Annotated in this window: 218 protein-coding genes, 4 tRNA genes and 14 pseudogenes (2 of these 236 cut by a window edge); 109 read left to right on the plus strand and 127 right to left on the minus strand. The window is 71.7% G+C overall.

Annotation, left to right across the window (positions count from 1 at the left end; genetic code table 11):
- A protein-coding gene (locus tag QQK26_RS10560) for a hypothetical protein (RefSeq protein WP_284232503.1) crosses the window boundary here: on the minus strand, positions 1-309 show its 5' portion. 39 nt of this gene lie to the left of the window's left edge; only the first 309 of its 348 coding nucleotides appear in the window; its start codon is at positions 307-309; the stop codon falls past the left edge of the window.
- A 17-nt stretch (positions 310-326) separates the two neighbouring features.
- The gene (locus QQK26_RS10565; RefSeq protein ID WP_284232118.1) at positions 327-653 is read right to left on the minus strand and encodes a hypothetical protein; all 327 of its coding nucleotides are present in this window, start codon (positions 651-653) and stop codon (positions 327-329) included.
- A gap of 247 nt (positions 654-900) precedes the next feature.
- Here QQK26_RS10565 and QQK26_RS10570 point away from each other — a divergent pair, with 247 nt between their 5' ends.
- Together QQK26_RS10570 and QQK26_RS10575 are read left to right on the plus strand one after the other, a co-directional pair.
- Positions 901-1290: a hypothetical protein gene (locus QQK26_RS10570; RefSeq protein ID WP_284232505.1), complete on the plus strand. Its 390-nt coding sequence runs from the start codon at positions 901-903 to the stop codon at positions 1288-1290.
- Positions 1291-1354: 64 nt separating this feature from the next.
- On the plus strand, positions 1355-2308 hold the full coding sequence (locus QQK26_RS10575; protein ID WP_284232507.1) for a helix-turn-helix transcriptional regulator: 954 nt from the start codon (positions 1355-1357) through the stop codon (positions 2306-2308).
- A 173-nt stretch (positions 2309-2481) separates the two neighbouring features.
- Here QQK26_RS10575 and QQK26_RS10580 read toward each other — a convergent pair whose 3' ends face one another.
- Positions 2482-3825, minus strand: coding sequence for a DUF2254 domain-containing protein (locus QQK26_RS10580; RefSeq protein WP_284232509.1), 1344 nt, complete (start codon positions 3823-3825; stop codon positions 2482-2484).
- A gap of 23 nt (positions 3826-3848) precedes the next feature.
- Here QQK26_RS10580 and QQK26_RS10585 point away from each other — a divergent pair, with 23 nt between their 5' ends.
- The 3 genes from QQK26_RS10585 to QQK26_RS10595 all read left to right on the plus strand — a co-directional run bounded on the left by QQK26_RS10585 (position 3849) and on the right by QQK26_RS10595 (position 4755).
- Entirely contained in the window at positions 3849-4127 is a 279-nt protein-coding gene (locus QQK26_RS10585; protein ID WP_284232511.1) for a hypothetical protein, read from the plus strand.
- A 44-nt stretch (positions 4128-4171) separates the two neighbouring features.
- Entirely contained in the window at positions 4172-4498 is a 327-nt protein-coding gene (locus QQK26_RS10590; protein ID WP_284232512.1) for a histone-like nucleoid-structuring protein Lsr2, read from the plus strand.
- A gap of 92 nt (positions 4499-4590) precedes the next feature.
- Positions 4591-4755: a hypothetical protein gene (locus QQK26_RS10595; RefSeq protein WP_284232514.1), complete on the plus strand. Its 165-nt coding sequence runs from the start codon at positions 4591-4593 to the stop codon at positions 4753-4755.
- Position 4756: 1 nt separating this feature from the next.
- Here QQK26_RS10595 and QQK26_RS10600 read toward each other — a convergent pair whose 3' ends face one another.
- Positions 4757-5242: a hypothetical protein gene (locus QQK26_RS10600; RefSeq protein ID WP_284232516.1), complete on the minus strand. Its 486-nt coding sequence runs from the start codon at positions 5240-5242 to the stop codon at positions 4757-4759.
- Between the two features lie 141 nt (positions 5243-5383).
- Here QQK26_RS10600 and QQK26_RS10605 point away from each other — a divergent pair, with 141 nt between their 5' ends.
- From QQK26_RS10605 to QQK26_RS10615, 3 genes are read left to right on the plus strand one after another with little or no spacing between them, the layout of a single operon-like run.
- On the plus strand, positions 5384-5908 hold the full coding sequence (locus QQK26_RS10605; RefSeq protein ID WP_284232517.1) for a hypothetical protein: 525 nt from the start codon (positions 5384-5386) through the stop codon (positions 5906-5908).
- Positions 5905-6573: a hypothetical protein gene (locus tag QQK26_RS10610; RefSeq protein ID WP_284232519.1), complete on the plus strand. Its 669-nt coding sequence runs from the start codon at positions 5905-5907 to the stop codon at positions 6571-6573. The genes QQK26_RS10605 and QQK26_RS10610 overlap by 4 nt, the downstream gene beginning before the upstream one ends.
- A gap of 21 nt (positions 6574-6594) precedes the next feature.
- Complete coding sequence (locus QQK26_RS10615; RefSeq protein ID WP_284232521.1) at positions 6595-7257, plus strand: hypothetical protein; 663 nt, start codon at positions 6595-6597, stop codon at positions 7255-7257.
- 148 nt (positions 7258-7405) lie between these two features.
- Here QQK26_RS10615 and QQK26_RS10620 read toward each other — a convergent pair whose 3' ends face one another.
- Genes QQK26_RS10620 through QQK26_RS10630 form a run of 3 tightly spaced genes read right to left on the minus strand, consistent with a single transcriptional unit; the run spans position 7406 to position 8407 of the window.
- Positions 7406-7708: a transcriptional regulator gene (locus QQK26_RS10620; RefSeq protein ID WP_284232523.1), complete on the minus strand. Its 303-nt coding sequence runs from the start codon at positions 7706-7708 to the stop codon at positions 7406-7408.
- A complete protein-coding gene (locus QQK26_RS10625; RefSeq protein ID WP_284232525.1) occupies positions 7705-7914 on the minus strand; it encodes a hypothetical protein in 210 nt (69 codons plus the stop codon). Before QQK26_RS10625 ends, QQK26_RS10620 begins: the two co-directional genes overlap by 4 nt.
- Positions 7915-7933: 19 nt before the next feature.
- Positions 7934-8407, minus strand: a complete 474-nt coding sequence (locus tag QQK26_RS10630; RefSeq protein WP_284232527.1) for a hypothetical protein — start codon at positions 8405-8407, stop codon at positions 7934-7936.
- 321 nt (positions 8408-8728) lie between these two features.
- Between QQK26_RS10630 and QQK26_RS10635 the strand changes: the two genes are divergently transcribed.
- Entirely contained in the window at positions 8729-9775 is a 1047-nt protein-coding gene (locus QQK26_RS10635) for a TerC family protein (RefSeq protein ID WP_284232529.1), read from the plus strand.
- Positions 9776-9809: 34 nt separating this feature from the next.
- Here the strand turns inward: QQK26_RS10635 and QQK26_RS10640 are convergent, their stop codons facing one another.
- Together QQK26_RS10640 and QQK26_RS10645 are read right to left on the minus strand one after the other, a co-directional pair.
- Positions 9810-11102: a glycosyltransferase gene (locus QQK26_RS10640; RefSeq protein WP_284232531.1), complete on the minus strand. Its 1293-nt coding sequence runs from the start codon at positions 11100-11102 to the stop codon at positions 9810-9812.
- Positions 11099-13249, minus strand: a complete 2151-nt coding sequence (locus QQK26_RS10645) for a glycosyltransferase (protein WP_284232533.1) — start codon at positions 13247-13249, stop codon at positions 11099-11101. Before QQK26_RS10645 ends, QQK26_RS10640 begins: the two co-directional genes overlap by 4 nt.
- A 123-nt stretch (positions 13250-13372) precedes the next feature.
- Between QQK26_RS10645 and QQK26_RS10650 the strand changes: the two genes are divergently transcribed.
- The 5 genes from QQK26_RS10650 (at position 13373) to QQK26_RS10670 (ending at position 17731) form a co-directional block, all read left to right on the plus strand.
- Positions 13373-14548 carry a polysaccharide pyruvyl transferase family protein gene (locus QQK26_RS10650; protein ID WP_284232535.1) on the plus strand — a complete coding sequence of 392 codons (1176 nt, stop codon included), beginning with the start codon at positions 13373-13375 and terminating at the stop codon, positions 14546-14548.
- A complete protein-coding gene (locus tag QQK26_RS10655; RefSeq protein WP_284232538.1) occupies positions 14545-15495 on the plus strand; it encodes a nucleoside hydrolase in 951 nt (316 codons plus the stop codon). Before QQK26_RS10650 ends, QQK26_RS10655 begins: the two co-directional genes overlap by 4 nt.
- 30 nt (positions 15496-15525) lie before the next feature.
- Positions 15526-15852 carry a hypothetical protein gene (locus QQK26_RS10660; RefSeq protein ID WP_284232540.1) on the plus strand — a complete coding sequence of 109 codons (327 nt, stop codon included), beginning with the start codon at positions 15526-15528 and terminating at the stop codon, positions 15850-15852.
- A gap of 252 nt (positions 15853-16104) precedes the next feature.
- A complete protein-coding gene (gene bla / locus QQK26_RS10665) occupies positions 16105-16824 on the plus strand; it encodes a class A beta-lactamase (RefSeq protein ID WP_284234559.1) in 720 nt (239 codons plus the stop codon).
- Positions 16825-16930: 106 nt separating this feature from the next.
- Positions 16931-17731, plus strand: coding sequence for a phosphatase PAP2 family protein (locus tag QQK26_RS10670; protein ID WP_284232542.1), 801 nt, complete (start codon positions 16931-16933; stop codon positions 17729-17731).
- A 6-nt stretch (positions 17732-17737) separates the two neighbouring features.
- Here the strand turns inward: QQK26_RS10670 and QQK26_RS10675 are convergent, their stop codons facing one another.
- Positions 17738-18796 (minus strand): zinc-dependent alcohol dehydrogenase family protein, encoded by a 1059-nt coding sequence (locus tag QQK26_RS10675; RefSeq protein ID WP_284232544.1) that lies wholly within the window; start codon positions 18794-18796, stop codon positions 17738-17740.
- A 503-nt stretch (positions 18797-19299) separates the two neighbouring features.
- Between QQK26_RS10675 and QQK26_RS10680 the strand changes: the two genes are divergently transcribed.
- The 3 genes from QQK26_RS10680 to QQK26_RS10690 all read left to right on the plus strand — a co-directional run bounded on the left by QQK26_RS10680 (position 19300) and on the right by QQK26_RS10690 (position 23814).
- Positions 19300-20994 carry a long-chain-fatty-acid--CoA ligase gene (locus tag QQK26_RS10680; protein WP_284232546.1) on the plus strand — a complete coding sequence of 565 codons (1695 nt, stop codon included), beginning with the start codon at positions 19300-19302 and terminating at the stop codon, positions 20992-20994.
- 4 nt (positions 20995-20998) lie between these two features.
- On the plus strand, positions 20999-21469 hold the full coding sequence (locus QQK26_RS10685) for a hypothetical protein (protein WP_284232551.1): 471 nt from the start codon (positions 20999-21001) through the stop codon (positions 21467-21469).
- Positions 21470-21975: 506 nt separating this feature from the next.
- On the plus strand, positions 21976-23814 hold the full coding sequence (locus tag QQK26_RS10690) for an ABC transporter ATP-binding protein (RefSeq protein WP_431308034.1): 1839 nt from the start codon (positions 21976-21978) through the stop codon (positions 23812-23814).
- Between the two features lies 1 nt (position 23815).
- Here QQK26_RS10690 and QQK26_RS10695 read toward each other — a convergent pair whose 3' ends face one another.
- The 3 genes from QQK26_RS10695 to QQK26_RS10705 all read right to left on the minus strand — a co-directional run bounded on the left by QQK26_RS10695 (position 23816) and on the right by QQK26_RS10705 (position 27182).
- Complete coding sequence (locus QQK26_RS10695) at positions 23816-24031, minus strand: hypervirulence associated TUDOR domain-containing protein (RefSeq protein WP_284232552.1); 216 nt, start codon at positions 24029-24031, stop codon at positions 23816-23818.
- Positions 24032-24450: 419 nt separating this feature from the next.
- The gene (locus tag QQK26_RS10700; RefSeq protein WP_284232554.1) at positions 24451-24750 is read right to left on the minus strand and encodes a hypothetical protein; all 300 of its coding nucleotides are present in this window, start codon (positions 24748-24750) and stop codon (positions 24451-24453) included.
- A 275-nt stretch (positions 24751-25025) separates the two neighbouring features.
- Positions 25026-27182, minus strand: coding sequence for an ATP-dependent Clp protease ATP-binding subunit (locus QQK26_RS10705; RefSeq protein ID WP_284234564.1), 2157 nt, complete (start codon positions 27180-27182; stop codon positions 25026-25028).
- A gap of 150 nt (positions 27183-27332) precedes the next feature.
- Here QQK26_RS10705 and QQK26_RS10710 point away from each other — a divergent pair, with 150 nt between their 5' ends.
- On the plus strand, positions 27333-28826 hold the full coding sequence (locus QQK26_RS10710; RefSeq protein ID WP_284232555.1) for a S8 family peptidase: 1494 nt from the start codon (positions 27333-27335) through the stop codon (positions 28824-28826).
- A 67-nt stretch (positions 28827-28893) separates the two neighbouring features.
- Here QQK26_RS10710 and QQK26_RS10715 read toward each other — a convergent pair whose 3' ends face one another.
- The 9 genes and pseudogenes from QQK26_RS10715 to QQK26_RS10755 all read right to left on the minus strand — a co-directional run bounded on the left by QQK26_RS10715 (position 28894) and on the right by QQK26_RS10755 (position 39037).
- The gene (locus QQK26_RS10715; RefSeq protein ID WP_284232557.1) at positions 28894-29424 is read right to left on the minus strand and encodes a GNAT family N-acetyltransferase; all 531 of its coding nucleotides are present in this window, start codon (positions 29422-29424) and stop codon (positions 28894-28896) included.
- Between the two features lie 98 nt (positions 29425-29522).
- Positions 29523-32185: pseudogene (locus tag QQK26_RS10720) on the minus strand (ATP-dependent RNA helicase).
- A 282-nt stretch (positions 32186-32467) separates the two neighbouring features.
- The gene (locus tag QQK26_RS10725; protein WP_284232559.1) at positions 32468-33013 is read right to left on the minus strand and encodes a hypothetical protein; all 546 of its coding nucleotides are present in this window, start codon (positions 33011-33013) and stop codon (positions 32468-32470) included.
- 121 nt (positions 33014-33134) lie between these two features.
- The gene (locus QQK26_RS10730; protein WP_284232561.1) at positions 33135-34259 is read right to left on the minus strand and encodes a class I SAM-dependent methyltransferase; all 1125 of its coding nucleotides are present in this window, start codon (positions 34257-34259) and stop codon (positions 33135-33137) included.
- On the minus strand, positions 34252-34677 hold the full coding sequence (locus QQK26_RS10735; protein ID WP_284232566.1) for a heat shock protein transcriptional repressor HspR: 426 nt from the start codon (positions 34675-34677) through the stop codon (positions 34252-34254). The genes QQK26_RS10730 and QQK26_RS10735 overlap by 8 nt, the downstream gene beginning before the upstream one ends.
- 79 nt (positions 34678-34756) lie before the next feature.
- Positions 34757-35707, minus strand: coding sequence for a DnaJ C-terminal domain-containing protein (locus QQK26_RS10740; RefSeq protein WP_284232568.1), 951 nt, complete (start codon positions 35705-35707; stop codon positions 34757-34759).
- Between the two features lie 17 nt (positions 35708-35724).
- Positions 35725-36318, minus strand: a complete 594-nt coding sequence (locus QQK26_RS10745; RefSeq protein ID WP_284232570.1) for a nucleotide exchange factor GrpE — start codon at positions 36316-36318, stop codon at positions 35725-35727.
- A gap of 2 nt (positions 36319-36320) precedes the next feature.
- Positions 36321-38179, minus strand: a pseudogene (dnaK, locus tag QQK26_RS10750) (molecular chaperone DnaK).
- Positions 38180-38524: 345 nt separating this feature from the next.
- Positions 38525-39037: an FBP domain-containing protein gene (locus tag QQK26_RS10755; protein WP_348520051.1), complete on the minus strand. Its 513-nt coding sequence runs from the start codon at positions 39035-39037 to the stop codon at positions 38525-38527.
- 164 nt (positions 39038-39201) lie between these two features.
- Here QQK26_RS10755 and QQK26_RS10760 point away from each other — a divergent pair, with 164 nt between their 5' ends.
- The gene (locus tag QQK26_RS10760; RefSeq protein ID WP_284232572.1) at positions 39202-40602 is read left to right on the plus strand and encodes an MFS transporter; all 1401 of its coding nucleotides are present in this window, start codon (positions 39202-39204) and stop codon (positions 40600-40602) included.
- Between the two features lie 223 nt (positions 40603-40825).
- On the opposite strand, the gene QQK26_RS10765 is transcribed toward QQK26_RS10760, so the two are convergent.
- Positions 40826-41404, minus strand: coding sequence for a GNAT family N-acetyltransferase (locus tag QQK26_RS10765; protein WP_284232574.1), 579 nt, complete (start codon positions 41402-41404; stop codon positions 40826-40828).
- Between the two features lie 84 nt (positions 41405-41488).
- Positions 41489-42097 carry a histidine phosphatase family protein gene (locus QQK26_RS10770; RefSeq protein ID WP_284232576.1) on the minus strand — a complete coding sequence of 203 codons (609 nt, stop codon included), beginning with the start codon at positions 42095-42097 and terminating at the stop codon, positions 41489-41491.
- 123 nt (positions 42098-42220) lie between these two features.
- Here QQK26_RS10770 and QQK26_RS10775 point away from each other — a divergent pair, with 123 nt between their 5' ends.
- A complete protein-coding gene (locus QQK26_RS10775; protein ID WP_284232578.1) occupies positions 42221-42685 on the plus strand; it encodes a VanZ family protein in 465 nt (154 codons plus the stop codon).
- Here the strand turns inward: QQK26_RS10775 and QQK26_RS10780 are convergent.
- The 8 genes from QQK26_RS10780 to QQK26_RS10815 all read right to left on the minus strand — a co-directional run bounded on the left by QQK26_RS10780 (position 42655) and on the right by QQK26_RS10815 (position 48519).
- Entirely contained in the window at positions 42655-42942 is a 288-nt protein-coding gene (locus tag QQK26_RS10780; RefSeq protein WP_284232581.1) for a hypothetical protein, read from the minus strand. The genes QQK26_RS10775 and QQK26_RS10780 overlap by 31 nt on opposite strands.
- Before the next feature lie 35 nt (positions 42943-42977).
- Positions 42978-43481, minus strand: a complete 504-nt coding sequence (locus tag QQK26_RS10785) for an LptM family lipoprotein (protein ID WP_284232582.1) — start codon at positions 43479-43481, stop codon at positions 42978-42980.
- A gap of 150 nt (positions 43482-43631) precedes the next feature.
- Positions 43632-44495 (minus strand): prenyltransferase, encoded by an 864-nt coding sequence (locus tag QQK26_RS10790; protein ID WP_284232584.1) that lies wholly within the window; start codon positions 44493-44495, stop codon positions 43632-43634.
- Complete coding sequence (locus QQK26_RS10795) at positions 44492-44818, minus strand: lycopene cyclase domain-containing protein (protein WP_284232586.1); 327 nt, start codon at positions 44816-44818, stop codon at positions 44492-44494. The genes QQK26_RS10790 and QQK26_RS10795 overlap by 4 nt, the downstream gene beginning before the upstream one ends.
- A complete protein-coding gene (locus tag QQK26_RS10800) occupies positions 44815-45129 on the minus strand; it encodes a lycopene cyclase domain-containing protein (protein ID WP_284232593.1) in 315 nt (104 codons plus the stop codon). Before QQK26_RS10800 ends, QQK26_RS10795 begins: the two co-directional genes overlap by 4 nt.
- A complete protein-coding gene (gene crtI, locus QQK26_RS10805; protein ID WP_284232595.1) occupies positions 45129-46691 on the minus strand; it encodes a phytoene desaturase family protein in 1563 nt (520 codons plus the stop codon). The genes QQK26_RS10800 and crtI overlap by 1 nt, the downstream gene beginning before the upstream one ends.
- A complete protein-coding gene (locus tag QQK26_RS10810; RefSeq protein WP_284232597.1) occupies positions 46688-47578 on the minus strand; it encodes a phytoene/squalene synthase family protein in 891 nt (296 codons plus the stop codon). Before QQK26_RS10810 ends, crtI begins: the two co-directional genes overlap by 4 nt.
- Positions 47578-48519 (minus strand): polyprenyl synthetase family protein, encoded by a 942-nt coding sequence (locus tag QQK26_RS10815; RefSeq protein ID WP_284232598.1) that lies wholly within the window; start codon positions 48517-48519, stop codon positions 47578-47580. The genes QQK26_RS10810 and QQK26_RS10815 overlap by 1 nt, the downstream gene beginning before the upstream one ends.
- 171 nt (positions 48520-48690) lie before the next feature.
- On the opposite strand from QQK26_RS10815, the gene idi reads away from it, so the two are divergent.
- Positions 48691-49230, plus strand: coding sequence for an isopentenyl-diphosphate Delta-isomerase (gene idi / locus QQK26_RS10820; RefSeq protein WP_284234566.1), 540 nt, complete (start codon positions 48691-48693; stop codon positions 49228-49230).
- Between the two features lie 395 nt (positions 49231-49625).
- Here the strand turns inward: idi and dcd are convergent, their stop codons facing one another.
- Positions 49626-50231, minus strand: a complete 606-nt coding sequence (gene dcd, locus QQK26_RS10825; protein WP_284232600.1) for a dCTP deaminase — start codon at positions 50229-50231, stop codon at positions 49626-49628.
- A 74-nt stretch (positions 50232-50305) separates the two neighbouring features.
- Here dcd and QQK26_RS10830 point away from each other — a divergent pair.
- Positions 50306-50379: transfer RNA gene (locus QQK26_RS10830), tRNA-Gly, on the plus strand.
- On the opposite strand, the gene QQK26_RS10835 is transcribed toward QQK26_RS10830, so the two are convergent.
- The 9 genes from QQK26_RS10835 to QQK26_RS10875 all read right to left on the minus strand — a co-directional run bounded on the left by QQK26_RS10835 (position 50380) and on the right by QQK26_RS10875 (position 59772).
- Positions 50380-51339, minus strand: coding sequence for an MDR/zinc-dependent alcohol dehydrogenase-like family protein (locus QQK26_RS10835; protein WP_284232602.1), 960 nt, complete (start codon positions 51337-51339; stop codon positions 50380-50382).
- A complete protein-coding gene (locus QQK26_RS10840) occupies positions 51336-52136 on the minus strand; it encodes an ABC transporter ATP-binding protein (RefSeq protein ID WP_284232603.1) in 801 nt (266 codons plus the stop codon). The genes QQK26_RS10835 and QQK26_RS10840 overlap by 4 nt, the downstream gene beginning before the upstream one ends.
- Positions 52133-52996, minus strand: coding sequence for an ABC transporter ATP-binding protein (locus QQK26_RS10845; protein WP_284232605.1), 864 nt, complete (start codon positions 52994-52996; stop codon positions 52133-52135). Before QQK26_RS10845 ends, QQK26_RS10840 begins: the two co-directional genes overlap by 4 nt.
- Positions 52993-54021 (minus strand): ABC transporter permease, encoded by a 1029-nt coding sequence (locus QQK26_RS10850; RefSeq protein WP_284232607.1) that lies wholly within the window; start codon positions 54019-54021, stop codon positions 52993-52995. The genes QQK26_RS10845 and QQK26_RS10850 overlap by 4 nt, the downstream gene beginning before the upstream one ends.
- A 1-nt stretch (position 54022) precedes the next feature.
- Positions 54023-55012, minus strand: coding sequence for an ABC transporter permease (locus QQK26_RS10855; protein ID WP_284232609.1), 990 nt, complete (start codon positions 55010-55012; stop codon positions 54023-54025).
- Between the two features lie 31 nt (positions 55013-55043).
- Positions 55044-56738, minus strand: a complete 1695-nt coding sequence (locus QQK26_RS10860) for an ABC transporter substrate-binding protein (RefSeq protein ID WP_284232615.1) — start codon at positions 56736-56738, stop codon at positions 55044-55046.
- A 65-nt stretch (positions 56739-56803) separates the two neighbouring features.
- Positions 56804-57901, minus strand: a complete 1098-nt coding sequence (locus tag QQK26_RS10865; protein WP_284232617.1) for a Gfo/Idh/MocA family protein — start codon at positions 57899-57901, stop codon at positions 56804-56806.
- Positions 57898-58647: a sugar phosphate isomerase/epimerase family protein gene (locus QQK26_RS10870; RefSeq protein ID WP_284232618.1), complete on the minus strand. Its 750-nt coding sequence runs from the start codon at positions 58645-58647 to the stop codon at positions 57898-57900. Before QQK26_RS10870 ends, QQK26_RS10865 begins: the two co-directional genes overlap by 4 nt.
- A gap of 270 nt (positions 58648-58917) precedes the next feature.
- On the minus strand, positions 58918-59772 hold the full coding sequence (locus QQK26_RS10875) for a LacI family DNA-binding transcriptional regulator (RefSeq protein ID WP_284232619.1): 855 nt from the start codon (positions 59770-59772) through the stop codon (positions 58918-58920).
- A 76-nt stretch (positions 59773-59848) separates the two neighbouring features.
- Here QQK26_RS10875 and QQK26_RS10880 point away from each other — a divergent pair, with 76 nt between their 5' ends.
- The gene (locus QQK26_RS10880; protein WP_284232621.1) at positions 59849-61054 is read left to right on the plus strand and encodes an ROK family transcriptional regulator; all 1206 of its coding nucleotides are present in this window, start codon (positions 59849-59851) and stop codon (positions 61052-61054) included.
- A 67-nt stretch (positions 61055-61121) separates the two neighbouring features.
- Entirely contained in the window at positions 61122-63482 is a 2361-nt protein-coding gene (locus tag QQK26_RS10885; protein WP_284232623.1) for a glycoside hydrolase family 2 protein, read from the plus strand.
- 113 nt (positions 63483-63595) lie between these two features.
- Here QQK26_RS10885 and QQK26_RS10890 read toward each other — a convergent pair.
- From QQK26_RS10890 to QQK26_RS10900, 3 genes and pseudogenes are all read right to left on the minus strand, one after another.
- Positions 63596-65738: pseudogene (locus QQK26_RS10890) on the minus strand (heavy metal translocating P-type ATPase).
- Between the two features lie 26 nt (positions 65739-65764).
- Positions 65765-66055 (minus strand): heavy-metal-associated domain-containing protein, encoded by a 291-nt coding sequence (locus tag QQK26_RS10895; RefSeq protein WP_284232626.1) that lies wholly within the window; start codon positions 66053-66055, stop codon positions 65765-65767.
- A 17-nt stretch (positions 66056-66072) separates the two neighbouring features.
- Entirely contained in the window at positions 66073-66369 is a 297-nt protein-coding gene (locus tag QQK26_RS10900) for a metal-sensitive transcriptional regulator (protein WP_284232628.1), read from the minus strand.
- A 56-nt stretch (positions 66370-66425) separates the two neighbouring features.
- Between QQK26_RS10900 and QQK26_RS10905 the strand changes: the two genes are divergently transcribed.
- From QQK26_RS10905 to QQK26_RS10930, 6 genes are all read left to right on the plus strand, one after another.
- Positions 66426-66725: a DUF2470 domain-containing protein gene (locus tag QQK26_RS10905; protein WP_284232630.1), complete on the plus strand. Its 300-nt coding sequence runs from the start codon at positions 66426-66428 to the stop codon at positions 66723-66725.
- Positions 66726-66801: 76 nt separating this feature from the next.
- Complete coding sequence (locus QQK26_RS10910; protein WP_284232633.1) at positions 66802-67209, plus strand: DUF4383 domain-containing protein; 408 nt, start codon at positions 66802-66804, stop codon at positions 67207-67209.
- 13 nt (positions 67210-67222) lie between these two features.
- Entirely contained in the window at positions 67223-67711 is a 489-nt protein-coding gene (locus QQK26_RS10915) for a hypothetical protein (protein ID WP_284232634.1), read from the plus strand.
- Between the two features lie 74 nt (positions 67712-67785).
- Positions 67786-68451 (plus strand): biliverdin-producing heme oxygenase, encoded by a 666-nt coding sequence (locus tag QQK26_RS10920; protein WP_284232636.1) that lies wholly within the window; start codon positions 67786-67788, stop codon positions 68449-68451.
- A 40-nt stretch (positions 68452-68491) separates the two neighbouring features.
- Positions 68492-68725: a type II toxin-antitoxin system ParD family antitoxin gene (locus tag QQK26_RS10925; protein ID WP_284232638.1), complete on the plus strand. Its 234-nt coding sequence runs from the start codon at positions 68492-68494 to the stop codon at positions 68723-68725.
- Positions 68722-69012 (plus strand): type II toxin-antitoxin system RelE/ParE family toxin, encoded by a 291-nt coding sequence (locus QQK26_RS10930; RefSeq protein WP_284232640.1) that lies wholly within the window; start codon positions 68722-68724, stop codon positions 69010-69012. Before QQK26_RS10925 ends, QQK26_RS10930 begins: the two co-directional genes overlap by 4 nt.
- Before the next feature lie 12 nt (positions 69013-69024).
- Here the strand turns inward: QQK26_RS10930 and QQK26_RS10935 are convergent, their stop codons facing one another.
- On the minus strand, positions 69025-70311 hold the full coding sequence (locus QQK26_RS10935) for an ATP-dependent DNA helicase (RefSeq protein WP_284232641.1): 1287 nt from the start codon (positions 70309-70311) through the stop codon (positions 69025-69027).
- Between the two features lie 128 nt (positions 70312-70439).
- Between QQK26_RS10935 and QQK26_RS10940 the strand changes: the two genes are divergently transcribed.
- Positions 70440-71432, plus strand: a complete 993-nt coding sequence (locus tag QQK26_RS10940; RefSeq protein ID WP_284232644.1) for a hypothetical protein — start codon at positions 70440-70442, stop codon at positions 71430-71432.
- On the opposite strand, the gene QQK26_RS10945 is transcribed toward QQK26_RS10940, so the two are convergent.
- The 13 genes from QQK26_RS10945 to QQK26_RS11005 all read right to left on the minus strand — a co-directional run bounded on the left by QQK26_RS10945 (position 71426) and on the right by QQK26_RS11005 (position 82794).
- Positions 71426-73390: a bifunctional copper resistance protein CopD/cytochrome c oxidase assembly protein gene (locus tag QQK26_RS10945; RefSeq protein WP_284232646.1), complete on the minus strand. Its 1965-nt coding sequence runs from the start codon at positions 73388-73390 to the stop codon at positions 71426-71428. The two genes, QQK26_RS10940 and QQK26_RS10945, sit on opposite strands and share 7 nt — an antisense overlap.
- A 126-nt stretch (positions 73391-73516) precedes the next feature.
- Complete coding sequence (locus QQK26_RS10950; RefSeq protein ID WP_284232648.1) at positions 73517-73804, minus strand: HU family DNA-binding protein; 288 nt, start codon at positions 73802-73804, stop codon at positions 73517-73519.
- Between the two features lie 127 nt (positions 73805-73931).
- Positions 73932-74237, minus strand: a complete 306-nt coding sequence (rpsN, locus tag QQK26_RS10955) for a 30S ribosomal protein S14 (protein WP_284232650.1) — start codon at positions 74235-74237, stop codon at positions 73932-73934.
- Between the two features lie 2 nt (positions 74238-74239).
- Positions 74240-74407: a 50S ribosomal protein L33 gene (gene rpmG / locus QQK26_RS10960; RefSeq protein ID WP_168916676.1), complete on the minus strand. Its 168-nt coding sequence runs from the start codon at positions 74405-74407 to the stop codon at positions 74240-74242.
- On the minus strand, positions 74407-74643 hold the full coding sequence (gene rpmB / locus QQK26_RS10965) for a 50S ribosomal protein L28 (RefSeq protein WP_284234568.1): 237 nt from the start codon (positions 74641-74643) through the stop codon (positions 74407-74409). The genes rpmG and rpmB overlap by 1 nt, the downstream gene beginning before the upstream one ends.
- A gap of 157 nt (positions 74644-74800) precedes the next feature.
- Positions 74801-75214 (minus strand): Fur family transcriptional regulator, encoded by a 414-nt coding sequence (locus QQK26_RS10970; protein WP_284232657.1) that lies wholly within the window; start codon positions 75212-75214, stop codon positions 74801-74803.
- Between the two features lie 22 nt (positions 75215-75236).
- Positions 75237-76088, minus strand: a complete 852-nt coding sequence (locus QQK26_RS10975) for a metal ABC transporter permease (RefSeq protein WP_284232659.1) — start codon at positions 76086-76088, stop codon at positions 75237-75239.
- Complete coding sequence (locus QQK26_RS10980; protein ID WP_284232661.1) at positions 76085-76900, minus strand: metal ABC transporter ATP-binding protein; 816 nt, start codon at positions 76898-76900, stop codon at positions 76085-76087. Before QQK26_RS10980 ends, QQK26_RS10975 begins: the two co-directional genes overlap by 4 nt.
- Positions 76897-77964 (minus strand): metal ABC transporter solute-binding protein, Zn/Mn family, encoded by a 1068-nt coding sequence (locus QQK26_RS10985; RefSeq protein ID WP_284232663.1) that lies wholly within the window; start codon positions 77962-77964, stop codon positions 76897-76899. The genes QQK26_RS10980 and QQK26_RS10985 overlap by 4 nt, the downstream gene beginning before the upstream one ends.
- Positions 77965-78127: 163 nt before the next feature.
- Positions 78128-79489, minus strand: coding sequence for a dihydrolipoamide acetyltransferase family protein (locus QQK26_RS10990; RefSeq protein WP_284232665.1), 1362 nt, complete (start codon positions 79487-79489; stop codon positions 78128-78130).
- A 34-nt stretch (positions 79490-79523) separates the two neighbouring features.
- On the minus strand, positions 79524-80519 hold the full coding sequence (locus QQK26_RS10995) for an alpha-ketoacid dehydrogenase subunit beta (protein WP_284232667.1): 996 nt from the start codon (positions 80517-80519) through the stop codon (positions 79524-79526).
- Positions 80516-81679 carry a thiamine pyrophosphate-dependent enzyme gene (locus QQK26_RS11000; RefSeq protein WP_284232669.1) on the minus strand — a complete coding sequence of 388 codons (1164 nt, stop codon included), beginning with the start codon at positions 81677-81679 and terminating at the stop codon, positions 80516-80518. The genes QQK26_RS10995 and QQK26_RS11000 overlap by 4 nt, the downstream gene beginning before the upstream one ends.
- Before the next feature lie 26 nt (positions 81680-81705).
- On the minus strand, positions 81706-82794 hold the full coding sequence (locus QQK26_RS11005) for a histidinol-phosphate transaminase (protein ID WP_284232674.1): 1089 nt from the start codon (positions 82792-82794) through the stop codon (positions 81706-81708).
- Between the two features lie 23 nt (positions 82795-82817).
- Here QQK26_RS11005 and QQK26_RS11010 point away from each other — a divergent pair, with 23 nt between their 5' ends.
- A complete protein-coding gene (locus QQK26_RS11010) occupies positions 82818-83219 on the plus strand; it encodes a phage holin family protein (RefSeq protein ID WP_284232676.1) in 402 nt (133 codons plus the stop codon).
- A gap of 4 nt (positions 83220-83223) precedes the next feature.
- On the opposite strand, the gene QQK26_RS11015 is transcribed toward QQK26_RS11010, so the two are convergent.
- Entirely contained in the window at positions 83224-84651 is a 1428-nt protein-coding gene (locus QQK26_RS11015; RefSeq protein ID WP_284232678.1) for an alpha/beta fold hydrolase, read from the minus strand.
- Entirely contained in the window at positions 84644-84904 is a 261-nt protein-coding gene (locus QQK26_RS11020) for a hypothetical protein (RefSeq protein ID WP_284232680.1), read from the minus strand. The genes QQK26_RS11015 and QQK26_RS11020 overlap by 8 nt, the downstream gene beginning before the upstream one ends.
- A gap of 132 nt (positions 84905-85036) precedes the next feature.
- Between QQK26_RS11020 and QQK26_RS11025 the strand changes: the two genes are divergently transcribed.
- Together QQK26_RS11025 and purB are read left to right on the plus strand one after the other, a co-directional pair.
- Positions 85037-85576: a low molecular weight protein-tyrosine-phosphatase gene (locus tag QQK26_RS11025; RefSeq protein ID WP_284232682.1), complete on the plus strand. Its 540-nt coding sequence runs from the start codon at positions 85037-85039 to the stop codon at positions 85574-85576.
- Positions 85573-86955, plus strand: a complete 1383-nt coding sequence (gene purB / locus QQK26_RS11030) for an adenylosuccinate lyase (RefSeq protein WP_284232684.1) — start codon at positions 85573-85575, stop codon at positions 86953-86955. The genes QQK26_RS11025 and purB overlap by 4 nt, the downstream gene beginning before the upstream one ends.
- An 80-nt stretch (positions 86956-87035) precedes the next feature.
- Here the strand turns inward: purB and QQK26_RS11035 are convergent, their stop codons facing one another.
- From QQK26_RS11035 to QQK26_RS11065, 7 genes and pseudogenes are all read right to left on the minus strand, one after another.
- Positions 87036-87296, minus strand: a complete 261-nt coding sequence (locus QQK26_RS11035; RefSeq protein ID WP_284232687.1) for a hypothetical protein — start codon at positions 87294-87296, stop codon at positions 87036-87038.
- A complete protein-coding gene (locus QQK26_RS11040) occupies positions 87293-87967 on the minus strand; it encodes a hypothetical protein (protein WP_284232688.1) in 675 nt (224 codons plus the stop codon). Before QQK26_RS11040 ends, QQK26_RS11035 begins: the two co-directional genes overlap by 4 nt.
- A 182-nt stretch (positions 87968-88149) precedes the next feature.
- Positions 88150-88503 (minus strand): alpha-L-rhamnosidase C-terminal domain-containing protein, encoded by a 354-nt coding sequence (locus QQK26_RS16515; protein WP_431308035.1) that lies wholly within the window; start codon positions 88501-88503, stop codon positions 88150-88152.
- A pseudogene (locus tag QQK26_RS11050) lies at positions 88504-90773 on the minus strand (family 78 glycoside hydrolase catalytic domain); the annotation flags it as partial. It abuts the gene before it with no gap.
- Positions 90770-91675 (minus strand): carbohydrate ABC transporter permease, encoded by a 906-nt coding sequence (locus tag QQK26_RS11055; RefSeq protein WP_284232691.1) that lies wholly within the window; start codon positions 91673-91675, stop codon positions 90770-90772. The pseudogene QQK26_RS11050 and the gene QQK26_RS11055, both read right to left, overlap by 4 nt.
- A 3-nt stretch (positions 91676-91678) precedes the next feature.
- Complete coding sequence (locus QQK26_RS11060) at positions 91679-92563, minus strand: carbohydrate ABC transporter permease (protein ID WP_284232692.1); 885 nt, start codon at positions 92561-92563, stop codon at positions 91679-91681.
- Positions 92564-92627: 64 nt separating this feature from the next.
- The gene (locus QQK26_RS11065; protein ID WP_284232693.1) at positions 92628-93866 is read right to left on the minus strand and encodes an ABC transporter substrate-binding protein; all 1239 of its coding nucleotides are present in this window, start codon (positions 93864-93866) and stop codon (positions 92628-92630) included.
- Positions 93867-94046: 180 nt separating this feature from the next.
- Between QQK26_RS11065 and QQK26_RS11070 the strand changes: the two genes are divergently transcribed.
- The 8 genes from QQK26_RS11070 (at position 94047) to QQK26_RS11105 (ending at position 101061) form a co-directional block, all read left to right on the plus strand.
- Entirely contained in the window at positions 94047-95090 is a 1044-nt protein-coding gene (locus tag QQK26_RS11070) for a LacI family DNA-binding transcriptional regulator (RefSeq protein WP_284232694.1), read from the plus strand.
- A gap of 258 nt (positions 95091-95348) precedes the next feature.
- A complete protein-coding gene (locus tag QQK26_RS11075) occupies positions 95349-95678 on the plus strand; it encodes a hypothetical protein (protein ID WP_284232695.1) in 330 nt (109 codons plus the stop codon).
- A 146-nt stretch (positions 95679-95824) separates the two neighbouring features.
- Positions 95825-96235, plus strand: coding sequence for a VOC family protein (locus QQK26_RS11080; RefSeq protein ID WP_284232696.1), 411 nt, complete (start codon positions 95825-95827; stop codon positions 96233-96235).
- A gap of 117 nt (positions 96236-96352) precedes the next feature.
- On the plus strand, positions 96353-96685 hold the full coding sequence (locus QQK26_RS11085) for an ArsR/SmtB family transcription factor (protein WP_284232697.1): 333 nt from the start codon (positions 96353-96355) through the stop codon (positions 96683-96685).
- Positions 96675-96833 (plus strand): zinc transporter permease, encoded by a 159-nt coding sequence (locus QQK26_RS11090; RefSeq protein WP_284232698.1) that lies wholly within the window; start codon positions 96675-96677, stop codon positions 96831-96833. Before QQK26_RS11085 ends, QQK26_RS11090 begins: the two co-directional genes overlap by 11 nt.
- A gap of 208 nt (positions 96834-97041) precedes the next feature.
- A complete protein-coding gene (locus tag QQK26_RS11095) occupies positions 97042-99036 on the plus strand; it encodes a BCCT family transporter (protein ID WP_284232699.1) in 1995 nt (664 codons plus the stop codon).
- A complete protein-coding gene (locus tag QQK26_RS11100; protein ID WP_431308002.1) occupies positions 98985-100388 on the plus strand; it encodes a TrkH family potassium uptake protein in 1404 nt (467 codons plus the stop codon). Before QQK26_RS11095 ends, QQK26_RS11100 begins: the two co-directional genes overlap by 52 nt.
- Positions 100381-101061: a potassium channel family protein gene (locus QQK26_RS11105; protein ID WP_284232701.1), complete on the plus strand. Its 681-nt coding sequence runs from the start codon at positions 100381-100383 to the stop codon at positions 101059-101061. Before QQK26_RS11100 ends, QQK26_RS11105 begins: the two co-directional genes overlap by 8 nt.
- 91 nt (positions 101062-101152) lie before the next feature.
- Here QQK26_RS11105 and dnaB read toward each other — a convergent pair.
- The 6 genes and pseudogenes from dnaB to QQK26_RS11135 all read right to left on the minus strand — a co-directional run bounded on the left by dnaB (position 101153) and on the right by QQK26_RS11135 (position 106247).
- Positions 101153-102522: pseudogene (gene dnaB / locus QQK26_RS11110) on the minus strand (replicative DNA helicase).
- A gap of 448 nt (positions 102523-102970) precedes the next feature.
- A complete protein-coding gene (rplI, locus tag QQK26_RS11115; protein ID WP_284232702.1) occupies positions 102971-103423 on the minus strand; it encodes a 50S ribosomal protein L9 in 453 nt (150 codons plus the stop codon).
- An 11-nt stretch (positions 103424-103434) separates the two neighbouring features.
- Entirely contained in the window at positions 103435-103692 is a 258-nt protein-coding gene (rpsR, locus tag QQK26_RS11120) for a 30S ribosomal protein S18 (protein WP_284232703.1), read from the minus strand.
- A gap of 90 nt (positions 103693-103782) precedes the next feature.
- Complete coding sequence (locus QQK26_RS11125; RefSeq protein WP_284232704.1) at positions 103783-104304, minus strand: single-stranded DNA-binding protein; 522 nt, start codon at positions 104302-104304, stop codon at positions 103783-103785.
- A gap of 3 nt (positions 104305-104307) precedes the next feature.
- Complete coding sequence (rpsF, locus tag QQK26_RS11130; RefSeq protein WP_284232705.1) at positions 104308-104676, minus strand: 30S ribosomal protein S6; 369 nt, start codon at positions 104674-104676, stop codon at positions 104308-104310.
- Positions 104677-104817: 141 nt separating this feature from the next.
- Positions 104818-106247 (minus strand): annotated as a pseudogene (locus QQK26_RS11135) (CCA tRNA nucleotidyltransferase).
- Positions 106248-106320: 73 nt separating this feature from the next.
- Here QQK26_RS11135 and QQK26_RS11140 point away from each other — a divergent pair.
- The 7 genes and pseudogenes from QQK26_RS11140 (at position 106321) to QQK26_RS11170 (ending at position 114893) form a co-directional block, all read left to right on the plus strand.
- The gene (locus QQK26_RS11140) at positions 106321-107337 is read left to right on the plus strand and encodes a coiled-coil domain-containing protein (protein ID WP_284232706.1); all 1017 of its coding nucleotides are present in this window, start codon (positions 106321-106323) and stop codon (positions 107335-107337) included.
- A 1287-nt stretch (positions 107338-108624) separates the two neighbouring features.
- Positions 108625-109488, plus strand: coding sequence for a DUF6049 family protein (locus QQK26_RS11145; RefSeq protein ID WP_284232707.1), 864 nt, complete (start codon positions 108625-108627; stop codon positions 109486-109488).
- Complete coding sequence (gene murJ / locus QQK26_RS11150) at positions 109475-111100, plus strand: murein biosynthesis integral membrane protein MurJ (RefSeq protein WP_284232709.1); 1626 nt, start codon at positions 109475-109477, stop codon at positions 111098-111100. The genes QQK26_RS11145 and murJ overlap by 14 nt, the downstream gene beginning before the upstream one ends.
- Before the next feature lie 126 nt (positions 111101-111226).
- Complete coding sequence (gene trxB, locus QQK26_RS11155) at positions 111227-112177, plus strand: thioredoxin-disulfide reductase (RefSeq protein WP_284232711.1); 951 nt, start codon at positions 111227-111229, stop codon at positions 112175-112177.
- Between the two features lie 32 nt (positions 112178-112209).
- The gene (gene trxA / locus QQK26_RS11160) at positions 112210-112530 is read left to right on the plus strand and encodes a thioredoxin (RefSeq protein ID WP_284232713.1); all 321 of its coding nucleotides are present in this window, start codon (positions 112210-112212) and stop codon (positions 112528-112530) included.
- A 76-nt stretch (positions 112531-112606) separates the two neighbouring features.
- Positions 112607-113928, plus strand: a pseudogene (locus QQK26_RS11165) (aminotransferase-like domain-containing protein).
- Between the two features lie 6 nt (positions 113929-113934).
- Positions 113935-114893 (plus strand): annotated as a pseudogene (locus QQK26_RS11170) (D-alanine--D-alanine ligase family protein).
- Between the two features lie 1107 nt (positions 114894-116000).
- Here the strand turns inward: QQK26_RS11170 and QQK26_RS11175 are convergent.
- From QQK26_RS11175 to rpmH, 9 genes are all read right to left on the minus strand, one after another.
- Positions 116001-116453: a hypothetical protein gene (locus QQK26_RS11175; RefSeq protein WP_284232715.1), complete on the minus strand. Its 453-nt coding sequence runs from the start codon at positions 116451-116453 to the stop codon at positions 116001-116003.
- Between the two features lie 1242 nt (positions 116454-117695).
- Positions 117696-118679 carry a ParB/RepB/Spo0J family partition protein gene (locus QQK26_RS11180; protein ID WP_284232717.1) on the minus strand — a complete coding sequence of 328 codons (984 nt, stop codon included), beginning with the start codon at positions 118677-118679 and terminating at the stop codon, positions 117696-117698.
- Positions 118679-119566 carry a ParA family protein gene (locus tag QQK26_RS11185; RefSeq protein ID WP_284232719.1) on the minus strand — a complete coding sequence of 296 codons (888 nt, stop codon included), beginning with the start codon at positions 119564-119566 and terminating at the stop codon, positions 118679-118681. The genes QQK26_RS11180 and QQK26_RS11185 overlap by 1 nt, the downstream gene beginning before the upstream one ends.
- A gap of 96 nt (positions 119567-119662) precedes the next feature.
- The gene (rsmG, locus tag QQK26_RS11190; protein ID WP_284232722.1) at positions 119663-120280 is read right to left on the minus strand and encodes a 16S rRNA (guanine(527)-N(7))-methyltransferase RsmG; all 618 of its coding nucleotides are present in this window, start codon (positions 120278-120280) and stop codon (positions 119663-119665) included.
- Positions 120281-120325: 45 nt separating this feature from the next.
- Positions 120326-120829: a Jag family protein gene (locus tag QQK26_RS11195; protein ID WP_284232724.1), complete on the minus strand. Its 504-nt coding sequence runs from the start codon at positions 120827-120829 to the stop codon at positions 120326-120328.
- Entirely contained in the window at positions 120826-121800 is a 975-nt protein-coding gene (yidC, locus tag QQK26_RS11200; RefSeq protein ID WP_284232728.1) for a membrane protein insertase YidC, read from the minus strand. Before yidC ends, QQK26_RS11195 begins: the two co-directional genes overlap by 4 nt.
- An 11-nt stretch (positions 121801-121811) precedes the next feature.
- Entirely contained in the window at positions 121812-122123 is a 312-nt protein-coding gene (yidD, locus tag QQK26_RS11205) for a membrane protein insertion efficiency factor YidD (protein WP_284232730.1), read from the minus strand.
- Complete coding sequence (gene rnpA / locus QQK26_RS11210) at positions 122120-122458, minus strand: ribonuclease P protein component (RefSeq protein ID WP_284232733.1); 339 nt, start codon at positions 122456-122458, stop codon at positions 122120-122122. Before rnpA ends, yidD begins: the two co-directional genes overlap by 4 nt.
- A 9-nt stretch (positions 122459-122467) precedes the next feature.
- Entirely contained in the window at positions 122468-122605 is a 138-nt protein-coding gene (gene rpmH / locus QQK26_RS11215) for a 50S ribosomal protein L34 (RefSeq protein WP_022881903.1), read from the minus strand.
- Positions 122606-122809: 204 nt separating this feature from the next.
- On the opposite strand from rpmH, the gene dnaA reads away from it, so the two are divergent.
- The 10 genes and pseudogenes from dnaA (at position 122810) to QQK26_RS11265 (ending at position 134091) form a co-directional block, all read left to right on the plus strand.
- Positions 122810-124234 carry a chromosomal replication initiator protein DnaA gene (gene dnaA, locus QQK26_RS11220; RefSeq protein WP_284232745.1) on the plus strand — a complete coding sequence of 475 codons (1425 nt, stop codon included), beginning with the start codon at positions 122810-122812 and terminating at the stop codon, positions 124232-124234.
- Positions 124235-124813: 579 nt separating this feature from the next.
- Positions 124814-125958, plus strand: a pseudogene (dnaN, locus tag QQK26_RS11225) (DNA polymerase III subunit beta).
- A 29-nt stretch (positions 125959-125987) separates the two neighbouring features.
- Positions 125988-126872, plus strand: coding sequence for a phosphogluconate dehydrogenase (NAD(+)-dependent, decarboxylating) (gene gnd, locus QQK26_RS11230; RefSeq protein ID WP_284232747.1), 885 nt, complete (start codon positions 125988-125990; stop codon positions 126870-126872).
- 82 nt (positions 126873-126954) lie between these two features.
- Complete coding sequence (recF, locus tag QQK26_RS11235; RefSeq protein WP_284232749.1) at positions 126955-128136, plus strand: DNA replication/repair protein RecF; 1182 nt, start codon at positions 126955-126957, stop codon at positions 128134-128136.
- A complete protein-coding gene (locus QQK26_RS11240) occupies positions 128133-128657 on the plus strand; it encodes a DciA family protein (RefSeq protein ID WP_284232750.1) in 525 nt (174 codons plus the stop codon). Before recF ends, QQK26_RS11240 begins: the two co-directional genes overlap by 4 nt.
- A gap of 158 nt (positions 128658-128815) precedes the next feature.
- Positions 128816-130816, plus strand: coding sequence for a DNA topoisomerase (ATP-hydrolyzing) subunit B (gyrB, locus tag QQK26_RS11245; protein ID WP_284232752.1), 2001 nt, complete (start codon positions 128816-128818; stop codon positions 130814-130816).
- 48 nt (positions 130817-130864) lie between these two features.
- Complete coding sequence (gene gyrA / locus QQK26_RS11250) at positions 130865-133429, plus strand: DNA gyrase subunit A (RefSeq protein ID WP_284232754.1); 2565 nt, start codon at positions 130865-130867, stop codon at positions 133427-133429.
- On the plus strand, positions 133422-133826 hold the full coding sequence (locus QQK26_RS11255) for a DUF3566 domain-containing protein (protein ID WP_284232756.1): 405 nt from the start codon (positions 133422-133424) through the stop codon (positions 133824-133826). Before gyrA ends, QQK26_RS11255 begins: the two co-directional genes overlap by 8 nt.
- Before the next feature lie 56 nt (positions 133827-133882).
- Positions 133883-133956, plus strand: a tRNA-Ile gene (locus QQK26_RS11260).
- 59 nt (positions 133957-134015) lie between these two features.
- Positions 134016-134091 (plus strand) — tRNA-Ala (locus tag QQK26_RS11265).
- Between the two features lie 117 nt (positions 134092-134208).
- Here QQK26_RS11265 and QQK26_RS11270 read toward each other — a convergent pair.
- The gene (locus QQK26_RS11270; protein ID WP_284232757.1) at positions 134209-134730 is read right to left on the minus strand and encodes a DNA helicase; all 522 of its coding nucleotides are present in this window, start codon (positions 134728-134730) and stop codon (positions 134209-134211) included.
- 149 nt (positions 134731-134879) lie between these two features.
- Between QQK26_RS11270 and QQK26_RS11275 the strand changes: the two genes are divergently transcribed.
- Positions 134880-135413 carry a peptidylprolyl isomerase gene (locus tag QQK26_RS11275; RefSeq protein ID WP_284232760.1) on the plus strand — a complete coding sequence of 178 codons (534 nt, stop codon included), beginning with the start codon at positions 134880-134882 and terminating at the stop codon, positions 135411-135413.
- Between the two features lie 20 nt (positions 135414-135433).
- Positions 135434-136264: a rhomboid family intramembrane serine protease gene (locus QQK26_RS11280; protein WP_284232762.1), complete on the plus strand. Its 831-nt coding sequence runs from the start codon at positions 135434-135436 to the stop codon at positions 136262-136264.
- A gap of 151 nt (positions 136265-136415) precedes the next feature.
- Here QQK26_RS11280 and QQK26_RS11285 read toward each other — a convergent pair whose 3' ends face one another.
- A complete protein-coding gene (locus tag QQK26_RS11285; protein WP_284232764.1) occupies positions 136416-136661 on the minus strand; it encodes a cell division protein CrgA in 246 nt (81 codons plus the stop codon).
- A gap of 61 nt (positions 136662-136722) precedes the next feature.
- Here QQK26_RS11285 and QQK26_RS11290 point away from each other — a divergent pair, with 61 nt between their 5' ends.
- From QQK26_RS11290 to QQK26_RS11300, 3 genes are read left to right on the plus strand one after another with little or no spacing between them, the layout of a single operon-like run.
- Positions 136723-137496, plus strand: coding sequence for a class E sortase (locus tag QQK26_RS11290; protein WP_284232766.1), 774 nt, complete (start codon positions 136723-136725; stop codon positions 137494-137496).
- 23 nt (positions 137497-137519) lie between these two features.
- Positions 137520-137654, plus strand: coding sequence for a hypothetical protein (locus tag QQK26_RS11295; RefSeq protein ID WP_284235394.1), 135 nt, complete (start codon positions 137520-137522; stop codon positions 137652-137654).
- Positions 137651-138289 (plus strand): anthranilate synthase component II, encoded by a 639-nt coding sequence (locus QQK26_RS11300; RefSeq protein WP_284232767.1) that lies wholly within the window; start codon positions 137651-137653, stop codon positions 138287-138289. The genes QQK26_RS11295 and QQK26_RS11300 overlap by 4 nt, the downstream gene beginning before the upstream one ends.
- 36 nt (positions 138290-138325) lie before the next feature.
- Here QQK26_RS11300 and pknB read toward each other — a convergent pair whose 3' ends face one another.
- The 7 genes from pknB to QQK26_RS11335 all read right to left on the minus strand — a co-directional run bounded on the left by pknB (position 138326) and on the right by QQK26_RS11335 (position 147238).
- Positions 138326-140005 (minus strand): Stk1 family PASTA domain-containing Ser/Thr kinase, encoded by a 1680-nt coding sequence (pknB, locus tag QQK26_RS11305; protein ID WP_284232769.1) that lies wholly within the window; start codon positions 140003-140005, stop codon positions 138326-138328.
- An 85-nt stretch (positions 140006-140090) separates the two neighbouring features.
- Entirely contained in the window at positions 140091-141875 is a 1785-nt protein-coding gene (locus QQK26_RS11310) for a protein kinase domain-containing protein (protein ID WP_284232772.1), read from the minus strand.
- On the minus strand, positions 141872-143326 hold the full coding sequence (locus tag QQK26_RS11315; protein WP_284232775.1) for a peptidoglycan D,D-transpeptidase FtsI family protein: 1455 nt from the start codon (positions 143324-143326) through the stop codon (positions 141872-141874). The genes QQK26_RS11310 and QQK26_RS11315 overlap by 4 nt, the downstream gene beginning before the upstream one ends.
- Positions 143323-144705, minus strand: a complete 1383-nt coding sequence (locus QQK26_RS11320) for an FtsW/RodA/SpoVE family cell cycle protein (protein WP_284234570.1) — start codon at positions 144703-144705, stop codon at positions 143323-143325. Before QQK26_RS11320 ends, QQK26_RS11315 begins: the two co-directional genes overlap by 4 nt.
- 11 nt (positions 144706-144716) lie before the next feature.
- On the minus strand, positions 144717-146030 hold the full coding sequence (locus QQK26_RS11325) for a Stp1/IreP family PP2C-type Ser/Thr phosphatase (protein ID WP_284232777.1): 1314 nt from the start codon (positions 146028-146030) through the stop codon (positions 144717-144719).
- A gap of 6 nt (positions 146031-146036) precedes the next feature.
- Positions 146037-146558 (minus strand): FHA domain-containing protein FhaB/FipA, encoded by a 522-nt coding sequence (locus QQK26_RS11330; RefSeq protein WP_284232779.1) that lies wholly within the window; start codon positions 146556-146558, stop codon positions 146037-146039.
- On the minus strand, positions 146555-147238 hold the full coding sequence (locus QQK26_RS11335) for an FHA domain-containing protein (RefSeq protein WP_284232781.1): 684 nt from the start codon (positions 147236-147238) through the stop codon (positions 146555-146557). The genes QQK26_RS11330 and QQK26_RS11335 overlap by 4 nt, the downstream gene beginning before the upstream one ends.
- A 154-nt stretch (positions 147239-147392) precedes the next feature.
- Between QQK26_RS11335 and QQK26_RS11340 the strand changes: the two genes are divergently transcribed.
- Positions 147393-147476, plus strand: a tRNA-Leu gene (locus tag QQK26_RS11340).
- 75 nt (positions 147477-147551) lie between these two features.
- Here the strand turns inward: QQK26_RS11340 and QQK26_RS11345 are convergent.
- From QQK26_RS11345 to QQK26_RS11360, 4 genes are read right to left on the minus strand one after another with little or no spacing between them, the layout of a single operon-like run.
- On the minus strand, positions 147552-148100 hold the full coding sequence (locus tag QQK26_RS11345) for an NUDIX hydrolase (protein WP_284232783.1): 549 nt from the start codon (positions 148098-148100) through the stop codon (positions 147552-147554).
- Between the two features lie 4 nt (positions 148101-148104).
- Complete coding sequence (locus QQK26_RS11350; protein WP_284232785.1) at positions 148105-149229, minus strand: DUF418 domain-containing protein; 1125 nt, start codon at positions 149227-149229, stop codon at positions 148105-148107.
- Positions 149226-149861 (minus strand): response regulator, encoded by a 636-nt coding sequence (locus QQK26_RS11355; protein WP_284232787.1) that lies wholly within the window; start codon positions 149859-149861, stop codon positions 149226-149228. The genes QQK26_RS11350 and QQK26_RS11355 overlap by 4 nt, the downstream gene beginning before the upstream one ends.
- On the minus strand, positions 149858-150988 hold the full coding sequence (locus QQK26_RS11360) for a sensor histidine kinase (RefSeq protein ID WP_284232789.1): 1131 nt from the start codon (positions 150986-150988) through the stop codon (positions 149858-149860). Before QQK26_RS11360 ends, QQK26_RS11355 begins: the two co-directional genes overlap by 4 nt.
- 346 nt (positions 150989-151334) lie before the next feature.
- Here QQK26_RS11360 and QQK26_RS11365 point away from each other — a divergent pair, with 346 nt between their 5' ends.
- A complete protein-coding gene (locus QQK26_RS11365) occupies positions 151335-151811 on the plus strand; it encodes a GAP family protein (protein ID WP_284232791.1) in 477 nt (158 codons plus the stop codon).
- 9 nt (positions 151812-151820) lie between these two features.
- On the opposite strand, the gene QQK26_RS11370 is transcribed toward QQK26_RS11365, so the two are convergent.
- From QQK26_RS11370 to QQK26_RS11390, 5 genes are all read right to left on the minus strand, one after another.
- A complete protein-coding gene (locus QQK26_RS11370; RefSeq protein WP_284232793.1) occupies positions 151821-152513 on the minus strand; it encodes an HAD hydrolase-like protein in 693 nt (230 codons plus the stop codon).
- 10 nt (positions 152514-152523) lie between these two features.
- Positions 152524-152919 (minus strand): thioredoxin, encoded by a 396-nt coding sequence (gene trxA / locus QQK26_RS11375; RefSeq protein WP_284232794.1) that lies wholly within the window; start codon positions 152917-152919, stop codon positions 152524-152526.
- 88 nt (positions 152920-153007) lie between these two features.
- Positions 153008-153703 (minus strand): endonuclease NucS, encoded by a 696-nt coding sequence (gene nucS, locus QQK26_RS11380; protein WP_284232795.1) that lies wholly within the window; start codon positions 153701-153703, stop codon positions 153008-153010.
- Positions 153704-153713: 10 nt separating this feature from the next.
- On the minus strand, positions 153714-154931 hold the full coding sequence (locus tag QQK26_RS11385) for an MFS transporter (protein ID WP_284232797.1): 1218 nt from the start codon (positions 154929-154931) through the stop codon (positions 153714-153716).
- A gap of 39 nt (positions 154932-154970) precedes the next feature.
- Positions 154971-156287: an MATE family efflux transporter gene (locus QQK26_RS11390; protein WP_284232799.1), complete on the minus strand. Its 1317-nt coding sequence runs from the start codon at positions 156285-156287 to the stop codon at positions 154971-154973.
- Between the two features lie 54 nt (positions 156288-156341).
- Between QQK26_RS11390 and QQK26_RS16520 the strand changes: the two are divergent.
- From QQK26_RS16520 to QQK26_RS11435, 9 genes and pseudogenes are all read left to right on the plus strand, one after another.
- A pseudogene (locus QQK26_RS16520) lies at positions 156342-156530 on the plus strand (hypothetical protein); the annotation flags it as partial.
- A 38-nt stretch (positions 156531-156568) separates the two neighbouring features.
- Positions 156569-157039 (plus strand): DUF6882 domain-containing protein, encoded by a 471-nt coding sequence (locus QQK26_RS11400; RefSeq protein WP_348520009.1) that lies wholly within the window; start codon positions 156569-156571, stop codon positions 157037-157039.
- Positions 157040-157101: 62 nt separating this feature from the next.
- On the plus strand, positions 157102-157770 hold the full coding sequence (locus QQK26_RS11405) for a DsbA family protein (protein WP_284232804.1): 669 nt from the start codon (positions 157102-157104) through the stop codon (positions 157768-157770).
- 73 nt (positions 157771-157843) lie between these two features.
- On the plus strand, positions 157844-159805 hold the full coding sequence (locus QQK26_RS11410) for a M13 family metallopeptidase (protein ID WP_284232806.1): 1962 nt from the start codon (positions 157844-157846) through the stop codon (positions 159803-159805).
- Positions 159802-160716 carry a serine hydrolase gene (locus QQK26_RS11415; protein ID WP_284232808.1) on the plus strand — a complete coding sequence of 305 codons (915 nt, stop codon included), beginning with the start codon at positions 159802-159804 and terminating at the stop codon, positions 160714-160716. The genes QQK26_RS11410 and QQK26_RS11415 overlap by 4 nt, the downstream gene beginning before the upstream one ends.
- Before the next feature lie 88 nt (positions 160717-160804).
- Positions 160805-161188 (plus strand): YtxH domain-containing protein, encoded by a 384-nt coding sequence (locus QQK26_RS11420; RefSeq protein ID WP_284232810.1) that lies wholly within the window; start codon positions 160805-160807, stop codon positions 161186-161188.
- Positions 161189-161216: 28 nt separating this feature from the next.
- Complete coding sequence (locus QQK26_RS11425) at positions 161217-161639, plus strand: phage holin family protein (RefSeq protein WP_284232812.1); 423 nt, start codon at positions 161217-161219, stop codon at positions 161637-161639.
- Positions 161636-161842, plus strand: coding sequence for a DUF3618 domain-containing protein (locus QQK26_RS11430; protein WP_284232814.1), 207 nt, complete (start codon positions 161636-161638; stop codon positions 161840-161842). The genes QQK26_RS11425 and QQK26_RS11430 overlap by 4 nt, the downstream gene beginning before the upstream one ends.
- A gap of 186 nt (positions 161843-162028) precedes the next feature.
- Positions 162029-162760, plus strand: coding sequence for a uroporphyrinogen-III synthase (locus QQK26_RS11435; protein ID WP_284232838.1), 732 nt, complete (start codon positions 162029-162031; stop codon positions 162758-162760).
- A gap of 18 nt (positions 162761-162778) precedes the next feature.
- Here QQK26_RS11435 and QQK26_RS11440 read toward each other — a convergent pair whose 3' ends face one another.
- Positions 162779-163774, minus strand: a complete 996-nt coding sequence (locus QQK26_RS11440; RefSeq protein ID WP_284232840.1) for an MDR family oxidoreductase — start codon at positions 163772-163774, stop codon at positions 162779-162781.
- 9 nt (positions 163775-163783) lie between these two features.
- A complete protein-coding gene (locus QQK26_RS11445; RefSeq protein ID WP_284232842.1) occupies positions 163784-164809 on the minus strand; it encodes a 6-phosphofructokinase in 1026 nt (341 codons plus the stop codon).
- Positions 164810-164958: 149 nt separating this feature from the next.
- On the opposite strand from QQK26_RS11445, the gene QQK26_RS11450 reads away from it, so the two are divergent.
- Positions 164959-165240, plus strand: a complete 282-nt coding sequence (locus tag QQK26_RS11450) for a hypothetical protein (protein ID WP_284232844.1) — start codon at positions 164959-164961, stop codon at positions 165238-165240.
- Between the two features lie 10 nt (positions 165241-165250).
- Here QQK26_RS11450 and panD read toward each other — a convergent pair whose 3' ends face one another.
- Complete coding sequence (gene panD / locus QQK26_RS11455; protein WP_284232846.1) at positions 165251-165661, minus strand: aspartate 1-decarboxylase; 411 nt, start codon at positions 165659-165661, stop codon at positions 165251-165253.
- Positions 165662-165672: 11 nt separating this feature from the next.
- Positions 165673-166530, minus strand: coding sequence for an oxygen-dependent tRNA uridine(34) hydroxylase TrhO (trhO, locus tag QQK26_RS11460; protein ID WP_284232848.1), 858 nt, complete (start codon positions 166528-166530; stop codon positions 165673-165675).
- Between the two features lie 92 nt (positions 166531-166622).
- Between trhO and QQK26_RS11465 the strand changes: the two genes are divergently transcribed.
- Positions 166623-167162, plus strand: a complete 540-nt coding sequence (locus tag QQK26_RS11465; protein WP_284234572.1) for an acyl-CoA thioesterase — start codon at positions 166623-166625, stop codon at positions 167160-167162.
- A 16-nt stretch (positions 167163-167178) separates the two neighbouring features.
- Here the strand turns inward: QQK26_RS11465 and QQK26_RS11470 are convergent, their stop codons facing one another.
- Positions 167179-167838 carry an RNA polymerase sigma factor gene (locus tag QQK26_RS11470; RefSeq protein WP_284232850.1) on the minus strand — a complete coding sequence of 220 codons (660 nt, stop codon included), beginning with the start codon at positions 167836-167838 and terminating at the stop codon, positions 167179-167181.
- 134 nt (positions 167839-167972) lie between these two features.
- Here QQK26_RS11470 and QQK26_RS11475 point away from each other — a divergent pair, with 134 nt between their 5' ends.
- From QQK26_RS11475 to QQK26_RS11520, 10 genes are all read left to right on the plus strand, one after another.
- Entirely contained in the window at positions 167973-169271 is a 1299-nt protein-coding gene (locus tag QQK26_RS11475; protein WP_284232852.1) for a hypothetical protein, read from the plus strand.
- A gap of 59 nt (positions 169272-169330) precedes the next feature.
- Positions 169331-169855, plus strand: coding sequence for a hypothetical protein (locus QQK26_RS11480; RefSeq protein ID WP_284232854.1), 525 nt, complete (start codon positions 169331-169333; stop codon positions 169853-169855).
- Entirely contained in the window at positions 169852-170448 is a 597-nt protein-coding gene (locus QQK26_RS11485) for a hypothetical protein (RefSeq protein WP_284232856.1), read from the plus strand. The genes QQK26_RS11480 and QQK26_RS11485 overlap by 4 nt, the downstream gene beginning before the upstream one ends.
- A gap of 275 nt (positions 170449-170723) precedes the next feature.
- Entirely contained in the window at positions 170724-171743 is a 1020-nt protein-coding gene (locus QQK26_RS11490; RefSeq protein WP_284232858.1) for an RCC1 domain-containing protein, read from the plus strand.
- On the plus strand, positions 171740-172390 hold the full coding sequence (locus QQK26_RS11495; RefSeq protein ID WP_284232861.1) for a hypothetical protein: 651 nt from the start codon (positions 171740-171742) through the stop codon (positions 172388-172390). Before QQK26_RS11490 ends, QQK26_RS11495 begins: the two co-directional genes overlap by 4 nt.
- Positions 172390-172989 (plus strand): signal peptidase I, encoded by a 600-nt coding sequence (locus QQK26_RS11500; protein WP_284234577.1) that lies wholly within the window; start codon positions 172390-172392, stop codon positions 172987-172989. Before QQK26_RS11495 ends, QQK26_RS11500 begins: the two co-directional genes overlap by 1 nt.
- A gap of 243 nt (positions 172990-173232) precedes the next feature.
- Complete coding sequence (locus QQK26_RS11505) at positions 173233-173541, plus strand: DUF4287 domain-containing protein (protein ID WP_284232862.1); 309 nt, start codon at positions 173233-173235, stop codon at positions 173539-173541.
- A gap of 32 nt (positions 173542-173573) precedes the next feature.
- Entirely contained in the window at positions 173574-173942 is a 369-nt protein-coding gene (locus tag QQK26_RS11510; RefSeq protein WP_284232864.1) for a hypothetical protein, read from the plus strand.
- Positions 173939-174097: a hypothetical protein gene (locus tag QQK26_RS11515; RefSeq protein WP_284232866.1), complete on the plus strand. Its 159-nt coding sequence runs from the start codon at positions 173939-173941 to the stop codon at positions 174095-174097. Before QQK26_RS11510 ends, QQK26_RS11515 begins: the two co-directional genes overlap by 4 nt.
- Positions 174094-174567, plus strand: coding sequence for a GNAT family N-acetyltransferase (locus tag QQK26_RS11520; RefSeq protein WP_284232868.1), 474 nt, complete (start codon positions 174094-174096; stop codon positions 174565-174567). The genes QQK26_RS11515 and QQK26_RS11520 overlap by 4 nt, the downstream gene beginning before the upstream one ends.
- A gap of 367 nt (positions 174568-174934) precedes the next feature.
- Here QQK26_RS11520 and QQK26_RS11525 read toward each other — a convergent pair whose 3' ends face one another.
- The 8 genes from QQK26_RS11525 to QQK26_RS11560 all read right to left on the minus strand — a co-directional run bounded on the left by QQK26_RS11525 (position 174935) and on the right by QQK26_RS11560 (position 182060).
- Complete coding sequence (locus tag QQK26_RS11525) at positions 174935-175291, minus strand: GntR family transcriptional regulator (protein ID WP_284232870.1); 357 nt, start codon at positions 175289-175291, stop codon at positions 174935-174937.
- The gene (locus QQK26_RS11530) at positions 175288-176223 is read right to left on the minus strand and encodes a hypothetical protein (protein WP_284232872.1); all 936 of its coding nucleotides are present in this window, start codon (positions 176221-176223) and stop codon (positions 175288-175290) included. Before QQK26_RS11530 ends, QQK26_RS11525 begins: the two co-directional genes overlap by 4 nt.
- Positions 176224-176290: 67 nt before the next feature.
- Positions 176291-176962, minus strand: a complete 672-nt coding sequence (locus QQK26_RS11535) for a TetR/AcrR family transcriptional regulator (RefSeq protein ID WP_284232879.1) — start codon at positions 176960-176962, stop codon at positions 176291-176293.
- 55 nt (positions 176963-177017) lie between these two features.
- Entirely contained in the window at positions 177018-178292 is a 1275-nt protein-coding gene (locus QQK26_RS11540; RefSeq protein ID WP_284232881.1) for an FAD-binding protein, read from the minus strand.
- A 5-nt stretch (positions 178293-178297) separates the two neighbouring features.
- Complete coding sequence (locus QQK26_RS11545; RefSeq protein ID WP_284232883.1) at positions 178298-178924, minus strand: DUF4982 domain-containing protein; 627 nt, start codon at positions 178922-178924, stop codon at positions 178298-178300.
- On the minus strand, positions 178858-180714 hold the full coding sequence (locus tag QQK26_RS11550; protein ID WP_284232885.1) for a glycoside hydrolase family 2 protein: 1857 nt from the start codon (positions 180712-180714) through the stop codon (positions 178858-178860). The genes QQK26_RS11545 and QQK26_RS11550 overlap by 67 nt, the downstream gene beginning before the upstream one ends.
- 90 nt (positions 180715-180804) lie before the next feature.
- Positions 180805-181410, minus strand: a complete 606-nt coding sequence (locus QQK26_RS11555) for a TetR/AcrR family transcriptional regulator (RefSeq protein ID WP_284232888.1) — start codon at positions 181408-181410, stop codon at positions 180805-180807.
- On the minus strand, positions 181407-182060 hold the full coding sequence (locus QQK26_RS11560) for a TetR/AcrR family transcriptional regulator (RefSeq protein WP_284232892.1): 654 nt from the start codon (positions 182058-182060) through the stop codon (positions 181407-181409). Before QQK26_RS11560 ends, QQK26_RS11555 begins: the two co-directional genes overlap by 4 nt.
- A 199-nt stretch (positions 182061-182259) precedes the next feature.
- On the opposite strand from QQK26_RS11560, the gene QQK26_RS11565 reads away from it, so the two are divergent.
- The 8 genes and pseudogenes from QQK26_RS11565 (at position 182260) to QQK26_RS11600 (ending at position 193773) form a co-directional block, all read left to right on the plus strand.
- The gene (locus QQK26_RS11565; protein ID WP_284232894.1) at positions 182260-183786 is read left to right on the plus strand and encodes an ABC transporter substrate-binding protein; all 1527 of its coding nucleotides are present in this window, start codon (positions 182260-182262) and stop codon (positions 183784-183786) included.
- Positions 183787-183869: 83 nt separating this feature from the next.
- Positions 183870-184811 carry an ABC transporter permease gene (locus QQK26_RS11570; RefSeq protein ID WP_284232896.1) on the plus strand — a complete coding sequence of 314 codons (942 nt, stop codon included), beginning with the start codon at positions 183870-183872 and terminating at the stop codon, positions 184809-184811.
- Positions 184808-184948, plus strand: a pseudogene (locus QQK26_RS11575) (hypothetical protein); the annotation flags it as partial. The gene QQK26_RS11570 and the pseudogene QQK26_RS11575, both read left to right, overlap by 4 nt.
- A gap of 101 nt (positions 184949-185049) precedes the next feature.
- Entirely contained in the window at positions 185050-186603 is a 1554-nt protein-coding gene (locus QQK26_RS11580; protein ID WP_284232898.1) for a dipeptide/oligopeptide/nickel ABC transporter permease/ATP-binding protein, read from the plus strand.
- Entirely contained in the window at positions 186600-187472 is an 873-nt protein-coding gene (locus QQK26_RS11585; protein WP_284232900.1) for an ATP-binding cassette domain-containing protein, read from the plus strand. The genes QQK26_RS11580 and QQK26_RS11585 overlap by 4 nt, the downstream gene beginning before the upstream one ends.
- A 123-nt stretch (positions 187473-187595) precedes the next feature.
- Positions 187596-190031 (plus strand): beta-glucosidase family protein, encoded by a 2436-nt coding sequence (locus QQK26_RS11590; protein WP_284232902.1) that lies wholly within the window; start codon positions 187596-187598, stop codon positions 190029-190031.
- Positions 190032-190033: 2 nt separating this feature from the next.
- The gene (locus QQK26_RS11595) at positions 190034-192829 is read left to right on the plus strand and encodes an alpha-L-rhamnosidase (protein ID WP_284232903.1); all 2796 of its coding nucleotides are present in this window, start codon (positions 190034-190036) and stop codon (positions 192827-192829) included.
- Positions 192826-193773 carry a nucleoside hydrolase gene (locus QQK26_RS11600; RefSeq protein WP_284232905.1) on the plus strand — a complete coding sequence of 316 codons (948 nt, stop codon included), beginning with the start codon at positions 192826-192828 and terminating at the stop codon, positions 193771-193773. Before QQK26_RS11595 ends, QQK26_RS11600 begins: the two co-directional genes overlap by 4 nt.
- Before the next feature lie 187 nt (positions 193774-193960).
- Here QQK26_RS11600 and QQK26_RS11605 read toward each other — a convergent pair whose 3' ends face one another.
- Complete coding sequence (locus tag QQK26_RS11605) at positions 193961-194209, minus strand: hypothetical protein (protein WP_284232907.1); 249 nt, start codon at positions 194207-194209, stop codon at positions 193961-193963.
- Between the two features lie 227 nt (positions 194210-194436).
- Here QQK26_RS11605 and xylB point away from each other — a divergent pair.
- A pseudogene (gene xylB / locus QQK26_RS11610) lies at positions 194437-195837 on the plus strand (xylulokinase).
- Between the two features lie 134 nt (positions 195838-195971).
- Here xylB and QQK26_RS11615 read toward each other — a convergent pair.
- Positions 195972-196967 (minus strand): 4-hydroxythreonine-4-phosphate dehydrogenase PdxA, encoded by a 996-nt coding sequence (locus QQK26_RS11615; protein ID WP_284232909.1) that lies wholly within the window; start codon positions 196965-196967, stop codon positions 195972-195974.
- Positions 196968-196997: 30 nt separating this feature from the next.
- Positions 196998-197936, minus strand: coding sequence for a sugar phosphate isomerase/epimerase family protein (locus QQK26_RS11620; RefSeq protein WP_284232912.1), 939 nt, complete (start codon positions 197934-197936; stop codon positions 196998-197000).
- A 175-nt stretch (positions 197937-198111) separates the two neighbouring features.
- Here QQK26_RS11620 and QQK26_RS11625 point away from each other — a divergent pair, with 175 nt between their 5' ends.
- Together QQK26_RS11625 and QQK26_RS11630 are read left to right on the plus strand one after the other, a co-directional pair.
- Complete coding sequence (locus QQK26_RS11625) at positions 198112-199446, plus strand: MFS transporter (protein WP_284232914.1); 1335 nt, start codon at positions 198112-198114, stop codon at positions 199444-199446.
- Positions 199446-200396: an amidohydrolase family protein gene (locus tag QQK26_RS11630; protein ID WP_284232918.1), complete on the plus strand. Its 951-nt coding sequence runs from the start codon at positions 199446-199448 to the stop codon at positions 200394-200396. The genes QQK26_RS11625 and QQK26_RS11630 overlap by 1 nt, the downstream gene beginning before the upstream one ends.
- Positions 200397-200521: 125 nt before the next feature.
- Here QQK26_RS11630 and QQK26_RS11635 read toward each other — a convergent pair whose 3' ends face one another.
- The 3 genes from QQK26_RS11635 to QQK26_RS11645 are packed head-to-tail and all read right to left on the minus strand — an operon-like array spanning position 200522 to position 202869.
- Positions 200522-201226 (minus strand): GntR family transcriptional regulator, encoded by a 705-nt coding sequence (locus QQK26_RS11635; RefSeq protein WP_284232921.1) that lies wholly within the window; start codon positions 201224-201226, stop codon positions 200522-200524.
- 21 nt (positions 201227-201247) lie between these two features.
- Entirely contained in the window at positions 201248-202006 is a 759-nt protein-coding gene (locus QQK26_RS11640) for an SGNH/GDSL hydrolase family protein (protein WP_284234580.1), read from the minus strand.
- Between the two features lie 2 nt (positions 202007-202008).
- A complete protein-coding gene (locus tag QQK26_RS11645) occupies positions 202009-202869 on the minus strand; it encodes an SMP-30/gluconolactonase/LRE family protein (RefSeq protein WP_284232923.1) in 861 nt (286 codons plus the stop codon).
- Positions 202870-202972: 103 nt separating this feature from the next.
- Between QQK26_RS11645 and QQK26_RS11650 the strand changes: the two genes are divergently transcribed.
- Entirely contained in the window at positions 202973-204094 is a 1122-nt protein-coding gene (locus tag QQK26_RS11650; protein WP_284232925.1) for a Gfo/Idh/MocA family protein, read from the plus strand.
- A 57-nt stretch (positions 204095-204151) separates the two neighbouring features.
- Positions 204152-205072: an alpha-E domain-containing protein gene (locus QQK26_RS11655; RefSeq protein WP_284232927.1), complete on the plus strand. Its 921-nt coding sequence runs from the start codon at positions 204152-204154 to the stop codon at positions 205070-205072.
- 454 nt (positions 205073-205526) lie between these two features.
- Here the strand turns inward: QQK26_RS11655 and QQK26_RS11660 are convergent, their stop codons facing one another.
- Positions 205527-206852 (minus strand): MFS transporter, encoded by a 1326-nt coding sequence (locus tag QQK26_RS11660; protein ID WP_284232929.1) that lies wholly within the window; start codon positions 206850-206852, stop codon positions 205527-205529.
- Positions 206849-207268, minus strand: a complete 420-nt coding sequence (locus QQK26_RS11665; protein ID WP_284232931.1) for a MarR family winged helix-turn-helix transcriptional regulator — start codon at positions 207266-207268, stop codon at positions 206849-206851. The genes QQK26_RS11660 and QQK26_RS11665 overlap by 4 nt, the downstream gene beginning before the upstream one ends.
- A 481-nt stretch (positions 207269-207749) precedes the next feature.
- Here QQK26_RS11665 and QQK26_RS11670 point away from each other — a divergent pair, with 481 nt between their 5' ends.
- From QQK26_RS11670 to QQK26_RS11695, 6 genes and pseudogenes are all read left to right on the plus strand, one after another.
- Entirely contained in the window at positions 207750-208604 is an 855-nt protein-coding gene (locus QQK26_RS11670) for an alpha/beta hydrolase (protein ID WP_284232933.1), read from the plus strand.
- Between the two features lie 23 nt (positions 208605-208627).
- Positions 208628-209677, plus strand: coding sequence for a lipoate-protein ligase LplAB (gene lplAB, locus QQK26_RS11675; RefSeq protein WP_284232935.1), 1050 nt, complete (start codon positions 208628-208630; stop codon positions 209675-209677).
- 156 nt (positions 209678-209833) lie between these two features.
- A complete protein-coding gene (locus tag QQK26_RS11680) occupies positions 209834-210895 on the plus strand; it encodes a FecCD family ABC transporter permease (protein WP_284232937.1) in 1062 nt (353 codons plus the stop codon).
- A pseudogene (locus QQK26_RS11685) lies at positions 210892-211703 on the plus strand (heme ABC transporter ATP-binding protein). The gene QQK26_RS11680 and the pseudogene QQK26_RS11685 overlap by 4 nt, the downstream one beginning before the upstream one ends.
- A 526-nt stretch (positions 211704-212229) precedes the next feature.
- Positions 212230-212760, plus strand: coding sequence for an ASCH domain-containing protein (locus tag QQK26_RS11690; protein ID WP_284232939.1), 531 nt, complete (start codon positions 212230-212232; stop codon positions 212758-212760).
- Positions 212761-212861: 101 nt separating this feature from the next.
- A complete protein-coding gene (locus tag QQK26_RS11695; protein WP_284234582.1) occupies positions 212862-213710 on the plus strand; it encodes a DNA-methyltransferase in 849 nt (282 codons plus the stop codon).
- 950 nt (positions 213711-214660) lie between these two features.
- Here the strand turns inward: QQK26_RS11695 and QQK26_RS11700 are convergent.
- The 5 genes from QQK26_RS11700 to QQK26_RS11720 form a co-directional block, all read right to left on the minus strand.
- On the minus strand, positions 214661-215680 hold the full coding sequence (locus tag QQK26_RS11700; RefSeq protein ID WP_284232942.1) for a LacI family DNA-binding transcriptional regulator: 1020 nt from the start codon (positions 215678-215680) through the stop codon (positions 214661-214663).
- Positions 215681-215774: 94 nt separating this feature from the next.
- Complete coding sequence (locus tag QQK26_RS11705; RefSeq protein WP_284232944.1) at positions 215775-216659, minus strand: carbohydrate ABC transporter permease; 885 nt, start codon at positions 216657-216659, stop codon at positions 215775-215777.
- Positions 216656-217672: a carbohydrate ABC transporter permease gene (locus QQK26_RS11710; protein ID WP_284232950.1), complete on the minus strand. Its 1017-nt coding sequence runs from the start codon at positions 217670-217672 to the stop codon at positions 216656-216658. The genes QQK26_RS11705 and QQK26_RS11710 overlap by 4 nt, the downstream gene beginning before the upstream one ends.
- Positions 217673-217730: 58 nt before the next feature.
- The gene (locus tag QQK26_RS11715; RefSeq protein ID WP_431308003.1) at positions 217731-219044 is read right to left on the minus strand and encodes an ABC transporter substrate-binding protein; all 1314 of its coding nucleotides are present in this window, start codon (positions 219042-219044) and stop codon (positions 217731-217733) included.
- A gap of 355 nt (positions 219045-219399) precedes the next feature.
- On the minus strand, positions 219400-221169 hold the full coding sequence (locus tag QQK26_RS11720; RefSeq protein WP_284232953.1) for an MDR family MFS transporter: 1770 nt from the start codon (positions 221167-221169) through the stop codon (positions 219400-219402).
- Between the two features lie 358 nt (positions 221170-221527).
- Between QQK26_RS11720 and QQK26_RS11725 the strand changes: the two genes are divergently transcribed.
- From QQK26_RS11725 to QQK26_RS11735, 3 genes and pseudogenes are all read left to right on the plus strand, one after another.
- Positions 221528-222463 carry an amidase domain-containing protein gene (locus QQK26_RS11725; protein ID WP_284232955.1) on the plus strand — a complete coding sequence of 312 codons (936 nt, stop codon included), beginning with the start codon at positions 221528-221530 and terminating at the stop codon, positions 222461-222463.
- Between the two features lie 19 nt (positions 222464-222482).
- Positions 222483-223433, plus strand: coding sequence for a prephenate dehydratase (gene pheA, locus QQK26_RS11730; RefSeq protein ID WP_284232958.1), 951 nt, complete (start codon positions 222483-222485; stop codon positions 223431-223433).
- Positions 223434-224464: 1031 nt separating this feature from the next.
- Positions 224465-225139 (plus strand): annotated as a pseudogene (locus QQK26_RS11735) (adenosine deaminase); it runs 332 nt beyond the window's last position.

Below are 225139 nucleotides of genomic sequence, written 5' to 3' on the forward strand. Positions count from 1 at the left end.
GGTGCCGCGGGAGTCGCTCGGGCGGGGGATGACCATGGCGGCGCTGCGCTTGCCGCGACCGATGGGTTCGATGGCCCAGGCCGCGCAGCGCTCGAGGGGGCTGCGCGCGAGGGTCATGTCGGCGATGTCCTCACGGGCGCCGGGCGCGGCGACGATGCTGCGGGCGAGCACGACGCGGTGCGCGTCGAGCGCTTCGACGACGGTCATGCCCGCTTGGGGGCCGTCGCTCATCTGGTAGGTGGAGACGTGGTCGACGGCGATGGCGACCTCGCGGGGCATCTCGTGCACGGTGGGGATGGTGGTCTTCACGATGGTGTTCTCCTCGTTCAGGCGAGCAGGGTGAGCATGCCGGTCACGGCGATGCCGGTACTGGCGAGGGCGGCGATGCCGGTGGCGATCATGACGACGTGCGCTCGCAGGCGGCGCCGGGTCTCGTGGCGCTCGAGCGCTCCGGGCTCGAGGGCCGCGCGGGCGTCGCGTTCGGTGTCGAAGGTCCCGATCACGGTGCCGATCGCGTCGGTGGCGATGAAGCGGCCGGCGCGCTGCTCGACGAGGCCGGCGTGCTCGCCGTCGCGCTGCGCGACCACGAGCGCGGGGGCCGGACGCTGCCAGCGCAGTCCGGCCAGCGGGGCGGTGCGCAGTGCGATGCTCATGGCGTTGTCCTCACGTCGTCGTTGCCGTCTCCCATCCGAAGGGAGTCGGCGATGTCAGTGACGCTAACGATCCTTCGATCACCTAACTGTTCGAATAGCCACATCCCGAACGCCCCCTGCGAGCACCTGACTGATTCGTCTGCAAACAACCCCGCTGGGTTGCCGTGCATCCTGCGGTGGTCTGTACTAGACGCAGTCCGATGCCTGGCACTTGCTTGGGGGTGGGGCAGGTAGCGATGAGATCTTGGTGAGAGACGTGACGGTAGAAACGAGACGCGAAGTAGGGCAGCCTCTGTCCTTCATCGACTTCTCCGATGCCGATGGGCTGCTGCCGGATTTCCTCGACTTGGGCGCACCGATCGTGGACGCTGACTTTGCGGTGACCGCCTCGACGTCTGACGCTGATGGGGGCGTGCTCGTCTTCCCTGACGCCGTGCTCGTCATCGACGGCGATCGGCAGGACCGTCTCCTGCTCAGCGAAGTCACCCGATGGTCGATCACCGATGCTGCCGACCTCTTCCTGGTCGAGGTCCAGGTGGGCTCGAATGCGTTCACCGCTCGGTTGCCGCGCGCGTTTCGTGCTCCAACCGTCGGTGCGTTGCGTGCCGCGCTCGGGACACCCGAAAAACCAGCCTGACCAGCACCTGTCGTGCTTTCTGTCTCGGCATCCGAGGCGTCGGTTCTGTGTCATGATTCGCGAAATGGATAACGACGCGGTAGGGCCGGAGCGCTCCGAGATTGTGGGCCGCCACATCGAGCAGGCGCGCGAGATGTACCAGGGCACCTACAACGGTCGCGGTTTCGTGATCGAACCCACCGGAGACGCCTTCGGCTTCCGGTACACCAGCGTCGGCGACGGCGAGCTGAGCCTGCGCGGCAACCTCTTCGGCGGTTCCATGCGCGGTGCGATCGAGACCGAGGGCGAGTACGTCGTCACCTGGATCACCGCCGGCGAGGGCGTGCTCGACCTCGATGGCGACCCAGTCGCGCTGCAGCACGGACGTCCGGCGATGTTCGTCAACAACCGCGACAACGCCTTCGCGTTCCACGACCACAAGCAGAACCTGATGCACTTCGACGGCGCCTTCCTCGAGCGCGTCGCCGCCGAGCACGAGGGCACCCCCGAGGGGCCGCTGCTGTTCGACACCACGGCGGTGCCCGAGGGCGACGCGCTGCGCCGTTGGGGTGCGACCGTCTCGACGGTGGCGAAGGTGCTCTACAGCGACAACGCCTCCGCCATCCTGCGCAGCGAGGCCAACCGGGCCGCGGCGATCGCGCTGCTCGAGACGTTCCCGCACGAGTCCATCGCCGCCCCACCGGAACTCACGGTCCCCGGCAACGCGCGGCTGCGCCGGGCGATCGAGTTCATGCACGCCAACGCGCACCTGCCCGTCAACGTCACCCAGATCGCCGAGGCCGCCGGTGTCTCACCGCGCGTGCTCCAGTCGGCGTTCCACAAGCACCTCGAGATCACCCCGGTCGACTATCTGCGCCGGATCCGCCTCGACCGGGTTCGCGACGACCTGCGCGCGGCGGAGCCCGGCACCGCCATCGCCGACGTCGCCCGCAACTGGGGCTTCGCGCACCTGGGCCGCTTCGCCGCCCACTACGCGGAGCGCTTCGGCGAGCTGCCCCGCGACACCCTCCACGGCTGAGCGAGGCGTGGGCCGCGCCGTCCAGGCGCTGGTGGTCTGCACCACGCCGGGCAGAGGGTGGCGGCAGCGCTCACGGACCGGCACCAGCCTGCGGGCGGCCGCGGTCACGATGCGGCCTGCTTCGAAAGTGCCGACCGGGTTGAGTCGAGCTCATCGCGTCGCCGTTTGAAAGCTCAGCTCTGGGAGCGGTTGCCGGTCTCGGTTATCGCGGTGCGAAGGGCACGGTAGTCGCTGCGGTTCATGGCTGCTCGAGCGCGCCGTAGCGCGTCGGTGGAGCTGGTCCGGAACACGTGCCGGCGCTGTGGCGCGGTGACTGCCAGGGCGGCGAGGGTCTTTTGCAGCCGGATCTGGACTTCGATCATGGCGGCGCCGTCGCGGGCGAGTGGCCGGAAGGCGTCGTCGACGAGGGATTCGAGGTGCGGGGCGGTGAGGTACACGCGGTCGAAGTCGAGGTCGCTCGAGCGCTCGGTGCGCAGGGCGCGGGTGAAGACGCGGTGGAGGGCGGCGATGACTTCGATGGCGGTGCCGGGGTCGTTGGTGGCTGGGGAGAGCGCTCTGGTCCCGATTTCGCCGAGGGCGATGATGCCGATGCGGGGGTCTTGGTCGTAGGTGCGGTGCGCGGCGATGGAGAACGTGTTGCGGATGGCGGCGACGGTGTCGTCGTCAAGGGGCTTCGAGGCTCGGCAGAGCGGCTGGCCGGGTTCGGCCGTGCGTCCCGGGTCGGCGAGGATGAAGATCTTCATCCGTTGCTTGGTGGCAATGCGTTGCAGGCGTTCTATGTCGATGTGCACGACGTAGCCAATCTCGTCCGCGGCGACGGGGTGTGTCCCTGCGGGGATTGTCTCCAGGGGACGCGCGCCGAGCGTGGGGCGTTCTGCATAGGCGGTGAGGCTGTCGGAGGCGGCTCGTTCGACGCGGTCGATGATGTCGGCCATGCGCCCGAACTGGGCCAGGTGGGCGATCCACCGCATCAGCGTGACGACGACGATGGCGATGATGATGAGAGTGCCGAGGAAGAGGATGATGCGCCCCTGCTCGGTGTAGTAGCCGGTCGAGAGGGCGATGATGCCGACCATCGCGAAGACGAACGCTCCGACGAACGTCGACAGCGAGTTCTGCGAAGTCGGGTCGGCGACCAGCAGTTGTGTGGCTCGTGGGGTGCCGTTCGTGGCGGCGGAGGAGTAGGCGGTGACCATCGCGGTGATGGAGAACGTCGTGGCGGTGAGCATCGCGGTGGCGATGATCTGCAAGAGCGAGTCGACCGAGTTCTGACCGAGCTCGAAACCCACCTGCACGGGCAGGGCGGCGCCGATCAATCCAGCGGCCAGGGCGAAGGCGATGGCGATGACACCGAAGACTGCCGCGCGAGTGCCGACCTTGCCGAACAGCTTGGAGAGGGCGAGGCGGAGCGAGGATGTCGTACGGACGGTCATCGGCACAGCGTAGAAGTGCGGGCCGGTGACGACCGATGACAGGGCTTGGGCACAATGACATCCTTCCAGCGGTGCCCTCGGCACCACAGATCAGATGTCACCTACTCGTGCAGCAGGCCCAGGCCGCGACATCGGCTGGAGGCGCCGGCGAGGTCCTGATCTTCGCAGAGATGCTCGACGAGGCGACAGCCGACGAAGACGATTACGCCGTCGACCTCGAGGCCTTCGTGCTTCATGGATCGGGACTGAGATCTGAGCGAGAGGTGCGGGACCTCATCGCACTCGCCGGACTGGAGGCACAAGCAGCAGCCACCATTGGGTGGGGTTATAGGCTGCTCAGGCTGCGCCACAACCGGACCGCGAAGTCCCAGTCGTCACTCCGATAAGCGTGATTACGTCGGCGCGGAGTCGCGACCGATACGGTGACGGCATGGCCAAGCGAACCTCCACCATCGTGATCGACGACCTCACCGGCGCCGAGCTCGGCGATGAGGCCGTCACGGTGACGTTCGCGCTCGAGGGCGCCGCCTATGAGATCGACCTCGCTCCGTCCGCGGCTGCGGAGCTCCGCGAGGCGCTGGCGCCGTTCACCGCTGCTGCTCGCAAGGTCGGCGGCTCGCGCCGCGGTTCCGCGGCGACGTCGGCGCCGGCCGGTGAGCAGTCCGCCGCTCGTGCATGGCTGATTGAGCAGGGCGTCGACGTGCCGGCACGCGGACGCCTTTCGGCCGAGCTGCTCGAGCGCTACCGCGCCCGGTAGGGCGGTGGCGGAAACGTGCCGATCATCTCGTTTCCGACATAAGAAGCTCATATCCGCGCCGATGAGCCGACCGTCTCGGCTTCGCCGTCGCGATGAGCACCGGAGACACCGACGCGACGCTGCGCCGGCTGACCTTCACCCGCGGCTTGCGGGCTCGGAACATCCGCATCGAGCACGCCGGCCTCGGGGAGTTCTTCTTCGGTCAGGGCTCGGAACCGTCCACGTCGATCGGCGAGCCCGGCCAGCAGAGCGGGTGAGTCACCGGGAACGCACGGCTCGGACGAGCGCCAGCACGCCGAACCCCAGCACCGCGACGAACGCCGCGACGCCGAACCAGTGGAGCGCGAATCCGACGGGCGACCAGGAGCCGACGTAGGGCGGCACCTCGTCGGAGATCGTGTTGCCGAGCCCGAATCCGGCCCACACCAGCGAGAACGGGCCGAGCCAGACCAGCGCCGCGCCGATCAGCAGCACCACCGGCAGCGACGCCCCCTGTCGCACGACCCACGCCATCCCGACGACGGCGGCGATCCCGGCGAGCGCCCAGACGATCATCACGATCCGGGCGGCTGCGAAGACCTCGGCGCCGACGATGCCCTCGATGTCCGCGAGGTCGTAGGCATCGTCGGTCATGGCGAGCGGCGCCCAGACCAGGGTCTCGAGGCTGCCGAGGAGCCCGATCGCGATCACGAGAACACCCGTGACGACGAGGGCGATGACGGAGGCGCGGCGCGATCGGCTCATCCGACCAGCCTGCCGAGCGGATGCGGATGCGCGCGTCGGCCGGGGGAGTGAGGTCGGTCATCCGCGCAGCGCGCACCCGGCTGACGCACCGCCCGCTCGGACGCACCGCCCCTAGCTTCAGCCGCGACGGAGGGGGCGCCGATGGCCGAGGGGGACTGGATCGCGCTGCCGGCTGCGCCCAAGCGGGCGGTCGAGGCCGTCGTGCACGAGCGGTCGGCGCAGTGGCGGATGTTCGCCTACTACGCCGGCTTCAGCGTCGTCGCGCAGGTCGTCACGCTGCTGATCACATGGGCCACCGGCATCGAGTGGAATCGGGCGCTCGGCGCTGCGGTCGTTCTCGCGACGCTGCTGGTCGTGTGGCTCGTCCTGCGGCGGCAGCCCGATCCGCCGCGCGCGCTGCTCGCGGACGGCAGCGCCTGGCGGGTGGGGGAGCGCGTGCGCGAGACGGAGGATGTGCGCCGGGTCGTGCAGATCGAGCTGCCGCGCCGCGGCGATGACCCCGAACTCTGGCTGCGCTTCGGACCCGTACGACCCGAAGGGCCGCTTCAGCTTCCTCGACCGCCCGAACCACCTCGACCGCGAGGCCGCGATCGAGCTCGTCCGCAACCCGCCCGTCACCGGCCTAGGCCGTCGGCCCGATCAGCGCGCTGGGGGATGAGCGGATGAGCGACGCCGAGGGGGAGTGGGTCGCACTGCCGCGGCTGCGGTTCTGGGGTCGGTTCCTGTCGCTGCACGGGGATTCGGTCGCCTCGCTGCTGCTCGTCGCCTCGCCGCTGATCCTGCAGCTGGTGCTGTGGGGCATCCGCGCGGTGACGGAGCCGTCGCTCTGGACGACGCTGCTCATCGCACTGCTGGGCGCGACGTTCTTCAGTTCCATCCTCGCGGCGTTCCTCGTGCAGCCGACGGTGCGCATCCGCTCCGACGGCGGAGCCTGGCGCGTGCGCCGGCGGGTCCACAGCCCGGAGGAGATCGACCGCGCCGTCCAGCACGCCCGCGACGACCATGATCAGCTCTGGCTGGCGCTGGGGGACCGTCGGCGCATCCGCTTCTCCGTACCGGTGCCGACGCGCGCCGAACCGCAGCTCGACGCCCGCCAGCTCGCTGCCGTGATCGCGCTCGTCGAGCGGGCGCCGATCGAGCTGCCGCCGCCGAAGCAGGACCCGTGGGACCCGAAGGGCCGCTTCGCGCACCTCGACCGGCAGGGCTTCCTCGACGCGGCGGATGCGGCGCAGCTGCTGCGCGACCCGCCCGCGACCGGGTTCGCGCCCAATGCGGACAGCAGGCCGAAGCCCCGCAAGGGCGGCGTCGACCGCTACCCCTGGTCGGCGTGACCGCGCCGGTACGCTGACCCCATGCCCGAGGCCACCGTCGTACTGCCCTGGCGGCCCGCGCCGTCGCGCATCCCCGCCTTCGAGCGGGTGACCGCCTGGTACGCCGAGCAGCTGCCCGAGCTCGCCGTGCGCACGATCGACACCGACGACCAGCCGTTCGTGCTCGCCGCCTGCCGCAACCGGGCGATGCGCGAGGCGGAGCCGGGCTCCGTCGTCGTGATCGGCGACGCCGACACGCTGCCGGAGCCCGAGCCGCTCCGCGCGGCCATCGCCGCGGCCCGCACCAGCGGCCGCGTGCACCTGCCGTACGACGCGTACCACTGGCTGGGCGCATCCGGTTCGGCGCAGTTCGCGGCCGGCACCCCGCTCGCCGACTGCGACTTCGAGCTCGTGCGCGGTGCGTGCTCGGGCGTCTACGTGGCGACCCCCGAGACCTGGGCGTCGCACGGCGGCCAGGACGAGGGCTTCCGCGGCTGGGGCTTCGAGGACGCCGCCTGGTACCTCGCCCACGAGACGCTGCTCGGCGAAGCCCCGGTGCGGCACCCCGGCCGCGTCTACGCGCTGCACCATGTCGCCGAGCAGCGCGCCGGCGCCCACTACGACGCGAACGCCGAGCGGATGGAGCGCTACCGCGCCGCGTCCGGCGACCGCACTGCGATGGGCCGGCTGGTCGGCGCGCGCTGATCCGAGCGAACGGTCGGGCGGCCGTCGCCGCCCGAGGACGAGCCCGAGAGCGATCACGACGACGGCGAGGCCGAGGTGCGGCCAGTCCTGTCGTGGACGCTGCAGCGCCGCGCCCGTACACCATGACGAGGCGATGACGTCGGAGCCGTCAGGCGGAGCCAGCCGCGTCGATGATGCGCTGCAGGTGCTCGGCGTAGGCGCCGAAGGCGTCGCGACCGGTCGCAGTGAGGGAGGCCCAGTTGCGCGGGCGCTTGCTGGTGGCGTCCGGGCGGGTCTCGGTGCTGACGTACCCGACGTCGACGAGCACCTTGAGGTGCTTGCTGGCGACGGAGTCCGCGACGCCGAGCTCGTCCCGGATGACCCCGAACTCGACGGCCCCCGCGCTGGAGAGGAGGGCGCAGATGGCGAGGCGGTTGGGCGCGTGGATGACCTCGTCGACGCGGATGCTCACGAGCGGCCCGCCGGAGCGCTCGCCTCTTGGACGATGGCCCGATCGATGCTCGCTCCGAGTGCGGCGACCAGCACGGCGGCGACAGCCGCAGCGGCCACGGGGACGATGGGCACCTCGACGCCGCCGATGAAGCCGGCCAGCAGGCAGAGCGCCCACCCGGCGAGCATCCACCCGGCGAACGCGCCGATCGGGATCGCCCAGAGCACGGCGCGCGTCGCACCGCCCCTACTGCTCGACCACCGCGTCCGACGCCTTCTCGGTCACCGGCGTCCAGCCGTACCAGCCGTCGGCGGTCGGCAGCACCGCCCAGTCGCCGCAGAGCTGCACCTCGGTGGCCTTGTACGTCTCGGGCAGCTCGCGCTCGTCGTCGCTGAGGGTCATCGTGGGACCCGACGTGCGCGGCACGAGCACGCAGTCGTCGGGCAGCTCGCTCGGGCTGGTGAGCAGCACGGTGGCGGTGTCGTCGGCGCGCGTCGACTCGATCACGTCGATGTCGGTGGCGTCGGAGGGAGCCCAGTCGAGGCCGAGCTCGTCGGGCACCTCGGAGGCGCTGTCGTAGCTCGCAGGGCGCTCGCCGTGCAGCACCTCGTCGACGATCGTGCATCCGGTGAGGCTCGCGCCGAGGAGGGCGACGGCGCCGACCGCGAGGGCGATCCGGGTGATCGAGGATGAGCGGATGGGGGCGGTGGGTTCGTTCATGCGGCGAAGCTATTGCGCGGCGGGGGTCGGCCGCGTCGTCCGCCGGGGGAGCGGAGCTCATCCTGCGGTATCGCCGCACCCCGAACGGATCCGGGGTCGACCCCGATGCCGTCGCCGGCACTCGATGCTCGCGCACGTGCTCGATGTCACGGCTGATGCCCAGTCGATGGTCCTTGATCTCGCCGGCGGGCTGCTCGTTTAATGATCCCCGAAGGGGAGTAGTCCTCGCTGCGCATCCGTCAGTACGATCCCGTCCGGGGTCCGGTACGCAGGGCCCGACGGCCGATGAGACCTTCACGAGAGATCGTGGAGGTCTGTGTCATGTCCGTGCCGTTATGGGCTTGGTTCGCTGTCCTGGGTGTGATCCTGGTGATGCTGATGGCCGATCTGGTCGCGCATCGTCGAGCGCACGTGATCGGCGTCCGCGAGGCCGCAGTGTGGTCGATCGTCTGGGTGGCCTTCGGCGTCGCATTCGGCGTGCTCGTGTGGTCGTGGTGGGGTGCCGAGTTCGGGCAGCAGTACTTCGCCGGATACCTCATCGAGAAGTCGCTGGCCGTCGACAACGTGTTCGTCTGGGCGATCATCTTCGCCGCGTTCTCGGTCCCCCGCGAGTACCAGCACCGCGTGCTGTTCCTCGGGGTGCTGGGCGCCCTGGTCTTCCGCGGCATCTTCATCGCCGCGGGCGCGGCGCTGATCGAGAACTTCGCGTGGATCCTGTACGTCTTCGCCGCCTTCCTCATCTACACGGGGTGGCGCATGTTCCGCTCGCGCAACGACCACATCCATCCCGAGCGTTCACGCGTGCTCAAGGTATTCCGCCGGTTCGTGCCGATGACCGACACCTACCACGGGCAGCGGTTCCTCGTCCGCAAGGCCGGGGTCGTCGTCGCCACCCCGCTGCTCGCGGTGCTGGTGCTCGTGGAGCTCACCGACATCGTCTTCGCCGTCGACTCGATCCCCGCGATCTTCGCCGTCACGAGCGAGCCGTTCCTCGTGTTCACCGCGAACGCGTTCGCGATCCTCGGCCTGCGGGCGATGTACTTCCTGCTCGCCGACCTCATCCACCGGTTCGTCTACCTGAAGGTGGGGCTGTCCTTCGTCCTCATCTGGGTGGGTGTCAAGATGCTGCTCCTGGACGTCGTGAAGATCCCCACCACCGTGAGCCTCGCGGTCGTGGCCACGATCATCGCGGTGTCGATCGTCGCGAGCCTGCGAGCGACGCGCGGGCAGGGGCGTCAGGCCGTGCAGACCGCGGCGGCAGGATCGTTCCGCATCGCCACCGACGAGGAGCTCGCCGCCGTGGAGCCGGTCTTCGGGCGACGGCGCCGGGAGGGCTACACGTCGGGACGGGGATCGACGGACACTTGACGCGGCGCTCCGCGCCGGGCGCGGGAGCAGCAGCTCAGCCCGTCAGCGCCTCGAAGGCGACGACCGGGCCGGGCCGCATCCGCTGCTCCCGCGCCACCGCGGCCAGCGCGGCACGGCGTTCGGCGGGCAGGTCGAGCACCGCGGCGATCGCCCGCGCCAGCTCGGCGGCGCCGGCCGTGTTCGGGTCGAGGGATGCGCCGAAGCCGACCCGCTCGATGGCGGCGGCTCCGGCGAACTGGTCGGTCGAGAACGGCAGCACCACGAGGGGCACGCCGGAGCCGATGGACTCGGTAACCGAGTTGTTCCCACCGTGGGTGACGGCGGCGGACGCGTCGCGCAGCAAGCGCACCTGGGGCAGGAAGGACCGCACGAGCCAGCCGTCGGGCACGGGGCCGAGCGCGGCGGCCTCGGTCGAGCCGGTCGCGATCGCAGCGCGCACGCCGAGCGAGCGCAGCGCCTCGGCGACGCGGGCGAGCACATCGTCGCGCACCGAGAGGAAGCTGCCGAAGCTCACGTACACGTACGGGTCGCCCTGCCCGATCCAGGCCTCGACCTCGGCGTCGGCGGGCTCGTCACGCCGGGTCGAGCCCAGGAAGGCGCTCGGCGGCAGCACGCGGCCGTCGCCCTCGGCGAGCGCCGCCGGGTAGTTGTAGAGCACCGTGCCGCCGTGCGCGGCGAAGGCGTCCTCGACCGGGGCAGCGGAGGCGTCCAGTTCGCGCGCCGCCGCGTTCCACTGCTCGGTGAAGTTGCGGGAGACCCGCTCGCAGAGCGTGCGCAGCTCGGCGAGCTGCGCCGCATCCGCTCGCACCGCCGACGGCCAGGCCGCGGGGGAGCCGTAGACCTCGCCTGCGACCGGCAGGGCGCTCGGATGCCCCAGCACGACGTCCGCGTACGGCACGTCGGCGGTGTGCAGCGCCAGCCGCGCGCTGAACGCGAGGTGGTCGACGAGGATCGCGTCAGGACGGATGCGGTCGACGATCTCGAGCGTCGCCCGCGCCCTGCCGACCGGGTCCCACATGAGGTCGGTGAGGCGCTCGCGCGCCTGGTAGCGCAGCGTCGGCACCATGCCCTCGCGGGTGGCGGCGAAGAAGCCCTCGAGCGAGGCGGCCTCCTCGGCCTGCTGCTCGGCGGTGCGCATCACCCCGCCGTTGGAGCCGCGCCCGAGCGGCAGGTCGACGCGGCGCAGACCGAACGATCGCACGATCGGGTCGGTGGCTGGACCGGTGGCCACGACGACGTCCTCGCCGGCGTCGCGCCAGGCCGTCGCGAGCGTGGCGAGGGGCAGCAGGTGCGAGGCGTAGTCGGGGCTGATGACGAGCAGGCTCACCGCGCCGCCCCCGCGAGGGGGATCGGGCCGGTGAACGCGACGAGCCGCGCCTCGTCGCGGGCGACGCCCGCGTAGACGGGACCGAGGGCCGCGGCCATCGCCTGGATCGTGAAGTGGTCGGCGACCATGGCGCGCGCCCGGCGGGCACGGTCGGGGTCGCCCTCGGCGGCGAGTGCCAGGCCGCCCTCCATGGCCTCGGCGAGCGCCGAGACGTCCCAGGTCGCGGCGAGCAGGCCGGTGTCGCCGTGCTCCACGTAGGTGGCGGGTCCGCCGCCGTCCGGTCCGACGACGACGAGGCCCGCCGCCATCGCCTCGAGGAGCGCCAGGCCGAACTCCTCCTTGAGGCTCGCGCAGACGTAGAGGCCGTTCGGGGCCGCGAGGCCGGGCACGCCCGTGCGCACGGCGGCGAGCCAGCGGGCGGCGACGTCGTTGCCGCGGTGACCGGCGAGCAGCAGGCCCGCATCCGCTCGTCCGTCCGCGTCGACGAGGGCGTCGATGGCGTCGAGCTGCTCGCGCTCGTCGAGGGAGGGGTGCTCGAGGTCGCCGCCGATGACGAGCAGGTTGGCGCGCTCGCGCAGCGGGCCCTCGGCCCAGGCGCGCACGAGCGTGGCGGTGCCCTTGACGCGGTGCACGCGGCCGAGGGTGGCGATCAGCGGCAGGCCGCGGCGCTCGGCGGGCAGCGTCTCGAGCAGCTCGCGCAGTTCGCCGAAGGCGGGGTGGGCCTCCGCACCGTCCAGCGCCTCGGCGACCGAGCGCTCGATGAGGGCGAGATCGACGCCCTCCGCCACGATCGTGTGCCGCTCCGGATGCGCGCCGATGTCGATGCCGACGAGCGAGCGCATGTCCTCGGCGAGCGCGGGGCGCGGGAAGAGCACGGTATGCGCGGCGTTGGCGGCCAGGCGCTGCACGAGATCGGCGCGGAACCAGTAGTGCTCGCGCAGGTCGACCTCGCCGAAGGTCTCGCGGGTGAGCGCGCCGGAGCGGTCGAGCGACTCGATCACCGAGTGCGGGTCCGGGGCGACCGTGAACACCACGGGGATGCCGAGCTCGCGCGCGACGTCGGCGGCGGCGAGGCTGCCGACGTCGGCCATGCGCAGGTGCAGCAGGTCGATGCGGCCTGCGGCGCGCAGCACCCGGCGGATGCCGCGGCGCGCGTTCACCCGCAGCGGCCAGGCGGCGGCCGAGGGCACCGGGGTGGCCGCGAGCGGGGCGTGCCCGTAACCGTGGCCGCGCTCCGTCGGCACCGCGGCGAGGTCCTCGAGGGCCTGGTCGACGGAGCCGCGCGAGATGGTGACGACCCGCCGCACGTCGGCCGTCGCGTCGGCCACGAGCGCGTCGCCGAGGCGGACGAGCAGCGTGGCGATGCCGCCGTTGTCGCCCGCGCCCGCGGCGGTGAGCGCGGGGTCGATGTCGGCGTGCAGGAACAGCTGCGCCACCGTGAGGCCGTCGCCGGAGGTCGGATGCGCGGGCGCCGGCTGCAGGTCCACGAGCGCCAGGCGGGCGGCGTCGCCGACCGCCTCGGGCTCCGCGGCGAGCGTCTCGAGCACGGCCGCCGCGACGCCCGGTCGCTGACCGAGGGCGGCGACCGCGGCGACGCGCACGACGGGCGCCTCGTCCGCATCCGCTGCGATGCCGAGCAGCGGACGCGTGGCGATGCGGTGCCGCACCAGGCCGAGCGTCTCGACGAGCCGGGCGCGCTGCTCGGGCTCGCGGGTGCCGAGCAGGGCGGCCTCGAGCGCCACGGCGAGGGTCTCGCCGAGGGCCGTGGACCACTGCTCGAGGGTCGTCTGGGCGAGCATGCCGCTGAAGCCGCCGGCTGCGGCCATGCCGATCAGCCGGCCCACCGCCTCGTAGCGGGGCAGGTTGCGACCGAGCGCCCAGGCGGCGTGCTCGCGGATGAACGGGCGCCCGTCCGACAGCGCCGCGGTGAGGGTGGCGGCGGCCTGCTCGTCGAAGCTGCCGGCGAGGGCGTGCACGGCCGCGATGGCGGTCACCTGGTCGTCGCCGGCGATCGCGGCGGTGAGGATGCGGATGGTGCGGGGCCCCGGCTCCCGGGCGGCCTCGAAGGCCAGCTCGTCGGCGAGGTGCAGCGCGTCGATGATGCGCGGCGCATCGCGCACGGCGTCCAGCGCGGTCTGGATTCCCATGTGACCCTCTCGGTTCCCGGACCGCCGCGTTCCGCGGTGGCACGCCAGCGTATTCGGAGCGAGCGGACGCGCCATAGCCTTGAAGCCGGCCCGCAGCATCTCGTCATCGGAAAGGCACCGAACATGCACGTACTGGTCATCGGAGACGTCGGCGTGATCGACGGCATGATGCACATCGGCGACGAGGCGATGTTCGAGGCGGCGGTCGACGAGCTCCGCGCGCGGGGCGTCGAGGCGGTCGGCGTCTCCTCGGTGCCCGAGGAGTCCGCCGAGCGCTACGGCATCCGCTGCGTGCCCCGGCTCGGCTTCGGCGGGCTCGACCGCGCGGCCTCCGAGGCCCGCGCGGCGCAGCTGATCGCAGCGGCGCGCGGCGCGCATCCGCTCCCCGAAGACGACGTGGCCCTGCCGGCGCTCGAGGCCCTGCGCGGTGCGAGCGGGCTCCTGAACGCCGGCGGCGGCAACCTCGCCTCGCGCTGGCACGTGCACGTCTTCGAGCGCTCGACGCTGGCCGCCATGGCCGGGGCGCTCGGCGTGCCGGTCGTCGTCAGCGGTCAGACCTTCGGGCCGGACCTGATCGAAGCGGATGCGGCGCTCGTCGCCGGCATGGTCCGCTCGGCCGCGCTCGCCTCGGTGCGCGAGCCCGACTCGCTGGCGCTGGCGCGCAGCTGGCGCGACGACGTGCGGATGCTCGTCGACGACGCCTCCTTCCTCACGGATGCGCGCACCGACGGCGGCGTGCTCGTGAGCCTCTCCGGATGGTTCGACCACCGGCCCGCGGAGGTCGTCGAGGCGGCGATCGCGCGGGTCGTCGACCACGCGGCCGACGTCGTGGGCGGGCCGGTGCGCTTCCTCGCGCACTTCGGCCCGCTCGACGACCCGGCGCCGACCCGCGGCGATGCGGCGCTGCACGAGCGCCTGCGCGAGCGGATGACCGCACCGAGCGAGGTCGTGCCCACGGGCTCCTCCGTCGAGGCCGCCGCGCTCGCTCGCGGCGCGGCGCTGCTCGTGACGAGCCGCTACCACCCGGCCGTCTTCGCCGCGCCAGCCGGCGTGCCCGTGCTGGCCATCGAGGTCGACGAGTACACCCGCATCAAGCTGACCGGTGCGCTCGGGCACTGGGGCGCGCATCCGCCGCTGCCGGTGGACGAGCTCGACGCGACGGGGACGGCTCGGGTCGAGACGCTGCACGGGGACCGCACCGCGATCGCGGCCGCGGCGACCGCACGCGAGCCCGCGCACCGCGCCGATACGGCGACGTGGTGGGACGAGGTGGCGGCCGTGTTCGGTGCCGCGCGATGAGCGGTCACCCCGACGGCCCGGGCCTGCCCCTGGTCATCGACACCGACACCGCCGCCGACGACTGCTTCGCCCTGCTCGTCGGGCTGCTCGACCCCCGTGCCGACCTGCGCGCGATCACGATGGTCGCCGGCAACGTCGGCTTCGACCAGCAGGTCGAGAACGCCTTCCTCACCCTCGAGCTCGCCGGCCGGGCGGGGCAGGTGCCCGTGCACCGGGGCGCCCGGCAGCCGCTCGTGCAGCCGTGGATCAGCGCGGAGGAGGTGCACGGCGACGGGGCCGGCGGTCTGCGCCGCACCGGCGACGACCGCCCCGACGCCGAGCCGGCGCAGGACGCCCTGGTGCGGCTCGCCGAGCAGCACGCCGGCGAGCTGACCGTCGTCGCGATCGGACCGCTCACCAACCTCGCCCTCGCGGTGCGGCGCGACCCGGCGTTCGCCTCCCGGGTGCGCGAGCTCGTCGTCATGGGCGGCTCGCTCAACGGGCGCGGCAACGTCACGCCGGCGGCCGAGTACAACATCCACGTCGACCCCGAGGCGGCGCAGATCGTGCTCGACGCGGGGTTCCCGTCCATCCGCTTCGTCACCTGGGATCCGCTCTCACTGCAGCACGCCGTGTTCGATGCGGGCCGCATCGAACGCATCCGCCGGCTCGGCACGCCGCTCGGGGACTTCTTCGTGCGGGCCAATCAGGCCAGCTTCGACTTCGACGTCGCGATGGGCGTCGGCGGCTCGGTGCACTGCGACACCCTCGCCGTGCTGCTGGCGCTCGACCCCGCACTCGCCGAGGTCGAGCGCCGCTACGACGTGGCGGTCGAGCTGGCCGGCACGCACACGCGCGGCGCGACGGTGTTCGACTGGCACGCGCCGAGGGGCGGCAACGCGACGGCGATCGAGCGGATCGACGGCGAACGGCTGTTCGAGTACGTGCTGCGGCTGCTCTCGCGCTGAGCGGAGCCGGCCGCTCGCTAGCGTGACCCCATGAGGAAACCTGCGAACCCCGCCTACTTCGCCATCGGCATCGCCTTCGCCGTGATCGCGCTCGTGTACTTCGGCACCGGCAACACCGTGGGCATCGCCTTCCTACCCGTCGGCATCACCTTCCTCATCCTCGCCTTCCAGGTTCCGAGGCCGAAGAAGGATGCTCGGCGCGGCGCCTCCGACGGCGGCGCGCCCCTCGCGGGCACCAGCGGCGACGGCAGCGGACCGGCGGATGGGGGCGGTCGCCCCGATCCCGCTCCGACGCACGGCTCGGACGGCGACGTCGGCGGCGGCTCCGACGGCGGAGGCGGCGGAGGCGGGGATTGAGCCGCGCATGCGCGGTGCGCTCCCAGCGCCCAGGCACCAGGCTGGGGTCATGCGAAACCTCGCGCTGATCGGCGCCGCCGCGGCCGTCCTGCTCCTGACCGCCTGCAGCGCGCCGGCCGAGCCCGGCGCATCCGCTTCCCCTCCGCCTCCACGCCCCCGTCGGCCTCGCCGGAGACCCCGGACCGGCCCGCCCTCGACGCCGCTTTCGCGGCCCTCGAGCAGCGCTTCGACGCCACGCTCGGCGTCTACGCGATCGACACGGGCACGGGCGACGTGATCGAGTACGCCGCCGACGAGCGCTTCGGCTACGCCTCCACCCACAAGGCGCTCAGCGCGGCCGCCGTGCTCGCGGCGACGACCCCGGAGGAGTACGCGGCCGAGGTGCCCATCGAGCCCGGCAGCCTCGTGGAGTACTCGCCGATCACGCAGGAGCACGTCGGCGGCACGATGACCCTGGCCGAAATCGCGGACGCGGCCGTGCGCTACAGCGACAACGCCGCCGGCAACGTGCTGCTCGACCGCCTCGGCGGCCCGGAGGGCTTCGAGCAGTGGCTGCGCGGCATCGGCGACGAGACCACGCTGCCCGACCGCCGCGAGACCGAGCTCAACGACGTCGCCCCCGGCGACGACCGCGACACGAGCACGCCGCGCGCGCTCGCGACGAGCCTGCGCGCCGTCGCCGTGGACGATGCGCTCGACGAGGACGACCGGGAGACGCTCGTCGAGCTGCTCGTCGGCAACACGACCGGCGACGACCTCATCCGCGCCGGGCTGCCGGACGGATGGACGGTCGGCGACAAGACGGGATCGGCCGCGTACGGGACGCGCAACGACATCGCCGTCGCCTGGCCGGCGGAGGGCGAGCCGCCGCTCGTGCTCGCGGTGCTCTCGCAGCGCGGGGAGCCCGACGCCGACCACGACGACGAGCTCATCGCCGAGGCCGCGAGGCTCGTCGTGGGCGCGCTCGGCTGAACTCCCCGGCGCTTCGCACCGCTTCACCAGCCGCGCCGCGGTACCGTCGTGCTCCCGATCCGCGTTCAGCGGACGACGACCCGACTCGCGACGCAGGAGGATGCGCATGTTCCATGACGCGCGCCCGGCCGCGTTCGGCGTACGCCTCGCCATCGCCATCGCGGCGACCGCGGGCTTCATCGCCGTGTACGCCACCGCCGTGCTCACCGAGCGCGGTCAGCAGATCGACCAGCAGGCCCTCGAGGTCTCGGAGTACGCGCGCCCGGCGCTGCTCGCCCTCGTCTCCGTGCCGGCGCTGGCCATCGCCTGCGTCGGCGTGCTGCTGCTCGGACTCCTCTCGAGGCGCCCCCGCGCCGGCATCGCCGGCGCCGCCATCGTGGTGCTCGCGAACGTGCTCGGTCAGGCGCTCAAGTACGAGGTGCTCGTGCGCCCGGGGCTCGACTCCCCGGCGGCCAACACGCTGCCGAGCGGCCACATGATCGCCTTCGCCTCGGTGGCGGCAGGTCTGGTGATCGCCGCGCCACCGCGCCTGCGCGGCCTGCTGGGTGCCGCATCCGCCGCGCTGCTCGGCGTCGTGGCCTGGCTGCTGCTGCACGCCGGGTGGCACCGGCCCAGCGACATCGTGGCCTCGCTGCTGCTCGTCACCGCCGTGGCCGCGGTCGGCGCGCTCTTCGTGGAGCGTCCGCCCGCACGCCGGGTCGGCCGGGGCTGGGAGCGCGTGCTCGGCACGCTCGGCGCCGTCGGCCTCCTCGGCGCGGCGCTCGCCTTCGTCGCGGCGCAGTCGCTCGGCGGCGGCCTCGCCGAGCAGCTGCCGATCATCGCCGCCGACCTGCTGCTCGTCGGCGCGGCTCTGGCGTGCGTCGCCCTGGTGCTGCGCTCGGCGACGCCGGCGCGCGGCGCGCGCTGAGCGGCCTCAGACCTCCGAGACGCGCAGCAGCGACTTGATCGCGCGGCGCTCGTGCATGGCGAGGTACGCCTCGGCCACCTCGTCGAGCGGCAGTTCCAGGTCGAAGACCCGGCCCGGCTGCAGCGAGCCGTCGAGCACCTCGGGCAGCAGCTCCGCGATGTAGTTGCGCACGGGGGCGACGCCGCCGGCCACGTTCACGTTGCGCCCGAACAGCTCGCCGATGGGCAGCTCGGCGCCGCCCTTGGGCACGCCGACGTAGCCCACCTGGCCCCCGGGACGGGCCGAGCGGATCGCCTGCTCCATCGACTCCCTGGTGCCGACGCACTCGAGCACCGCATCCGGTCCGATCCCGTCGAACAGCTCCTTGACCGCGGCGATGCCCTCGTCGCCGCGCAGCTCCACGACGTCGGTGGCGCCGAACTCGCGGGCGAGCGCCTGGCGGGCCGGGTTGCGGCTCATGATGACGATGCGGGCGGCGCCGAGACGAGCGGATGCGAGCACGCCGCACAGGCCGACCGCGCCGTCGCCGACGACCACGACCGTGGAGCCCTCGCGCACGCCCGCCGAGACGGCGGCGTGGTGGCCGGTGCCCATGACGTCGCTCAGGGTCAGCAGGTGCGGCACGAGCGCAGGGTCGACGGGGCCGGGCACGACGGCGAGGGTGCCGTCGGCGTGCGGCACGCGCACCCGCTCGCCCTGGCCGCCGTCGGCGAGGTGCCCCTCGCGGTCGTCGGCGCCCCACCAGCCACCGTCGAGGCAGCTCGTGCTCACGCCGTTGACGCAGTTGGCGCAGGTCATGTCGCAGTCGTAGAAGGGGGCGATCACGAAATCGCCGACGGCGACCTCCGACACGTCGTCGCCGACCGCCTCGACGACGCCGACGAACTCGTGCCCGATGCGCTTCGGCTCGGGCGCGTTGCCCACACCGCGGTAGGGCCAGAGGTCCGAGCCGCAGACGCAGGCCGCCACGACCCGCACGATCGCATCGCGACCGCTGTGCAGCACCGGATCGGCCACCTCCTCGAGCCGGACGTCGCCTTCACCGTGGATCACCGTTGCACGCATCCTGCGACCCTACGCCCGAGCGGATGCGCGCCCGCCGGATGCGGTCCGGGCGCGGCCTGGGCGGTCCCGCATCCGCCCGGCCGTCTGCATCGCGCGTCGCACCCCGCGGGCGGACGGGCTTGCGGCCGGACTGGGCAGTCATGGCACATGGCAGCACGCGGGCGACAACGCAGTACCGGCCCCCGTACGACTTTGACGCATGCATGCGACTTACCCGATCCGGCGCGTGACCCTCCGGGTTGTCGGCGCACCTGCCGCAGCGCCGCCCATCCGCTCGCCGAAGCAACGCCCCGGCCGCGCGGCCAAGCAGCGACGCCGTACGGATGCGACCACGCAGCACCGGGCCCCGTACGCCCGTGTCGCATCGGTGCTGCATCCGCGCAGACGAGGCGCTCGAACCCGCAAGCGGATGCGCGTCCCGCGAGCTGCGCGCCGTGCGGCCACGGAGCGTTGGAGGAATCCGACAACTGTCGGAGCCGCATCCGCTCAGTAGGCTGTCGGTCGTGACCATCCGCGACGAACGCCCTTGGATCGCCAGCTACGCCGACGGAGTGCCGGAGGACCTGCCCGAGCAGACCGGCACGCTCGTCGACCTCATCGCCGCGTCGGTGCGCGACTACCCGCAGGCCACGGCCCTCGAGTTCTTCGCCGCCGAGACGAGCTACGCCGAGCTGGGCGAGCTCATCGAGCGCGCCGCCGAGGGCCTGCGCCGCCAGGGCGTGCGCAAGGGCGACACCGTCGCGATCGTGCTGCCGAACTGCCCGCAGCACGTCGTCGCCTTCTACGCGGCGCTGCGCCTCGGCGCGATCGTCGTCGAGCACAACCCGCTCTACACGCCGCGCGAGCTGCGCCACCAGTTCGAGGACCACGGCGCGAAGACCGTGATCGCCTGGGACAAGACGGTCGCGACCCTGCAGGACTTCCCGATGGACGTGCGCCCCGACACCATCGTGGCCGTCGACCTGCCGAGCGCGATGGGGCTGAAGACCCGCATCCTGCTGAACCTGCCGGTGAAGAAGGCGCGCGAGAGCAAGGCCGCGCTCACCACGCCGGCCAAGGGTGCGCTCGCCTGGAAGGACCTGCTGGCGCACGGCCGCCTCGACCGGCAGCACGAGGGCCCGGCGCACGAGGACATCGCGCTGATCCAGTACACCTCCGGCACCACGGGCTCGCCGAAGGGCGCGGTGCTCACCCACCGCAACCTCGTCGCCAACGCCGCCCAGTCGCGCGCATGGGTGCCCACGATCACCCGCGGCGACTGCACCGTCTACGCCGTGCTGCCGCTCTTCCACGCCTACGGGCTCACGCTCTGCCTCACCTTCGCGATGAGCATGGGCGCGCGGCTCGTGCTCTTCCCCCGCTTCGACCCCGACCTGGTGCTGCCGGTCGTCAAGAAGCACCCGCCGACCTTCTTCCCCGCCGTGCCGCCGATCTACGACCGGCTCACGAAGGCCGCGCAGGCCAAGGGCGTCTCGCTCGAGGGCATCGAGATCGCCATCTCGGGCGCCATGCCGCTCTACTCGGCGATCGTCGACCCGTGGGAGGCGGAGACGAAGGGGTTCCTCGTCGAGGGCTACGGCCTCAGCGAGACCAGCCCGGTGATCAGCGCGAACCCGGTCGCGGACAACCGCAAGGCCGGCACCATCGGCCTGCCGCTGCCCGGCACCGAGGTGCGCATCGTCGACCCCGAAGACCCGACCGTCGTGCGCTCGCTCGGCGACGAGGGCGAGCTCGTGGTGCGCGGTCCGCAGGTGTTCGGCGGCTACTGGCGCAAGCCCGACGAGTCCGCCGCCGTGTTCGCCGACGGTTGGTTCCGCACCGGCGACATCGCGACGCTCGACGACGAGGGCTTCATCCGCATCGTCGACCGCATCAAGGAGCTCATCATCACCGGCGGCTTCAACGTGGCCCCGAGCGAGGTCGAGGACGTGCTGCGCCGCTTCCCCGGCGTCGCCGACGTCGCGATCGTGGGGCTGCCCGACGACCGCTCGGGCGAGCAGGTCGTCGCCGCCGTCGTCGTCGAGGACGGAGCGGATGTGGACCCCGAGGCCCTGCGCGCGTTCGCCAGGGCCGAGATGGCCGCGTACAAGGCGCCCCGGCGCATCGAGTTCGTCGACGAGCTGCCCCGCAGCCTCATCGGCAAGGTGCTGCGGCGACAGGTGCGCGAGCGCCTGCAGGCCACGGGCACGGAGGGCTGAGCGGATGTTCGACGAGCGCACCGCGCCCCTGGCCCCGGATGCGGACGACCGCCACGCGTACGCGGCGAGCGCCGCGATCGACCTGCGCGCCGAATCCGCCCGCACCGCCCGGATGGGCGACGACGCGCCCGCCGAGCTCTGGCGCGCGGTCTTCGCGCTGCCGCGCTGGGTGTTCATCGCCCGCACGCTCGAGGACGGCACGCGCCAGCCGCTCGCCGTGATCGACGACGAGCACCGGCCGATGATGCTGGCCTTCACCTCCGCGGCCCGAGCGCACGCCGCCGCCGAGCGCCGCGGCGCGCTCGAGGAGGGCACCGAGGTCGTCGGCGTGCCGCCGATCGCGGTCGTCGAGGGGTACGAGCAGTACCTACGCTCGGGGGTGCAGGGCATCGTCTTCGACGAGGGTTCGACGGGCTTCCCGCTGCTGCTCAAGCAGCTGCCGTCGCTGCACCGGGCGGTCGGCGGCGCGGCGTAGCACCGCGCGGCGGGCATGCGATGACGGCGCCCTGAGCCGCCTCCCGTCCTCCCGCGCCTCTCCGCTCCTCCCGCGCCCCTCCGCTCCTCCCGCGCCCCTCCTCTCCTTCCGCGCCCCTCCGCTCCTCCTGCTCCCCACTCGTCTTCCCGCGCCCCTCTCGTCCTCCTGCTCCCCGCCCGCTCTGTCCCACATGACGGAGGTCGGGCATGGGGAGGCTCGATCCGCTTGCTGGGCGCCCGACCCCGCCCAGATCCCCGTCATTCGGGACGGGGTGCCGGCCCGGTGAGAAGCCGTGGGCGGCGCACAGTGGGCAGGGCGGCGCAGGCCGCGGACAGGGCAGCCGAGGCCGGCCGGGGCGACGCCTGCAGGCGCGCAGCGGCGTGCACCCGCACCGTGACCAGCGGATGCGCCCACCGCGACCAGCGGATGCGCTCAGCGCGCCCAGCGCGCTCTGAGCGGAATCGCGCGGGCGCGCATCCGCTCGGTGGCAGGATCAGCGGGTGAGCATGATGGGCGGCGGCGGGCCGAAGGGACGGATCGGCAGCGCCGACGCCGATGCGCAGCGCGCCCGGAATGCCGAGGCGCCGCGGATCCCCGACCTGGGCCGGCGCATCGCCGGCCTCTTCCGCCCGCACCGGCTGGCGCTCTCCGGCATCATCGCCCTCGTGCTCGCGGGTGCCGGCCTCGCCGTCGTGCCGCCGCTGCTCACCGAGACGGTGTTCGACGAGGCGCTGTTCCCCGCGTCCGGCGGCCCGGTGCTCGACCTCCTGCTCGAGCTCGTGCTGCTCATGATCGCCATCTTCGTGCTCACCGGCCTGCTGAGCGTGGCCCAGACCGCCCTGACCGCGCGGGTCGGCAACCGGGTGATGGGCGGACTGCGGGTCAGCCTGTTCCGGCACCTGCAGTCGCTCGAGCTCGGCTTCTTCACGCGCACGAAGACGGGCGTGATCCAGTCGCGGCTGCAGAACGACGTGGGCGGCGTCGCGAGCGTGCTCACCAACACGGTCTCGAGCGTCATCGGCAACGCCGTCACGGTGGTCGCGTCGCTCGTGGCGATGCTGCTGCTCAGCTGGCAGCTCACGCTCATCGCGGTCGTCGTCATGCCGTTGCTCGCGCTCGCGCAGCGCCGCGTCGGCCAGGTGCGCGCGCGCATCGCGACGCGCACGCAGGAGTCGCTCTCCGAGATGACCGCCATCACGCAGGAGTCGCTGAGCGTCTCGGGCGTGCTGCTGGCGAAGAGCTTCAACCGGCAGCAGGCCGAGACGGCGCGCTACAGCGAGGCCAATGACCGGCAGGTGGCGCTGCAGGTGCAGCAGGCGATGAGCGGTCAGTGGTTCTTCGCGATCGTCACGATCTTCCTCTCGGCGATCCCCGCGATCGTCTACCTGGTCTCCGGCTACCTCGTCACCGGCGACGTGGCCGAGATCAGCGCCGGCACCATCGTGGCCTTCACCACCGTGCAGGCGCGGCTGCTCTTCCCCCTGCTCGGCCTCATGCGGGTGGCCCTCGACCTGCAGACCTCCGGCGCGCTCTTCGCCCGCATCTTCGAGTACCTCGACCTGCGGCCCGGCATCGAGCAGCGAGCGGATGCGGTGAGCCTGCCCGAGGACGGCCCGCTCGGGGTGCGCTTCGAGCAGGTCTCCTTCCGCTACCCCGGCCCCGGGGCGGATGTGCTGCACGGCGTCGATCTGACGGTCGAGCCCGGCACGTTCGCCGCGTTCGTCGGCCCCTCCGGCGCCGGCAAGTCGACGATCGCCTCGCTCATCCCGCGCTTCTGGGACGCCACCGGCGGCCGCGTCGTCATCGGCGGCGCGGACGTGCGCGACCTGCGCCAGGACTCCCTCGTCGGCGCCATCGGCATCGTCAGCCAGGAGACCTACCTGTTCCACGCGTCCATCGCCGACAACCTGCGCTACGCCAAGCCGGATGCGACGGATGCGGAGCTCCGGGCCGCAGCGCGCGCGGCGAGCATCCACGACACGATCGCGAGCTTCCCGGAGGGCTACGACACCGTCGTGGGCGAGCGCGGATACCGGCTCTCCGGCGGCGAGCAGCAACGGGTGGCCATCGCGCGGGTGCTGCTGAAGGACCCCCGCATCCTCGTGCTCGACGAGGCCACCAGCGCCCTCGACAGCGTCAGCGAGCGCGTGGTGCAGGCCGCTCTCGACGCCGCGGCGCACGGCCGCACCACCGTCGCCATCGCGCACCGGCTCTCGACGGTGCAGCACGCGGACATCATCTTCGTGGTGGAGCGCGGCCGCATCGTCGAGCGCGGCACGCACGGGCAGCTGCTCGCGGCCGGCGGGCTCTACGCCCGCCTGCACCACGAGCAGGCCGAGGCGTAGCTCAGCGCTTGAGCTTGCGCAGCGCGCTCGGCTTGTGGGCCGCCTGCGCGCCCGTCTTCTCCGACTCGACGACGAGCATCGGCTCGTCCTCGCTTGCGGTGAAGTCGTTGCCCTCGATGGAGAAGTCCTTCGTCTTGCGGTCCACGACCTTGCCCTGGGTGCGCCCCTGCGGGGTGTCCCACGAGACCCGGTCGCCCTTGCCGATGCTGTCGCTCATGGGCACAGTCGAGGCCGCCACGCTCGATCCGGGCGGGGAAGCGGATGGGCGCGCGGTGTGAGCGGGGGATGCGCGCATCCGCTCGGTCGCAGAATCATTCCGAACCCGAACCTCACCCTGGAGACACCGTGCCCGAGAACACCCTGCCCCCGACCTCCTTCGACGAGACGCTCACCCAGCCGATCGACATGGCCGCGCTGCTCGCCGAGCGCGACTGACCGCCAGCGGCGAGCGGACCCGACGAACGGGTCCGACGAACGGGTCCGCAGTACGCGGATGACAGCGCAGCATCCGCTCCGGTACCGCGCCGTCGTGCGCGTACTCCGAAGGGCCGACGCCACGGTCGGCAGCCGAGCGGACGCCGTAGGCTCGACGGCACGGTCGGCAGCCGAGCGGACGCCGTAGGCTCGACGACGTGCTCAGCCGCCGAGCGCCACGAGCACCAGGCCGGCCGCAGCGACGACCGCGGCGACCAGGCGCGCCCAGGGTCGATCCTCGGCGGGCACGAACCCGCCCCAGAGGCTCACGAGCACCACGTCGACCTCGCGCATCGGCGCGACGAGCGACACGGTCAGGTCGGCGAGGGCGTAGCCGCCCTGCAGCACCAGCATGTGCGCGACGTGCAGCACGCCCGAGACGCCGACGCCGTGCGCGAGCACGTTCCAGACGGCGTGGGCGACGGCGGCGCCGAGGACGAGGAGCAGAGCGAGGGGTGACACGCCCGCGCGACGCTACGGGTGCCGCGTCAACGGCGAGCGGATGCGCACTCCCGCTACCCCTGCGGGTCCGCAGCACTCCAGATCGGCGAGGAACAGCCGCTCCCGCCAGCCGAAAGCGGCAGGAACCCGCCGATCTGCGGATGGCAGGTGGGCTGCGGGAGGCTCAGGGCCAAGGGGCGCTCAGGGCAAAGCAGGGCGCAGCGGGACGCAGCGCGGCGAGCGCGGCGAGCGGATGCGAGCCGCAGCTCCGGGGCCCCGCATCCGCTCCCCGCCGATCACACCTCCGCGGAGGCCACCGCCAGCCCGTCGCCGGACGGATCGAGGTCCACCCGCACCGTGTCGCCGTCGCGCACCGTGCCGCTCAGCAGCGCGTTCGCGAGCCGGTCGTCGATCTGGTGCTGCATGAGCCGCCGGAGCGGGCGGGCGCCGTAGACCGGGTCGTAGCCGTGCTCGGCCAGCCAGCGGCGCGCATCCGGCGTCACCGCCAGCTCGAGGCGGCGGCCCTGCAGGCGCCGGCGCAGCCGGTCGATGGTGAGCTCGACGATCTGGCCGAGGTCCTCGATGCTCAGTGCGCTGAACACGATGATGTCGTCGAGGCGGTTGAGGAACTCCGGCTTGAAGGAGTCGCGTACGACTGCGAGCACCGACGACTCGCGTTCGCCGTCGGAGAGCCCGGGCTCGGTGAGGAACTGGCTGCCGAGGTTCGAGGTGAGCACCAGGATCGTGTTGCGGAAATCGACCGTGCGGCCCTGACCGTCGGTCAGCCGCCCGTCGTCGAGCACCTGCAGCAGCGTGTCGAAGACCTCGGGGTGGGCCTTCTCGACCTCGTCGAGCAGGATCACCGAGTACGGCCGCCGCCGCACGGCCTCCGTCAGCTGCCCGCCCTGCTCGTAGCCGACGTAGCCGGGCGGCGCGCCGATGAGCCGCGCCACCGAGTGCTTCTCGCCGTACTCGCTCATGTCGATGCGCACCATGGCGCGCTCGTCGTCGAACAGGAACTCGGCGAGCGCCTTGGCCAGCTCGGTCTTGCCGACGCCGGTGGGGCCGAGGAAGAGGAACGAGCCGGTGGGTCGGTCGGGGTCGGCGATGCCCGCGCGCGAGCGTCGCACGGCCTCGGCGACCGAGCGCACGGCGCGCTTCTGGCCGATGAGCCGCTTGCCCAGCTCGCCCTCCAGGTTCAGCAGCTTCTCCGTCTCGCCCTGGGTGAGCCGGTCGACGGGGATGCCCGTCCAGGCGGCCACGACGGCGGCGATGTCGTCATCGGTGACCTGCTCGTTCACCATCCGCTCGCCCGGTTGCGTGTCGTCCCGCTCCGCCTCGACGAGCTCGCGCTCGACCACGGGGATCTCGCCGTAGAGCAGCCGCGAGGCCGTCTCGAGGTCGCCCTCGCGCTGCGCGCGCTCGGCGCGCATCCGCAGGTCGTCGAGGATGCCCTTGAGGTCACCGACGCGGTTGAGGGATGCGCGCTCCGCTTCCCAGCGCTGCTGCAGCACGCCGAGCTCGGCCTGCTTCGCCGCCAGGTCCTCGCGCAGCTTCTCGAGGCGGGCCTGCGAGGCCTCGTCCTTCTCGCGCTTGAGCGCGAGCTCCTCGAGCAGCAGCCGGTCGACCTGGCGCTTCAGCACATCGATCTCGACCGGCGCCGAATCGATCTCCATGCGCAGCCGGCTGCCGGCCTCGTCGATGAGGTCGATCGCCTTGTCGGGCAGCTGGCGGCCGGTGATGAAGCGGTGGCTGAGGGATGCGGCGGCCACGAGCGCCGTGTCGGCGATCGCGACCTTGTGGTGCGCCTCGTAGCGCTCCTTGAGGCCGCGCAGGATCGCGACGGTGTCCTCGACGCTGGGCTCGCCGACGTAGACCTGCTGGAAGCGGCGCTCGAGCGCGGCGTCCTTCTCGATGTACTCGCGGTATTCGTCGAGCGTCGTGGCGCCGATGAGGCGCAGCTCGCCGCGGGCGAGCATCGGCTTGAGCATGTTGGCGGCCGCGACGGAGCCCTCGCCACCGCCCGCACCCATGAGCGTGTGCAGCTCGTCGATGAAGGTGATGACCTGACCGTCGCTCTCGTCGATCTCCTTGAGCACGTCCTTGAGCCGCTCCTCGAAGTCGCCGCGGTACTTGGCACCGGCGACGAGAGCCGACATGTCGAGGCTCACCAGGCGCTTGTCCTTGAGCGAGTCGGCGACGTCGCCCGCGACGATGCGCTGGGCGAGACCCTCGACGACGGCGGTCTTGCCGACGCCGGGCTCGCCGATGAGCACGGGATTGTTCTTGGTGCGCCGGGTCAGCACCTGGCTGATGCGGCGGATCTCGGCGTCGCGGCCGATGACCGGGTCGAGCTTGCCCGAGCGGGCGATCGCGGTCAGGTCGATGCCGTACTTCTCCAGGGCGGTCTTCTGCTTCTCCTGCGTCGAGGGAGCACCCTGCAGATTGGCCATCATGTCCTCCTCGAAAGACTTGAGTTGTGTTGACTCAAGATTAGCACTCGACCCCACCGAGTGCCAGATTCACCGGCGCTTCCAGGGCGACCCCCGTTCGGGGGATACGCTCGGCCATCATGTCCGTCTGAACCCCTGGAGGAACAGCACATGCTCCATCGCACCACCATCGGACGCTACAGGCGCGGCGCGCTCGGCATCGCCGTCGCGGCAGGTCTCGCCGCAGCCTGCCTCATCCCCGCCACGGCGGCGAGCGCCGACGAGGAGGGCCGCGGCGGCGGGCACCACCAGCCGACCCCGCCCTACGTCGCCGGTGACCTCATGAACTACGCCGTCAACGCCGAGCGCGCGAACCGCGGCCAGACCAAGCAGGTCGAGCGCGCGGTCGAGGCCGCGAGCGGCACGGTCATCGCCGCCTACCCCGAGCTCGGCGTCGTGATCGCGCAATCGGACAACGCCAACTTCGCCGAGTCCGTGCGCCGCGATCGCCACGTCGAATCGGCGGGCGCGACCCGCACCGTGCCGGTCGCCGAGACCGACCCCACCTACCTGGGCGAGCCCGCGCAGGGCCTGCAGCGGATGCAGTCGCGCAGCGAGGTCGCCGAGGGCTCGCAGCTCGAGGCCGTCGAGGAGGTCGTACCCGATCCGCGCGAGGGCGAGCAGTGGGACATGGCCGCGATCGGCGTGCCCGAGGCGCACGCGGTCACCGAGGGCTCCGATCGAGTACTCGTGGCCGTGATCGACTCCGGCATCGACGGCGACCACCCCGACCTCGAGGCCGCCGTCGATCAGGGCGCCTCGGCCAGCTGCCTCAGCGGCGTCGCCGACGGTTCCTACGAGTCCTGGCAGCCGACCACCAGCTCGCACGGCACCCACGTGGCCGGCACCATCGCCGCGCAGCGCAACGGCGTCGGCATCGTCGGCGTCGCGCCGGGTGCGCGCGTCTCGGCGGTGAAGGTGGTCAACGACGACGGCTACATCTTCGCCGAGGCGGCGATCTGCGGCTTCATGCACGCCGCCGCCACGGGCGCCGACATCAGCAACAACAGCTACTACGTCGACCCGTGGATGTACTGGTGCGGTGACGACGCCGACCAGGGCGCCGTGCTCACGGCGGTGACTCGCGCGGTCGAGTACAGCGAGCGCCGCGGGGTGCTCAACGTCGCCGCCGCCGGCAACGCCTCCACCGACCTGGCGAACAAGGTGAGCGACGACTCGAGCCCGAACGACGGCACCCCCGTCGAGCGGCCGATCGACGCCGGATGCCTCGACATCCCGACCGAGGTCGACGGCGTGGTGACGGTCAGCTCCACGCAGGCCGACGGCGCGAAGTCGGGCTTCTCGAACTACGGCCTCGGCGTCATCGACGTCGCGGCGCCGGGCTCGGCGATCCTCTCCACCATCGACGGCGGCGGCTACGGCACCTCGTCGGGCACCTCGATGGCGTCGCCGCACGTCGCGGGCGTCGCGGCGCTGCTCGCGTCGACGCATCCGTGGGCCGGCCCCCACGAGCTCGCGAAGCTGCTCGAGCGCCAGGCGGTCGACGTGCCGTGCCCGGCCGACGGCGTGTGCACGGGCGAGCCGCGCGACAACGCCTACTTCGGCGAGGGGCTGGTGAGCGCCGCGGCGGCCGTGCGCCGCTGATCCGGCGAGACGAAGCGGATGCGGAGGGGCGGGTCCTGTGGGGCCCGCCCCTCCGTCGCGTCCCGGTTCACCCGTCGGTGACGCGCGCGTACACCGCCAGATCCCTGCGCTCGTCCCCGTGCGGCATCGCCGAGGCGAGCACCGCATCCCGCTGGAAGCCCAGCCGCTCCGCGACGCGCAGGCTGCGCACGTTGTCGACGGTGGTGCGGATCTCGACCCGTCGGATGCCCCGGGCGTCGGCCTCGCGCAGCAATGCCGAGCATGCCCTCGTGACGGCGCCTCGACCCTCGGCAGCGGCGTCGACCCAGTAGCCGATCTCGGCGGTGCGGGCGGCATGGTCCATGCGGAGCGAGACGGAGCCGATCATGACCTCGCCGCGCAGGAGCACGGTCGGCAGCACGTCGCCGCTCACGTAGCTGGCGAGCTGGGCCTGCGTGAACGCCGTCGTGGCTTCGAGGCTCTGCTCGTACAGCGCCCACTGCTCCCAACGACGCAGACGGTCGAGGTTGGCCATGGTCAGCGCGTGCATCTCCTCGGCGGTATCGAGCGTCCGCAGCGCGAGTGCATATCCGTCGCCGAGCTCATGGGTGAAGCGCATACGACCAGCATGGATGCTCGTCGCCTGCGTGCGCGACTCGTCGCATCCTCGGCGCCGTGGACTGCGCCGTCCATCGTCGACGCGAGCGGACGAGCCGCTCAGCCCTCGCGCATCCGCTTCGTCGTCTTCGCGGTCGCCGGCGCCGTCCACGGATCCTCGGGCCACGGATGCTTCGGGTAGCGCCCCCGCATCTGCTTGCGCACGTCGGCGTAGGGACCGTTCCAGAAGGACGCGAGGTCATCGGTGACCGCGAGCGGCGCGCGGCCGGGGGAGAGCAGGTGGAACAGCACCCGCACCCGGCCCTGCACGAGCCGCGGGGTCTCGGCGAGGCCGAAGAGCTCCTGCAGCTTGACCGCCACGACCGGGCGCCCGTCGGGATCGGCCGAATAGGCGATGCGCACCCGCGAACCGGACGGCACCGCGAGGTGCTCGGGGACGAGCTCGTCGAGGCGCGAGGCCTCGGGCCAGGGCAGCAGCCTGCGCAGCGCGCTCAGCACGTCAAGGCGCTGCAGCGAGGCGTCGGGTCGCAGCCCGGCGAGATCGGGCTCGAGCGCGGCGAGCAGCTGCTCGTCGTCGACCGCCGGCCACGGGGCGCCGAGCTCGCGGTGCAGCAGGGCGAGGCGGGCCCGCAGGGCGGTGGCCGCATCCGTCCAGTGCAGGGCGTCGAGGCCGAGCTCGCGCAGGTGCGCGGCGAAGGCGGGGCCCACGTCGTCGCGGGTCGCCGACACCGGAGTGCTCGACAGCAGGATCGCGCCGAGGCGCCGCTGCTCGCGCACGCGCACCCGGCCGCCGTCGATGCGCGCCTCGCGCTCGGCGCGCAGGGGGCCGAGGCGCAGCGCATCCGCTTCGGCGATGGGGGCCGCGAGGCGGATGACCGCACCGGTGCCGTCGGCGGCGCGGCCCTCGGCGCGCTGCACCTCGTGCACGGCGAGCCACTCGGTGCCGATCAGGCCGCTGCCCTCGGGCAGCGCGGCGCGGGTGCCGCTCGCGAGCAGGTAGCTGCGGTCGGCGACCAGGCGGGCGAGCCGGTCGGGGCGGGCCAGGGCGGTGACGATGCCGGCGGGGTCGGCGGATGCGGACCGCGCCGCACCCGCATCGGGAGCGGATGCGGACCGGGCGGACCGGGCGGCCGGAGCGGACGCGGACCGCGCGGCACCCGGTTCGGCCGATGCGGGCACCGGCCCCGCGCGCCCGCCCGCATCCGCTCGCTCCGCGCTCGCAGCACCACCCGGCACCAATGAGGCCAGCCGCCGGCTCTCGGCCCGCCAGCGCTGAGTGCCCGGCGCGCTGCCGTCGCGCAGCTGGCGCAGCAGCCGCGGCAGATCGGCGCCGCTGTCGCGCGCATCGCCGGCCAGCGCCGCGACGACCTCGGCGACCGCGCGCGGCAGCAGCCCGTCGGCGACGCCCGAGAGCAGCGCACGGGCTTCGCGCACGCCGACGGGCATGCGCGAAACTCGTGTGCCCAGCGCGGTGACGCGTCCGTCGTCGTCGACGAGGCCGAGGTCGCGCAGGGTCGCCTGCGCGCTCGCCATCGCGGTGGTCGGCGGGGGCGTGAGCAGGCGCAGCCCGTCGCCGCCGGGGTGCCCCAGGCGGCGAGGAGGAGCGCGGCGTCCGTGAGGTCGGCGCTGGCGATCTCCGGCGCCCCGCTCCGCGGGAAGGCGGCCTGCTCGGCCTCGGTGAACAGCCGCACGGCACGCCCCGGGCCCTGCCGGGCGGCGCGGCCCGCGCGCTGCTCGAGGCTGTCCCGCGAGGCGCTCACCGTCACGAGGCCGGTCATGTCGCGGGCGGCGTCGCGGCGGGTCTCGCGCGCGAGGCCGGCGTCGACGACGAGGCGCACGCCGGGCACGGTGAGCGAGCTCTCCGCGAGCGCCGTGGTCACGACGATGCGCGGCGGATCGCCGACGCCGCGACCGGCGGTCGCCCGGTCCTGCTGCGCGGCCGGCAGCCGTCCGTGCAGCGGCAGCGCCTCCACGTCGGAGCGGTCGCGGATGCGGCGCACCACCTCGTCGACGTCGCGCGCGGTGGGCACGAAGACCAGCGCATCCGCTCCGTCCCGCGCCTGCTCGGCGATCGCCGTGCGGGCGACGTGGTCGAGGAACTCGCGGGGAACACCCCGCAGGCCGAGCCGCGGACCGGGCGCCGGGGCGTGCTCGACGACGAGCGGATGCAGCGCCGCCGGCACCTTGACGATGGCGGCGACAGTGCCTTCCGCGGCACCGCTGCGGTCGTCGTGGCCCAGCAGCGCGGCCACCGCACCGGCGTCGAGCGTGGCCGACATGGCGACGAGCAGCAGGTCGTCGCGCAGCTCGCGCACCTCGGCGAGCATGCCCAGCAGCAGATCGCCGTCGACCGAGCGCTCGTGCACCTCGTCGAGCACGACCGCTTCGACGCCCTCGAGCGCGGGATCGGCCAGCAGGCGCCGCAGCAGCACGCCCGGGGTGACGACCTCGATGCGGGTGGCGTCGCCGACCATCCGCTCGCCCCGCACGGTGAAGCCGACCGGCCCGCCGAGCGCACTGCCGTCGAGGCCCGCGATGCGCCGCGCGGCCGCCCGCACGGCGACGCGGCGCGGCTGCGTGAGCAGCACCCTGCCGGGCACGAGGCTCGCGACCAGCGGTGGCACGAAGGTCGTCTTGCCCGTGCCGGGCGGTGCGGTGACGACCATCGCCCCGCGCGCCGCGGCAGCCTCCAGCTCGCCCCGCGAACCGGCGACGGGCAGCCCAGCCCCGATCCGCTCGAGATCGAAGACGTGGCGCACCAGCCGATCCTACGAGCGGATGCGGCGCCCCCTCACCCCGCGCCCCACGCACCCCTCCCCACCCCGGCTCCCCACCCCGGCACCCCACCCCAGCTCCCCACCCCAGCTCGTTCCAGAACGAAGGAGATTTTCAAGACACGCCGATGGATACCCGCAGCGCGCGGCGCGCGGCGCGTCAGATCTCCTTCATTTTGGTGAGAGGGGGTGGGGGTGAGGGGGAGCGGAGGGGAGAAGCGGGGGAGCCGGGCCGCGGCGGTTCGAGTGCGGCTGCGGCTGCGGCGTCGTTCAGGCGATCGACGCCGGCGCCGCGGCACGCAGCGCGTGCGCCATCCACCACCAGCTGAGCGCGCCGATGACCGCGGCGATGGCGCAGGAGAGCAGGATGCCGATCGCGATCGTCGCACCGGTGAGCCAGAGCCACCCCGTCGGGTCGACGAAGGGGAAGGCGCCCGGCACGAGCTGCACCAGGAACCACGGGATCCAGCCGAGCACCCAGTGCGCCGCGATCGCGATGCCGAAGGCGGCCCACGTGATCGCCCAGGGGCGCGCGGCGCCGGAGGAGCGCAGGATCAGCGCGCTGACGAGCAGGCCGACCACCATCGCGACGACGCCCGCGCCGGCGGCGACCAGCAGCCATCCGCTCCACGTGCCCAGCTGCAGCTGCGCGATGAACGCCTCCACCTCGGCGTAGCCCTCCTGCCGACCGTCGCCGGCGGTGCCGACGAGGTCGAAGATCCAGGTGAACAGCCCCACGAACGCGACGGCGCTGATCGCGCCGAGCGCCACCATCCATCCGAGGGTCAGCAGCGAGAAGCCCACGGCCCCGGCCACCCTCGCGCCACCGGCCTGCCGCTTCGTGAGCGGCGGGCGCTTCGGGCGCGGAACCGGACCATACGGTTGCTGGACGAAGTGCGGCTGCGTCATGGTGGCTCCCCCGTTCGAGGGTTCCAGGCTATCGAGCGGAGCCGGACGCCGGCAGGGTGCGCACGCTCCGCGTCACCGTGAAGCGGCGGTCGCGCGCCACCTGCTCGGTCGACCCGACCAGGCGCCGCAGGTCGGGCGCGTACTGCAGGTGCGAGTTCCAGACCGTCCAGAGCACGCCGCCGGGGCGCAGCGCGCGGGCGGCATCCGCCATGAGCTTGCGGGCGATGCCGGCGTGCACGGTGGCGCCGATGTGGAAGGGCGGGTTCAGCAGCACGAGATCGACGGCGCCGTCGTCGAAGGCGCTCATCGCATCCGCTCGCACGACCTCGATGTCGAGCCCGTTGGCCGCGGCGGTGGCGCGGGCGGAGGCGACGGCCGCAGCGGACTGGTCGGTCGCGACGACGCGCAGCCCCGGCGCCCGGCGGGCGAGGGTCGCGGCGAGCAGCCCGGTTCCGCAGCCGAGGTCGACCGCCGTGCCGGCGGCCGGCAGGCGATCGAGGTGCTGCAGCAGCAGGCGGCTGCCCGGGTCGAGGGCGGTGCCGCCGAAGGCCGCGCCGTGCGCGAGCACGTCCAGGTCGAGCTCGGCGATGCGGGCCCGACGGGGCCAGGCGCTGGCCGTCGGGCGGGGCCCGCTGGCGCGCAGCAGCCGCGACTTCTGGCGGGCGAGGCCGGCCTCGACCGAGTCGAAGTGCCGCGCGAGCACCTCGTTCTGGGCGAGGCTCATGTGCTTGACGCGGCCTCCGGCCACGAGGCGGACGGACGGATGCGCCCAGCGCGCCACCGCGCCCGCCACCTCGTCGAGCGCGTCGAGCCCCCGCGGCAGCTGCAGCAGCACGAGGCGAGCACCCTGCAGCAGGGACTCGTCGAGCGGCAGGGACGCGTACCCCTCCAGGCCGGCGCGCTCGGCATTGGCGGCGAGGGCGAGTTCGCCGGATGCGCCGTCCTGGTGGGTGCGCACGCCGGTCGCCCCGGCGGCGAGCAGCCCCAGGGTGAGCGCGCCGTAGCGGTCGCCGATGACGACGATCTCGTCGGGCCCGTAACCGTCCAGCCCGGTCTCGTCGAGCAGGTACGCGTCCGTCGCGTCGTGCGCCTGCAGCTCAGGGGCCTCGACATCGGGCCAGCGCCGCAGCTGCTCGAGCGCCAGCTCAGGCATCCGGGCCGAACGGCCGCCAGACGACGACCTGGGTGCTGCGGGCGGGCCGGGTGCCCTGGCGCAGCGGCACCACGCCGCCGCGGCCCTCGGGGCCGGCGGCGAAGACGCGGCTGCCGGGGCGGTTGAGCACCTCCTCCTCGAGCGCGGTCTCGAGCTGGCGCACGCGGGCGCGCAGCTCGGTGTTCTCGTTCTCGAGCTCGAGGATGCGGCGGATGCCCTCGAGGTTCAGACCCTCGTGTCCGAGCCGCGCGATCTCCCGCAGCTGGGCGACGTCGCGCATCGAGTAGCGCCGGCTCTTGCCGGCCGTGCGCTGCGGCACGACCATGCCGAGGCGGTCGTACTGGCGCAGGGTCTGCGGATGCATCTCCGCGAGCTCCGCGGCGACCGCGATCGCGAAGAGGGGGCTGTTCTCGTCCATCCGCTCCTCCATCCGCTGGTCGTCTCGTTCAGGATACGACCGAGCCGCGCGCCCCGGAGGGACGCGCGGCTCGGATCGATCACCGGGCGCGGTCGATGAGATCGGCCCGCGGGTTCTCGGCGGGCAGCGCCGCGGCGAGCGCCTCGACCGCCTCGCGCGCCCTGTCGCTGAGGTGCGAGGGCACCGCCACCTGCACGCTCGCGAGCAGGTCGCCGGTGGCGTCCTTGGTCGCGATGCCCCGGCCCTTGACCCGCAGCACGCGGCCGCTGGGCGTGCCCGGGGCGACCTTGAGCTTGACGGGGTCGCCGCCGAGCGTGGGCACCTCGATGGTGGCGCCGAGCGCCGCCTCGACGAAGGTGACCGGCACGTCGACGCGCAGGTTGAGGCCGTCGCGCTCGAAGACCGGATGCGGGCGCACCGTCACCGTGAGGATCAGGTCGCCGGACTCGCCGCCGTCGATGCTGGCCTCGCCCTTGCCGCGCAGACGGATCTTCTGCCCGTCCGCCACGCCCGCCGGGATGCGCACGCTGAGCGGCACCCCGCCGGAGGCCTGCAGCTTGACCGTGTCGCCCGTCACCGCGGTGACGAAGTCGAGGGTCGTGCTGGCCGCGAGGTCGCGCCCCTTGGACGGTGCTCGGAAGCCGCCGCGGCCGAAGCCGCCGCCGCCGAACATGCCGCCCAGCACGTCCTCGAAGTTCGGCTGGCCGCCGCGACCAGGGCGACCGCCCTGGCCGAACATGCCGCCGAAGACGTCCTCGAAGCCGCCGCCGCCGCCGGACTGGAAGCGAGCGCCCGCGCCCATGGCGCGCATCTGGTCGTACTCGGCGCGGTGCTCCTTGTCGGAGAGCACCGAGTACGCCTCGCTGATCTCCTTGAAGCGCTTCTCGGCGGCCGCGTCGCCCGGGTTGGAGTCCGGGTGGTACTGCCGCGCGAGCTTGCGGTACGTCTTCTTCAGATCGGCGTCGCTCACGTCCTTGGAGACGCCGAGGACAGCGTAGAAGTCCTTCTCGAACCAGTCGTTGCTGGCCATGGCACCCCCTTCGGTGGTTACTCGGCGGGAACGGCGACGGCGACCTTGGCGGCGCGGATGAGGCGCTCACCGAGGGCGTAACCGGTCTCGATGACGTCGTGCACGACCTGCTCCTCGGTGCCGGGGATCGGCAGCTGGACCAGTGCCTCGTGCAGCTTCGGGTCGAAGGGCTCGCCCTTCGTGCCGATGGCCTTGAGGCCGTACTTCTCGAAGCCGCCGCGGATCTTCTGCGCCACGATCGCCAGGGGCGAGCCCTCGGCGAGGTCGCCGTGACTCTCGGCGCGGTCGAGGTCGTCGATCGCCGGGAGCAGGTTGCGGATCACCTCGGCGATGACCGACTCGCGGTTCGCCTGGCGGTCGCGCTCGACCCGGTTGCGGAAGTTTTGCAGCTCGGCCTGCGACCGGGCCGCGATGTCGCGGTACTCGGCGAGCAGATCGCGCTCGCCCTCGTCGAGCAGCGCCTCGAGCTCCTCGTCGGTGACGGAGGTGCCGCCCTCGGCGGCGGAGTCGTCCTCCGCCGCCGGGGCGTCCTGCTGCTCGCGAGGCTCGCCGGACTCGGGGTCGACGGGCCGCTGCTCGTCGTCCGGGTGCTGGTTCGTCTCGTCGGTCATCGTCAGTCCTTCTTCTTCTCGTCCTCGTCGTCCACGACCTCGGCGTCGACGATGTCCTCGTCGTCGGCCTTCGGCTGCTCGCCGGCCGGGGCGTCGCCCGCGGCCTGCTCCGACTGGGACTGGGCGTAGATCGCCTCGCCGAGCTTGGTCTGGCTGGCGTTGAGCTTGTCGTACGCCGACTGCACGGCGTCGTTGTCCTCGCCGGCCAGCGCGGTCTTCAGCGCGTCGACATCGCCCTGCACCTCGCTCTTGACCTCCTCGGGCAGCTTCTCGTCGTTCTCCTTGAGCAGCTTCTCGATCGAGTAGGCGAGCTGCTCGGCGTTGTTGCGCAGCTCGGCGGCCTCGCGGCGCGCCTTGTCCTCGGCGGCGTGCTCCTCGCCCTCGCGCACCATCCGCTCGATGTCCTCCTTGGAGAGGGAGGAACCACCGGTGATGGTGATGCGCTGCTCGGCGCCGGTGCCCTTGTCCTTCGCGGAGACCTGCACGATGCCGTTGGCGTCGATGTCGAAGGTCACCTCGACCTGCGGGATGCCGCGGGGCGCCGGCGCGATGCCGGTGAGCTCGAACGTGCCCAGGTTCTTGTTGTCGCGGGTGAACTCGCGCTCGCCCTGGAAGACCTGGATGGCGACCGACGGCTGGTTGTCGTCGGCGGTGGTGAAGGTCTCGCTGCGCTTGGTCGGGATGGCCGTGTTGCGCTCGATGAGCTTCGTCATGATGCCGCCCTTGGTCTCGATGCCGAGGCTCAGGGGGTCACGTCGATGAGGAGGACGTCCTTGCGCTCGCCCTTGAGGACGCCGGCCTGCAGGGCGGCGCCGACGGCGACGACCTCGTCCGGGTTCACGCCCTTGTTGGGCTCCTTGCCGGTGAGCTGCTTGACGAGCTCGGAGACGGCGGGCATGCGGGTCGAGCCGCCGACGAGCACGACGTGCGCGATGTCGGCGACCTTGACGCCGGCCTCGGCGATCACGTCGTTGAACGGCTTCTTGGTGCGCTCGAGCAGGTCGCTCGTGAGGTTCTCGAACTGCGCGCGGCTCAGCGTCTCGTCGAGGTTGGCCGGGCCGTTCTCGCCGTAGGTGAAGTACGGCAGCTGGATGGACACGCTCGTCTTGCTCGAGAGCTCCTTCTTCGCCTGCTCCGCGGCCTCCTTGAGGCGCTGGCGGGCGATCTTGTCGCCCGAGACGTCGATGCCGGAGGTGCTCTTGAACTGCTTGATGAGGTGGTCGACGATGCGCTGGTCCCAGTCGTCGCCGCCGAGGCGGTTGTCGCCGGAGGTCGAGCGCACCTGGATGGTGGAGAAGTCCTCGTCCTTGCCCACCTCGAGCAGCGAGACGTCGAAGGTGCCACCACCGAGGTCGAAGACGAGGATGAGCTCGTCCTCCTTGCCCTTCTCGAGGCCGTAGGCGAGGGCGGCCGCGGTGGGCTCGTTGATGATGCGCAGCACGTTGAGGCCGGCGATCTCGCCGGCGTCCTTCGTGGCCTGGCGCTCGGCGTCGTTGAAGTACGCGGGCACGGTGATGACCGCGTCGGTGACGGGCTCGCCCAGGTACTGCTCCGCATCCGCCTTCAGCTTCGCGAGGATGCGGGCGCTGAGCTCCTGCGGCGTCCACTGCTTGCCGTCGATGTCGGTGGTCCAGTCGGTGCCGACGTGGCGCTTGACCGAGGCGATGGTGCGGTCGACGTTGGTGACGGCCTGGCGCTTCGCGGTCTCGCCGACGAGCACCTCGCCGTCCTTGGTGAAGGCGACCACCGAGGGGGTGGTGCGCAGGCCCTCGGCGTTCGCGATGACGGTGGGCTCACCGCCCTCGAGGACCGAGACGACCGAGTTGGTGGTTCCGAGGTCGATGCCGACTGCTCGAGCCATAGCGTGCTCCTTCGAGGTGGTCCCGAGGCTCTCGAGGGACCGGTTGTTCTGCTGACGATCGTTCGGGAGAGCCTCTGACGATCGGGGTTTATGCGGCGACCTGAGTCGCTTGATGTCAAGTTTGCAAGGAGCGGATGCGCGCGTCAAGTCGAGCGGCTCGAAGTTGCGCCGTTCCGGCTCAACTCTCAGTTTGCGAGCGGATGCGCACCCCGCCCTGCCCCGTTCATCCGCCCCGCTGCCGAATGCAGTGCTCTCCTGGGCCCTCCCGCCACGACGGGGCGGGCGAGCGGCCGACGGGCGGGATGCACTGCATTCGGCATGGGGGATGAGGGGGAGGAGGTCGCCTCAGCCCTCCAGCACCTTGCGCGCGAAGCCGCGGGCGTTCTCACCGAGCACCCCGATGCGCCGCTGCCGCTCGGCCTCGAGGTCGAAGCCGACGTAGGCCAGCGTCGGGCGGCGGCGCACGTTCACCGAGCACTCGAAGGCCGAGCAGACGAGCGTGCCGACGGTGTCCCCCTTCCGGCCCGCAACGCCGGCTCGCCTGGCCGAGAAGAACACCACGTCGTTGGGCAGCTGCACGTCTTCGCACCAGGCGCACTGCGGTCGGGTTCGGGTCGGCGCATCGGCCTGACGGAGCGCGATGCCGACCGGCTCGCCGTCCAGCTCGACGACGACGAAGCCGAGCGCCGGCGACTTGCGGTCGCGCCAGCCGAGGTAGTCCAGCGACGCCCAGTCGGCGGCGTCGAGGTCGGGCAGGGGATGGCCGCGCGCTCGCGCACGGACACGTTGATGAAGCAGTCGCGCAGGCGCGCGGGATCGATGGGTCGCATGAGGGTCCTCAGGTTGGTGCCCGCGCAGCGAGGCGGGCGGTGATCGTGATGGAGAAGGGAGGCGCGCGCCTACCTGCCGCCGGCGCGGGGAGCGCCGGGGACCTCCTCGAGACGATGGGACCGCATCCGCTCAGGCTACGCCCGCACCGAGGGGCTACCGCCCGTTCACCGGCTGTGGATAGCGTGAGCGCCATGACCGACGAGGCTCCTCGCATCCCCACCACCGCGAACACGGGCGCGGTCGCGACCATGGGCCTCGACCTGCAGGAGGGCAAGGTCGTGCCCCGCAGGCAGGTCGTCTCCTGGGCGCTCTGGGACTGGGCGACCCAGCCCTTCAACTCGGTGATCCTCACCTTCGTCTTCACGGCGCTCTACCTCACGACCGACACCTTCCTCGACCCGGGCGTCGCCGCCCTGCCCGACGGCGACCCGGCCAAGGATCGCGGGCTCGCCGAGCTGACGAGCGGCCTCGGCCTGGCCTCGACGGTGGCGGGACTCGCGATCGCCGCCATCGCTCCCGTGCTCGGGCAGCGCGCCGATGCGGCCGGCAAGCGCAAGTTCTGGCTGCTCGCCTACACGTTCGTGCTCATCGCGGTCACGGCCAGCCTCTTCCTGGTGCAGGGCCAGCCGTCCTTCTTCCAGCTCGGCGCCTGGCTCGTCGCGGTCGGCACCATCTTCAGCGAGCTCGCGGCCGTCAACTACAACGCGATGCTCGTGCAGGTCTCCACCCCCTCGACCGTCGGGCGGGTGAGCGGGCTCGGATGGGGGCTCGGCTACGTCGGCGGCATCATTGCGCTGGTCATCGTGGTCTCCGCGTACACGCTCGACTGGTTCGGGCTGCCCACGGAGAACGGCCTGCCGTTCCGGCTCGTCGCGGTCGGCTGCGCGGTCTGGATGCTCGTGTTCCTCATCCCGTTCATCCGCAACGTGCCGGAGGTGCCGCAGGAGGTGCGCCGCGAGCGGGTGAGCTTCCTCGCCAGCTACGGCGTGCTCTGGAACGACGTCGTCGACCTCTGGCGCACCAGCCGCCCCACCTTCTGGTTCCTGCTCGCCAGCGCCGTCTACCGCGACGGGCTCGCGGCGGTGTTCACCTTCGGCGCGGTCATCGCCAGCGCGGTCTTCGGCTTCGAGTTCCTGGAGGTCGTGATCTTCGGCATCGCCGCCAACCTCGTCGCCGGCGTCAGCACGATCGTCGCGGGACGCTACGACGACCGTTTCGGCGCCAAGGCCGTCATCACGACCGCGCTCGTCGGGCTCGTCGTCTCGGGCCTCGCCGTGTTCCTGCTGCGCGACGTCGGCACGATCGTGTTCTGGGTCTTCGGCCTCGCGCTCTGCCTCTTCGTCGGCCCGGCCCAGGCCTCGAGCCGGGCGCTGCTCGCCCGCGTGAGCCCGGTCGGTCGCGAGGGCGCAATCTTCGGGCTCTACGCCACCACCGGCCGGGCGGCCAGCTTCATCGCGCCCGGGCTCTGGACGCTCTTCATCACCCTCGCCGACTCCACCGCCTGGGGCGTGCTCGGCATCGTGATCGTGCTCGCGGTCGGCCTCGTGCTGCTGCTCCTGGTGCGACTGCCGCGGCACGTGCGCCGGGTGTAGCGGGCTGGCGCCGGGCTCGAGCCCGTCCGTCGTCCGGGCCATCCGCAATGTCTTCCCAAACGACGGAGATCGAACGCCTCCGACACCCGTCCCCGCGGGATCAAGCGCTGCACTCGGGCTGAGGAGGGCAGATCTCCGTCGTTTGGCAAGAGGACGAGCGGATGCGGGACGAGCGGATGCGGGACGCGCGGATGCGGGACGCGCGGATGCGGTGAACGCCCGCTCAGCCCGCCAGGTGCTCCGGGCGCAGCTCGAACACGAGGGACGTGCCGCCGTACCACGGGTCGGCCACGACGCCGATCTCCTCCGCGCCGAGCCGCCGCGCCACCCCCGCCGATGGCCCGTTGTCGTCGTACATGTCGATGACGAGCCGTTCCATCCCGGCGTCAAAGGCGGCCCCCGCGAGCGCCCGCGCCGCCTCGGTGGCGTAGCCGCGCCCGCCCGCGTCGGGGTGCAGCCGCCATCCGATCTCGTACTCGCCGACTAAGCCGGTGCCGACCGCGGGGTCAGTCGACTCCGAGTCGGCGAGGCGCGAGAGGCGCTGGATGCCGACTCCGCCGACCGTGCTGCCGGTGCCGCGCTCGACGATCGCCCACTGCAGGGCCAGCGGGTCCGCATCCGTCATCGCGAGGCGCGCGTCGATCCACTCGCGCGCCTGCGCCAGGTCGGTCATGGGCGTGAACGGCGGGTTGCTGAGCCAGCGGATGACCTCCATCCGCGAGTGGATGTCGAGCACCGCCTCGAGGTCGCCCCGCGAGGCCGGGTCGAAGGGGCGCAGGACGAGGCGCTCGGTCTCGGGCATCCTCCCAGTCTGGCGAGGCCGGCCTGAGCGGAGCCCGGGAGCGCGGCGGGCGGTCCCGACGCCCGGCGCGGACCCCCGAGGCGCTCAGCCCGCGATGCCCGCCCGGTGCTCGTCGCCCGTCTCGTCGCCCGTCTCCACGACCGCCTCGAGCGGCGAGCCGTTGATGGTGTCGACGGTCCAGACGTCCCCGGCCAGCGAGAACGTCGACACGGAGCCGTTGAGGATGCCGGGCACCGTGCGGCCGGCGAGGTCGGCGAGGGTGTAGCGGATGAGGGTGCCGTGGCAGACGATGAGCACGTCGGCGTCCGGATAGTCGGCGGCCACCTTCGCGAGGCCCGCGCGACCGCGGGCGACGACGTCGGCGAGCGGCTCCGCACCCGGGTAGTCGCGCTTCGGGTAGGCGGCCATGTTGGCGCTCGACGGCGCCCCCTCGAGGGGGCCGTAGTCGCGCTCGATGAGTTCGGGGTACGCCGGGCCGAGCTCCAGGCCGAGCTGCTCGGCGATGATCCGCGCCGTCTCGCGCGCCCGCGACAGCGGCGAGCTGACGATCGCCGTCCAGGGGCCTCCGGCGAGCGCGGCGGCCGCCTCGACGGCCTGCTGCCGGCCGGTGTCGTTGAGGGGGATGTCGGTCGCCCCCTGCAGCTTGTCGTTCAGATTCCAGTCGGTCTGGCCGTGGCGGATGAAGGCGTACACCCGACCATTCTCCCGGTCCGCGGCGGGGCACGGGACGGCGAGCGCAGCTGCGGGAGGCGGCGGCGGCGCGGCGCGCGGATGCCGTCCAGCGCATCCGCTCGACTCGGCGGCTAGATTGCACGGATGCGAGGCCCGACGGACGCTCCCCGCGGGCGTCGCCGGATCGCGCTCGCGGCCCTCGGCGTGTACGGCGCCGGCCTGCTGCTCGTGGTGCTCTGGCCGCAGCACGTCGATCGCGACATCGTGCCGCTCATCGAGCGCGTGCACGAGTGGTTCCCGCCTGTCACGCATGCGCGGGTGGAGTTCGCCGCGAACGTGCTGCTCTTCGTGCCGCCGGCCGCGCTGCTCGCGGCGCTGCTGCGGCGCCGACGCTGGCTCGTCGCGCCGATCGGCGTTGCGGCCTCGGGACTGATCGAGCTCGCGCAGGATGCGCTGCTGCCCGGCCGCACCGCCGACCTGCGCGACGTGCTCGCGAACGGCACGGGCGCCGTGCTCGGCCTGCTGCTCGCGCTGGTGCTCGACTGGCGGCGCGCCCGCCGGCTGCGGCGGGCTCCGGGCTACGACCTCGCCGGTGCTCGGAGGGCCTGAGTGCTGCCGGGGCGCAGGTGCGGGTGGTCGGTCGCCCCGCCGAGGTTCGGATTGCAGTAGACGAAGTCCTCCATCGCCAGCCCGAAGCGCTCCGCCACGGCACGGGAGTCGTCGCCCTCGGCGACCTCGTAACCGAGCAGGCCGGTTCCGTCGGAGGTCGTCGTGCCGCTCGCGCCCTCGCGCGGACCGCCGTCGACGACGGGCGGCACCTCGTGGAAGACCGGGAGGGTCCAGGTGAGCGGGGCGTAGGCGGTCATGCTGTCGAGGCAGCTCGGTCCCTCGCTGTGCGGCGTCAGCGAATCGCCATCACGCAGGACCAGCGCGTCCATGTGCGCGGGATCCCCCTTGCCGCGTTCGTCGGAGGTGTTGAACGACCCGAAGTACCAGCGCCAGCGGAATCCCCCGACCCCGAGCGCTCCTCGTTGATGCCGTGGGCGCCCGTGAGGTTGCCGCTGCAGTCGACCTCCCCGCCGGGCGGATCCGGCCAGAGGTAGGCGTCGGGCTCGTCCGCGCGATCCGAGACGAAGTCGACGATGTCGATCGAGTAGTCGTTGCCTCCGAGCGCCGTGACGATGACCTCACCACTGGTCGAGCCGAGCACCGGCACCAGCGTTCCAGTCGCGACGACGGTGCCCACCGCGATGTCCGGGAGAGCCGGTTCCGCCGCGACGTCCGGGGAGCGCTCCACCGTCCGCGACTCGGCCGACGGCGTCGGCTCCGGCCCCGCCTCACCCGTGCATCCGGCCAGCAGCAGCAGCGTCGCGATCGCGACGGCGACGATCGGTGCAGTGCGCATCCGTCCCCCGTTCCCCTGGGGAGAACCTAGCGGAGTCCGCGGGACCCGACACGTCGCTTCGGGGCGCTTCGACGACGAAGGGGCATGCGGCCGCGCGCCCCGATGTCGCCGGTGCGCCCCAAACCAGCAGAGGCAGGGCGCGAGACCTGATCAGCCGAACGTGACGATCCCGATGATGAGCATCGTCACGAGCGCGCCGGTGACGTAGTTGAGCCAGAGGAACCGCTTCCAGCCGCGGTTCGCGCCTTCCGCATCCGCTTCGCGCACCGACCACCAGGGCAGGATGCTCACGGCGTACGGCAGCGCCAGCAGGCCGGCCCAGGCGGCGGGCGGACCGGCGAAGGCGAGCAGCACCCCGGCGGCGACGTAGAGCAGCACGGAGAGCTTCACCGTGGGCGCGGCGCCGATGACGGTGGCGATCGAGCCGATGCCGCCCTCGCGGTCGGCGATGATGTCCTGCACCGCGCCGAAGGCGTGGCTGGCCATGCCCCAGAGGAAGAAGGCGCCGAGCACCAGCCACGCCGTGGCGTCGAACGAGCCCCCGGCCAGCGCGAGCCCGTACACCGCCGGGCTCACGAAGTGCGTGCTCGAGGTGAGCGAGTCGAGGAACGGGCGCTCCTTGAAGCGCAGCACCGGCGCCGAGTAGGCGATCACCGCGAAGACGCTCACGGCGAGCACCACCCACGACAGCGCGCTGCCGAGCGCCACCAGCGCGACGAGGAAGGGCACGTTCGTGACGACGACCGCCCAGAGCGTGGTGCGGTGGAAGCGCCGATCGAGCAACGCGCCCTCCACGCCGCCCTTGCGCGGATTGCGCAGGTCGCTCTCGTAGTCGAAGACGTCGTTGATGCCGTACATCGCCAGGTTGTAGGGCACCAGGAAGTAGATCGTGCCGATCGCCCAGGCCAGGTCGATGCCGCCGTGCACCAGCAGGTACGCCACGGCGAAGGGGTAGGCCGTGTTGACCCAGCTGAGCGGACGGCTGGAGAGCAGCAGGGCGCGGACGGTGCTCACGACGGGTCCTTCTTCTCGGGGCGGGGACGACGGGCTGCGGGCAGCAGGTGCCACAGCGCCGGCAGCATGACGACGGCGGCGATCGCGTACGCGAAGTCCTCGAGGGGCGCGATGCCGATGAACTGGCCGCTGATGCGGTCGGCGTCGTAGGCCACGAGGCCGACGCCGATCATGATGTTGTCGAACACCGCCGTCATGACGAGCAGGATCGCAGCGGATGCGAGCAGCGCCCGCCAGCGCGGCGGGCGCCGTCGCGCGACGGCCAGCACCGCGACCGCCGCGACGACGGCCAGGAACACGGCGTTGAGCGCCCAGTACGTCACGCGCGCGCCTCCCGCCGCTCGAACGCGCCGTAGAGGTTCATCGTCAGGTAGCAGAGCAGGGTGAGGAAGAAGACCTCCTCGATCGGGAGCTCCGGAGCGATCTGCAGCCCGGTCATGAACGCGGTCTCGCCGCGGAAGAAGATGCCGAGGCCGATGCCGAAGAGGTCCCAGATGAGGAAGAAGACGATCCCGATGGGCAGCACGATCGCGGCCCGCCGCGCGTCCCGCCAGAAGAACAGGCGGAAGCGCCGGTCGAGCACGACCATGCCCGTGATCGAGATGCCCAGGGCGACGAGGTAGAGGACGCCCATCAGCCGGCGGGCACCCGCACCGGCTCGTCGAGCGGCTCGGTCGAGGTGTCGCCGCGCAGACGCTTCGCCAGCGCCTCGGCGCTGATGAGGCACATCGGCAGGCCGATGCCCGGCGTCGTCGATGCCCCCGCGTAGAAGAGGTTCTGCAGCTGCTTGTCGGCGTTGGACGCGCGGAACATGGCGCTCTGGCCGAGCGTGTGCGCCGGCCCGCCGAGCGCGCCGCCCCGGAAGGCGCCGAAGTCGTCGACGAAGTCGCCCGGACCGTAGGTGCGGCGCACGCGGATGCGGCCCGCCAGATCGTCGATGCCCGCCCAGTCGGCGACCTGCCGGATCACCCGGTCGGCGTAGCGCTCGACGGCGGGGGAGCCGTCGCCGTCCTCCTCGCCGTGACCGATGCCGGGATCGGCCGGCACCGGGATCAGCACGAAGAGGTTCTCCATGCCCTCCGGCGCCGTGGTCGCGTCGATGCCGCTGGGCTTGCAGACGTAGACGCTCGGCACATCGGGCAGGCGCGGCGCATCGCCGTAGATGGCGTCGAAGTTGGCGTGCCAGTCGCTGGTGAAGAAGAGGTTGTGGTGCTCGAGCTCGGGCACCCGTCCCTCGATGCCGAGGTAGACGAGGATCGCGCTGAATCCGGGCGGCACCTTCGACCAGCGGCGCTCGTCCTGCCTGCCGAGCAGGGCCGTCTCCGTGCGGTGGCGGTCGGCGGCGCTGACGACCGCATCCGCCTCCATCCGCTCGCCCGAGGCCAGCTCCACGCCGGTCGCGCGGGACCCCTGCTGCAGGATGCGCGCCACCGGCGCGCCGGTGCGGATCGCGACGCCGGCGCCCTCGGCCACGCGGCGGATCGCATCGATGACGGTGCCGAAGCCGCCCTGCGGGTAGAGCACGCCGCCCTCGAGGTCTAGGTGGCTCATCAGGTGGTAGAGGCTCGGCGTCGAGTAGGGCGAGCCGCCGAGGAAGACGGCCGGGTAGCCGAGGATCTGCCGCAGGCGCACATCGTCGGTGACCGTCGCCGCGTAGCCGTCGAGGCTCTGCGTGAGCAGTCGCACCAGCTTGGGCAGCCGCGCCAGCACCTCGGGGGCGAGGAAGACGGGCCGCAGCGAGCCGAAGCTCGTGTAGAGGAAGCGCCGCTTGGCCAGCTCGTACGCCTCCTCGGAGGAGTCGAGGTACCGCTCGAGGCGTGCGCCGGAACCGGGGTCGAGGCGGTCGAAGAGCGCCACGTTGGCCTCGCGGCTGGCGGCCACGTCGATCGGCTCGCGCTCGCCCTCGGCGAAGACGCGGTAACCGGGGTCGAGGCGCACCAGCTCGAGCTGCTCGTCGGCGCTCGTGCTGAAGAGGCGGAAGAAGTGGTCGAACACCTCCGGCATGAGGTACCAGCTGGGGCCCATGTCGAAGCGGAAGCCGTCGCGCTCCCAGACGCCGGCGCGACCGCCGAGCACGTCCCGCCCCTCGAGCAGCGTCGCCTCGTGACCGTCGCGGGCGAGCAGGGCGGCGGATGCGAGGCCGCCGATGCCGCCGCCGATGACGATCACGCGGCTGCCGGGCTCGAGCGCGCTCACTTCGTCACCGCCTGCGCCGCGAGCCGCCATTTCACCGCGGCGGGCACGCGCACCCGCGCCTCGATGAGCCGGTCGGCGGGCGTGCGGCGGATGCGCTCGTTGAGCTCCTGGAACAGCGCCTGCGCCAGCCACACGGCCCGGCGGGCGCCCACCGGCAGCTCCGGCACGATGGCCGCGGAGACGGCCAGGTCGGCATCGATGTCGGCGACGAGTCGCAGCTTGTCCTCCTCGGTGAACGATCCGACCGCAACGCCCGGGAAGTAGCTGCGGCCGAGGGTCGTGAAGTCGGCCGCGAGGTCGCGCAGGAAGTTGACCTTCTGGAACGCGGCGCCGAGCCTGCGGGCGCCGTCGACGAGCCGCGCATCCTGCTCCGGCGTCACGGTCTCGCCGTGCAGGAAGGCGCGCAGGCACATCAGGCCGACCACCTCGGCGCTGCCGTAGACGTACTCGTCGAAGCTGCGCTCGTCGTGCTCGCCCTGGTCGAGGTCCATCCGCATCGAGGCGAAGAAGGGCCGGGTCAGCTCGGTGCCGAAGCCGGTGGCCAGGGCGGTGCGCGCGAAGGCGTGCACGACGAGGTTGGCGCTGAAGCCGTCCTCGAGCGCCTGCTCGGTGTCGCGCTCCAGGTCGTTGAGGATGCGCGCGGCGGCGAGCGCATCGAGCCCGGCCTGCGCGGTCGCGCCGTCGACGATCTCGTCGGCGACGCGCACGAGCGCGTAGACGTCCTCCACCTGCGATCGGATGGCCGGCGACAGCAGCCGCGTCGCCATCGCGAACGAGGTGGAGTAGCGGGCGATCACGACGCGCGAGGAGTCGTGCGCCACGGAGCTGTAGAGGTCGAGGCGGCCCTCGGGGGCGTGACGGCGCTCCCGGCCCTGCTGCGCGGTCATCAGCGCACCCGGTCCAGCATCGGCTCGACCAGCGGACGGATGGAGGTCCGCACCGCCTCCGGCACCCACTCGTGGTCGAGCAGCGCGCTCGCCCGGGCGGCGTGCTCGCGCACCAGCTCCTCGGCGAAGGCGCGGGCCCCGCACGCCTCGAGCGCGACGCGCGCGGTGCCCGCCTCGTCCTCGCAGAGGTCGGGTTTGCCGACGAGGTGCTGCAGATCGGCCCACGCGCTCGTGCGGGCGGCGTAGGCGATCAGCGCCGTGCGCTTGCCCTCGCGCAGGTCGCCGAGCGTGGTCTTGCCGGTCTGCCCCTCGTCGCCGAACACGCCGAGCAGGTCGTCGACGATCTGGTACGCCACACCGAGCTCGCGACCCGCCTCGGCGAGGGCGTCGACGACGCGCAGCTCGGCGCCGGCGAGCAGCGCGCCTGCCTGCAGCGGGCACTCGAAGGAGTAGACCGCGGTCTTGTAACGCTCCATGAGCACGATGTCGTCGACCTCGGCGGCCGAGTGCAGCGACATGTCCAGGTCCATGAGCTCACCGGCGGCCGAGGCGAAGAGCGCCTCGTCCATGACCTCCAGCAGGCGCTCGCGCAGCACGTCCTCCACACCGGAGTGGTCGATGAGCCGGTGCGCGGCCGAGAGCGCCAGGTCGCCGGCGATGACGGCAGCGGATGCACCGCGGTGCGCCGCGTCCTCGGGGCTCGCGCCGCGCTGCAGCGCGCGCTCGCGGTAGTGCCCCGCGACGTTGGGCACGCCGCGGCGGTGGAAGTCGTGGTCGATCACGTCGTCGTGCAGCACGAGCGCGGTGTGCAGCAGTTCGAAGGCGGCGGCGACGTAGGCCGCCGCGGTGCGGTCGGTGCCGCCGAGCGCCTCGTAGGTGGCGATGACCAGGCGGGGTCGGAACCGCTTGCCCCCGCCGTCGCCCGCTCCAGCTCGGCCCACAGCTCGGCGAAATCGGGACCGTAGACGGCAGCGCGGCGGCGACTGATCGCGAAGTGCCGCTCGAGCACCGCGTCCACCGCGGGCCCAGCCTCCCGGGCCTCGATGATCGGGGGCTGCGCTTCCATACTTGAGGGTAACGTGGGGGCGTTCCGCGACCAGGAGGCGACGCAGGTGGTACACAGCAATACGGGCACCCCGCTCGACGAGGAGCTCGTCGTGCTGCTCGACGAGGCCGGAGCCCCCATCGGCACCGCCGCCAAGGCCACCGTGCACGACACGGAGACGCCGTTGCACCTGGCCTTCTCGTGCCATGTGGTGGACGCCGAGGGCCGCGTGCTGGTGACCCGACGCGCGCTGTCGAAGCTCACCTGGCCCGGCGTCTGGACCAACTCGTTCTGCGGCCACCCGGCCCCCGGGGAGTCCTTCGAGGACGCCATCCGCCGCCGCGCCCGCTTCGAGCTCGGCGCCGAGATCGAGGCCATCGAGCCGGTGCTGCCCGACTTCCGCTACCGCGCCGTCGACGCCAGCGGCATCGTCGAGCACGAGGTCTGCCCGGTCTACCGCGCGCGCCTGGTCGGCGAGCTGCAGCCGAACCCGGCCGAGGTCGAGGAATTCGCCTGGACCACCCCCGAGTCACTGCGCGAGTCGGTGCTCGGCACCCGCTTCGCCTTCAGCCCCTGGCTCGTCTGGCAGCTCGAGCAGGGCGCCTGACGGCTCCGGCAGCCTGCCTCCGCCGCCCCTCCCCGGCCGCACCACCCCGCCCCTCAATCCCGCTCGCCCTTCGATCCCAAGTGACGGACTTCCCGCGGGCGACAGCGCACCGACGCAGGCGACCGGATGCGCATCCGCTCGATCCCCGTCATTCGGGATCAGGCAGCCCGCGCGTCCCCGGCAGAACCAGGCAGCCCCTCACAGGCCGCACCTCCCCGCCCCCTCATCCCGAATGACGGAACTCGCGGCAGCGACAGCGCACCGACGCAGGCGAGCGGATGCGCATCCGCTCGATCCCCGTCATTCGGGATCAGGCAGCCCGCGCGTCCCCGGCAGAACCAGGCAGCACCAGGTCGCACCAGGTCGCACGAGGCAGCACTGACGAGCGGATGCGGTCAGCCGCCGAGCGCGCCCGCCTCGGTCACCGACACGTCGGTGCGGTGGAAGTTCTTGAACGAGCGCGAGGCGGTCGGCCCGCGCTGGCCCTGGTACCGCGAGCTGTAGTCGGCCGAGCCGTAGGGCTTCTCGGCCGGAGAGGTGAGCTTGAAGAAGCAGAGCTGGCCGATCTTCATGCCGGGCCAGAGCTTGATCGGCAGCGTCGCGACGTTGCTCAGCTCCAGGGTGACGTGCCCCGAGAAGCCGGGGTCGATGAAGCCGGCGGTCGAGTGCGTCAGCAGACCGAGACGTCCCAGCGAGCTCTTGCCCTCGAGGCGCGCGGCGATGTCGTCGGGCAGGGTCACCTGCTCGTAGGTCGCGCCGAGCACGAACTCGCCCGGGTGCAGGATGAACGGCTCATTCGGATCGGACTCGATGAGCCGCGTGAGCTCCGGCTGGTCGACCGACGGATCGATGAACGGGTACTTGTGGTTGTCGAAGAGCCGGAAGAACCGATCGAGGCGCACGTCGAAGCTCGAGGGCTGCAGCAGCTCGGGCAGGTACGGGTCGAGGCCGATGCGGCCGCCCTCGATCTGAGCCCGGATGTCGCGGTCGGAGAGGAGCATGCCGCAAGCGTAGAGCCTGGCGCCCACCCTGCTGGGTCACGCTAGGATCGGATGCACCGCCGGAAGGCGGCATCGCGGATGTAGTTCAATGGTAGAACTTCAGCTTCCCAAGCTGATAGCGCGGGTTCGATTCCCGTCATCCGCTCCATCAGGCGCCGCTCCAGTCGAACACGACCGTGAGCTCGGATGCGGTCCGCCCAGCCAGCGCCTCGAACGCCGGCTGCGCGCCGCTCGGCGGCACGACCCGGGCCAGGCCGTCGACCCGGACGGTTCCGTCCGCCAGCCAGTCGATCGCGCGGCGGAAGTTGCCGTGCACGCTGCCGGTGCGGAAGTCGGACGGCTGCATCGGCAGCTGCCACTCCCATCCGCTGCGCACATGCAGGTAGCGGTGGAACACGAGGTGCAGCAGCTCGTGGGCCGAGGCGTCGCTGCGGCGCGCCCAGGGCGTGCCCGTCAGCACGAGCTCGCCGCCGCGGGCCACCACGCGAGCGGCCGCCAGAGCCGCCCCGTCGTGACCGGAGGCCTCCACGACGAGTTCGAACTCGTCGCCGTCGGCTCGCGCGCGCACGGCGACCCCGTCCGGCAGGTGCGACCGACGCTCGGCCACCGGATCCCAGGCGGTCACGCGATAGCCGCTCGCGTGGAAGGCCTTGGCGGCGAGGTTGCCGACCAGCCCGAGACCGGAGATGCCGACCCGGTCGCCCGGGCGGGCCCTCGTCGTGACGAGCGCCGCCATCGGCACGGCGATCATGCGCGCGAAGACGGCATCGCTGGGGTCCAGGCCGACCGGCAGCGGCACGACGGCTGCTGCGTCGGCCCGCTGCCTCGCGGCGTGCGGTCCGGCATGGAAGACGCGGTCGCCGACCGACAGCTCCCGCACGTCGGCGCCGAGCTCGTCGATCTCGAAGACCGCCGCATAGCCGATGCGACGCGGGAACTCGACGCCCGACGGGTCCGCGGGGGCGAAGGCGCTGGCGAGCTCGGTGCCGGGGCTGACGAGGCTCGCGAGCGTGCGCCCGGCGACCTCGTGCGCGCCGAGCGGGGCCGATGGGCCGTCCTCCACCAGCTCGACGCGTCCGGGGCCGCTCACCTGCAGACTGGTGCTCATCCGGCCGCCCTCCCGGTGCCGAAATGCGTCTCCGGGTTCGGCGATGCCGCGAGCAGCCGCTTCGTGTAGTCCTCCTGCGGGTTCAGGATCACCTCGTTCGACGGCCCGCGCTCCACGACCGAGCCCTTGTAGAGCACGAGGATCTCATCGCTGAAGTGCCGCGCGGTGGCGAGGTCGTGGGTGATGTAGAGCACGCCGAGGTTCTCCTCGCGCTGCAGTCTGCCCAGCAGGTTCAGCACTCCGAGACGGATGGAGACGTCGAGCATCGAGACCGGCTCGTCGGCGATGAGAATGCTGGGCGCGGGCGCCAGCGCCCTGGCGATCGCGACGCGCTGTCGCTGTCCGCCGGAGAGCTCGTGCGGCTTGCGCTCGGCCATGGAGGTGCCGGGCACGAGCTGCACCCGCTCGAGGAGCTTCGCGACCTGCTCGTCGACGTCGGACCCGGACGCGCGACCGTGCAGCAGCAGCGGTCGCTGCAGGTGGTGGCCGATCGTGTGGAACGGGTTGAGCGACGCGAACGGGTCCTGGAAGACCATCTGCACCTCACCCCGGTAGCGAGTGAGGCCCCGCCCGCGGCGCGCCACCGGCTCGCCGTCGAGCAGGATCTCGCCGCTGCTGGGCCGCTCGAGCTGGGCGAGCATCTTCGCGATCGTCGACTTGCCCGATCCGCTCTGCCCGACCAGCGCGATGGTGCGGCCGGGCTGGAGGGTGAAGCTCACCCCGTCGACGGCGCGGAAGCGCGAGCCGCCGCGCACGCGGTACTCCTTGGTGACGTTCCTGAACTCGAGCACGCTCATGCGGCGCTCCCTCCGTTCGACTGCGATCCGTCACCGCTGCGCACGAAGGCGCCGCGCTCCCCGGTGAGGCTGGGGAACGACTCGAGCAGTCGCTGCGTGTACGGGTGCTGCGCGTGCCGGTAGATGCGATCGGCGCTGTCGAGCTCGACGATGCCGCCCTGCAGCATGACCGCGATGCGGTCGCTGATCTCCAGCAGCAGCGGCAGGTCGTGGGTGATGAAGACGACCGAGAAGCCGAAGGTGCGGCGCAGCTCGCTGATCTCCTGCAGGATGTCCCGCTGCACGAGCACGTCGAGCGCGGTGGTGGGCTCGTCCATGATCATGAGCTGCGGCTTGAGGGCGAGCGCCATGGCGATCATCACGCGCTGCCGCATACCGCCCGACAGCTCGTGCGGGTACGACTTCAGCCGGTCGCGCCCGACCCCGATCAGGTCGAGCAGGGCGGCGCTCTCCTCGCGGCGCTCCGCCCGCTTCATGCCCGGGCGGTGCGTCGTGAAGATGTCGTCGATCTGGTCGCCGATCGCGGCGACCGGGTTCAGCGCGTTCATCGCTCCCTGGAACACCATCGACACCTTGTCCCAGCGGTACCGGCGCAGCTGCGCGCTGGTGAGCGCGTTCACGTCGATATCGGTGCCGTCGCGATCGTGCAGCACCGCCGAGCCCGAGGTGATGACGGCCGGGGGCTTGAGCAGCCGGTTGATGCCGTAGGCCAGCGTCGTCTTGCCGCATCCGGACTCGCCGGCGAGCCCGAGGATCTCCCCGCGGGCGAGCTCGAGGTTGACGTCGCGCACCGCATGCACGGGCTGCTCGACCTCGTAGACGATGTTGTAGTCGGTGACGCTCAGCAGCACGTCGTTCATGCGATGACCCCGCCTTCGGCCGTGCCGCCGAGGCGGCGCTTGATGCGCTTCTTGTCCCTGTGCAGCTTCGCCGTGCGCAGCTTCGGGTCGACGACCTCGTCGATCGCGAAATTGACCAGGGAGAGCGCGCCGCCGAGCACCGCGATGAGCACGCCCGGCGGGATGAACCACCACCAGGCGCCCAGCGTGAGCGCGAAGCCGTTCTGCGCCTGGAACAGCATGGTGCCCCAGGTGAAGGTGCCGGAGGCGCCGAGACCGAGGTAGCTCAGCCCGGCCTCGCCGAGGATCGCGGCGATGACCGCGAGCACGAACTGCGCCGCCAGCACCGGCACGAGGTTCGGCAGGATCTCGACGCCGATGATGCGCCACGACTTCTCACCGGCGACGCGGGCCGCGGCGACGTAGTCGCGGTTGCGCAGGCTGAGGGTCACGGACCTCAGCACCCTCGCCGAGGCCGCCCAGCTGGTGATCGCCAGCACCACCGCCAGCACCCAGATGCTCTTCTCGGCCACGTAGCTCGAGATCACGATCACGAGGGGCAGGCCGGGGATGACCAGCATCACGTTGGTGAAGAGCGAGAACGACTCGTCGAGCCAGCCCCCGATGTAGCTGCCGATCACGCCGAACAGCACCGAGAGCAGCAGTGCGAGCACGCCGACGACGAGTCCGATCAGCAGGGAGCCGCGGGTGGCGTACGCCAGCTGCGCGAGCACGTCCTGGCCGGTCTGCGTGGTGCCGAGCGGGAACTCGCCGCTCGGCGGCGTGCGGCCGATGTCGCGGATGTCCAGCGGATCGCCCACCAGGAACGGCCCGATGACGCCGAACAGCACGATGACGAGGATGAGGGCGAGTCCGATGACGAGTTTGGGCGAGAGGCCGCGCACGCGCTCCCCGAGGCCCCTGGGTCGGCGGCCGGGCTGCGCCGCCAGGTTGCTCGTCGCGGGTTCCACGCCGCGACGCGGCACGGTCATGGACGCGCCGCTGCCGTCGACGCCCGCGAGCGGGTCGATTCTGCGATCGGTCATGTCAGCTCCTCGCTCGCGTGCGCGGATCGACCAGGCCGTAGAGCAGGTCGACGATGAGATTGGCCCCGAGCACCGCGACGGTGATCACCAGGAAGACGCCCTGCATGAGCGCGTAGTCGCTGTTGTTGACGGCCTGCAGCAGGGTGCTGCCGATGCCCGGGTAGGAGAAGACCTGCTCGGTGACGATCGACCCTGAGACGACGAAGCCGAGCGAGATCGCGAAGCCCGCCACGGAGGGCAGGATCGCGTTGCGCGCGGCGTAGCGCATCATGATGCGGGTCGGCCGCAGCCCCTTGGCCTCGGCCGTGACGATGTAGTCCTCCGAGAGCGTGGAGACCATCATGTTGCGCATGCCGAGCAGCCACCCGCCGAACGAGGAGACCACGATGGTGATGGCCGGGAGCGTGCCGTAGTAGACGGCACTCTGGATGAAGTCCCAGTTCCATCCGACCGACGCGTACACGTAGTCGTAGCCGCCGCTCACCGGGAACACCGATGAGACGACCGCGAACAGGTACAGCAGCAGCAGCGCGAGCCAGAAGTACGGCACCGCCTGGAACATGGTCGTGACGGGAACGAGGTTGTCGAGCCACGAGCCGCGCTTCCAGCCGGCCAGCATGCCGAGACCGATGCCGACCAGGAACGCGAGCACCGTCGCGATGCCGATCAGGCTCACGGTCCAGGGCAACGCCTGGCCGATGATCTCGAGCACCGGCTGGGGGTAGTACGTGATCGACACCCCGAGGTCGCCGGTCACGATGCCGCGCAGGTAGTCCGCGTACTGCACGATCAGGGGCGCATCGGAGTCGCCGCCGAGCAGGAGGGCGATGCTGTCGCGCAGCTCCGGAGTGACCGGGCCCCGCGCGGCGAGCTTCTGGATGAGGATCTCCACCGGGTCGCCCGGCAGCAGACGAGGCAGCAGGAAGTTGATCGTCAACGCTCCCCACAGGGCCACCAGATAGAAGGCCAGCTTCCGGCCGAGGTAGCTCATCGCATCCCCCTCCCGTTCGACGACGCCGCCATCAGCTCACCGGGGTGATCGTCTTGAGGACGATGCCGTTGTCCCAGGAGCGGTCGGGCCGCGGGTAGGCGTAGAGGTCGTCCTCGGTCGGCCAGCCGTCGGCCTTCGCGGTGTTGTAGATCGACAGCGCGGAGTTGACGAGGATCGGGATGTACGGCATGTCGCGCACGATCTCGCCCTGCACGATGCCGTACTGCTCGGCCTTCGCCGCGACGTCCTGCGTCTGCGACGCCGCCTCGAGCGCCGCGTCCACCGTGGGGTTGGCGTAGCGCACGTAGTTGCGGTTCGAGGTCTCGCCGACCGGCGCCGTGTTCTCGGAGTGGTAGTGGTTCAGGTACAGGTAGTACGGGTCGGCGGCGACGCCCTGGCCGAGCGAGTCGAGCGAGAGCTCGAAGGTGCCCTGCACCTTGTTGTTCGTCCACTCCTGGTACGAGACCTGCGCGGGCTTGAGCTCGATGCCGGCCTCCAGCAGCTGCTGGCCGGCGGCGTCGATAGCGGCGATGTAGTCCGTCCATCCGGTCACGACCTGCACGGTGAGGCTGACGCGCACGCCGTCCTTCTCGTAGATGCCGTCGCTGCCGCGGGTGTAGCCGGCGCCCTCGAGCGCGTCGACCGCGGCCTCGACGTCGGCGCTGCCGGGCACGGGCTCCGAGTACTCGTCGGCGATGTACTGCTCATCGCGGTCGAGCAGCGCGAAGGTCGGCGACATGGTGCCGTTGTAGCTCGAGAAGGCGAGCTCGTTGAGCTGGTCGCGGTTGAGCGCGTGGTAGATCGCCTGGCGCACGGCCGGGTCGGTCTGCGGGCCCTCGCAGCCGAGCTCGACGCTCGAGCAGGTGAAGAACGAGGTCTGGTTGAGCGGCGTGTTCGTGTACTTGAGCGGGGTGCCCGAGAACACGGTGTCGATGTCGGGCAGGAAGATGCCGGCCCAGTCGATCTGCCCCGAGATCAGGGTGTCGGTGGCCGACTGGTTGCCGGTCAGCGAGATGTAGCGCACCGTGTCCATCGCGGGCCGGCCGCCCCAGTAGTCCTCATTGGCCGCGAGCACGTAGTTCTGCGTGCTGAACTCCTCGAGCGCGAAGGCACCCGTGCCGACCGGCTCGGTGTTCTGGTTGGTGGTGGGGTCGTCCCATTCCGACCAGATGTGCTCGGGCACGATGGCGGTGTTGCCGAGGTAGGAGACCGCATCGGTGTAGGACGGGCCGTCGAAGGTGAAGACGACGGTGTTCTCGTCGGGCTGCTCCACCTCGCCGTCGAAGCCGGCGGTGTTGAAGGCCGGGGTCTCCTTGATGAGATTGAAGGTGTACGCGACATCGGCCGCGGTGAACGGTTCGCCGTCGCTCCAGGTCACGCCCTCGCGGGTGGTGACGGTGAGCACCGAGCCGTCCTCGTTGAACTCGTAGCTCTCCCCGAGCAGCGGCTCCGGCTCGGCACCCGAGACGATGTTGTAGTAGAAGAGCGGCTCGTAGATCACGCCGAGCGTCGACTGCAGCGCCCCCGCGATGAACGGGTTGAAGTTCTCGGCGAAATCGCCGGTCACGCCCGTGTACACGACAACCTGCCCGGCGTTGCCGCCGGCGCCGCCTCCGTCATTCGCACCGCCGCCCGGGGCGCACCCCGTCAGCGCCAGCACCCCGGCGGCGATGATCCCTCCCGCGAGGAGGAGCTTGTTCCTCGTGCTGCTGCGTCGGCCCATCATGATCCCTTTCGTCGTTGAACGGTGATGCAGGTGCTGCTGCGCGCGCGGATGCGCGATCGTGCAGTTCAGGAGGCTCGGGTCGGGTCCCAGCCGTCGGGCAGGAGCGGCACCGGCTCGAACGAGCTGGCCACGGAGACGACGTCGCCGGATGCGGCGGCCTCGCTGAGCGAGACCATGACGTCCACGAGGTGGTAGGCGAGGTCGCCGGCGGCGCGCTCCGCGCGTCCGGCGAGGATCGCCTCCGCCAGTTCGGCCACGCCCGTTCCGCGCGTGGACGTCGAGCCTGATGCGCGCACGATCTCCGGCGCATCCGCTCCAGCCCGCCAGATCTCGATATCGCCGTCGAAGTCGTTCGGGTCCGGGAAGACGAGCGTGCCCTCCGTGCCGGAGATCTCCACGAAGCCCGCCCGGCGGCGGTGCGACTCGAAGCTGAAGACGCTCTGCGCGCTCGCACCGGACTCGAACCACAGCGTCGCGCCGATGTGGGTCGGCACCTCGACGGGGAAGGTCGTACCGGCCTTGGGTCCCGAGCCGATGGTGCGCCGCTCGTGCGCGGTCGACCCCGCCGCCGCGACCCTCGCGACGGGCCCGAACTGCTGGAAGAGGGCGACCAGGTAGTACGGGCCGACGTCGAACAGCGGCCCACCGCCGACGGCGAACAGGAATTCGGGGCTCGGATGCCAGGATTCGGGCCCCGGAGTCTGGAAGAGGGTGACCGCCGTCAGCGGCCTGCCGATGGCGCCGCCGTCGATGAGCCGCCTCGCGGTCTGCAGGCCGGCACCGAGGAAGGTGTCGGGCGCAGAGGCGATGCGCACGCCGGCCCTCGCCGCGGCATCGAGGAGCGCCCTGCCGCTCTCGCGGTCGAGCGCGAGCGGCTTCTCGCCCCAGACGTGCTTGCCGGCGGCGATGGCCGACAGCCCGACCTCGACGTGCGCAGCGGGGATCGTGAGATTCACGACGATGTCGACCCGGTCGTCGGCGAGCAGCTCGTCGACCGTGCCGTGCGACGGGATGGAGAACGACTCGGCCTGCGCGCGGGCGCGCTCCGGCAGCAGATCGGCGACGAAGACCACGTCGAGCACGGGGAACCGCGTGAGGTTCTCGAGGTACTGGGTGCTGATGACGCCTGCGCCGATGACGCCCACGCCGAGACGGCGGGTCATCCGGCCACCATCGCGGTGCGCAGGTGGTCGTGGCTCGCACGCACCGCCTCCAGGACGTCACCCCGATGGCCGTCGAGCTCCACGACGCGCAGGGCCTCGGGGGCGGCGTCGAGGATGGGGCCGAACTGCATGGCCCCCTCGCCGAGGGCGACCTGGTCGTCGTCGTCCTCCGTCAGCGGTCCGTCCTTGATGTGCAGCGCGGTGACCCGCCCGCCGACCCGGCGCAGCAGCGCCGGCACGTCGGATTCGCCGCCGACCACCGCCCAGTACGTGTCGACCTGCAGCTGCACGGCCTCGTCGAGGTGCTCGGCGAGCAGTTCGAACGCGGAGACGCCGCCGAAGCGGTTCGCGAACTCGAACGCGTGGTTGTGGTAGCCGATGGCGAGACCGCGGTCGGCCGCAGCGGCGGCGATCGCGTTCAGATCGGCGGCGACCGAGGCGATGCCGTCGCGGGTCGTCCACCGGGACTCGTCGATGAAGGGGTCGTAGACCGTCGCCACCCCGAGCGCCGCGGCCGCGTCGAAGATCTCGTCGAGATCGCGGTCGAGCAGTCGCGAGTGGGCGGTCGGCGCCACGAGTCCGTTCGCGGCGAGGCCGTCCCGGTACGCCTCGAAGCGGCGCACGAAGTCGTAGAGCTCAACCTTGCGGTAGCCGAAGCCGGCGATCGCGGCGAAGGTGCCGACGGCGTCGCGGTCGAGCTCGCCGCGCACCGTGTAGAGCTGCAGGGAGACGAGGTCGGCGCTCATCCGCGTCGCTCGTCGCTGGGCGCGAACGCCCCGGTGCTTCGGGTGCGGAGCATCATCGGTCCTCTCCTGACCCGTCTTGCGGGTCTCGACGTCATCGGCGATCGAATCCGAGATTCGATGCGCCTTTCTTACATCGCTTAACAAAGAGAGTCAATGGTGAACGTGAGAATTCGACATCCGCCGGCGAGCGGATGCGCCCGCACAGAGCGACCGGGTCGAGAGCGACCGGGCGGAGAGCGACCCGGTGGAGCGCGGTCAGGCGGAGCGCGGTCAGGCGGAGCGCGGAGGGCGCGTGCTCGCTCTGCGGATGACCGTGGCGGGCCGTGCGGAGCGCACGGCGCCGTCGCCGCCCTCGAGCAGCGCCGAGGCCACCAGCGCCCCCAGCTCGCGGATGTCGCGCGCGACGACGGACAGCGCCGGCTCGGCGAGCTGGCAGCTGGGCGAATCGTCCCAGGCCAGGATCGACAGGTCCCCGGGCACGGAGCGCCCAGCCGCGCGAGCGGCCTCCAGCGCGGCGACCGCCATCACATCGTTGTCGTAGACGATCGCGGTGATGTCCGGATGCTCGTCGAGCAGCGCGCGCGTGCGCTCCGCCCCCGAGACCGCGCCGTAGTCGCCCGACACCGTCGAGGCGAGGATGCCGAGTTCGGCGGCCGCGTGGTCGAAGGCCGCCGACCGCGAGCGCGTGTGCAGCAGCGTCGCCGGCCCTGCGACGCGGCCGATGCGGCGGTGGCCGAGATCGACGAGGAAGCCGACGGCGTCGCGCATCGAGGCCCCGTTGTCGACGGCGATCACCGTGTGCCCGGCTCTCGCGCCCCCTCCGATGAGCACCGACGGCAGACCGAGTTCGGCGCACCGCGGTATCCGCGCGTCCTCCTCCACGAGGTCCGAGAGCACCACGCCCTCCACCGCGCGGTGCTCGGACCAGCGCTGCAGAGTCGCGAGCTCCTCGGCGAGCGAGGGGACAATGTGCACGAGCACGTGGGCTCCGGCGCGGTCGAGCACGCGCTCCACGCCGCCGAGCAGCTCGGTGTAGAACGGGTCGAGTCCGCGATGGCCCGGGGCTCGGCGCAGCACCATGCCGAAGGAGCGCTGCTCCGCGGTTGGCGCGGCCGGGCTGGGCATATGAGGAAGTATGTCTGCAACGGCACCCGACCGCACACCCGCGTGCGGGCGCCGGGCGCCCGGCAGAGGAGGCACCGTGTCGTCACGCGCGCAGCACCGCGCCAGCCGGGTCTCCGTCCTCGAAGCCATCCGCGCCACGGGGCCGGCGAGCCGCGTGGAGCTGGCTGCGGCGACCGGCCTCACCCAGGCCACGATCTCCACGACGGTGCGCGACCTCATCGCCGACGGGCTGGTCGAGGAGACGGGCGAGCGGACACCCACGCGAGGCAAGCCGCGCACCCTGCTGCAGCTCGTCTCGGCAGCGCGGTGCGCGATCGGCGTGCAGATCGGCGCCGACGCCATCCTCGTCGCCGTCGTGGATGCGGTCGGCGCGGTCATCGCGCGCACCCGGCTGCACGGCGCCCGCGAGCAGGACCCGCGCGCCACGGTCGCCCGCATCGCCGAGGCCATCGCCGAGCTGGTGCTGACGGCCGGGCTGCCGCGGGAGAGGATCATCGGGCTCGGCGTCGTCACCCCGGGCCTGCTCGACATCGGCCGCGGCGTCATCCTGCGCTCGCGATCGCTCGGGCACTGGGTGGGGCGCGACCTGCGCGCGGAGTTCGGGGAGCCGACCGGCCTCGACGTGATCACCGACAACGACGCGACGGCCGCTGCCCTCGGCGAGTTCTGGGGCGGCGAGCTGCCCGGCTCGCGCGCCCACTGCACGGTCTACATGGGCGACAGCGTGGGCGCGGGGCTGCTCATGCAGGGCACGGTCTACCGCGGCGCAAGCGCGAACACGGGCGCGATCGGATCCATCGCCGTGCGCCGCGGTTCCGGATGGCGTGGGTCGACGGTCGAGGACCTCGCGACGCCCCGCGCCGTCGTCGAGCGGGCCCGCGCGGCGATCGCGACGGGCGCGGAGACCAGTGCGGCGCTCAGCGACGACGGGGACTGGTACCGGGACTTCCAGTCGATCTCGGTCGCCGCGGTGCGCGGCGACGACTTCAGCATCGGCCTCATCCGCGAGTCGTGCGAGTACCTCGGCGACGGGGTCGTGACGGTCGCCAACCTGCTCGATCTCGATTCGATCACCCTCGCCGGTCCGGCCTTCACCATCGCCGGCACGCTCTACCTGCGTCACCTCGCCGACCGGCTGGCCTCGGACGCCTTCGCCGCCGAACGGCATCCGGTGCAGGTGCGCCTGTCGTCGCAGCTCGCCGACGCCGCCGCCGTCGGGGCGGCCGCGCTGGTGCTGCAGCGTGACCTGCGGCCCGGGGTCGACCACGACCGGAGACGTTGACTTCGTTAAGCGAGTTATGGAAGTGTCGCAGCCACGACCCTCGATGACGAGCGATGCGGAGCTGGCCGTGACATCCATCCCACTCGACGGAGCCTGGACCGCCACCGCCGTCGCAGGTCCTGTACCGGCCTCCGTCGCCGACCGCGAGATCCCCGCCGAGGTGCCCGGCTGCATCCACCTCGACCTGCTGGCCGGGGGCCTCATCGACGAGCCGTTCGACGGCGACAACGAGGCCGCGCAGCAATGGATCGGCGACACGGTCTGGCGCTTCGCCCGGGAGTTCGACTGGGTGCCCGGTGGCGACGACGAGCGCGACGACCTCGTCGCGCTCGGCCTGGACACCCTCGCCACCATCGCGCTCAACGGCACGGTCGTGGCGCAGACCGCCAACCAGCACCGCAGCTACCGCTGGACCGTCTCGCACCTGCTCCGGCCGGGCCGCAACCGCATCGAGGTCACCTTCGATGCGCCGATCCCCGCCGCGGAGCGCCTCGAACGCGAGCACGGCGGTCCGCGGTTCCACGTGAACCACCACCCGTACAACGCGCTGCGCAAGTCCGCCTCCAACCTCGGCTGGGACTGGGGCATCGACGTCGCGACCTCCGGCATCTGGCGCTCGATCGCGATCGAGCGCTGGCGCGGTGCCCGCATCCGCTCGGTCCGCCCACACGTCGATGTGGCGGGTACCGCAGGGATCCTGCGCGCGCAGGTCGAGCTGCAGCACGACGGCCTGCCGACGCCGCAGCCGGTGCGGGTCACCGTGTCGCGCCACGGGCGCGAGGTGGCCCGGGGTGAGGGGGTCGTGCGAGCCGCCGGCGAGGTGCGAGTGGCGGTTCCCGACGTCGCGCTGTGGTGGCCGCGCGGGCACGGCGCGCAGCCCCTGTACGACGTGGTCGTCGAGGCGGCGGGTGATCGCTGGGAGCAGCGGATGGGGTTCCGCACCGTCGAGCTGGACCTCACCGGCGACGACCACGGCGTGCCGTTCCACCTCACGGTGAACGGGCGCATCATCCAGGTGCGCGGCGCCAACTGGATCCCCGACGACGCGTTCGTGACGCGCATCGACCGCGCCCGGCTGGAGCGACGCATCGCGGACGCCACCGAAGCGAACATGAACCTGCTGCGGGTGTGGGGCGGCGGACTCTACGAGTCCGACGATTTCTACGAGCTCTGCACCCGCGAGGGTGTGCTCGTCTGGCAGGACTTCCTGCTCGCCTGCGCCGCCTACGCCGAGGAGCCATGGCTGGCCGACGAGATCGAGGCGGAGGCCCGCGAGGCCGTGGCGCGGCTCACGCAGCACACGAGCCTCGCGCTCTGGTGCGGCAACAACGAGAACCTGGTCGGCTACGCGGACTGGGGCTGGCGTCAGACGCTCGCGGGGCGCACCTGGGGCGAGGGGTACTACACCGAGCTGTTCCCCTCGATCGTGGCGGAGCTCGCCCCGCACACGCCCTACATCCCCGGCAGCCCGTTCTCCGGGCAGGACCTCCTCGCTCCGAACCGGCCCGAGGACGGCACCGTGCACATCTGGGACGTCTGGAACACGAAGGACTACACCGCCTACCGGGAGTGGCGGCCTCGCTTCGCCGCGGAGTTCGGCTTCCAGGGGCCCGCCGCGTTCAGCACGCTCTTCGACGCCGTGCACGACGAGCCGCTGCACCCCGACGGCGCGCAGCTGCTCGTGCACCAGAAGGCGGCCGACGGCAACGGCAAGCTCGCCCGCGGCTCCGTCGCGCACTTCCCCGAGCCACGCACGATCGACGACTGGCACCTCACCGCCCAGCTCAACCAGGCGCACGCGATGCGCTTCGGTATCGCCTGGTTCCGCTCGCTCGCCCCGTACAACACGGGTTGCGTGGTCTGGCAGCTCAACGACGACTGGCCCGTGATCTCCTGGGCGGCCGTCGACTTCGCCGAGCGGCGCAAGCCGCTCTGGTACGCGCTGCGCGACGTCTTCGCTCCCCGGCTCGCGACGATCCAACCGGATGCGGGCGGGCAGGCGCTGGTCGTGCTGAACGACACCGACGATGCGTACGACGGCACCGCGCTGCTGCGCCGGCTGAGCTTCGACGGCGAGGAGCTGGCCACCAGGACCGTGGACGTGCACGCCCCCGCCCGCGGCGTCGCCCGCCTCGCCCTCGAGCCGCAGCTGACCAGGGCCGCCGATGCCACCGCCGAGCTGCTCGTGGCCGAGTTCGCCGACGGCAGCGGCTTCGCCCGCGCGGTCCACGGCTTCGCCGAGCCCGTGGAGCAGCGCCTCGACCCTCCGCGCTGCGCGCCCAGGCCCGCAGCACGCCGACCGGCGCCGAGATCACCGTCACGGCGGGCTCCTACCTGCGCGACATCGTCGTGCTGGCGGACCGCGCCGACCGCAGCGCCAGGGTCGACCTCTCGCTGCTGGACCTGCTGCCAGGTGAGAGCAGGGTGATCACGCTCACCGCGGACGGCCCGCTCGACCCGGCCGCGGTGCTCGATCCCCGGGTGCTGCGCAGCACGAACCAGCTGCTCGGCGAGGCGGTGGGGCAGCCCTTCGAGCGGTGATCAGCGCGTGCCGCCCCGGAACCCCCGCAACCGCAGACTGTTCAGCACCACGAACACCGACGAGAACGCCATCGCCGCGCCCGCGACGATCGGGTTGAGCAGCGCCAGCATCGCCACGGGCAGCGCCGCGACGTTGTAGGCGAAGGCCCAGAAGAGGTTGCCGCGGATCGTGCCGAGGGTGCGCCGTGCGAGGCGGATGGCGTCCGGCACCGAGCGCAGGTCGCCGCCGACGAGCGTGATGTCGGCGGCCGCGATGGCCGCATCCGTGCCTCCTCCCATGGCGAGGCCCAGGTCGGCCGCGGCGAGCGCCGCGGCGTCGTTCACGCCGTCGCCGACCATCGCGACCACCCGGCCGTGCGCCTGCAGGTCGCGGATCGCCTCGAGCTTGCCGGCGGGGGTCACCCCGGCGCGCACGTCGTCGATGCCGACGGCGGACGCGACGGTGCGCGCCGCTCCTCGTTGTCGCCCGTGAGCAGCACCGGCGTGAGGCCGAGTCTGCGCAGTGCGGCGATCGCATCGGCGGAACCCTCCTTGACGGTGTCGGCGACGGCGATCAGCCCCAGCAGACGGCCGTCCGCGGCGACGCCGACGACGGTGGCGCCCTGCCGCTCGAGGCGGGCCGCCGCGGGTTCCAGCTCGTCGGTGGCGATGGACCAGTCGCTCATCAGCCAGCCGAGCTTGCCGGCCACCACGAGGTGCTCGTCGACGACGGCCTGCACGCCGGCGCCGGGGTGGGAGGCGAACGACGAGGCCGGTGTGAAGGGGGAAGCGGATGCGATGGCCCGCCCCACCGGGTGCTCCGAGCCGTCCTCCGCGCTGGCGGCCAGCCTGAGCAGGTCTTCCCGTGAGACGCCGGATGCGGGCACGACGTCGCTGACGCGCATCCGTCCCTCCGTCACCGTGCCGGTCTTGTCGAGCACGACGGTGTCCACGCGTCGGGTCTGCTCGAGCACCTGCGGACCGCGGATGAGGATGCCCAGCTGCGCCCCGCGCCCCGTGCCGACGAGCAGCGCGGTCGGCGTCGCGAGCCCGAGCGCGCACGGGCAGGCGATGATGAGCGTCGTCACGGCGGCGGTGAAGGCGATCTCGAGCGGCTCGCCGGCGATGAGCCAGCCGGCGAAGGCGACGGCCGCGAGGCCGAAGACGACCGGCACGAACACGCCCGAGACGCGATCGGCGAGGCGTTGCACGTCGGCCTTGCCGCTCTGCGCCTGCTCGAGCAGGCGGCCCATGCGGGCGAGCTCGGTGTCGGCGCCGATGCGGCGCACCTCGACGAGCAGGCGGCCGGAGGCGTTCACGGTGGCGCCGACGACGGCGGCGCCGGGGCCGACCTCGACGGGCACGGACTCGCCGGAGAGCATGCTCGCGTCGACCGCCGAGTCGCCCTCCACCACGACGCCGTCCGCGGGGATCTTCTCACCGGGCCGCACGACGACGCGGTTGCCGACCTGCAGCTGCGCCACGGGCACGCGCACCTCGACGCCGTCGCGCAGCAGCGCCGCGTCCTTGGCGCCGAGCTCGAGCAGCGCGGTGAGCGCCGCGCCCGACTCGCGCTTGGCGCGGTGCTCGACCCAGCGGCCGGCGAGCACGAAGACCGTCACGATGGCGGCGACCTCGAGGTAGATCTCGCCCGCGCCCTGGGCGGGATGCCCGAGCAGCGTCACCTCCATGCGCATGCCCGGCTGGCCGGCCATGCTGAAGAAGAGCGCGTACAGCGACCAGCCGAGCGCGGCGAGCACGCCGACGCTCACGAGGGTGTCCATGGTCGCCGCGCCGTGCCGCAGGTTCACGGCCGCGGCGCGGTGGAACGGCCAGGCTCCCCAGAGCGCTACGGGCGCGCCCAGCGCGAGCACGAGCCACTGCCAGTTCGGGAACTGCAGGGCAGGGGCCATCGACAGCACGAGCACGGGCAGCGCGAGGGCGGCGCTGATGACGAGCCGCTGCAGCAGCGGGTCGCGCTCCGGGGAGCGGCGGGCGCCCGCACCGCGTAGCCGGCCGCCTCGACCGCGGCGACGAGATCCTCGCGCGGGACCCCCTCCGAGCGGATGCTGGCCTTCTCGGTCGCGTAGTTGACGGTCGCCTCGACGCCGGGCAGCCTGTTGAGCTTGCGCTCGATGCGGTTCGCGCACGAGGCGCAGGTCATGCCCTCGATGTCGAGGGTCTGCTCGCTCACGCCCCGGCGCTGCCGGCGACGGCGTAGCCGGCCTCCTCGATGGCCGAGCGGATGCGGTCGTCGCCGACCGGTGCGCTCGTCGTGATGGTCACGCGCGAGGCGCCGCCCACCCGCAGGTCGACGGCCACCTGCTGCACCTCGGCGAGCTCCGAGAGCTCCTCCGTGACGCTGGCGACGCAGTGCCCGCAGGTCATGCCGGTCACGAGCACCTCCTGGGTGCTCGCGCCGTCGGGGATGGGCGCCGAGCGCGGGCTCAGGCCGAGGTCGGGTCGCTGCTGCTGGTCCATGGTCCCGTCCTTCCGCATCAGGAGCGCACGAGGCGCGCGATCGCCGCGCTGGCTTCGCGCAGCTTCTCCTCCGCCACCGGTCCGCCCTCGGCGGTCGCCTGGGCGACGCAGTGGCTCAGGTGGTCCTCGAGCAGGTTGAGGGCCACCGTCTCGAGCGCCTTCGTGGCGGCCGAGACCTGGGTGAGGATGTCGATGCAGTACACGTCCTCCTCGACCATGCGCGCGATGCCGCGCACCTGCCCCTCGGCCCGCTTCAGCCGCTTGAGCAGGTCGGCCTTGTCGTCGACGTATCCCGGTGACTGGTGCTCGTGCATACCGGCACCATACCCCTGGGGGTATCCGCGTCCACCCCCGGCCTATGCTCATGGCCATGCCCCACACCTTCGAGCCGCAGGTCGTCGACGCCGTGCTGCACCACATGAACGACGACCACCACGACGACAGCCTGCTCATCGCGCGCGCCTTCGGAGCCCCCGACGCCGAGCGCTCCGTCATGACCGCGCTCGACGGCGACGGCGGCACCTGGCTCGTCACCGAGTCGGGCGAGCAGCGCGAGCTGCGCGTCGCGTGGTCACAACCGATCACCGAGCGCCCCGAGATCCGGCGCGAGGTCGTCGTGCTCTACGACCGCGCCTGCGCCGCTCTCGGCATCGAGCCGCGCCCGCACTGACCGGGCAATCCCTCCGGGTCGCCGCATCGAATCCCCGGATGAGCGCGGGAGCCCGCGCGACATCGAGGAGGGCATCATGCGCCAGTCACCCAACCGCCTGCTCGCGACCGTGTTCGGCGCGGTCTACCTGCTCATCGGCCTCGCCGGCTTCGCCGTGACGACCACGACGGGTTTCATCGGCACCGAGGGCGGACTGCTGCTCGGCATCTTCGCGGTCAACCCGCTGCACAACGTCGCGCACCTGCTCATCGGCGCCCTGCTGCTGCTCTGCGGCGTCTCGACCGTGCAGGCGGCCCGCAACGCGAACGTCGCCATCGGCGGCGCCTACCTGCTGCTCGGCGTCGTCGGGCTGTTCCTGGTCACCAGCCCGCTCAACATCCTCGCGCTCAACGCCGCCGACAACGTGCTGCACTTCGCCAGCGCCGCCGTGCTGCTGGCCGTCGGGCTCGGCGCCGAGCGCAGCCGAGCCGCCCGCGCGGCCTGATCGGGGCGAGCGGATGCGCGCAGCACTGCACGCCTGCACCGCGATCGCCGCCCTGGGCGCCGGCATCGTGCACCTCGGCGCCGCGGTCGGCGCTCCGGTGCCGGCGGTCGCTGCGCTGGTGATCCTCGGTGCGGCGGAGCTCGGATGGGCGCTGGCCGCGTTGCGCCTCGGTCGCCCACCCGCACCGAGGGCGGCCCTCGCGGTCGCGGTCATCGGGCTGCTGGCACTCGCGCCGCTCGCGCTCGGCGAGGCCGGGCTGCACGTCGGGGCCCTGCTGGGCGCCGCGTCGCTGCAACTGCTCGCCGCGGTGCTGCTCGCGCTGCGACCTCGGCTGCGCGAGTCACCCGAGCGGCCCGTCCGCTACCTGGTCGGCGTGCTCGCCGGAGCCCTGCTGGTCGGTGCGGTCGCCACGCCGTCGCTCGCCGCGACGGCCGCCGGGGGCGCGGCGGTGCCGCACGGCGAGCACGGCGTCGAGGCCCCCGCCGGCGGGCACGGCCACTGACCCGACCGAGCGGTTCCGGCTCTTGCGCTCGTGGGATACAGTTAGGACACCCTCACCTATCCCTGGGAGTCACCATGACCGCCGACGTCATCCCCTTCTCCGCCGCCCTGCGCGAGCGCACCTGGAGCGGCCACAGCGACAGCGAGGGCGCCGGCTTCATGGACGACCTCATGAAGGGCAAGGGCTCGAAGGACGACTACATCGCCCTCGTCGCGCAGCACTACTTCATCTACGAGGCCATCGAGGGTGCGGAATCCGTGCTCGCCGCCGACCCGGTCGCGCAGCAGTTCATCACCCCGAAGCTCACCCGCCTGCCGGCGATCGAGGAGGATCTCCGCTTCCTGCTCGGCGACGGCTGGCGCGAGACGATCTCGCCGCTGCCGTCGACGCAGCGCTACATGGACCGCCTGCGCTGGGTCGCGGCGACCGGCTGGGGCGGCGGCTTCGTCGCGCACCACTACACCCGCTATCTCGGCGACCTGTCGGGTGGCCAGATCATCCGCACGCTCATGCAGCGCCAGTTCGGCTTCGACACGAACGGCGTGGGCTTCTACCTCTTCGCCGAGATCGCGAAGCCCAAGGAGTTCAAGGACACCTACCGCGAGCAGCTCGACGCCGTCGCGTGGGATGCGGAGGAGCGCGAGCGCGTCATCGACGAGGTGCTGCTGGCCTACCGCTTCAACACCGAGGTGTTCATCGACCTCGCCGCCGCGAAAGCGGGCACCGCGCAGGTCGCCTGACCACCGAAGCGCGATTACCAAAGCTTGGTATATTGCCGCGATGGCGCACAACACCTCGATCAGCCTCGATGAGCACTTCGCGGCGTTCCTCTCCAGCGAGGTGGCTTCGGGTCGTTACCGAACGTCGAGCGAAGTGGTGCGCGCGGGACTCCGGCTGCTCGAGGACCGAGAGGCGCAGATGGCCGCCGTGCGTGCGGCGCTCGTCGCCGGCGAGCAGAGCGGCGAACCCGAGCCGTTCGATGTCGGCGCCTTCATCGAGTCGAAGAAGGGATGACCTGCTACCGGTTCTCCCCGGCTGCGCGGGCCGACCTCGCCTCGATCTGGGACTTCTCGGAGGAGCGCTGGGGTGCGCACCAGGCGGAGCGCTACGTCGTCGAGCTGCGTGCAGCGATCGAGCGGATTGCCGAGGACCCGGAGCGCGGCCGGGCGTGCGACGACATCCGCGCAGGGTACCGGCGCTATGCCATCGGCAGTCATCTGATCTTCTTCATCCCGACGGCCGACGGCGTCGACGTCATCCGCATCCTCCACCAGCGCATGGATCCGGACCGGCACGTGTGACGAGCGGATGCGCTACGCCTGCGCCCCCGGCACCGGCCGCGCGCCGGCCATGAAACGCTGCACGTCGCGGTCGACGATGATGTCGCTCGGCCGCAGCGGGCGGCTGAGGTACAGGCCCTCGAGCGAGGTCAGCCGGCTGAGCGCCACGTAGGTCTGCCCGGGCGCGAACACGCGCGTGCCGAGGTCCACCACCGCGGCGTCGTAGCTCTTGCCCTGCGACTTGTGGATCGTCACGCCCCACGCCAGCCGCAGCGGGAACTGCGTGAACTCCGCGACCACGTCGCGGGTGAGCTCCTTCGTGTCGGGCGTGTACGAGTACTTGTAACGCTCCCACGTGCTCGGCAGCACCTCGTGGTCCTCGCCGTCGATCTCCACGTGCACCGAGCGGTCGACGCGCGCCACCGTGCCGATCGTGCCGTTCACCCACCGCTGGTCGGGGTCGTTGCGCAGGAACATGACCTGCGCGCCGACCTTCAGCTGCAGGCTCTCCTCGGCGGGGAACGCCCGTCCGCCGAACTCGCCGTTCACCTCCGCGCGCGCGGTGAGCACGCGGCCGGGCAGCCGCTCGAGCGCGACGGCGTTGATGCGGTTCACCCGGTCGTTGCGGGTCGCGAGGGTGATCACGCCCTCCTCGGGAGGGGTGCGGGCGCCGGTGTCGTTGAGCACCTTCGCGATCTCGGCGGTCACGCGGCCGTGCCGCACCGCCGTGAGCATGCCCTTGAACTCCTCCTCGTGCTGGCGGTGGATCGTGCGCAGCTCGTAGACGGTGAGGTCGGTCTTCTGCCACACGTGCGCGTCGAAGAACCAGGAGGAGCGGTACTGGTCCTTGAAGTAGGCGCGCTCGTCGGCGTCGCCCGGCACGGGAGCCAGCTGGTACGGGTCGCCGAAGAGCACGATCTGCACGCCGCCGAACGGCTCGCGGGGCCGCTGGCGGGCCTGGCGCAGCGCGCGGTCGATGGCGTCCATGAGGTCGGCGTTGACCATCGAGATCTCGTCGATCACGACGGTGTCGATCGTGTTGAGCAGCTTGCGCAGGTCGCCGTTCTGCTCCAGCTCCTGCAGGCCGATGACGCCGATCGGCAGCCGGAACAGCGAGTGGATCGTCTGGCCGCCCACGTTCAGCGCCGCGACGCCGGTGGGCGCGCAGATCACGATCTGCTTCGAGCTGTGCCACGAGAGGTGGTTGAGCAGCGTCGACTTGCCGGTGCCGGCCCGCCCCGTCACGAAGATGTGGTCCTGGGTGGTCTCGATCGCCGCGAAGACGGCCGCCTGCTCGGGCGAGAGCTCGGGCTGGGTCAACGGCTTCCCTTCACGCGGTCACGGAACCCGACGAGCCTACCCGCCGCCGCGCCTCCGCTCGCCGCGCCGACCGCACCCCGCCGCCTCGATCGATGGGGAGGGACGGATGCGCCCCTAGGATCGTCCCCATGCAGCCGACCCGGGGGATGACGGTGCGCCGCCGCGTCCTCCTGCGCGTGCTGGCTCCGACCCTCGCCCTGCTGCTCGCGATGGCGGGCAGCGTGACCGCGCTCAACGGGACCGTCTACGGCGCCGGCGGTTTCACCCGGGCCTACCTCGAGTCCCTGGGCCGCGGCGCGGTCGAGCAGGCGCTGGGCACCGCCGGGGTCGTGCTGCCCGAGGGCGACCGCGCCCTGCTCGCCGACGGCGTGCCCGACGGACCGCAGCGGGTGCGGATCGTCGCCGACGAGGCGCTCGAGGATGGCCGCCGCGCCGTGACCGCGGAGTACGAGCTCGAGGGCGAGCCGGCCAGCAGCCGCTTCGTCGTCGAGCGCGACGGCAGCCGGTTCGGCGTGTTCTCCGAGTGGCGCTTCGCCGAGCCGCCCGTCGCGACCGTCGCGGTGCAGGTGCTGGGCGACTACCGCTTCCAGGCACCCGGGCTCTCGACGGGCGACCCTTCGGCGATCGGGCAGCCGCAGCCCTACCTGGCCCTGGTGCCGAGCGCCTACGAGCTGCACCACCGCACCACCTACCTCGAGGCCCCGCAGCAGCTCGCCCGCGTCGTCGAGCCGGGCTCCGTGGTCGCCGCCACGATCGAGCCCCGGCCGACCGAGCACTTCCTCGGCGAGGTGCAGGGGGTCATCGACGAGCATCTCGACTCCTGCGCCGAGCAGACGGTGCTCTTTCCCTCCGGCTGCCCGTTCGGCACCGCGATCGACGACCGGGTGCTGGACGCCCCGCAGTGGAGCATCGACGCGCATCCGCGGATCACCATCGAGCGGGCCGAGGAGCCGGGCGTGTGGCGGGTGCCGGCCACGCCGGCCGCGGCGCGCATCGAGGCGCAGGTGCAGTCGATCTTCGACGGCAGCATCCGCGAGCTCGACGAGGAGCGCGCCTTCACGGTCGCGTACGACGTGCTCATCCGCTCCGATGACAGCCTGCTCGTCGAGGCCCTCTACTGACCGCCGCCGCGGCGACCCATCTTCGACAGCATCTCGTTGTACGCCTTCAGCTCGGCGTCGTCGGTCCGATCGGCCTTGCGGTCGAGGCGCTTGGTCTCCTTGGCATCGCTGCGACTCCACGAGACCGCCACGATGATCGCCAGCAGCACGGTCGGCACCTCGCCGATGCCCCACGCGATGCCGCCGCCCGTCCTCTGATCGGCCAGCGCATCCGTCAGCCATGGTCGGCCCGTGGCGCCGTACCAGTCCGCGAGCAGCAGGCTCGACCCCTCGAGCAGGTACAGGCCGAAGAAGGCGTGGAACGCCATGACGAGCAGCAGCGTGATGAGCCGCATCGGGTACGGCGCTCGGTACGGCACCGGGTCGATGCCGATGAGCGACTGCACGAAGAGGTAGCCGCTGAGGAGGAAGTGCACGATCATCCACTGGTGTCCCAAGTGGTCGCTCACCGCCCAGCGGAACAGCGGCGTGTAGTAGAAGACCATGAGCGATACCGCGAAGATCACGGCGGCGACGAGCGGATGCACGATGAAGCGCCCGTACGAGCTGTGCACCAGGAGCATGAGCCACTCCCGCGGCCCGCGCGATCCGTCCTGGCGCTTGCGGATCGCGCGCAGCGCGAGCGTGATCGGCGCGGCCGGCACCAGCAGCATCGGGATGAACATGCTGAGCACCATGTGCCCGAGCATGTGCGCGCTGAAGAGGAAGACGCCGTAGACCTGTACGCCGCCGCCGGTCACGTAGAAGAGGGCGATCATGCCGAGCACCCAGAGCACGGTGCGCAGCACGGGCCATCGATCGCCGCGACGCCGCAGGCGCACCACGGCGGCCAGGTAGAAGAAGATGCCGAAGCCGCAGATGAGCAGCCACGCCAGGTCGATGCTCCACTCGGTGAAGAACCGCGTGAAGTCCGGCTCCGGCGGCAGGGAGGTGCCCTCGGTGAGGATGCTCGCCGGCGTCGACACCTCCGGCTCCTCGGGCACCGGGGTGGCGGTGCGGGCGAGCGCCGCGGCCACGCCGGAGGCGATGCCCATGAAGGCGATCTCGGTGACGACGAGGCCCCAGAACCAGCCCTTCGAGCCGCCGTGATCGAGCTTGCGGATCGCCCAGCGCCGCTGCAGGAAGCCGAAGACCCCGAGCACGACGAGCACCGACGCTTTGATGATGACGAGCGCGCCGTACGGTGTGAGCAGCTGACCCGGCTCGCCGACGCGCAGCTCCGCGCTGGCGTAGCCGCTGATCGCCACGACGATGAAGCAGATGAGCGCGACGGTCGAGTAGCGCGCCAGCACGACGGCGAGCCGGCCCCTGTCGAGCTCCCTGTGCAGCAGCACGATCGTGACGAGCCCGCCGAGCCAGACCGCGGCGAAGAGCAGGTGCAGGCCGAGGGCCGTGATCGCCTCGTTGTGGCCGGTGGCGCCGGCCGAGTGGCCCTGCTGGGCCATGGGGATGAGGCTGGCCGCGGCGAGCACGGCGACGCCCGCGATGAGGGCGGGGGAGCGCAGCGCCAGGCACAGCACGGTGACGACCGCGGCGAGCAGGGTGGTGAGCAGCCAGGCCTGGCCGAGTTCGATCTGCGTCAGGAACACGGCCAGCTGCTCGCCGAACTGCTCATCCAGGCTCAGCGGCACGTTGTAGAGCAGCATGAAGTTGAGCAGGGCGACGGCGGCCGAGGCCACCGTCCAGAGGCCCGCACCGGCCGCGGCGACGTCGATCGCTCCGTCGTACTCCCGCGCGCCCGGCTTCAGCGCGAAGCAGGCGAGGACGAGCGCCCCGATGGCGGCCGCGGCGCCGAGGTTGACGAGCAGTTTGGCGACCGGCAGGCCGTAGCGCACGGCGGGCCCGGGGTCGAGCAGACCCGCATCCGCTCCGCCGCCGATCGCGAGCGCGATGAGCAGCGACACGATCGCGGCGAGCACGACCGCTGCGGGGGCGGCGATGCGCAGATACCGGGTCACGGGGGTCCAGCCTACTTCCGGGTCGCTGAGGGGATGGCCGAGCGGATGCGGCACGCGACGGCAGGTCCGGGAACGACGAAGGGGAGGGGCGCCGAAGCGCTCCTCCCCTCGCCGAGGCGGGTCGAGTTACTTGACCGCAGCCTTGAGCTTGCTGCCAGCCGAGATCTTCACGCTGTTCGAGGCAGCGATCTGGATGGTCTCGCCGGTGGCGGGGTTGCGGCCGGGGCGAGCGGCACGGTGCGTGCGCTCGACGGCGAGCCAGCCGGGGATGGAGACCTTGGTGCCATCGGCGACGGCCTTCGAGACGACCGAGAACAGCGCGTCGAGCGTGCCGTTGACGGACGCCTGGCTCTCGCCGGTCTCCGCCGCGATCTTCGCGACCAGGTCAGTGCGGTTGAGGGTGTTGTCAGCCATAGATGTCCTCCTCGGACCTCGAGCGCGTCACCGCGCTGCCTTGCTCCCGATCCCCGCCCCGAGGGGCGTGGATCGCTGGTTTCAGGTGATGGCCCGGGGGCCGCGGCCCGTGAGGGCCGTCGTCAACCTACCAGCTGGACTTGGTGATGCCGGGAAGCTCGCCACGGTGCGCCATGTCGCGGAAGCGGACACGGCTGATGCCGAACTTGCTGAGCACACCGCGGGGGCGGCCGTCGATGGCGTCGCGCGAGCGCAGGCGCACCGGCGAGGCGTCGCGGGGCAGCTTCTGCAGGCCGAGGCGCGCGGCCTCGAACTGCTCGGGTGTCGAGTTGGGGTCGACGAGCTGCTTCTTGAGCTCGGCGCGCTTCGCGGCGTACCGCTCGACGATGACCTCGCGCTGCTTGTTACGGGCGATCTTGCTCTTCTTGGCCATGCTTAGCGCTCCTCGCGGAAGTCGACGTGCTTGCGGATGACCGGGTCGTACTTCTTGAGCACGAGGCGGTCGGGGTCGTTGCGGCGGTTCTTACGGGTCACGTAGGTGTACCCGGTACCGGCCGTCGACCGGAGCTTGATGATGGGACGGACGTCCTGCTGCTTGGCCATCAGATCTTCTCCCCACGGGCGAGCAGGTCCTTGACGACCGACTCGATGCCACGGGCGTCGATCACCTTGATGCCCTTGGCGGACAGCGTGAGGGTGACGTTACGACGCAGCGAGGGCACGAAGTAGGTCTTCTTCTGGACGTTCGGGTCGAAACGGCGCTTGGTGCGCCGGTGCGAGTGCGAGATGTTGTGCCCGAAGCCGGGAACGGCTCCGGTCACCTGGCAGACTGCTGCCATGGTTTCCTCCATGCGGTTACCGTAGGGACGAGCCCTACCCAAGGTCACTTGTCGGCACGCATCCGCAGGTCGCCCCGCAGGCACGCGCAAGCTGGCCGGTTTCCGGCCAACTTCACGAGAGTACCCCAGGACGACGGAAGCCGCCAGTCGGATGCGGTCAGTCCCGCAGCTCGCCGGCCGCCGCCTTCGCGGTGCAGGCCGCGCAGAGGCCGAAGACGTCGACCACGTGGTGCGCCTCGGTGAAGCCGTGCTCGGCCGCGACGGAGTGTGCCCACTGCTCGACCGCATCCGCTTCGATCTCCACCGTCAGGCCGCAGTTGCGGCAGATGAGGTGGTGGTGGTGGCTGCCCGGCGTGCAGGCGCGGTAGAGGCTCTCGCCGTCCTGCTGCAGCGAGTCGGCGTCGCCGCCGCTCGCGAGGTCGGCCAGCGCGCGGTAGACGGTCGCCAGCCCGATCTGCGAACCGGTGTGCTTCAGCCGGTCGTGCAGGGTCTGGGCGCTCACGAAGCCCTCGCTGGCGTCGAGCGCCTCGCGGACGGCCTCGCGCTGCCAGGTGTTCCTCTTCACGACCATGCCTCCACGGTACCCGTCGCAGCTAGGAGCGCACCCGGTTCCGACGTGCTCCGAGCACGCGGCAGCCGAGGTAGATGAGGAACGAGATCGTCGTGATGTACGGGCTGATCGGCAGCGAGCCGCCGATGGCGAGCAGGATGCCGCCGACGGCCGAGACGAAGCCGAAGAGCATGCTGAGCACGGGCACCAGCACGGGGGAGGCGCTCACCCGAAGCGCCGCGGCGGCCGGCGTGACGAGCAGGGCCATGACGAGCAGCGCGCCGATGATCTGCACGCTGACGGCGACGATGAGGCCGAGCAGCACCATGAAGCCGAGCGAGAGCCATCGGCTCGGCACGCCCCGGGCCGCGGCGACGTCGGCGTCGAGGCTGTCGAAGGTCAGCGGTCGCCAGACGAGCAGCAGCACGAGCAGCACGAGCAGGCTGATGCCGATGAGCAGACCCAGCTGCGGGGAGTCGACCGCGATGATCTGCCCGGTCAGCAGGCCGAACTGGTTGCCGCTGCGGCCGGGGTAGAGGGCGAGGAACAGGATGCCCAGGCCCAGGCCCGCGGGCATGAGCACGCCGATGATCGAGTTGCGGTCGCGCGCCCGGGAGCCGAGCAACCCGATGATGAGCGCCGCGGCCAGGGAACCGACGAGGGATCCCGCGACGACGTTGACGCCGAGCAGCAGCGCGCCGGCGGCGCCCGCGAACGAGAGCTCGCTGATGCCGTGCACGGCGAAGGCCATGTCGCGCTGCAGGATGAACACGCCGATCAGGCCGCCCACGATGCCGAGCACCGCACCGGCGATGATCGAGTTCTGCACGAGCTGCAGCAGTGCGCCGTAGTCCTCGAACGAGAACATGCGGTTCCAGAGGTCGGCGCCGTTCATCCGTCGTGCTCCGGATGGTGGTCGGTGTGCTGGGGCAGCCCGGCGACGATGATGCGTCCGCCCGAGCGGATGACCTCGACCGGCGTTCCGTAGAGCCCGGTGAGCACCTCGCTGCGCAGCACCTCGTCAGGGGTGCCGATGCGGTAGCCGCCGGCGGCGAGGTAGAGGATGCGGTCGACCATGCCGAGCACGGGGTTCACGTCGTGCGTCACGAAGACGACCGGTGTGCCGTGATCGCGGCGACGGGCGTCCAGGAGTCCGCTCACCCCGCGCTGGTGCTGCAGGTCGAGGCTGATGAGCGGCTCGTCGCAGAGCAGCAGCCGCGGATCCCCGGCGAGCGCCTGGCCGACGCGGAGGCGCTGCTGCTCGCCGCCGGAGAGGTTGCCGACCGGCTCGTCGGCGTAGCGCTCGGCGCCCACGGCGGCGACGAGCTCGTCGATGCGCCCGCGCTCACCGCGGGTGGTGATCGGCGGGCCGAAGCGGTGGCCGTTGACGCCGAGGCCGATGAGGTCGCGGCCGCGCATGGGCGTTCCCGGCTGGATGAGCTTCTGCTGCGGGACGTAGCCGATGCGGCGGTCGCCGCGGCGCACCGCCCGCCCGTCCAGCTCGATGCCGCCGGCGTCGAGGCGTTGCTGGCCGAGGATGGCTCGCAGCAGGCTGGTCTTGCCCGTGCCGTTCGCGCCGAGCACGGCGAGGAACTCGCCCCCGCGCAGCACGAGGTCGAGGCCGGACCACAGGGTCCGGCCTCCGAGAGCGAGAGCGGCGCCGCGGATCGTGAGGATCCCGGCGCCGCCGTCAGCGGATGGGCTCACGCGGCGAGCGCCTCCTCGACCGCATCGAGGTTCGCCGTCATCCAGCTCACGTAGTCGTCGCCTTCCGGCAGGGTCTCGGTGAAGTCGACCACGGGGACCCCCGCGGCCTCGGCGGCCTCGCGCACCTGCTCGGTCTCGGGGCTGCTCGTCTGCTCATTGTAGGCAAGCAGCGCCACGTCGCCGCCGTCGAACAGCGCCAGCGTCGAGGCGAGCGAGGCCGGGCTCACATCGGTGCCCTCCTCGATCGCCTCGCTGAAGTCCTCCGGGGTGACGTTCTGCAGGCCGACGGCCTCGAGCAGGTACAGCGGAACCGGCTCGGTGATGGCGACGCTGCCGGTCGCGGCGATGCCGGTCGCACGGTCCTGCAGTTCGGTGAGCTGCGCCGAGAGCGCCTCGTAGTTCTCGTGGAACTCGTCCGCACGGTCGGCGTCGAGGTCGCCCAGCACGTGCACGAGCTCGTGGGCGAGCGCGTCGACCGCCGGGAAGGAGTACCAGACGTGCTCGTTGAAGCCCTCGATGTGATCGTGGCCCTCGTGGGAACCGCCCGCCTCGTCGGCGTGCGCCTCCTCGTCGTGGGCGTGGTCGTGACCCTCGCCCTCCTCGTGGGCGTGGTCGTCGGCAGCCTCGTCGGCGGCGTGATCCTCCTCCGCGTGCGAGTGCGCCTCGCCCTCCTCGCCCGGCATGAAGCCGGAGAGCTCGGAGGCGCTGAGCACCGCGGCCTCGGTGCCGCTGGCCTCGACCAGCGTGTCGATGAAGGGGTCGTAGCCGCCGCCGTTCTCGATCACGATGTCCGCACGGCTGATGGCGAGCTGGTCGCGCGCGTTCGCCTCGTAGGAGTGCGGGTCCTGCGCCGATCCCTCGATGATCGCGTCGACCTCGACGCCCTCGCCGGCGACGGCGCGCGCGATGTCGGCGTAGACGTCGGTGCTGGCGACGATCGTGATGGCGGCCTCGCCGGTCTCGACGGTGCCCGCATCCGCATCCGGCCCGCTGGCGCAGCCGGCCAGCACGAGTGCGGTCACGGGCAGCAGCGCGAGGGCGCCGACGAGCTTCGGGTTCTGCATGCCGAGCAGGCTACGCCTACTGATAGTCATTCTCAAACTCAGCCACCACGCTGCCTGCGTCACCGGCGAGCAGCCCTCGGCACCCGAGCCCGCGAGGGGGAGCGACCGCGCTCGGTCGCTCCTCGCGCACTCGCGCCGCAGGAGCGGCGGCGCGATGAGAGGTTCAGTCGAGCAGCAGCGCAGGCTCCTCGAGCACGCTCGCCACGTCGGCGATGAAGCGGCTGATCACGTCGCCGTCGACCACGCGGTGGTCGAAGCTGCCGCCGAGGGTGGTCACGTAGCGCGGCACGACCTGGCCGTCGACCACCCAGGGCTTCTGCTTGATCGTGCCGAGCGCGATCATCGCCACCTCGCCGGGGTTGAGGATCGGCGTGCCGAAGTCCATGCCGAACGAGCCGATGTTCGTGATCGTGATCGTGCCGTTCGCCATGTCGGCCGGCTGCACCTTGCCCTCGCGGGACTTGGCGGTCAGGTCCTGCAGGGCGCCGGCCAGCTCGACGAGGCTCATCGCGTGCGCGTCCTTGACGTTCGGCACGATGAGACCGCGCGGGGTCGTGGCGGCGATGCCGAGGTTCACGTAGTTGTGCACGATGATCTCGTCGCCGTTGAACGACGAGTTCACGCGCGGGTTGCGACGCACCGCCCAGGTCACGGCCTTGGCGACCATGAGCAGCGGCGAGATGCGGATGCCCTCGAACTCGGCCGTCGTCTTCAACCGGCGCACGTACTCCATGGTGCGGGTCGCATCCACGTCGACGAAGACGCCCACGTGCGGTGCGGTGAAGGCGCTCTCGACCATGGCGTTCGCGATCGCCTTGCGCACGCCCTTGACGGGGATCCGCTCGGTGCGCTCAACGGGCCAGTCCGGCGTGCGGGTGTTGCGGAAGGTGCTCGACTGGCGCTGGCTGGCCGTGACGACATCGTCGCGGGTGACCTCGCCGGCGCCGCCGGACGCGGTCACGGTGGCGAGATCGACCCCGAGGTCCTTTGCGAGCTTGCGGATGGGCGGCTTCGCGAGCACGGGACCGCTCGCCGGGCGCGTGATCGGCTCGGTCACCGGAGCGGATGCGGCGGGCCGGCCCCTGCGGCGGGACGTCGCGTGGCCGGCGGAGCCGTAGCCGACGAGCACGGCGCCGGATCCCTCCTCGGCCGGCTCCGGAGCCGCCTCCTCCGACTCGGGGGCGGCGACGATCTCGGTCGGCGGCACCGCGGTCTGCTCGGGGGCGACCTCGGCGGCGGCCTGGCCGGTCGCGGCCGACGGGGCCGGTTCCGGCGCGCCCTCGCCCGCATCCGCCACCCGGATGATCGGGGTGCCCACCTCGACGGTGTCGCCCTCCTGCACGAGCAGGGCGTCGACGACGCCCGCGAAGGGCGACGGCAGCTCGACGAGCGACTTGGCCGTCTCGATCTCGACGATCACGTCGTTGACGGCGACCGTCTGACCGGGCTGCACCTTCCACTGCACGATCTCGGCGTCGGTCAGACCCTCGCCCACATCGGGGAGGGGGAACTCGTTGGCGCTCACGGTGACTCCTTCAGTGCCGATCAGTACGGGCCGGTCAGTACGCGAGGGCGCGGTCGACGGCTTCGAGGACGCGGTCGGCGTCCGGCAGGTAGACCGACTCGACCTTGGCGGGCGGGAACGGGGTGTCGAAGCCCGAGACGCGCAGCACAGGCGCCTCGAGCGAGTAGTAGCAGCGCTCGGCGATCGTCGCGGCGATCTCCGAGCCGAGGCTCACGTGCTGCGGCGCCTCCTGCGCCACGACCAGGCGGCCGGTGCGGTTGACCGAGGCGACCAGCGGGGCGTAGTCCACCGGCGAGAGCGAGCGCAGGTCGACGACCTCGATGCTGGTGCCCTCCTGCTCGGCGATCTCGGCCGCCTGCAGCAGCACGCTCACCATGGCGCCGTGGCCGACGACCGTGACGTCGGTGCCGGTACGCACCACGCGGCTGGCGTGGGTCGGCGTCGGGTTGCCGTCGAAGTCGACGACGCCCTTCGGCCAGTAGCGGCTCTTCGGCTCGAAGAACATGACCGGGTCGTTGGAGCGGATGGCCTCCTGGATCATCCAGTAGCCGTCGTGGGGCGTGCTGGGGCTGATCACGCGCAGGCCGGCCGTGTGGGCGAAGTACGCCTCGGGGCTCTCCTGGTGGTGCTCGACCGCCCCGATGTGGCCGCCGTAGGGCACGCGGATGACGACCGGGAAGGCCTGGGCGCCCTGGTGGCGGTTGGTCAGCTTCGCCAGCTGCGAGGTGATCTGGTCGAAGCCGGGGTAGATGAACCCGTCGAACTGGATCTCGCAGACGGGGCGGTAGCCGCGCATCGCCAGGCCGATGGCGCTGCCGATGATGCCCGACTCGGCCAGCGGGGTGTCGAGCACCCGGTTGCCGCCGAACTCGGCGTGCAGCCCCTCGGTGACGCGGAACACGCCGCCCAGCGGGCCGATGTCCTCGCCGAGCATCAGCACCTTGTCGTCGTCCTGCATCGCCTTGCGCAGTCCGGCGTTGATGGCCTTGGCGAGGGGCAGGCTCTGCTGCCCGGTCAGCTCGGTGCTCATGCGTTCTCTCCGTACGAGGCCTCGTAGCGCTCCAGCCAGGCCTTCTGCTCCGCGACGAGCGGATGCGGGTCCGTGTACACGTGGTCGAAGATGACGGATGCGTCGGGCGGCGTCATCGACAGGGTGCGGGCGCGCGCATCGGCGGCGACCGCCTCCGCCTCCTCGCGCACCTCGTCGAAGAACGACTCCTCGGTGCCGAGGGCGCGCAGGTACGTCTCGAAGCGGGAGATCGGGTCCTTCGCACGCCAGGCGTCCACATCCGCGCTGTCCCGGTACTTGGTCGGGTCGTCGGAGGAGGTGTGCGCGCCGATGCGGTAGGTGAGCGCCTCGATGAAGCGCGGGCCCTGACCGGTGCGGGCCGCATCCATGCTCATCCGCGTGGCCGCGTAGCTGGCCAGCACGTCGTTGCCGTCGATCTGCATCGCGGGGATGCCGAAGCCGGTGGAGCGCAGGTAGAGCGGGGTGCGCGACTGCCGCTCGACGGGCACCGAGATGGCCCAGTGGTTGTTCTGCAGGAAGAAGACCTGCGGGGTGTTGTAGCTCGCAGCGAAGACGAACGCCTCGCTGACGTCGCCCTGGCTGGTCGCGCCGTCGCCGAAGTAGACGATGACCGCCTCGTCGCGCTCGACGTCGCCCGAGCCGTAGGCGCCGTCGAGGCCGATGCCCATCGCGTAGCCGTTGGCGTGCAGCGCCTGCGAGCCGATCACGAGCGTGTAGAGGTGGAAGTTGTTGACGTGCTTCGGGTCCCAGCCGCCGTGCGTGTTGCCGCGCAGCAGCTCGATGACGTCGACCAGGTCGACGCCGTTCGCCAGCGCCACCGCGTGCTCGCGGTAGGAGGGGAACACGTGGTCCTGCTGACGGCGCGCGTAGGCGGAGCCCACCTGGGCGGCCTCCTGGCCGAAGCTCGGCACCCAGAGGCCCATCTGACCCTGCCGCTGCAGGTTCGCGGCCTCGACGTCGAAGCGCCGCGTCACCGTCATGTCGCGGTGGAACCGCCGCAGCTGGGCCTCGTCGAGCTCGCGGACGAGGGCGTGCAGCTCCTCGTTCGCGGCGTTCTCGACCAGCCGGCCCTCGGGGAGAGCAGCTGGATCGTCGCCGATGTCTCTGGCACGCGGACCTCGCAGGTTCTGTTTCGGGGCGTCGGGGCGCGCCGAACCCATCGGGTGGGCGGGCGCAGGGGTCCAATCTATCCCGCGGTCCGGGCACCCGTCGGGAGGAGGTGCACAAGGGAAGCGGTCGCACGCAGGAGGCTGTCGACAGATTCGGCCTCGCCCACGGAGATGCGCAGACCCTCCGGCGGGAAGGCGCGCACGACGAATCCGGCGTCCATGAGCGCCTCGGCGAGGTCGGTCGTCGCAGCGCCGGCGGGCAGCCAGAGGAAGTTCGACGAGGATCGCGGCACCGGCCATCCCTGTTCCACGAGACCCCGCTGCAACCGGTCGCGGCGGGCGGTGATCTCGGCGACACGGGTGAGCAGCTCGGGCTCGGCGTCGAGGGACGCGATCGCCGCGGCCTCGGCGACGGCCGTGACCGAGAGCGGGATCCCGGCGGTCTGGGCGGCGGCCAGCAGCTCGGCGTCGCCCAGGGCGTAGCCGATGCGCAGACCGGCGAGCCCGTACGCCTTCGAGAAGGTGCGCAGCACGACCAGGTTGGGGAACCGCTCGAGCAGCGGCACGCCGTCGACCGCCTCGGCGCGGTCGGTGAACTCGGCGTAGGCCTCGTCCAGCAGCACGAGCATCGTCGCCGGCACGGCGTCCATGAAGCGGAGGAAGGCGGCCTCGTCGATCACGGTGCCGGTCGGGTTGTTGGGCGTGCAGACCACGACCACCCGGGTGCGCTCCGTCACCGCCGCAGCGAGCCCGACGAGGTCGATCGAGTGGTCGGACCGGTTGGGCACCTGCACGCTGGTCGCACCGGTGATCGCCACCTGGAGCGGGTAGGCCTCGAAGGAGCGCCACGGGTAGACGATCTCGTCGCCGTGGCCGGCCGCGGCGACCATGAACTGCTGCAGCAGCGAGACCGAACCGGCGCCGACGAGCACCTGATCGGCTTCGAGCCCGTAGCGGGCCCCCAGGCGTTCGCGCAGCGCCGCCGCCGTGGCGTCGGGGTAGCGGTTGATCGCGGTCTGCGCGCCGATCGCCTCCAGGACGCCGGGGAGGGGCTCGTAGGGGTTCTCGTTGGAGGAGAGCTTGAAGCCGCCGGGAGCCGCCTGACGCCCCTGCCGGTAGGCGGGGAGGGCGGCGATCTCGGGGCGCAGGACCACCGGGCTCGTCATGGGCCAACCCTATAGTGGGAGCCATGCGCCGCTTCCTCATCCGGCTCGTCGTCAACGCGGTCGCCCTCTGGCTCACGACCCTGATCGTGGCCGGCGTGAGCGTGGTGTCCTTCGACGATGGCGACGGCTTCGCCACGGTCGTGACCTACCTGCTCGTGGCGCTCGTCTTCGGGCTCGTGAACGGCATCCTCGGCAACGCGATCCGCATCGTCGCGTTCCCGCTGTACATCCTCACCCTCGGCCTGCTGTCGTTCATCGTGAACGGCCTGCTGCTGCTCGTCGTCGCGTGGTTCACCTCGCTGGCCGGATTCGGCCTCGTGGTCGATGGCTTCTGGTGGGGCGTGCTCGGCGCGCTGGTGCTCGGCCTGATCGGCGGCGCGCTGAACCTCATCCTGCGTCCGCTGACCCGCGAGCGGAACGGCTGACGCCTCACTGCTCGACCCGCGTGGCGCGGAAGGTCGTCGCCTCGCGCACCTCGGACGACGCGCCGAAAGCCTCGAACTCGGCGATCGCCGCCTGCAGGCGCTCGTCGTCGTGCGCGTCGGCCATGCCCGCGGTCTCGGCGTAGCGGCCGAGGTCGTGCGCCGGGAAGAGGTCGCCGCCGAAGGCGAAGCCCTTCGGCAGTGCGGCGCGCTCGACGGTCACCGAGTGCTGCAGTCCGGGCTCGCCGCCCGCGTGGGCGAGGCCGTCGTCGTCGTGCGCGAGGGCGATGACCGTCGTCGACTCCGGCACCGCGATGTTCGCGGTCGGCGCGCCGACGGTGATGAGGCCCTGCACGTCGAACTCCGATCGCTCGGCGAGGCCCGCGGCGACCATCCCGCCCTGCGAGTAGCCGACGGCCATGACGGCGTCGCCGGGTCGTGCACCGGCCTCGCGCAGCGCCGCCTCCACGGCGCGCAGCGAGCCGGCGTGGTCCCCGGCGATCAAACCCACGATGCTCGCCGGATCGAAGGGCTCGTCGCCGGTGCGCAGCTCCGCGGAGAGGGTGGGGCCGATGTAGACCTCGAAGCGCGGCTCGCCCGAGCCGTCCTCGAAGCGCTCGACGCGGATCTGCTCGCCGTCGCCGGCGTGGGGGATGCGCTCGACGCGCTCCTGCACCGTCACAGCGGGGGCCACGGTCTCGTGTTGTCGGGCGGCGACGGCGACCGGGGTCTCGCGCAGCAGGCCGAGCGCGCCACCGACCCCGAGCAGCCATCCCGCCGTGTCGCGCGCGTCGACGACGCCGAGGCCCGACTCGCCGAGCAGCTGGCGCATCGGCCCGGGCAGCTGCGCCCAGCCCATGAGGAGGTCGTCGCTGCTCTGCACCGCCAGCCGGATCGCGGCGACCACCGCGGGGTCGGCGAGCACCCTCGGGCCGATGGCCTCGAGCCCGGCCTGCACCTCGCGACGGCGTTCGGGGTCGGCGAGCACCACGGTCCCGGCGAGGAGCACCCACGGCACCGACTGCCCGGCCGCCGCTGCCGCCAGCAGCCCGACGATGCGGCCCGGTCCCATACCGAGGGCGAGCAGGAAGGGAGCCACCCGCCCGAGCTCGCCGGCGAGCATCGCGGCCAGCGCGGTCACGGCGGCGCCCGAGCCCTGCTCGGCGGCGCCGTAGTTCCCGGCCGCCGCGCGCAGCGCCTCGGCCATCCGGTGGGCCTCCTCGGCGGCGGTCGCGCACCGCGACCTCAGCTCCTCGACCCGGCCGGAGGCGACTGCGGCGGGTCCGCCGAGGCTCCGCAGTTCCGCGCCGGCGGCAGCCAGCGCTCTCCCGTTCGAGGCCAGCAGGCCGGCGGCCCGGTGCAGGCGCAGCGACTGCTCGAGCAGCGCTCCCGTCTCCACCGCCACGCCGCCGGCGGTCACGCGCAACTCAGCCAAGGATCCCGCCCCGACCGATCGTGAGCACGAGCCTGCGAGCATCCTCCAACTGCGGCGCGAGCGCGGCCGTTCGGGTGCGCAGCGCATCGAGGTGCATGGCGTAGCTCGCGCTCACCGCGCCTCGCCACTCCGGCGGCGGTCCCGGGGGCAGCAGCGCCGTCGCCTCCCTCGCTCGTTCCGCGGCGGCCGCGAGCGCCGCGTCCACCGCCGTCGCCACCGCATCCGCCGTTCCCGCGCCCAGCAGTCCGCTCATCCGCTCGTCCTCCCCGTGGAGATCACCTGTCCCGCCGAGTCTGCGAGCGGCGGGTGCCGACCGACCGCGCGGGGCCGGATCGGTGGCCGGCGAGCGGATGTGGAGGAGCGCTCGATGCGGGACAATGGCGCCATGACCTTCGAGCGGCGCGCTGACGGCCCCCCGGCGTTCCGCATCTGCTTCGTCTGCACCGGCAACATCTGCCGCTCGCCCATGGCGGAGGCGGTGCTCCGCAAGCTCATCGAGGACGCCGGCTACCAGCACCGGATCCGGGTCGACTCCGCCGCGACGGGCGACTGGCACGTCGGAGAGCGCGCGGACCATCGCACGGTCGACGCCCTCGACCGCCGCGGCTACGACGGCACCACGCATCGCGCACGGCAGTTCGATGCCGACTGGTTCGCCGATCTCGACCTCGTGATCGCCTTCGACCACGGGCACGAGCGGGCACTGCGCGCGCTCGCGCCGGACGAGCGGCAGGCCGCGAAGGTGCGGCTGCTGCTGAGCTTCGATCCGCTGCAGACCGGCAGCCTCGACGTGCCCGACCCCTACTACTCGGACGCGGCGCTGTTCGACACCGTGCTCGTCACGGTCGAGCGCGCTTGCCGCGCCCTGCTGCGCCAGATCACCCCCGCCCTGGCCGGGACCCCCGCACCACGAGGAGACGCATGAGCCTGCCCACCCAGCCCCTGAGCCCGCTCGACGGACGCTACCAGGGGGCCGTCGCGGCCCTCGGCGAGCACCTGTCGGAGGCCGGCCTCAACCGCGCCCGCGTGCACATCGAGATCGAGTGGCTGCTCTACCTCACCGAGCACGAGCTCTTCGGCGCCAGCAAGCTGGAGGCCGGGCAGGCCGAGGCCCTGCGCCGGGTCGTCGCCGAGTTCGGCCAGGAGCAGATCGAGCAGCTCGCGCAGTACGAGCGCACCACCCGCCACGACGTGAAGGCCGTCGAGTACTTCGTGCGCGACCGCCTCGCCGAACTGGGCCTCGGCGGCATCGCCGAGCTCACCCACTTCGCCTGCACGAGCGAGGACATCAACAACCTCTCCTACGCCCTCACCGTTCGCGCCGCGGTCGCCGAGGTCTGGTTGCCCAAGCTGCGCGGCGTGGTCGAGCAGCTGCGCGCCCTCGCGATCGAGCATCGCGCCCTGCCGATGCTCTCGCTCACCCACGGCCAGCCCGCCACCCCGAGCACCTTCGGCAAGGAGTTCGCCGTCGTGGTGCACCGTCTCGAGCGTCAGCTGCAGCAGTTCGAGCGCATCGAGTACCTCGGCAAGTTCAGCGGCGCCACCGGCACCTTCTCGGCGCACCTCGCGGCCGGTCCCGAGCTCGACTGGCCGACCATCTCGCGCGAGTTCGTCACCTCGCTGGGCCTCGACTGGAACCCCCTGACGACGCAGATCGAGTCGCACGACTGGCAGGCCGAGCTGTACACGCGCGTGGCCCACACGAACCGCATCCTGCACAACCTGGCCACCGACATCTGGACCTACATCTCGATGGGCTGGATCACCCAGATCCCCGTCGCGGGGGCTACCGGATCGTCGACGATGCCGCACAAGATCAACCCCATCCGCTTCGAGAACGCCGAGGCGAACCTCGAGCTCTCGAGCGCCGTGCTCGACTCGCTCGCGGCGACCCTGGTGACGAGCCGCCTGCAGCGCGACCTCACCGACTCGAGCGCGCAGCGCAACATCGGCGTCGGCTTCGGCCACTCGCTGCTGGCCCTCGACAACATCAGCCGCGGCCTCGGCGAGATCGCCGTGAACGCCACCGCGCTGGCCGCCGAGCTCGACGGCAACTGGGAGGTGCTCGGCGAGGCGATCCAGACCGTCGTGCGCGCCGAGATCACCGCCGGCCGCAGCAGCATCTCCGACCCCTACGCGCTGCTCAAGGAGCTCACCCGCGGCCGCCGCGTCGGCGCCGAGGACCTCGCCGAATTCGTCCGCGGCCTCGACATCGGCGACGAGGCCAAGCAGCGTCTGCTCGCCCTCACGCCGGGCGGCTACACCGGTCTCGCGGAGCAGCTCGTGGAGCACGTCGCACGCTGATCGAGCGGATGCAGCAGGGGCCGGGACGATCGTCCCGGCCCCTGCTGCATCACGGCCCGCGGGGTAGCGAGCGGGTACAGCTAGTGCGCGTCCGAATCCGGTCGCCGCTGCTGCGGCGGGGCCTGCTCCTCGCCCGGCGCACGCTGCGGACGGACGGCCAGGGCCAGCATCGCGAGCACGACCAGCACCGCGATGAAGGCGATGCCGAACGAGATGCCGGCGAAGGCGATGTCGCGGGTGGTCATCAGCACGACGAGACCGGCGAAGACCGCCATGACGGCGGCGAGCACGATCAGCTCGACCGGGCGCAGTCGATCGCTGCGGCTGGGCTGCTTGCTCACGCGGGGGCTCCTGAGACGATGGCGCGCACGGCGCGGCGGTGCTCCCAGCGGGCGGAGATGCCCGCGATGAGCAGGAAGAGGCCGAGCACGACGGCGTACGCGCCGACGACCCCGACGATGACGATCTCGCCGGTCAGCACACCGGTGACCAGCTGCTCGGTCTCCTTGTCGACGACCTGCCACGGCTGCGCGTAGCCGGGCTGCACGAGCAGCGCGGCGAGGGCGAAGAGCATGGTGATGGCGCCGGCGCCGATCCAGTCGCGGGCGACCGTGGCGCGCCCGCGGGCGCGCAATCCGGCGATGAGCTCGAGCAGGCCGGTGACCGCCGCGACGGCGATGACGAGCACGACCAGCACGGCCGTGCCGGTGAGGCTCAGCAGCCCGGCCGCCGCGGCGGCGAGCAGCAGCACCGCGCCCTGGGTGAGCAGCAGAGCGCGGAAGACACCGGGCAGACCCAGCGCGAGGGCGATCTGGGCCACGCCCGCCACGAGCGCCACGCCGGCCAGGGCCCAGAAGCCCATCGGCGCCGAGTGCGCGGTCGAGAAGGTGACGATGAGGCCGGCGACGAGCGCGCCCGCGGCGCGGAGCAGGGGCACGGGCCAGTAGGCGCCGTGGGAGCCCTCGGGGAGGATGGGCGCACCGGTCTCGGCGCGGTCCGGGGTCTCCGACACGGCGGTCTGCCTCATTCCTCTGCGGTTCGTGCGGGCGCTCGGCGGAGCGCTCGAACGACCCGCCCATCCTACCCGCCGCTGCGACGGCCGGCTGGGTGCCCGGTCTGTGCGCACCTCGGCTGCTCCGGGGGCGTGCAGCCGGTGCGAGGCGGTCCGGCGGTCGCGCACCTCCGGCCGCCCGCCTACCGGTGCAGCGGACCCGCGCCCACCGCTCCCGGGGGAGCGAGCAGTTCGCACGTTGCGATCAGGGTGCCGGAGGCGACTGCGAGCGACGTGCCGTCCGGCAGCTCCACGTGCCCGCTCACGCCCGTGGGCAGGGTGACTTCGAGCTCGAAACGCGTCTCGACGATGCGCCAGGCGACTGCGATCCGCCCGTAGGGGCTCTCGTGCTCCGCGCTGGCAGAGGTGAGGCCGCCGCCGGGGGTGGGGCGCACCCGCACCGTGCGGTATCCGGGCGCCGTCGGCGCCAGGCCCGCGATGTCGCGATGCATCCAGTCGGCCACCGCGCCCAGCGCGTAATGGTTGAAGGACGTCATCTCCCCGGGGTTGACCGTGCCGTCGGGCAGCATGCTGTCCCAGCGCTCCCAGATGGTCGTCGCCCCCTGATCGACCGTGTAGAGCCACGACGGGCATCCGCGCTCGAGGAGCAGGTCGTATGCGGTGTCGATGTGGCCGGTCATGGTCAGGGCATCCGTGATCACGGGAGTGCCGGCGAACCCCGTCGCGATGCGGTTGCCGCCGTCTCGAACGAGCTGCGCGAGCCGCGACCCCGCCAGTTGCGCCTGTTCGCCCCGGATGAGGTCGAACACGATCGCGAGCGCGTAGGCGGTCTGCGCATCGCTCGTCATCGAGCCGTCGTCTCGCACGTACTCCGCGACGAAGGCGAGGCGCGCCTCCTCCGCGATCGCAGCGTAGTGCTCCGCGTCGCGCGGCGAACCGATGCGCGCGGCGGTCTCCGCGAGCGTCCTCGTGGAGTGCACGAGGTAGGCCGAGGCGACGAGATGCTTGTCGGTGAGTCCTGCGGCCGGGTCGTGCGGGGGAGCCGCCGGGTCGAGCCAGTCGCCGAGCTGGAAGCCCGTGTTCCAGAGGCGGTCGTCGCCGGCGAGGCCGATGATCAGATCGACCCAGGCCTTCGCGCTCGGGTACTGCTGCTCCAGGATGCGGACGTCGCCGAATCGCTGGTGCAGCACCCAGGGGTCAGCACCGCGGCGTCCCCCCAGACCGCACCGGGCTTGATCGGATTCCACGTGGATCCGCCGGGGATCGTGGGCACGAACCACGGCACCGTGCCGTCCTCGAGCTGCTCCTCGGCGAGGTCGACGAGCCAGGAATCGAGCATGCCCGCGCAGTCGTAGAGGAATGCGGCGGTGGGGGCGAAGACCTGGATGTCGCCGGTCCAGCCCAGCCGCTCGTCCCGCTGGGGGCAGTCGGTGGGGATGTCGACGAAGTTGCTGCGCGTGCTCCAGAGCACGTTCTCGTGCAGACGGTCGAGCGACGGGTCGGACGACGAGAACCATCCGGTGCGGCGCATGTCGGTGTGGTGGACCCGGGCGACGATGTCGCCCGCTGAGGGCTCGCCGTCCCATCCCTCGATGCGCGCGTAGCGGAAGCCGTGGATGGTGAACCGCGGCTCCCACTCGGTGAGGCCGTCCGAGGCGAGGGTGACGACGTCCTCCGAGGCGGCGAGGCGGAGCGTCCGTCGGTAGAGCTCGCCGTCCTGGAGCACCTCGGCGTGCGTGATGCGGATCTCCTGGCCCGCACGACCGTGGATCCGGATCCGCAGACGCCCGACGAGATTCTGTCCGAAGTCGATCAGCAGCGCGCCGGTGCTGTCGCGACGCATCGATGCGGGCTCGACCTCCTCGGTGCAGCGCACCGGCGGCTGCACCGGGGCGGTCAGCGTCGACGGGTCCCGGCGACCGATGGCCACGGGCGCCCAACCCTCATCGCTGCCGCCAGGAGACGACCAGCCCTCGCCGTCGAGGCGAAGGTCGTGCTGCTCGCCGTCGTAGAGCCCGCTGAAGAGGATGGGGCTCTTCGCGGCCTCCCACGCGCCGTCCGTGGCGATGATCTCGCTGCGTCCGTCGCTGTAGCGGACCTCGAGCTGCCCGATGAATGCCAGATCCTCGCCGTAGAGATCGTGGTAGCCGCCGTTGAAACCCAGCCGTCCGCGGTACCAGCCGTCACCGAGCCAGGCTCCGATGACGTTCTCGCCCGGCAGCAGCATCCCGGTGACGTCGTACGTGCGGTAGCGCAACCGCGTGTCGTACTTCGTCCACCCCGGCGACAGCACGTCGTCGCCGATCCGCTGTCCGTTGAGCTCGGCCTCGTAGACGCCGTGGGCCGACGCGTAGAGCCGTGCTGACGCTATGCCATGGTCGAGCACGAAGGAGCGACGCACGCGAGACGGGCGTCGATCGGTGCCGGCTCGCTCCGGCCACGCTCCGCCGACGGGAACGGCCCGCCAGTCCGCGGCGCTGAGCAGGCCGGCCTCGACCTCGGCGGCCTCGCTCCACGCCGTGCTGGTGCCGTCGGTGCCGTGCGCGCGCACACGCACCGTCGCGCGTTCCCGGGACGACAACGGTGCGCCGGGCCAGGGCACGAGCACCTGGTCGGCGGTCTCGATGAGCCCGGTGCCGTGCACGGCGCCGCCCCGGTGCAGCTCGAGCTCGTAGGCCCGCTGGGTCCAGCCCGGTGCGGCGTCGAGGCGCCAGCTGAGCCGGGGCCGGGAGCTGCCGATGCCGAGCGGCTCGTCGAGATGCTCGAAGCGCACGACGCCGTCGATGCGCGGAGTCACGGCGCTCATCCCTTCACCGATCCTGCCGTGAGGCCCTTCTGCACGCGCTGGTTGAGCAGCAGGTAGATGACGAGCATGCCGAACACGTTCAAGCAGATGGCCGCGAACAGGGGGCCGTACTCGATGGACCCGAACTGGCCGGTGAAGTTCAGGAGCCCCACCTGCAGCGTGCGCAGATCGGTGGAGTTGGTGAAGGTCAGCGCGATCAGCAGGTCGTTCCAGAAGAAGAAGAACTGCACGAGGCCGACGGTCAGGAGGGCGTTGCGGACCATCGGCAGACCGACCAGGAAGAAGGAGCGGACGATGCCGGCTCCGTCGAGCGTCGCGGCCTCGAACACCTCGCGCGGCACCGCACGGAAGTAGGTGGCCATCAGGAACACGGTCAACGGCAGTCCGGTGGCGGTGTAGGTGATGAAGAGCGGCCAGAGGCTGCCGGTCAGGCCGGTCTGGAAGTAGACGGTGAACAGCGGCAGCAGGATCAGCTGCGTGGGCACCATGATGCCGGCCAGGAACAGCAGCAGCACGGTGCCGCGGCCTTTCCACACCAGCACCTCGAGGGCGAATCCGGCCATCGATCCGAGCAGCAGCATCAGGAACAGCGCCGGCAGGACCGTCAGCGCGCTGTTGCCCAGGTACTGGGCGAAGTTGCCGGTCGTCCAGGCCTGCACGTAGTTGTCGAAGCTCCACTGCTGCGGCAGCGCCCACACGGGCTGCTCCAGGAACTCCCGCTGGGTCTTGAACGAGCCCAGGAGCAACCAGACGAGCGGTCCGACGACCACGATGAGCAGCAGGCCGACCGCAGCCAGGGCGGGGATGCGGGCGAGGACAGTGCGAAGGGGACGGCGACGACGCACGGGGCGGTGCGGAGACGGCCGCGTTGCCGCTTCGGCGGCGGAGGTGATGGAGGACATCGGTCAGCCCTTCGTGAGGTCGCGGCGGGAGGCGCGGAAGATGAAGACGGTCACGACGAGGCAGATCATCGTGAGCAGCAGTGCGATGGAGCTGCCGTACCCGTACTGGCCGTTCGTGAACGAGGTCTGGAACATCAGGATCGTCAGAGGGCTGGTCGACGTTCCGGGACCGCCGTTGGTCAAGGCGAGGACGCTGTCGAAGACCTTCAGGGTTCCGTTGATCGAGAAGATGAGCGCCGAGACCAGCACCGGTGCCGAGAGCGGGACCACGATGCTGCGCACGAGCTTCCAGCCGGTGGCGCCATCCATGCGCGCGGATTCGAGGACTTCCTCGGGGATGTCGACGAGGCCGGCGTACAGCAGCACGCCGTAGAAGCCCATCGACCGCCAGATGTCCATGATCGCGATGACGAGGAAGGCGCTGGCGCCGTCTCCGAACCAGTCCACGGATTCGGCCCCGAAGACGTTGAGGAACGAGTTCACCAGACCGTTCTGGGGCGCGATGGCGAAGAGCTGCTGGAACAGCAGGCCCACCGCGACGGTGGGGAGCACGACCGGGAAGAACACGAGGGTGCGCACGATGCTCGACGAGCGCCGCAGCACGAAGACGTACAGCAGCGAGAGCAAGTAGCCGATCGCGACCTGACCGATGGTGATCACGAGCGCGTACTTGAGGGTGAACCAGAGCGCGTCGTGCACCTTCGTGTCGCCGAGCAGATCGCCGAAGTTCTGCAGGCCGACGAAGGAGAAGCCGACGATGGCGTTGCCCTCGAAGAAGGTGTAACCGAGCGACCACACGACGGGGACGAGCATCACGAGGCTGTACACCAGCAGCGCCGGCCCGACCAGGATCATGGTCGAACGGCGATCTCCGAGCAGGGGGTTCATCTTCGTCCTCTCCGACGAGGTGCGCACGGGCCGGCGGCGTCCGCCGGCCCGTGCGGTGGGATGTTCAGTCGAGGTCCGCCTGGACGAGGCTCATGAACTCCTCGGCCGTGATGGATCCGGATACCAGCGGGGCGGCGTTGGTCTGGCTGGTCGTCGTCGCGGCAGTCGAGAAGAGCGCCTCGAACCACAGCACGGCCTGCTCGGAGTCGGCGATGCGGTCCTGGACCTCCTGGGTGAGGGCCGGCGTGTCGCTGACGGGTTCGTTCACGACGAAGCCGGACACCCGGTTCGCTTCGGTCAGGGCCGTCGTGCCCCAGTTCTCGGCGATGCAGGAGAGCCACGCTTCGGTGTTCTCGTCGACCGAGCGCGCGTTCATCGTGATCGGCAGACCGACGTTCGCCGCGATCTGGCTGCTGTCGCCAGCACCGCCCTCGACGTTCGGGAAGGGCATGAAGCCGATGTTGTCGTAGCCGATCTGGTTCTGCTCGACGTCGGCGAAGTCGCTGAGCGCCCAGCTGCCCATGTAGAACATGCCGGCGCTGCCGTTCAGGAACTGGTTCGTGGCGACGTCGTCGGTGATCGAGCCGACGCCCTGCCCGAAGTAGCCCGCCGCACCGAGATCGGCGACGGCCTGCGCCGCCTCGACGTACTCGGGGTCGGTCAGCTCGGCCTCGCCGTCGGCGACGGCCTGCAGCGCATCCGGGCCGATGCTGCGGAAGAGGTAGTTGCCGATGAGCCGGGTCAGGGGCCAGCCCTGCTCGCCGCTCGCCGAGAACGCGGTGATGTCGTTCTCCTGGAGCGTCGCAGCGGCGTCCACCAGCTCGTCCCAGGTCTCCGGCACGGCGATACCGAAGTCCTCGAAGTACGCCTTGTTGTACCAGATGCCCTCGATGTTGTACTCGAGCGGGAGCGCGTTGAATCCGCCGTACAGCGCCTCGATGGTCGACACCGCCGCCGGCTGCACGTCGTCGATGGCGTCGAGGCCGGTCAGGATCTCCTCGAAGTCGGCGACGTTGCCGGACTCGGCGAGCGTCTTGGTCAGTGCGGGGGCGTTCCCCGCAGAGTAGAGCACGGGGAGCGCGCCCTGGCCCGCTCGCAGCTGCAGCTGCTGATCGAGGTTGGTCTGCGGGACCGTCTCGATCTCGAGCGGCAGCGCCTCGTTCTCCGACGTGCAGGCGCCTTCCGCCAGGGCGGTCAGGGTCGCCTGGGCAGCGTCGTTCTCGACGTTGATGAACGCGCTGAACGAATCGACTGCATCCCCTCCGCCCCCGCCGGTGCCGCCACAGGCAGCCAACGCGAACACGGTGAGACCAGCGATGCCAACGAACGTGCCAGTGCGCACTGCGCGACGAGCCATCATTCCTCCTTGAATGAACCGGGTGAGCTCCACTTTTGAAGCGCTACAAAAGCTAACCCGCCTCGCTGCTGCGGTCAAGCCGGGTCAGTCACGTTCGTGTCACGAGTCGGATATCCTCGGCGGATCATGAGCCAGCCAGTCTCGGGTGATCAGCGCCGCGCCCCGGTGATGGCCGATGTCGCCCTGCACGCCGGCGTGTCGCTCGGCACCGTGTCGAACGTCCTCAACAACCCCTCCGCCGTCAAACCGGCCAAGCGCGAGAGGGTGCTCGCCTCCATCCGCGAGCTCGGATTCGTGCGCAACCAGCAGGCACGGTCGCTGGCGAGCGGACGGGCCGACACCATCGGATTCGTCGTCGTCGATCTGGCCAACAGCTTCTTCGTGGACATCGCCCGCGGAGCGGAGGAGTACACCGCACAGCACGGCTACAAGATCCTGCTCGCCAACAGCGACGTCGACAGCGCGCGACAGAGCACGTACCTCGAGCTCTTCGAGGAGTTCCGCGTCGCCGGCATGATGCTCGCTCCGCTGGACGGGCCCCTGGAGAGCGTCGAGGTGGTCCGCGGCCGAGGCACGCCCGTGGTGCAGGTGAACTGGCCCGGTTCCGACGGAGAGACGTGCGGCGTGGAGGTCGATGAGGTCCACGGCGGGCGACTCGCTGCAGAGCACCTCATCGCCCGCGGCGCCCGGCGTCTGCTGTTCGCCGGCGGACCGTTCGATCTGCACGCCGTGGCGCAACGCCTGGAGGGCGCTCGCGCGGCGGTGCGAGCCCATGCGGGCGTCGAGCTCGAGGTCGTCGAGACGACCCGGATCACCGTCGCCGCCGGCGACCAGCTCGGCGAGCAGCTCGGCGGCCGCGCTGCGACGCAACGCCCCGACGGCTTGATCGCCGCGTCGGACGCTCTGGCCACCGGCGCCATCCAGCGACTGCGATCGCATGGCGTGCGCGTACCGGAGGACATGCTCGTCATCGGCTACGACAACAACCACCTGACGGCCGACAGCATCGTGCCGATCAGCACGATCAGCCAGCCGGGTCGCGAGATGGGCCAGCGAGCGGCAGCGCTCCTGCTCGAGGAGATCGCCGGCGATCCGGAGCACGTCCACCGATCCGTCCTGCTGCGCCCCGCACTGATCCAGCGGCAGAGCACGGCGGTCCCTGAACCCTGAGACGGGACCGACCGGGCTGCAGCGAGGGCGGTTGCGCGCTTCCGGAGGGGAGCGGACCCCGACGCGCTCGCACGGAGCGCCCGGTCCGATGAGTCCGGATGCATCCGGCGCCCGGCAGCATGCGTCCAGCGCGCGGCACGCGGCGATGGCCGCGTTGTCCGCAGGAATGCCGACTCTCCCGTGAGGGGAGGGTTTGCCATACTGGCTGCCCGGCGGCAACGCGCTCCGGGGGAGTCGGGCGAACGTAGGGGGTTCCCGGTGGACCATCGTGCAGATCCCGATGCGCTCGCGGGCGATGTCCGCAGGCTCCTGAACGAGCGCTATCGTGGCGACCACGACTCGTGCGGCATCGCCCTCGCCGCCGCTCAGGAGACCGCCGGCGACGAACGCGTCCTCGACGAGCTCGCTCGAGCCTGGCACGTCACCCGCATCGAGCAGGCTCGCGCGGCCGCTGGACTCTCCGGGGCGATCGCGGTGCTCGCGCAGCGCCTGCCGGAGGCCGAGATCGTCCGGCGCACCGGCGTGCCGCTGGAGACCGTCCGAGCGCTGACGGCCCCACCGGATGAACGGTGGACGCAGCACGGCTGACGGTCCTCGGGCGCCTGACCCGCCGCTCAGCACCCGCCGGGTGACGCGCCTCGAACCGGACCCGTCGCCGCCGCTGCATCGACGGTGAGCAGGGCATCCAGCGGCTCGGGGTTGGTTCCGCGAGCCGGCTGGGGCAGGCTGCGGGGATGGAAGCGCCGCGCGGATCACTGCACCATGTCGAGCTGCAGGTCCTGGACGACGCGATCGGGGGCGCCGCCTACGACTGGCTTCTGGCTCGGCTCGGCTACGGTCCGATGGAGCGATGGGCGACGGGTCGCAGCTGGCAGCTCGGCGGCACGTACATCGTGCTGGAACGCGCCGGACGAGCGATGCAGCACGACCGCCGCGGCTCCGGCGTGAACCACCTCGCCTTCAACGCGGGCGCTCGATCGGATGTGGATCGCATCTGGGACGAGGCTCCGGCGCACGGCTGGACCCGGCTCTACGTCGACCGTCACCCCTGGGCCGGCGGCCCCGGCCACTACGCCGCCTATCTCGAGAACGCCGAACGCAGCAAGGTGGAGCTCGTCGCCTCCGAAGACGCCGACGACGGATGACCCGCTTCCCTCCTCGCCGGGTCAGCGATCGACCGTGCGCGCCGGGCGACTCCGAGAATCATTCCCGACTAAGGTGAACGTATTGCAATCTGTTCATGTGAGTGGTGAGGTGGTCTCGTGCAGGACGGAGAGGACCTGACGGCGGTGGCGCAGCTGTTCAAGGTGCTGGGCAACGAGTCGCGGCTGCAGCTGCTGCGGCTGCTCGGCGCCGAGTCGCGCACGGTGGGTGCGCTGGTGGAGGCGACGGGCATGTCGCAGTCGCTGGTGTCGCAGCACCTGCGCACGCTGCGCCAGGCCGGACTGGCCAGCGCGGTCCGCCGCGGCAAGGAGGTGACCTACTCGGTCGCCGATTCGCACGTCACGCACGTGATCGGGGACGCGCTCGCGCACGTCCACGAACCGAAGCCGGCGCCCGCCGGCACCGAATCAGAGGAGCATCATGAGCACTGAGACCGAGCAGCACGCGGAGCACAGCATCGAGGAGCACGAGCACGGCGAGAACTGCGGGCACCAGGCCGTCGAGCACGAGGACCACGTCGACTACATGCACGGCGAGCACATGCACGCCGAGCACGACGGTCACTACGACGAGCACTGACCGGCAGCGGTCGCCGAGAGGGTGCGTCACCACGCGGTGACGCACCCTCTTCTCAGAGCAGGGGCCGCTCGGCGCCCGGGCACCGCTGCAGTGAGGCCCCGTCCAGCGGCAGGATGCACGTCGCCGCGCGCGGTGCGACAGAGCGGCGTCGACCCGCTAACGTGGCTGATCGTCCATCGGACCCGAACCATGGAGAAGAGGCCCCGGCATGTCCGAGACCGACGACGCCGCCCAGCAGCCACCGCGCCGACCCGTACGCCGGATCATCCGCGAGGTCATCGACCCGGACCCGGTGCATCCGGCGCTGATCCCCGGCATCGGTGTGGAGAAGACCGGTCGGGCGTTCCGCACGAACTGGGTGGTGCTCGGCATCGCCGGTGCCGCCACCCTCGCGGTGATCGTCTGGGCGATCATCTCCCCGGCCTCCATCTCCGCCGTCGGCTCCGCCTCGCTCGACTGGGTGACCAGCAGCTTCGGCTGGCTCTTCACCGTGCTGACCATCCTCGTCGCCGCCTTCATGCTCGTGGTCGGATACGGCCGCACCGGCGGCGTGCGGCTCGGCGCCGACGATGAGGAGCCGGAGTTCTCGCGGGTGTCGTGGATCGCGATGCTCTTCTCGGCGGGCATCGGCATCGGCCTGCTCTTCTACGGGCCGATGGAGCCGCTGACCTTCTTCCTCACCCCGCCGCACGGCTTCGAGGTCGAGGCGGGCACGGTGGATGCGATGCAGACCGCGCTCGCGCAGACGCTGCTGCACTGGGGGCCGATGGCCTGGGCGTACTACGCGCTCGTCGGCGGCGCCATCGCCTACGCCGCGTACCGGCGCGGGCGGGCTCCGCTGATCTCGTCGATCTTCGACTCGGTCTTCTCGCAGCGCACGCAGGGCGTGCTCGGGCCGGCGATCGACATCTTCGCCATCATCGTCACCCTGTTCGGCACCGCCGTCTCGCTCGGCATCGGCGCGCTGCAGATCGCCTCCGGCACCCAGGTCGTCACCGGCCTCGGCGAGCTCGGCAACGGGTTCCTCATCGGCGCCATCGCCATGCTCACCGCGCTGTTCATCATCTCGGCGGTGTCGGGAGTCAAGCGCGGCATCCGCATCCTCTCCAACATCAACATGGTCGTGGCGGGCGTCCTCGGACTCTTCATCCTCATCGCCGGACCCACCCTGCTGCTGGCCAACCTCATCCCCGCCACCGCGGTGACGTACTTCACCGAGCTCGGCACGATGCTGATGCGCAACAACGCGAACGGCGCCGACACCGAGGCGTTCATGCAGGCGTGGACCACCTACTACTGGGCCTGGTGGGTGTCGTGGACGCCGTTCGTCGGCATGTTCATCGCCAAGATCTCCCGCGGTCGCACGCTGCGCGAGTTTGTCACCGTCGTGGTGGTCGTGCCCTCCATCGTGAGCCTGCTCTGGTTCGGGATCGTCGGCGGCACCTCGATGTGGATGGAGTCGCAGGGCGCCGGCATCAGCGAGGCGGGCTCGGCCGAGGCGATGCTGTTCGCCGTGCTCGACGAGCTGCCGCTCGGCATCGTCACCAGTGTCGTCGCGCTCGTGTCCATCGTCATCTTCTTCGTCACCTCCGCCGACAGCGCCTCCATCGTGATGGGCTCCATGAGCCAGGAGGGCCGGCCCGAGCCGACCCGCGGCGTCACCATCTTCTGGGGGCTCATGCTCGGGCTCATCGCGGCCTCGCTGCTGCTGGCGGGCGGGCAGGATGCGCTCTCCGGGCTGCAGGCGATCATGGTCGTCACGGCGCTGCCGTTCGCCTTCGTCGTGCTCGCCGCGATGTGGGCATGGGCCAGGGATCTGCGCAACGATCCCTACATGCTGCGCCGCCGCTACGCGAAGGCCGCCATCGCCGAGGGCGTCCGGGCGGGTATCGCGGAGCACGGCGACGACTTCGTCTTCGGGGCGAGCCAGATCGACGCGGAGCGGGGGCGGGTGCCTGGCTGGATACGGAGGACCCGGCGCTCTCCGAGTGGTACACCGACGCCACGACCGGCTCGATCCCGATCGCGGACGGTCGGCTGCAGCAGACCGCCCTGGCCTCGGGGGAGGATCCTGAGCGTGCGCAGATCGAAGCCGCACCGCACGACGGCGACGCTGGTCGGCCGGCTCCCTAACGGTTTCCTCACGCGCGGATGCAGGCATCGTGCGGGCGACGGCGTGCTCTGGTCTACCGTGACAGCGTGAACAGCCGCCCTCGCCCGCTGCGCCCGCGGTACCGCTCGCATCCCGCCGCGATCATCGCGGCCTCCTTCGCCGCGGTCATCGCCGCCGGCACCGGCCTGCTCATGCTGCCCATCGCGAAGGAGGGGCCCGGCGGAGCCACGTTCCTGGAGGCGCTGTTCACGGCCACCAGCGCGGTGTGCGTCACCGGGCACATCATCGTCGACACGCCCGTGTTCTGGGCGCCGTTCGGCCACGCGATCATCCTGCTGCTCATCCAGATCGGCGGCATCGGCGTCATGTCCATCGCAACCCTCCTGGGGCTGCTCGTCGCCCGCAGGCTCGGCCTGCGCACCCGACTCACGGCGGTCAGCGAGACGCACACGGTCGGCCTCGGCGACGTGCGCCGCGTGATCACCCGGGTGGTGCTCATCGCTCTGGTGGTCGAGACCGTCGTCGCCCTGCTGCTGACGGCTCGCTGGTGGCTGGGGTACGACTACGGCTTCGCACATGCGCTGTGGCACGGCGTCTTCCACGCCGTCTCCTCGTTCAACAACGCCGGTTTCGCGCTCTACAGCGACAGCCTGATGGGCTTCGTCGCCGACCCCTGGATCACGCTCCCGATCAGCGGCGCGGTGATCCTCGGAGGGCTCGGCTTCTCCGTTATCCTCGAGCTCCTGCGCCGCTACCGGCTGCCGCGGCTCTGGACCCTGACGACGACGACCGTGCTCGTCGGCACCGGCGTGCTGCTGATCGGCGGAACCGTCGCGATCACGGCGCTCGAATGGGACAACCCCGGCACCCTGGGGGCGCTGGAACCGCAGGAGCGGCTCCTGGCCGGCTTCGTCGCCGCGGTCATGCCGCGCACCGCCGGGTTCAACAACCTCGACATCTCGGCCATGCACCCGACCACCTGGCTGCTGCACGACGTGCTCATGTTCATCGGCGCCGGACCGGCATCGACCGCCGGAGGGTTGAAGATCACGACCTTCGCCGTGCTGTTCTTCATCGTGCTCACCGAACTGCGCGGCGGCACCGCGGTGAACATGTTCGGCAAGCGGCTGCCCCGGTCGGTGCACCGCGAGGCGATCACGATCGCCCTCGTCTCGGTCGCGCTCGTGGTCGCCTCCACCGCGTTCATCATGCTGATCTCCGACCACGGGCTCGACCGCATCCTCTTCGAGGTCATCTCGGCGTTCGCGACCGTGGGACTCTCGACCGGCATCACCGCATCGCTGCCCGAAGCCGCGCAAGCGGTGCTCATCCTGCTCATGTTCATCGGCCGCCTCGGCCCCGTCGCCCTCGGCTCCGCGCTCGCGCTGCGCCGGGAGCAGCGCCTCTACGAACTCCCGAAGGAGCGACCTGTTATTGGCTAGACGCAACGCAACCCGCGACGCTCAGAGCGTCGCCGTCATCGGACTCGGACGGTTCGGGCGCGCCCTCGCCATCGAGCTCGTCGACAGCGGTGCCGAGGTGCTCGGCATCGATACCGACGAGGACATCGTCCAGTCGCTCAACGGCGTGCTGACGCACGTCGTCCGCGCCGACAGCACCCGGGAGGCCGCGCTCGAGCAGCTCGGCATCGACAGCTTCGATCGCGTCGTCATCGCGATCGGCTCCGACATCCAGGCCAGCATCCTCACCGCATCGCTCCTGAAGCGGCGCGGAACCGTCGAGATCTGGGCCAAGGCCATCAGCGAGCAGCACGGGCTCATCCTCGAGCAGATCGGCATCTCCCACGTCGTCTACCCAGAGGCCGACATGGGCCGTCGCGTCGCCCACCTCGTCCGCGGCTCCATGCTCGACTACGTGCGACTCGACGACGATCTCGTCGTCGCCGTCACCCAGGTGCCCGGCGAGGCGACCGGCGGCGCGATCGGCGAACTGCAGCTGCACGAGAAGCACGGCGTCGGTGTGATCAGGGTCAAGCGGGACGGGCGCTGGATGCCGGTCGCGCCCGACACGGCGCTCGTCAGCGGCGAGACGATCGTGGTCATCGGCCCCGAGAAGCAGACCGAGCGGTTCTGCTCGCTGTCGCCTGCGGTGTGAGCGGATCCTGCCCGCACTCGCGCGATGGTACCCGGGCTGGCTGTTCGCGACGCGGCCGATGGGTGGGGAGGCGTCTCGCCTCTCGCACTGATCAGGCCGGAGCCATGTCCGCGAAGCGCGAGAAGTGCCCGTGGAAGCCGACGGTCACCGTCGCGGTCGGACCGTTGCGGTGCTTGGCGACGATGAGGTCGGCCTCGCCGGCGCGCGGGTTGTCCTTCTCGTAGGCGGCCTCGCGGTGGAGCAGGATCACCATGTCGGCGTCCTGCTCGAGCGAGCCGGACTCGCGCAGGTCGCTGACGGCGGGCTTCTTGTCGGCGCGCTGCTCGGGGCCTCGGTTCAGCTGCGAGAGGGCGATGACGGGCACCTTGAGCTCCTTGGCGAGCAGCTTGAGCGCTCGCGAGAACTCGCTGACCTCCTGCTGGCGGCTCTCGACGCGCTTGCCGCTCGTCATGAGCTGGAGGTAGTCGATGACGATGAGCTTGAGGTCGTTCGTCTGCTTGAGGCGGCGCGCCTTGGCGCGGATCTCGACCAGCGTCATGTTGGGGGAGTCGTCGATGAAGAGCGGAGCGTCGTTGATACGGCCGCGCACCTGGGCGATGGTGGTCCAGTCGCGGTTGTCGACGGTGCCCTTGCGCATGTTCTGCAGCGGCACGCTGGCCTCGGCGCTCATGAGGCGCATCGCGATCTCGCTGCGCCCCATCTCGAGCGAGAAGAAGACGGCGGCCTGACCGTGCTTGATGGCGGCGGCGCGGGCGAAGTCGAGGGCGAGGGTCGACTTGCCGAGCGCCGGGCGGGCCGCGATGAGGATGAGCTGGCCCGGATGCAGGCCGTTGGTGAGCGCATCGAGTTCCGCGAAACCGGTGGGCACGCCGGTCATCTGGCCGTCGCGACCCTTGGCGGCCTCGATCTCGTCGATCGCCGTGCTGACGGCGTCGCTGAGCGGCACGTAGTCCTCGGTCTGCACGCCGCCGGTCACGTTGTAGATCTCGGCCTGCGCGTTGTTGACGAGGTCGACGACCTCTCCTCGCTGCCGTAGCCCATCTGCACGATGCGGGTGCCGGCCTCCACGAGACGGCGCAGCACGGCCTTCTCGGCCACGATCGTGGCGTAGAAGCCGGCGTTCGCCGCGGTGGGCACCAGGCTCGTCAGCGTGTGCAGGTACTCGGCACCACCGGCCCGCGAGAGCAGGCCGTCCTTGCTGAGCTGATCGGTCACCGTGATGACGTCGGTGGGCTCGCCGTGCGAGTAGAGCGCCAGCACCGCGTCGTAGATGATCTCGTGCTTCGGCAGGTAGAAGTCCACCCCGCGGACGGTCTCGATCACGTCGGCGACGGCGTCCTTGCTGAGCAGCATGCCGCCGAGCGCGCTCTGCTCGGCGAGCAGGTCGTGCGGAGGGGTGCGCTCGCTGCCGCGCCGGGTCTGCGTCGCTTCGTCCGCGACTCCCAGATGAGCGATCGACACGCGCGGCCTCCTCGGCGATCAGGCGCTCGCGGGGTGCGGCGAGCGGCTTAGTGCAGTTCTACGACGGACCTCCGACACGTCCCCGGTGCGGGCCCGCGACCGGCCCTCGCGGGCGGCGCTGTCACACCCTAGGGACCGCATGCCCGGACCACCAAATGGGCTTGTGGATAACTCTGTGGAGGACTTGGGAGAAACGCCGACGGACATGGGGACAGCCTGTGGGCAGAGTTGTGGAATGTCAGTGGATCATTGGCCTCTACCGGCCGCTGACCAGGCATTTCCGTGTCCACATGCCGTGTGGAAAAACTTGTTTAGAGCAGCAGTTGAACCTTGCTCGTTCCGACCCACACCTGTGCACAAACGCCCCGCGAAGAGGGGTTGACAGGCGCGAAAAAGCGGCAGCGGTGGGGACGGATCCCCACCGCTGCCGCTTCGCGGTGCGCGTGCCTTACTTGGCCGCGACCACCTGCAGTGCGATCGTCGCGACGAGGTCGTCGCGCAGGCGCAGGGTGGCCTCGTGCTTGCCCGTGACCTTGATCGCCGAGGCGATCTCGATCTTGCGCTTGTCGACGCCGGTGACGCCCGCGTCGGCGATGGCCTTGGCCACGTCGGCGGTCTTCACCGAGCCGAACAGACGGCCCTCGGCACCGGCCTTCACGCGCAACGTGATGATGTTGGCCTCGATGCGGGCCTTGAGATCCTTGGCCTCCTCGATCGTGGCGAGCTCGCGCGCAGCGCGGGCGGCCTTGATCTGCTCGACCTGCTTCTCGCCACCGCGCGACCACGCGACAGCGAAGCCCTGCGGGATGAGGTAGTTGCGGGCGTAACCGTTCTTGACCTCGATGACGTCACCGGCGGAGCCGAGACCGGAGACCTCGTTGGTGAGGATGAGCTTCGACATGTGCTTCCTCCTTAGCGGCCGGAGCCGGCGTAGGGGAGGAGCGCCATCTCGCGCGCGTTCTTGACCGCGCGGGCGATGAGTCGCTGCTCCTGGACGGAGACGCCGGTGATGCGGCGCGCGCGGATCTTGCCACGCTCGGAGACGAACTTGCGAAGCGTCGCGACGTCCTTGTAGTCGATCACGCCGACCTTGATGGACTTCGCGGGAGCGGCGTTCTTGCCGCCCTTGCGGGCCGGCTTGCGGCGGTCGCCGCTGCTCTTTCCAGCCATGTTGTTACCTGCTTTCAGGAAGTCGGGCGGAGTGCATCCGCCCGGAGATGTTGAGAAGGGGATCTCGTCGTCGAGGTGAAGCCTCGACGACTAGAAGGGGACCTCGTCGTTGTACTGACCCGGCGTGCTCCACACGTCGGCGCCGCCGCCCTGCTGGCCGCCACTCGGGGCCCAGGGCTCGTCGCCGCCGCGGTTCTGCTGCTGCTGGATCGGGGCACCGCCGCCGCGGTTGCCACCGCCGCCGCCACCCTGCGTACGGGTGACCTGCGCGGTCGCGTAGCGGAGCGAGGGGCCGATCTCGTCGACCTCCAGCTCGATCGAGGTGCGCCGCTCGCCTTCCTTCGTCTCGTAGGAGCGCTGCTTCAGGCGGCCGGACGCGATGACGCGGCTTCCCTTGGTCAGCGATCCCGCGACGTGCTCGGCGAACTCGCGCCAGACGGACGCGCGGAGGAACAGCGCCTCGCCGTCCTTCCAGTCGTTCGCCTGGCGGTCGAAGGTGCGGGGCGTGGAGGCGATGGTGAAGTTGGCGACCGCGAGGCCGTTCTGGGTGTACCGGAGTTCCGGATCGGCAGTGAGGTTGCCGACCACCGTGATGATCGTCTCGCCGGCCATGCCTTACTCCGCCTTCGCCGGTGCGGCGGCCTTGCGGGCGGCCTTCTCGTCTGCGGCCTTCTTGGCAGCGGCGACCTGGGCGAAGTGCTCCTCCGCGCGGAGGATCTTGGTGCGCAGGACGGCCTCGCTGAGGCCGAGCTGGCGGTCGAGCTCGGCGCTGCTGGCGGGCTCCGAGGTGAAGTTGACGACGGCGTAGATGCCCTCGCTCTTCTTCGCGATCTCGTACGCCAGGCGACGACGGCCCCAGATGTCGACGTTGTCGATCGTCCCACCGTCATTGCGGATGACGTTCAGGAACTTCTCCAGGCTGGGAGCAACAGTGCGCTCGTCGACCTCCGGGTCGAGAATCACCATCAACTCGTACTGATGCATAGTTCACCCACCTCCTCTGGACTAGAACGGCCGCGGGATTTCCGCGACAGGAGGGTAATAGCATCGTGCCGCCGGGAACGGTGTCCCCAGGGCAACCTGCTCAGTGTAGTCGCGGCCGAGCGGATGCGGCAAGCGAGCCGGTCAGGCCTGCTCCGACCACCAGGCGCGCAGCCGCTCCTCCGCCGCCTCCGGGCCGATCGGCCCCTCGTCGAGGCGCACCTCGAGCAGGTGCTTGTAGGCGCGACCGACCGCGGGCCCAGGCGGAATCCCGAGGATCGCCATGATCCGCTCGCCGTCGAGCTCCGGGCGCACCGCGTCGAGCTCCTCCTGCTCCGCCAGCTGCGCGATCCGCAGCTCGAGGTCGTCGTAGGCGAAGGCGAGCCGTTCCGCCTTGCGCTTGTTCTGCGTGGTCACGTCCGCGCGCGTGATGATGTGCAGCCGCTCGAGCTGCTCACCGGCATCGCGCACGTAGCGGCGCACGGCCGAGTCCGTCCATCCGCCCTCCGTGTACCCGAAGAAGCGCAGGTGCAGCTCGATGAGCCGGCTCACGGCCGCGATCGTGTCGTTGTCGAGGCGCAGCGCGCGCAGCCGCTTGCGGGCGAGCTTGGCGCCGACGACGTCGTGGTGGTGGAAGGTCACCGTGCCGGCGCCCTCGAAGCGGCGCGTGGCCGGCTTGCCGATGTCGTGCAGCAGCGCCGCCCAGCGCAGCACGAGGTCGGGGGAGGGGGAGCGGATGCGCGGCTGCGCTCGAGCGCGATCGCCTGGTCGAGCACGGTGAGGCTGTGGGCGTAGACGTCCTTGTGCCGGTGCGCGGCGTCCCTGGTCAGCGACAGCGCCGGCAGTTCCGGCAGCACGAGCTCGGCGATGCCGGTGTCGACCAGCAGGTCGAGCCCCTGGCGCGGGGAGTCGGTGGCCAGCAGCTTCTGCAGCTCGTCGCGCACCCGCTCCGCGGAGATCCGGTCGATCGACTCCGCCAGCTCGTGTGCGGCCGCCGCGGTGTCGGGGTCGACGCGGAAGTCGAGCTGGCTCGCGAAGCGGGCCATGCGCATCATCCGCAGCGGGTCGTCGCCGAACGAGACCTCCGGCTCGGCAGGCGTGCGCAGCCGCCCGGCCTCGAGGTCCGGCAGCCCGCCGGTCGGGTCGACGAGCGCGCCGGAGGGCAGCCGCAGCGCCATGGCGTTGACGGTGAAGTCGCGGCGCACCAGGTCGCCGTCGAGCGTGTCGCCGAAGGCGACGACCGGCTTGCGGGTGACCCCGTCGTACTGATCCGCGCGGTAGGTCGTGATCTCGACGGTCTCGCCGTCGATCCGGGCCGCGATCGTGCCGAACTCGCGGCCGATGTCCCAGTGCGCGCTCGCGAGCGGCTTGACGAGCTCGAGGATGCGATCGGGCCGGGCGCTGGTCGTGAAGTCGAGATCGGTGACCGCGCGGCCGAGGAGGGCGTCGCGCACGGGGCCGCCCACCAGGGCCAGCTCCTCGCCGCCCGCCGCGAAGGCCTCCGCGAGCCGTGCGACGGTGCTCGATCGGGCGAGGGAGTCGAGCCGGGCGAGGCCCTCGGCGAGCGCGTGCATGGTCATCGAGTCTGCCACAGGGCCCCGGAGCGGCCCGGGCCGCGGGACGCCGTGCATCCTCCATGATGGGAAGGTGACGACCACTCCGCATGGCCGCCGCGGTCCCCGCGCCCTCCTCGCCGTGCTCGCCGCCGTCATCGCGCTCGTGCTGATCGGCACGGCGCTCTGGGCGATGTCGAACCGGCGCTGGCTCGAGGACGCGTACACGGGCTGGAACTACCAGCCCTCCGCCGAGCTCGCCGCCGTGCGCGACCGCATCCAGATGAGCGACGAGGGCGACTTCCTCTTCGCCGCGAGCACGCCCAGCCTCGAGGACGCGGCGCAGTTCAACGAGTCCTGCAACCGCGAGGACCCGACCTTCTACATCCTCGGCTGCTACACGGGCTCGATGATCCACCTCTACCGCATCACCGACGAGCGCCTGGCGGGCATCGTCGAGGTCACGGCGGCGCACGAGATGCTCCACGCCGCGTGGGATCGCATGAGCGAGGACGAGCACGCCGAGCTCGAACCGCTGCTGGAGGCGGAGTACGAGCGCGTCGCCGACGACGCCTTCGCCGAGCGGATGGACTACTACGCCCAGGCCCAGCCCGGCACGCGTGTGAACGAGCTGCACTCGATCATCGGCACCGAGGTCGCAGATCTGTCGCCCGAGCTCGAGGCGCACTACGCCGAGTACTTCCAGGACCGTTCGATCGTCGTGGCCCTGCACGACGGCTACTCGAGCGTGCTCGCCGACATCCAGGAGCGCAGCGAATCGCTGGTCGCCGAGCTGGATGCGCTGGCCGGGACGATCGAGGCCGGCCGCACCGAGTACGAGCAGGGCACGAGCGAGCTCAACGCCGACATCGAGGTGTTCAACGCCCGCGCCAGCACGCCGGGTGGCTTCGACACGGACGAGTTCGAGCGCCAGCGCGACGCGCTCTACGCCCGTGGCGACGCGCTCGACGAACAGCGCGATGCGGTGAACGCCGACGTCACCCGTTACGAGGAGCTGCGCGCCGAGCTCGAGTCGCTCAACGCCGAGTCGGCGGCGCTGCTGCAGAGCATGGACAGCCTGCAGGCGCCGGAGGAGGTGCCGGTCCCCTGAGCGGGTCCGCCGGGATCGGGTCCAGCCGCCCGCGCCTAGAATCGGTCGCATGCTGACGGCGCGCACCACCCGGCTCCGGCGCGCCCTGATCGCGGCGCTCGGTGCGCTCGTGGCGGCGCCGGTGCTGCTGGGCGCGCAGCCCGCGCAGGCGACCGTGTCGACGGATGCGCTGCAGGACGAGGTCACCGCATCCGTCCGCATCGCCGGCGAGGGCGATCTCGTGCCCGGTGACGACCTCCGCCTGCAGGTGACGGTCGACAACGCCAGCGCGGTCGACGTGCCCGAGTCCGTGGCGACGGTGGCGCTCGGCGACGGCCCGCTGCGCCAGGAGTCGGCGCTCAGCGCGTGGCTCGCCGGGGACGACGACGTGCAGCAGCGCGCACGGCGCACCGTGGGATGGCTCGAGACCCCCGCCATCGCCGCGGGGCAGCGCAGCAGCTTCGAGCTGACCGTGCCGGCCGGCAACCTCGGCATCCGCGACGACCCGACGGTCTGGGGCGTGCGCCTGCTCGCCCTCGATCTGGACCTCGGCGAGGGCCGCGACGTGCAGGCCCGCAGCAGCGTCACCTGGCTGCCCGAGGGGGTCGAGTCGCAGCAGCGCGTGGCGACGGTGGTGCCGCTCACCAGCGGCGTCGCGACCACTACGGGGGTGCTGGACGAGGGCCAGCTCACGGCGCTCACCGGCGAGCAGGGCCGACTGCGCACCCGGCTCGACGCCGCCACGGCGGCGGGCGCGACCATCGCGGTCGACCCGATGGTGCTGGCCTCCATCCGCCGCCTCGGCACCTCGGCGCCCGCCGCCGCGGCCGCGTGGCTGGCGGACCTCGAGGCGAGCACGCTCGACAGCTTCCTGCTCGGCTACGGCGACGTCGATCCCATCGAGCTGCTGCGGGCGAACGGCGCATCGCTGCGCTCACCCGCCAGCCTCGACTTCGCCATGGACGCCGCGGACTTCGCCGAGGAGCCCGCGCCGACCCCGAGCGCCACCGCCTCGCCCACCGCGACCCCGGCGACCGAGGCGCCGGACGACGACACCGCCCTTCCCGACGTCGCCGCCCTGACCGCCTGGGAACCCACCCTCCCCGAGCTCGTCTGGCCGGTCGGCGCCGTGGCCCCGGCGCAGCTGGACGGTCTCGTGGGCGCGCAGAGCGCGCTGCTCGACGACCGATCCCTCGCATCCGTTCCCGCAGACTCCGCTCGCATCGACACGGCGCTGCCGACCGTCGTCGAGCGGTCAGCCGTCTCGCGGGCCGTCGCTCAGGCGGCCTCGGCGACGTCCACGGCCGCATGGCAGACCGCGATGGCCCGCGTGAAGGCGCTGCTGGCCGTGGATGCGCGGGCCGGCTCGGCCACGGTCGTGGCCGCGCTGCCGCGCGACGGTGCCGAGACCCCCGCTTCGACGACACCCTCCGCGCCCTCGGCGAGGTCGCTTGGAGCTCTCCGGGCTCGCTCGTCGACGCGATGGACGAGCCCGTCGCCGAGGCCGAGGCCGCCGACGTCGCCGTACCAGACCGCCAGTCGGCCGTCGACAGCCTGGTCGGCGCGAGCCTGAGCCTCGACGCCATCGCCTCCACGGTCGACGAACCGGCCGGGCTGCTGGGGGAGCGGCGCACGGCCCTGCTCGGGCTGCTCTCCTCCGCCTGGCGCGACGACCCGACCTGGCCGGCCGCGGTGGACGCCGAGCGTGCCGGGATCGACGCGCTCGGCGGCTCGATCACCATCATCGGCGACACCATCAATCAGCTCTCCTCGCACTCCGAGCTGCCCATCACCGTCTCGAACGCGCTCGATCAGCCCGCCACGGTCTACGTGACGGTCACGCCCTCGAATCCATCCCTCTCCGTCGTGAACGAGCTGGTCGAGCTGGTCGTGCCGGCGGGCGGCCAGGCCCGGGCCATCGTGCCCGTCGAGTCGGTGGCCAACGGCGCGGTCACGCTCACCGTCTCCATCGCCTCCTCCACGGGCGCCGCAGTCGCCGCGCCCGCCTTCCTCGACCTGAACGTGCAGGCCGGATGGGAGACCGCGATCACCGGCACCTTCGCCGTCCTGGTCGGTCTCGTCTTCGTCGGCGGCATCATCCGCACGGTGCTGAAGCGCCGCAGAGCACGGGTCGATGGGGCGATCGAGCAGGAAGCGGATGATCGTGGCTGAGGGCGGTGTCGGCCGCGCGAGCCTGCTGCTCGCGAGCGGCACCCTCGTCTCGCGCCTGCTCGGCTTCGCGAAGGCGATCGTGCTGGCGCTGGCGATCGGGCAGGTGGCGAGTTCGGCGGGCAACGCCTTCGCGATCGCCAACCAGCTGCCGAACAACATCTACGCGCTCATCGCGGGCGGGGTGCTCAGCGCGGTGCTCGTTCCGCAGATCGTCCGAGCGAGCCGTGAGACGGACGGCGGCAGCGCTTTCATCAACCGCATCCTCACGCTCGGCATCGTCGTCTTCATCGTCGCCGCAGTCATCGCCACGGTGGCCGCACCCATCATCGTCAGCCTCTACGTCCGCGAGGACAAGATCGCCGAGGAGACCCTCGCGCTCGCGATCGTCTTCGCCTACTGGTGCCTGCCGCAGGTGCTGTTCTACGCGATCTACAGCCTGCTCGGCGAGGTGCTCAACGCCCGCAGGGTCTACGGACCGTTCACCTGGGCTCCCGTCGTCAACAACGTCGTCGCCATGGCCGGCCTCGTCGTCTTCATGCTCGTCTACGGCACCGCCGCCGAGTTCCGCGACACCGCGGCCTGGGACGGCGGCGCGATCGCGCTGCTAGCGGGCACCACCACCGCGGGTGTCGCAGCCCAAGCGGCGTTCCTGGCCCTGTTCTGGCGTCGTGCCGGTCTCGGGTTCCGGCCGGACTTCCGCTGGCGGGGCGTCGGCCTCGGGCGCGCGGGCAAGGCCGCCGGTTGGATGTTCGCGATGGTCGTCACGAGTCAGGTCGCGGCGGTCCTCCAGACGAACACGGCGTCGATAGCCGCGGACGAGGCCGCCTCCAGCCTCGCTCTGCAGAACTCGTGGCTGGTCTTCATGCTGCCGCACTCGATCGTCGCGGTCTCCCTGATCACCGTCTACTACACGCGGATGAGCGGGCACGTGCACGCCGGCGACGACCGCGCCCTGCGCGACGACGTCTCGCAGTCCCTGCGCACGATCCTGCTCGTCATCGTCTTCGCGATGGTCGGGCTCATGGTGCTCGCCTATCCCTTCGCCCGGTTCTTCGAGGTCGAGCCCGAGAACGCCGCCGACATGGCCCACGTCATGCTGGCCTACCTGCCCGGCCTCGCTGCGTTCAGCACGCTCGCCGTGCTCCAGCGCGTGCTCTACGCCCGCGAGGAGACCCGGACCGCGTTCTGGCTCCAGGCGGTGCAGTCCGGCATCGTCGTCACGTCCGCGCTCGTCTGCTCGCTGCTGCCCGTCGACTGGATCGCGATCGGCATCGCGACCGGCACGACGATCGCCGGCGTGACGCAGGCCGTCCTGGCCGTGCTGGTCGTTCGTCGGCGCATCGGAGGGATCGACGGCCGGCGGGTTCTGGCTCGCACGCTCGTCTACCTCGCAGGGGCGCTGCTCGCCGGCGCGGTCGGTCTCCTCATCGTGACCAGCATGGGTGGTTACGATATGGACGGCTGGGCCATGGACGCTCTCCCGCACGCCGCGCTCACGATGCTGGCCGGCGGATCCGCCATGGCCGCCGTCTACGGCGTCCTCCTGCTGCTCGGGCGCGACCCCGAGGTGCGCGGTCTGGTCATCACCGTCCGCCGCCGTCTCGGCCGCTGAGACGGCGATCCGCCGGCTCCCGCATCCGCTCCCCGGCGCGCCGGGAGGCACGGAATAGCGGCTCGGTAGCATGTGTTGTCACCCGTGCGGCGGTCGATCCCGCCGCGAGAGAACGAGGAGTTCCCCGTGCGTCAGGTCATCATCATCGGCTCCGGCCCCGCCGGCTACACGGCCGCGATCTACGCGGCACGCGCCCAGCTGGAACCCCTGGTCATCGCGAGCAGCGTGCAGGCCGGCGGCGAGCTCATGAACACCACCGAGGTCGAGAACTTCCCGGGCTTCCCCGAGGGCGTGATGGGCCCCGACCTCATGACGAAGATGCAGGAGCAGGCCGAGCGCTTCGGCACCGAGGTCGTCTTCGACGACGTCGTGTCGGTGGAGCTCGCCGGCGACGTCAAGAAGGTCACGCTCGGCAACGGAGACACCCACGAGGCGCGCACCGTCATCGTCGCGACCGGCTCGGCGTACCGCAAGCTCGGCCTCGAGAGCGAGGAGCAGTTCAGCGGCTTCGGCGTCAGCTGGTGCGCCACCTGCGACGGCTTCTTCTTCCGGGAGAAGACCATCGCCGTGGTCGGCGGAGGCGACTCGGCAATGGAGGAGGCGAACTTCCTCACCCGCTTCGCCGACAAGGTCTACGTGATCCACCGCAAGGACACCCTGCGCGCCTCGAAGATCATGCAGCAGCGCGCCTTCGACAACCCCAAGATCGAGTTCCTCTGGAACAAGGAGGTCGCGCAGATCTTCGGCGACCAGCAGGTGCGCGGCATCACGATCAAGGACACCGTCGACGGCACCGAGACCACGATGGACCTCGACGGCCTATTCATCGCCATCGGCAACGACCCCCGCACGCACCTCGTGCACGGCCAGCTCGACCTGACCGACGACGGCACCATCGCCGTCGACGGCCGCAGCTCGCGCACGAGCCTGCCGGGCGTCTTCGCCGCGGGCGACGTCGTCGACCCGCACTACCGGCAGGCGGTGACCGCGGCCGCCTCCGGCACCGTGGCAGCGCTCGACGCCGAGCACTTCCTCGCGGCCGCGAACGACGGCGAGCTCATCGCCGCCGCCGTCTGACCGCACCCCGAACCGACGCAAGGAGTCACCACATGTCCAACGCCACCACCCAAGCCACCTTCCAGGCCGACGTCCTCGACTCGTCCAAGCCCGTCCTCGTGGACTTCTGGGCCGAGTGGTGCGGCCCCTGCCGCATGGTCAGCCCGATCGTCGACCAGATCGGCGAGGAGCACGGCGAGAAGCTCACCGTGCTGAAGCTCAACGTCGACGAGAACCCGCAGCTCGCCGCGCAGTACCAGATCACCTCGATCCCCGCGCTGAAGGTCTTCGAGGGCGGCGAGGTCGTCAAGACCATCATCGGCGCCAAGCCGAAGCCCGCGCTCGAGGCAGACCTGGCCGACTTCATCGGCTGAGTCCAATCCGCACCTCGCGGCCCGCATCCCTCTCCCGGGGGTGCGGGCCGCCTGGTTAACGGCATATCCTGAGACGATGACGACCCCGAGCACTCCGCGGCGGGTCGAAGGCATCAGCCTCGATCCCTGGTACAACAGCTACGCCGACCGCACTGCAGGCCTCAGCGCCTCCGAGGTCCGAGCCCTGTTCGCCGTCGCATCGCGGCCCGAGGTCGTCTCGCTCGCCGGCGGCATGCCCTACGTCTCCGCACTGCCGCAGGATGTGCTCAACGGCTCGATCGAACGGGTCATGCAGGAGCAGGGCCCGGTCGCCCTCCAGTACGGCGGCGGCCAGGGCGTGGGCGTGCTGCGCGAGCAGATCCTCGACATCATGGCGCTCGAGGGCGTGCGCGGCAGCGCCGACGACGTCGTCATCACGACCGGATCGCAGCAGGCGCTCGACCTCGTCACGAAGCTCTTCGTGAACCCCGGAGACGTCGTGCTCGCCGAGGCGCCCAGCTACGTCGGCGCGCTCGGCGTCTTCCGCTCGTACCAGGCCGAGGTCGCGCACGTGCTCATGGACGACCAGGGCATCATCCCCGAGTCGCTGCGCGAGACCATCGCGAACCTGAAGGCTGCGGGTAAGAGCATCAAGCTGCTCTACACCATCCCGAACTTCCAGAACCCGACGGGCGTGACGATGAGCTTCGCGCGCCGCGCCGAGGTGCTCGAGATCGCCCGCAGCAACGACATCCTCGTGCTCGAGGACAACCCCTACGGGCTGCTGCACTTCGGCACTCCCGCGCCGCACGCGATGCGCTCACTCGACGACGACGGCGTGGTCTACCTCGGCACGTTCTCGAAGACGCTCGCTCCGGGCCTCCGCGTCGGTTGGGCGCTCGCGCCGCACGGCATCCGCGAGAAGCTCATCCTGGCCGCCGAGGCCGCGATCCTCTCGCCGAGCGTGTTCAACCAGCTGATCATCTCGGAGTACCTCAACCGCACGGACTGGATGGCGCAGATCGAGACCTTCCGCGAGACCTACCGGGAGCGCAAGGAGTCGATGATCGCGGCGCTGGGGGAGTACCTGCCCAAGCTCAGCTGGACCGACCCGGGTGGCGGGTTCTTCGTCTGGCTCAACCTCCCCCGCACCTCGATTCGAAGGCGATGCTCCCGCGAGCCGTCAAGGAACTGGTCGCGTACACCCCGGGCACCGCCTTCTACGCGGATGGACGCGGCGGCAACCACATCCGCCTCTCGTTCTGCTATCCGAAGCCCGACTTCATCCAGGAGGGCATCCGCCGGCTCGCCACCGTCATCAACGGCGAGCTCGACCTGCTGAACACCTTCGCGCAGACCGGTCCACTGCATCTCTCGCAGCGCCAGAACGTCATCTCCCCGCCCCCGAACATCGGCTAGGACATCATGAGCAGCACCCCCCGACAGGTCCTGATCCTCGCCGGAGGGATCTCGCACGAACGCGACGTGTCGCTGCGCTCCGGCCGACGCGTCGCGGACAGCCTGCAGTCGCATGGCATCCACGTGACCCTGCGGGATCCGGATGCATCCCTGCTCTCGTTCCTGCGCGAGCACAAGCCCGATGTGGTCTGGCCCGCGCTGCACGGCGCGAGCGGCGAGGACGGCGCGCTGACCGGCCTGCTGGACTTCCTCGGGATCCCGTTCGTCGGTTCCCGAGCGGATGCGGCTCGTCTCGCCTGGAACAAGCCGGTCGCGAAGTCGATCGTCGCTCGTGCCGGCGTTCCCACGCCTCGGTCCATCACGCTGACCAACGAGACCTTCCGCGAGCTCGGCGCATCCGGCGTGCTCGCGAGCGTCGCCGAAGAGCTCCCCGTGCCGATCGTCGTCAAGCCTGCGCAGGGGGCTCGGCGCAGGGCGTCACACTCGTCGACGACCAGGAGGCGCTGCCCCGTGCCATGGTGAACGCCTACACCTACGGCGACGAGGTGCTCATCGAGCAGCGGATTCTCGGCACCGAGATCGCGGTCGGCATCATCGATACGGGGGATGGCCCCGTCGCCCTGCCGCCGGTCGAGATCGAACCGCTCTCCGGCGTCTACGACTACGAGGCGCGGTACACCGCCGGCATGACGCGGTTCTATGCGCCGGCACGTCTCAGCGATGATGTCGCCGCGAGGGCCACCGAGGTGGCGATCGCCGCGCACAACGCGATCGGCCTGCGGCATCTCTCCCGCGTCGACATGATCGTCGATGCCGCTGGTACCCCGTGGTTCCTCGAGGCGAGCATGATGCCCGGCCTCACCGAGACCTCGCTCATGCCACAGGCGCTGGAGGCGGCCGGTCACGACCTCGGTTGGGTGTACTCGGCGCTGGCCGATGCGGCGATCGCCGATTCCCGGGTATGACCCGGAGTTCGCGATGTTTCACGTGAAACAGTCCCAACTCCGCCAAACAGCCTGCTCAAAGGCGCTTCTCATCTCGCGTGGCTCTCCCTGATGCGGGTCCCAGCGCCGTTCGATCCCACCGACGTTCGCGCGCTCAGATGACGCCGTCAGCGGTGCGAAGCCGTCAGCGGTGTGAAGCCGCAGCGGCAAGGCGATCCGCGCGGCGGAAAGGTGTCGCCTGTCTACCGGCCCTCCCTGGCGGACCGGCAGCGGCCGCCGAGCAACGGGCATCGACGGATGAGGGCAGTCAGGCACCAAGGAGAATGGTGCAACGAGTCCGAGCAGGCTTCCGACACCGACGACTGCAGCGGCGGGGCGATCGCATGACACTGCCGCCTCGTGCCCGCCGTCAGCTCGAAGGGCATCGCCGGGTGGAACGTTCCCACTTCGTGATGATGTGCGTCCCCGATCGCAGCGGAAGGTGACGGAACGCAGTACAGCCTCGATGGACGGCCGCGTGCGGCGAGGCTCTACCCGCTCGGACCGGATCGAGGCGCGGTAGCAATGGCCACTCTCGGTACGCATCGCCAGACCAGACCGCCTCGCGGGCTTGGAACGGGCCCATGAAGACTCGTCCTTCAAAACATCCCACCTGCGACAGCGCATTCGTGAGATCACGTTCCCCGCGCCTGGTCGATGGCAGGTATGTTTCACGTGGAACAGGTCGGTAGGGCGCGTGCCTCATGCGGATATCGGGGCCCGACGCCGGGGCATCAGGGCATCAGGGCATCAGGGCATCAGGGCATCAGGGCATCAGGGCATCAGGGCATCAGGGCATCAGGGCATCAGGGCATCAGGGCATCAGGGCATCAGGGCATCAGGGCATCAGGGCATCAGGGCATCAGGGCATCAGGGCATCAGGGCATCAGGGCATCAGGGCATCAGGGCATCAGGGCATCAGGGCATCAGGGCATCAGGGCATCAGGGCATCAGGGCATCAGGGCATCAGGGCATCAGGGCATCAGGGCATCAGGGCATCAGGGCATCAGGGCATCAGGGAGCACCGTCGTCTGTTTCCGCGAACTGCACAAGCTTCCCGCGGAACAGGCAGCGCGATAGATCATCGCACTAGACCTGCAGCGCCGGGACCCGCGCCAGCACAGGGGCGCCACGAACGTCGCTCTCACCGAACAGCGCGCTCTCACCGAACAGCGCGCTCTCACCGAACAGCGCGCTCTCACCGAACAGCGCGCTCTCACCGAACAGCGCGCTCTCACCGAACAGCCCGCCCTCACCGAACAGCCCGCCCTCACCGAACAGCCCGCCCTCACCGAACAGCGCGCTCTCACCGAACAGCCCGCCCTCACGGCAACCACCGTCGATCAGGCGGCGCGAGCGGCAACGCGGGGGCCGTTGAAAGCTGCACCGACATCGAATGCGGTGGCGGTATCGATGAGTTTTGCTGGCGGGCGCGGGGTGTAAACGGTCATAGCGGCAGCAACAAAAGCAGCAGCAACAGCACCTGAGCAGCAGTGGCCGCGCCGATGGGAGCAGCGACGGCAGCAGCGACGGGAGCGCCAACAGCAATCGTCACGACCATGAACACAACCACAAACACGAATACGAACCACGAACACGAGCAGGACGACAGCTTCGCCAACGATCGACGTTCTCGCCCGAGGGTTGAGTCGGCCAAACCAGCGTGCCGCCGGCTCACGGCCCACCGCGACGCACGCCATCGAGCGTCGACAATCCATCCCGGACTCGTGCTCGATAGTCGCAGCACGTGTCCGTTGCATCCGATCTTCGGCGCGGAGGCCACGAGCGAGATTGGGCGACCGTGGGGGAGTGCGAAGCCACCGCGTCCGTGGAGTCTCCTCTCTCCCGGAAACGCGTAGGTGCCCCGCTGGACCTGACGCAGTGGTTCGGTTTGCGGCCCGCTTCTGTTCCGGGAGGCTCGTGAACAAGCCGTCGGCCAGGCGCACATGCAGCGCCCGGCCCCTTGCGGCTAATCCGAGGCCGCGTCGCCGCGCCGGTAGGACGACAGCCGAAAGGCGGGGCTGCAGGAGGCGAGGACCATCACCATGCGCAGTCGATGAGCACACGCTCCGACACCGTTTCACGTGAAACATTCGCCACGCTCGTGCGGGATCCTGGGGATGAAATCACTCGCAGCGGCACCGCGTGCGATGGGGGACTCCACTCGACGCCGGCACCACACGGATGCTCTTCGACCAATTCGCATCGAAGTGGCGCATCCGGGATCAGCTTCCTGTGCCAGGTGCGAAACCTCGACAGCCGGGTCCAACACGACAGATGTTCGGTGGCGCGGCCGCGGTCTCCGCCGATCTCCGTTGATGAAAGTTCCTGCCGAGCATGCAGCCAGATTGTTCATCACCATGTCGGCGAACAGCGCATCGCCTCCAAACTCAGCGGCATTGCTCGTGCCATGTTGCCGAGAGTAGGCGCCGCGAGCGTTGCCAGCCACTCGAGAGGATCGCCCCTGTCGCCACCGATCTCTCCGCGATGCGGTCAACGAGAGCGATGACAGGCGCCGACGCACCCGGGCTCTCACAGCCCTCGCCCTGTCGTCAGATCCTCCGGCGAGGCGGAGGCGAGGCGATGCTGCGTTCCGCTGAACTGCTCAGCCTGCAACCCGCGAAGGAATGTTTCACGTGAAACAGGCACACCGTCGACAGCAAGCTGGGGTGGGCGAGAACACCTGCATTGTCGACACGGCAAGGCTCGGAGGAGCCAGCAACGAGACGTTCACGCAGCCGAGGGAAACGCCGGCGGCGAATGTTTCACGTGAAACCTGCCACCTCAGGGCCGGAACGGTTCCTCGCCAAGTTCCGCGAGGATGCGATTGAGGTCGTGCACGGTTGCGAAATCGATGGTCACGCTGCCCTTGGTGCGTCCGAGAGCGATCTTGACGCGTGTGTCGAGTCGGTCGCCGAGCCGTTCGGCGATCTCATTGAGGTGCGCCTGACGAGCGCCAGGAGCGGGGCGTGTCTTCGTCGGACGCGTGGAGACCGAGCCAGCGGCCGCTTCCGCAGCACGGACGGAGAGTTCCTCATTGACGATCTTCTCCGCCAAGCGCTCCATACCCTCCGCGTCGTCGCCGACGGAGAGGATCGCCCGAGCGTGTCCGGCGCTCAGCACGCCGGCGGCGACCTTCGCCTGCACCCGCTCGGGCAAGCGCAGCAGGCGCAGGGTATTGGTAATCTGCGGCCGCGAACGACCGATGCGGTCGGCGAGCTGCTCCTGAGTGATACCGAAGTCGGCCAGGAGCTGCTGGTAGGCCGACGCCTCTTCGAGAGGATTCAGCTGAGCGCGGTGCAGGTTCTCGAGCAGAGCGTCCCGCAGCATGACTTCGTCAGCCGTGTTGCGCACGACCGCTGGGATCGTCGAGAGCCCCGCGGCCTTGCTCGCCCGGAGCCGCCGCTCACCCATGATGAGCTCGTACTGCGGCTCACCCTGCTTCGCTCCCGCTCGAGGGCGGACCACGATCGGCTGCAGCACACCGAATTCACGCACCGAGTGGATGAGCTCGCTGAGCTCCTCCTCGCGGAACTCCGTGCGGGGCTGCACGGCATTCGGCACGATGTCGCTGGGGGAGAGGCTGGCGAGCCGCGCGCCCGGCACCGCCACGAGATGCTCTTGCGCAGCAGCAGCAGCAGCAGCAGCACCCGCCTCACCGAAGAACACATCGACCGGCCGGTCCGAGCCGCCGGTGGCCGGAGATGATGGTCCGGTGGGGATGAGGGCGCCGATTCCGCGACCCAGGCCCGTTCGCTTCGTTGCCATCAGCTCGGTGCTCCTCGATGTGCGATCTCTGCAGCGGCCTCGAGGTACGAGACCGACCCGGGGGAACCGGGGTCATAACTCACGACGGTCTGCCCGTAGCTCGGCGCCTCCGACACGCGAACAGAACGGGGGATGGGCGTACGGAGGACTTCCTTCGGGAAGTGCTGACGAACATCCTCAGCCACCTGATTCGCTAGATTGGTGCGCGCATCGAACATCGTGAGCAAAATCGTCGACAACGTCAGCGTCGGATTCAGATGACGCTGGATGAGCTGGATATTCGACAGAAGCTGGCTCAGACCCTCGAGTGCGTAGTACTCGCACTGGATGGGGATGAGCACCTCACTGGCGGCGACGAAGGCGTTGATCGTGAGCAGCCCGAGCGACGGCGGGCAATCGATGAAGACGTAGTCGTAATCGCTGTTCTCAACGAAGGGCGCAAGCGCCGTGCGGAGCCGCTGCTCGCGCGCGACCATCGATACGAGCTCGATCTCGGCACCGGCGAGGTGGATGGTCGCCGGCAGGCAGTGCAGGGTCTCGATGTCCGGGCTCTGCTGCACGATGCCATCAATGGGGGAGTCGTTGATGATGACGTCGTAGACGCTGGGCGTCTCCGAGCGGTGCTCCACGCCGAGCGCCGTCGAGGCGTTCCCCTGAGGGTCGAGGTCGATCACGAGCACGTTCATCCCTCGCGAAGCCAATGCAGCTGCGAGATTCACGGCCGAGGTCGTCTTGCCGACTCCGCCCTTCTGGTTCACGACCGTGATCACACGCGTGGCGTCCGGACGGGGAAACTGCCACTGCTCGATGGCCCGGCGCCGACGCGTGAGGTCGCTCAGCTCTCGGGCGAGCGGTGTCGTGTCATCGAAGGCACCGGTGCTCGTCATGCTGCGTCACTCCAGGTCGAATGTTTCACGTGAAACGGGTGGATCAGAGGCACGGGCGCGGGCCCGAAGGCCGATCTGCGGAACGCTTCGCGGGGGTCAGACCACTGTAGCCCGGAACACCCGTGTGGGCTCCGCGCCGATCTCCTCGCCCAGCACGAGCACCTCGGGGTCCCGCAGGCCAGCCTTCAGCAACTGCTTACGGGCCGCCGCGATCTCGTCCTCGACGCTCGCCCCTTTGAGGAAGAGCATCTCACCGCCCACCGACAAGAGGCCACGGCAGTTCGGCACCAACGTCCTCAGGGCACTGACCGCACGCGCGGTGACCTGATCGACCGCGATCCCGGTCTCCTCGGCGCGCGCCCGCAGCACCGTGACGTTCTCCAGTCCGAGGCGCTCGGATTCCTCGGAGAGCCACGCGACACGGCGCTCCATCGGCTCGATGAGCGTGAAGGACGTCTCGGGAACGGCCAAGGCGAGCACCAGGCCGGGCAGACCAGCCCCGCTGCCGACGTCGGCGACCGTGCCTCCGCGTCGGATGAGCGGGGCGAGCAGGCCGCAGTTCACGACATGCCGAGACCAGAGACGCGCGAGCTCCTGCGGCCCGATCAATCCCAGAATCTCACCGTGCTCGGCGAGATCGGCGGTGTACTGCCGTGCCAGTTCGATGCGATCGCCGAACAGCTTCGCTGCGGCGACCGGCTCGACCTCGATCATCCGACCCTCCGCAGACGAGGCACGGCGCGCTGCTCCACGAGGGACCTACTTGGCGGTGACGACGGTGTGGCGGTCGCGACCCTCGCCCTGCGACTCGGATCCGTAGCCGCGTTCGGCGACGATGTCGTGCACGAGCTTGCGCTCGTAGGAGGACATCGGGGGCAGAGCCGACGACGACGCACCGCCCTCGATCCGCTCGATCGCACGGTCGACGAGCCGTGTGAGCTCCTGCGCGCGCGCGTCCCGCGAGCCGCCAACATCGAGGATGAGCCGCGAGAACGCTCCGGTCTTGGTCTGCACCGCGATCCGCGTGAGCTCCTGCAGCGCGCCGACGGTGTCGGGGGAGGAGAGCAGTCGGAGGCTGTCGGGATCCTCGGCCGTCACGCTCACGTACGCCCGGCCCGCGCGGGCCTCGATCTCGAGATCGCCGTCGAGGTCGACGATGTCGAGCAGCTCCTCGATGTAGTCGGCCGCGACCTCGCCCTCCTCCTCGAGGCTCTCGATGCTCGACTCGGGCTTGGTGTCGACGGAGTCCACGGAGTCGCTCACTTCTTCTTCCTCTTGTTGCGGTTCTTGTTGTTGACCGGCTGCACGCGCTGGGTGGGCTTCTGCTCTTCGACGACCTCGGGAGCGTCCTCCACGATGCTGATGCCCTTGCGCTGGTTGCGCCGGGCGATGCGCGCCTCGCGGGCGAGGGCCGCCTCGCTGCCGGGCGTGGGCATGTTGCGGATGACGATGAACTGCTGCCCCATGGTCCAGGCGTTCGAGACGAGCCAGTAGAACATGACGCCCAGCGGGAAGGCCACGCCGGAGACCGCGAACACCAGCGGGAGGATGTAGAGCAGGATGCGCTGCTGACGGAACATCGGGCTCGCCTTGGCCTCGGGCGACATGTTCTTCGAGACGATCTGCAGCTGCGTGATGAACTGCGAGGCCGTCATCAACACGACCATGATCGGCGCGAGGACGAGCACCTCCCAGGGGCCGCCGCCGCCCAGGACGCCGGAGAACGAGGCGTGCAGGGGAGCACCGAAGATCTCCGATGCGGCGAACTGCTGCGACAGCTCGAGGTTCATGAGGCCCACACCCGCGCGAGGGTCGTTGCCCTGCGATCCGGCCGCGGTGTTGAGCACCGTGTAGAGACCGAAGAAGATCGGCATCTGCAGCAGCAGCGGCAGGCACGAGCTCAGCGGGTTGGCACCCTCCTTGCTGTAGAGCGCCATGGTCTCCCGCGACATCGCCTCACGACTGAACTGGTCGCGCTTGCCCTTGTACTTGTCCTGGATCTTCTTGAGCTGGGGCGCGACCTCGAGCATCTTGCGCTGACTCTTGATCTGCCGCACGAAGACCGGGATCAGCGCAGCGCGCACGATGAGCACGAGCACGGTGATCGAGAGCACCCAGGCGGGACCGCCGGCGGGGTCCAGACCCAGGTAGGTCAGGCCCTGGTGGGCGCCGACGAGGATCAGCTCGATGACCCAGCGGATCGGCCAGAGGATGGTGCCGAGAATGTCAGGCATGGTGCTTCGGTTCAGCCCTTTCCGTGGCCAACTGCTACGACGAACCCGGACCGCGTGATCCGGAAGCTCTGCTGCTCGCGCTCCGGCACATCGTCGATGCCGCCGCGCGCCCAGGGGTGGCAGCGCGCGATGCGCTTGGTGCCCATCCAGATCCCGCGCACGACGCCGTATCGCTGGATCGCCTGGAGGGCATAGGAGGAACAGGAGGGATAGTACCGGCACACGTCGCCGTAGAGCGGTGAGATCGCTGCGCGGTACACCCGCAAGACCGCTACGCAGGCGTTGCGGGGCAGGTACGAGAGGGTCCGGAGCACGAGGTTCACGCTCCGGCGCGATCGCGGAGCGCCTGCTGCAGGCTGCCCCGCAGCTCCGGCCAGCGGATGGAGTCCACGCCCGGCAGCGCCCTGATCACGATGTCGGTGTGCGGGTCGAGTTCGCCCCGCACCTCGGCGCAGAGCGCCTTCAAGCGGCGACGCACGGTGTTCCGAACGACGGCGACCCCCACCTGCTTGCTGACGATGAAGCCGAAGCGTGGAGTGGGGGTCGTGTCGTTGCGACGCACGTAGAGCACCGCGTTGGGGGTCGTCAGGCGTCGACCACGGCGAACCGTGGCCCGGTAGTCCTCGCCCCGGGTGATCCGGTTGGCCTTCGCCAACACCGGATCGACTCAGGCGCTGAGCTCGGTGCGGCCCTTGCGACGACGGGCGGCGAGGATCGCACGGCCGGCGCGGGTGCGCATGCGGAGGCGGAAGCCGTGCACCTTGGCGCGACGACGGTTGTTGGGCTGGAACGTACGCTTGCTCATGAGTTGATCTCCGGATAGGGGCCCGCTCGATGGCGGGGAAGCTCGGCGCGCCCTACAGGTGGACGGCAACTGATTAAAAATAGGCGCTCAGTACAGCATCGTCAAACGCGGACTTGTCCACAGGACCGCCGACGGGTTGTGGACAGTCGTGGAGCGGCAACTACAGTGGAGGGATCCCGCAGCCCTCCACGTAGGAAGTTCTCGATGAGCGACGCCCCCGACGACACCCAGCGACTCTGGGCATCGACGCTGTCGGCGCTCGACGAGGACCGTCGGATCACCCCTCAGCTGCGCGGCTTCCTCAGCCTGGTGCAGCCGAAGGGCGTCATGGCGGGCACCATCTACCTCGAGGTGCCGAACGATCTGACGCGCGGCATGCTCGAGCAGCGCATCCGCCTTCCGCTCATCGAGTCCCTGGGCGGAGCCAGCAGCGGATCCGTCGTCACCTTCGCCATCGTCGTCAACCCCGACGTCGAGCCGCAGGCCTCTCCCGAGGAGCCCGCCGATCCCGGCTACCTCGACGCACCGGCGCCGAGCCCGGCGCCCGCAGCCGCTGCGGCGCAGGAGGAGGGCCCGGCCAACAAGCGCGCCGACTCGCGCCTCAACCCCAAGTACAACTTCGACAACTTCGTCATCGGAGGGTCCAACCGCTTCGCCCACGCCGCCGCGGTCGCCGTCGCAGAGGCTCCTGCGAAGGCCTACAACCCGCTGTTCGTCTACGGCGACTCCGGGCTGGGCAAGACCCACCTCCTGCACGCGATCGGCCACTACGCCGAGACGATGTACCCGGGCATCCGCGTCCGCTACGTCAGCAGCGAGGAGTTCACGAACGACTTCATCAACTCGATCGCGAACAACCGCTCGTCGCTGTTCCAGTCGCGCTATCGCGACATCGACATCCTGCTGATCGACGACATCCAGTTCCTGCAGGGCAAGGACTCCACGCAGGAGGCCTTCTTCCACACCTTCAACACGCTGCACGACCACAACAAGCAGGTGGTCATCACCAGCGACCTGCCGCCGAAGGCCCTCACCGGCTTCGAGGACCGGATGCGCTCGCGCTTCGAGTGGGGCCTCATCACCGACGTGCAGGCCCCCGATCTCGAGACGCGCATCGCGATCCTGCGCAAGAAGGCGCAGAGCGAGCGGCTGCAGGTCTCGCACGAGATCCTCGAGTACATCGCCACCAAGGTCTCCTCGAACATCCGCGAGCTCGAGGGCACGCTGATCCGCGTCACCGCCTTCGCGAGCCTCAATCGCACGCCCGTCGACATGCAGCTCGTGCAGACGGTGCTCAAGGACCTGATCACGCTCGACGACGACAACGTGATCGCACCGGTCGACATCATCAACAACACGGCCGAGTACTTCAAGCTCACCGTCGACGACCTCTACGGTTCCTCCCGCTCGCAGGCCATCGCGACCGCGCGTCAGATCGCCATGTACCTCTGCCGGGAGATGACGAACCTCTCGTTGCCGAAGATCGGGCAGCTCTTCGGCAACCGCGACCACACCACGGTGATGTACGCGAACAAGAAGATCAGCGAGCTCATGAAGGAGCGGCGCTCGATCTACAACCAGGTGACCGAGCTCACCAACCGCATCAAGCAGGGCAACCGCTACAAGTAGGCCGTCGCCGGCACGTTCCCGCCGTCGGGGGATCCGAGCGGATGCGCGCAGCCAGGCTCCCGTCTCCTCTCGCGTTCCCCGGGAGCCGGCCCATCGCGCGCCGCCGGATGATCTCCGACCCCGGCGGGAGGCTCACCGGAGCACTTCGCGCGAGCGCGCGTGGCCGCCTGCCGCGGCGCGAAACGCCGTCGTCGAAGCCCTCCCGCGTCGAATTGCACAGTGTGGAGAACTTGTGAGTAATGGTGCGACAGCGTGTGAGCGACGAGCGCCAGCTTGTGAATCACAAGGATCCGGGATCGGGATGCATCCGGATTCCTGTCATTCGCCGTCCCCAATCCGCCAACAGCTCACAACCGTGTAGTTCCCTTGCTGCAGCAGACTTTCCACCGACTTATCCACAGTTCCCACAGCCGTTAACATCATTAATTCATTGCTCTGAAGGGGATCGGGCGATAACCCCCAGCGCCGACCTGTGGATGGATCGCTCGGTCCGAATCCCAAGGATTCGAGCGTTCGGGCGCTGTGGCAGGATTGGGACGCCAACCACACGACGCCGCGAACGACAGGGGTGCCCCGCGCATGAGATTCGAAGTCAACCGGGACGTCTTCAGCGACGCGGTGTCCTTCGCGGTCAAGCTGCTGCCGCAGCGCACGACCCTGCCGATCCTCAGCGGCGTGCTCATCGAGGCCGACGAGCAGGGGCTCACCCTCTCGTCCTTCGACTACGAGGTCTCGGCCCAGACGCAGATCCAGGCCACGGTCGACGAGCCGGGTCGCGTGCTCGTGTCGGGTCGCCTGCTGGCCGACATCGCCAACCGCCTGCCGAACGCCCCGGTGCGGATCAGCGTGACCGACTCCTCCGTCGCCGTCGCCTGCGGTTCCGCCAACTTCAGCCTGCTCTCCATGCCGGTCGAGGAGTACCCGAACCTGCCCCAGGTCGCGGATGAGACCGGCCTGCTGCCGGCCGACGCCTTCGCGAGCGCCGTCTCGCAGGTCGCCGTTGCGGCATCGCGCGACGACGTGACGCCGGTGATCACCGGCGTGCAGCTCGAGGTCGGCGAGAACAGCCTCAGCCTCGTGGCCACGGACCGCTACCGCGTCGCCGTGCGGGAGATCCCGTGGGACTCGGGCGACGCACCGTCCGAGCCGCTGACCGCGCTCGTCCCCGCGCGCACCCTGCAGGAGGTCGGGAAGACCTTCGGCAGCACCGGCAACGTCTCCGTGAGCATCGCCCGCAACGACGAGCGCGAGATCATCGCCTTCCGCGCCGACCGCAAGACCGTCACCTCGCTGCTCATCAAGGGCAACTTCCCCCGGTCAAGCGGCTGTTCCCCGAGACGGTCGAGAACTACGCGGTCATGAACACCGCCGAGCTCGTCGAGGCCGTGCGCCGTGTCTCGCTCGTGCTCGAGCGCGAGGCCGCCCTGCGCTTCACCTTCACCGCGGAGGGCCTCACCCTCGAGGCGATCGGATCCGAGCACGCCCAGGCGTCCGAGTCGATCGACGCGCACCTGGTCGGCGACGACACCACGGTGTCCCTGAAGCCCCAGTTCCTGCTCGACGGCATCGGCGCCGTGCACAGCGAGTTCGTCCGGATCTCGTTCACCAAGACCGAGAACCCGAACAAGCCGGGACCCGTGCTCATCACGAGCCAGTCGTCCCGGGAACAGGCAGGAGCGGACAGCTACAAGTACCTGCTCCAGCCGAATCTCCTGCTGCGCTGACCCGCGCACCGAACGACGAAGGAATCTCCATGCACATCGGCCTCATCGGCCTCGGTCGCATGGGCGGCAACATGCGCGCCCGTCTCCGCGACAACGGCATCACCGTCACCGGTTACGACCCCAACCCCGCGGTCACCGACGTCCCCACCATCGCCGAGCTGGCGCAGGCGGTCCCCGGCCCCCGCGTCGTGTGGGTCATGGTCCCGGCCGGCGAGATCACCACCGGCGTGATCCGCGACCTCGCCGACGCGCTCGACGAGGGCGACCTCGTCATCGAGGGCGGCAACTCGAAGTTCACCGACGACGCGGTGCACGCGGGGATCCTCACCGAGAAGGGCATCCGCTACATGGATGCCGGCGTCTCCGGCGGCGTCTGGGGCAAGGAGAACGGCTACGGCCTCATGGTCGGCGGTGACGCCGCCGATGTCGAGCGCGCCCTGCCCGTCTTCGACGCGCTGCGCCCCGAGGGTCCCCGCGAGGAGGGCTTCGTGCACGTGGGACCGGTCGGATCCGGCCACTACGCGAAGATGGTGCACAACGGCATCGAGTACGCGATGATGCAGGCGTTCGCCGAGGGCTACGAGCTCCTCGAGAAGCGCAGCGACCTCATCCACGACGTCACCGGCACCTTCGCGGCCTGGCAGCGCGGCACCGTGGTGCGCTCCTGGCTGCTCGACCTGATGGTGCTCGCGCTCAAGGACGACCCGAAGCTGGCGGAGATCTCCGGCTACGTCGAGGACTCCGGTGAGGGCCGTTGGACCATCGAGGAGGGCATCAACAACGCGGTGCCGCTGCCGGCGATCACCGCGTCGATCTTCGCCCGCTTCGTCTCGCGCCAGGACGACTCGCCCGCCATGAAGGCGGTCGCGGCCCTGCGCAACCAGTTCGGCGGGCACGCGGTCCACAAGGCCTGACACCCTCGACACCCCGCCGGTGCGGGCTCGGCTGCGCCGGGTCCGCACCGGCATCGTCAGTTCTGCAGGAAGGAGCGGCCCGATGATCCTCAGCCATCTCTCGCTGCTCGACTTCCGCAACTACCGCACGGCCGAGGTCGGCTTCGCGGCCGGCTCCAACGTGGTCGTCGGCCGCAACGGCCAGGGCAAGACCAATCTCGTCGAGGCCGTCGGCTACCTGGCGACGCTCGGATCCCACCGGGTCTCTAGCGACCAGGCGCTCGTGCGGCACGGCGCCGACGCGGCGATCGTCCGGGCCCGCTTGGAGCACGAAGGTCGCGAGGTCACCGCCGAGCTGCAGCTCAACCGCGTCGGCGCGAACCGGGCCCAGCTCAACCGCTCGCCGGTGCGCCCCCGCGAGATCGCCCGCTACCTGACCACGGTGCTCTTCGCGCCGGAGGACCTGGCCATCGTGCGGGGCGAGCCCGGCGGGCGCCGGCGCTTCCTCGACGAGCTGCTCATCCAGCGGACGCCCCGTCTGGCCGGGGTCATCACCGACTACGAGCGGGTGCTCCGGCAGCGCAACACGCTGCTCAAGACGGCGCGCTCCTCCGGTGCCGTCGAGCGCTCGCTGAGCACCCTCGAGGTGTGGGACGAGCGGATGATCGCCCTGGGCACCGAGATCGTGCTGGCCCGGCATCGGCTGGTCCGGGCCCTCGAACCCGAGCTGGTCGCCGCGTACGAGGGCATCGCCGGTGCCGGTCAGCCGGTGCGCCTGGGCGAGTCGCTGAGCGTGCTGGGCGCGGATCCGGACGCGGACGCGGCGGCCAGTCCGTTCGCCGAGGAGCCGAACCCGGCGGAGGTGCGCGAGGCGTACGGTCGAGCGATCGCGGAACGCCGCCGTGCCGAGCTCGACCGCGGCGTGAGCCTGGTCGGCCCGCATCGCGACGACCTCGTGCTCGAGCTCAACGAGCTGCCTGCACGCAGTACCGCCAGCCACGGCGAGTCGTGGTCCTACGCCCTCGCGCTGCGGCTCGCCGCCGCCGAGGTGCTGCGCCGCGAATCCAACGGCGGGGATCCGATCGTCATCCTCGATGACGTCTTCGCCGAGCTCGACGAGCGCCGACGCCGACGCCTCGCAACCGCCATCGAGGGTTACGAGCAGGTCCTCATCACGGCGGCCGTCGAGGGCGACGTGCCCGAGTCGCTGCTCGGCCACCGCGTGCGCATCGAGGCCGGAGCCGTGCTCGACGAGGCGTCCGAGGGTGTGGAGGAGTCGTCGTGAACGGCGCTCCCCGCTCGATCGACCCGCTCGACGAGCCGGATGGAGAGGCCCGCCGCGTCTACCTCCGCCTGCGGAAGGTGCTCGGGGATCCGTCGACGCTCGGTCGGGACGCCCGCCGCCGCCGCGAGGCGGCCACCGGCGCCGAGAGCGTGCCCTTCGGCGCCGGTCGCGATCCCCGCGGACTCGGGGACGTGATCGGCGGGCTCACCGCGCAGCTCGGATGGGAGACCCAGTTGGCGAAGGGCGACCTGCTCCTGTCGTGGTCGGATCTCGCGGGCGAGGACACCGCGAAGCACTCCGAGCCTGTGTCGATGGAGGACGGCCTGCTCGTCGTGCAGTGCGACTCGACGGCCTGGGCCACGCAGCTCAAGACGATGCGCGTGCGGATCCTCGCGGCGATCGCCGACCGGTATCCGGATGCGGGGATCCGGAACGTGCGCTTCCTGGGACCGGACGTCCCATCGTGGAAACGCGGCCCCAAGTCGGTTCCAGGGCGGGGCCCACGCGATACCTACGGCTGAGGGTGCAAATCGGGTCACCCCCGCAGGCAAATCCCCGCAGAACGGCGTAGCGGGCCGCGACGACGGGTCCGCGCAGGTAGAATGAGAGGGTTGTGCGCATCCGCTCGATACCGGCTGCGGACGGCGCTCGATCGACCGTGGCAGGAGCCTCAGCACACATGTCAGAGAACACGACCGCCCCGCAGTCCGGCGACGACGCGGTGAACGGCGGCGACTACGGCGCCGACCAGATCCAGATCCTCGAGGGCCTCGAGGCCGTCCGCAAACGCCCCGGCATGTACATCGGCTCGACCGGTCCGCGCGGCCTGCACCACCTCGTCTACGAGATCGTCGACAACTCGGTCGACGAGGCGCTGGCCGGCTACTGCGACACCATCACCGTGACGATCCTGGCGGACGGCGCGGTGCGCGTCGTCGACAACGGACGCGGCATCCCCGTCGACCCGCACTCCTCCGACCCGACCAAGTCGACCGTCGAGGTGGTGCTCACCGTGCTGCACGCCGGCGGCAAGTTCGGCGGCGGCGGCTACGCGGTCTCCGGCGGCCTGCACGGCGTCGGATCCTCGGTGGTCAACGCGCTCTCGTCCCGTCTCGAGGTCGAGGTGCACCGACAGGGATCGGCGTGGCACCAGGGGTTCGCGATCGGTGTGCCCGAGGGCCCGCTGACCAAGGGCGCCGACGTCGACGACACCGGCACCACCCTCACCTTCTGGCCGAGCGCCGACATCTTCGAGACGATCGAGTTCGACTACGAGACCCTGCGCACGCGCTTCCAGCAGCAGGCCTTCCTGAACAAGGGACTGCGCATCTCGCTGCGCGACGAGCGGATCGATCCCGAAGCGCCGGAGGAGGAGCAGCGCTCCGACTCCTTCATGTACGAGCGCGGCCTGGTCGACTACGTGGAGTACCTCAACTCCACGAAGAAGGCCGATGTGGTGCACCCCGAGATCATCGCCTTCGAGTCGGAGAACACCGAGAAGCGGATCGCCCTCGAGGTCGCGATGCAGTGGACGACCGCGTACTCGGAGAGCGTGCACACTTACGCGAACACGATCAACACCCACGAGGGCGGCACCCACGAGGAGGGTTTCCGCGCCGCGCTGACCACCCTCGTGAACCGCTACGCCCGCTCGAGCAACCAGCTCAAGGAGAAGGACGAGAACCTCACCGGCGACGACATCCGCGAGGGGCTCACGGCCGCGATCTCCATCAAGCTCGGCGAGCCGCAGTTCGAGGGCCAGACCAAGACCAAGCTGGGCAACACCGAGGCGAAGGGCTTCGTGCAGAAGGTCGTCGGAGAGCAGCTCGGCGACTGGTTCGATCGCAACCCGCAGCTGGCGCGCGAGATCGTGCGCAAGGCCATCCAGGCGTCGGCCGCGCGCATGGCGGCGCGCAAGGCGCGCGAGCAGACCCGCCGCAAGGGCCTCCTCGAGGGCGGCGGCATGCCCGGCAAGCTCAAGGACTGCTCGAGCCGCAACCCGGCCGAGAGCGAGGTCTTCCTCGTCGAGGGCGACTCGGCCGGCGGCTCCGCGGTGCAGGGGCGCGACCCGCACCGACAGGCGATCCTGCCGCTGCGCGGCAAGATCCTCAACGTCGAGAAGGCGCGCCTCGATCGTGCGCTCGGCAACGCCGAGATCCAGGCGATGATCACGGCCTTCGGCACGGGCATCGGCGAGGAGTTCGACGGTGGCAAGGCGCGTTACCACAAGATCGTGCTCATGGCCGACGCCGACGTCGACGGCCAGCACATCACCACGCTGCTGCTGACGCTCATCTTCCGCTACATGCGACCGCTCATCGAGCTCGGCTACGTGTACCTCGCGCAGCCGCCGCTCTACCGTCTCAAGTGGTCCAACGCCGAGCACGAGTACGTGTACAGCGACCGCGAGCGCGACGCCCTCCTCGTGGAGGGTGCGGCGAACGGCAAGCGGATCCCGAAGGACAACGGCGTGCAGCGCTACAAGGGTCTCGGCGAGATGAACCACCAGGAGCTCTGGGAGACCACGATGAACCCGGAGACCCGCACGCTGCTGCAGGTGACCCTGGAGGACGCCGCCGTGGCCGACGGCGTCTTCGCGACCCTCATGGGCGAGGACGTCGAGGCTCGCCGCTCCTTCATCCAGCAGAACGCCAAGGACGTGCGCTTCCTCGACATCTAGTCCGACAGGACGGATGCAGGGAGCCCGCACGAGCACGAGAGAGACGACATGGCAGACGACGACACCATCGGCACGGAGGGCTACGAGCCCGATGAGGCGCCGGTGACCGCGGCCGACCGCATCCAGGCGGTCGACCTGCAGCTGGAGATGCAGCGCTCCTACCTCGACTACGCGATGAGCGTGATCGTGGGCCGCGCGCTGCCCGAGGTGCGCGACGGCCTCAAGCCGGTGCACCGCCGCGTGCTCTACGCGATGTACGACGGCGGCTACCGCCCCGACAAGGCGTTCTCCAAGTGCTCGCGCGTCGTCGGCGACGTCATGGGGCAGTTCCACCCGCACGGCGACAGCGCGATCTACGACGCGCTCGTGCGCCTCGTGCAGCCGTGGAGCATGCGCTACCCGCTGGCCGCCGGCCAGGGCAACTTCGGGTCCCCGGGCAACGACGGTGCTGCGGCGCCGCGGTACACCGAGACCAAGATGGCCCCGCTCGCCATGGAGATGGTGCGCGACATCGACGAGGACACCGTCGACTTCCAGGACAACTACGACGGCCGCACCCGCGAGCCGAGCATCCTGCCCAGCCGCTTCCCGAACCTGCTGGTCAACGGATCCGTCGGCATCGCGGTCGGCATGGCCACGAACATCCCGCCGCACAACCTCCGCGAGGTCGCCGATGGCGCGCTGTGGCATCTCGCGAACCCCGAGGCGACGCGCGAGGAGCTGCTCGAAGCGCTGATCCTGCGGATCAAGGGGCCGGACTTCCCGACCGGCGCCCAGGTCCTGGGCGTGAAGGGCATCCACGACGCGTACCGCACCGGACGCGGCTCGATCACGATGCGCGCGGTGGTGAACGTCGAGGAGCTGCAGGGCCGCACCTGCCTCGTGGTCACCGAGCTGCCGTACCAGGTCAACCCCGACAACCTGGCGATCAAGATCGCGGACCTCGTCAAGGAGGGCAAGGTCGCCGGCATCGCGGACATCCGCGACGAGACCTCCGGCCGCACCGGCCAGCGCCTCGTCATCGTGCTCAAGCGCGATGCCGTCGCCAAGGTCGTGCTGAACAACCTCTACAAGCACACGCAGCTGCAGGAGAACTTCGGTGCGAACATGCTCGCGATCGTCGACGGCGTGCCGCGCACGCTCTCGATCGACGGCTTCATCACGGCGTGGGTGGCGCATCAGATCGAGGTCATCATCCGCCGCACCGAGTTCCGGCTGCGCAAGGCGGAGGAGCGCGCGCACATCCTGCGCGGCTACCTCAAGGCCCTCGACCTGCTCGACGAGGTCATCGCCCTCATCCGCCGCTCTCCGACCGTCGACGAGGCGCGCGAAGGCCTGAAGACGCTGCTCGACGTCGACGACCTGCAGGCCGATGCCATCCTCGCCCTGCAGCTGCGCCGACTCGCGGCGATGGAGCGCCAGAAGATCATCGACGAGCACGACGAGATCGAGGCGCAGATCGTCGAGTACAAGGCGATCATCGCCTCGCCGCAGCGTCAGCGCGACATCGTGACGGAGGAGCTGACGGAGGTCGTCGGCCGCTTCGGCGACGACCGCCGCACCGAGATCATGCTCGGCTTCGACGGCGACGTCAGCATCGAGGATCTGATCCCCGAGGAGGAGATGGTCGTCACCATCACCCGCGACGGCTACGTCAAGCGCACCCGCAGCGACAACTACCGCGCCCAGCGGCGCGGCGGCAAGGGCGTGCGCGGCGCGACGCTGCGCGCCGACGACCTCGTCGACCACTTCCTCGTCACCACGACGCACCACTGGCTGCTGTTCTTCACCTCGGCGGGACGCGTGTACCGCGCGAAGACCTACGAGCTGCAGGAGGGCGGCCGCGATGCGAAGGGCCAGCACGTCGCGAACCTGCTGGCGATGCAGCCCGACGAGGAGATCACGCAGGTGCTCGACATCCGCGATTACGCGGTCGCGGAGTACCTGGTGCTCGCCACCAAGGGCGGACTCGTCAAGAAGAGCGCGCTGTCGGACTACGACACGAACCGCACCGGCGGCATCATCGCGATCAACCTGCGCGAGGGCGACTCGCTGGTCTCCGCGCTGCTGCTCGACGGCGACGACGAGGTGCTGCTGGTCTCGCGCAAGGGCCAGTCGCTGCGCTTCGAGGCCAACGACACCGCGCTGCGCCCGATGGGCCGCAGCACCTCCGGCGTGACGGGCATGAAGTTCCGCGAGGACGACGACCTGCTCAGCGCCTCGGTCGTCAGCGACGAGGGCTACGTCTTCGTCGTCACCGAGGGCGGCTACGCCAAGCGGACGAGTGTGGGCGAGTACCGCGTGCAGGGCCGCGGCGGCCTGGGCATCAAGGTCGCGAAGCTGGCCGAGGAGCGCGGCGACCTGGTCGGAGCGATCATCGTGGGCGATGACGACGAGGTGCTCGTGGTCCTTGCCAGCGGCAAGGTGGTACGTTCATCCGTGGCCGAGGTCCCGGCGAAGGGACGCGACACCATGGGTGTCGTCTTCGCGCGCTTCGCGGCCCAGGATCGCATCATCGCGATCGCCCGCAACAGCGAGCGCGCCATCGAGGCGGCGGTCGAGGATTCCGCAGCGGAGTCCGCCGAGCAGCAGCAGGAGGACCCGAATGAGTAGCGTTGGCGAGAAGCTCCGCCGCAAGACCCCGAACGGCACCCCGAGCAAGCAGGTGCGACTGAAGCTCGTGTACATCGACTTCTGGTCGATGGTGAAGCTCTCGTTCCTCATCGCGGTCGCCGTCGGCGTCATCACGATCGTGGCCACCTTCCTCAGCTGGATGGTGCTCATCGCGACGAACACCTTCTCGAGCATCAACGACATCGCCTCGGACGTGCTCGGCGACAGCTTCGACCTGCTCGAGATCTTCAACCTCGGCCAGGTCATGTCCTTCGCACTCGTGATCGCCCTGCTGGACGTGATCGTGATCACGGCGCTCGGCGCCGTTGTCGCCCTCATGTACAACCTCAGCGTGCGCATCACGGGCGGTCTGCTGGTCGGTTTCACCAACAACTGACCAGCGGATTTGGGCCGGCGGGTTCCGTAGGGTAGTCTCGAACTCGCTGCCCTCACGGGGCTATAGCTCAGGCGGTTAGAGCGCTTCGCTGATAACGAAGAGGTCCCAGGTTCAAGTCCTGGTAGCCCCACTGGAATCCCAGTGGATTCCCCATCCCGAATCCGTTCGGGACCGGTCCTCCGGGACCACGGGGACGTAGCTCAATTGGCAGAGCACCTGCTTTGCAAGCAGGGGGTTAGGGGTTCGATTCCCCTCGTCTCCACCAACGGGAAGAACGCGTCGCCTCCGGGCGGCGCGTTTCCTCGTTCCGGCGGGGATGTACCGCAACGACGACGCCGCCGGCCCCGAGGGCGCGGCGGCGTCGTGAGGTCGAGCGGACCGGTCAGTCCTGGTCGTCCGAGTCGTCGGTGATCCACAGGTCGTCGTCGGCGCGCAGCGTCTGCCACGCGGCGTAGGCGACGGTGGCGACCGCGGCGACACCGAGGCCGATCAGCAGGTAGCCGCCGACGCCGGGACCGGTGCGGGGCGCCTTGATGCGTCCGCCCGAGGCCTTCGAGAGCGCCTTCGCGAGCTGCGGGTGCTTCTTCAGCTCGAGGGCGCCGACGACGCTGCCGACGGCGCCGGCGAAGGCGGGGGCGATGTTCTTGTCGTAGGTCTTCTTCGCCGAGCTGACGGTGTGCTCGGCCGTCGCGATGCCGCTCGCGACAGCGGGACGCACGCGGTGGTCGACGACGTCGCGCACGGTCGGGCCGACCTGCTCACGCGTGAGCTGCGCGAGCTGGCCGCGCGCCGCGCGAGCCACCTCGTTGGCGTGGTCGAGCACGACGCGCTGCTCGGCGATGACCTTGTTGGCGGACTTGCGAAGTCGCTTGAGCTGACGCTCGCGCTTGCGGGTGATGGCCATTGGGAACCTCCGTGGTTGGCGCGGGATCTCCGCCATCCTTCCACGCGGCGGGGTCCCGGGACGGATGAAGCCCTGTGGACTCCCTGACAGCGAGGAGAACGCCTTCCGCCCGCAACCTGAGCGCCGAACCGCTGTGGAAGAATGGACGCATGCACACCGCCGTCGCCACGCTGCACACGAACCACGGGGACATCACCCTCAACCTCTTCGGCAACCACGCCCCGAAGACCGTCGCGAACTTCACCGGTCTCGCGACCGGCGCGATCGAGTGGACGCACCCCGGCACCGGCGCGAAGTCGTCCGCTCCGCTGTACGACGGCGTCGTCTTCCACCGCATCATCCCCAACTTCATGATCCAGGGCGGCGACCCGCTCGGTCAGGGCATCGGCGGCCCCGGCTACCAGTTCGACGACGAGATCAACCCCGAGCTCAACTTCAACGACTCCTACGTGCTCGCCATGGCGAACGCCGGAGTGATCGCGGGCCGAGGCACCAACGGCTCGCAGTTCTTCATCACCACGGCGCCGACGCCGTGGCTGCAGGGCAAGCACACCATCTTCGGCGTCGTCGCCGACGAGGCCTCGAAGCGGGTCGTCGACGCCCTCGGCGTCGTCCCCACCGATGGCCGCGACCGTCCGCTCGACGACGTGGTCATCGAGAAGGTCACCGTCACCGAGCTCTGACCCGCCCGCCACCTCCGCAGATGAGCCAGCCGGTCGGCAACCCGAACGACTACTGCTACCGGCACCCCGACCGGCGCAGCTTCATCCTGTGCCAGCGATGCGGACGCACGGTGTGCACGGAGTGCCAGGTGCAGGCCGCCGTCGGCGTGCAGTGCCCCGAGTGCGTCCGCGAGGCGAACAAGGCGATCCCGAAGGTGCGGCGCCCGCTGCGCTTCGGCCGCGGTTCGGCGACGCCGGTGACGTACGCGATCATGGCGGTCAACGCCGTGGTCTTCGGGGTGAACTTCCTCACCACGGGCATCTTCAGCGGCGGGCTGATGTACCAGCTCTTCGTCTACGTCCCTGCGGCCACGGGTGTCGAGCCCTGGCGCATGATGACCTCGGTCTTCCTGCACACGCAGTTCCTGCACATCCTGTTCAACCTGTACACGCTGTGGATCTTCGGACGGATGCTCGAGCAGTCGCTCGGCAAGGCGAGGTTCCTGGCGCTGTACCTGATCAGCGGTTTCGCCGGATCCGTGGCGGTGCTGCTGATCGACCCCACCGGCGGGGTGCTCGGTGCCTCAGGCGCGGTGTTCGGCCTCTTCGGCGCGTTCGCCGTGGTGCAGCGCAGGCTGGGCGGCAACAGCGTGCAGATCCTGGTCGTGGTGGGCCTCAACCTCGCGATCGGGTTCATCATCCCGGGCATCGCGTGGGAGGCGCACGTGGGAGGTCTGCTCGCGGGAGCGGCGGTCGCGGCGGTGCTGCTCGCGACGCGTGAGCGGCGACAGCGCAGTCTGCAGATCGCCGGCATCGTGGGCATCGCGGTGCTGCTCGTGGCAACGACGGTGCTCACGGTCCTCGCGCGCTGAGCTCGAGGGACGGACGGCCCCGGTTCGCGGGTGCTCGCTCCGAAGACGTTCTCCACTGGTTATCCCCGGACTCTCCACGGGGTTATCCACAAGCTTGTGCACAGCTGGGGAGAACTACACGGATGTAACTCCGGTGCCGGGACAGGCGTCGTCAGCGCCAGCGCGTGGTCATCAGAAAGCCGATGAAGAGCACGCCGGCGCCGATGAGGATGTTCCACGACTCCAGGGCGGCGATCGGCAGGGCGCCGTTGCTCACGTAGAAGGTGATGAGCCAGAGGAAGCCCACGATCATGAAGCCGAACATGATCGGCTTGAACCAGACCGGGTTCGGGGCGTCCTCGCGGTTCTCGAGCTCGGATTCCGCGGGGGACGAGCCGTTCTTCTTCTGGCGGGCCATGCCCCGAAGTCTAGCGCGACGCCCAGGTCGCACCGCGCGGCGCTGCGCCTAGACTCGACGCATGACCTCCGACGCCCTGCGACCGCGCCGGAAGCCGCGTCCGCGTCGCCGGATCAGCATCATCGGGATCTTCGGCGAACTGCTGATCACGGCCGGACTGCTCGTGGTGCTGTTCCTCGGTTGGCAGGTGTGGTGGAACGACATCGTCGTCGGGGGCCAGCAGGCCACGGCGGCGCAGGAGCTCACCGAGGGGTGGGGCCCCGTCGAGGCGGCGCCGCCGTCGAATCCCGAGGCCGACCCGGTCGACCACGGCGAGCCCGTGGTCTCGGCCGTCGCCGAGCACGGTCAGGGGTTCGCCACCATCTACGTGCCTCGCTTCGGGGCGGACTGGCAGCGCGTGGTCGCCGAGGGCACCTCGATGGCGGACATCCTCAACGACCCGGCGCTCGGTGTCGGCCACTACGAGGGCACCCAGATGCCCGGTGAGGTCGGCAACTTCGCGGTCGCCGCGCACCGCCAGACCCACGGCGGCTCGTTCAACCAGATCAACCAGCTGGTCGTCGGGGATCCGATCTACGTCGGCACCGAGGACGGCTGGTACACCTACCGCTACCGGTCGACCGAGTACGTGCTGCCCAGCGGCGTCGGCGTGCTGGACCCGGTGCCGCAGGTCGAGGACGCCGCACCCGGCGACCGCGTCATCACCCTGACCGCGTGCAATCCGCTCTTCTCCACCGCCGAGCGCATCATCGCCTACGGCGTGATGGAGTCCTGGCAGCCGCAGTCCGCGGGTCCGCCGGCGGAGATCGCCCACTTCTTCCAGCAGGGAGCCTGATGTACGGCGCGCTCTGGAGAGTCTTGCCCGGCCCCTGGTGGGTGCGGGTGCTCATCCTGCTGCTGCTCGCGGCGGCGGTGCTCTACGCCCTCGTCACCTGGGTCTTCCCCTGGGTCGACACGATCGTCAACGTGCAGGAAGCGACGGTGGAGGAATGACCCGGGTCCTCGTCATCGACAACTACGACAGCTTCGTCTACACCCTCGACGGCTACCTGCAGCAGCTGGGCGCCGAGACCGAGGTCGTGCGGAACGATGCGATCCCCGAGGCCGAGCTGGCCGAGCGGATGGCGCAGTACGACGCCGTGCTCGTCTCGCCCGGCCCCGGCGCGCCCGCCGACGCCGGCTCGTCCATCCCCGCCGTGCGGATCGCCGTCGGTACCGGCCAGCCGCTGCTCGGGGTCTGCCTCGGGCACCAGGCGATCGCGGAGGCCTTCGGCGCGACGGTGACGCACGCCGAGGAGCTGATGCACGGCAAGACCAGCCAGGTCGAGCACGACGACAGCGCGTTCTGGGCCGGCGTGCCGGAGCAGTTCCGGGCCACGCGGTACCACTCGCTCGCCGTCGTCGACAGCACCGTGCCGACCGCGCTGATCGTGACCGCCCGCACCGATGGCGGCGTGATCATGGCGGTGCGCCACGAGCAGGCGCCGATCTTCGGCGTGCAGTTCCACCCGGAGTCGGTGCTCACCGAGGGCGGCTACCGGATGCTCGGCAACTGGCTCGAGGCGGCAGGCCTCGAGGGGGCGGCGGCGCGCGCTGCGGCACTGCATCCGCTCGTCACGCTCGGCTGAGACGCGACCGCATCCGCTCCCCGGACGCGCGCGGGGTCAGCCCGTGCAGTAGGTGATCTCGATGGTCGACCGCTGCGGGTGGTCGCCCGGCGTGAGCGACTGCTGGGTGACCAGGCTGCCGCCGCAGCTCGGGTCGGCGATCGGGCGAACCGAGAGCTGCAGCTCGTCGCTGCGCAGCTGCGCGGCGGCGTTCGCGACGGTCTGACCGACGACGTTCGGCACGGTGACGAGGCCGCTCGACAGCAGCAGGTCGATGGAGCTGCCCGACGCGAGACTGGTGCCGGGGATCGGATCCGTGCTGATCACCTGTCCGGCGGGCACCGTGGCCGAGTTCTGCTGGGAGGTCTCGCCCACGGCGAGACCGAGGGCGTCGAGCGCGGAGCGAGCCGACTCCTCGCTGCGGCCTTCGAGCTCGGGCACCTCGACCTGCTGCACGCCCATCGAGACGGTGATGCGCACGAGGTAGTCCTGGGGCACGTTGCGACCCGCGATCGGCGTCGAGCTGATGACGTCGCCGGCCGGCACCTCGGCGTTGTACTCCTCGAAGACCTCGACACCCAGCTGGTCGTCCTCGATCTGGGCGCGCGCGTCCTCCTCGCTCAAGCCGACGACGTCCGGCACCGACACCGAGAGGTCGCCGCCGATCGCGACGGGACCGAGGTTGACGACCCAGATGACGACGGCCACGAGCACGAAGGCGACGCCGAGGATGCCCGACCAGATCCAGGCGGCGGGCGGCCGGCTCTGCGTGCGGGGTCCGCTCTCCGATCCGGCCTGCAGCCGGCGCAGGGTCTCGTCGGAATCCTCGCGCTCGGCCGCCGAGAACATGCCGTCCTGCTCGCCGCGCTTCGGCAGCACCGGCATCTTGCCGGCGGCTGCCTGCTGCAGCTGGGTGCGGAAGTCCGACGCGCTCTGGAAGCGCTCCGCCCGATCCTTCGCGAGGGCGGCATCGACGACCGAGTCGAGCACCGGGCTGACGGCCGGGTTCAGCGAGCTCGGGGCCACGGCCTGCTCGCTCACGTGCTGGTAGGCCACGGCCACGGCGCTGTCGCCGCGGAACGGCGTGCGGCCGGTGAGCATCTCGAACAGGACCACGCCGGTGGAGTAGAGGTCGGTGCGGGCGTCGACGCCCTCGTTGCGCGCCTGCTCGGGCGAGAAGTAGTTGGCGGTGCCCAGCACGGCCGTGGTCTGGGCGACCGTGGAGGCCGTGTCGGAGACGGCGCGGGCGATGCCGAAGTCCATGACCTTCACCTGGCCGTTGCGGGCCAGCATGATGTTGCCCGGTTTGATGTCGCGGTGCACGACCCCGGCGCGATGGGAGTACTCGAGCGCGGTCAGCACGCTGCCGGCGATGCGGGCGGCCTCGTCGGGCTCGAGCGGCCCCTCCTCGAGGAGGTCGCGCAGCACGGTGCCGTCGATGAACTCCATGATGATGAAGGGCTGCTGGCGCTCGGCGCCGTCCTCCTCGATCGTGTCCTCACCGGCGTCGAAGACCCGCACGATGGTGGGGTGCGCCATGCGCGCGGCGGCCTGCGCCTCCTTGCGGAAGCGGGCGCGGAACGTCGGATCCGTCGCGAGCGACGGCTTGAGCAGCTTGATGGCGACGGTGCGGCCCAGGCGCGCATCGCGGCCCTTGTACACATCCGCCATGCCGCCTCGGCCGACGAGTTCCCCGACCTCGTAGCGACCAGCGAGCAGGGGGATGCCGTCGGTCACGTTCGTACTCCTGCAGTGGTCGGTCGGGGACGGCTCAGTCTACCGGCCGGGATCCGCTGTGCCCCGCGCACGGGGCACAGCGAGGTCACGGTTGCGTCTCGCCTTCGTCGCCGTCGCCCTCCGCCGACGCGATCGTGGCGGAGGCCTGCGAGGAGGCCTCGGACGTGGAACCGGAGCAGGTCGCCGTGTAGCTCAGCGAGACCGTGCCGGAGTCGCCCGCGACGATCTGCACCGAGGTCTGGTTCGCGCCGATCGTGTTCAGGTTGTTCGTCGTGCGCCCGTTCTGCACCGAGACGGTGTAGTTGTCGAGCCTGCTCTGACCGGGGCACGAGGTGTACTGCGGCCAGCTGAAGGTGACCGTGCCGCCCGGTGCCACGGTGGTCGGGCTCGCAGACGGGTCGCGCGGTGCCGGCGGCGTCGGGAACTCGCCGTAGACCTGTACGGTGATCGTCGCGCCGCGCCGCACGGTGCCCGCGGGGTTGATCGAGGAGACGATGCCCACCTGCTCCGGGGTGGGGGCGGTGCCGGACTCCTCACGGTCGATGATGAAGTCCGCGCCGAGCGCGTTCAGCGCCGACTCGACGTCCTCGAAGCGCTCGCCCTCGTAGTCCCCTCGGTTGATCGTGAAGGTGTCGTCGGCCGGGTCCTCGGTCGGCGTGGCGCTCGGGGTGATCGATGGCGTGGAGGAGGTCGAGGGACTCTCCTCCTGCGTCGCCGACGGCGGCGGGGAGGAAGGCTCGGCATCGCCGCCGCCGCTGGTCAGCATGCCGATGACGATCGCGGCGATCGCGCCGACGAGCACGATGACGGCGATGATGAGCGGCCAGAACCACGGGCTGCGCTGCTTCCGCTCCTCGTCCTGCTCCTCGTCGGGCCCGCCGGCCTGCTGCGGCAGCGGCGCGGTCGACGAGAGCAGCTGGGTGGCGGCGTCACCGGCTCCGGCGCCCGCCGCGGCGCCGGCCCCGGTCGCGCCGAGCACCTGCGTGAAGGTGTCCTCGAGCGCTCCGTCCGGGCCGGCGACGCCGGGCACGGCGGCGATCGCCGAGGCGACGTCGCCGCGGCGCAGCGCCTCGGCCGCGCGGGCCATGTGCTGGGCGGTCTGCGGACGCTCCGCGGGCTTCTTCGAGATCGACGTGATGACGAAGTGCCGCACGGGCTCGGAGACGGTGACCGGCAGGTCCGGCGGCGTCTCGTTGATCTGCGCCATCGCGATGGCGACCTGCGACTCGCCCGTGAAGGGACGGCGGCCGGCGAGGGCCTCGTAGGCCACGATGCCGAGCGAGTAGATGTCGGTGCTCGGCGAGGCGGGCTGCCCGCTCGCCTGCTCCGGCGAGAGGTACTGCACCGTGCCCATGACCTGACCGGTCGCGGTCAACGGCACCTGGTCGGCGATGCGCGCGATGCCGAAGTCGGTGATCTTGACGCGGCCGTCCGGGGTGATCAGCAGGTTGCCCGGCTTGATGTCGCGGTGCACGAGGCCGGCCTGGTGCGCGGCGTGCAGGGCCGACGCGGTCTGCGCGACGATGTCGAGCACGCGGTCGGTGGACAGCATCCGCTCGTTCTCGAGCACAGTGGAGAGCGCCTTGCCCGGCACGAGCTCCATGACCAGGTAGGCGCTGCCCTCCTCCTCGCCGTAGTCGTAGACGTTGGCGATGCCCTCGTGGTTGACGAGGGCGGCGTGGCGGGCCTCGGCGCGGAAGCGCTCGAGGAACCCGGGGTCGCCCAGGTACTCGTCCTTGAGGATCTTGATCGCGACGGTGCGCCCGATCACGAGATCGGTCGCCTCCCAGACCTCGCCCATGCCGCCGATGGCGATCCGGGACGACAACTGGTACCGCCCACCGAACGTGAGTCCGCTCATTGGCCTCATTGGTTGAGCACCGCCTCCATGACTTGACGTGCGATCGGTGCGGCAAGCGCGTTGCCGCTGAGTTGCTGTCCCCGGCCGCCGCCGTCGCCGACGATCACCGAGACGGCGACTTGGGGGTCTTCCGCAGGCGCGAAGCCCGAGAACCAGAGATTGAAGGGTTCGCCCGGTCCGTTCTCGCCGGTTCCGGTCTTGCCGCCCACCGCGACCCCGTCGATTCTCGCACCACCGGCGGCCCCGTTGCTGACGCCGTCGACGAGCATGTCGTTCAGCGTGCTGGCGGTGGCGGAGGTGATGGGTCGGCCGAGCTCGCTGGCCTGGAACTCGTCGAGCACCGACAGGTCGGCGGCGATGACGGAGTCGACCAGCGTGGGCTGCATGAGCACGCCGTCGTTGGCCACCGCGGCGACCACCATGGCGTTCTGCAGCGCGTTGACGCGCACGCTCGACATGCCGAACGCCGTGAGCATGAGCTGCGCCTCGTCGATGTCGCGCGGGTAGCGCGACGGCGTGGAGGTCATCGGGATCTGCGTGCTGCTGTTGAAGCCGAAGGCCTCGGCCATGTCGGCGACCGTATCGACGCCGAGGTCCTGCGCCAGCTCGGCGTACGGGATGTTGCAGGAGAGGTTCAGCGCGGTCGCCATCGAGACGGTGTCGCCCCCTCCGCTGCACTGCCCGACCACGGGGTTGTTGATCTGCGTGTTCGTGCCGGGAAGCGTCAGCGTGGCGGGATTCTCGAACTGGCTGTCGGGCGCGTAGCCGTTCTCGAGCGCGGCCGCGGTCATGATGATCTTGAAGGTCGAGCCCGGCGAGTACTGCCCGCCGCCGTAGGCGCGGTTCTGCAGCGGCGAGGGGCGGGCCTCGTCGAGCGCCGTGTACCGCTCGATGACCTCCGAGGTGATGTGCGAGGCGAGCGGATTCGGGTCGAAGCCCGGCGTGGAGACGAGCGCGAGGATCCGTCCCGTCGACGGCTCGATCGCGACGACGGCGCCCTCGTAGCCCTGCATCGCATCCCACGCCGCCTGCTGGGCCTCGGCGTCGAGCGTCGTGGCGATCGACGCGCCGGTCGGCTCCTGACCGGTGATGATGGCGTTGAGCTGGTCGAAGAACTGGGAGTTTGCGGTGCCGCTGAGCTGCTGGTTGAGGGAACCCTCGAGGCCGGTGCTGCCCTGGTTGAGCGTGAAGTAGCCGGTGACGCCCGAGTACTTCTCGCCCTCGGAGTAGATGCGCTGGAAGCGGTAGACGTCGTCGCTCGGCTCGGAGTAGGCGATCGGCGTGCCCTCGACGAGGATCGCGCCGCGCTGCGCGGAGTAGCTGTCGAGGACGACGCGGCGGTTGTTCGACTGGGCGGCCAGGTTGTCGGCCTCGATGGCGCTGATGACCGTCGTCGAGCCGAAGAGGGCCAGGAACATGGCCAGCACGATCACGCTGACCCTGCGGAGCTCCTTGTTCACGGACCCACCACCAATCGGGGCTGATTGCGCACCGAGTCGGAGAGGCGCAGCAGGATGGCCGCGATGATCCAGTTCGCGATGAGCGAGGAGCCTCCGGCGGCGAGGAACGGCGTGGTGAGGCCGGTCAGCGGGATCACGCGGGTGACGCCGCCGATGACGATGAAGACCTGCAGCGCCACGACGAAGGAGAGGCCGACGGCGAGCAGGCGACCGAAGTCGTCGCGGCCGGCGAAGCCGATGCGGAAGCCGCGCGAGACCAGCAGCAGGTAGAGGGCGAGCAGCGCGAACAGACCCGCGAGACCGAGCTCCTCGCCGAGCGACGCGATGATGAAGTCGCTCTCGGCGAGCGGCACGATGCTCGGCCGTCCCTGGCCGAGGCCGGTGCCGACCATGCCGCCCTGCGCGATGCCGAAGATGCCCTGCACCAGCTGGTACGCATCCCCGTCCGCGTACTGCGGGTTGAAGGCGTCGAGCCAGACGGTGAACCGGGAGTTGACGTAGACGAGCGTCTGGCTGGCGATGATCGCGCCGCCGAGGAACAGGCCGAGGCCGAGCAGCACCCAGCTGAGCCGGCCGGTCGCGACGTAGATCATGACGAGGAAGAGGCCGAAGTAGAGCAGCGAGGTGCCGAGGTCGCGCTGGAAGACGAGCACGCCCATCGCCGCCGCCCAGATGAGCAGGATGGGGCCGAGATCGCGCACGCGCGGCAACCGCATGCCGAGCAGCTTGCGCCCGCCGACGGCGAGCGAGTCGCGGTGCTGCACGAGGTAGCCGGCGAAGAAGACCCCGAGCGCGATCTTCGCGATCTCGCCGGGCTGGAAGCTGAAGCCGGCGACGTCGATCCAGACCTTCGCGGCGACGTCGTCGGTGCGGGCGAGGCCCGGCACGAGCGGCAGGAGCAGCAGCACGATGGCGCTGAACATGGCCACGTAGGTGAAGCGCTGCAGCACCCGGTAGTTGCGCAGCGCGACCAGCACGGCCGTGGCGATGAGGATCGCGAGCGTGGTCCAGACGATCTGGCGCACGCTGGCCGCGCCCCATCCCTCGAAGCCCTTCGCCAGGTCCAGGCGGTAGATCATGGCCAGGCCGGTGCCGTTCAGGACGGTCGCGATCGGCAGGATCAGAGGGTCCGCGTCCGGTGCGCTGATGCGCAGGGCGACGTGCACCGCGAGGGCGAGGCCGGCGAGCGCGAACGACGCGGTGAGCATGCCGGGCTCGACCTGGCCGAGCACGCCGAACTGCACGAGCACGAAGGATCCGGCGTTGATCGCGATCGCGAACAGCAGCAGCCCCAGCTCGAGGTTGCGCAGGCGGGACGGCGTGCGCAGCTTGAGGGTGATGACGCCGGTGAGGTTCTGCAGACCGGTGGCGGTGCTCACGGCTTCGGTGCTCACGGCGTCACCTCCGGAGAGGGTGTGGGCTCGATCAACTCGGACGGCACGGGCTGCGGGCCCGCCTGGGTGTCGGACTCGGGGTCGATGCGCTCGACGATGGCGCGCGCACCGGGCAGGCTGCCGGCGCTGATGGTGCCCTCGAGCTGCTGCTGCGTGTACGCGTCGAGGTCGTTCAAGCGGATGCCCGTGTCGACGTACTCGCTGGAGAGCGAGATCGGCCCGATGCCCTGCTGCACGCCCTGGTAGATGATGACGTTCGAGCCGTCGGTGCCCACGAAGTACCGGCTCTGGGTCCAGCGGTAGCCGAGCAGGCCCGCGGCCACGATCGCGAGGACGACGACGCTGACGCCGACCAGCCAGCCGATGCGTCGGCGGCGGGCGCGCAGGCGGTCCTCCTCGATGAGCTCGTCGAGGTACTCGTCGCTCTCGGGCTCGAAGTGGCTGTCCTCCTGCTGCTGCACGCTCTTGATGGGATGCAGCAGCAGCGTCGGCAGGCGCACGGGGCGCTTCGTTGGCGCGACGTCGAAGGTGAGCGGCTTCGCGGCCGAGCCGACGGTGGCCCGACCGAGCGGCTCCTCCGGAGCCTCCTCGGCGACCTCGAAGACCAGCACCGTCACGTTGTCCGGCGCGCCCTGGTCGAGCGCCTCCTTGATGAGCCGGTCGGTGGCCTCGCGAGGGCTGCGGGCGGTGCCGAGGATGGCCGAGACCTTCTCCTCGGAGACGTATCCGCTCAGTCCGTCCGAGCAGAGCAGCCAGCGGTCGCCGGGCACGAGGTCGACGATCGCCGTGTCGATCTCGGGATCCGGCTCGATGTCGCCGAGCACGCGCATGAGCACCGAGCGGCGCGGATGCACGGCCGCCTCCTCGGGCGTGATGCGGCCGCTGTCGACCAGGCGCTGCACGAAGGTGTGGTCGACGGTCTGCTGGATGAGGTCGCCGTCGCGGAGGCGGTAGATGCGGGAGTCGCCGATGTGCGCGATCGCCATGCGCCCATCCGCCACCAGCATCGCGCTGACGGTCGTGCCCATGCCGGTGAGCTCCGGGTGCTCCCGGACCACCTCGGAGAGCGTGCCGTTCGCGGCGACCAGCGCATCGCGCAGCGCGTCGACGGCGCGATCGGCGCTGTCGTGCGGCACGTCGATCTCGCGGATGCGCTGCACCGCGATCGCCGAGGCGACGTCGCCGCCCGCGTGACCGCCCATGCCGTCGGCGACGACGAACAGCTGGCGACCGGAGTAGCCCGAGTCCTGGTTGTTGGCGCGGATCTTCCCGACGTGGGAGCCCGCTGCGCTGCGCGCGATGGCGGTCATCCGGGGTTACCGCCGGAGCTCGAACGTCGTGGTGCCGATCTTGACGGGCGTGTTCAGGGGGACCGGGGTCGGCACCGTCACGCGGCGGCCGTCGAGGAAGGTGCCGTTGGTGGAGTCGAGGTCGTGGATGACCCACTCCTCGTTCCACACCATGAGGCGCGCGTGATGGGTCGAGGTGTAGTCGTCGCGGATGACGAGGCCGCTGTCGCCGGAGCGGCCGATCGTGAGGGTCTCGCGGCCGAGGTCGAGCTCGGTGCCCTCCTTCGCGCCGGAGGTGATGACGAGACGGCCGGGCAGCGCATCCGAAACCGGCGCGGACACCGGCTCGGTGAGCGCGGGCTCCTGCGCCTGCGTGCGGGCCGGGGCGGGTGCGGGCACCGGGGCGGGGGAGCCGCCGGCCGCCGCGGGCATGCGCCGCGGGCGCTGACCGAGCAGGTCGCTGCGCAGGGCGTAGATGATCGCGAAGACGAAGCCCCACAGCACCAGCAGGAAGCCGATGCGCAGCACCAGCAGGGTCAGCTCGCTCATCGGCGGCCCTCCGAACGTCGCGGCTGCACGCGGAACACGATGCGCGTGCGCCCGATCTCGATCACCGATTCCGGCGGCAGCGGCGCCTTGTCGATGCGGCGGCCGTTGAGCTTGCTGCCGTTGGTGGAGCCGAGGTCGTGGACCTCGGCCTTCTCGCCGTCCCAGAGGACCGCGACGTGCTTGCGGGAGGTGCCGGTGTCGGCGACGGTGATGTCCGCATCCGAGCCCCGCCCGATGACGGTGCGGCCGCGGCGGAGCGGATGACGCGTGCCCGCGATCTCGAGCACGCCCTGCCACGAGACGCCCTCGCCGCGCACGTTCTCGCTGTCGATGCGGATCATGCCCTCGCCGAGTGATGGATCCTCGCGCAGGTCGATGGAGAGCGGGCCGGCGAAGGAGTACTGCTGCGCGGCGGCGTGCCGGGTGACCAGCTGGTGCAGCTCCTGGATGAGGGAAGGACCGAGCGAGGCCATGCGCTCGTGGTCGGTGACGCCGAGGCGCACCGTGTACGCGTTGGGCACGAGGATGCGGTCGCGGGCGATCATCGCGGACTTGGTGTCGAGCTCGCGGCGCAGCGCGTTCGTGATCTCCATGGGCTGCAGACCGCTCTTGAAGGTGCGCGCGAAGGCGCCGTTGACGGCGCGCTCGAGACCTTTCTCGAAGCTGTCGAGGAGCCCCATGAGACCTCCGGTTCGGGCGAATGGCTTCGTTGATGCTAGCGGCTGGGCCTGTCGGGTTGCCGCAGGTGCCTCATCCCATCCGCTCGGAGCATGCTCCACGGCACCTCCGTGACGTGCTAATCTGATGAGGTTGGCGTGCGAGAGCGCGCCACCTGCGCGAGTGGCGGAATTGGCAGACGCGCTGGCTTCAGGTGCCAGTGCCCGTAAGGGCGTGGGGGTTCAAGTCCCCCCTCGCGCACAGGTTCTCGTCTCACGAGGACCGTGCGCCGCAGGATGAAGGCCCCGGATCGATGATCCGGGGCCTTCGTCGCGTTCAGGCCAGGATCGGCGCGAGCCGGCGCGCCACATCGGGCGCCGCATCCGCGAGCTCGTCGATGCGGAACCAGCGCACGTCGTCGCTCTCATCGCTGATCACCGGGGCGGATGCGGCGGGCACGGTGGCCAGGAAGCCCAGGTCCCAGTGCACGCGGCACGCGCCGAAGGCGCCGACGAGCTCGTGGCGGTCGAGGTCGGCGAGGCCGACCAGCGTGGCGCCGGGCACGCCGCCCTCCTCGAGGGCCTCGCGGAGGGCCGCTTCGGCCGGGTCCGCATCCGCCGGTTCGTAGTGCCCGCCGAGCTGCAGCCAGCGGCCCGCCTTGCGGTGCAGCGTCAGCAGCACGTGGGCGCGGTCCTCGGTGAACAGAAAGCAGCTCGCCGTGAGGTGTTCGGGGCCGGCGGGCTTGCGCACGGCGTCGGGGCCGTGGTGCTCGATGAAGGCGAGGTACTCGTCGCGGAGCGCGCGTTGCTCGGCGCTGCCGGGGTGCCAGGCGGTCAGGAGGTCGGCGGAGCGGGCGGCGAGCTGCTGGGCGATGACGGGGTCCACCGGCTCACGGTACCGGCGCATCCGCTCGGCGTCGCTCCGGCAGCAGCTGCTCGCCGCGCTTCCAGAGCCACTCGACCGGGCCGAGCCGGAAGCGGCGCAGCCAGAGATGCGCCGCGAGCACGATGGCTGCGCTGATCGCCGCCCAGGCGGCGAGCGTCACGGGGGTGCGCAGCTCGCCGAGAAGCTCGGCCAGTCCGAGGCCCCAGCCGTAGAACACGGCGCCGGCGAGCAGGTTCTGCAGCAGGTAGGCGCTGAGGGCGACGCGGCCGACCTCGCGCAGGCGGCGCGGCGCCCATCCGTCCGTCCCGCGCCGCAGGCACAGCTCGGCGAGCAGCGCGAGCAGGCCCAGGGCGACCAGCGGCGCGATGGCGTAGCGCTGCAGCAGCACGCCGGCCTCGCCGCCGAGGCCGCCGAGCGCGAGGTCGACCGGCAGGGCGAGGCCGCCGAGCAGCATCAGGCGGCGGCGGATGCGGGCGCCCGCCTCCGCGAAGACGCCCGCGCGGTGCAGATGCGCGCCGAGCAGGAACATCGCGATGCTGAGGCAGCCGATGAGCACGGGCTCGGCGCGGAAGGCGAGCACGTTCTCGAGACGGAAGGCGGCGAGGCCGAGGAAGGACTCGCTCGCGTACGGGCTGACGCCGGTCGGCGGCTCGGAGGGCGGCACGGTCGTCAGCAGCAGCGCGAGGCCGGTGATGACGAGCAGGTGCAGCGAGCCGGTCACCGCGATGACGACGCGCTGCGTGCGCGGCCTGGTGAGCAGCAGCCAGGCGACGATCGCGCCGGTGACGGCGTAGCCCATGAGCACGTCGAACTCGGCGATGAGGATGTAGTTGACCACCCCGTCGAGCAGCAGCAGGAACGCCCGCCACAGGTACCGGCCGGGCCAGCGCACCCCGCGGCGCACCGCGGAGTCGTGCTGGATCGCCAGGCCGACGCCGAAGGTGAGCGTCAGCAGTGCGAGGAACTTGCCCTGGCTGAGCGCCTGGATCCAGGCCTCGCCGCCCTGGCCCACCGCGCTCAGCCCGCCGAGCAGACCCCAGGGGTCGGTGAACAGCCAGATGTTCGTCCACAGCGTGCCGAGGATGGCGACGCCGCGCACCACGTCGATCGCGTCGATGCGCCGGCTCATTCCAGCCCCGCCTCGCGGGCGACGATCGCCGCCTGCACGCGCGAGCGCACGCCGAGCTTGGCGAGCACGCTCGACACGTGGGTCTTCGCGGTCGCCTCGCCGACGCCGAGCTCGGCGGCCAGCTCGGCGTTGCCGAGGCCGCGGCCGAGGGCGGCGAGCACCTCGCGCTCGCGCGGCGTCAGCTGCTCGAGGCCCGGCGCGGGCGCCGGGGCGCGCGTCTCGGCGAACGCGGCGAGCACGCGGCGCGTCACCTCGGGGGCGAGCACGGACTCGCCGCTGGCGACGCGCAGGATCCCGTCGGTCAGCGCCTCCGCGCCCGCCGACTTGAGCAGGAAGCCGGCGGCCCCGGCGCGCAGGGCGCCGAAGACGACCTCGTCGAGGTCGAAGGTCGTGAGCACGAGCACCTGGGCGGTGCCCTCGGCGACGATGGCGCGCGTGGCCTCGACCCCGTCGACGCCCGGCATCCGCACGTCCATCAGCACCACATCCGGGCGCAGGGCACGGGCGTTGCGGATCGCGGCCGCGCCATCCGCCGCCTCGCCGACCACGGTGATCCGCTCGCCCTCGAGCAGCAGGCGCAGGCCGGCGCGCACGGCGGCGTGATCGTCCGCCAGGAGCAGGCGCACGCTCATCCGTCGGCTCCCGTCGGCAGGACCGCCTCGACGCGCCAGCCGCCGTCGACCGGGCCGGCCTGCAGCGTGCCGCCGAGCGCGGTCGCGCGCTCGCGCATCATCGCGAGGCCGAAGCCGTCGCCGGTGACCGACGAGGGCGTGCCGCCGCGGGAGTCGACGGTCAGGCGCATCCGCTCGTCCTCCCCGGTGAAGCGGATGCGCACCGTCGCGCCCGCCGCGTGCTTCATCGCGTTGGTGAGCGACTCCTGCAGGATGCGGGCCGCGGCCTGGTCGACCGCGACCGGCAGCGCGGGCGGCGCCCCCTCGACCGTGACGGCGAGGCCCGCGGCGCGCTCGACGAGCTCGGGCAGCTGGGCGAGGCGGCCCGGTGCCGTCAGCGGGGCGCCCTCGGTGCGGAGCACGCGGATCATGGCACGCACCTGCTCGAGCCCGGCGACACCGGAGGCGCGGACGGCCCGAAGCGCCGCCTGCTCGCGCCCCGCGCCCGCCAGCCCGGCCTCGGCGTGGATCGCGATCGCGGCGAGCTCGCCGGCAAGCGTGTCGTGCAGGTCGCGCGCCATGGCGGCCCGCTCCTCGCGCACGGCCTCCTCGCGGTGCGCGGCGGCGAGCTGCTGCTGCGCCTCGAGACGGTCGCGGCCCTCGCGCACCGCCGCGGCCCAGGCGTACGGGGTGCTCAGCACGCCGACGAGCAGCAGCGCGGCGGCCACCGTGCCGCGCAGGTCCCCGCCGCTCGCGACGAACGCAGCGACCGTGCCGCCGACCGTGGCCACGACCATGGCGATCAGCAGCCACCGGCGTCGCGCCGCGGTGGTGCGCAGCACGGCCGAGTAGAGCGCGTCGAAGAAGAGCAGCAGCATGCCGACGCTGCCGCCGAGCACGAGGTCGACGGCGCCGATCGCGGTGACGGCCAGCAGCACTCGCAGCGGCGCGCGGCGCTGCAGCAGCAGCGCACCGGCGGCGGCGAGCAGCGGGGGCAGGTGCCACCAGCGAGACAGCTCGTCGGCGCCCGGCGCCAGCCAGAGGCCGGTCGTGTCGAGGGCGATGAGCAGCACGCCGACCGCGACGACGGCGGCGGTGTTCCAGACGATCGGTGCGGCGCGGTAGGCGGCGCGAATCCGATCGATCATGCAGTCATCCCAGCACAGCGGGCGGATGCGCACCTCCGCCGAAATGCGGAGGCCTGGCCCCCTCCTTCCGCCGATGCGCGCACCCGCGCCCGCGAGGAGGGTCGGAGCATGACGCTCGAACTGCTCGCCCAGCTGGCCGTGCTCGCGCTGATCGACAGCCTGAGCTTCGGCACCCTGCTCATCCCCCTGTTCTTCCTGCTCGCGCCGACTCGCCCGCGGCCGGGACGGATGCTCGGCTACCTCGCCGTGATCGCGGGCTTCTACTTCGGCATCGGTCTCCTCCTGGCCGCCGGCTTCAGCGGACTCGTGACCGGCTTGGGCGGTTTCCTCGAGACGCCGTTCGCCCGTGTCGGTCAGCTGTTGCTGGGAGCGGGACTGCTGGTCGTGGCCTTCCTCATCCCGACGAAGCCGAAGGAGGGGCGGGCCCCGGCCGGCTCGCGCGGCTGCGCGACCGGGCGATGGGGGAGGAGGCACGCTCCCGCTGCTCGGGCTCGCGCTCGGTGCCGGTGCCGTGGAGCTGGCGACGATGCTGCCGTACCTCGGCGCGATCGGGATCATGACGGGAGCCGAGCTGCCGCCGGTGCAGACGGTGACCGTGCTGGCCGGTTACTGCCTGCTCATGGTCCTGCCCGCGCTCGTGCTGCTGCTCGGGCGGACGGTGGCGGGGCGGCTCGTCGAGCCGCCGCTGCGCCGGCTCGCGGCGTGGCTCGAGCGCACAGGCGGCGAGACGACGGCCTGGATCGTCGGCATCGTCGGCTTCATCCTCGCGCGCGAGGCGGCGACGGCGCTCGACCTGTTCGACCGGATCGGTGAGCTCGTCTGACGCAGCCGTTCAGGCGGCGGCGGCGGCGGCGCGGTGCGGGAAGAGCAGGCCGATGAGGTCGGCGGGCGTCTCGGCGAAGGCCGACGCCAGGGCGCGCTCCTCCTCGGGGCCGTAGCCCCAGCCGACCATGATCGTGGGGATGCCGTGGGCTGCGGCCCCCTCCGCGTCGTGCTTGCGATCGCCGACCATGACGGGGTTCGAGAGGTCGACGCCGAGCTCGCCGAGGCGGCGCAGGGCCTCCTCGATCACATCCGCCTTGGCGCTGCGCACCTCGTCGGCGGAGGCGCCGGCGAGCACGGTGAAGTAGTCGGCCAGGCCGAACTTCTCGACGATGAGCGACGCCGGCAGCTCGGGCTTGCTCGTGGCGAGGGAGAGCGGCACGCCCTCCTCGCGGATCGCGTGGAAGACGGCGGGCATGCCCTCGAACATGACGCTCTCGGCGGCGCCCTGGTCGAGGTAGTGGCGCCGGTAGACGATCAGCGCCTCGGCGGACTCGGCGGGGGTCATGCCGGCGAAGTCGCGGAACGCGTCCAGCAGCGGCGGGCCCACCCATCGCAGCAGCGACTCCTGCGAGGGCACCTCGCGGCCGAGCTCGCGGAACATGTGCTCGAGCGAGCCGATGATGCCGGGCGCCGAGTCGGCGATGGTGCCGTCGAGGTCGAGGAGGATGCAGGACCAAGGGGCCGAGGGTGCGGTGCTCACCCTGCCGACTCTAGGCCTCGGGCTGCGCGGCCTCGGCCTCGGCTGCCGCGCGCTGCTCGGCGACCTGCGCGTGCACCTTCTCCATGTCGAGCCCCTTGACCTGGCCGATCAGCTGCTCGAGCGCGGGCGCGGGCAGTGCGCCGGCCTGCGAGAAGACGAGCACGTTCTCGCGGAACGCCATGAGGGTGGGGATGGAGGTGATGCCGGCCATGCCCGCGAGGCGCTGCTCGGCCTCGGTGTCGACCTTCGCGAAGACGACGTCGGAGTGCTGCTCGCTCGCGCCCTGGAACACCGGGGCGAACTGCTTGCACGGGCCGCACCAGTCGGCCCAGAAGTCGACGATGACGATGTCGTTGCCCGTGACGGTCTGCTCGAAGGTGGCTTCGGTGATGTCGATGGTGGCCATGCCGCCACGCTAACAGCGGGGATCGAGCGGATGGCCGGAGCCGGGCATCCGCTCATCCGCCCGCCACGAACGGGGTGCGGGATCGCGCTCAGAAGAGCGTGGGGCGCCCCGAGTCGACGCCCTTCATCGCGTCGTAGTCGAGCACGAGGCAGCGGATGCCGCGGTCCTCGGCAAGCGTGCGCGCCTGCGGCTTGATCTCCTGCGCCGCGAAGACGCCCTGGACCGGCGCGAGGTGCGGGTCGCGGTTCATGAGCTCGAGGTAGCGGGTGAGCTGCTCGACGCCGTCGATGTCGCCGCGGCGCTTGATCTCGACGGCCACGGCGCCGCCGGATGCGTCGCGGGCGAGGATGTCGACCGGTCCGATCGCCGTCATGTACTCACGGCGCACCAGGCGATGGCCGTCGCCGAGGTGCTCGATCTGCTCGGCCAGCAGCTTCTGCAGGTGCGCCTCGACGCCGTCCTTGACCAGGCCGGGGTCGACGCCGAGCTCGTGTGAGCTGTCGTGCAGGATCTCGAAGATCGACACGACGAGCGTGTCGGCGGTCTTCGCGTGGGTGACCTGCCAGACCTGCTGCACGCCGGCGGCGGTCTGGTCGTCGTCGAGCTCCACCTGGCTGAGCGTGCAGGGCGGGCTCATCCAGTTGAGCGGCTTGTAGCTGCCGCCGTCGGAGTGGATGAGGATGCTGCCGTCGCCCTTGAGCATCAGCACGCGCGTGGCGAGCGGCAGGTGGGCGCTCAGCCGGCCTGCGTAATCGACGGAGCAACGGGCAACCACGAGACGCACGACGACGAGCCTACGATGCGGCGGACTCCTGCTTCGCCGAGCCGCGCTCGCGCGCGGCCGCGGAGGCCAGGCCGGCCGCGACGATGAGCACGAGCACGGCGACGAGCGCGATGCGGATGCCGTAGGCCTCGCCGACGAAGCCGATCAGCGGGGGACCGACGAGGAAGGCGCAGTAGCCGACGGTCGCCACGACGCTGACGCGGGCGGCGGCGGTGCGCGGGTCGTCCGCGGCAGCGGACATGCCCACCGGGAAGCCGAGCGCGGCTCCCAGGCCCCAGAGCACCACGCCGACGAGCGCGAGCGTCGGGTCGTCGATGACGATGACGGCACCGAGCCCGAGCACGGCGAGCGCGGCGCTCACCCGCAGCACGGGCACGCGGCCGAAGCGGTCGAGGATCCTGACGCCGACGAGGCGGCCGACCGTCATGCTGCCCACGAACAGTCCGAGCGCGACGGCGCCCGTGGTCGCATCCGTGCCGTGGCCGTCCACCATGGCGATGGCGAGCCAGTCGTTCGCGCTGCCCTCGGCGAAGGCCATGCCGAGCACGATGACGCCGATGAGCAGCGTGCGCGGGTCGCCCCACATCGCGAGGCGCTCGCGCGCGGTCGGCTTCGGTTCGTCCTCGGCGCCCTCGCCGAGCACCTCCTCCTCCGGCAGCAGGAAGCGGGTGGCGACGATCGCCGCGACGGCGATGACGACGCTGACGGTGCCGATGTGCGCGGCGAAGGAGATGCCGAGGTGCTCGGCCAACGCGCCGGACCCCGCGCCGATGACCGCACCGGCGCTGAAGAAGGCGTGGTAGATCGGCATGATGGTGCGGCCGAGCGCACGCTCGTTGGCGGCGCCGGAGAGGTTCATGTTGACGTCGGAGATGGACGATCCCGCACCGAAGAGCGCCAGGCCGAGCGCTACGACCGGGATGCTCGGCGCGACCGTGACGCTGACGCCGGCGGCCAGCAGACCGGCGGCGCCGACGGGCAGGGCGACGCGGATGACACGGGCTGCGCCGAAGGCGGCGGCGAGGTGACCGGCCGCGAGGAGGCCGAGGATCGAGCCCACGGCGATGGAGAAGATCAGGAGGCCGTACTGCGCGGTGTCGATGTCGAGCGCGTCGCGGACGCCGGGGGAGCGGGCCATCCACGACGCGATACCGACGCCGCAGATCGTGAAGACGACGAAGAGGGCGTTGCGCCAGGCACGGACGGGGGCGGTAGCGACGGTGCTCACCAGGACAGCCTATCGCGAAAAACAGCCAGTGGAAGGGTTTCAGCCGCCGAGGCACATCCACCGTCCGCTGCGCGCACGCAGACCCAGGGTGAGCGCCCTCATGCCCTGGTAGCCGAAGGTGAAGGTCGCCCACAGCGCGAGCAGCGAGCCGCCGCCGACGAGCAGCAGGAGGGGCAGGAACACGAGCACGTTGACGACCCCGGCCAGTGCCAGGTAGCGGGCGTCGCCCGCGCCGATCAGCACCCCGTCGAGCACGTAGGCGAAGCCGGCGAGCGGCGTGCCGACGGCGAGCACGATCAGCAGCGGCGGCAGCAGGGCGAGCACCGCGCCGTCGCCGGTGAACGCGCCGCCGAGCACGGGGGAGGCGAGCGCCAGGGCCGCGCCGAGCGCGAGACCGCCGCCGACACCGAGCACCATGAGGCGCCGCATCACCGCGCGCACGCGGTCGGGGTCGCCTGCGCCGAGCCCGTGGCCGACCATCGCCTGACCGGCGATCGCGAGCGCGTCCAGGGCGAACGCCAGGGTGCTGGTGAGCGTCATGGCGATCTGCAGGGCGCCGAGTTCCGGGGTGCCCAGACCCGCGGCGACGACGACCGGGGCGATCACGGCGATGCGCAGGCTCACCGTGCGCAGCAGCATCCATCCGCCGTCCATCGCCGTGCGCAGCACGCCGCCGAAGCCGGGCCGCAGCGGCGCGCCGGCTGCCCGAGCGGCACGCACGGCGATCACCGCGTAGACCGCGGCCATGCCCCACTGCGCCACGACCGTGCCGGCGGCCGAGCCGGCCAGGCCCCATCCGAAGCCGTAGAGGAACACCGCGTTGAGCGCCGCGTTCATCGCGAAGCCGGCCCCGGCGACGATGAGCGGGGTGCGGGTGTCCTGCAGTCCGCGCAGCAGACCGGTCGCCGCGATGACCACCAGCATCGCCGGGATGCCGATGAGCGACACGAGCAGGTACTCCGAGGCCGCCGCGGTCACCGCGGCGTCGGCGCCGAACAGCGCCAGCAGGGGAGCGGATGCGAACACGCCGGCCAGCGCGACCAGCAGCCCCAGCCCCAGCGCCAGCCACAGCCCGTCGATGCCGGCGCGGACGGCGCCCGTCGGATCCCCGGCGCCGAGCCGTCGGGCGACGATGGGCGTCGTCGCGTAGGCGAGGAAGACGAGCAGGCCGATCGTCGTGTGCAGCACCGTGCCGGCGAGCCCGAGCCCCGCGAGCGGCACGGCTCCGAGGTGACCGACCAGCGCCGTGTCGGTGAGCAGGAAGAGGGGCTCCGCGATAAGCGCGCCGAGCGCGGGCAGCGCCAGGCGGCCGATCTCGCGGTCGAGGGCCCGGGTGGAGGTGCTGCGCAGTGCCATCGTCTCCGCACCCTAGCCCCGCTGCAGCGCGGGATGCGCCGCTAGGGTGACGACATGAGCGGCCGCCCCGAATCCGACCTCTTCGCCCGTCTCGTCGAGCTGGGGTCGCTGCTCGCCTACGAGCATCAGCTCCAACTGCGGGCCGTGCTCGGCGAGCCGGCCTACGCCGTCGACGTCGAGCGCGGCGCCCTGCGGCTCGAGGGGCACGGCTCGCGCACGATCGAGACGCGGCTGCACCTGCTCGGCACGGCGGCACCCGGCCCCGGCACGTGGCTGTGGTCGTGGGCCAACCCGGGCGATCTGCCCCCTCCGTCACCGAGCTCGCGCTCCGGCTGCGGGCCTACGGCGAGGAGCACGGGGTGCCGGAGTTCACCGGCCCGGAGCATCCGCTCGACGGGGAGCGCACGTGGCGGCGCCTCGGCATCGCCGCGGGGCTGGCGCTGCGCAGCCCGCGCACGCTGCTGCCCGCGGCCGTCGACGGCGGCACCGTCGCGCTGCTGCTCATCGACGACCCGCAGCTGGCGCTGCCCGCGCCCTCCGTCGAGCGCACGAAGCGGGTGCTCGACGACGGCATCAGCTCGGCAGAGCTCCGCTCGCACTCCGCGGCCCTGACCCGGTACGCGCAGGATCGCGGCATCGGTATGGACTGGAACGGTGGGGCGCCGGTGCTGCGGCTGCCCGACGGGCGCATCGACGTGCGGCTGGATCACACCGCGGATCGCATCATCGGGCTCGAGGCCTCCGCAGCCTGAGCACAGGCTGCGCATCCTACGATCGGGACCACCCCACCCCGCTCGAGAGGACCCCGCCGCGCATGAGCAAGGCCGCCAAGATCAACATCGCCATCGTCGCCGGCCTCATCCTGCTGCTCGGGGCGGTGATCGCGGTCATCGTCGCCGTCTCCGGCTCTAACGGCGGCTCGGATGACGGTGCCTCGGCCACCCTGGACCCGGCACTGGTCGAGAACGCCGACAGCCACGCGCTGACCGACCCGGCCGACCCGCGGGTGACGGTCGTCGAGTTCCTCGACTTCCAGTGCCCCGGCTGCGCGAACCTCGAGCCGACGATGCAGGACCTGCGCGCGGAGCTCGGCGACGAGGTGCGCTTCGTCGTGCGCAACTTCCCGCTCATCGACATCCACCCGAACGCCGTCGACGCGGCCGTCGCCGCCGAGGCCGCGGCCGACCAGGACGCGTACGAGCCGATGCACGACGCCCTCTTCGCCAGCCAGCGCCAGTGGACGCAGCTCGACGACGCGAGCGACTACTTCCGCGACCTGGCCGACGAGCTCGGTCTCGACCTCGACGCCTACGACGCCGCGGTCGCCGACCCGGCCACCGAGGAGCGGGTCATGGCGGACCGCGCCGATGCGCTCGAGCTCGGCCTGGAGGGCACGCCGAGCATCATCGTCGACGGCGAGCTCGTCCGGCTGGAGCGGCTCACCGACGTGCGCGACGCGATCGACGCGGCGCTCGCCGAGTAGTCCGAACGCTTCGGAGCGTCATCCGCACGAACCGTCCAGGCCGCACGTCGGTGCGCCCGCCTAGGCTGGCCGCATGAGCGACCTCCTCCCAGCCGGCATCGATCGCGACGAGCTCGACCCGGAGGTGCGGCCGCAGGACGACCTGTTCCGGCACGTGAACGGCGCCTGGATCGCTCGCACGGAGATCCCGAGCGACAAGGCCCGCTACGGCGCCTTCTACGCCCTCGCCGAGGAGGCCGAGCGGGCCGTCAAGGCGATCATCGTCGAGTCGCAGTCGGCCGAGCCGGGCACCGAGGCCCGCAAGATCGGCGACCTCTACGCCTCGTTCATGGACGAGGCCCGCATCGACGCCCTGGGCACCACCCCGATCGAGCCGCTGCTGGCCGAGGCCGACGCCGTCACCGACCGCACCACCCTGCTGGCGACGCTCGGCCGGCTCGAGCGCCAGGGTATCAGCGGTGCCGTGCACCTCTTCGTCGACAACGACCCGGGCGACCCCGAGCGCTACCTGGTCTTCCTGCACCAGGGCGGGCTCTCGCTGCCCGACGAGTCGTACTACCGCGACGAGTCGTTCGCGGAGGTGCGCCTCAAGCACCGCGCCCACATCGAGCGGATGCTGACCCTGGCCGGCCTGGAGGGCGCGGCCGAGCGCGCCGAGCGCATCGTCGCGCTGGAGCAGGTGCTCGCCGCGAGCCACTGGGACAAGGTGCGCGCACGCGACAGTCAGGCCTCCTACAACCTGCGCGGCTGGGCCGAGGTGCGCGAGGCCACCCCGGCGGTCGACCTCGACGTGTGGCGCGAGGCCATCGGCGCCCCCGAGCGCGCCTTCGACGAGGTGGTCGTGCGCCAACCGGACTACCTCGAGGCGGCCGCCGCGGCGCTCGCCGAGCAGCCCCTCGAGTCGTGGACCGACTGGCTGCGCTGGCAGATCGTGCGCGCCTACTCGCCGTACCTGCCCAAGGCCTTCGCCGAGGCCAACTTCGACTTCTACGGCCGCACCCTGACGGGCACCCCCGAGCAGCGGGTGCGCTGGAAGCGCGGCGTCTCCTTCGTGGAGGGATCGCTCGGCGAGGCCGTCGGCAAGGTCTACGTGGAGCGCCACTTCTCACCCACCGCGAAGGGCGCGATGGACGCGCTGGTGGCCAACCTGATCGAGGCGTACCGCCGCTCGATCGCGGATCTGGCCTGGATGACCGACGAGACCCGGGAGCGCGCGCTCGAGAAGCTCGCGAAGTTCACCCCCAAGATCGGCTTCCCCGACCGCTGGCGCGACTACTCGTCGCTCGTGGTCGACGCCGGCGATCTGGTGGGCAACGTGCAGGCGGCCAACGAGTTCGAGTTCCAGCGCGAGCTGGGCAAGATCGGCGGGCCGATCGACCGCGACGAGTGGTTCATGACCCCGCAGACGATCAACGCGTACTACAACCCCGGCTTCAACGAGATCGTCTTCCCCGCGGCGATCCTGCAGTACCCGTTCTTCGACGAGTCGCGGGATGCGGCGGCCAATTACGGCGCGATCGGCGCGGTCATCGGCCACGAGATCGGCCACGGCTTCGACGACCAGGGTTCGCGCTACGACGGCGACGGGCGCCTCACGGACTGGTGGACGGATGCGGACCGCGCGGCCTTCGAGCAGCGCACCGCCAGCCTCATCGCCCAGTACGACGCCCTCGCGCCCGCGCAGACCCCCGGCCACCGCGTGAACGGCGCGCTCACGATCGGCGAGAACATCGGCGACCTCGGCGGCCTCGGCATCGCGTGGCAGGCCTACCTCATCTCGCTCGAGGGCGCCGAGCCGCCCGTGATCGACGGGCTCACCGGCGCGCAGCGCTTCCTCATCTCCTGGGCGCAGGCCTGGCAGACGAAGGCGCGCGACGAGGAGGTCATCCGCCTGCTGGCGATCGACCCGCACGCGCCGAGCGAGTTCCGCTGCAACCAGATCGTGCGCAACCTGCCCGTCTTCTACGACGCCTTCGGCGTGACCGAAGCGGATGCGCTGTGGCTGCCCGCCGAGGAGCGGGTCGCCATCTGGTGAGCGAGGGTCAGCCCGCTCTGCGCCGCGACCGTCGCCGGTCGCGCGCCGGCGGGCGCCATCGGGGCGAGGCGTCGCCGGCGTTCGCCGTGGCCTTCTCGCGACTCGGCGAGCTGGCGTACACCGGGGCGCAGGTCTCGGCGAGCGTCCGCGCGGTCGCGCCCGCCGGCGGCGCCGACGAGACGCTGCTCGCCGTGGACGACACGGTCGCCATGCCGATGGGGAGCATCGGCAAGGTGCTCCTGCTCGTCGAGGCGGCGGCCCGCATCGGCGAGGGCAGGGTGCCCGGTCTCGGCGTGCTCGACCGCTCGGTCGCCGACGCGACGGCCGGCTCGGGCGTGTGGCGCTACCTGCAGGCATCCGCGCTGCCGACCGCCGACCTGGCCGTGCTCGTCGGCGTGCTGAGCGACAACCTCGCCACCAACGTGCTGCTGCGCGAGATCGGGCTCGAGGCCGTGCGCGCCCGGGCGGAGTCCCTCGGCCTGCGGCGCACGGCGCTGCTCGACCGCGTCCGCGACCGCCGCGGCCCCGACGACGCGCCGCAGTTCTCGGTGGGCAGCACCGAGGAGCTCTCGGGGCTGTTCGCCGCCCTCACCCGCGGCGAGGCCGTCGACCGGCTCACGAGCCACCGCGTGCTCGACTGGCTGTCGTTGGGGGCGGACCTGTCGATGACCGCGTCCGCCTTCGGTCTCGATCCGCTCGCCCACACGGGCTCGGACCACGGGCTGCGGCTCAGCAACAAGACCGGCACCGACGATGGCCTGCGCGCCGAGGCGGGCGTGCTCACCGGGCCTCGGGGCCGCGTGTCCTACGCGATCGCCATCCGCTTCGAGGACCGCAGCCTGGGTGAGCGCCTGCGGGTGCTGTCGACCATGCGCACGCTCGGCGAGGAGCTGCTCGAGTACGTGCACTGATCGAACTGTCTGGGAGCAGGGTGCGCAGTCCCTGCATCCCCCGAGGCCCCGCCGCTACGCTGGGGAGCCCGCAACGATTGGAGCCCACATGCGCGGCAAGCTCATCCTCGTCACCGGCATCGCGATCGGCTACGTGCTCGGCGCGAAGGCAGGACGCGAGCGCTACGAGCAGATCCGGAGGGGCGCCTCGCGGCTGTGGAACGACCCCCGCGTGCAGGGTCCGGTGCACCAGGCCGAGGACTTCGCGAAGGACAAGGCTCCGGAGGTCGTCGAGTTCCTCGCCGACGGTGCCAAGAAGATCGCCGTGCAGGTGCAGGGCGCGAGCCGCAAGGGTGCGGAGAAGGCTGCCGACGCGACCTCGACCGCCGCCTCGAAGGCGAAGTCCGCGGCGAAGACGACGGCGCGCAAGGCCGGCTCGAGCCGCAGCACGAGCACCCGCTCGAGCGCGGCGAAGAACGCCGACGAGTCCTGATCCCAGCGCGACGACCGGAGGAGACCCCATGAGCAAGAGCACGACCGAGGAGCGCCGTTCGCTCGGCAGCCTCATCTCGTCGCTGCCCGGCCTCGTCACCGACCTGCTGAAGGCCGAGTTCGCCAACCTGCAGCGCGAGATCGTCGGCAAGCTGAAGGCGATCGGCATCGGCGTGGCGTTTTTCGTCGTCGCCGCCGTGCTCGCGTTCTTCATGCTCGGCGTGCTGCTCGCGGCGGCCGTGCTCGGCTTCGCCACGATCATGCCTGGCTGGGCCGCCGCGCTCACCGTGGCCGGCATCATCCTGGTCGCGATCATCGTGCTGGTGCTGATCGGCGTGAACCGGCTGAAGCACGGCGTGCCGCCGGCGCCGACCGAGACCATCGAGAGCGTGAAGGACGACGTGCGCGCCATCAAGGGCCTGCACGTCTCGGATGCGGAGGGGACCCGATGAACGACGCCGCGAAGGCCCGTGCCGAGCTGGAGGCGACCCTCGACGAGCTCGAGGATCGGCTCAACCCCGCGAAGGTCGCCTCGCGCACCAACGCGAAGCTGCGCCGCTCCTACCGCCGCAACCCGGGTGCTTGGACGGCCGGGGCCGCCGGCGTCGTGGTGGCCGCCGGCGGTGCGCTGCTGCTCCTGCTCCGCCGGGGCTGATCCCGCCCGTCGTGAGGGAGTCGTTATCCAGTCCGCTTGGACGGGTGACACCGGAGGGGCGATGATGGGGGTCATGACCCGATCCGCCGTGCCCGCTCCATCCGTCCGCAGCGCACGCCTGGGCACGGGCCTGCGCGGGGACGCGTGAGGGCCGCGGCTCCCGGCCGACCGCTCGCAGGCTGGAACGTGCTGGTGCCGCGCGGCGGCGCCTGGGGTGACTCCGTGGCCGCCATGCTGCGCGCCCAGGGTGCCGCGCCGGTCATCGCGCCGATGATCAACTTCGCCGCGTCCGACGACGCCGCGGCGCTCGAGTCCGCCCTGCGCCAGCTCGCCGACGGCGCCTTCGACTGGCTCACCGTCACGAGCGCGACCACCGTCGACGTGCTCGCCTCCCACCGCGCCGTCGTCCCGGAGCGCACGCGCATCGCCGCGGTCGGCGAGACGACGGCCGCGGCGCTGGCGGCCGCCGGCTACCGCGCCGACTTCGTGCCGACCGACGACAACTCCGCCAGCGGCATGCTGCGCGAGTGGGTGGAGCTGCCCTCGAGCGCCGAGCCGCAGCGCATCCTGGCCCTGCGCTCCTCCATCGCGAAGCCCGTGCTGACGGCCGGGCTGCGTCGGATGGGCAACGAGGTCGAGTCGGTCGTGGCCTACCGCACCGTCGGGCTGCCGGTGCCGGAGCGCATCGTGCAGCAGGTCGCCGATGGCGGGATGCAGGCGATCCTGGTGACCTCGGGCAGCGTCGCCGAGCAGGTGCACGCGCAGTTCGGCGCGGTGCCGGAGCGCACGATCGTGGCCTGCATCGGTCCGACGACCGCAGCGGATGCGCGCAGCTTCGGTCTGCGCGTCGACCTGGTCGCCGAGACCCCCGGCGCGCAGGCGCTCATCGGCGCCCTCGTGGAGGCCTCGACCGCCTGATCCGGGCTCCCGCCCGGCTCAGGCGCGCACGTCGACGACCGTGCGGCCGCGCACCTCGCCGGCGAGGATCCGCTCGGCCAGCCCCGGCGCCTCGGCGAGCGGAACCGTCGTGCTCAGCGACCGCAGCAGCGCCGGGTCGAGGTCGCTCGCGAGACGCGCCCAGGCCTCGCGACGCAGGGCGATCGGCGCATCCACCGAGTTGATGCCGGCGAGCGTGACCGCGCGCAGGATGAACGGCAGCACCGTCGCCGGCAGATCCGCGCCCTGCGCGAGTCCGCAGGCGGCGACCGCGCCGCCCGGGCGCACCGACGCGAGCAGTCCGGCGAGGGTCGTCGAGCCGACCGAGTCGATCCCTGCGGTCCAGCGGGTCGGGCGCAGCGGCTTGCCCGCATCCGACAGCTCGTCGCGGTCGACCACCTCGGCGGCGCCCAGCTCGCGCAGGAACGCGCCCTGCGCATCCGCCCGGCCGGTCGAGGCGATGACCCGGCGGCCGGAAGCGGCCAGCAGTGCGATCGCGATCGTGCCGACGCCGCCGGCCGCGCCGGTGACGACGACGTCGCCGCCGAGCACCGAGCCGCCGCCGTAGGGGCTCGCCGCGTCGAGGCGCTCGAGGGCCAGCACGCTGAGCATGGCGGTGAAGCCCGCCGTGCCGATGGCCGCGGCCTCCCACGTGCTGACCGTCTCGGGCAGCCGGACGAGGTGCTCGGCGCGCACCGCGGCGACCTCCGTGAGCCCGCCGTCGACGCGCTCGCCGAGCCCGGAGCCGTTCAGCACCACCCGGTCGCCCGGCGCGAAGCCGGTGTTCTCGGAGGTGCGCACGACGCCCGCCAGGTCGATGCCCGGCACGAGCGGATGGTCGCGGATCACACCCGGACGACCCGCCATCGCGAGCCCGTCCTTGTAGTTGACGCCCGAGTACTCGACGTCGACGACCACTTCGCCGGTGGGCTCGTCGCGTTCGCGCAGGTGCGTGGCGATGGCGTCGCCGTCGCGTTCGACCAGCAGGGTGCGCATACGGTGCTCCTAACCGAACAGGATCGCGGCCTCGTCGTAGCGCTCGGCGGGCACCGTCTTGAGCTCGCCGAGCGCGTCCTCGAAGCTGACGTGCACGATGTCGGTGCCGCGCAGCGCCACCATGCGACCCCAGCGCTTCGCGACGACCGAGTCGATCGCGCTCATGCCGAGGCGGGTGGCGAGCACGCGGTCGTAGCTCGTGGGGGTGCCGCCGCGCTGGATGTGGCCCAGCGTGGTGTTGCGGGTCTCGATGCCCGTCGCCTCCTCGATCAGCGGGGCGAGCAGGTCGCCGATGCCGCCGAGACGCGGGCGGCCGAAGGCGTCGAGGCCGCGCTCCGAGTGCGCATCGTCCATGGTGTCGAGCTTGAAGCCCTCGGCCACGACGACCAGGGGCGAGCGTCCGCGCTCGTTGGCGGAGCGCACCCACTCGGTGATCTGCGCCATGCTCGTCTTGCGCTCGGGGATGAGGATCGCGTGGGCGCCGGCCGCCATGCCGGAGTGCAGGGCGATCCAGCCGACGTGGCGGCCCATGACCTCCGCCACCATGCAGCGGTGGTGGCTGTCGCCGGTGGTGCGCAGGCGGTCCATCGAGTCGGTGGCGATCTGCACGGCGGTGTCGAAGCCGAAGGTGTAGTCGGTGGCGCTCAGGTCGTTGTCGACCGTCTTGGGCACGCCCACGATGTTGACGCCCGCATCCGTCAGCCGCTTCGCCGCGGCCAGGGTGCCCTCGCCGCCGATCGCGATGAGCGCGTCGACGCCGTTCCTCTCGAGCACCTCCTGCACGCGCTCCACCCCTCCGCCCTCGCTGAACGGGTTGGTGCGGCTGGTGCCGAGGATCGTGCCGCCCTGCTTCGAGATGCCCTGGATCTCGTTGCGGGTGAGCGGCATCGTGTCGTCGTCGATGAGACCGCGCCAGCCGTCCTTGAACCCGACGAAGTCGAGGCCGTGGATCTCGGTGCCCTTGCGGACCGCGCCGCGGATGACGGCGTTGAGGCCGGGGCAGTCGCCGCCGGAGGTGAGGATGCCGATGGTCATGGCATCATCCTGGCGCAAAGCGCTGGGCGGCGCAGGGACGGTCGGATGCTGGACGGGGACCGATACCCATGGCGGGCGGCTGCGCTCCTCGGCTACGTTCGGGTGCCGACCCCTGACCTGGGGCCGCACATCACGGGAGGGACCCCATCATGACCAACTACAGTGCTCCGCAGCCCGCCGCCGGCACCGGCGAGGACCCCGGCAAGACCCTCGGCATCGTCGGCCTCGTGCTGGCGTTCGTGTTCTCGCTGGCCGGCATCATCGTCAGCGCCATCGCGCTCAAGAAGTCGAAGGAGGCGGGCTTCCAGAACACCATCGCGAAGGTCGGTCTGATCCTCTCGATCGTCTTCCTGGTGATCGGCGTCATCAGCAGCATCGTGCTCATCGCAGGCACGATGGCGGCCATCGACGCGGGCGTCAGCACCTACTGAGCCGTCGCGCTCAGACCGACAGCGGCGGTCGCTCCACACCCGGGGCGACCGCCGCTGCCGCGTCGTGGCCCAGCTGGATGATGCGGTTCGCGCCGTCGACGTGCACGATGCGCGGCTCGATGGCCCGCGCCTCCTCCGGCGTCGCCTGCGCGTAGGCGATGAGGATGACGATGTCGCCCACGTGCGCGAGGTGCGCGGCTGCGCCGTTGATGCCGATCACGCCGGAGCCGCGCTCGCCCGCGATCGTGTAGGTGTCGAGGCGCGCGCCGTTCGTGACGTCGACGATGCTGACGAGCTGGCCGGGCAGGATGCCGGCGGCGTCGAGCAGGTCGAGGTCGACCGTGACCGAGCCGACGTAGTGGAGGTCGGCGTGGGTCACCGTCGCGCGGTGGATCTTGCCGGTGAGCATGGTGATGAGCATCGCCGTCAAGGTTACGCCGCGTGCGCGGCGCAGCGGACGCCCTCGTGCTCGGCGCACAGCACCAGCTCGGTGCGGCAGGACGGGTCCGCGCAGTTCTCGAGGCGGGCCGACGGTGCACCGCAGCGGATGCAGGACGACACGACCGCCGCATCCTCGCTGAAGGTCACCGCCCGGCGACCGTCGAAGACGTACACCGAGCCCCGCCAGAGCCCAGCGTCGCCGAAGCGCTCGCCGTAGCGCAGGATGCCGCCGTCGAGCTGGTACACCTCGCGGAAGCCGCGCTCGATCATGAGGCTCGACAGCACCTCGCAGCGGATGCCGCCGGTGCAGTAGGTCACGACGGGCTGGTCCTTGAGGTGGTCGTAACGGCCGCTGTCGAGCTCGGCGACGAAGTCGCGGGTGGTCTCGACCGGCGGCACGACCGCATCCGCGAAGCGTCCGATCTCCGCCTCGACCGCGTTGCGCCCGTCGAAGAAGACGACCTCCTTCTCGGCGACGAGCTCGTGCAGCTGCTCGGGGCTGAGCCGCGTGCCGCCGCCGACGACGCCGTGCTCGTCGACGCGCAGCGCCTCCGGCGCGCCGAAGCTGACGAGCTCGGGGCGCACCTTGACGCTGAGCTTCGGGAAGTCGCGTCCGGTGCCCTCGCCCCACTTCTCGTCGAGGTCGCCGAAGTACGCGCGCGTGGCGCGCAGGTAGCGCTTCACCTGCGGCAGGTCGCCGCCCACCGTGCCGTTGATGCCGTGCGGCGACACGATGATGCGGCCGGTCAGGCCGAGCGACTCGCAGAGCGTGCGCTGCCAGAGGCGCACCGCCTCGGGGTCGGCGAGGGGCCGGAACGCGTAGTAGAGCAGGATCTTGGGCACGGCCACCGGGCCAGCGTAGGCGAGCGGATGCGCGCTTGTGCCGCCGCGACAACGGAACCGCGCATCCGCTGGAGGTCTCGTAGGGTGGCGCGGTGAACATGTACCTGCGCGTGCTCTGGCATACCTGGCTGGCTCGGCGGGGACGGCGGATCAGCGTCTGGGAGGTCGCTCGCACCGGCTTCAGGGTGCTGCCGGCCGACCTCGACATCTACCGGCACGTCAACAACGGCCGGTACCTGTCGATCATGGATCTCGGCCGGCTCGACTGGATGCTGCGCACCGACCTCTACCCCGAGTTCGGGCGGCGTGGCTGGTACCCGGTCGTCGCCGCCTCGTCGATCGCCTACCGGCGCTCGCTGACCCTCTGGCAGCGCTTCACCGTCGAGACGAAGTTCATCGGCGTCGACGCCCGGGCGTTCTACGTGGAGCAGCGCTTCGTACGCGGCGGCCAGGTCTACGCGACCGGTATCGTGCGCGGGCGGATGCTCAGCCGGGCGGGCGGGATCGTCACGAACGAGGAGCTGTTCGCCGTGACCGGCGAGCCTCCGGAGGGGCTCGTGCTGCCGGAGTGGGTCGCGCGGTGGGCCGCGGACTCCGCGCTGCCGCCGTCGAAGGCGGACGCGCCGAGCGTCTGGTGAGCCCCGGCTCGGGGTCCTAGTCACCGCGGAGGATGCCGCGGCAGACCTCGCACGCTGCGGAGTGCCGCTCGACGAGCAAGCGCATCCGCCCGCTCGCAGTCCCCAGCAGCACCCGAGCGAGGTGCTCCGGCGGCGCGCCGCATGCTGAGAGCCGCGCCTCGAGCGTGGCGGCGAGGTACGCGACGCGCAGATTCGTGCGCGCTCGGGCGACCGCGGTCGTGGTGGCGGTCGTGCTGAGGCCCAGCTCGCGAGCCAGCCGCTCGATGCCGAGTCGCTCGACGAGCGAGCCATGCAGCAGCCGCTGCTCGCGCGAGCTCAAGCCCGCGATCGCGCGCTCGATGAGCGCCGTCTGCTCCGCCGCCTCGAGGCGGTCCGGGTCCACGACCGGTCGGTCGAGCTCCTCCATCGGCGTCGGCACCTCGCGTGAGGCCGAGCCGGTGCGGCGCATCGCGTTCCGGACGATGGCGTGGAGGTAGGCGCGCGGGTTGCGCGGCAGTCGCTCGCCGGGCAGACGCAGCAGCGTGAGGAAGGCCTCCGCGACGACGTCCTCCGCATCCGTCGACGACGCACCGTGGGAGCGCGCCTGACGCAGCAGCTCGGCGTGCAGGGCGGTGAAGAGCGCGGGCAGGCTCGCCGCGGCACCTCCGCGGGCGGGCGGAGGAGCGGCGAGTGGCACGGAACATCCCCCCGATCGGCAAAAGAAACCGGCTTTTGCTCATTATGGCGTGACAAACGGTCCCCGCGCGACTCTCACCATTGCGGGCCGTTCGACGGCTCGATCGACGCTTCCACCCGAAGGGAACCCCATCCATGAGCACGCACACCGGCCGCAAACGCGCCGTCCTCGCCGGGGGCACCGTCCTCGTCGCCGTCGGTCTCGCCACCGCCGCGGCCTTCACCGACTTCGCGACCCTGAACCTCGGCGGTGGGACCGCCGGCGGCGGCATCGGTGGCGACACGCGCTTCAACATGCAGGTGGTGGGCACCGATGCCGACGGCGTGCCCGTGCCCGGCACCTGGCAGGAGGCCTCCGGCGCAGAAGGCGTCGACATCGTCGTGCCGGGAGCCGACCTGATCACGCCGGGTGACACCGTCCGCGTGAGCATCCCGTTCCGCAACGAGAGCCCGGCGCTCTCCGCCGACATCGCGTTCTCGCTGCAGGACCGTCCCGGCCTCACCTCGGACGCCGGCATCGCCGCCGCCCTGCGTTACACCGTGTCGCTCGACGGCACCGCGCTCGTCACCGATGCGACGCAGGCTGCCGTCAACGAGATCGGGCTCGCCGTCTACGCGAGCGGCCAGGGGGCGTGCTCGATGTCGCGGTCACCCTGCCCGACCAGGGATCACCCGCCGCGAACAACGCGCTGCAGGGCCAGGTCTCGCACGTGCAGGCCTACTTCGACGCGATCTCCGTCCAGCCGTGAGACGGGGGCGGCGGGCCATCGCCTCGCCGCCCCGTCCGCGCGCAGCTCCGCCCACTCCCACCAGAGGATCCAGATGATCCAGCGCCGCACCGGATGCACCCGCCTCGTGCTGTCGATCGGAGCCGTAGCGGCTACCGCGGGCCTCGTCACCGCCGCGGCCATCACGGACTCCGACGATGTCGTCGTGCTCCTGGACGGCGAGCGCAATCGCTTCGATCTCGTGGCCGCGGCCAGCCACCGGTCCGACTGGCATCCCGGTGCCGACGACTGGGAGCAGGGCCGACCCGAGGCGATACGCATCCCGATCGGCGCGGACGGCCGGCTGCTCGGTCCCGGCGGCGTCGTGAGCTACCGGATCGCCGTCCGCAACGTCAGTCCGGCGCTCGCGGGCGCGATCGAGCTCGAGATCTGGGACCCGCAGGACCGCGTCGGGCAGCTCGACCCCTCGACCGGGCGATTCGTGGAGCTCTTCGACCAACTGCGCATCGTCGTCCGCGACGGCGAGTCCGTGCTCGTGGACCGCCCGCCGCGCGATGCTCCGATGCGCACGGGCTGGGACAGCCCGCTCGGACGCGACGAGCACCGGGTGCTCGACGTGGAGCTCTCGCTGCCCGCCGAGCTCGACGACCGCTGGCAGGGCGCGAGCACCGACATCGCGTTCCGCTTCACGGGGGTGAGCGTGTGACCGCATCCACCACGCGACGGCGATGGATGCTCGGCCTCGCAGTGCTCGGCATGATCCCGGTGCTCGGCATCGCCGCCACATCGGCGGCGTTCACCGACTCGGCGCTCATCGAGCTCGGCACGGGCGTCTCGGGCTCGGCTATCGGCCATCCCGGCCGGTTCGACCTCGCCGTGCTCGACGACGCCGGCCTCCCGCAGGACGCGGCGGAGGATGCGCAGGCGGTGCGGCTGAGCGTCACCGGCTCACCCGTGCTGTCGCAGGACGATCCGGTGGTGATGGTCGTGAGCATCCTCAACCGTCCGGGCAGTCCGGACGGCGACGTGGTCATCGAGCTGTACGATCCCGACCCCGTCGCCGGTGACCCGTTCGGTTCGCTCCGTTTCGACCTGTACCTGGCGGGATCGACGGTCCCGGCCATCGCCGGGGCCTCGGCGGACGAGGTCAATCGCGCCGGGATCGTGCTCGAAGGGCTGGCCTCCGGCGAAACGCGGACGGTGCGGCTCGAGGCGACGATCGAGCAGCCGCCCGCCGTCCCGGGCTCCGGAACCCGGATCGGCCTCCGGGGAGTGGGGGAGACCCGATGAACGGCCTTCGAGGCGTGCTGGCGACCGGTATCGCCGCGGGCCTGCTGGTGCTGCACGCCCCGGTCCCGGCGTCCGCGGACGGCTCGGCGGTCTCCGTCGAGCCCGAGACCGTCGCGATCGATGTCCCCGCGCCCGGCCACAGCACCACCTGGTCCATGTCGGTGACGAATCGCACGCACCAGGCGCTGCCGCTCGCGGTCGCCGTCACCGGAGCCGAGGGGCCCGTCACGACCGGAGCGACCCCCGTCGTCGTCACGCTCGCGTCGACCTCCGGCGACCGGCTGATCGACGCGACCCCCGCCGGTGAGCTGGTCGGCAGCACGGTGCCGCTCGACGCGCTCGCGCCGGGGGAGACCCGTGAGCTGCGCGGCGAGGCGGCGCTGCCGCAGGAGGCCGATGACCGCTATCAGGGCGCGGGAGGCCGCCTGACGTTCCGGTTCGTCGCATCCGTCGAATCCGCCCCCGCGAACGCGCCGGCCCTCGGCCGAACGGGTGCCGAGGTCGCAGCCGGTCTCGCGCTCACCGCGACGCTGCTCCTCGGCGGCATCGCGTCCATCATCATCGGCCGTCGACGGAGGACCCGGAGTGAGTGAACGGAATGCGAAGCCGGCTGCGGCCATCTCCCGGCGCGGCGTCTTCACGCTGCTCGGGCTCGGCGCGGCCGGGGTGTTCGCAGCCAGGGCGCCGCAACCCACGAGCGCTGGATACACGGACCGGGTGCAGGCGGCGTCGGCCTTCCTCGCGACGGAGGCGGTGCCCACCTTCCGGCCCGGACTCGCAGGGCACTCGCGGATGTACCAGACCGGTCTCGGTCTGTCGGTCGCGGGCGAGGTGATGGTCTGGGGCGACCTGAGCTTCGGGATCGCCGGTGGCGGCGCCTCCCTGGCGAGCGGGCCGCCGACCGTGGTGCCGGGGCTTCCCCATCCGGCAGGTCACCGGCAGTTCGCGGAACGCCAATGCGATCGACGCGACCGGGCAGGTCTGGGGCTGGGGCTCGTTCGCGGACCGGGACGGAACCGACGGCGCGGCCCCGGCCAACTCGCCGCGGCGCATCCGCATCGGCACCCGGTCGGGCGGAGCCGGTGCGCTGCTCGACGGGGTGATGACGCTGTCGTCGACGGAGTTCGCGGGTGCGGGCATCCGTGCCGACGGCACCGTGTGGCACTGGGGATCGTCGGAGGAGTACGGCGGCAACGCGGGCAGCGGTGCGAGCCAGCTGGGCGGGCTGCCGGACCCGACCTCGCCCGGCAATCGGCCGATCTACATCAAGGGCGCCTCGACCAACTTCTTCCTGCTGCTCGAGAACGGCGACGTCTACTACTGGGGCGGCACGACCGCCAACTCGCTGCCCTCGGGGCTCGGCGGTGTCGGCGCGAGGGCTGCTCGCATCCCGAGCCTCGCGCCCTGGGCGCGGCACGTCGTCGGCGAGGCGGGCCCGTACATCGTGGCGGTCGACGGCGGCAGGGACATGGGGGCTGCGATGCTCTCCGACGGTCAGGTGCTGACCTGGGGTTCGAACGCGGGTCGGATCGGCGGGCGCGGGACGGAGACCGCGCCGGCGAGCGAGCCGGCGATCAACCCGGGCCTGGCGGGCATCCGATCGATGCGGTTCTCCTTCACCGGCGCGCTGTTCCTCGACGGGCAGGGCGGCCTGCACGGTTACGGCGCCCCGGACGACCAGGCCGCCCTGCCGCTGGTCGCGGGGCCGATCGACACCGCGGTCAGCCTGGTCACCGCGGGGCAGGACTTCTTCCTCTGGCAGCGCGTCGACGGCACGTTCTGGGGACGCGGCTACAACCCGGATCGCGCCCTGGGCGATCCTCGCGGTACCCAGGCCGCGAACCGTCAGGTCTCCTGGGACCTCTCACCGCTGAGGATCCCAGCATGAGCGGCCGGACGGAGCGGACTCGTGCGCGACCGCTCCTGCTGCGGACGGGTGTCGCCGTGCTCGGGCTGCTCGTCCTCCTCGCTGCCGGAACCACCGGGGCGGCCCACACGGACGGGGCACGACTCGGCCTCGGGGGCGCCGGCATCGGCCCCTCGGAGCGCTTCGACATCGGTCTGGTCTCGCAGGGCAGGGCGCTGCAGGCCGATCTGCCCTCGGGTGCACCCTGGGCCGTGCCGGGCGCCGGCGAGCTCGTACCCGGTCGCACCATCACCACCGAGCTGCCGGTCTTCAACAACACGCCACGCCTGCTGGCCGACACGGCGATCGCGATCGTCGCACGGGAGGGCGGGACGGGCGACGGCGTCCCGGACATCACGCCCTTCCTGCGCTTCACCGCCACCCTGGCCTCCGGCGCCGTGCTCTTCGAGGACGCCGTGCTCGCGGACGCCTCGGGCAGCCTCGGCGCCCTCGCTCCCCGCGGGGCGCCGCCGCTGGACGGCGGCGAGGCCTTCACGCCCGGCGAGCCCGGCAGCCTCGACACCATCACGCTGAGCATCGAGTACCTCGACGAGCCGGGGGTCGAAGCGCTCAACGGCGGGCAGTCGGCGCTGTCGCTCCGCTTCGACGCGGGTTCGGTGACGTCGTGATGGGCGTCTACCGGCGCGGTCGGCGCCGTCGGCGGGCGCTCGCCGTGCTGGTCGCGGCGCGGTCCGCCCTCCTGACCGTCGCCGCAGCGCTCGGGGCGGTGTGCATCGCGGTCTTCCTCGTGTGCTTGGTCGCGAACGTGCGCCCGCTCATCGTGATGTCCGGATCGATGGAGCCGGACATCCCCGTGGGCTCGGTCGTGTTCTCGCAGGTGGTCGGGGTCGGCGAGATCTCGGTCGGTGATGTCGTCACCGTCGAGCGGCCCCGAGACCTGGGGCTGATCACGCATCGCGTCGTCGCGATCGCCCCCGAGGCCGACGGCGCGGTGTCGCTGACCCTGCGCGGGGACGCGAACGACAGCGACGATCCGCAGCCCTACGTCGTGAGCCAGGCGGGTGCGTACCGTCTGCACCTGCCCTGGTTCGGGTACGTCTCGGCATGGTTGCGGACGACCTCGGGTCTGCTCTGCGCCGCCGCTGCCGTGGTCGCCTTCCTCGCGCTGTACCTGCTCGATCCGCGGCGGTTGGGCGCACGTGTCGCAGGGGGCCGGCCGTCCAGACCATCCGGGCGTCGCCGACGCGTCCCGGTGAGAGGTGGGTGACGTGGCGTTCCCGGTCGCTGCGCACCCCCGAGATCGTCAGCGCTCCGCCTTCCGACGGAGCGAGCGGGCGGACCCGGGAAGCGGTCCCCGGCTTCCCGCGCCCGGCACCTGACGATCGATGGCGGCGGGGGATTCGGCCCCCGCCTCCGCGGGGCGGTCCGTTCGGAGACGGGCCGCCCCGCTCGCCCGCGCTCCGGGCGAGCACCCCTCCCGTTCGGCGCCGCCGGGCGTTACGCTGCCGCCATGTCGTTCCAGGCGTACCTCGACGCGGTCGAGCAGAAGACCGGCCTCACTCCGCGCGAGCTCGCCGCGATCGCGCAGCAGAGGGGCCTGGCGGAGCCGGGCGTGAAGGCCGGCGAGATCCTCGCCTGGCTCAAGCAGGACTACGACCTCGGGCGCGGTCACGGCATGGCCATGGTGCACGTGATCACCAAGGGCGCTCGGATCGACGACAAGCACGTCGGCAAGGCCGGCGCGCACGGCGACGAGTCGAGCGAGCTCTGGCTCGACGGTGCGGCGAGCAGGCCGGCCGACTGGGGCTCGCGGGGGTGAGCTCCGGAGGAGCGCGTGATGAGGGGTGCGGCGTGTGCGCCGCGCCCGCCAGCGGAGCTGCCGGCGACGTCTTGGCGCCGACGGGCGAGCGCACCTCGCGTCGGGCCGTCCTGAGCGTCGGCCTGGGACTGCTCGCGGTCGCCGCGCTGCCGCTCTCGCTGCTCTCGGCGATGTACGTGACGGGGCTGCCGCCGCAGATCGGGATCGTGGCGGTACCGGCGGGGATCGCGGCGATCGCGGCGGCCTTCGTAGCGCGGCGCGAGCTGCGGCGCGACGAGACGCTCACCGGCTACGGGCTCTCGCTCGCGGGACTCGTGCTCGGCGTCGTGGCGCTCGGCCTGTGCGCCCTGCAGATGGCGATGCCCCTCATCCTCGTGCTCGGTGTTCTGGTGAGCACATGAGCGGCGTTGCGGTGGTGCCGCCCGGCACCGGGTACACGGTTCAGCGGTCCCTGCTGCACCGGGCCGGTGTGCGCGAGCGGGTGCCGGGCGTCCGGCTCACCCCTGTGCTCGCCGGCGCCGGCTCGCGCGCTGCCGCGTCCGCCGATGCGCTGTGACGCTGCGCATCCGCTCGGCGACCTCCGGGGATGCGGCCGCGCTCGCGGCGTTCATGCTGGAGGAGTGGGATCGAGCGCATCGCGGGGTGCTCGCTGACGAGCTGTTGGACGCTCGCCGTGCCGAGCCGCCCGATGCGCGGCGGCGGCGGTGGTCGGAGCGCGTGGCCGGCGGCGGCGTCCTGGTCGCGGAGCTGGAAGGCCGACTCGTCGGCACGGTGCGAATCGACGGTGTCGATGGGGAGCTCGGACCGCAGCTCGGCTCGCTCATCGTCGCCGCCGCCGCTCGTCGCCGGGGGATCGGCGCCGGTTTGATGCGCGCATCGATCGGGCGACGTGCGGCGCACCTCTGGGTGTTCGAGAGAGCCTCCGGCGCGCGGCGGTTCCACGAACGGCAGGGCTTCCGTCTCGACGGCGTACGACGACTGGATGCCTTCGGGCCCGAGCTGCGCATGGTGCGCCGCGCCGGCTGAGCGGTCGCGGTTCGCGCGATGCCCGAGGTGTCGCATCCGCTCGGCGAGCCGGGCCGGTATGCGACGTCGCTTCGGAACGCGACCCCGCGCCGTTCTCGGTCGCTCCGGCGGGCGGAGTCCCGCGTCGAGTTGCCGCGAATGGCGGCCTCGGGGGTCGCGAAGCAGCCATTCGCGGCAACTCGACGGCCGCGGGTTCCTGCTGGGCCTGCGTGGGGGATCGAGTGGGTGCCGTCCGCACGGAGCCGAGCGGCATCGACCGGCACCGCGATGCCTCGGGTCGCGCCCGGCGGGTGTTCGCAGGGTGACGGACCGACCGGTGATGCGCCACGGCACGTCGCCGCTGGAGAGGGCGGAGCGGCGCGGACGCCTACGCCCCGAGCGCCGCGCGGGCGTAGGCGAGCGCCTGCTCGGGGCTGACGCCGAGCCGCAGCACGCGGTCGGCGTAGGCGCGCGCGGCCTCCTGCACGGCCTGCTCGCCGGGGTCGCCCTGGGGGCGGATGAAGCTGCCGTTGCGCCCGCGGGTCTCGATCAGGCCGTCGGCCTCGAGTTCGCGGTAGGCGCGTGCGACGGTGCCGGGTGCGACCCCGAGATCCTCGGCGAGGCGGCGCACGGTCGGCAGCCGTGTGCCGGCGGCGAGCGATCCCGCGCGCGTCTGCTCGACGACCTGCGCGCGCAGCTGCTCGAACGGCGGGGTCGGCGACTTCGGGTCGATGACGACGATCATCGGGCACCGCCGTGCGCCGACGAGGCCGCGGGTGCCGCCGGACCAGCCGCATCCGCGGGCGCGGCGGCGAGCTCCGGCCAGAGGCGACGCTGGTAGTGCCGGCCGGGCTTGACCAGGAGCGCGATCGGGATCAGCACGAGCACCGCGGCGACGAGCAGCAGGAACACGGCGCCGCCGACGGCCGCTGCGATCCAGCCCGGCAGCGGCAGCTCGGTCAGCACGTGGAGCGGACCGGCGAAGGCGCCGAAGAACCCGGCCGTCAGCGGCAGGGTGAGGGTGTCGCGCAGGACGCTGGCGCGCAGCGCGTCGTTCCAGGCGAGCTGCTGGGTGCTGCCGGCGGGCACGCTCCGCCGGAGGACGCGACGGGCGTTCAGCTCCCACGCCACGGCGATCGCGACCACGATCGCGGCGTATCCGGCCCACCAGGCGGCTACGGCGCCCGATCCGCTCGCCCCGGCGGTGATCGCGGACCCGATGCAGGCCAGCACGGCGAGACCGCAGAGCGCGCGCGCGCCGACGAGCTCGAAGGCGGGGACGTAGTCCTGGATGCGCGCCGCGCCCACGCGGGCCATGCGCGGCGTGCCCTCGGGTACCCACGGACGACCGGCGCCGGCGGAGACGGCGATGCAGAGGGCGACGCTGCCGTAGACGACGAGAACGGTGACGATCCCGGTCGTCGCCCCCGGCTCGACCCCGGCGAGCCCGAGGCCCATGAGCACCACAGCCGCCAGAACGAGGCCGCCGGCGAAGGACAGGGAGCGCGCCTGCACGCGCCGCAGGACCGTGCGATCCACCTCGGCGGTGACGGCCAGGTTCACGGAGCGGGAGAAGCTGCGCACCGGGCTCGAGCGGCTCGACCGCGGCACGGCGATGGCGGCGATGAGCACGCTGCCCGCCGCGAGGATCAGGGCGATGACCTGCATGGTCGACATGTCGGACCTCCAGTTTGTATCGGTTCTGTACCATCGTACTGATACAAACATGCAGCGCAACCCCCGGTCACCCCCGCGGGAACTGGAGCGGTGGAGGGGTCCACGGCTGCACGAGCGGGGCGACGGCCGGGGAGAGCGCGCCGCGCAGCTGGCCGGTGAGGCCCTCGAGGAAGAGGCCGTCCTGCAGCGCGCTCGCCGGCGCATCCGCCGCGCGCATCGCGGGCCAGAGCCCGGCGAGCAGCACGACGGTCATGGTCGCGAAACCGCTCGCCGGTGTGCCGTGCATGGCCGGAAAGCTGCGGCGCACGAGCGCGGCCAGCCGCGCACCGCGCTCGGCGACCCGCGCGTCGACCTCGGGTTCGAGACCGGCGGGCACGTTGCGGCGCAGCACCGCGTCGAGGTGTGCGAGCAGCTCGCACAGCAGCGGGCGCCGGTCGAGCGAGGCGGCCAGCAGCCCGGCGAAGCCGCTGTCGCCCGACAGGCCCGGCCCGGGCATCCGGCCCTCGAGCTCGTCGAGCCAGTCGCTCCACTCGGCGAAGAGCAGCTCGAGGAACACCATCTCGCGCGTGGGGAAGTAGCGCAGCACCGCCGACTTGGCGACGCCCGCCCGCTCGGCGATCTCGCGCAGGCTGGCCTGGCCGAGCGGATGCACGCCGAGCGTCGAGCGCGCCGCCGCGAGGATCTGCGCTCGTCGGGCCGCGATCTGCTCCGGGCGCCGCGCCCGCTGGAAGTCGGTCACACCCCCAACGCTATCGGACCGGCGTTCCGATATTTAGCGGAACGCCGGTCCGCTATCAGCGCTCGAGGATGCGGTCGATCAGCGGGCCGCCGAACTTGGCCCGCGGGTCGCGGGCGGCGACCAGGTCGCGGAAGTCCCGCATCCGCTCGTATCGAGGCGCCGTGCGCAGCGTCTCGTCGTAGACCTTGCCCCAGTGCGGGCGCATCTCGAAGGGTTCGAGCGCCGCGTGGATGGCCGGCAGCAGCGCGTGCACGGCGGAGGGCAGGTTCTTCCAGGTGAAGTGGATGCCGAGGGTGTCGCGACCGTAGGCGCCGCTGAGCCAGAGCTCGTCGGCGGCCACGGTGCGCAGCTCGGTGATGAGCAGCGCGGGGGCGATCGACTCGCCGAGCGCCCGCACCGCGGTGAGCGCCTCGCGGGCGGCGGCGCGCGGCACGAAGAACTCGCTCTGGATCTCGTCGCCGGCGCTCGGCGTCGCGTCGAGGCGGAAGTGCGGCAGCTGGTGGGACCATGGGCCGGGCCGCCCGCCCTGCAGGGTCGAGTTGCCGTTCTCGCTGGTGTCGACCGCGTCGCCGTCGCCCGCCTGCTCCCCGTCGGCGGCGTGCGCGCCGAAGCGCTCGGCGGGGATGGGGCCGGTGCCCTCCTCCATGCGGGTCTTCACCCAGAGGGACTGGGCGGAGTCGCCGAGCCAGTCGGTGAAGACGCTGACGCTGTAGCCGGCGCCGCTGACGGCGTCGAAGTCGTCGAGCAGCGCGTCCCACGGCAGGTCGGTGAAGACCTCCTGGCGCACCTGGTAGCTCGGCTGCGTGTCGAGGGTGATCCGGGTGACCGGGCCCAGCGCGCCGAGCGCGACCACGGAGCCGTCGAAGCCGGGCTCGCCGCGCCGCACCGTCCAGAGCGAGCCGTCCGGTGCGATCCGCTCGACGGCGCGCACCGCGGTCGACAGCGAACCGTTCGCGTTGCCCGAGCCGTGCGTGCCGGTCGCGGTCGCCCCGCCGATCGAGATGTGCGGCAGCGAGCCGAGGTTGTGCAGCGCCCGTCCGCGCTCCTCGAGCCAGGCGGCGAGCACGCCGTAGCGCGTGCCGGCGCCGACCGTGACGGCATCGCCGTCGAGCACGGGGTCGGCCGGCACGTCGAGCAGGCTGAGCAGCGCGCCGTCGGTGTCGGCCAGGCCGTTGAAGGAGTGCCGCGTGCCCAGCGAGCGGATGCGGGGCGAGGCCGCCACGAGCTCCTGCGCCTCGGCGATCGTGGTCGGGGCGTGCAGGCTCGCCGCCGCGAAGGCGTGCGTGCCGGCCCAGGTGCGGCCGGGGGTCGTGACGTCGTCGTCGCTCATGACGATCAGCCTGCCACGGTCAGCGCGACGGTGCGCTCCTCGCCTCCGCTCGCGACGGTGACGGTGATGGCGCCCTCGGCGAGCGGACGGACGACCGCGATCGCGCGCCCGTCGAACGTCGTCGTGCGGTCGGCCAGGTACGACTCGGTGGTGTCGGGACGCGCGCTGCCCAGGCCGAGCAGCTCGCCGGCGCCCTCGACCCGCACGACGACCCCGCGGTCGCGGTCGGGCACGAGGAGGCCGTCGGCGTCGGCGAGCTCGATCTCGACGTGCGCCAGGTCGCCGACGCCCAGGCGGAGCTCGGGGCGGTCGACGCGCACGGTGAGGCCCGCCTCGCCCGCGGTGCGCAGCGCGTGACGGCCGGTCTCGACACCGCCCGTCCGGGCGATCGCGATCAGCTCGCCGCGGCTGAAGGTCGTCTCGAAGACCGCGCGGTAGCGGTGCTCGCGGCCGAGCGGGGCGGTGCCGAGGGAGACGCCGTCCTGCAGCAGCTCCACCTCGTCCGCGTCGCCGTAGACCTCGATCGCGACGGGGGTGCCGTCGGCGACGTCCCACGACCAGGTGCTCACCGCATCCGTCCACGACCAGGGGCCGCCAGCCTGCAGCAGGCCGTCCAGGCGCGGGCGGCGCACGGCCAGGTAGGGTCGCTGCGCAGGCCGAAGACGATCTCGCGGTAGTAGGAGGCGGGGCGGCGGTGGCCGGTGATGTCGAGGTCGCCGCACCAGGCCAGCTGGTACGGGTACGGGCCGCTCGTGCCCGAGAAGGCGCCGCCGGTCTCGGTGTAGTCGATGCGGCCGATGCCGGCCTCGCCGAGGTAGTCCCAGCCCGTCCAGGTGAAGTCGCCGATGACGTGTGGCAGTTCGGCGACCAGCGGCCAGGAGAGGTCGATGCGGCTCGGGAAGGTCTCGCTGCCGACCGCGATGCGGTTCGGGAAGCGCTCCGCATCGCTCGCGTAGCGCGTCTCGCCGTAGTTGAAGCCGGCCACGTCGAGCGCGGCGAAGCTCTCCTCCGTGCGGTCGGTGACGAGGTCGCTCGCGACGAGCTCGCTCATCCGTGCGCCCATCGACGCCATCTGCGCGTTGATGTCGACGGGGCCCGCATCCGCATCCGCTCCGCCCATGGGCGGCAGCTCGCGGATGATCGAGACCAGGCCGTTGATGCCGTTGGTGGTGAAACGGCTCGGGTCGAGACGGTGCAGCTCGTCGGCGAGCAGGCGGCCGACGCGCGAGCCGTGCGGGCGCCCGGTCTCGGGGATCTCGTTGCCGATCGAGTAGAGCACCACGCTGGGGTGGTTGCGGTCCTTCGCGACCATCGCCGCGAGGTCGCGAAGGGCCCACTCGGCGAAGGTCAGCGAGCCGTCGAACGGGCTCTTCGCCTCGTTCCACATGTCGAAGGCCTCGTCCATGACGAGCACGCCGTGGCGGTCGCAGGCGTCGAGCAGCGCGGGGCTGATCGGGTTGTGCGCGCTGCGGATGGCGTTGAAGCCCGCCTGCTTGAGCAGCCGCACGCGGCGCTCCTCCGCGGCCGCGATCGAGCGCGCGCCGATGACGCCGTTGTCGTGGTGGATGCACGTGCCGCGCAGCTTGACCACCTCGCCGTTGATGCGCAGGCCGTGCTGGGCGTCGAGTTGGATGCGGCGGATGCCGAAGGTCGCGGACTCGGCGTCGACGCCGTCCGGTCCGGTCACCGTGACGACGGCCTCGTGCAGCACGGGGGAGTCGGGGCCCCAGAGCGCCGGCTGCGCCACCCAGATGCGCTGCCGCGCGGTGCCGGTCTCGCCGGCGAGCAGGGTGATGGGGCTGCGACCGGCGCCGACGACCTCACCACCGGGTGCGCGCAGCTCGGTCTCGACCAGCACGGTGCGGGTGCGCACGGAAGCGTTGACGACGCGGCTCTCGACCTGCACGATCGCGCCGGCGTCATCGAGGTCGGGCGTGGTGACGGTGACCCCGTCGACGGCGAGGTGCACGCGCGGCCCGGTGAGCAGGTGCACGTCGCGGTGGATGCCGAGGCCCGTGTACCAGCGGGAGTCCTTGTGGGCGCGGGCCTCGACGCGCAGCACGGCCGTGCCGTCCTCGAGCAGGTAGGGGTCGAGCGGCACGCTGAAGCGGGAGTAGCCGCTCGTCCACTGACCGGCGAAGGCGTCGTTCACGAAGACGACCGCGTCGCGGTAGACGCCGTCGAGTACGAGGGTGCTCACCTGCGAGGGGTCGACCCGCACCGTGCGCGCGTACTCGACCGCGCCGCCGGGGAAGTAGCCGCCGTGCTCGGCTGAGGGCGCCTCGGGCGAGCGGGGCAGCTCGAGCATCGCGTCGTGCGGCAGCGTGACGGGCTTCGCCGGTGCGACATCGCCGCCGACCCCGTCGAAGAGGCCGCGCTTGGGGGAGACGGTCCAGCCGTCGAGGAGGGGAGCGGATCGCATCGGTCGCCTTCGATCGTGAGCGGAGCGAACCCCCAACGCCCGTAGGGGGTTCGTGGACGCGACGGTATCACGGACCTCGTCGGGCGGTGCTCAGACCTCGACGCGGGTGATGCGGCGGAAATGGCCCCGCAGCACCGCCACCACCTCGATGGCCCCGGGGTCGAGCAGCCACTGGGTCTGCGCGCCGTCCCAGATCGCCAGCGTCGACAGCGCGGCCTCCTGCGGCGTCACATCCTCGGCGAGCAGGCCGGCCTCGGCCATCGCGTCGAAGCCGCGCAGGAAGTCCCGGCGCGTGGTCGCGTGCCGGTCGCGGAAGAAGTCGGCGCTCGGGTGGTCCACCGTCGTCGACTCGGCGAGCAGCACCGTGTAGAGGCCGATCACGCCGGGGTTGGCGGCGTTGCGCTCGGCCAGCCGGATGAGCGCCGCGGGGAACTCCGCGGGCTCGATCTCCTCGTCCCAGTGCAGCGCCTGCGCATCGCGGCTCACCTTGTCGGCGAGCACCGCCTCGAGCAGCACGTGCTTCGAGCCGAAGTGGTGCAGCAGCGACGACGCGTCGATGCCCACGCGGCCCGCGATGTCCTTGAGCGATCCGGCCCGGTAGCCGGACTCGCCGAAGACCTCCGCGGCGGCGTCGACGATCTCGCGCCGTCGGGCTGCGGTCCCGCGGTACGGCCCGCGCTTGCCCGTCGTCGTCATGCGAGGTCGATCGTGGTCACGCCGCCGAGGAACGTGCGCAGCTCTTCGGCCATGTCCAGGGCGTCCCGGTCGAGCAGCCACTGCACCTGCAGCCCGTCCATCATCGCCACCGTCGCGCGCGCCGCGCTCTCGGGGGTCAGGCCGGGGCGCAGGTCCCCGTCGTCGGCGACCTTGCGGAAGGAGGCGGAGATCGACCGATGGGTCCACTCGTAGCGGTTGCGGAAGTACTCGTGCGCGGGGTGGTCGGGCGACGTCGCCTCGGCGGAGAGGGTGCAGAAGAGCTCCACCACCCCCGGCTGGGTCGCGTTGTGGGCGGCGAGCGCCACCAGCCCCCGGATCGAGTCGGCTCCCACCATGGTGTCGAGCGGCACGTAGTCGTAGGAGTGCTGATCGCGGTGCTCGAGCACGGCGATCAGCAGCTTCCCCTTGCTGCGGAAGTGGTGCAGCAGGCCCGCCTCGCTCATGCCGACGCGATCGGCCACGGTGCGCAGGGCGCTGCCCCGGTAGCCGCTCTCGGCGAACACCTCGAGGGCCGCGTCGAGGATCGCCTGACGCGTCTCCTCGCTCTTCGCATAGCTGCCCCGTGGCCCGCGGCGACCCGTGCTCTTCGCCGGCGCCGGTTCCCGCAGCGCCGTCATCCCATCCGTCATCGGACCCCTCCTGAATCGCCAGCGCAAGGTTAACCCCCGATGAGGGGAGCTTTCGCCGACACGCGTCGAACGGCCCGCTGCGCTGCGGATCACGAGTGCATCACGGCCGAGAATAAAAATCTAGTGACCACTCGGTATTCGTGCTAGCGTCCCCGATCACGAGCGATCCACTGGCGGATCGCCTCAACCGAAAGGGACGATGATGTTCCGCTGGAAGGCCACAGCAGCCGCCGTCGCAGTCTCCGCCCTCGCCCTCACGGGCTGCGCAGGACCGGGCGGCGGGGGGACCGGAGGATCCGGTTCCACCACCCTCACCCTCGGCGCGATCACCTCGCCCACCACCTTCGACCCGGCCGGTTCCGAGTGGGGCAACCGCGCCCCGTTCTACCAGGCCGTCTTCGACACCCTGCTCCTCGCCACCCCCGAGGGCACGATCGAGCCGTTCCTGGCCACCGACTGGTCGTACAACGACGACAACACGGTGCTCACCCTCACCATCCGCGACGATGTGACCTTCAGCGATGACACCGAGCTGAACGCCGACGTCGTGGCGCAGAACCTGCTCCGCTTCAAGGACGGCACCTCGCCCGACGCCGGCTACTTCGACGGCGTGCAGAGCGTCGAGGCGCCCGACGCGACGACCGTGGTCATCACGCTCGGCGCGCCGGACCCCGCGTTCCTGAACTACCTGACCCGCGACCCGGGCCTCGTCGCGAGCCCCGCGTCGTTCGACAGCCCGGACATCGCCACCGACCCGATCGGCTCCGGTCCCTACATCCTCGACACCGCGGCGACCGTCACGGGGACGAGCTACTCGTACACGAAGAACCCGGACTACTGGAACCCGGACGTGCAGCACTACGACAACCTCGTCATCAACGTGCTCGCCGATGCCACCGCATCGCTCAACGCCATCAAGGCCGGCGAGGCCAACGGCGTGAAGCTCGCGAACAACGACAACCTCGGCGAGGTCGAGGGCGCCGGCTGGACGGTCAACGCCAACGAGCTCGACTTCCAGGGACTGCTGCTGCTCGACCGCTCGGGCACCGTCGAGCCGGCCCTCGCGGACGTGCGGGTGCGGCAGGCGCTGAACTACGCCTTCGACCGCGAAGGACTCCTGCAGGCGCTGCAGGCCGGCAACGGCACGGTCACCACGCAGGTGTTCCCCGAGACGTCCGAGGCGTTCGACCCCGAGCTCGACGACTACTACACGTACGACCCCGAGAAGGCGAAGGAGCTGCTCGCCGAGGCCGGCTACGCCGACGGGCTCGTGCTGCAGCAGCCGTCGTCCGCGCTCCTCGGTGCGAACACCTACACGCTGATCGAGCAGCAGCTCAACGACGTGGGCATCCAGGTCGAGTACACCGACCCGGGCAACAACTTCATCGCCGACCTGCTCGCGCCGAAGTTCCCGACGTCCTTCATGGCGCTCGAGCAGAACCCCGACTGGCAGCTCATCCAGTTCATGATCGCGCCCGGTGCCGTCTTCAACCCCTACAAGGCCGAGGACCCGGTCATCGACCAGCTCATGACCGACATCCAGTTCGGCGACGAGGCCACGCAGGCCGAGAAGGCGAAGGAGCTCAACCGCTATCTCGTCGAGCAGGCCTGGTTCGCGCCCTTCTACCGGGTGCAGGGCAGCTTCGCCACCGATGCGAACACCACCGTCGAGGTGCTGCCGACCAACGCGTTCCCCGCCATCTACGACTTCCAGCCCAAGGGCTGAGTCGTCGACGGGGCCGGACCGCCACCACGCCCGGCGGTCCGGCCCCGCCCACCCCGTGTCCCCGCGACTCAAGGACGAGTAACGTGCTCAGTTTCATCGTGCGACGGCTGCTGTCCGGCGCCGTCCTGCTCTTCGTCATCACGACCGTGGCCTACGCGCTGCTGTACGTGGGCGGCGGCGACATCGCCCGCCGCATCCTCGGTCAGAACGCCACCCAGGAGGCGGTGGCCGCCAAGGCCGCCGAGCTCGGTCTCGACCGCCCCCTCTGGGAGCAGTACGGCGGCTGGCTCTCGCAGGCCGTCACCGGCGACCTCGGACGCTCGTGGTTCAGCGGCCAGCTCGTCTCGGTCGGCGTCTCGAGCCGCCTGGCCGTGACGCTCTCCATCGTGATCGGCGCGGTCCTCATCGCCGCGGTGATCGCCGTCGTGCTCGGGGTGCTCGCCGCGGTGCGCGGCGGGGTGGTCGACCGCATCGTGCAGTTCATCTCGGTGCTCGGCTTCGCGATCCCCGGCTTCCTCATCGCGCTCGGCCTCGTGCTCGTCTTCGCGATCAACCTGCGGTTGTTCAAGGCCACCGGATACGTGCCGATCACGACGGACGTCGGCGGATGGATCGCCTCCGTCACCCTGCCGGTGATCGCCCTCGCGATCGGCGCCATCGCCTCCGTCACCCAGCAGGTGCGCGGATCGGTCGTGGACGCTCTGAGCCGCGACTACGTGCGCACCCTGCGCAGCCGCGGACTCGGCAGCGGCCGCGTCGTCTACAAGCACGTGCTGCGCAACGCGGGCGGCCCCGCCCTCGCCATCCTGGCGGTGCAGTTCGTCGGCCTGCTCGGCGGCGCCGTCATCGTCGAGCAGATCTTCGCCCTCCCCGGACTCGGCCAGCTCGCCGTCCAGTCGACGACCAACGGCGACATCCCGATCGTCATGGGCCTCGTGCTCGCGACCGCGTTCATCGTCGTCATCGTCAACCTCCTCATCGACCTCGCCCAGGCGGCGCTGAACCCGAAGGTGCGTCTCTCATGACCGAGCTCGTCGCCCCCGTGCCCGTTGCCGCTCCGGCCCGCGCGCGCGTCTCGCTGCTGCGCCGGCTCGTGCGCAACCCGATCGGCCTCATCGCGCTGGTCTTCCTCGGCCTGGTCGGGATCGTCGCGGCCTTCGGCCCGCTGCTGGCGCCCGGCGACCCCAACGCCGCCTCGCTGCAGGCGATCCTCGCGCCCCCGGGGGCGAGTTCCCGCTCGGCGCCGACGGCTCCGGCCGCGACGTGCTCTCGCGTCTGCTCGCCGCGACGCAGATCAGCATCGCGGCGGCGCTCGTCGCGGTCGTCGTCGCGCTGGTCCTGGGCGTGGTCGGCGGCCTGCTCGCCGGCTACTACGGCGGCTGGTTCGACAGCGTCTCCTCCTGGCTCACCGGGCTCGTCATGGCGCTGCCGGGCATCGTGGTCCTGCTCGCCGCCCGCGCCGTGCTCGGCCCGTCGGTCTGGCTCTCGATGGCGATCTTCGGCGTGCTCATGTCGCCGGCCTTCTTCCGGCTGGTCTACGCATCCGTCACCGCCGTGCGCAACGAGCTGTACGTCGACGCGGCCCGGGTCTCCGGCCTGCGCGACGGCCGCATCATCTCGCGGCACATCCTCTCGGTGGTGCGCGCACCCGTCATCATCCAGTCGGCGATGATCACGGGCATCGCGATCGCCATCCAGTCCGGCCTCGAGTTCCTCGGGCTCGGCGACCTGTCGGTGCCGACCTGGGGCAGCATGCTCAGCGACGGCTTCGCCAAGATCTACAACGCCCCGCTGCTCATGCTCTGGCCATCGCTCGCGATCGGCCTCACCTGCATCTCGCTGACCCTGCTCGCCAATGCCCTGCGCGACGCGCTCGAGCGCACCGTGTCGACGCGCAGGCGCCGCCGCGAGGGCAAGGTCAACGGCGCTCCGGCCGAGCGGACCGCGGTGGTCGGCCACCAGGACGACGCCCGCGCCGCCACGGGCGAGGTGCTGCTCAGCGTGCGCGATCTGCACGTCGGCTACGACCAGCCCGACGGCTCGCTCACGCAGGTGGTGCACGGCATCGATCTCGACATCCGCCGCGGCGAGGTGCACGGCCTCATCGGCGAGTCCGGATCGGGCAAGACGCAGACCGCCTTCTCGGTGCTCGGGCTGCTCCCCTCGGGCGGACGCGTCACCCGGGGCACGATCGACTTCGGCGGGATCCAGCTCGCCGGGGCCGGCGAGGGGGTCTTCCGCAAGGTGCGCGGCAAGCGCATCGCCTACGTGCCGCAGGAGCCGATGTCGAACCTCGACAGCGCGTTCACCATCGGATCGCAGCTGGTGGAGCCCATGCAGGTGGTGCTCGGCCTCTCCAAGAAGGAGGCCACCGAGCGTGCGCTCGCGCTGCTGGCGCGCGTCGGCCTGCCGGACCCGAAGAAGACCTTCGCCTCCTACCCGCACGAGATCTCCGGCGGGCAGGCGCAGCGCGTGCTCATCGCCGGCGCGGTCAGCTGCGATCCTGAGCTGCTCATCGCCGACGAGCCCACCACGGCCCTCGACGTCACGGTGCAGGCCGAGGTGCTCGACCTGCTGCGCGACCTGCAGGCCGAGTTCGGCATGGCGATGCTGCTCGTCACCCACAACTTCGGCGTCGTCGCCGACCTGTGCGACCGGGTGTCGGTCATGCAGTCGGGCCTGATCGTGGAGACCGGTCCGGTGCGCTCGATCTTCAACCACGCCGAGCACCCCTACACGCAGTCGCTGCTGGACGCCATCCTCGAGGACGGCGAGCCGAGAGGGACCCTCGGGTCCCGGAAGGAGGTGTCGGCGTGAACGAGTCGCTCCTCGACATCCGCGACCTCGAGGTCACCTACCCGATCAAGGGGATCGGCAAGCAGCCGTTCCGCGCCCTCAAGGGGGTCTCGCTCGACATCAGGCCCGGCGAGACCGTCGGTCTGGTGGGCGAGTCCGGTTCCGGCAAGACCACGCTCGGCCGCGCCGTGCTGGGCCTGGCTCCGGTGACCGGCGGCAGCATCCGCTACCGCGAGAAGGAGATCGGCAACCTGCACCGCCGTCAGCGCAGGGCGCTGTCGAGCGAGATCCAGGTCGTGTTCCAGGACCCGTACTCCTCGCTGAACCCGTCCCTGACGATCGAGCAGATCCTGAGCGAGCCGCTCACCGCCCGGGGCGTCGACGGCAGGGCCGCCCGCGCCCGCGTGCGCGAGCTGCTCGGACAGGTCAACCTGCCGGCCGACACCGCCGACCGCCTGCCGCGCGAGTTCTCCGGCGGCCAGCGCCAGCGCATCGCCATCGCCCGCGCACTGGCACTCGACCCGAACCTGATCGTCTGCGACGAGCCGGTCTCGGCGCTCGACCTCTCGACGCAGGCCAGGGTGCTCGACCTCTTCATCGAGATCCAGGAGCGCACGGGCGTCGCCTATCTCTTCATCTCGCACGACCTCGCGGTGGTCCGCCACATCAGCCACCGGGTGGCCGTGATGTACCACGGCGAGATCGTCGAGTACGGCGACGGCGACCAGGTGACGGCGCGACCGGAGCATCCGTACACCCAGCGGCTGTTCATGGCGGCGCCGGTGCCCGACCCCGATCGCCAGGAGCAGCGCCGCGCCGACCGCCGGCGCCTGCTCGCCGAGCAGTCCGCGGCGGACGAGCAGGCGGGCGCCGGGCTCGGCGCAGCCTGACCCTCGCCCGGGTGCGGGTCCGCAGGACTCGCACCCGGGCGATCATCCCGCCGCGCCATCGCGGCGGCGCACGACCGCGACCGGCATCGGAGCCGGCCACGCGCATCCGTCCTGGAGGACATCATGACCACCGCCCCCGCCCACCTGATCGCGCTGCTCGAGCGCCTCACCCTCGAGGAGAAGGCAGCGCTCGTGTCGGGCGCCGACTTCTGGACGACGACCCCGCTGCCCTCGATCGGGCTGCGGGCGATGACGCTGTCGGACGGCCCGGCCGGCGTGCGAGGACCGGTCTGGGATGAGCGATCGCCGTCGCTCAACATGCCGTCGGCGACCGCCCTGGCAGCGTCGTGGGACCCGACGATGGCCGAGCGCTACGGTGCCGCGGCGGCCGCGGAGGCGCGGCGCAAGGGCGTCGACGTCGTGCTCGGGCCGACGATCAACCTGCACCGCACGCCGCTCGGCGGCCGGCACTTCGAGTGCTTCAGCGAGGACCCGCAGCTCACCGGCGTGCTCGCCGCCGCCTACGTGCGCGGCCTGCAGCGCAACGGCGTGGCCGCCACCCCGAAGCACTTCGTGGCGAACGATTCCGAGACCGACCGCTACACCGTCGACGTGCGGGTCGACGAGCGCGCACTGCGCGAGCTCTACCTGCTGCCGTTCGAGCGCGCGGTCGAGGCCGGGGCCTGGGCGCTCATGTCGGCCTACAACGCCGTCGACGGCGTCACGATGAGCGAGAACGACCTGCTCGAGCAGCCGCTGAACAGCGAGTGGGGCTTCGACGGCGTCGTCGTGAGCGACTGGACCGGCGTGCGCTCCCTGGCGTCGGCCTCGGCGTCGCAGGACCTCGCGATGCCGGGTCCGGCGCCGGCCTGGAGCGGTCAGCTCGTCGCCGCGGTGCGCGACGGACGGGTGGACGAAGCGGATGTGGACCGCAAGGTGCTGCGCCTGCTGCAGCTCGCGGAGCGGGTCGGCGCCCTCGGCGACGCCGGTCCCGCCGCCGTGCAGGCGGAGGAAGGGATCGCCTTCGTCCGCGAGGCGGAGATCGAGGGCACCGTGCTGCTGGCGAACCGGGGCGAGCTGCCCTGGTCGAGCGCCCCCGCGTCCATCGCCGTGATCGGGCACAACGCGCTCGAGGCCCGCACGCAGGGCGGCGGCAGCGCCACCGTGATCCCCGAGTCGATCGTGACGCCGCTGGACGGCATCCGCGCGGCCTTCCCGCAGGCTGCCGTCGAGTACCGCGTCGGCGCGGTCGTGCAGGAGGGGGTCGCCGAGCTGCCCCTCGCCCGCATCGTCAACCCGGTCACCGGTGAGCCGGGCGTGCGCGTGAGCTTCCTCGACCGCTCCGGTGCCGAGATCTTCGCGGAGGACCGGCGCGCCACCTCCCTGGTCTGGTTCGGCGGCGACGCCCCGATCGCGCGTACCGGCACCATCGTGCTCGAGACCGTGTTCACCCCGGAGTCCGATGACGAGGTGCGGCTCGGCTTCGCCAGCGCGCAGCGCGGACGCATCCTCGTCGACGGCGAGCTGCGACTCGACGAGCAGCCCGAGCTCACCGGCACCGACCTCGGCGCCGCGTTCCTCAACCCGCCGTCGGCGACCGCGATCGTGCCCACGCGCGCGGGCGAGGCGCTGCGCATCCGCGCCGAGTTCACGCTGCCCGAGGGCGAGCACGCTCTCGCCGGCGCCGCGGCGGTCAACCTCGGCTTCGCCCCCGACGACCGCGACCCCGAAGCGCTCATCGCGAGCGCAGTGGAGGCGGCCCGAGCCGCCGAGGTCGCGGTGGTCGTCGTCGGCACCAACTCCCGCGTCGAGTCCGAGGGATACGACCGCGAGGACCTGAACCTGCCCGGCCGTCAGGACGAGCTCGTGCGAGCGGTCGCCGCGGCGAACCCCCGCACGGTCGTCGTCGTGAACGCCGGCGCACCCGTGCTCCTGCCCTGGCGTGACGAGGTGTCGGCCATCGTGCTCGGCTACTTCGGTGGACAGGAGTTCGGATCGGCGCTCGCCGACGTGCTGTCGGGAGCCGCCGAGCCGGGCGGCCGGTTGCCGAGCACGTGGCCGGCCGCCCTCTCCGACGTGCCCGTGCTCGACGTCGTCCCGACGGACGGCGTGCTCCGCTACGAGGAGGGCATCCACATCGGCTACCGCGCCTGGCTGCGGGCCGACGTCGAACCGGCATGGCCCTTCGGCTTCGGGCTGGGGTACACCACGTGGTCGCTCGGCGACGTGCGCGTCGAGGGCTCCCTGGCGGGCGACGACGCCGCGCTCGCGGTGTCCATCCGCAACACCGGCGATCGGGCCGGCAAGCAGGTGCTGCAGGTCTACGCCGAGCGCACCGGTTCCGGCGTCGAGCGTCCCGTGCGCTGGCTCGTCGGCTCGGCCGTCGTCCGAGCGGATGCGCAGACCTCGACCGAGGCCCGCATCGAGGTGCCGGCCCGCGCGTTGCGCCACTGGACCGGCGGACGGGACGGCGCCTGGGCGCTGGAGCCGGGCGCCTTCACCCTGCGGGTCGGCACGAGCGTCGCCGATCTGCCGATCTCGACCGCGTTGGAGGCGTGAGCATGCCCCGCATCGACTCCCTGCGCGCCGAGCTGCGCACCGACACGCCGTACGTCGCCACCCCGACGCCGCGGCTGAGCTGGACCGTCACCGATGCGGCGGGATGGATGCAGGCCGCGGCCGAGCTGAGCGACGGCGGCGATCCGGTGCACCTCGACACGCGGGACTCGCACCTGGTCGCCTGGCCGTTCGCGCCGCTGGCGGCGGGGGAGCGCCGGGAGGTGCGGGTGCGCATCCGCTCGACGGAGGGCGCCGCGACGGACTGGAGCGAACCGCTCGCCGTCGAGGCCGGCTTCCTCGCGGACGGAGCCTGGACGGCCGAGCCGATCGGCCTCGCGGACCCGGTCCGCCCCGCGCAGCCGACGCTCCTGCGCACGAGCTTCGCCGTGGACCGTCCGCTGCGGCGGGCCCGGCTGTTCTGGACGGCGCTCGGCGTCGCGGCCCCATCGCTCAACGGCGAGCCGGTCGACGACACGGTGCTGGCCCCCGGTTGGACGAGCTACCGCCAGCGCCTCGTGCACGAGACGGTCGACGTCACCGCGCTCGTGCGCGAGGGCGAGAACGTGCTGGCCGCGGCGCTCGCCGGGTGCTGGTACACGGAGCGGTACGGCTTCTTCGTCTTCGCGAAGCGGGTCTACGGCGAGCAGCCCCGCTTGCTCGCGCAGCTCGAGCTGGAGTTCGAGGACGGCACGACCCGCACCGTCGCCACCGGCCCCGGCTGGCGCGCGCACGGCGAGGGCCCGACCGTCGACAGCGGACTGTACGCGGGCGAGCGCTTCGACGCACGCCGGGTGATCGACGGCTGGGACGAGCCCGGCTTCGACGACACGGAGTGGGCGGATGCGGCGGTCGGCCCCGAGACGCCCGGCACGCCGATCCCCGTGCCCGAGGCCCGCATCGCGCCGCCCGTGCGGCGGGTCGGCGAGCTGCCCGTCGCGGCGGTGCTCGACGCGCCCGACGGCGGCCGCATCCTCGACTTCGGCCAGAACCTCGTCGGCTGGCTGCGCATCCGCGCCGAAGGCCCCGCCGGCACCGAGCTGACCCTGCGCCACGCCGAGGTGCTCGAGCGCGGCGATCTGGCGCTGCGCCCGCTGCGCAACGCGGCCTCGACCGACCACGTCGTGCTCGGCGACGATCCGCTCGAGTGGGAGCCCACCTCCACCTTCCACGGCTTCCGCTACGCGCGGGTCGACGCCGACGCGGCGATCGAGCTCGAGGTCACCGCGGTCGTGGTCGCCAGCGACCTCGAGCGCACCGGCTGGTTCGAGTCGTCGCACGCGATGCTCGACCAGCTGCACGAGAACGTGTTCTGGGGCATGCGCGGCAACTTCCTGTCGATCCCGACGGACTGCCCCCAGCGCGACGAGCGCCTCGGCTGGACCGGCGACATCCAGGTCTTCGCGCCGACGGCGACCTTCCTCGGCGACGCCGACGGCTTCCTCCGCTCCTGGTTGCGCGACCTCGCGCACGAGCAGGGCGACGACGGCTCGGTGCCCATGGTGATCCCCGCGGTGCTCTCCGGCTTCGCCGGGGGCGGCTCGGTCGCAGCGTGGGGGGACGCGACCACCATCGTGCCGTGGACGCTCTGGCAGCGTCGCGGCGACCTGGGCGTGCTGCGCGACCAGTACCCGAGCATGCGGGCGTGGGCCGACTACGAGCTCGAACGCTCCGGTGGCTCCGGGCTCTGGGCCGGGGAGATGCAGCTGGGCGACTGGCTCGACCCCGACGCCCCGCCGGACAAGCCCGGCGCGGCGAAGGTCGACGGCGACATCGTGGCGAGCGGTTACCTGGCCCGTTCGCTGCGCATCGTCGCCGACACCGCGGCGCTGCTCGGGAACAGCGACGATGCGACCCGGTACGGCGGGCAGGCCGAGTTCGCGCGCGAGACCTTCCTGGCCAGTTACGTCACCGCGAACGGGCGGATGATGTCGGATGCGCCGACCGCCTACGCGCTCGCGCTCGGCTTCGACCTCGCGCAGGACCCGCAGCTGCGCCAGCGGCTCGCGGACCGCCTGGCCGACCTCGTCCGCCGCCGCGGCTACCGCATCGCCACCGGCTTCGTCGGCACCCCGCTGGTCGTCGACGCGCTCATCGAGCACGGGCACCGCGCGGCCGCGGAGCGCCTGCTGCTGCAGACCGAGAACCCCTCGTGGCTGTACCCGATCACACAGGGCGCCACCACCGTCTGGGAGCGCTGGGACAGCCTGCTCGAGGACGGCTCGGTGAACCCCGGCGAGATGACGAGCTTCAACCACTACGCACTCGGCGCGGTGGCCGACTCGCTGCACCGGCACGTCGCCGGCCTCGCCCCCGCGGCGCCCGGGTACCGGCGCATCCGCGTGGCGCCGCGTCCGCTCGAGGCGCTGGAGCGCGCATCCGCTCGTCACCGCACGCCGTACGGCCTCGCCGAGGTCGCGTGGCGTCGGGAGGGCGACGAGATCGTGGTGACCGCGCTGGTGCCGGCGAACACCACCGCCGAGGTGCTGCTCGACGGCGCGGAGCCGGTCGAGGTCGGCTCGGGCGCGCACGAGTGGCGCGCGCCGGCCCCGCGGGCGGAGGCACCGCGAGGACCGTACGGCCTCGACTCGTCGACCGCGAGCGTCATCGACGACCCGCGCGCCTACCGCGCGCTGCTCGACGCCGTTGCGCGGCACGACCCGGATCGAGCGGATGCGGTGCGCCGCGGGACCGTCTGGGCGGAGCGCCGCACCGTGTCGCAGTCGCTCATGTTCGCCCCGCCCGCGATGCTCGACGACGTCGACGCCGCGCTGCGCGCCATCGGCGAGGATGGGGCATGACCCTCGCCACCGTCCGCCCCCGCATCCGCGTGATCGTCGACAACGACTTCTCCGGCGATCCCGACGACCTGTACCAGCTGGCGCACCACGTGCTGTCGCCGTCCGTCGAGATCCCGTTCGTGATCGGCTCGCACCTCCGGCCCGGCGACCACTTCGACCCGAGCGAGCAGCAGGCCGAGAACGCGGTGCGCGTCGCGCGGGGCCTGCTCGACCTCATGGGCTCGTCGGTGCCCGTCGTGCAGGGCAGCAACGTCGGCCTGACGGATGCGGCCACCCCCGTCGACTCGCCCGCGGCGCGCGCGATCATCGCCGAGGCGCTGCGCGACGACACCGAGCTGCCCCTGTTCGTGGCCGTCGGCGGCGGGCTCACGGAGATCGCCAGCGCGCTGCTGCTCGAGCCCGCGATCGCCGAGCGCCTGACGGTCGTGTGGATCGGCGGGCCGGAGTACCCCGGCCGCCCGAAGCCCCCGGGCATCGACGGCAGCGAGTACAACCTGCGCATCGACATCCCCGCCGCGCAGGCGGTGTTCGCCTCGACCATGGCGCTGCACCAGTTCCCGCGTGACGCCTACCGCCAGGCGCTCGTCTCGCTCGTCGAGCTCGACGTGCGCGTGCGCCCGCACGGCGAGCTGGGCCACCGCCTCGCCACCGCCATCGACGCGCTCGGCGAGACGCTCGCGACGCACGGCTTCCTGGGCGGCGAGACGTACTGCCTGGGCGACAGCCCGCTGGTGCTCGCCACGGCGCTGACCACGACGTTCGAGCCGGATGCGGCCTCGAGCGCCTGGGAGGTGCGCGCGGCCCCCTCGATCACCGACGAGGGCGAGTACGGGCCGGTGCCGGAGGGGGCCCGCGACATCCGCGTCTATACGCGGGTCGACACCCGGCTGATGTTCGAGGACTTCTTCCTCAAGCTCGAGCGGTGGGCGGGGGCGCGGCCATAGGGGTGGGCCCGGCCTGCCGACGGCCTGCCGCCCGGTGCGCGCCCGCGCATCGGGCCCGGCTCATCGCGTCTCGGCGCTGGAGTTCAGGAGCCGGGAACCGACACGCCGGGACCGGCGTGCTCCGCGCCGGCGTGTCGTGCATCCGCTCCTGATTTGCAGCAGCGGGCGGAGCGATCCGGTGCTGCGCTCAGGTGGCGCCATCGTCGTCGACAGCCCCAACCGCGGCGTTCCCTGCGCGCGCCGAGCGCAGCACCGCACCCACCACGGACCCGTAGGCACTGCCGGAGAAGGCGAAGACGTGCCGCGGATGCGGGGAGGCGCCGAGCAGGACACCGAGCACGATGCCGACCACGGCGGCGACGCCGGCCGTGATGATCGCGACGAGCATCCAGGGAGCGGGCTCACGGCCGATTCCAGCGCGGTGGGCGTCGGTCACTGCCGTTTGGTTCGCCGCCCCGTGTCGAGCGCTTGACGGTAGTCGGCGACAGTCCGTACGCGCGGGGCGAAGAACATCGCCGCGAAGTACGCGATGGCGAGCAGGCCGCCGCTGAACAGGCCGAGGATGACGGCGATGCTGCGAAGCCGCCGGGCGCAGCGGATGAACGGCCGACCCGCCGCGCGGGCGCCCGGACCGGCGGCCCTCCCGTACGCCAGACTGGACGGATGGCGACGACGCTGATCGCGGGGGTCGACTCATCGACCCAGAGCTGCAAGATCGTCGTGCGCGATCTCGCGACCGGGCGGCTCGTGCGCAGTGGGCGGGCGCCGCATCCCGAGGGCACCGAGGTCGACCCCGAGCGCTGGTGGGAGGCGCTGCTCGCGGCCGTCGACGACGCGGGAGGGCTGGACGACGTCGCGGCGATCTCCATCGGCGGCCAGCAGCACGGCCTCGTCGCGCTCGACGCCGAGGAGGGTGATCCGCGACGCGCTGCTCTGGAACGACAACCGATCCGCGTCCGCCGCCGCCGCGCTGGTCGACGAGTTCGGCGCCGCCGAGCTCGCGGCGCGCAGCGGCAGCGTGCCGCTCGGTTCCTTCACGATCACGAAGCTGCGCTGGCTGCGCGACGCCGAGCCCGAGCGCGCCGCCCGGGTCGCCGCCGTGGCGCTGCCGCACGACTGGCTCAGCTGGCGCCTGCGCGGCTTCGGCCCCGACGACCCCGACCTGAACGCGCTGGCGACCGACCGCTCCGACGCCTCCGGCACCGGCTACTGGTCGCCGGCCACCGGCGACTACGACCGCGAGCTGCTCGTCGCCGCGCTCGGCCACGACGCGATCCTGCCCCGCGTGCTGCGAGCGGACGAGCGGATGGGCGTCACCGCCGCATCGGGCCCCGTGCCCGCCGGCATCGTGGTCGGCGCGGGCGCGGGCGACAACGCCGCCGCGGCGCTCGGCCTGGATGCGCACGCGGGCGACGTGGTCGTCTCGCTCGGCACGAGCGGCACGATCTTCGCGGTCGCCGAGCATCCCACAGCGGATGCGAGCGGCATCGTCGCCGGCTTCGCGGACGCCGCCGGCCACCACCTGCCGCTGGTCTGCACGCTCAATGCCGCTCGGGTGCTCGACGGCGTCGCCGGGCTGCTCGGCGTCGACCACGACGAGCTGGGCGCGCTGGCGCTGCAGGCGGAGCCCGGCGCCGGCGGCCTGGTGCTGCAGCCGTACTTCGAGGGCGAGCGCACCCCGAACCTCCCGGGTGCGACCGCGACGCTCTTCGGCATGACCCTCGGGGCCACCACACGCCCGAACCTGGCGCGCGCCGCCATCGAGGGCATGCTCTGCGGGCTCGCGGACGGGCTCGACGCGATCCGCGCCACCGGCGCCCGCGCCGACCGGGTGCTGCTCATCGGCGGCGCCGCGCAGAACCCCGCGGTGCGCGCCGTCGCCGCGCAGCTCTTCGACGCGCCCGTCGAGGTGCCCGAGCCGGGGAGTACGTCGCCGCCGGCGCCGCCCAGCAGGCCGCCTGGGCGCTCACCGGCGAGCGGCAGGCGTGGCCGGTGCCGAGTGCGGCGACGCTGCCGGCGGATCCGCAGCCGCGCATCCGCTCGCAGTACGCCGCCCGCGCCTGACGAGAGCAGCTCGGCCGGGACGGGGTCCCGCTGCGTCCGCGTCCGCGCTCAGCGGGCGCCGCGGGACCCCGTCCCGGCACCCCGCACAACGACGAGGCCGCGCCGGGATGCATCCGGCGCGGCCTCGAGGGAGCTTAGCCGTTGCGGCGTCGAGCCCCCACGCCCGCCGCCGTGCGGAAGGCGTTCTCGTACGCGCCGAGCCCGGCCTTGCGCTCGCCGACGAGGTCGAAGGCGGTGCCGTGCGCCGGGGTGGTCGCCGGCACGCCGAGGCCGCCGGCCATGGTGACGCCGCGATCGAAGCCGAGCAGCTTGACCGCGATCTGGCCCTGGTCGTGGTACATCGTCAGGATGCCGTCGAACTTGCCGTCGCGGGCGTGCAGGAAGATCGTGTCGCTCGGGAACGGGCCCGCCACGTCGACGCCGCGCTTCGCGAGCTCCTCGACCGCGGGGGCGATGATGTCGATCTCCTCGCGGCCGAACTTGCCGCTCTCGCCCGCGTGCGGGTTGAGGGCGCAGACGCCGATGCGCGGGGCCTCGACACCTCGGCCCTTGAGCACCTCCTCGAGCAGCAGGCCGCGCTCGACGACCAGGTCGAAGGTGATGTTCTGCGAGACCTCGGCGAGCGAGACGTGCGAGGTGACGCGGGCGGTCACCAGCTCGGGCAGCACGTTGAGCTCGGTGGCGGTGCTGCCGTCGGCGAGCACGGTCTCGAACCAGTGCATCTCGTCGTTCTCGGTCATGCCGGCCAGGTGCAGCGAGCTCTTGTTGAGCGGCGCGAAGACGATCGCGTCGACCTCGCCGGCCTTGGCCAGCTCGAGCGCCTTGCGCAGGTTCGCCATGGCCCATGTGCCGCCGGCCTCGGTGGCCTTGCGGCGCTCGAAGGGCTGCTCCGGGCGGGCGGCGGCGTTGTCGACGAGCACGGGCACGCCCTCGCCGGGGGTGCGGCTCCAGGCGAACTCGACGCCGGCGTCCTGCTGGGCCTGCGCGAGCTCGGCCTCGTCGGAGATGAGGAAGATCTCGGCCAGCTCGTTGGAGGCAGGGTCAGCCAGCTGCCGGGCGACGAGCTCGCCGCCGATGCCGGCGGGGTCGCCGAGGGTGAGCGCGAGACGGGGCTTCAGTGCGGTGGTCATGCGGTTCTCCGGTTCCTTGCTTCGGTCGCTTCAGTCGATGAGGGTGCTCAGCACACCCCGGGTGTAGCGGGCGTTCTCGCCGCAGACGCCGATCGAGTCGCCGCCGTACTGCTCCATGGTGAACACGCCCGAGTACCCGACCTCGAGGGCGAGCTCGATCACCTGGCGGTAGTTGATGAGCCCGTCGCGCATGGTCGACGGCACCGAGGTGAGGAAGTTGCCCGCACCATCCTCGTCGCGCGTGTAGTTCTTGAGGTGCCAGTAGTTGGCGTGGGGCAGCGTCTTCGCGTACGCCTCGCGCCAGTCCTCCACCGGTCGCTGCAGGCGGATGAGGTTGCCCACGTCGGGATTCAGGCCCACGTGGTCCATGCCGATGGCCTCGACGAGGCGCATTGCGTTGTCGGCGTTGCCGAGGTACGTGTCCTCGTAGAGCTCGAGCGCCATCGTCAGGCCGCGGTCGGCCGCGTGCCGTGCGATCTCCCGCAGGCGGGCGACCGCCAGGTCCCAGGTCTCGCGGTCGTCGTTCGGGTCGACCGGTCCCTGGGCGGCCCAGAACCAGAGCGCGGCGCGCTGGCCGTCGGTGAACGGGCGGTGCAGGCCGGTGGAGTAGACGCCGGCGCCGAGCTCGGCGACCGCGTCGACGGAGGCATGGTGGTACGCCAGATTCGCCTCGCCGTCGACCGGGTCGATGACACTGGCGCGGGCGATGTGCACGGCCGGTACGGCGAGGCCCGCCGCCGCGACCGTCTCGAGCAGCTCGGTGCGGCGCTCGGCCGAGAGCAGCGCGGGCTTGATCCATCCGTCGGCGAGCTCCACGTGGCGGAAGCCCTCAGCCGTGAGGTGGCGGAACTGCTTCGCCCAGAACTCTGCCGGGGCGTCGGCTGCGGGGATGCCGTCGCGGGTCGCGGTGGGGAAGCCGTGGATGCAGGCCGCGATGGGCCAGTCGTCGGCGGTGAATGCATGCGCCATGGGCACTCCGTCGTGATCGTCAGCGTGGACGACGGCTTGACAACGCCGTCGATGGGTAGATCATATATGAAATAGGAGACGCGGTCGAGTGGGCTCCCCCATCCGCTCGCGCGTCGCCCGGCGAAGTCATCGTGGACCACGAGGGTCCGCACGCCGATCCTCCGGAAGGAACCCCGTGTCAACGTCGACCCCCACCCCGCAGGCGTCCGCCGGGAAGCGCGCGCCCCGAGCGCGCTCCTGGGTGCGCTTCCAGGTCTTCACCATCCTGTGGCTGCTCGTCCTGCTCAACTACATCGACCGCGCGACCCTCTCCGTGGCCCTCCCGTTCATCACGGAGGAGTTCCACATCGACCCGGTCATGCAGGGCGTCATCCTCGGCTCCTTCTTCTGGACCTACCTGCTCTTCCAGATCCCCGGCGGCTGGCTGCTCGACAAGTTCGGCCCGCGCAAGGTCGTCGGCTGGGCGGCGGTGCTCTGGGGCGGTGCGCAGTTCATGGGCGGTTTCGCCGGCAGCGGCGCCTTCCTGCTTGGCCAGCGCCTCGCGCTCGGCATCACCGAGGCGCCCATCTCGCCGGCCGGCGCCAAGCTCAACTCGGCTTGGCTGCCCGCCAAGGAGCGCGCTCGCGGTGCCACCTTCGTCGACGCGGCCGGCCCCTTCGGCTCCGCCGTCGGCGGCCTGCTCGTCACCTGGATCATCGCCGTCACCGGCGGCTGGCGCTGGGCCTTCTTCATCACCGGCCTCATCACGATCGTCGTGGCCGTGATCTACGTGCTGTTCCTGCGCGACACCCCTCGCCAGCACCCGCGCGTCAGTGCGAAGGAGCTCGAGCACATCGAGCAGCCCGACCCCTCCACGAGCGCCGTCGCGATCGTTAAGGACAAGCTGCCGAAGCTCGCCGACTACGCGCGCTCCCGCTCCTTCTGGGGCATGATGTTCGGCCGCCTCGGCTGGGCCACCGTGTGGTGGGGCATCATCTCCTGGACCCCGAGCTACCTCAACCAGGCGCTCGGCTTCGATCTCGCCAGCCTCGGCTGGGGCACCTTCCTGGTGTACGGATGCGGCGTGCTGGGCCAGCTGACCGCCGGCTTCACCGTCGACCGCCTCCGCGCCGGACGCGACCGCTACAACCTCGTGATGCGCTCGATCTTCGGCATCTCAGGCCTCGGCGCCGCGGTCGCGATCTTCACGATCCCCGGCCTCACTGACGGCTTCCAGGCGCTCGCCGCCCTCTCCGTCGCCGTGTTCTTCATCAACTTCGGCGGCCTGTACTGGGCCATCCCGGCCTGGCTCGCGCCCAAGCAGCAGGTCGGCACCGTCGGCGGCGTCATGAACATCGCCTCCTCCGGCGGCGGCTCGCTCGCCCCGATCGTCATGGGTTTCGCGATCGCGGCTTCGGGCGGCGGCTTCGGAGGGGCCTTCGTGTTCCTGGGCGTCTGCGCCCTGGTCTACCTGCTCGGCTCCATGCTCATCGACTTCAACAAGCCGATGGCGACGCGCAAGGACGCCTGATGCCCCGCTACGCCGGACCGATCGTCGACGCGCACCACCACTTCTGGGAGCCGTCGCTGGGGCGCAACCCCTGGCTGCTGCCGGGCGTCGACATCGGCTTCCGCTACGGGCCGTACGAGTCGATCAAGCGCGACTACCTGCCGCCCGACATGGCCCGCGACACCGAGGGCCTGCGGGTGGTCTCCACGGTGACGATGGAGACGGAGTGGGACCTGGACGACCCGGTCGGCGAGATGGACCACATCCGCTCGGTGCAGGAGCGCTTCGGACTGCCGGATGCTGCCGTCGGCCACGCCGTGCTCGACGACCCGGGCGTGGAGGCGGTGCTCGCCGCCTTCACCGAGCGGCGGATCGTGCGCGCGGTGCGGAACAAGCCGGGTCAGGCGGCCAGCGCATCCGTCGCATCCGCTCATCGCACGAAGCTCGACGACCCCGCCTGGCAGCGCGGTTACGCGATGCTCGAGCGGTACGGCCTCGACTTCGAGCTGCAGACCGCCTGGTGGCACCTCGACCGCGCCGAGGCGCTGGCGGAGCGCCACCCCGGCCTGCCCGTGACGATCAACCACACGGCGCTGCCCTCCGATCGCAGCGAGGAGGGGCTGAGCGGATGGGAGGCCGCCATCCGCTCGATCGCCCGGCTGGAGCACGTGCACCTGAAGGTGTCGGGCATCGGCCTGCAGGGCGTTCCCTGGACGGCCGGGAACAACCGCCGCATCGTCGAGACGGCGATCGAGGTGTTCGGTGTGGAACGGGTGATGTTCGCGAGCAACTTCCCGGTCGATGGGCTCGCGGGCGGCTACGCCGAGATCATGGGCGGGTTCCTCGAGATCACGGAGGGCTTCGCCGAGCACGAGCAGCATGCGATGTTCGCGGGCAACGCGGTGACGCGCTACCGGCTCGACCCCGGGGTGCTCGAGCGGCCGTCGCTCGCGGAGCGCTGGCCGGCCTGAGCGCGCGGGGCCGCTCGGGCCCGGGCGTCGTGGCGGACGACTCAGCACCGAAGCGACGACTCAGCGTCGACGCCGGTGCTGAGTCGTCGCTTCGGTGCTGAGACGCCGAGCGGATGCGGCGCTGGTCAGTCCGCCTCCGCGCGGGCGCGGCCGCGCACGTTCGTGATGTGCTCGCGCATCGCGGCCACGCCGGCGCCGGGCACGCCCGAGCCGACCGCGTCGAGGATGGCGCGGTGCTCGACCAGCGCGAACTCCACATCCGAGCGGCCGTTGCGCAGCGTCTGCCGCATGAGGTGCAGGTGGGTCGAGAGCGACACCGACATCTCGCTGACGAAGTGGTTGCGCGCGAACTCCCGCACGACGTCGTGGAAGCGCACGTCGGCGGCGAAGTACGCCTGCACCACCGCCACCGGCATCGTGTCCTCGACCTCGAGCAGCTGCTGCGCGGCCAGCTCGTGCGCGGCGTGCGCCTCGAGCAGCGCGGCGTGCAGGCCCTCGGGGGCCCGCTCGGCCAGTTCCATCGCGCCGGCCTCGAGGATGAGGCGGGCGTCGAAGAGCTCGTTGATCTGCTCGATCGAGAGCGGCTGGGCCACGCGGTAGCCCTTGCTGAGCTCGCGGGTGATGAGCCCGGTGCGCTCCAGCAGCGCCAGCGCCTCGCGCACCGGCGTCGGCGAGACCTCCAGGTCGGAGGCGATGCGGTCGATGCCGAGGCGGGCACCGGGCGGCAGCGCGCCGCTCAGCAGCAGCTCGAGCACGCGGTCGTAGACGTCGTCGCGCAGGCCGCGCCGCACGGGTGCGGGCGACGAGGCGAACAGCGATTCGACGGACACGGGATGCAGAGTACCCGAGCGTCAGGCCCCGCCGCCGGGCGTCACGGCCACCCAGTCGCCGAACTTCGGCAGGCGCCCGTCGCCGGAGGAGCGGCCGGTGAGCCGGCGCTGCAGCCAGGGGCCCACGTGCTCGCGGTAGTAGGCGGCGCCGCGCTGGCGCATCCGCTCGCCCGTCACCGGCAGCGACCACCAGTCGGCGGGGGCCTCGTGGCCGAGCGACTGCAGCACCCGGGCCGCGACCCGGTGGTGCCCGCGGGCGTTCATGTGCAGGCGGTCGGGCGCCCAGAAGTCGCCCGTGGCGAGCTCGCGGTCGGGCCAGTTGAGGGCGGTGATCACGTCGTCGCGGCTCGCGATGCGCGCCTCGACCTCCGCCGACAGCTCGTCGCCGCGGCGCTGCACGAGCCCACCGAGCGGCAGCCCGGCGGTCGGGTTCGCGCCGGAGAGCAGGATCAGCTGCACGCCCTGCTCGTCGCAGCGTCGCAGCACGCGCTCGAAGGCGTCGACGATGGAGGGGATGGCGGTGCGCGGGCGCAACATGTCGTTGCCGCCGCCGTTGAACGAGAGGTGCGTCGGGTTCAGCGCGAGCGCCGGCTCGAGCTGCTCGTCGATGATCGGCTGCACGAGCCTTCCGCGGATCGCCAGGTTGGCGTACTCGATCGGCTCGCCCAGCGCATCCGCCCAACCCTGCGCGGCCAGGTCGGCCCAGCCGCGCACGATGCCGTCGGGCAGCTCGTCGCCCACGCCCTCGGTGAAGGAGTCGCCGATCGCCACGTAGCGGATGCTCACGGCCGCGGCGCCGCCGTGGTCGTGGTGCGCAGGCGGTAGAGGCTGCTGTCGCTCGTGGTGAAGAGCTCGGTGCCGTCGTCGCCGCCGAAGCAGAGGTTGCTGGTCGTCTCGGGCATGTCGATCTGCTGCAGCAGCTCGCCCTCGGGCGTGTAGACCTGGATCGCGGGGCCGCTCGTGGTCCAGATGCGTCCCTCGACGTCGACGCGGATGCCGTCGGTCGTGCCGGTGGCGGTGGCGAAGCGGCGCGTGGTGCCGGCGGCGATGTCGAGCACGAAGACACCGAACGCCGAGGAGGGGTCGCTGTCGGTCACGTAGAGCAGCGACTCGTCGGGCGAGAAGGCGAGGCCGTTCGGATGCGCCAGCTCCGTGATCACGGGCGTCGCCTCGCCGGTGGCCGGGTCGAGGCGGAACACGAAGCATCCGCCGTACTCCTGCTCGCCTGGGTAGCCCTCCCGGCCGCTCGCCTGGATGCCGTAGGGCGGGTCGGTGAACCAGACCGCGCCGTCGGAGGCGACGACGACGTCGTTGGGGGAGTTGTAGCGGCCGCCCGACCAGGCCTCGGTGAGCACGCGGACGACGCCCGTCGCGTCCTCCGACTCGACCGCGCGGCGGCCGTGGCTGGCCTGCACGACGCGTCCGTCGAGTCCGAGCGTGCGGCCGTTGGTGAACTCGACCCCGTCGCGGTGCACGCGCGTCTCGCCGGTGACCGCATCCCACGCCATGATGCGGTTGTTCGGGATGTCGCTGAAGCGCACGACGCGCTCCTCCGGCAGCCAGAGCGGGCCCTCCGTCCACTCGGCGCCCGTCCAGAGCAGCTCGGGGGTCGCGTCGGTCAGGAGGTCTGTCGTCGTCGGCATGCTGCAACGCTACTGGTCGTCGACGAAACCTCCACCTGGAGGATTCGCGTGCTAGCGTGCTGCTGCATCGCCGCACGGCGGCTTTCGACGGAGAGGGACGGCCATGAGCGGCACCACGGGCATCGGCATCATCGGCGCGGGGATGATCAGCGAGCAGTACCTGACGAACCTCACCGTCTATCCCGACGTCACCGTGCACGTCGTCGGCGACCTCGACGTCGACCGCGCGACGGCGCAGGCCGAGAAGTGGGGCGTCGCGCAGGGCGGCGACGTCGACGCGGTGCTCGGCCACCCCGACGTGGACATCGTCATCAACCTCACGATCCCCGCCGCGCACGAGCAGGTCTCCGTCGCCGCGCTGCAGGCCGGCAAGCACGTCTGGACCGAGAAGCCGCTCGCCGTCGACCGAGCGGCCGGCCGCCGCATCCTCGACGCCGCCGAGGCGGCAGGACGCCGGGTCGGATGCGCCCCCGACACCGTGCTCGGCCCAGGCTTCCAGACGGCCAAGCGCGCCATCGCGGAGGGTCTCATCGGCACGCCCTACGCGGCCGCGACCGGCTTCCAGTGGCAGGGGCCGGACGTCATCCACCCCAACCCCGACTTCCTCTTCGCCCGCGGCGGCGGGCCCCTGTTCGACATGGGCCCGTACTACTTCGCCGGCCTGGTGCACCTCTTCGGCTCCGTCTCCGGGGTGGCGGCGCTCGGCGGCCGCGCGGCGACCGAGCGCAGCGTGCAGGTCGGGCCGCGCGCGGGCGAGGCCTTCCCGGTCGAGGTGCCGACGCACCTCTCCGTGCTCACCGAGTTCGCCGCGGGCCAGCAGGCGCAGAGCCTGCTGAGCTTCGACACCGCGATATTCCGGCACGGCGTCTTCGAGGTGCACGGCACCGAGGGCACGCTCGTGCTGCCCGACCCCAACTACTTCACCGGGGCGATCCAGCTCTACCGGCCCGCCGCGGACCGCGCGGGCATCGCCGCGCAGCAGCCCGAGCTCGTGCCGGTCGTCGGTGCCGAGACCGGTCGCGGCCTCGGCGCGCTCGACATGGCGCGCGCCATCGCCGAGGGCCGCGAGCACCTCGCCACGGGTGAGCTCGGGTACCACGTGCTCGATGTGCTCGAGAGCGTCGCCGAGGCCGTCGAGGCGCGGGCCTTCATCGACGTCGCCAGCCGCGTCGAGACCCCGGCCGCGGTCGCCGCGGACTTCGACCCGTTCGCGCGCACGCTGTAACCGCCTCGGCGCGGGCGCGAAACATCCGGGCAACACCCGCTCCGTAGCCTCGGCTGCATGGGCCGGTACGACGAGGGCGGCGACTCCGCCGCCACCACCGTCGGGATCCCGGCCGGCGCCCTCGTCGACCTCTTCGCGATCGGCCGCTGCGTCGAGCGCGCCGACGCGACCGCGCGGGTGCTCGACGCGCACCTGCAGCGGATGGTCGACGACCCGTGGCTCGACGAGCACGCGGCCTGCACGGCGGCGCTCGACGCCCTCGGGATCGCCGCCCCGCCCGGCGTCGAGCTCGCGCGCGGCGACCTGATGACCCTGCTGGCCGTGGGTCGCGCCGAGCCGCGCTCCATCGCCTTCGCCGTCGGGACCGCCCGGGAGCACGCCCGGCACGCGCGCGACAGCGTGCCCGCCGAGCTCTGGGAGTGCCTCAACACCACCCGCGCCCGCATGCCGCGCAAGGTCGCCGCCGAACGGGCGCACGAGTTCCTGGCCTGGGTGCGCGAGCGCGCGGCGCTCGCCGTGGGCACCGTCGAGGGCGGGGCCAGCCGGGACGGCTCCTGGAGCGCCTTCACGCTGGGGCGCTCGATCGAGCGCGCCGAGCGCACGGCGGGGCTGCTCGCCGCGCGGCAGCGGGTGGAGCCGTGGTCCACGGTGCTGCGCTCCTGCGGCGCCTCCGAGGCCGCCCTGCGCACCATCGGCCACGCGCCGACCGCGCAGCGCGCCGCCGCGCTGCTGCTCGCCGAGCCGACCTTCCCGCGCTCGGTGCTCTTCGCCCTGCGCCGCGCGGAGCAGTGCCTGGCCGACCTCGGCCCCCTCGGCGACGACGGCCTGGCCCGAGAGGCGCTCGACCGCGCGCGCTTCGCGGTCGAGCTCGGGGCCGGCCCCGCCGGCGATCTGACCGAGCGGATGCGCGTCGTGCGCGACGCCGCCGACACGGTCGCCGACGCCGTGCAAGGGCTGCGGCAGCCGACGTCGGTCTGAGCCGCGCCCGGCGGGCGCTCGGAGCGCTCCGCCGCGCGCGGCTCGGCGTTGCGCGCGGCAGGTCCGCGCGCGGCTGTCGCTGCGCGCGGCAGGGCCCCGCGCGGCTCGGCGTTGCGCGGCAGCTCCTCGCGCACGGCTACCGCTGTGCGCGGCTTGTCAGTGCCGTGGCGACAAGTCGGTGCCTTCCGCGCTGCTGCCTTGTCGTCCCGGTGCTGAGTCGCGGGGTGGAGGCGCGCGTGCGGGTGTGCCGCGCATCCGCTGTCGCCGAGCGCGGCTTGTCAGTGCCGTGGCGACAAGTCGGGGCGTTCCGCGCTGCTGACTTGTCGTCTCGGTGCTGAGTCGCGGGGTCGAGTCGGCTGAGTCGCGGGGTCGGGTCGGCCAAGTCGCGGGACGGGGCCAGCCGAGTCGCGGGGCCGGACGAACCGACCCGCGCCCCGCGCATCCGCTGGTCCGCTCAGCCGCGGGTGGCGGCCTGCTCGACCACGTCGATCTCGCTGGTGGCGACGTCGCGGGCATCCGCGGGCTCGTGGCTGCGCACGGTGAGCCGCCAGCGGGTCGCGGGGTCGTAGCCGAGCCACCAGCCCTCGCCGCGCCAGAGCCAGGCCAGGCCCACGGCGGCACCGAGCAGCGCCGCCGTGCCGCCGACGAGCATCGCGGACCGCGGCCCGAGCCAGTCGGCGACGAGGCCGATGAGGGGCGCGCCGATCGGCGTCGCGCCCATGAGGATCGTCATGTAGATCGCCATCACGCGGCCGCGCAGGCTCGGCGGCGTGGTCGTCTGCACGTAGGTGTTGGCGGTGGTGAGCAGGGTGAGGGTGAAGAAGCCGACGGGCACGAGCGCCGCGGCGTAGCTCCAGAAGGTGGGCATGGCGCTCGCCAGGGCCACCGAGCCCCCGAGGGCTGCGGCCGCGCCGAGCACCGTGCGCAGCCGCGCGCGGTCGCGCCGGGCCGCGAGCAGCGCGCCGGTGAGCGAGCCGACCGCCACGATCGAGGACAGCAGGCCAAACTCGCTCGCGCCGTGGCCGAAGACCTCGGCGGCCATGGTCGAGGTGAAGATGGGGAAGTTCATCGTGAAGGCGCCGACCAGCGCGACCACGACCATGATCGCCAGCACGTCGCGGCGCGAGCCGAGGTAGCCGAAGCCCGCCCGCAGCTGGCCCTTGCCGCGGGGCGCCTTCTCGGTCGGATGCAGCTCGCCGACCCGCAGCGCCCAGAGCGCCCCGAGCACCGCGATGAACGAGACGCCGTTGATGAGGAACACCCATCCGGCGCCGATGACCGCCGTGAGCACGCCCGCCACCGCGGGGCCGATGAGGCGCGCGCCGTTGAAGGAGGCGGAGTTCAGCGCCACCGCGTTGGGCAGGTCGCGGGTGCTGACGAGCTCCGAGACGAAGGTCTGCCGCGCCGGGGCGTCGAGCGCCGTGACGGTGCCGAGCGCGAGGGCGAAGGCGTAGACCATCCAGAGCTGGGCGGTGCCGGTGAGCACGAGGGCGCCGAGCGCCAGGCCGAGCACGCCCTGCAGCGCCTGCGTGATGGCGAGCACGCGGCGGCCCGCGTACCGGTCGACGAGCACGCCGGCGAAGGGTCCGAGCAGCAGCGCCGGCCCGAACTGCAGCGCCATGGTGATGCCGACCGCGGTGGCGTCGTGGTCGGTCAGCTCGGTGAGCACGATCCAATCCTGGGCGGTGCGCTGCATCCACGCGCCGATGTTGCTGATCAGCGCGCCCGCGAACCAGAGCCGGTAGTTGACCCCGCGCAACGACCGGAACATCGCGCTCACGCGTCGGCCAGACGGCGCAGGACCGGCAGCACCTCCTCCAGCGCATCGCGCTCGGCGGGCTCGAGCTCGGCCAGCCGATCGTGGAACCAGGCCGAGCGCAGCCGCTTCGTCTCGGCGATGAGCGCCTCGCCCTCCGCGGTGATCGAGACGATCACCTTGCGGGCGTCGTCGGGGGAGGGGTCGCGGCGCGCACGGCCGGCATCGGCGAGGGCGTTGAGGGTGCGGTTCATCGAGGGCGGGCTCACCCGCTCGCGCACTGCGAGCTCACCGGGGGTCGTGGGCCCCTCGCGGTGCAGCCAGCCGAGCACCCCGAGGTGGCTGTCGCTGACGTTCGCACCCCGCTCGACCCTGATGCGCCGGGAGACCCGCTGGAGGAGGATGCGCAGCTGCTCTTCCTGCTCCGCGTCCATGCCCATGATCGTTAGCGTAGCTCATTAACCGCGCTCATGGTCCGGGCGGATGCAGGGTCGCGCCGTGCCGCGTCCGCCGCGCCGGCGCTCCGCCCGCGCCCTGCCTCCGCCCGCGCTCCGCCCGCGCCCTGCCTCCGCCCGCGCTCCGCCCGCGCCCCTGCCTCCGCCCGCGCTGCGCCCGCTCTGCGGCCGCGCTGCGGCATCCCCTCGCAAAGCAGTACACGGACGACAGTGCAGTACGGCGAGGGGTACCGCCTTGTCGCTCGGATACTGCGCCGCGACGGGCGGACGCACAGACGGATGGATGGACCGACTGACCGACCGCCGAGTCGCGACCGTCCGCATCCGCCGGCCGAACCTCTCGGCCCCGGCCTGCCCGCCCGCCGCACCCCGGCCTGCCCGCCCGCCGCACCCCTGCCCGCCCGCCGCACCTCGGCCCGCCCGCCGCACCCCGGGCCGGCTGCTTGCCGCACCTACGATGAACCACATGATCCGCGAGGACGCGACCTTCCGCGACGGCCACGGCGTGACCATCCACTACTCGCGCTGGGTGCCGGCGCATCCGCGGCTGGTCGTGCAGATCGCCCACGGCGTCGGCGAGCACGGGCTGCGGTACAGCGCGCTCGCCGAGCGCCTCGCCGCCGGTGGCGCGGCCGTCTACGTGGACGACCACCGCGGGCACGGGCGCACCGGGCTCGAGCAGCACGCCGGCGACCACGCACTGCTCGGCCGCCTCGGACCGGGCGGTCAGCGGGCGGCGACCGAGGGCATCCGCGCGTTCACGGTGGTGGCGAAGGCCGCGCATCCGGGCCTGCCGGTCGTGCTGCTGGGGCACAGCTGGGGCTCGCTGATGGCGCAGATCCTCCTCGACCGGCACGCCGCGGACTACTGCGGCGCGATCCTGACCGGCAGCGCCTACCGCATGCCGGGATGGATGAACGGCGGCGACCTCAACAGGCCCTTCCGCGGCGGTCCCACCGGCTACGAATGGCTGAACCGGGACCCGGATGCGGTGCAGCGCTTCGTCGACGACCCGCTGACCTTCGAGGCGGCGATCCCGAAGCTGTTCGGCATCCGGGACGCCCTGCGCCTGCTCGGACGCCCCTCGCGCGACTGGACCGCCGACCTGCCGATGCTGCTGCAGGTCGGCGGCGACGACTCGCTCGGCGGCGGTCGCAGCGTGGAGCGCCTCGCCCGCGCCTACCGCGAGCGCTCCGGTCTGAGCGACGTCGAGGTGCACGTCTACCCCGGGGCGCGGCACGAGCTCTTCCACGAGCGGAACCGCGACGAGGTGGTCGGCGACCTGCTCGCGTGGCTCGAGCGGCGCTGGCCCGTCGGCTGACCGCTCCGGCCTAGGCTGGCCGCATGCACGGTGAGTACAAGGTGCCCGGAGGCAAGCTGGTCGTCGTCGACCTCGACGTGGAGGCCGGGCGCATCGCGAACTTCCGGCTCGCGGGGGACTTCTTCCTCGAGCCCGACGACGCGCTCGAGGCCATCGACCGCGCGGTCAACGGCCTGCCGGCCGAGTCCGACTCCGCGACCATCGCCGCGGCGATCAAGGCCGCGCTGCCGGAGGGCGCCGTGCTGCTGGGCTTCAGCCCGGAGGCCGTGGCCGTCGCCATCCGCCGCTCCCTCAACCGGGCGACGACCTGGCGCGATTACGAGTGGCAGCTCATCCGCGAGCCCGCCGTGAGTCCGGCCATGCACCTCGCCCTCGACCAGGTGCTCACCGAGGAGGTCGGGGCGGGTCGCCGCCAGCCGACGCTGCGCATCTGGGAGTGGGACCGCTCCGCGGTGGTCATCGGCAGCTTCCAGAGCCTGCGCAACGAGGTCGACCTCGACAACGCGGCGAAGTACGGAGCGGATGTGGTGCGCCGCATCACCGGCGGCGGCGCCATGTTCATGGAGCGCGGCACCGCGATCACCTACTCGATCTACGCACCGGGCGACCTCGTGCAGGGCATGAGCTTCCAGGACTCGTACGCCTTCCTCGACGAGTGGGCGATCATCGCGCTGCGCTCGCTCGGCATCGACGCCTACTACCAGCCGCTCAACGACATCGCCTCGACCAAGGGCAAGATCGGCGGCGCCGCGCAGAAGCGCCTCGGCAACGGCGCCGTGCTGCACCACGTCACCATGAGCTACGACATGGACGGCCAGCGCATGACCGAGGTGCTGCGCATCGGCCGGGAGAAGATGAGCGACAAGGGCACCACGAGCGCCGCCAAGCGCGTCGACCCGCTCAAGAGCCAGACGGGCATGGAGCGCGAGGCGATCCTCGACACCATGATCGGCACCTTCCGCGGACTCCACGGCCTGGTCGACGGCGCCGTCACCGAGGACGAGCGGATGCGGGCGGAGCAGCTGGCGGTCTCGAAGTTCGGTGATCGGGAATGGCTGGCGCGGGTGCCCTGACGGCTGCTGATCGAGCACAGCCGGTAGGCCGTCCCGCACCTCGAGGCCGGGTTCGCGGTGCTCCGCTTCGTGAGCGTTCGGCCGCGACGAGGTGAGGCGAGGCTAAGCTCAGAAGGTCCGCCGCGTCCGCGGCCCGCTCACCCCGAGGCACCTCCCATGTCGATCCCCGCGCCCGCCCGGGCCCGCCGCGGCCGCGCCGGCCTGCTCGCCGCCGCACTGCTGGTCGCCCTCGTGGTCGCCGCCCTCGTCTCCGCGGGCACGGGCCAGCTCAGCGCGAGCCCGGTCGACGTGCTGGCGACCCTGCTGAAGCAGGTCGGCATCGACATCGGGGTCGCCCCTCAGGGGCCTAACGTCGAGGCGGCGCTCACCACCATCCGCTTCCCCCGCGTCATCATGGCCGTGCTGATCGGCGCCGCGCTCGCCGTCGCCGGCCTGCTCATGCAGGCGATCTTCGGCAATCCGCTCGCCGAGCCCGGCGTCGTCGGCGTCTCGAGCGGTGCGGCCGTCGGCGCCTGCTCGGCGATCGTCTTCAACCTCACCTTCTTCGGCGCGTGGACGGTGCCGGTGCTCGCCTTCGGCGCGGGCCTGGCCGTCACCCTGCTCGTCTACGCGCTCAGCCGCGCGGGCGGGCGCACCGAGGTGGTCACGCTGCTGCTCACCGGCATCGCCCTCAACGCGTTCTGCGGGGCGCTGCTCGCCCTGCTCACCTTCCTCGGCGACACCGCCGCGCGCGAGCAGATCGTGTTCTGGCAGCTCGGCAGCCTCAACGGATCGCTGCAGCAGCAGGTGCTCATCGTGCTGCCCTTCGTCGCCGTCGGGGTGCTCGGCGCCGCCTTCCTCTCGCGACGCCTCGACCTGCTGACGCTCGGCGAGAAGAACGCCCGGCACCTCGGCGTGAACGTCGAGGCGCTGCGGGTGGCCGCCATCGTGCTCACCGCGCTGCTCGTCGGCGCGGCCGTCGCCTTCGCGGGCATCATCGCCTTCGTCGGCCTGGTGATCCCGCACCTCATGCGCATGGTGCTCGGTCCGGCCCACCGGCCGCTGCTGATCACCAGCGTGCTCGGCGGCGCTCTGCTGCTGACCCTCGCCGACCTCATCGCCCGCACCGCGGTGCCCTTCGCCGACCTGCCCATCGGCATGCTCACCTCGCTGGTCGGCGGGCCGTTCTTCTTCTGGCTGCTGCGACGCAGCCGCAAGCGGTCGGGAGGATGGGGATGAACCGCCGCCTGCTCGTGCCCGATCCGATCGCGGTCGGCTCGGTCGCCGTCAGCGCCCGCGGCATCGGCGTCGAGATCGAGGGCAAGCGGATTCTCGAGGACGTCGATCTGGACGTCGCCGCCGGCGAGGTGCTCGCCCTCATCGGGCCGAACGGCGCCGGCAAGTCGACTCTGCTCGGCGTGCTCAGCGGAGACGCGGCGGCGTCCAGCGGCACGGTCGAGATCGCCGGCACCCCGCTCGGCGACTGGCACCTGCAGGTGCTCGCCCGGCAGCGCGCGGTGCTCGCGCAGTCCAACGCCGTCGCCTTCCCGTTCAGCGTGCTCGAGATCGTCGAGATGGGCCGCGCCCCGTGGCGGCGCACCCCCTCGAGGACGAGGACGAGCAGGCCGTCGCCGACGCCATGGCGCGCACCGAGGTGACGCGCTTCGCCGAGCGGGCCTATCCGTCCCTCTCCGGCGGCGAGCGGGCCCGCGCCTCGCTGGCCCGGGTGCTCGCGCAGTGCACCGGCATCGTCATGCTCGACGAGCCGACTGCGGCGCTCGACCTCAAGCACCAGGAGGCTGTGCTGCGCATCGCCCGCGAGCGCGCCGCCGCCGGCGACGCCGTGGTGGTCGTGCTGCACGACCTCAACCTCGCCGCCGCCTACGCCGACCGCGTCGCGCTGCTCGCCGGCGGCCGGCTGCACTCCGTCGGAGCACCCGGGCGGGTGCTCACCGCCGAGACGATCGGCGAGGTGTACCAGCACCCCGTCGAGATCGTGCGGCACCCGCGCACCGGGCGCGCGATCGTCGTGCCCCTGCGCGACTGAGCGGACACCGCCGCCCGGCATGAGCGCGCGGCCTCGTCGGGACGGGGCGCTCGCCGTGGTCGCCCGTCCTGCGCTGCGGGCTCGTCCTTCAGCACGGGCCTTCCGGGACGGGGCGCGACTCGCGGCCCCCGTCTGGCGGTGCGGGCGACCGGGCCGGGATGTCAGGCACCCCGGCCCGGGACTGCGGCCTCGCGAGGGGTCGACCACATGGTCCGCGCCCTGCGCGGGGATCAAGGCCGCCGCCTCGGGGCCACGCTAGCGCAGAAGAGCAAGAAGCGGAATGTTTTTACCAGTTCGGGCCGAGCGGCATCCAACGCTCGCGCGCCGGGGTGCGCAGCGGTGTGACTCGTTGCGGCGTCTCGGGCTCGTTGAGCGCCACGACTCGCACCGCTGCGCCGCGAGAACCTTAGGGGGTCTGCGGAGCCTCGAGCTGGGCGCGACTCCCACCTCCGCGACCCGCGACGGCTGCGGGCGCCCGGCCTGGCGCGGGCCCGGCCGTCCCGTCCTGGCGTGGGAGGATCGACGGGTGAGCGAGCCCCTGCCCCCCGTCGCCCCGCCGGACCTCGACGCGGCCGAGCGGATGTGGGCCGCCTACGCCGCCGCGCACCCCGAAGCGCTGGTGGCCGGCGACGAGCACGTGGTCGAGGGCTTCGGCGACTCCGCCCCGCTCGCCGACGCGCTGCTGGACCTCGTGCTGCACGGCCCGAAGCGCGCCACGGCAGCCCTCTCCATCGAGTACGCGGAGGAGGGGCAGCAGCTGCCCCGCATCGGCGGCCACTGGATCGCCTGCGACGGCGCCGGCGCACCCCGCGCCATCCTGCGCACCACCGAGCTGCGCCTCGGCGGCTTCGACACCGTCGACGCGGCCTTCGCGTGGGACGAGGGCGAGGACGACCGCAGCCTCGAGAGCTGGCGGCGCGAGCACCGCCGCTACTGGGAGCGCACGCGCGCGGCGGCGGGCAGCGCCTTCGACCCCGGCGACGAGATCGTGTTCGAGCGCTTCCGGGTCGTGTGGCCGCCGGAGCACGCGGACGGCTCGCCCGCCCAGGGCTCGTGAGCCCGGCGGCGGAAGGAGCCGGCTCGGAGCCCGCCGCGCCCGAGCCGGCGGCAGCGGAGGCGACCGCCTCGGCGACGGCGGCGGACGGCGGGGCCGGCGCCGTGCATCCGCTCTGGACGCCCGACGGGCCCGATCTCGTGATCGCCGGCGACAACCTCGACGTGCTGCCGCGGCTGCCCGACGGCGCCTTCACGCTCGTCTACCTCGACCCGCCGTTCAACACGGGGCGCAGCCAGCGGCGCACCCGCACGACGAGCGTGCGCAGCGCGTCCGGCACCGTGCGCGGCTTCAAGGGCCAGGCCTACGAGCGCATCAAGGGCGACCTCATGGCCTACGACGACGACTTCGAGGACTACTGGACCTTCCTCGAGCCGCGCCTCGCCGAGGCCTGGCGGCTGCTGGCCGACGACGGCACCCTCTACCTGCACCTCGACTACCGCGAGGCCCACTACGCGAAGGTGCTGCTCGACGCGCTCTTCGGTCGGGAGTGCTTCCTCAACGAGCTCGTCTGGGCCTACGACTACGGCGCCAAGTCGAAGCGGCGCTGGCCGACGAAGCACGACACGGTGCTGGTCTACGTGAAGAACCCCGACGCGTACTGGTTCGACTCGGATGCGGTCGACCGCGAACCGTACATGGCGCCCGGTCTCGTCACCCCCGAGCAGGCGGCCCGCGGCAAGCTGCCCACGGACGTGTGGTGGCACACGATCGTCTCGCCCACCGGCAAGGAGAAGACCGGATACCCGACGCAGAAGCCCGAGGGCGTGCTGCGGCGCATCGTGCAGGCCTCCTCGCGCGAGGGCGACTGGGTGCTCGACTTCTTCGGCGGCAGCGGCACGACCGGCGCCGTGGCCGCCAAGCTCGGGCGCCGCTTCGTGCTCGTTGACCGCAATCCCGAGGCGATCGCGGTGATGCGGCAGCGGCTGCCGGAGACCGTCGACTTCCGCTGAATCGACCTTCCGCGCCCGGCGGCACCCGCTGAATCGACCCACCGCGCCCGGCGGCCGCCGTTCAGCATCGCGACCTCTCCGCTCCACCGGATTCTCATGACCTCCGAGGCGCTCACCCGGCCATCTCCGGAGGTCCCCTGTGTCCCATCGGGCCCCGCCGCGGCCCGGGAGCGCTGGGCCGGGGCCGACCACTGGAACGCGTTCCCGCACTGAGGGAGTACCGGAGCGACAAAGGTGCTGTCGTACGACAGCACCTTTGTCGCTCCGGTACTCCGACACCGATCAACCACTCGGACGCCGATCGCCCGCTCCGACACCGATCAACCACTCGGACGCCGATCGCCCGCTCCGACGCCGATCAACCGCTCGGACGCCGATCAACCACTCGGACGCCGATCGCCCGCTCCGACGCCGATCAATCACTTGGATGCCGATCGCCCGCTCGGACGCCGATCACCCGCTCCGACGCCGATCGACAGTGGGGCCGGCGGGCAGCGACGCTCGGGCATCCGGTTCCGGACTTGGGGCGCTTCGGCGACAAAGGGGCATGCGGCCGCACGCCCCGACGTCGTGAACGCGCCCCGACGCGACTCGCAGCACTCGACCGCCGAGGCCACGAGGCCACGAGGGCGCGAGGGCGCGAGGGTACGAGGGTACGAGGGCCGGAGGGCCTGCATGCGGCGGTCACCGGGCGCCCCCCACGATGGAGTATCGGAACGACGAAGGTGTCGTCGTTCCAGTACTCCGCAGTCGTCTGGACGCTCCGATGCCGCCGAGTGCGAGCGCGAGCCGAGCGCAAGCCGAGCCGAGCCGAGCCGAGCCGAGCCGAGTCGAGCCGAGTCGAGCCGAGCGCAAGTCGAGCCGCACGCGAGCCGAGCGCAAGCCGAGCGCGAGTACGAACGCCGACGTTGCCGATCACGGACCCGCGACCCGCGCGCCGCTCCGCGCCCCTACCCCGACCCGCGCTCCACGAGCTCGATAGGCATGATCGTGACGCGCGGCACCTCGGAGCCCTCGATGCGCGCGACGAGCACGTCGACCATCCGTCCCCCGAGCGCGACCGTGGGCTGGCGCACCGTCGTGAGCGGCGGCGCCGCGTTGCGCGCGAAGTAGTCGTCGTCGACCGTGACCGCGCCGATGGTGCCGGGCACGTCGACGCCCCGGTCGCGCAGCACGCCGAGCGCGCCGTGCGCCATCTGCGCGCTCGCCGCGAAGAGCCCGTCGAAGGGCTCGCCGCTCGCGAGCAGCGCCCGCATCGCCTCGGCCCCGCCCTCAGGCGTGAAGTCGCCGACGGCCTCGGGCCCGTGCTCGAGCCCCGCCTCCTGCACGGCGAGGCGCCAGCCGCGGTGCCGGTCGAGGCCGGCCGCCATGGTCTGCGGGCCGGCGATGGACGCGATCCGCCGGCGCCCCCGCGACGCGAGATGGCGCACGGCCATGCCGGCGACCTCCTCGTTGTCGACGTCCACGTAGTAGGCGCGTTCGGCGCCCTCGCCGACCGGCCGGCCGCCGAAGACCACCGGCAGCTCGTCGCCGAGCTCCACGTACGACCGGTCGTCGCTGTGGTGCGAGATCACGAGCGCCCCGTCCACGTTGCCGCCGCGCAGGTAGCGCCGCGTCTTGTCGGGGTCGCTCTCCGAGGTGATCAGCATCGTGAGCGTGTAGTCGGTGCGCGCGGTGCCCATCGCCGCACCCTGCACGGCCGAGGCGAAGTAGGGGTCCGAGAAGAACCGCGCCGTGTTCTCGGGGATCACGAGCGCGATCGACTGGGTGCGCCGGCTCGCGAGCACCCTCGCGGCGCGGTTGGGCACGTAGCCGAGCTCGTCCACGGCGGCGTTCACGGCGGCCACGGCCTCGGCGGTCACCCGCGGCGATCCGTTGATCACCCGCGAGACGGTCGCCCGCGAGAGCCCGGCCGCGGCGGCGACCTGCTCCAGCGTGGGCGCGCCGCCGATGCGTTCGATCCTGCTCATCCGAGCGCTCCCTCCGACGGTCCGGCGTCATTCTAGGAGCCGTCCGGCGCCGGGGGCCGCATCCGCCCGGTCCACGAGCGGATGCGCACCCCTGTCAGCCCTTGACGGCGCCCTGCATGATGCCGCCGATGAGCTGCCTGCCGGCGACGACGAAGAGCACGAGCAGCGGCAGGGAGGCGAGCACCGCGCCCGCCAGCACGACGGAGTAGTCGACGTAGTAGCCGGACTGCAGCTGGCTGAGCGCCACCTGCAGCGTCGGGTTCTGCGGTGCCACGATGAGCGGCCAGAGGTAGTCCGTCCACGCGAGCATGAAGGTGAACAGGCCGAGGATCGCCATGGCGGGGCGCGCCGCCGGCACCGCGACGTGCAGGAAGGTGCGGATCTGGTTGGCCCCGTCCATCCGCGCCGCCTCGATCAGCTCGTCGGGGATCACGTCGACGAGGTACTGCCGCATGAAGAACACCCCGAAGGCGGTGACGAGCATCGGCACGATGATGGCGCCGAGCTCGCCGGTCCAGCCGAGCTGGCGCATGCTGATGAAGAGCGGGATGATGCCCAGCTGCGTAGGGATCGCCATGGTCGCGATCACGGACACCATGAGCCCGTCGCGTCCCTTGAAGCGCAGCTTGGCGAACGCGTAGCCGGCTAGGGTGCCGAAGGTGACGACCGAGAGGGTGATCACGCTGGCGACGATGAGGCTGTTGCCGACCGCCAGCCAGAACGGCACCGCGTCGAGCACGGTGAGCGCGTTGCGCACGAAGTTCTCGCCGGGGATCAGCGGCAGCGTCTCCGCGCGCGTCGCGTTCGAGCCGCTCGCGACGACGAACGACCACCAGAGCGGATACGACGAGCCGAGCACGAAGGCGGTCAGCAGCCCGTAGACGAGGAAGCCGGGTCGGTTGCCGAGCCCGCGTCGGCGACGCCGCGGTGCCTCCGGAGCAGCGGATGCGGTGGGAACGGGCAGGGTCGCGGCGCTCATCGACGAGCCCCCTTCGATCGGTCGCGACGGCGACGCACGGCGCTCTCGGCCGACGCGATCCGGCGGGAGAGCAGGAAGTTGATCAGGCCGATGCCCACGATCAGCAGGAAGAGCAGCCAGGCGATCGCCGCCGCCTCGCCGAAGTTCTGGCGGAAGAACGCCATTTCCCACAGGTAGAGCACCGAGGTCTGGAACTGCCGGTCGCTGCCGCCGACGCCGCCGGCCGTGGTCACGTCGAAGAGCCGCGGCTCGGCGAAGATCTGCAGGCCGCCGATGGTGGCGGTGATGAGCACGAACACGAAGGTGGGACGGATGCCCGGCAGCGTCACCGAGAGGAACCGCCGCACCGCGCCGGCCCCGTCGATGGCCGCGGCCTCGTGCAGGTCGCGCGGCACCGACTGCATGGCCGCCAGCAGGATGAGCGCGTTGTAGCCGGTCCAGCGCCAGTTCACCATCGTGGCGATGGCGACGTGGCTCGCCAGCGTGTCCTGCTTCCAGTCGATCGGCTCGATGCCGACGACGCCGAGCAGGTTGTTGACGAGCCCGCTCTGCTCGTTGAAGACGCTCGAGAAGATGAGCGCCACCGCGACCGGGCTCACGATGTACGGCAGCAGCACGCTCATGCGCCAGAAGGTCTTGGCGCGCAGGTTCTGGTCGAGGACCGCGGCGATCACGAGCGCCACCAGCAGCTGCGGCACCGTGGAGAGCACGAAGATGCTCAGCGTGTTGCCGATCGAGTTCCAGAAGAAGCGGTCCTGCAGCACGGCGGCGAAGTTCGCGAGGCCGACGAAGTCGCCCTGCCCCTGCAGCAGCTGCCAGTCGTGCAGCGAGACGACGAGCGTGTAGACGAGCGGGAACAGGCCGGTGAGCCCGAAGAGCACGAAGAACGGCGCGATGTAGAGGTACGGCGAGGCCTTGACGTCGAAGCGGCTGAGGCGCTGGCGGCGCGTGAGCCGTGCGCGCGGTGCGGGCTGCGGGGGAGCGGATGCGGGGCGGATGAGCGTGGAGGTCATGGTGCGGACCCGACGTCCCGGGCGGGGCCCCGGCCTGAGCCGGGACCCCGCCTCGGGATCAGTCGACGAGCTCCCCGAGGAGCTGCTGCGCCTGCGACCAGCCGTCGTCGGCGTCCGCGTCGCCGCGGTCGATCGCGTCGAGCGGCGGGCCGAAGACGCTCTCCTGGATCAGCGAGTCGTCCGGACCCTTGAACTGCGCCTGCACGCCCTCGGCGCGCTCGGCCAGGATCGCCCCGGTCGGGGCGTCGTTGAAGATCGGGTTCGGCGTCGCATCGGCGGCCAGCTGCTCCTGCGCGGCGAGGGTGCTCGGGAAGTTGCCGGCCGCGGTCGACTGCTTCACCTGCTGCTCGGGCTCGGTCAGCCAGGAGGCGAGCTTCGCGGCCTCCTCCTGGTGCTCGGAGGTGGTGGGCACGGTGAGGAAGGCGCCGCCCCAGTTGGCTGCCCCGCCGGGGAAGACGTCGGCGAAGTCCCATCCGCTCTCCGCCCCGCCGCCGCCGGCCTCGAGGCGCTCGGTCACGTTGCCGAGCATCCAGCCGGGGCAGACGAGGGTGGCGAAGGTGCCGTCGGTGAACGACTTGCCGCCGTTCCAGTCCCATTCGGTCTCGGCGGCGGAGAGTCCGTCGGCGGCGGCCGTCGCCAGCAGGTCGAAGCGCTCGCGCAGCTCGGGGTTGTCGTCGACGATGAGCTCGCCGTCGGTCGAGTAGTAGCCCTCGGGCAGCTGGTTGACCATGGCGTTCCAGACGAAGCCCGACTGGTCGAACCAGGCCTTGCCGGTGGCCTCCTGGTACTGGCGGCCCAGGTCGAAGTAGCCCTCCCAGGTGGCGTCGTCGCCGCCGAGCAGCTCGGCCACGGCCTCGCGGTCGCCCGGCAGTCCGGCCGCCTCGAAGAGGTCGCGGTTGTAGCAGAGCCCCTCGGGGCCGATGTCGGTGCCGTAGCCGATCACGCGGCCGTCGGGGTCGGTCGCCTGCGCGTACTTCCAGTCCACCCAGTCGGCGGCGCGGTCCTCGATGCCGTGGTCGCGCAGGTCGACGAACTGGTCGGAGACCTCCATGATGGCGCCGAGCCAGCCCTCCTCGATGGCGACGACGTCGGAGAGGCCGCCGCCGGCGGCGAGCTTGGTGAAGACGTCCGTGCGGGCGTTGCCGCCGGTGTCGATGTTCGAGGCCTCGATGGTGATGCCCGGGTTGAGCTCCTCGTACTCGTCGTAGAGGTCCTCGTAGCCGAAGGTGCCGAAGGTGGTGACGGTGAGGGTCAGGTCGCCGCCGTCGCCCTCCGCGTCGCCTGCGGCGGAGCACCCGGCGACGCCGGTGGCGAGGGCGAGGAAGCCGGCCCCGAGCCCGATGGCCCGCGTGCGGGCGCGCTGATGTGACACGTTCACTCCTTTGTGCTGTGTGGCGTGGGAGCGCTCTCACGCGCGGCTGCGACGTTGCGTGGGAGCGCTCTCACGGGGATGAGGGGAAGCTACCCCGCATCCCGAGCAACTGTCAACGGCGGGTTCCGACGACTGGCCGCGTCCCGCGCCTCCACGGGCTCGGGCCGTCAACCCTCCGCGTCGGGGCGCTTCGACGACGATGGGGCATGCGCACGCGCGCCCCGATGTCGCTGAGGCGCCCCAAGCCACCTTCGGGCGCGCCGCTCGTGCCACCCGCGCGCTCCGCGATTCCGCCCCGCAGCGAGGCCGCGCCCCGGAGCGGGGCGCGGCCTCCGTCGAGCCTGGGCCCGGGCGCTCAGTGGCGGTCGTGCTCGGTCGGGGCCGCGGACGGGATGGCACCCGTGCCGACGCTCGCGGCGGCGGCCTCGAGGCGTGCATCCGCTTCGGCGTCGGTGGGCGAGGACGGCGTGCCCGCGACGGGCATCGAGCCCGCGGCGCCCGCGGCGGCGGCCCGCTCGTCCGCGGCCTCCTGCAGCGCCGACTTCTCGCGCAGCGGGGTGGCCTTGAGGAAGAAGCTCAGCACGAAGGCGACGAGGATCACCGCGAGGCCGATCCAGTAGACCGCCGTGGTCGCCTGCGCGAAGCCGTCGAGGAACGGCGCCGTCAGGCGCGGGTCGGCGCCGATGAGGAACGAGGTGTCGCCGTTCAGCGCGCCCCCGGCCGAGGAGGCGCCGCCCTGCAGCAGCTGCAGGATCGCGGCGTTCGCGGGGTCGGCCAGCACCTCCGGGTCCTGCAGCGCGGCGGCGAGCGAGTCCGCGTGCGTCGCCGAGCCGAAGGCCGCCGCGAGCGTCTCGGGCAGGCGCCCGAACAGCACCGAGAACACGACGGCCGTGCCGAGCGTGCCGCCGATCTGGCGGAAGAACGTGGCCGCCGAGGTCGCCACGCCCATGTCGCGCACGTGCACCGAGTTCTGGCTCGCGATGGTCAGCGTCTGCATGAGCTGACCGAGGCCGAGGCCGGCGAGCGCCATGCCGATCATGGTGAACCAGACCGGCTTGTCGTACGTCGAGAAGGTGAGGAAGAAGTAGGCGCCGGCGAGCAGCGCCGTGCCGAGGATCGGGAAGACCTTGTAGCGCCCGGTGCGGGCGATGATCTGGCCGCTGACGATCGACGCCAGCATGAGCCCGCCGATCATCGGCAGCATCATCCAGCCGGCCTCGGTGGGCGTCGCGCCGTCGACGAGCTGCAGGTAGAGCGGGATCATCATCATCACGCTGAACATGCCGAAGCCGACGAGCACGCCGAGCACGGTCGCCATGCTGAAGGTGGGCGAGCGGAAGACGGAGAGCGGGATCAGCGCATCCGATCCCATCCGCTTCTCGGTGACGATGAAGGCGACGAGGCCGGCGACCGTCAGCGCGTAGCAGAGGATGGCGACCGGCGAGGCCCAGCCCCACTCGCGACCCTGCTCCGCGACCAGGATGAGCGGCACGACCGTGAGCATCACGAAGGCGGCGCCCCACCAGTCGATGCGCACCGTGCGGTGCTGGTGCGGCAGGTGCAGGAACCGCATCACGACGGCGAGGGCGGCGAGACCGATGGGCAGGTTGATGAGGAACACCCAGCGCCAGCCGTCGATGAAGAGGATCTCGTCGACGCCCGACAGCAGCCCGCCGACGAGCGGTCCGATCACGCTGGAGACGCCGAAGACGGCGAGGAAGTAGCCCTGGTACTTGGCGCGTTCGCGGGGCGCGAGGATGTCGCCCATGATCGTCAGCGGCAGCGCCATGAGGCCGCCGGCGCCGAGGCCCTGCACGGCGCGGAAGCCGGCGAGCTGGTACATGTCCTGCGCGAATCCGCTCAGCACGGAGCCGATCAGGAACAGCACGATCGCGATGATGAACAACGGCCGGCGGCCGAAGAGGTCGCTGAGCTTGCCGTAGATCGGGGTGCTCACGGTCGCGACGATGAGGAACGCGGTGGTGACCCAGGCCTGCAGGCTGAGGCCCTGCAGGTCGTCGGCGATGGTCTTCATCGCGGTGCCGACGACGGTCTGGTTGAGGGACGACAGGAACATGCCCGCCATGAGCCCGACGATCACGAGCATGATCTGCCGGTGGGTCATGAGGGGGTGCCGCTGTCGTGCGCGGTGGTGGGTGTGGCGGCTGACATGGGTGGGAGACCTCTGGAGGGAAGGAAGCGGATGCGCGAAAGTTGCGCAGACTGCAAAATTACACCGAGCGCAGCGGATGCGCAAACGTGGGCCGGTGGTCGGTGCGCCGTGGCGTGCTTCGCCGCGCCGTGCCGTGCCCCGCATCGCCGCGTTCCGCGTGCCCCGCTTCGCCGCGCCGTGCCGCGCCTTGCACCGCCGTGCCGCGCCCCGCTTTGCTTCGTCGCGCCGCGCCGCGCCGCGCTCGAGGCCCGGCTCGAGGCCCGCCGCGATCCTCGGCCCGTTCGGAGCGCGCCTCGCGTACCCTGGATCGGTGACCCCCTCCCTCCGCCCGGCCCCCGCGCGCCCGCGCCGCCGCGCCCTCGTCGCCGTGATCGCCGCGGCTGCGGCGACCGCCCTGCTCGCCGGCTGCAGCGCCCCGGCCCCCGCGGCGGACGGTCGCAGCCTCGTGCCCGGCGTCGGCAGCGGAGTCTCCGCGAGCCCGGAGCTCGCCGCCGTCAGCCCCGCCGCGGCCTCCGTGAGCGGCGGCGACGTGCTGACCCTCACCGGCACCGCGCTCGACGGCGTCGACCGGGTCACGGTCGGAGGCCGCGAGGCCGCCGACGTCACCGTCGTGAGCGGCACCGAGGTCACCGCGGTCGCCCCGCGCACCGCCGAGTACCAGGCGGACTCCGGCGAGGTCGTCGCCTGGGTCGGCGACGAGCAGGTCGCCGCCGAGGTCGCGCCCGTCGTGCAGTACGAGGTGCGCACCGGCATCGACCGCCAGCTCTCCTACGCCCTGAAGCACTGGCAGCGCGAGGACTACAACCTCGACGAGTGGGGCACCCTCAACCCGGTCGGCGGCGACTGCGCCAACTTCGTCAGCCAGACCCTCATCCAGCGCGGATGGGAGATGACCGACGACTGGTTCAGCTACGACCAGTCCGCGAACCGCACCGGCAGCTGGGGCTACGTGCCCGCGATGGACGCCTGGCTCGAGGCCAACGCCGAGCAGTACGGGCTGACGAAGCTCTCGAGCGAGCAGCGCGATCAGGTGAAGGTCGGCGACATCGTCATGTTCGACTGGGAGCGCAACGGCACCAACAACCACGTGCAGATCGTCAGCGACGTCGTGCACGAGGCCGACGGCTCGATCAGCATCCTGATGGTGGGCCACAACAAGGACACCGACTTCCGCGACTTCGACGAGACGATCACCGTCGACTGGCCCGGCGGCGCCGGCTACTTCTGGTCGATCCCCGCAGCCTGAGGCTCGCTACGCTCGACCCATGAGCGCCGAGCACCCCGCCCCCGAGAGCTACAGCTACCTCGGCCCGGCCGGCACGTTCACCGAGGCCGCGCTCAAGCAGGTCGAGGGGGCCGCGGGCAAGCCCTGGCGCAGCGTCAACAACGTCGGCGAGGCGCTCGCCGACGTGCTCGAGGGCCGCAGCGCCGCCGCGATGATCGCCATCGAGAACTCGGTCGACGGCGGCGTCACCGCAACGCAGGACGCGCTCGCGACCCTGCCCGGTCTGCGCATCGTCGGCGAGTACCTGGTGCCGGTGCGCTTCGTGCTCGTCGCCAGACGGGGGACGAGGCTGGCGGATGTGCGGGTCGTCAACGCGCATCCGGTCGCCTACGGTCAATCCCGCCGTTGGATGGACTCCGCGCTGCCGAGCCACGGGCACATCCCGGCGACCTCGAACGTCGCCGCCGCCGCGAGCCTGCTCCTGAACGAGCACGCGGATGCGGCGATCGCCCCGCCCGGCATCGTCGACCACTACGACCTCGAGGTGCTCGCCGAGGACATCGGCGACAACCCGAACGCCGTCACCCGCTTCGTGCTGGTCAGCCGCTCGACCGCGCTGCCCGCGCCGACCGGCGCCGACAAGACGAGCATCATCGTCGAGCTGCCCAGCGACCGCCCCGGCACCCTGCTCGAGATGCTCGAGCAGTTCAGCACCCGCGGCGTCAACATGAGCCTGATCCAGTCGCGCCCGATCGGCGACGCCCTCGGCAGGTACCGCTTCGTCATCGACCTCGACGGCCACGTGCTCGAGGAGCGGGTCGCCGACGCCCTGCTGGGCCTGCGGCGCTTCTCGCCCAAGGTGCTGTTCCTCGGCTCGTACGCCCGCGCCGACGGTGCGCCGGTCGGCATCGACCCGCAGTACGGCGACGACAACTTCGTCGAGGCGCGCGACTGGCTGCGCGACCTCGTGAGCGGCGCGACCGCGGACTAGGACCCGGCGCGAGGTCGCACCTCCGGCCGGCGCGCTCCTCGCGCTCCGCGCTCCGCGCGCGCTCTGCGTGCGCTTCCCCCTCCGCGCGCCCCCGCGCTCTCCGCGCTCCGCGCGCTCCGCGCGCTCCGCGCTCTCCGCTCTCCGCGCTCCGCGCTCCGCGCGCGCTTCCCCCGCCTCTCCGCGCGCGCTTCCCCCTCCGCCCTTCGCGTCTCGCGTCTCGCGTCTCGCGTCTCGCGTCTCGCGTCTCGCGTCTCGCGTCTCGCGTCTCGCGTCTCGCGTCTCGCGTCCGACCTTCGCCTCTCGCCCGCCGCTCCTTGCGTCCGCCATTCGCCTCTTGCCCGTCGCGTCTCGCGTCCTCTCCTCCCTCTCTTCTTTTGCCCCTCGCCCCAGCTGCTCTTGACCAAATGACGGAGATCGACAGCGCACGTCCGCACGTTTTCCGCATATGCGTGTCGGCACCCGCGAAAAGCACGCATCCGCGTGTCAGTCGTGAGATCGCACCGGTGAGCTCCGTCGTTTGGTGCAGGGCGAGGGCGGGTGTGAGCGCAGGGCGGGTGCGCGTGCGGGTGCGGGGCGGTCGCTGGGCGGGACGGATGCAGGTGCGGGGTTGTCGAGATCTGCACACCGGGCGAGCGCCCGCGGTCTTCATCCCGGTGCCAAATGAAGGAAGACGCCTGGGTGCTCGGCGTCGGTTCCCGCTGCTGCGGGAGCGAAGGCGGCTTTGCTCCGCAGATGCGGGTCGCGCAAGTCGCGGCCAGTGCTACTTCCTTCATTTGGTACCGGGCGGGGGTTGTGTCGTCCGGTCCGAGCAGACCGAGCTGCCGCCACCCAGACCCGCCGCCTGCGCCGAGCCTCTGCCCGCGCCGAGCCTCTGCCCGCGCCGAGCATCTGCCCGCGCCGAGCATCTGCGCAGGCCGAGCCGCCGCCACCCCGACCTGCTGTCATCCCGACCTGCTGTCATCCCGACCCGCCGCCACCCCGAGCCGCCGCGCGCCCCGCCGCCGCCGGTCGCCCGGTGGCATCATCGGGGCATGACGTCGATCGACACCCTGCCCAAGGCCGAGCTGCACCTGCACATCGAGGGCACGCTCGAGCCGGAGCTGGCCTTCGCCCTCGCCGAGCGCAACGGTGTCGCCCTGCCCTTCCCGAGCGTCGAGGCGCTGCGCGCCGCCTACGACTTCGACGATCTGCAGTCGTTCCTCGACCTCTACTACGCGACGATGGCGGTGCTGCGCACCGAGCGCGACTTCACCGAGCTGACGCTCGCCTACCTCGAGCGGGCCTCGGCGCAGGGGCTCGCGCACGTGGAGGTGTTCTTCGATCCGCAGGCGCACACGACCCGCGGCGTGCCGTTCGAGCAGGTGGTCGACGGCATCGTGGCCGGCCTCGCGATCGGGCAGGAGCGCTGGAACGTCACGAGCGCCCTCATCCTCTGCTTCCTGCGCGACCGGCCCGTCGCCGAGGCCCTCGAGGTGCTCGAGCTCGCGGCCTCGACGCGGCTGGCCTCGATCGACGGCGTGGGGCTCGACTCCGCCGAGGTCGGCTACCCGCCGGCGCTCTTCGAGGAGGTCTACGCTCGCGCGTCCGACCTCGGCCTGCGGCTCGTCGCGCACGCGGGGAGGAGGCGCCGCCCGCCTACATCGTCGAGGCGCTGGAGGTGCTCGGGGTCGAGCGCATCGACCACGGGGTGCAGGCGGCCCGGGATG

Source organism: Arenivirga flava (assembly GCF_030161575.1).
GTDB classification, from domain to species: Bacteria; Actinomycetota; Actinomycetes; order Actinomycetales; family Microbacteriaceae; genus Arenivirga; species Arenivirga flava.

Bases quoted from the DNA above. Each gene is read 5' to 3' on its own strand.
- QQK26_RS10600 (WP_284232516.1), bottom strand. From the start codon at position 5,242: ATGAGCCGATCGCGCCGCGCCTCCGTCATCGCCCTCGTCGTCACGGGT.
- QQK26_RS11485 (WP_284232856.1), top strand. From the start codon at position 169,852: ATGAACGGCCTTCGAGGCGTGCTGGCGACCGGTATCGCCGCGGGCCTG.
- QQK26_RS11650 (WP_284232925.1), top strand. From the start codon at position 202,973: ATGAGCGGCACCACGGGCATCGGCATCATCGGCGCGGGGATGATCAGC.
- QQK26_RS10605 (WP_284232517.1), top strand. From the start codon at position 5,384: ATGGCCGAGGGGGACTGGATCGCGCTGCCGGCTGCGCCCAAGCGGGCG.
- QQK26_RS10675 (WP_284232544.1), bottom strand. From the start codon at position 18,796: ATGCGTGCAACGGTGATCCACGGTGAAGGCGACGTCCGGCTCGAGGAG.
- QQK26_RS10635 (WP_284232529.1), top strand. From the start codon at position 8,729: ATGTCCGTGCCGTTATGGGCTTGGTTCGCTGTCCTGGGTGTGATCCTG.
- QQK26_RS10975 (WP_284232659.1), bottom strand. From the start codon at position 76,088: ATGAACGGCGCCGACCTCTGGAACCGCATGTTCTCGTTCGAGGACTAC.
- purB (WP_284232684.1), top strand. From the start codon at position 85,573: ATGAGCCTGCCCACCCAGCCCCTGAGCCCGCTCGACGGACGCTACCAG.
- QQK26_RS11540 (WP_284232881.1), bottom strand. From the start codon at position 178,292: ATGAGCGACGACGACGTCACGACCCCCGGCCGCACCTGGGCCGGCACG.
- QQK26_RS10940 (WP_284232644.1), top strand. From the start codon at position 70,440: ATGCAGCCGACCCGGGGGATGACGGTGCGCCGCCGCGTCCTCCTGCGC.
- QQK26_RS10930 (WP_284232640.1), top strand. From the start codon at position 68,722: ATGACCTGCTACCGGTTCTCCCCGGCTGCGCGGGCCGACCTCGCCTCG.
- rpsN (WP_284232650.1), bottom strand. From the start codon at position 74,237: ATGGCCAAGAAGAGCAAGATCGCCCGTAACAAGCAGCGCGAGGTCATC.
- QQK26_RS11700 (WP_284232942.1), bottom strand. From the start codon at position 215,680: ATGAGCAGGATCGAACGCATCGGCGGCGCGCCCACGCTGGAGCAGGTC.
- trxA (WP_284232713.1), top strand. From the start codon at position 112,210: ATGTCCAACGCCACCACCCAAGCCACCTTCCAGGCCGACGTCCTCGAC.
- QQK26_RS11255 (WP_284232756.1), top strand. From the start codon at position 133,422: ATGAGTAGCGTTGGCGAGAAGCTCCGCCGCAAGACCCCGAACGGCACC.
- QQK26_RS10655 (WP_284232538.1), top strand. From the start codon at position 14,545: ATGAGCGGTCACCCCGACGGCCCGGGCCTGCCCCTGGTCATCGACACC.
- QQK26_RS11665 (WP_284232931.1), bottom strand. From the start codon at position 207,268: ATGGGCATGGACGCGGAGCAGGAAGAGCAGCTGCGCATCCTCCTCCAG.
- QQK26_RS10970 (WP_284232657.1), bottom strand. From the start codon at position 75,214: ATGGTCGTGAAGAGGAACACCTGGCAGCGCGAGGCCGTCCGCGAGGCG.
- QQK26_RS11055 (WP_284232691.1), bottom strand. From the start codon at position 91,675: ATGTCCTCCATCACCTCCGCCGCCGAAGCGGCAACGCGGCCGTCTCCG.
- QQK26_RS11025 (WP_284232682.1), top strand. From the start codon at position 85,037: ATGACCTTCGAGCGGCGCGCTGACGGCCCCCCGGCGTTCCGCATCTGC.
- QQK26_RS11100 (WP_431308002.1), top strand. From the start codon at position 98,985: ATGCAGGCATCGTGCGGGCGACGGCGTGCTCTGGTCTACCGTGACAGC.
- QQK26_RS11530 (WP_284232872.1), bottom strand. From the start codon at position 176,223: ATGTCGACCATGCAGGTCATCGCCCTGATCCTCGCGGCGGGCAGCGTG.
- QQK26_RS11410 (WP_284232806.1), top strand. From the start codon at position 157,844: ATGAGCGACCTCCTCCCAGCCGGCATCGATCGCGACGAGCTCGACCCG.
- QQK26_RS10870 (WP_284232618.1), bottom strand. From the start codon at position 58,647: ATGAGCGCCGACCTCGTCTCCCTGCAGCTCTACACGGTGCGCGGCGAG.
- QQK26_RS11420 (WP_284232810.1), top strand. From the start codon at position 160,805: ATGCGCGGCAAGCTCATCCTCGTCACCGGCATCGCGATCGGCTACGTG.
- gyrB (WP_284232752.1), top strand. From the start codon at position 128,816: ATGTCAGAGAACACGACCGCCCCGCAGTCCGGCGACGACGCGGTGAAC.
- QQK26_RS10695 (WP_284232552.1), bottom strand. From the start codon at position 24,031: ATGAGCGACAGCATCGGCAAGGGCGACCGGGTCTCGTGGGACACCCCG.
- QQK26_RS11680 (WP_284232937.1), top strand. From the start codon at position 209,834: ATGTCGATCCCCGCGCCCGCCCGGGCCCGCCGCGGCCGCGCCGGCCTG.
- QQK26_RS11710 (WP_284232950.1), bottom strand. From the start codon at position 217,672: ATGACCTCCACGCTCATCCGCCCCGCATCCGCTCCCCCGCAGCCCGCA.
- trxA (WP_284232794.1), bottom strand. From the start codon at position 152,919: ATGGCCACCATCGACATCACCGAAGCCACCTTCGAGCAGACCGTCACG.
- QQK26_RS10575 (WP_284232507.1), top strand. From the start codon at position 1,355: ATGGATAACGACGCGGTAGGGCCGGAGCGCTCCGAGATTGTGGGCCGC.
- QQK26_RS11465 (WP_284234572.1), top strand. From the start codon at position 166,623: ATGTACCTGCGCGTGCTCTGGCATACCTGGCTGGCTCGGCGGGGACGG.
- QQK26_RS11185 (WP_284232719.1), bottom strand. From the start codon at position 119,566: ATGACGAGCACCGGTGCCTTCGATGACACGACACCGCTCGCCCGAGAG.
- QQK26_RS16515 (WP_431308035.1), bottom strand. From the start codon at position 88,503: ATGACGTCCTTCAACCATTACGCGCTGGGCGCGGTGGCCGACTGGATG.
- QQK26_RS10650 (WP_284232535.1), top strand. From the start codon at position 13,373: ATGCACGTACTGGTCATCGGAGACGTCGGCGTGATCGACGGCATGATG.
- rpmH (WP_022881903.1), bottom strand. From the start codon at position 122,605: ATGAGCAAGCGTACGTTCCAGCCCAACAACCGTCGTCGCGCCAAGGTG.
- QQK26_RS10690 (WP_431308034.1), top strand. From the start codon at position 21,976: ATGATGGGCGGCGGCGGGCCGAAGGGACGGATCGGCAGCGCCGACGCC.
- QQK26_RS10615 (WP_284232521.1), top strand. From the start codon at position 6,595: ATGCCCGAGGCCACCGTCGTACTGCCCTGGCGGCCCGCGCCGTCGCGC.
- QQK26_RS10800 (WP_284232593.1), bottom strand. From the start codon at position 45,129: ATGGGCGTCCTCTACCTCGTCGCCCTGGGCATCTCGATCACGGGCATG.
- murJ (WP_284232709.1), top strand. From the start codon at position 109,475: ATGATCGTGGCTGAGGGCGGTGTCGGCCGCGCGAGCCTGCTGCTCGCG.
- QQK26_RS10705 (WP_284234564.1), bottom strand. From the start codon at position 27,182: ATGGCCAATCTGCAGGGTGCTCCCTCGACGCAGGAGAAGCAGAAGACC.
- QQK26_RS10810 (WP_284232597.1), bottom strand. From the start codon at position 47,578: ATGACCGCGCAGCAGGGCCGGGAGCGCCGTCACGCCCCCGAGGGCCGC.
- QQK26_RS10765 (WP_284232574.1), bottom strand. From the start codon at position 41,404: ATGCCCGAGACCGAGCGCCTCGTCCTGCGCCCCTTCGACCCGGCCTCG.
- QQK26_RS11620 (WP_284232912.1), bottom strand. From the start codon at position 197,936: ATGGCGCATGCATTCACCGCCGACGACTGGCCCATCGCGGCCTGCATC.
- QQK26_RS11090 (WP_284232698.1), top strand. From the start codon at position 96,675: ATGAGCACTGAGACCGAGCAGCACGCGGAGCACAGCATCGAGGAGCAC.
- QQK26_RS10595 (WP_284232514.1), top strand. From the start codon at position 4,591: ATGAGCACCGGAGACACCGACGCGACGCTGCGCCGGCTGACCTTCACC.
- QQK26_RS11060 (WP_284232692.1), bottom strand. From the start codon at position 92,563: ATGAACCCCCTGCTCGGAGATCGCCGTTCGACCATGATCCTGGTCGGG.
- QQK26_RS10860 (WP_284232615.1), bottom strand. From the start codon at position 56,738: ATGATGGGCCGACGCAGCAGCACGAGGAACAAGCTCCTCCTCGCGGGA.
- QQK26_RS10745 (WP_284232570.1), bottom strand. From the start codon at position 36,318: ATGACCGACGAGACGAACCAGCACCCGGACGACGAGCAGCGGCCCGTC.
- rsmG (WP_284232722.1), bottom strand. From the start codon at position 120,280: ATGATCGAGGTCGAGCCGGTCGCCGCAGCGAAGCTGTTCGGCGATCGC.
- QQK26_RS11005 (WP_284232674.1), bottom strand. From the start codon at position 82,794: ATGACGAGCCCGGTGGTCCTGCGCCCCGAGATCGCCGCCCTCCCCGCC.
- QQK26_RS11560 (WP_284232892.1), bottom strand. From the start codon at position 182,060: ATGACGGATGGGATGACGGCGCTGCGGGAACCGGCGCCGGCGAAGAGC.
- QQK26_RS11425 (WP_284232812.1), top strand. From the start codon at position 161,217: ATGAGCAAGAGCACGACCGAGGAGCGCCGTTCGCTCGGCAGCCTCATC.
- QQK26_RS10645 (WP_284232533.1), bottom strand. From the start codon at position 13,249: ATGGGAATCCAGACCGCGCTGGACGCCGTGCGCGATGCGCCGCGCATC.
- QQK26_RS10630 (WP_284232527.1), bottom strand. From the start codon at position 8,407: ATGAACGAACCCACCGCCCCCATCCGCTCATCCTCGATCACCCGGATC.
- QQK26_RS11390 (WP_284232799.1), bottom strand. From the start codon at position 156,287: ATGGCACTGCGCAGCACCTCCACCCGGGCCCTCGACCGCGAGATCGGC.
- QQK26_RS11010 (WP_284232676.1), top strand. From the start codon at position 82,818: ATGCGCCGCTTCCTCATCCGGCTCGTCGTCAACGCGGTCGCCCTCTGG.
- QQK26_RS10565 (WP_284232118.1), bottom strand. From the start codon at position 653: ATGAGCATCGCACTGCGCACCGCCCCGCTGGCCGGACTGCGCTGGCAG.
- QQK26_RS11350 (WP_284232785.1), bottom strand. From the start codon at position 149,229: ATGAGCCGGCGCATCGACGCGATCGACGTGGTGCGCGGCGTCGCCATC.
- QQK26_RS10925 (WP_284232638.1), top strand. From the start codon at position 68,492: ATGGCGCACAACACCTCGATCAGCCTCGATGAGCACTTCGCGGCGTTC.
- QQK26_RS11440 (WP_284232840.1), bottom strand. From the start codon at position 163,774: ATGCGCACCCTGCTGGTCGAACGCGACGGCGACGCCATCGCCACGCAC.
- QQK26_RS11270 (WP_284232757.1), bottom strand. From the start codon at position 134,730: ATGGCCATCACCCGCAAGCGCGAGCGTCAGCTCAAGCGACTTCGCAAG.
- lplAB (WP_284232935.1), top strand. From the start codon at position 208,628: ATGCACGGTGAGTACAAGGTGCCCGGAGGCAAGCTGGTCGTCGTCGAC.
- QQK26_RS11360 (WP_284232789.1), bottom strand. From the start codon at position 150,988: ATGATCGATCGGATTCGCGCCGCCTACCGCGCCGCACCGATCGTCTGG.
- panD (WP_284232846.1), bottom strand. From the start codon at position 165,661: ATGCTCATCACCATGCTCACCGGCAAGATCCACCGCGCGACGGTGACC.
- QQK26_RS11475 (WP_284232852.1), top strand. From the start codon at position 167,973: ATGAGCACGCACACCGGCCGCAAACGCGCCGTCCTCGCCGGGGGCACC.
- QQK26_RS11285 (WP_284232764.1), bottom strand. From the start codon at position 136,661: ATGGCCCGCCAGAAGAAGAACGGCTCGTCCCCCGCGGAATCCGAGCTC.
- QQK26_RS10660 (WP_284232540.1), top strand. From the start codon at position 15,526: ATGAGGAAACCTGCGAACCCCGCCTACTTCGCCATCGGCATCGCCTTC.
- QQK26_RS11445 (WP_284232842.1), bottom strand. From the start codon at position 164,809: ATGACCATCGGCATCCTCACCTCCGGCGGCGACTGCCCCGGCCTCAAC.
- QQK26_RS10590 (WP_284232512.1), top strand. From the start codon at position 4,172: ATGGCCAAGCGAACCTCCACCATCGTGATCGACGACCTCACCGGCGCC.
- QQK26_RS10610 (WP_284232519.1), top strand. From the start codon at position 5,905: ATGAGCGACGCCGAGGGGGAGTGGGTCGCACTGCCGCGGCTGCGGTTC.
- QQK26_RS10775 (WP_284232578.1), top strand. From the start codon at position 42,221: ATGCGAGGCCCGACGGACGCTCCCCGCGGGCGTCGCCGGATCGCGCTC.
- QQK26_RS11500 (WP_284234577.1), top strand. From the start codon at position 172,390: ATGGGCGTCTACCGGCGCGGTCGGCGCCGTCGGCGGGCGCTCGCCGTG.
- QQK26_RS10835 (WP_284232602.1), bottom strand. From the start codon at position 51,339: ATGAGCACCAGTCTGCAGGTGAGCGGCCCCGGACGCGTCGAGCTGGTG.
- QQK26_RS11080 (WP_284232696.1), top strand. From the start codon at position 95,825: ATGGAAGCGCCGCGCGGATCACTGCACCATGTCGAGCTGCAGGTCCTG.
- QQK26_RS11525 (WP_284232870.1), bottom strand. From the start codon at position 175,291: ATGATCGTCGTCATCGACCCGAAGTCGCCGACCCCGCCGTTCGAGCAG.
- QQK26_RS10920 (WP_284232636.1), top strand. From the start codon at position 67,786: ATGACCGCCGACGTCATCCCCTTCTCCGCCGCCCTGCGCGAGCGCACC.
- QQK26_RS11505 (WP_284232862.1), top strand. From the start codon at position 173,233: ATGTCGTTCCAGGCGTACCTCGACGCGGTCGAGCAGAAGACCGGCCTC.
- QQK26_RS10905 (WP_284232630.1), top strand. From the start codon at position 66,426: ATGCCCCACACCTTCGAGCCGCAGGTCGTCGACGCCGTGCTGCACCAC.
- QQK26_RS11020 (WP_284232680.1), bottom strand. From the start codon at position 84,904: ATGAGCGGACTGCTGGGCGCGGGAACGGCGGATGCGGTGGCGACGGCG.
- QQK26_RS11095 (WP_284232699.1), top strand. From the start codon at position 97,042: ATGTCCGAGACCGACGACGCCGCCCAGCAGCCACCGCGCCGACCCGTA.
- dnaA (WP_284232745.1), top strand. From the start codon at position 122,810: ATGAGCGACGCCCCCGACGACACCCAGCGACTCTGGGCATCGACGCTG.
- QQK26_RS11645 (WP_284232923.1), bottom strand. From the start codon at position 202,869: ATGCCGACGACGACAGACCTCCTGACCGACGCGACCCCCGAGCTGCTC.
- QQK26_RS10740 (WP_284232568.1), bottom strand. From the start codon at position 35,707: ATGGCCAGCAACGACTGGTTCGAGAAGGACTTCTACGCTGTCCTCGGC.
- pheA (WP_284232958.1), top strand. From the start codon at position 222,483: ATGAGCGCCGAGCACCCCGCCCCCGAGAGCTACAGCTACCTCGGCCCG.
- QQK26_RS11355 (WP_284232787.1), bottom strand. From the start codon at position 149,861: ATGAGCGTGCGCCTGCTCCTGGCGGACGATCACGCCGCCGTGCGCGCC.
- QQK26_RS11515 (WP_284232866.1), top strand. From the start codon at position 173,939: ATGAGCGGCGTTGCGGTGGTGCCGCCCGGCACCGGGTACACGGTTCAG.
- QQK26_RS10995 (WP_284232667.1), bottom strand. From the start codon at position 80,519: ATGAGCACCGAGCTGACCGGGCAGCAGAGCCTGCCCCTCGCCAAGGCC.
- QQK26_RS10865 (WP_284232617.1), bottom strand. From the start codon at position 57,901: ATGACCCGCCGTCTCGGCGTGGGCGTCATCGGCGCAGGCGTCATCAGC.
- QQK26_RS10670 (WP_284232542.1), top strand. From the start codon at position 16,931: ATGTTCCATGACGCGCGCCCGGCCGCGTTCGGCGTACGCCTCGCCATC.
- QQK26_RS10900 (WP_284232628.1), bottom strand. From the start codon at position 66,369: ATGCACGAGCACCAGTCACCGGGATACGTCGACGACAAGGCCGACCTG.
- QQK26_RS11615 (WP_284232909.1), bottom strand. From the start codon at position 196,967: ATGACCACCGCACTGAAGCCCCGTCTCGCGCTCACCCTCGGCGACCCC.
- QQK26_RS11145 (WP_284232707.1), top strand. From the start codon at position 108,625: ATGGCAGACCGCGATGGCCCGCGTGAAGGCGCTGCTGGCCGTGGATGC.
- QQK26_RS10950 (WP_284232648.1), bottom strand. From the start codon at position 73,804: ATGGCTGACAACACCCTCAACCGCACTGACCTGGTCGCGAAGATCGCG.
- QQK26_RS11590 (WP_284232902.1), top strand. From the start codon at position 187,596: ATGACCACCGCCCCCGCCCACCTGATCGCGCTGCTCGAGCGCCTCACC.
- QQK26_RS11450 (WP_284232844.1), top strand. From the start codon at position 164,959: ATGACCAACTACAGTGCTCCGCAGCCCGCCGCCGGCACCGGCGAGGAC.
- QQK26_RS10730 (WP_284232561.1), bottom strand. From the start codon at position 34,259: ATGCCTGAGCTGGCGCTCGAGCAGCTGCGGCGCTGGCCCGATGTCGAG.
- QQK26_RS10785 (WP_284232582.1), bottom strand. From the start codon at position 43,481: ATGCGCACTGCACCGATCGTCGCCGTCGCGATCGCGACGCTGCTGCTG.
- QQK26_RS10715 (WP_284232557.1), bottom strand. From the start codon at position 29,424: ATGCGCTTCACCCATGAGCTCGGCGACGGATATGCACTCGCGCTGCGG.
- QQK26_RS10685 (WP_284232551.1), top strand. From the start codon at position 20,999: ATGTTCGACGAGCGCACCGCGCCCCTGGCCCCGGATGCGGACGACCGC.
- QQK26_RS11655 (WP_284232927.1), top strand. From the start codon at position 204,152: ATGGGCCGGTACGACGAGGGCGGCGACTCCGCCGCCACCACCGTCGGG.
- QQK26_RS11125 (WP_284232704.1), bottom strand. From the start codon at position 104,304: ATGGCCGGCGAGACGATCATCACGGTGGTCGGCAACCTCACTGCCGAT.
- QQK26_RS10760 (WP_284232572.1), top strand. From the start codon at position 39,202: ATGACCGACGAGGCTCCTCGCATCCCCACCACCGCGAACACGGGCGCG.
- QQK26_RS11335 (WP_284232781.1), bottom strand. From the start codon at position 147,238: ATGGGGCTCCTCGACAGCTTCGAGAAAGGTCTCGAGCGCGCCGTCAAC.
- rplI (WP_284232702.1), bottom strand. From the start codon at position 103,423: ATGTCGAAGCTCATCCTCACCAACGAGGTCTCCGGTCTCGGCTCCGCC.
- QQK26_RS10895 (WP_284232626.1), bottom strand. From the start codon at position 66,055: ATGGACCAGCAGCAGCGACCCGACCTCGGCCTGAGCCCGCGCTCGGCG.
- QQK26_RS11550 (WP_284232885.1), bottom strand. From the start codon at position 180,714: ATGCGATCCGCTCCCCTCCTCGACGGCTGGACCGTCTCCCCCAAGCGC.
- yidC (WP_284232728.1), bottom strand. From the start codon at position 121,800: ATGCCTGACATTCTCGGCACCATCCTCTGGCCGATCCGCTGGGTCATC.
- QQK26_RS10910 (WP_284232633.1), top strand. From the start codon at position 66,802: ATGCGCCAGTCACCCAACCGCCTGCTCGCGACCGTGTTCGGCGCGGTC.
- gyrA (WP_284232754.1), top strand. From the start codon at position 130,865: ATGGCAGACGACGACACCATCGGCACGGAGGGCTACGAGCCCGATGAG.
- rpsR (WP_284232703.1), bottom strand. From the start codon at position 103,692: ATGGCTGGAAAGAGCAGCGGCGACCGCCGCAAGCCGGCCCGCAAGGGC.
- QQK26_RS11430 (WP_284232814.1), top strand. From the start codon at position 161,636: ATGAACGACGCCGCGAAGGCCCGTGCCGAGCTGGAGGCGACCCTCGAC.
- QQK26_RS11290 (WP_284232766.1), top strand. From the start codon at position 136,723: ATGACCTCCGACGCCCTGCGACCGCGCCGGAAGCCGCGTCCGCGTCGC.
- QQK26_RS11070 (WP_284232694.1), top strand. From the start codon at position 94,047: ATGAGCCAGCCAGTCTCGGGTGATCAGCGCCGCGCCCCGGTGATGGCC.
- QQK26_RS11405 (WP_284232804.1), top strand. From the start codon at position 157,102: ATGAGCAAGGCCGCCAAGATCAACATCGCCATCGTCGCCGGCCTCATC.
- QQK26_RS11000 (WP_284232669.1), bottom strand. From the start codon at position 81,679: ATGGGTTCGGCGCGCCCCGACGCCCCGAAACAGAACCTGCGAGGTCCG.
- QQK26_RS11705 (WP_284232944.1), bottom strand. From the start codon at position 216,659: ATGAGCGCCGCGACCCTGCCCGTTCCCACCGCATCCGCTGCTCCGGAG.
- QQK26_RS10855 (WP_284232609.1), bottom strand. From the start codon at position 55,012: ATGAGCTACCTCGGCCGGAAGCTGGCCTTCTATCTGGTGGCCCTGTGG.
- QQK26_RS10915 (WP_284232634.1), top strand. From the start codon at position 67,223: ATGCGCGCAGCACTGCACGCCTGCACCGCGATCGCCGCCCTGGGCGCC.
- QQK26_RS10840 (WP_284232603.1), bottom strand. From the start codon at position 52,136: ATGAGCGTGCTCGAGTTCAGGAACGTCACCAAGGAGTACCGCGTGCGC.
- QQK26_RS11300 (WP_284232767.1), top strand. From the start codon at position 137,651: ATGACCCGGGTCCTCGTCATCGACAACTACGACAGCTTCGTCTACACC.
- QQK26_RS11310 (WP_284232772.1), bottom strand. From the start codon at position 141,875: ATGAGGCCAATGAGCGGACTCACGTTCGGTGGGCGGTACCAGTTGTCG.
- QQK26_RS11600 (WP_284232905.1), top strand. From the start codon at position 192,826: ATGACCCTCGCCACCGTCCGCCCCCGCATCCGCGTGATCGTCGACAAC.
- rpsF (WP_284232705.1), bottom strand. From the start codon at position 104,676: ATGCATCAGTACGAGTTGATGGTGATTCTCGACCCGGAGGTCGACGAG.
- QQK26_RS11180 (WP_284232717.1), bottom strand. From the start codon at position 118,679: ATGGCAACGAAGCGAACGGGCCTGGGTCGCGGAATCGGCGCCCTCATC.
- QQK26_RS11555 (WP_284232888.1), bottom strand. From the start codon at position 181,410: ATGACGACGACGGGCAAGCGCGGGCCGTACCGCGGGACCGCAGCCCGA.
- QQK26_RS10845 (WP_284232605.1), bottom strand. From the start codon at position 52,996: ATGAACGACGTGCTGCTGAGCGTCACCGACTACAACATCGTCTACGAG.
- dcd (WP_284232600.1), bottom strand. From the start codon at position 50,231: ATGCTCCTCTCCGACCGCGACATCCGGGCTCAGATCGAGGGCGGCCGC.
- QQK26_RS11595 (WP_284232903.1), top strand. From the start codon at position 190,034: ATGCCCCGCATCGACTCCCTGCGCGCCGAGCTGCGCACCGACACGCCG.
- QQK26_RS11720 (WP_284232953.1), bottom strand. From the start codon at position 221,169: ATGACCCACCGGCAGATCATGCTCGTGATCGTCGGGCTCATGGCGGGC.
- rpmG (WP_168916676.1), bottom strand. From the start codon at position 74,407: ATGGCCAAGCAGCAGGACGTCCGTCCCATCATCAAGCTCCGGTCGACG.
- QQK26_RS10735 (WP_284232566.1), bottom strand. From the start codon at position 34,677: ATGGACGAGAACAGCCCCCTCTTCGCGATCGCGGTCGCCGCGGAGCTC.
- QQK26_RS11565 (WP_284232894.1), top strand. From the start codon at position 182,260: ATGATGTTCCGCTGGAAGGCCACAGCAGCCGCCGTCGCAGTCTCCGCC.
- QQK26_RS11325 (WP_284232777.1), bottom strand. From the start codon at position 146,030: ATGACCGCCATCGCGCGCAGCGCAGCGGGCTCCCACGTCGGGAAGATC.
- QQK26_RS10780 (WP_284232581.1), bottom strand. From the start codon at position 42,942: ATGACCGCCTACGCCCCGCTCACCTGGACCCTCCCGGTCTTCCACGAG.
- QQK26_RS10850 (WP_284232607.1), bottom strand. From the start codon at position 54,021: ATGACCGATCGCAGAATCGACCCGCTCGCGGGCGTCGACGGCAGCGGC.
- QQK26_RS10985 (WP_284232663.1), bottom strand. From the start codon at position 77,964: ATGCAGAACCCGAAGCTCGTCGGCGCCCTCGCGCTGCTGCCCGTGACC.
- QQK26_RS11330 (WP_284232779.1), bottom strand. From the start codon at position 146,558: ATGAGCGAGCTGACCCTGCTGGTGCTGCGCATCGGCTTCCTGCTGGTG.
- rpmB (WP_284234568.1), bottom strand. From the start codon at position 74,643: ATGGCAGCAGTCTGCCAGGTGACCGGAGCCGTTCCCGGCTTCGGGCAC.
- QQK26_RS11670 (WP_284232933.1), top strand. From the start codon at position 207,750: ATGATCCGCGAGGACGCGACCTTCCGCGACGGCCACGGCGTGACCATC.
- recF (WP_284232749.1), top strand. From the start codon at position 126,955: ATGATCCTCAGCCATCTCTCGCTGCTCGACTTCCGCAACTACCGCACG.
- QQK26_RS11630 (WP_284232918.1), top strand. From the start codon at position 199,446: ATGCCCCGCTACGCCGGACCGATCGTCGACGCGCACCACCACTTCTGG.
- QQK26_RS10710 (WP_284232555.1), top strand. From the start codon at position 27,333: ATGCTCCATCGCACCACCATCGGACGCTACAGGCGCGGCGCGCTCGGC.
- QQK26_RS11495 (WP_284232861.1), top strand. From the start codon at position 171,740: ATGAGCGGCCGGACGGAGCGGACTCGTGCGCGACCGCTCCTGCTGCGG.
- QQK26_RS11280 (WP_284232762.1), top strand. From the start codon at position 135,434: ATGAGCCAGCCGGTCGGCAACCCGAACGACTACTGCTACCGGCACCCC.
- QQK26_RS10875 (WP_284232619.1), bottom strand. From the start codon at position 59,772: ATGCCCAGCCCGGCCGCGCCAACCGCGGAGCAGCGCTCCTTCGGCATG.
- QQK26_RS11275 (WP_284232760.1), top strand. From the start codon at position 134,880: ATGCACACCGCCGTCGCCACGCTGCACACGAACCACGGGGACATCACC.
- gnd (WP_284232747.1), top strand. From the start codon at position 125,988: ATGCACATCGGCCTCATCGGCCTCGGTCGCATGGGCGGCAACATGCGC.